The sequence below is a fragment of the Massilia scottii genome (genome assembly GCF_030846495.1).
GTDB lineage: Bacteria > Pseudomonadota > Gammaproteobacteria > Burkholderiales > Burkholderiaceae_D > Telluria_A > Telluria_A violaceinigra.
Genome location: NZ_JAVCWM010000013.1, coordinates 1 through 223,604 on the forward strand (window position 1 = coordinate 1; position 223,604 = coordinate 223,604).

Sequence of the window (223,604 nt, forward strand, 5' to 3'; positions counted from 1 at the left end):
GTCTCCGCAAACAACTCCCGCCCGATCAGCATGCGGCGGATTTCGCTGGTGCCTGCGCCGATTTCGTAGAGCTTCGCATCGCGCCACAGACGTCCGACCGGATACTCGTTGATATAACCATTGCCGCCCAGCGTCTGGATCGCTTCGCCCGCCATCCAGGTCGCTTTCTCGGCGCTGTACAGGATCGCGCCGGCGGCATCCTTGCGCAGGTTGCGGATCGCTTCCGGCGTCCTGGCGCGGTCGCAGGCCTGGCCCACGGCGTACACATACGCCTTGCACGCCATCATGGTCGAGTACATATCGGCCAGTTTGCCCTGCATGAGCTGGAATTCGCCGATCGGCTGGCCGAACTGCTTGCGGTCGTGCACGTACGGCACCACCGCATCCATGCAGGCCGCCATGATGCCCAGCGGACCGCCCGAGAGCACGGTACGCTCGAAATCGAGACCCGACATCAGCACGTTGACGCCCTTGCCCAGGCCGCCCAGCACGTTTTCGGCCGGCACTTCGCAATCCTGGAACACCAGTTCGCCCGTGTGCGAGCCGCGCATGCCCAGCTTGTCGAGCTTTTGCGCGATCGAGAAACCCTTGTAGCCTTTTTCGATGATGAAGGCCGTCATGCCGCGCGGGCCGGCTTCCAGGTCGTTCTTGGCGTACACCACCAGCACGTCGGCGTCGGGGCCGTTGGTGATCCACATCTTGGTGCCGTTGAGCACCCAGCGGTCGCCCTTGAAGTCGGCGCGCAGCTTCATGCTGACCACGTCGGAACCCGCGTTCGGCTCGGACATGGCCAAGGCGCCAATGTACTCGCCGGAAATGAGCTTCGGCAGGTACTTCATCTTCTGTTCTTCGGTGCCGTTGCGCTTGATCTGGTTGACGCACAGATTCGAGTGGGCGCCGTACGACAGGCCGACCGAGGCCGACGCGCGCGAGATTTCTTCCATCGCCACGATGTGGGCCAGGTAGCCCATCTGGGCGCCGCCGTACTGCTCGTCGACGGTGATGCCGAGCACGCCCAGGTCGCCCATCTTGCGCCACAGGTCCATCGGGAACTGGTCGCTGCGGTCGATTTCCGCCGCGCGGGGAGCGATCTCTACCGCGGCGAATTGTTGAACTGCTTCGCGCAGCGCGGCGATGTCTTCGCCATGGTCAAAGGTCAAGCCTGGAAGATGCAGCATTGTGTCGTCCTCGCGGGGTCGGAATGGGAAGAGTTCATCATACGCATGTTTGACGTTAACGTAAACGTCAAGCACTCGCGCTGTTTGCATTGCGCTTGTTATTCAGGCATTGGCCGTGGTTTCAGCCAGCATGCGGCGGCATTCTTCTTCATGGGCGGCAATTTCGGCCAGGGCCATGTCGATATCCTCGCGCTGGCGCTCCAAGGTTTCGCGCTGGTGCGCCAGCACGCCGAGGAAGCGGTTCATCTGGGCCGCGGTATCCTTGGGGGACTCGTACATGTCGACGATGCTCTTGATTTCCGACAGGGTCAGGCCGAGGCGTTTGCCGCGCAGGGTCAGCTTGAGATGGGTGCGGTCGCGCGCCGTGTAGACCCGGTTGCGCCCGCCCACGCCTTCGCGGCTGGGGCGCAGCAAGCCCTGGTCTTCGTAGAAGCGGATGGCGCGCGCGGTAATGTCGAATTCGCGCGCCAGTTCGGCGATGGTATAAGTACGCATGGACATCAGTGGCTCATAACTAATAAGAAGCGGCGGTGGGAGGAGACGGCACGGAAATCGCCTGCGGCAGCTTCCGTTTACGTCAACGTCAACCTATTGTAGCGTGCCTGCCCCTATCCTGAACGCGAAAGATGGCGGGCGCAGCGTCGCCAGCCGCGGCCCATGGCGATGCCCGCGGCCGCCTTTTTCGCTCGATTTCTATACCGGACTCATGTGCAAGCATCTGATCCAGCACAAACCGCGTCATCGTGCGCCGGGGCGGCTGGGTCGGGCCGATTTACACTGTTTTTTTCGACCAGGTGACCTTTCCCGCCGCTCCGGACCGCGCAGATTATTGTTTATGAATCAAGGTTTTATTTTGCACACCAAGTCCGTGCGATGCATGTGCAATGCCTGCCAAATTGTTACATCCGGGAAGCAACTTGTCACAATTGGTCTCAACTGTGAAGAGACTGACTTTCATGCCGTTGCATGAAATAGTGCCACCCATGAATTCATCCAACGAACGGGAAAGCTTTAGTGAACGCCTGCAGCAGGCACTAAAGAACGCCCATTACTCACCCGACAGTCCCACACGCTTGGCGCGGGAATTTAACATTCGCTTCGATGGACGGCCGATTACGGTGCACGCTGCCCGCAAATGGCTGGTAGGAGAGGCTATTCCTACGCAAGAGAAGCTGCGCATGATCGCGCAATGGCTGGGTGTGCCCGCGGAATGGTTGCGCTTTGGCGGCGACGAAAATGCCGCGGCCAACGGCGATGGCGCGGGTGGTCTGTCGCGTTTTGAATCGGCCGATGTGAAATTAATCGCCGATTTACAGCGTCTGGACGAGCATCATCGTCAAATTGCGCGCGAATTCATTCGCATGCTGGTCCGCATTAATTACCAAAAGTAGCTATTTGGCACGCATATCGGCTTTTTCAGCGTTGATATAAATCGTTTTCTTGCCACGCCGAGGCGCCCGATCGGGGGCGGCGGTTTCTCCACGGGCGTACTTTGCGCCGCATCAATCCCATATCCCGACCCCGTCCTCTGCAAATTCGACGGGGCTTTATGATTTGTCATGGCGACGCCATAAAATTCATGCACAATGGTCAGACCACGGGTAAAGTTTCCCGGAGGAATGCATTTATATTGTGCCGCCCAAAACCGACATAGTGGCTCATAATCACAGCAGCACTTGTACTCTTGTCATCCCGTTACGCACCAAGCCGAGGATTCCGCCGTCTTATGAAAAGTAACTACAGCAACACCGCCCAGCTCAAGGACCTGATGACCGTTCCCCCGATGACGGCAGCGCAGCACGCAGAAGTCATGCGCAAGCGCATCCAGCATCGGCGCATGGTCGAGGAAGCGAAAGAATTGAAAAAGGCCGACAGCTGGCAGTTCGACAAGCGCTGAGCGCCCGCCGCGCGTAGCAAGGCAGTGCCGGCGCCAGGCTGGCGCGGCTGCCTGTACGCCTCAGCTGTCCGGCTGAGCGTCGGAACCGGCTTTCATGCCGGCCCAGCGCGGCGCCAGCGTGTGCACCACGCCGAACAGGTCCATGACCCGTCCCACCGTATGATCGACCATGTCGTCGATGCTTTCCGGCTTGTGATAAAAGCTCGGCAGCGGCGGGAAGATCACTCCCCCCATTTCCGTTACCGCCGTCATATTGCGCAGGTGCGCCAGGTTGAACGGGGTTTCACGCACCATCAGCACCAGCCGGCGGCGCTCCTTGAGCACCACGTCGGCCGCGCGCGCGATCAGGTTGTCGGACAGGCCCAGGGCCACGGCGGCCAGGGTTTTCATCGAGCAGGGGGCGATCACCATGCCGTCGGACTGGAACGAGCCGCTGGCGATCGACGCACCCACATCGCGGTTCTTGTGGACGACATGGGCCAGCGCCTCGACCTCGCGGCGCTGCATGCCCAGTTCCTGGTGCAGGGTCAGGACGGCGGCGTCGGAGACGATCAGGTGCGTTTCGATGCCGGGCGTGGCGGCCAGTCGCTGGACCAGGCGCACGCCATACACGGCGCCGGTGGCGCCGGTGATGGCGACAACCAGGCGCCGCGGGCGCAGATCAGGCATCGAGCAGGGCTTTGAGTTCGCCGGACTCGAACATTTCGTTCATGATGTCGGAACCGCCGATGAATTCACCCTTGACGTAGAGCTGGGGAATGGTCGGCCAGTTCGAGAAGTCCTTGATGCCCTGGCGCACTTCCGGATCTTCCAGCACATTGACGGTGGCGATGTTCTCGACGCCGCAGGCTTTCAGGATCTGGATGGCACGGCCGGAAAAGCCGCATTGTGGAAACTGCGCGGTTCCCTTCATGAACAGCACCACGGGGGTGGCGGTTACGGTTTCTTTGATCCAGGTTTTTACGTCGCTCATGGCTTGCCTCGGTGGGAAATAGGTTAGATGCCGCCATTTTATAAGAAAACGGCGGGGGGTGGACGTTTGGGGCCTGGCGGCGTTGGGAGTAGGGGGTTCTAGCTACTTTGACGGAGAGGCGAAAAGGAAGCTTCATCGTCCCTCAGCAATTTGCCCAGGCAAACCGCATCATCGCGCCCGACGTATTTACCGTAGTTGGAAATGATGCCGTAACCGTGCTTTGCGTAGAAAGCCAGCGCGCGCGTGTTGACCTTGCGCGTTTCCAGCCACAGCTGATGGTAGCCGAACCCCTGCGCCGCCCGCTCCACGTGCGCCAGCAAGGCTGCGCCGACACCGCTGGCGCCGGGGCGCGCGAACATGCGCTTGACTTCCCCCACGTCGCCATCGAGCGGGCGCAGTGCCGCGCAGCCGAGCAATTCCCCGGCATCGCCGCGCGCCACCACGAACAGCGAGCGCGCCGCCCTGGCATCGTCGGCCGAGAACGAGGCCTTGCCGCTGTCGCCCGTGATGGCCGCCAGCGCCGCCGACAATTCCTCGATCAGCGTGCGGGCATCAAGGCTGTCCGGATCGCAGGCGGCGATGGCGATCATGGACGGCTTATCCACGCAGCTTGGCGAATGCCGCCGCCATGCTGCCGCCGGCCGGCGCCGGCGCGCGGTCCTGCTTCTGCTGGTGCTGCGCCAGGCGCTTGCCGTCGGTGCGGTCGCCGCGCTGCTCCGGCTTGGAGCCGGCCTGCGGCGCGCTGTCGGTCAGGCGCATGGTCAGGGCGATGCGCTTGCGCTTCTCGTCCACTTCCAGCACCTTCACGCGCACCACCTGGCCGGCCTTGACCACCGTGTGCGGGTCCTTCACAAACGTGTTCGACAGCGCCGAAATATGCACCAGTCCATCCTGGTGCACGCCGATGTCGACAAACGCGCCGAAGGCGGCCACGTTGGTCACCACGCCCTCGAGGATCATGTCCGGGCGCAGGTCGCGGATCTCTTCCACGCCTTCCTTGAAGGTGGCGGTGGTGAACTCCGGGCGCGGATCGCGTCCCGGCTTTTCCAGCTCCTTGAGGATGTCGGTAATGGTCGGCACGCCGAATTTGTCATCCGCGTACCTGGCTGGATTGAGCGTCTTGAGCAGGGAGGCGTCGCCGATGACGGCCTTCATCTCCTTCTTGATATCGGCCAGGATTTTTTCCACCAGCGGATACGATTCCGGGTGCACCGCCGAGGCGTCGAGCGGATTGGCGCCGCCCATCACGCGCAGGAAGCCCGCCGCCTGCTCGAACGTCTTCTCGCCCAGGCGCGGCACCGCTTTCAGGTCCGCGCGCGAGGTGAAGGCGCCTTTCAGGTCGCGGTAGGTGACGATTGCCTGCGCCACGCTGGAAGACAGGCCGGACACGCGCGCCAGCAGCGGCGCCGAGGCGGTGTTGACGTCCACCCCGACCGCGTTCACGCAATCTTCGACGACGGCGTCGAGCGAGCGCGCCAACTGGGTCTGGCTCACGTCGTGCTGGTACTGGCCCACGCCGATCGACTTCGGATCGATCTTCACCAGTTCGGCCAGCGGGTCCTGCAGGCGGCGTGCGATCGAGACCGCGCCGCGCAGCGACACGTCCATCTCGGGCAGCTCGCGCGAAGCGAACTCGGATGCCGAGTAGACCGAGGCGCCGGCTTCCGACACGACGATCTTGGTCAGCTTGAGTTCCGCGCGCTGCTTGATCAGGTCTTGCGCCAGCTTGTCGGTTTCGCGCGAGGCGGTGCCGTTGCCGATCGAGATCAGCGACACATTGTGTTTCGCGGCCAGCGCGCCGAGCACGTGCAGCGAGCCGTCCCAGTCGTTGCGCGGCTGGTGCGGGTAGATGACGGCGGTATCGACCACCTTGCCGGTGGCGTCGACCACGGCCACCTTGACGCCGGTGCGCAGGCCCGGGTCCAGGCCCATGGTGGCGCGCGGGCCGGCCGGCGCGGCCAGCAGCAGCGCTTTCAGGTTCAGGGCGAAGACGTTGATGGCATCGAGTTCGGCGCGTTCGCGCAGGGCGCCCATCAGCTCCGTTTCGAGGTGCATGAAGCTCTTCACGCGCCAGGTCCAGCGGGCAGTGTCGGCCAGCCATTTGTCGGCCGGGCGGCCCTGCTGCTTGATACCGAAGCGCGCGGCGATGCGGCCTTCGCACGGGTTGTGCGGCGCATCCCACTTCGGTTTTTCGGCTTCGGTGTCCAGGCGCAGGACCACGTCGAGGATGCCTTCGCGGCGGCCGCGCAAGAGGGCCAGCGCGCGGTGCGAGGGCACGGTGGAAATGGTCTCGGAGTAGTCGAAGTAATCGGCGAATTTTTCGCCTTCATCCTGCTTGCCTTCGACGACCTTCGATTCGACGATGCCGTGTTCCTGCACGTATTCGCGCAGCGACTGCAGCAAGGTCGCGTCTTCGGCGAAGCGCTCCATCAGGATCTGGCGCGCGCCGTCCAGCGCGGCCTTGGTGTCGGCCACGCCGGGGTTGTTGCCGTCGTCGCTGGTGAAGGCTTCGCGCAGATATTTGGCGGCTTCTTCTTCCGGGGCGCTGGTCGGGTCGTTGAGCAATTGATCGGCCAGGGGCGCCAGGCCCGCTTCGATCGCGATCTGCGCCTTGGTGCGGCGTTTCTGCTTGTAGGGCAGGTAGAGATCTTCCAGCCGGGTCTTGTCTTCGGCGTGGGTGACGGCGTCGAGCAGGGCCGGGGTCATCTTGTTCTGTTCGGTGATGGACGAGATGATCGCGGCGCGCCGGTCTTCCAGCTCGCGCAGGTAGCGCAGGCGCTCTTCCAGCAGGCGCAACTGGATATCGTCCAGCCCGCCGGTCGCTTCCTTGCGGTAGCGCGCGATGAAGGGAACGGTGGCGCCCTCGTCCAGCAGGGCAATGGCGGCGGCAACCTGTACAGGCTTGGCGGCAAGTTCTATGGCGAGACGTTGTTCGATAGTTGGGAGCATGGGTGAACATCCTGGTGAGTCAAGCACGGAATGATACGCAATCGCGGCGAATGCGCCAGTCTTGACAGTGCTCGAACGGTGTGCAGGGCGGCCGCTGGTTTGGCCGCTGGTTTGGCTGATTGATATTGCGCAGTGTACAGTGCCTTTCTTCCCCCGTTTAATAGCTTAAATCACGATGGAAAAATTGCGTCAGTATTTTCTCGAACTTCAATCGACATTACCTGCCGATGGACCGGGTTTCAGCGTGGTCGTGCTGCAGGAAAATGCGGTGGTATGCGAACTGCATCACGGGCTGGCCTCGCTGGAATTGGCGGTGCCGCTGTCGGGAAAGTCGGCCTATTATCTGGCGTCGGAATCGAAGCAGTTTACGGCGGCCTGCGTGCTGGCGCTGGTGCGCGCCGGGCGGATTGGGCTTGATGACGACGTGTGCCTGCATCTGCCGGAATTGGCACGGATGGAGCAGGCTTTTCCGTTACGCTCGCTGCTCAATCACACCAGCGGCATTCCCGACTATTTTCAGTTTTTGGCGTGCCAGCTGGGGCGGCACGAGGCCGATTATTTTAACAATGCGCTGATCTTGAAACTGATTGCCTGTATCGATACGGTCGTTTTTCCAACCGGGACGGCGTACGGTTACAGCAACAGCAATTACATCCTGCTTGCGGCCTTGGTTGAGCGCTTGAGTGGCTTGTCCGCGGCGCGTTTTGCGCGGGAGACCTTATTCGAGCCATTGGGTATCGAGCGCATGGGTTTTGACGATGACCGCAGCAATGTGATTGCGCATCGCGTGTTCAGTTACGAGGCCGATGCGGCGCGGCCGCGCGGATACAAACAGCATCTCGGCAATGCCAATACGGTGGGCGATGGCGGCGTGTATGCCAGCACCGATGAACTGGTGCTGTGGGAGCGCGAATGGCATCGCCAGTGGGCCGATCGCGGGAGTTTGCTGCATGCGATGCTGCAGCCATCGCCGATGGCGGATGGAACGGTGCTGCCGTATCGTTTCGGGCTGGAGCTCATCGAGCGCAACGGCACCGATGTGGTTTTTCACAGCGGCGGCTTGTGGGGCTTTAATACGCTGCTGATGCGGGTGCCGGCGCTGCGTTTGTCGGTGATCTGTCTGGCCAATTGCGACAGCGCGGAGCCGGACATGGAGCGCATGCTGGCGGCGCTGGCGTGAGGTTCCGAACTTGCCGACGGATCGATTTCTTCGACGCGCGATGTGCGGCCGGTGGCAGAGAGGATGCCGGATTGTCCGGAACCGGTTGAACCGTGGATCAGCCAGTCCGGGATGGAATGCAGCGAACGATGTCAAACGTCGGCATCGTCTGCGCTATTCCGGCAGGGCTTATACGCTATTGGCTGCCTCGTCAGGGTCGGTATCGCGGCGCCGGGCCTCCCACCACGCAGGCAGATGTGGATTCAGATATTTCCACCCTACTCCGTGGTATGAGGGCTGCCTCATATGACTGCCAACAAGCACGGTTGCGCAAATTATCGATAGCGCCGACGCAGGATACCAACCTGGCCACTGCCAGACAATGGTCGTACCTGCCACAATCAAGAAAAATGCGGCCCAGATCAGCTCAAGCTTGCGAGGAAGACGGAACACGTTGCAAAAAGCGAAAAAGTGTCCGACGACGAGCGCGATTGGCAAACCTAATCCAGCGTCAATTTGCATACCCGCAACCGAGCCACAGATGCCAAGGATAATGACGATGACATCCGTTAGTGAAATTCGGAAACCTGGCTTAAATAGTTGATTTTTCATTTTTTTAGCATATGGATGCGAGTCTCCGAAGGCAAACGCCAGCGGAGGCCAATTGCGGGTTACTGTCCACCCGGTCTCAACGCATCGGCGCCAAGTGCAAGCTACTTCAATGACGAGCAAGTACCGAAAAATCGAACCCTTGGAATATAATTTCCACCCACATTTCCCTGTCAAATTCAATGAAGTGGCGGAAAATTCCGGCTTCGAGCATGCAGAATTCATGAACCAGCAGGTCCGCCGGCTGAAGGGGCCATTGGCTGGGCTGTAAAGACGAATTTATGCCCAGTACATCGGTATACACCAGATTGATGACCGATTCATGGGATGAGTGCAGCAGCCTGAGTTTGACCGTTGATGATCCTTGCGCAGCGCCCACATACTCTTTTTCCACGTTCAGCGATTCCAGCCACGCATCGTGGAGGGTGACGTCAGAGTTGAGCGCATAGCGGTCCGGCTCCATGGAAAACGAGGCAAGCGCGGGCGGCATGTCCTGCTGGATGGTGCCCAGATAGGCGAAATAGGTATCGAAGCACGTCGCGCCGTCGTGGCGTTGATAAATATATTTGAACTCGTTCATAGGTGTCACGCTTTGCAAGAAAATCGGACGGGGCTCAACACGGAAACGCTGCTGAAGCGTCCGCGTCCACGCGTCCGGAAGCGACGCTATCCGGCACTGCCTCGCCATCCGCCGCCATGTTCACTTCACTTTCCATAGTCGAACGCGCCTTACAAGCATCAGAAATATCCAAGTGAAAACCCCTGCTATGGGCATCGAAAAAAACAGGATGCCTGGGCTGACAACGTTCAAATTCAGTGCTTGTGCAGATTGGTGGGACGCTTTATAGCGCACATCGATTCGCCCACCTTCAAGTGTATGCGCTTCAACGATCTGTAATCCAGCCGCATCACGAGTCGCTGAATACTCCCACGACTCATCATCGGTCGCCCCTTTATCAACCAGCAGGTGCAGCGTCGCCTCCCGGTTGTTTTCGACAAATTTACCAAGGTCAGGCAGAAGAACCGGTTCGACCCGATTGCCTTTTGCGGGGACTCTGACCATGACGGTAAACGGTGATGGCACAGGATCATCCGACGATATCTGACGCTCGCACCGGTTCAGATAGCATACGATTTTCATTGTTGCGACAGTGCTGGCCACAAACACCACTGGGGTGAGGGACCATGTACCCAGGACTACGAGCAGAGCCAAAAGATATTTTTTCATTTTTGATGATACCCGCAAGCTGTTGTAAATTTTGCGGAAATTTCATTTCTGATTTGCGGTGCCAGCCAGCTTTCTTCGTCGTGCGCCAGCTGAGCCAAATTCCACGATGGATTTCGTTCCACGCCTACTCGTGCGTAACCGGCTCTGGCCGGTCGACTCTGAATTGCGTTTCATCTTTCAACATGAAAACCGTGATGTCCAAGGCTTTGCCGTTGCGGTCTTGTACGCTGTACCGGTAAGTGAAAAGTTGGTGGAAGCTGCTCTTGTAGTGGGCTTCGAGAGCGGATGCGTCCACGATGGCGCGGAGTTCTTGCTTCAGTTCCGGTTTCAAATACCAGATATGTTCTTTATCAGGATTTTTTAACATGGCATTGACAGCGTTCAGCGCATCACGGTGCCCTTTGGCCACCCGTTGTCGTCTGTCTTCCTCACAATAAGCAAAGAGCGCCGCCACGCAAATGACGAACATGCACAATGAGCCGAACTTGCGTTGATAGCACAGGGCAATTGCACGGATGAGAAGGGTGATCACGCTTCCTGCGGCCAGCAGCACCCCGATCTGGGGCACTGGAATAATTCCCAACAGGATGGAATAGCCACCAGCCCACGCGACATTCATGTCGATGATGAGGAAGCCGGCAATGAAGACAGCGGGGCTCATCGCTCCGGGTTGTTTCACCTGGCGTATGAGTAGCTCAGCTATTTTCGCATCGGTCAAACCTGCCGGCCGGAGCAGAAAGCCCGTCCGATTAAACTGAGCAGCAAGAATTCAGATCAGCACTCGAAACCATGCTGCTCACGGTACTGCTTGACCACCTTCGCAGGCATCGTGTTGAACAGGGCGCAGACGGTAAAGCTGCCTTTTTGCTTGCCGTTCTGAACGTAACCCCAATCCGAAATGTCGGCGCGCTTGAAGGTGATTTCTTCGCCGTTCTCGACGCTTTCCACGATTTGGGGATCATTGGCAATCGTGCCGGCGAAGCCGGTTTTGGTCTGCTCGAAGGGCATGACCCACATATGCTCGCTGCCATTTTCATCGGTGATTTTTACCTTCAGGCGGAACATGGCCGCGCCTGCGGGCGGCTTGGCAGCCGTGGCGAGAAAGGTGTCGAGCGACGCTTGTGCCTTGGTGATCGCAGCGGCCATTGCCGGATTTTCATCCCGGACCATGACCATACGGTCGCCGACCTGGGCATTGGCGGTGGCGGTAAGAAGCAACAGGGCGAGAACGGCGGGGAGTTTCATGATTTTTCCGGAAAGGGGGGGCGAGCGTCGCAGCGATAGAAAGTGGCTCGGAAGTTGCAATTTTATCCATATAGTGAATAAATTGCAACATCCATATTCTCAATATTTGGTACGGGACGCCAAAAATAAAGGCGTACCTGCAACCAGTAAGCAATGCAGGCTTGCCGAGCTCCCAAAAATCCGTTGCATACGTTTTTCAACCGGTGCTTACCCTTGCAGCATGAACGCCATCCCTGGGCCCATGACCCGCACAAACAAGCTCCGCTGCGTGTGAAAGAGAACAGAACACAAGCGTCTTTATGTCGGATAATATCGGGTGTTATCGTCTTCGATATTGCCCTTAAGAACACATGCACACGATGGATTTAACGCGCGACGAACCCCGCGAAGGACGCCCTGCCACCGCTGCGCCGCACGCCACGGCGTCGGCCTTGCCGGCGCCGATCGCCAGCTGGCTGCAACGGGTCGAGGCTGCCGCCCACCCGCAGCCCAAGCTCGACCTGGAGGTCAAGGATCCCAAAGTCGCCCAATACAAGTTCGTCTATGTCCTGGCCCCGACCAGCGGCGGCCGTCACGTCGCCCTGTGCCTGTGCAAGGCACGCCTGCGCCCGAACGGCGAAGTGGCCGCCGCCAGCCCGGTCAGCGAAGTGTTTTCCCTGCTTTCGGCCCCGCCCGCCTACCTCGAAGGCGACGATGAAGACCTGGTGCGCTTCTTCATCGCCATGCGCAGCGGCGCCGCGTCCCAGGGCGGCAGCGCGACCGAACCGAAAGGCAAGGTCGGCGCCATCCTCCTGCAAATGTTGCTGGAACAAGACAAGCTGCTGTGGGCGAATTCCTGGGCCGACATGGCCAACGGCCTGATCTACCCGCTCCAGGCTGGCCCCGTGCGCGAAGCCAACCTGGTCTGGCGCGAGGAAGGCCGCACCGCGCGTCTCGGCTGGCAGGTCCAGCCCGCCAGCGGCGCGACCCACACCGCCGCCGACCAGATCGATTACATGCTGCCCACCGATCCGCCGTGGTACATCGACAACCTGTCCTGCGGCGCGCTCGCGCTCAACCGCGGCGGCGTCGATATTTCCCTGGCCGACTTGCAGGCGCTGGTGGCGCAAGCCCCGGCGCTGAGCGGCAACGATAAAAAACGCGTCTCCCAACTGCTGCTGGCCCATGGCCTGCAGCAACTGATGCCCCTGCCGCAGCCGCTGATCCAGCGCCTGCGCGACGACGTCAAGCCGCGTCCGCACCTGCTGCTCGACAGCGTGCCGCTGGCCGATGGCACGCACCAGCGCTGGCACGATTACGCGGTGCTGTCCTTCGATTACGACGGCGAGCGGGTCGCGTTCGATCCGGCCCAGCGCGTGGTGCGCCAGGTGGGCGACGTGACCGAAGTCATCGCCCGCGATATCCCGGCCGAGGCCGCCTCGCTGGAAGAACTCACGGCCTTAGGTTTCCGCAAACCGGGTACGCCGCCGCTCAACGCCCTGGCCGGCGCGCAGCAGCTGGAAAGCCAGGCGCACTGGCTGCGCTTTGCCGAAGGCGACCTGGCTGGCCTGATCGAGGCCGGCTGGCATGTGCAGAAATCCAGCAAATACCGCTACGACGTTGTCGCGGTCGAAGACTGGTACGCCGAGATCGACGAGCCGGCCGAAGCGGGCAACGCCTGGTTCGAGCTGGAGCTGGGCATCGTGGTCAACCAGAAACGCGTGCCGCTGCTGCCGGTGCTGGTGCAGCTGATCCGCAGCGCCCCGAGCGACTTCGATCCCGAGGTCCTGGCCGCCCACGCCGACGCCGACCAGATGCTGGCCACGCTGCCCGATGGCCTGCGCGTGGCGCTGCCCTGGGGGCGCTTGAAGCCGATTCTCAACACGCTGGGTGAACTTTATTTCAGCGACAAGATCAAAAACAAGGTCAGGCTCTCGACCCTGGATGCGGGCCGGCTCGAAGAACTGGCACGCGGAACCGCTTTGCGCTGGTTCGGCGGCGAGCAGTTGCGCGAAACCGGCCGCAAGCTGAGCTTGTTCGGTTCCGTGCAAAAAGTGGCGCCCCCGGTAGGGCTCCAGGCGACCCTGCGCGATTACCAGGCAGATGGCCTGGCCTGGATGCAGTTCCTGCGCGAGTACGACCTCGCCGGCATCCTGGCCGATGACATGGGCTTGGGCAAGACGGTGCAAACCCTGGCCCACATCCTGATCGAGAAGGAAGCCGGCCGCCTGACCCATCCGGCCCTGGTCATCGCGCCCACCAGCCTGATGACCAACTGGCAGGATGAAGCGGCCCGCTTCGCCCCCGACTTGCGCGTGCTGCTGCTGCAAGGCAAGGAGCGCCTGGAACAGTTCGACAAGATCGAGGAAGTCGATCTGGTCTTGACCACCTATGCCCTGTTGCCGCGCGATGAAGAAAAGCTGCGCGAGCATGAGTTCCACCTCGTCATCCTCGACGAATCGCATTACATCAAGAACACGCGCTCCAAGGCGGCCCAGAGCGCCGGCCTGCTCAAATCGCGCCACCGCCTGTGCCTGACCGGCACGCCGCTGGAAAATCACCTGGGCGAGCTGTGGTCGCAATTCCATTTCCTGCTGCCGGGTTTGCTGGGCGATGAAAAAACCTTCAACAGCCAGTTCCGCCACCCGATCGAGCGCCAGGACGATCCGCTGCGGCGCTCGCTGCTGAACCGCCGCATCCGTCCCTTCCTGCTGCGCCGGACCAAGGACAATGTGGCCAAGGAATTGCCGCCGAAAACGGAAATGGTGCGCAAGGTCGAATTGTCGGGTGCCCAGCGCGACCTGTACGAAACCGTGCGCCTGGCGATGGACAAGAAAGTGCGCGACGAGATCGACAAGAAAGGCGTGGCGCGCAGCCAGATCGTCATTCTCGAAGCCTTGCTCAAGCTGCGCCAGGTGTGCTGCGACCCGCGCCTGGTGAAAGCCTTGCCCGCCAAGAAGAAAGACAGCGGCTCCGCCAAACTGATCGATCTGATGCAGATGGTCGACGATTTGCTGGAAGAAGGCCGCAAGATCCTGGTGTTCTCGCAATTTACCAGCATGCTGGCCCTGATCGAGGAAGAGCTCAACGCGCGCCGCATTCCGTACGCCTTGCTCACCGGCGACACCAAGGACCGCGCGGCCCAGGTCGCCGCCTTCCAGCAGGGCGCGGTGCCGATTTTCCTGATCAGCCTGAAAGCGGGCGGTGTCGGCCTGAATCTGACCGCAGCCGATACCGTGATCCATTACGATCCGTGGTGGAACCCGGCCGCCGAAAACCAGGCCACCGACCGGGCCTGGCGCATCGGACAGGACAAACCGGTGTTCGTGTACAAGCTGATCGCCAAGGGGACGTTGGAAGAAAAAATCCAGTTGTTGCAGCAAAAGAAATCCGATCTGGCCCAGTCCATCCTGGCGGAAGGCGAGTCGCAAAAAATGAGTCTGACGCAGGAAGACCTGCAAGCCATTTTCGCGCCGCTGGAGGAGTAAACTCCTCGGATTTTCGTTCATATACTTTCATGCAACGTTGGCGATATACTAGCGGAGTATTAATGTTGAACCGGTAAAGAAAGCGTTCCATGAATAACAGTGTCATCGAGGCAAGCAAGGGAATCATGCCGTCCGGCGACATTGTGCTCATGGAACAGTTTCGTGCCATCGCCGAGTTGCGTGGCGACGTCGCCTGGATCGTGGACTGTGCATCGGGAACGCTGTCGTACATCAGCCCGTCCGTGCGTGACATGCTGGGATATGCACCCAGAGATTTCATCAGGCAGCTTTCCACCCACGAAGCGGCGTCGCCGCTGGCCGCCTTGTGCACGGGATTGCCAGAGCGCCTGGCCCGTTTTGCGGCAGGCGATCAGAGCCGGCGCGCGCTGTTGCGCCACTTTGAGCAGGTGCGTCCGGATGGCAGCACGGTCCCGCTCGACGTGCGCTCGACTTTATTGACGGATGCCAACGGCAAGCCAAGCGCCCTGGTCGGCGTGCTGATCGATACCAGCGCCGAGCGGGAACGTGCAGAACAGCAGCGCCGTTTCGCCAGCATGCTGAACCATGAATTCCGTACGCCCTTGTCGACCATCGACGGCGCCATCCAGCGCCTCGAAGCGACCGGAACCCAGGCTGACGAGCCGACCCGCCAGCGCTACCGCAAGATCCAGGCGGCCGTGGATCGCCTGATCGGCATGCTCGACGAGTACCTGTCGCCCGACCGCATGGACGAGATCGGCGGTACGCGCCCGCCCGACACGGTTGTGCCGGAGTTGCTGCTGCGCGAAGCGGCCGCCCGGATCATCGCCGCGGGCGGCAGTGCGCAGGTCGAGTGCAGCGGCTTGCCGCCCTCGATCCGGGCTCAGCCAAACGGCCTGCGCCTGGCTTTGAAAGTGCTGGTGGATAACGCGTTGCAATATTCGCCGCCCGGGCAGCCGGTCATCCTGGCCGGTCACGGTACGGCGGACGGCATCGAACTGTCGGTGCGCGATCACGGCGAGGGCGTGCCCGACGCGCAGACCGGCGCGATTTTCGGCAAGGCATTTCGTGGAAGCAACGCCGTGGGCAAGGGTTCCGGTTTGGGGCTGTATATGGCGCGTTCCGTGATCGAAGTACATGGGGGCAGCATCGGTGTTCAAAATGTGGCACCATCAGGCGCCTTGTTCAAAATCTGGCTGCCCGTACAACGCGCCGCGGGGAAAACAGTTGCGCCAGAAGGGTGCAGCAGTGATAATTCCGCTAATCAACAGACAATGGAAGGCACCGCGCGCAAGTAAGGAAACGATGCACGGGGTAATGAAATGAATAAAATGGCCAACCCATGACGCAGATATTGATTGTTGAGGACAACGGCGACTATGCCGGCGATATGGCGGAGTTCCTGACCGAGCTCAACCATGAAGTGATGGTCGCGACCACCGCCGCCGAGATGTGGGCCGCCCTGACCAAGGTCCCGACCGCCGTGGTCGTGCTCGATCTCGGCCTGCCCGATGAAGATGGTTTCAATGTCATTCCACGCATGCGCCAGCTGTATCCGGAAATCGGTTTGCTGGTGCTGACCGGCCGCGTCGCCTTCGACAACCGCATTCTTGGTCTGCGCCTGGGCGCGGACCATTACCTGACCAAGCCGATCAAGTTTCCGGAACTGGCCGCCCATATCGAGGCGCTGGACCGGCGCGTGCGTCCGCCCGAGCCGGCGGCTCAGCTGCCGAGCAAGTGGACCTTGCGCGTCAGTGCGCGCCAGCTCGAACTGATGGGGGCGGTGATCGACCTGACCGAAAAAGAGTGCAATTTCCTGCACCTGCTCACGCTCAACACGCGTCCCGTGCCGCGCCAGGTGATCGTGGCCGGCATGGGCGGCGACGATCCCGACGCCAGCCGCCGGGTCGACATGCTGGTTTATCGCCTCCGCAAGAAAGCCCGTTCAGGCCTCGGGCAGGATTTGCCTCTGCGCAGCGCCTACGGCGAAGGCTACAGCCTGTCCGCCGGTTTCACGCTCGCGTAACCGGTTACATCGCTCACGGAACGGGCGAAAACAGGCTTCCCGTATTCTTGCTGGAAAAAAGCGTATATGAAGATTCCTACCGAACTGCTGTTCGAGATGAATGGGAACTCTGGAGCTCGGCATGTCTCCTCATAAAATGGGGACATAGCCACCCCTGATAACCATGAGCCTGTTTTTAATCAGGGACAGAGTCATGATAATTCAGTAAAATGCCGCGGTCCGTCCCTTTTTCATACCGCCATGGCCCGCCTTCCCCGTCTCGTTCTCCCCAACCAGCCGCACCACATCATCCAGCACGGCAACGACCGCCAGCTGATTTTTCGCGAAAGCGAGGATTACCAGCGCTTTCTGGGATGGCTGAAGGAAAGCGCCAGGGAATTCAAGGTCGCCATCCACGCCTACGTGCTGATGCCCAACCACCTGCACCTGCTTGCTTCTCCATCGACGGTGGAAGGCCTGGCGCAAACCATGCAGCGGGTCGGCCGCTATTACGTTCCCTGGTTCAACGCCAAGTACGGCCGCAGCGGCAGCCTGTTCCAGGGGCGCTTCAAGACCTCGCTGATCGATGCCGCCGCCTATTTCCTGCTCTGCAGCCGCTATATAGAACACAACCCGGTGCGCAGCGAGCTGGTGTCCGATCCCGTGAATTACCCCTGGTCGAGCTACGCCCACCACGCCGGCGCCCAGCCCGACAGCGTCATTACCGACCATGCGCTCTACTGGGCACTGGGTAACACCCCCTTCCAGCGCGAAGCGGCTTACATCGAACTGAGCCGGCCGGCCCTCACGCGCGAGCAGCTGGACCAGATCAACGCCGCCGTGCTCAAGGGTTGGCCGCTCGGTTCCGATGCCTTTAAGACAGAATTGCAACACCGTGCCAAGCGCCAGGTACTGCCGGCCAAGCGGGGAAGACCGTTCAAGATCAAGGCTCCCGCCTCCTGAAAACGCCCGATGGGCGTTTTTTTTCGCTTGCCAGAAACGCCAAAATCCTTGTTCCAGCTAAGCGGAACGCATAAACGCTAAAAGCGTACGACTGTGTCCCTATTTAATTTTCGGAGCGACGCCAGCGCAATTAATTCGACTCTGACCCTAATTAATCCTATTGCCGTTTCTGCTGCATTGCACTAATCTTGGTCTTCGACTTTCAAAAGCTGTGGAGAATGCGCATGATTGCCCAAGGTTTGTACGATCCGTCCAATGAACACGATGCCTGCGGCGTCGGTTTCATCGCCCACATCAAGGGCAACAAGAGCCACTCCATCATCGAGCAGGGCTTGTTGATCCTGAAGAACCTCGATCACCGGGGCGCCGTCGGCGCCGACAAGCTGATGGGCGACGGCGCCGGCATCCTGATCCAGATCCCGGACCAGTATTTCCGCGACGAGATGGCGAAACAGGGCGTGGAACTGCCACCGCCGGGCGAATACGGCGTCGGCATGGTGTTCCTGCCAAAAGAAAACGCATCCCGCATTGCTTGCGAGCAAGAAATTGAACGCGCCGTGCGCATCGAAGGCCAGGTCGTGCTCGGCTGGCGCAATGTGCCGCTCGACGACACCATGCCGATGTCGCCTACCGTGCGCGGCAAGGAACCCGTGATCCGCCAGATTTTCATCGGCCGCGGCCCGGACATCATGGTCACCGACGCGCTCGAGCGCAAACTCTACGTGATCCGCAAGTCGTCCGGCCACGCGATCCAGGCGCTCAAACTGCTCCACGGCAAAGAATTCTTCGTGCCATCGATGTCGGCGCGCACCATCGTCTACAAGGGCTTGCTGCTGGCCGACCAGGTCGGTGTCTATTACAAGGACTTGCAAGACCCGCGCTGCATCTCGGCACTGGCGCTGGTGCACCAGCGTTTCTCGACCAACACGTTCCCGGAATGGCCGCTGGCCCACCCGTACCGCCTGATCGCCCACAACGGCGAGATCAACACCGTCAAAGGCAACTTCAACTGGATGCGCGCGCGCGAAGGCGTGATGAAGTCGGCCGTGCTGGGCGAAGACCTGCAAAAGCTGTTCCCGCTGATCTATGAAGGCCAGTCCGACACCGCCTGCTTCGACAACGCCCTCGAACTGCTGATCATGGCCGGCTACCCGATCGCCCAGGCCATGATGATGATGATCCCGGAAGCCTGGGAAAATCACACCATGATGGACGACAACCGCCGCGCCTTCTACGAATACCACGCCGCGATGATGGAACCGTGGGACGGCCCGGCCGCCATGGCCTTCACCGACGGGCGCCACATCGGCGGCACCCTGGACAGGAACGGATTGCGGCCTGCCCGGTATATCGTCACCGACGACGACCTGGTCGTGATGGCGTCCGAATCGGGCGTGCTGCCGATTCCGGAATCGAAAATCATCCAGAAATGGCGCCTGCAGCCGGGCAAGATGTTCCTGATCGACCTGGAAGCGGGCCGCATCATCGACGACAAGGAATTGAAAGACACCTATGCCAACGCCAAGCCCTACAAGGCATGGATCAACTCGGTGCGCATCAAGCTCAACGAGATCAAGCTCAAGGAAAGCCAGCTCGGCCACAACCGCGCCAAGGATGGCGCCCACCCTGGCGCAGCGGCCCAGGGCGAAAAAGCCCCGGCCTCCGTGCTCGACCGCCAGCAAGCCTTCGGCTACACCCAGGAAGACCTGAAGTTCCTGATGGCGCCAATGGCCGTGCTCGGCGAAGAAGCCACCGGTTCGATGGGCAACGATTCGCCGCTGGCGGTCATGTCCAACAAGCTCAAGCCTCTGTACAACTATTTCAAGCAACTGTTCGCGCAAGTGACCAATCCGCCGATCGACCCGATCCGCGAAGCCATGGTCATGTCGCTGGTGTCGTTTATCGGACCGAAGCCGAACTTGCTCGATACCAACAACGTCAATCCGCCGATGCGCCTCGAAGTGTCGCAGCCGGTGCTCGGTTTCGACGACATGGCGCGCCTGCGCAACATCAGCGCCCACACCGGCGGCAAGTTCAAGTCGTATGAGCTGAACATTTGCTACCCGGTCGCCTGGGGCAAGGAAGGCATCGAAGCCTCGCTCGCCTCGCTGTGCGCCGAAGCCGTGGATGCGGTCAAGTCCGGCCACAACATCCTGATCGTGTCCGACCGCGCCGTCTCGGCCGAACAGGTCGCCATTCCGGCCCTGCTGGCCACCTCCACCGTGCACCAGCACCTGGTCGGACGCGGCCTGCGCGCCTCCACCGGCCTGGTCGTGGAAACCGGCTCGGCCCGCGAAACCCACCACTTCGCCCTGCTGGCCGGCTACGGCGCCGAAGCCGTGCACCCCTACCTGGCCATGGAAACCCTGGTCGAACTGGCCCAGGGCATGAGCGGCGAGATGTCCGGCGACACCGCCATCTATAACTACACCAAGGCCGTCGGCAAGGGCTTGATGAAGGTGATGTCCAAGATGGGCATCTCGACCTACATGTCGTACTGCGGCGCGCAAATCTTCGAAGTCATCGGCCTCAATAAATCGCTGGTCGACAAATACTTCAAGGGCACGTCCTCGAACGTCGAAGGCATCGGCGTGTTCGAGGTGGCCGAGGAAGCCCTGCGCCTGCACACCCTGGCCTTCGGCAACGACCCGCTCTTGCTCGACGCGCTAGACGCCGGCGGCGAATACGCCTTCCGCGTACGTGGCGAAGAACACATGTGGACGCCGGACGCGATCGCCAAGCTGCAGCACTCCACCCGTAGCAACAATTTCTCGAGCTACAAGGAATACGCGCAAATCATCAATGACCAGAGCCGTCGTCATTTGACACTGCGCGGCCTGTTCGAGTTCAAACTCGATCCGACCAAGGCCATTGCGCTCGACGAAGTCGAACCGGCCAAGGAAATCGTCAAGCGCTTCGCCACCGGCGCCATGTCGATGGGCTCGATCAGCACCGAAGCCCACGCCACCCTGGCCATCGCCCTGAACCGCATCGGCGGCAAGTCGAACACGGGCGAAGGCGGCGAAGATCCGTTCCGCTACACCAAGGAATTGAAAGGCATCAAGATCAAGCAGGGCGAAACGATGGCCTCCGTCATCGGCGAACAGAACGTGGTGGTCGATATTCCTTTGCAGGAAGGCGATTCCCTGCGTTCGCGCATCAAGCAGGTCGCTTCGGGCCGCTTCGGCGTCACCGCCGAGTACCTGAACTCGGCCGACCAGATCCAGATCAAGATGGCGCAGGGCGCCAAACCTGGCGAAGGCGGCCAGCTGCCGGGCCACAAGGTGACCGAATACATCGCCAGCCTGCGCTTTTCGGTGCCGGGCGTGGGCCTCATTTCGCCACCGCCGCACCACGATATTTACTCGATCGAAGATCTGGCGCAGCTGATTCACGACCTCAAGAACGCCAACCCGCGCGCCTCGATCTCGGTCAAGCTGGTCTCGGAAGTGGGCATCGGCACGGTTGCCGCCGGTGTCACCAAGGCCAAGGCCGACCACGTGGTGGTCGCTGGCCATGACGGCGGCACGGGCGCATCGCCATTGTCGTCGGTCAAGCACGCCGGCACGCCGTGGGAACTGGGCCTGGCCGAAACCCAGCAGACGCTGGTGCTCAATGGCTTGCGCAGCCGTATCCGCGTGCAGGCCGACGGCCAGATGAAAACCGGACGCGATGTGGTCATCGCCGCCATGCTCGGCGCCGACGAGATCGGTTTCGCCACGGCGCCGCTGGTGGTCGAAGGTTGCATCATGATGCGCAAATGCCACCTGAACACCTGCCCGGTCGGCGTTGCCACGCAAGATCCTATTCTGCGCGCCAAGTTCTCGGGCAAACCTGAGTACGTGGTCAACTATTTCTTCTTCGTCGCCGAAGAAGCGCGCCAGCTGATGGCCCAGCTCGGCATTCGCAGCTACGACGAACTGATCGGCCGGGTCGACCTGCTCGACAAATCGAAAGCCATCAGCCACTGGAAAGCCCGCGGCCTGGATTTCTCCAACATTTTCTACCAGCCGGTGGTGCCGGTGGGCGGCGCCGTGCGCCAGGTCGAAGAGCAGGATCACGGCCTGGAAAAAGCCCTGGACCACAAGCTCATCGCCCAGGCCAAGGCCGCGCTGGAAAAAGGCGAACGCGTTTCCTTTATCTCGCCGGTGCGCAACGTCAACCGCACCGTCGGCACCATGCTGTCGGGCGAAGTGGCCAAGCGCTACGGCCACGCCGGTTTGCCGGACGACACCATCCACATCCAGTTGCAAGGCACGGCCGGCCAGTCCGCCGCCGCCTTCCTGGCCGCCGGCATCACCCTGGATCTGGTGGGTGAGGGCAACGATTACGTCGGCAAGGGCTTGTCGGGCGGACGCATCATTGTGCGTCCCAACACCGAGTTCCGCGGCTGGGCGGTCGACAACATCATCGTCGGCAACACGGTGCTGTACGGCGCGATTGCCGGCGAAGCCTTCTTTAATGGGGTGGCGGGCGAACGCTTTGCCGTGCGCAACTCCGGCGCCACCGCGATTGTCGAAGGCTGCGGCGACCACGGTTGCGAATACATGACCGGTGGCACGGTCGTGGTGCTGGGCGCGACGGGCCGCAACTTTGCGGCGGGCATGTCGGGCGGCGTGGCCTATGTCTACGATCCGCTGGGCGACTTCGAGAAGAAATGCAACACCGCCATGGTCAACCTGGAGCGCGTGCTCAGCACCAAGGAACAGACCGACCGCGCCGGCTGGCACAGCCAGAGCCGCGCCAGCGACCGCGAGTCGGATGAAGCCATTCTCAAGCGCCTGATCGAACGCCACTTCAAGCACACGGGCTCGACCCGCGCGCGCAACCTGCTGGACGACTGGGCGACCGGACGCGCCAAGTTCGTCAAAGTGTTCCCGACCGAATACAAACGGGCGCTGGAAGAACTGCACAACAGCAGCATGGAAGAAGCGAACGACAAGATCGATGCGGTCGCCAGGATTGCGGCATAAGAGCGTCGCTTAAGACGGCCCGCGCGGGCACCCGCTGCCCGCGCCCTACTGAATACAAGGAAAAACATCGTGGGTAAAATTACCGGCTTCATGGAATTCAAGCGTCAGGACGAGGGGTATCTCGAGCCGGGCGCGCGCGTCAAGAACTACAAGGAATTCGTGCTGCACCTGAGCGATCCGCAAGCGAAGGTGCAGGCGGCGCGCTGCATGGATTGCGGCATCCCGTTCTGCAACAGCGGCTGTCCCGTGAATAACATCATCCCGGACTGGAACGATCTCGTTTTTCACGGCAACTACCGCGCCGCGCTGGAAAACCTGCACTCGACCAATAACTTCCCCGAGTTCACCGGCCGCGTCTGTCCCGCGCCGTGCGAGTCGGCCTGTACCCTGGGCATCATCAGCGATCCGGTCGGCATCAAGTCGATCGAACACAAGATCATCGATACCGGCTGGGAACACGGCTGGGTGGTGCCGCAGCCGCCGGATAAGCTGAGCGGCAAGAAAGTGGCGATCATCGGTTCCGGTCCGGCCGGCCTGGCGGCGGCGCAGCAACTGGCGCGCGTCGGCCACGCCGTCACCGTGTTCGAGAAGAGCGACCGCATCGGCGGCCTGCTGCGCTACGGCATTCCCGACTTCAAGATGGAAAAGACCCACATCGACCTGCGCGTCAAGCAGATGGAAGCCGAAGGCGTGACTTTCCGCACCAGCGTGCTGGTCGGCAAGGATTTCCCGGCCACGGTGAACAACTGGGCCAAGGAAACGATTTTCCCGGAAGACCTGGCAAAAGACTTCGACGCCATCGTCATGGCCGGCGGCGCCGAGCAGCCGCGCGACTTGCCGGTACCGGGGCGCGAGCTCAAGGGCGTGCACTTCGCGATGGACTTCTTGCCGCTGCAAAACAAGGTCAACGCCGGCGACAAGCTCAAGGACCAGATCAAGGCGACCGGCAAGAACGTGGTCGTGATCGGCGGCGGCGATACGGGGTCCGACTGTGTCGGCACCTCGAATCGTCACGGCGCGCTGTCGGTGGCCCAGTTCGAATTGATGCCCCAGCCGCCGGAGCAGGAAAACAAGCCGCTGGTCTGGCCGTACTGGCCGACCAAGCTGCGCACCTCGTCCTCGCATGAAGAAGGGTGCGAGCGCGACTGGGCGGTGGCCACCAAGCGCTTTGAAGGCAAGGGCGGCAAGGTCGACAAGCTGATCGCCTGCCGCGTCGAGTGGAAAGACGGCAAGATGATCGAAGTGCCGAATTCCGAATTCGAGATGAAGGCCGACCTGGTGCTGCTGGCCATGGGCTTTGTCTCGCCGGTGCAACAGGTGCTCGATGCCTTCGGCGTTGAAAAAGATGCGCGCGGCAACGCCAAGGCCACCACCGATGGCGACGGCTGCTATGCCACCTCGGTGCCGAAGGTGTTCGTGGCCGGCGACATGCGGCGCGGCCAGTCCCTGGTGGTGTGGGCGATCCGCGAAGGCCGCCAGTGCGCGCGCGCCGTCGACGAATTCCTGATGGGCGAATCGGTCCTGCCGCGCTAGCCGCTTGCCACTACCCCGTCGTTCCTGCCACTGGCAGAAACGACGGCTCGTCAGCGAGTGGTAAATGTGTCTCTTTTTTGACCGATTTCGCTGCCCTTATATGCATGAAGTAATGTAAAGTTACATAAACGCATTGTTGAATAGTGGAAATAAGTACGCCTTCGTACCAATCCCCTCATCCCTGCTATCCCAACAAAAACAAGCACTTACGCACGGAAATATCTGACCCGCCGTTCAGTAGTGTTGTATTCTCACCTCGCGCACCCATGATCGATCGGGGGGCCGCCAGCAGAGATTGCCCTTTCTGCACTACAATACGGCATTCCCAAATATGAACAGCGCCGTGCCTAATCTTGTCGAAATCCGCGATCTACATTTTTCTTACGGTGACCGTTCGATCTTGTCGAACCTCCGGATGGACTTCCCACGCGGAAAGGTCGTGGCCGTCATGGGCGGCTCCGGCTGCGGCAAGACCACGGTGCTGCGCCTGATCGGCGGCCAGATCCGCCCGCAAAAGGGCACGGTCACTGTTGCCGGCGAAACCGTCCACCAGCTCGATACCGACGGCCTGTACCGCCTGCGCCGCAAGATGGGCATGCTGTTCCAGTTCGGCGCACTGTTTACCGACCTGAGCGTGTTCGAAAACGTCGCCTTTCCGTTGCGCGAACACACCGACCTGCCCGAGGAACTGATCCGCGACCTGGTGCTCATGAAGCTCAACGCGGTCGGCCTGCGCAATGCCGCCAAGCTCAAGCCGGCCGAGATTTCCGGCGGCATGGCGCGCCGCGTGGCGGTCGCCCGCGCCGTCGCGCTCGACCCGGAACTGATCATGTACGACGAACCCTTCGCCGGCCTCGACCCGATCTCGATGGGCGTCACCGCCAACCTGATCCGCAGGCTCAACGATGCGCTCGGCTCCACCTCGATCCTGGTGTCGCACGATGTGCACGAATGCTTTGCGATCGCCGATTATGTGTACTTCATGTCCGCCGGGAAGATTGTTGCCCAGGGCACGCCGTCCGACATGCGCGTTTCCGAAGACCCTTATGTCAAGCAATTCGTCAACGCCGCGCCGGATGGCCCGGTGCCTTTCCATTACCCGGGCAAGTCGCTGGCCGAGGACCTCGGCCTGGGGGAACGCAAGTGATCGCTAACATGCTCGCTTCCATCGGCCGTGCCGTGCGCGAAAATATCGCCAGCGTCGGTTTCGCGACGCGCTCGTTTTTCACCCTGCTCGGCGTGACCCCCGGCGCACTGCGCCGTCCCGGCCTGATTTCCGAACAGATCCATTTCATCGGCAACTATTCGCTGGTGATCATCATCGTCTCCGGCTTGTTCGTCGGCATGGTGCTCGGCTTGCAGGGTTACATCACGCTGACCCCTTACGGCGCCGAACAGAAGCTCGGCCAGGTGGTCGCGCTGGCGCTGGTGCGCGAACTGGGGCCGGTCGTCACCGCCCTGCTGTTCGCCGGCCGCGCCGGCACCTCGCTGACCGCGCAAATCGGCCTGATGAAAGCCGGCGAGCAGCTCTCGGCCATGGAAATGATGGCGATCAACCCGATCCAGCGCGTGCTCGCTCCCCGTTTCTGGGCCGGCGTCATTGCGATGCCGATCCTCGGCACCATCTTCAGCGCCGTCGGCGTGGTGGGCGGTTATCTGGTCGGCGTGCAGCTGATCGGCGTCGATGAAGGCGCCTTCTGGTCGCAGATGCAAGCGAACGTGGATGTGCAGCACGACGTCGTCAACGGCATCATCAAGAGCTTCGTGTTCGGCATCGCCGTCACCTTCACCGCGCTGTTCCAGGGCTACCATGCCCAGCCGACGCCGGAAGACGTGTCGCGCGCCACCACCCGTACCGTCGTGATCGCGTCGCTGACCGTCTGGGGTCTGGACTTCGTGATGACCGCGATAATGTTTAACTAAATACATGAAACTGGCGCAACGCAGCCGCATAACAAGAGTTAGGAAATCACATGCAACGTAAATCCATCGACGTCTGGGTCGGCCTGTTTGTTCTGCTGGGTCTGGCAGCGCTGCTGTTTCTGGCCCTCAAGGCCGGAAATATGAGCACATTGTCCTTCGGTAAGACCTACCTGGTCACGGGCAAGTTCGACAATATCGGCGGCCTCAAGCCGCAGGCACCGGTGAAAAGCGCCGGCGTGGTGGTGGGGCGCGTGGGCGATATCAAGTTTGATGACAAGACTTATCAGGCGCTGGTAACCTTGGAACTTGAAACGGGCTATAACTTTCCTAAAGATAGCTCTTTGAAAATCCTGACGGCCGGCCTGCTCGGTGAACAGTACATCGGTATTCAAGCTGGTAACGACGATGCCAACAAGCTGGTCAATGGTGACCGGATTAACACGACCCAATCTGCCACCGTGCTGGAAGACCTGATCAATCAGTTCATCTACAGCAAGGCGGCCGACGGAAAGGAATAGAGCAATGACATTACCGAAGCCGAACCGCGCCCTGAACTGGCGCGTCAGCGCTGCCGCTCTGGTGGCCATTGCCACCCTGAGCGGTTGCGCCACCAACAATCCGCGCGACCCGCTCGAGCCGTTCAATCGCACGGTGTTCAAGTTCAATGACGCGATCGACCAGGCTGCGCTGAAACCGGTCGCCACCGCCTACAAGAAGGTCGTGCCGGGCTTCATGCAGACTGGCGTGAACAATTTCTTCGGCAACCTGTCCGACGTCTGGACTGGTGCGAATAACTTGATGCAAGGCAAGGGCGAACAAGGCATGTCCGACTGGACCCGCGTTGCCCTCAACTCGACCTTCGGCATCGGCGGCCTGTTCGACATCGCTTCCGAAGCGGGCTTGAAAAAGCACAATGAAGATTTCGGCCAGACCCTCGGCTACTGGGGTGTGCCGAGCGGCCCGTACCTGATGCTGCCGCTGCTGGGCCCATCCACCGTGCGCGACACCAGCGGCTTGCCGGTCGACATGGCCGCCAACGGCTGGTCTTACGTCGATCCGGCCTCGACCCGCAACATCGGCACCGCGCTGCGCGTGATCGATGGGCGCGCCAGCATCCTGGATGCCTCGAACCTGATGGAAGAAGCCGCACTCGACCGCTACGAATTCATCCGCGACGGCTTCCTGCAGCGCCGCCAGGGCCAGGTGTTCGATGGCGAATCCTCGCGCAAGGCCCTGAAAGCGTCCAGGGACGAGCCGGCCGACGCGAAGAGCATCCGCGCCGCCTATGCCGACGACGACGCGCCGGCTACCGACGCGCCTGTCGCCCCGGCTGTGTCATCCGAAACGCCCTCGAAGTAGTTAACCGCTAAACTGGACCGTCATCGGACGGTTCAGCCGGTCTGAACACAACCTTATCGAAAAGAGCTTATGAAACTGATCAAACAACTTATCGCCCTCGCGACCGTGGCCATTGCCACCAGCGCCACCGCTGCCGCTCCCGCCGAAGCGCCGGACGCGCTCGTCAAACGCATCAGCGCCGACGTGATCGATACCGCCAAAGCCGACAAGGATATCCAGGCCGGCAACCAGAAAAAGGTCATGGACTTGGTCGAAAGCAAGATCTTGCCGCACGTCGACTTCCAGCGCATGACCCAGCTGGCCGTCGGCCGTGCCTGGCGCGATGCCACCCCGGAACAGCAAAAGCAACTCTCGAACGAGTTCCGCACCCTGCTGATCTTTACGTACTCGGGCGCGCTGTCGCAGATCAAGAATGAAACCGTCGAGTTCAAGCCGCTGCGCGCCGCGCCGGAAGACAAGGAAGTCGAAGTGCGTTCGCAAGTGAATGTCGCGCGCGGCGAGCCGGTCACCCTGAACTATCGCCTGGCCCAGTCCCCGACCGGCTGGAAGATTTTCGACATCAACGTGCTGGGCGCGTGGCTGGTGGAAACCTACAAGGGCTCCTTCGCATCGGAAATCAACAAGTCCGGCATCGATGGCCTGATCAAGACCCTGGCCGAGCGCAACAAGAAGCTGGCCGCCAAGCCGCTGGCCAAGCCAATCAAATAACATGGTTCAAACCAACAAGCTCGAGAACATCGATACCCTGACCGTGCACAATGCCAAGGCGGCACTGGTCCAGGGTTTCGATGCGATCAAGGCGGGCCAGACCGTGTTCGATTTCGGCTCCGTCAAGGTCGCCGATTCGTCCGCGGTCGCGGTCCTGCTCGCATGGCAGCGCGCCGCGCGCGCCGCCGGCGTGGTGCTGTCCTATGTCAATCTTCCGGTCAGCCTGAAAAGCCTGGCCGCGCTATACGGCGTCGATGCCTTCCTGGTGGACACTCCCGCCAACCTGCACCACCATTGATCCTGCCTTCGGGGAGGCGCATCCGCCTCCCCACTCCCCCTGCCTGTAACTCCGGGCAACTCTGTTTCCTCCGATTTCCCCTATAATTGACGGCTCACCCCGCAATGTCCGTGCATGCTGTATAGACATTTGCTCACTCAAAAAGACGCATGACAGCGATTCAAATTACCAACGTCGAGAAAAGCTACAAGGCCCTCAAAGCCTTGGGTGGCGTCTCCCTGACGATTGAAGAAGGCGAGTTCTTCGGCCTGCTCGGGCCGAACGGGGCCGGCAAGACCACCCTGATCTCCACCATCGCCGGCCTGATCCGCCCCGATGCGGGCACGGTCGCCATTCACGGCCACGATGTCGTCACCGACTTCCGCCAAGCGCGCAGGAAGCTCGGCGTGGTGCCGCAGGAACTGGTGTTCGATCCCTTTTTCACGGTACGCGAAACCTTGCGCCTGCAGTCGGGCTACTTCGGCCTGAAAAACAACGACAAGTGGATCGATGAGGTCATGGGTAATCTGGACCTGACCAACAAGGCCGATGTGAACATGCGCGCGCTCTCGGGCGGCATGAAGCGGCGCGTGCTGGTGGCCCAGGCCCTGGTCCACAAGCCGCCCGTGATCGTGCTCGACGAGCCGACCGCCGGTGTCGACGTCGAACTGCGCCAGACGCTCTGGAAGTTCATCTCGCGTTTGAACCGCGAAGGCCACACCGTGGTCCTGACCACCCACTACCTCGAAGAAGCGCAAGCCATGTGCCAGCGCGTGGCCATGCTCAAGGGCGGCAAGGTGGTCGCGCTCGACACCATGTCGGCCCTGATCCGGCGCATCTCCGGCTCGCAGCTGATCGTGCACCTGGCCAGCGGCAGCCTGCCGGAGAGCCTGCGCCACCTGGTGTCGCACGACGAACGCGATGCCGTCAATGGCAATGGCAATGGCGGCGGCATGAAATACAGCCTGCGCGTGAACGACTACGCCGAGGTCGAACAGATCCTGGCGCGCCTGCGCGAGTCCGGCGCCGTCATCGATGAAATGCAGCTGCAGCAGGCCGACCTGGAAGATATCTTCCTGCAGATTATGGACAAGGGCGCGCTATGAACATGTTCTCGGTGGGCTTCCAGACCCTGCTCTACAAGGAAATGCTGCGCTTCTGGAAGGTCGCCACGCAAACCGTGGCCGCGCCGGTCCTCACCGCCATGCTGTACCTGCTGATCTTCGGCCACGTGCTCGAAGGGCACGTCAACGTGCGCGGCGTGAACTACACCGCCTTCCTCATTCCCGGCCTGGTGATGATGAGCGTGCTGCAGAATTCCTTCGCCAATTCCTCGTCTTCGCTGATCCAGTCCAAGATCACCGGCAACCTGGTGTTCATTTTGCTGCCGCCGCTGTCGCACTGGGAGATTCTGTCGGCCTACGTGCTCGCTTCCGTGGCGCGCGGCCTGGTGGTCGGCAGCGGCGTGTTCATCGCCACCGTGTGGTTCGCCAAGCTCTCGTTCGCCGCGCCCCTGTGGATCCTGGCGTTCGCGCTGCTCGGCGCCGCCATTCTCGGCACCATGGGCGTCATCGCCGGCATCTGGGCCGAAAAATTCGACCAGCTGGCCGCCTTCCAGAACTTCCTGATCATGCCCGCCACGTTCCTCTCCGGCGTGTTCTACTCGATTCACTCGCTGCCGCCATTCTGGCTCACCGTGTCGCACTTCAATCCCTTTTTCTACATGATCGACGGCTTCCGTCACGGCTTCTTCGGCCAGTCCGACGTCTCGCCGTGGACCAGTCTCGCGATCGTGTCGGCCTTTTTCGCGGTACTCGCGGGTATCGCCATCAACCTGCTCAAGCGCGGCTACAACCTGCGCCACTAATCAGAGGAATTTATCGTGGCTACCACACCAGAACTCATCCACGGCTACATCAGCGCCGGTCTCGAATGCACCCACCTCGAAGTGGAGGGCGACGGCCAGCACTTCACCGCCGTCATCGTCTCGCCGGCGTTTGCCGGCAAGCGCCCGATCCAGCGCCACCAGATCGTCTACGCGGCGCTGGGCGACCGCATGCGCGAAGAAATCCACGCGCTGTCGATGAAGACGCTCACGCCAGAAGAATACCAAGGATAAAAGGATAAATAAGCATGGACAAGCTCCAAGTGGTCGGAGGCAAGCGCCTCGAAGGGGAAATCGTCATTTCGGGCGCCAAGAACGCGGCCCTGCCGATCCTGTGCGCCGGTTTGCTCACCTCGGGCGACCTTGAACTGTCGAACGTGCCGCGCCTGCACGACGTCAAGACCATCCTCAAGCTGCTGGCCCAGACCGGCCTGGCGGTGTCGCAGGACGACGAGCGCGTCACCCTCAACGGCAGCGCCATCACCACGCTGGAAGCGCCCTATGAGCTGGTCAAGACCATGCGCGCCTCGATCCTGGTGCTCGGCCCCCTGCTGGCGCGCTTCGGCGAAGCCAAGGTCTCGCTGCCGGGCGGCTGCGCCATCGGTTCGCGTCCGGTCGACCAGCACATCAAGGGCTTGCGCGCGCTCGGCGCCGAGATCACCATCGAAGGCGGCTACATCTACGCCAAGTGCAAAAAGCTCAAGGGCGCGCGCATCCGCACCGACATGATCACCGTCACCGGCACCGAGAACCTGCTGATGGCGGCGACCCTGGCCGAAGGCGAAACGGTCCTGGAAAACGCCGCGCGCGAGCCCGAAGTGACGGATCTCGCCAACCTGCTGGTCGCCATGGGCGCGAAGATCGAGGGCATCGGCACCGACCGCCTGGTGATCCAGGGCGTGGCCGAACTGCACGGCGCCAGGCACGCGGTCATTTCCGACCGTATCGAAGCGGCCACGTTCCTGTGCGCGGTGGCGGCCACCGGCGGCGATATCCTGCTCAAGAATACCCGCACCGACTACTTCGACGTGGCGCTCGACAAGCTGCGCGAGATCGGTCTTGTGATGACCATGGGTCCCGCTTCGATCCGCGCGCAGATGGGCGGGCGTCCCAAGCCGGTGTCGTTCCGCACCACCGAATACCCGGGCTTCCCGACCGACATGCAGGCCCAGTTCATGGCCGTGAACACCATCGCCTCGGGCGCGAGCCGCATCACCGAGACGATTTTCGAGAACCGCTTCATGCACGTTCAGGAAATGAACCGCCTCGGCGCCTCGATCCAGACCGAGGGCAACACCGCCCACGTCAAGGGCGTGGACCGGCTGGTGGGCGCACCCGTGATGGCGACCGACCTGCGCGCGTCGGCCTCGCTGGTGATCGCCGCCATGGCCGCGCAAGGCACCACCATCATCGACCGCATCTATCACCTCGACCGCGGCTACGACCGCATGGAAGTGAAGCTGTCGGCGGTGGGCGCCAACATCGTCCGCATCAAGTAAAGAAGCCAGGGAAAATATCGATGAGTACATTCAGTAACCCGGCCAATTCCCTGATCCTGGCGTTGTCGAAAGGCCGCATCTTCGACGACACCATGCCGCTCCTGGCGGCGGCCGGCATCACCGTCACCGAAAACCCGGAGACCTCGCGCAAGCTGATTTTGGCGACCAACGATCCGCACGTGCGCGTCATCATCGTGCGCGCGTCCGACGTGCCGACCTACGTGCAGTACGGCGCCGCCGATTTCGGCGTGGCCGGCAAGGACGTCCTGCTCGAGCATGGCGGTGAAGGCTTGTACCAGCCGATCGACCTGAACATCGCCAAATGCCGCATGTCGGTGGCTGTGAACGCCGGCTTCGACTACGACAAGGCGGTGCGCCAGGGCGCGCGCCTGCGCGTGGCCACCAAGTTCGTCCAGACCGCGCGCGAGCACTTCGCCGCCAAGGGTGTGCACGTCGACCTGATCAAGCTGTATGGATCGATGGAGCTGGCGCCGCTGGTCGGCCTGTCGGACGCGATTGTCGACGTGGTTTCCACCGGCAGCACCCTGCGCGCCAACAACCTGGTCGAAGTCGAAGAGATCATGGACATCTCCTCGCGCCTGGTCGTCAACCAGGCCGCGCTCAAGCTCAAGCGAGAGCGTTTGCAACCGATTCTCGAGGCGTTCGAACGAGCGTCGCGACTGAACAACCAAGCTTAAACATCACACTATCATGACCATTCAGATCCGCCACCTCGACTCCGCCCAGCCGGACTTCAAACAACGCCTCGAGACCCTGCTGGCCTTCGAAGCGTCCACCGATGAAGCGATTGAAAAATCGGTGGCGGCGATCCTGCATGATGTCAAACACCGGGGCGACGACGCCGTCCTCGAATACACCAACAAATTCGACCGCATTCCGGGGGGCGCCGCCAGCATGGCCGCCTTCGACGTGCCGCAGGCCGAACTGCAGGCCGCGTTGCGCGCCCTGCCGGCAGCCCAGCGCGTGGCGCTGGAAACGGCGGCCGAACGGATTCGCGTATTCCACGAGCACCAGCGGGAAGAACTGCGCGGCTTTACCTACACCGAGCCGGACGGCACGGTGCTGGGCCAGAAAATCACCCCGCTCGACCGGGTCGGCATCTACGTCCCGGGCGGCAAGGCGGCGTATCCGTCGTCGGTGCTGATGAACGCCGTGCCGGCCAAGGTGGCCGGCGTACTTGAGATCATCATGGTGGTGCCCACGCCGGACGGCGTGAAGAACCAGATGGTGCTGGCCGCCGCCGCGATTGCGGGCGTCACGCGCGTGATCACCATCGGCGGCGCCCAGGCAGTGGGCGCGCTGGCCTACGGCACCGCCACCATCGCCCCGGTCGACAAGATCGTCGGCCCGGGTAATGCCTACGTGGCCGCGGCCAAGCGGCGCGTGTTCGGCACCGTCGGCATCGACATGATCGCCGGGCCGTCCGAAATCCTGGTGCTGTGCGACGGCACCACCGACCCGGACTGGGTTGCGATGGACCTGTTTTCGCAGGCCGAGCACGACGAACTGGCGCAGGCGATCATGCTGTGCCCTGACGCGGATTACATCGCCAAGGTCGAAGCGAGCATCCACAAGCTGCTGCCGACCATGCCGCGCGCGGACACCATCCGCACCTCGATGACCGACCGCGGCGCGCTGGTCAAGGTGCGCGACATGCAGGAAGCGTGCGACATCGCCAACGCCATCGCCGCCGAGCACCTGGAGATTTCGGCCGAGGACCCGCAGCAGTGGGCCGACCGCATCCGCCACGCCGGCGCCATGTTCCTCGGGCGCTTTTCGTCCGAGTCGCTGGGCGACTACTGCTGCGGCCCGAACCACGTGCTGCCGACCTCGCGCACCGCGCGTTTTTCGTCGCCACTGGGCGTGTACGACTTCCAGAAGCGCTCGTCCGTCATTTTCGTGAGCGAAGCGGGCGCGCAAACGCTCGGCAAGGTCGCGGCCGAACTGGCCTACGGCGAAGGCTTGCAGGCGCACGCCCGCAGCGCCGAACTGCGCTTGCGACCGGCGGCATGAGCGACTGGCTCAATCAGGTGTTTTGCGAGGATGCGCTGGCCGGACTGGCGCGCATCCCGGACGGTTCCATCGACCTGATTCTGACCGATCCCCCGTATAACCTCGGCAAGGACTACGGCAACGACTCCGACCAGCAAAGCGTGGCCGATTACCTGGCGTGGACCGAGCAATGGATCTCGAAGGCGCTGCCCAAGCTCAAACCCAACGGCAGCCTGTACATCTTTTTGACGTGGCGCTTTTCGCCCGAGATTTTCGTCATGCTCAAGCAGCGCATGACGATGATGAACGAGATTATCTGGGACCGCCGGGTGCCGTCGATGGGCGGCAGCGTGCGAAGTTTCAGTTCGGTGCACGACACGATCGGTTTCTTCGTCAACCGCAAGGATTACTACTTCGACCTGGACGCGGTGCGTATTCCCTACGACGCGGTGACCAAGAAAGCCCGTTCGCGCTCGATTTTTGTCGGCGCCAAGTGGCTCGAAGTGGGGTACAACCCCAAGGATTTGTGGAGCGTGTCGCGCCTGCACAAGGAACACCCGGAGCGCGCCGACCACCCGACCCAGAAGCCCCTGGAAATCATCGAACGCATGGTCAAGGCCTCGTGCCCGCCGGATGGCGTGGTGATGGATTTGTTCATGGGCAGCGGCACCACCGCCATGGCCGCGAAACGGTGCGGGCGCAATTTCGTCGGCTTCGAGCTCAATGCCGCGTACTGCGAGATTATCGCAGCAAGACTGGCGTCGCCGCCGGAGCAGGAAATGGTCAAGAAGCGCAAGCCGGCCAAGAAGGCTGTGCAGGCTGAAAATGCGTAGTAGCGTTATTCCCAATACCACCGACGGTAACTTAAGGAGCAAAGCAGCATGAGTTTCATCGACACGCTGATCGCCAACACGATCCGTCCCGAGGTCCAGGCCGACCATGCCTACGTCGTCCCCGACGCCGACGGCTACATCAAACTCGACGCGATGGAGAACCCATACTCGCTGCCTGCCCACCTGCGCGAGGAACTCGGCCATCGGCTGGCCGCCGCGGTCCTGAACCGCTATCCGCTGCCAAGCAACGCCACGCTCAAACACAAGATCTGCACCCGTCTGGGCGTGCCGGGCGGCTACGACGTCATCCTCGGCAACGGCTCCGATGAACTGATCTCGATCATGGCCACCGCCGTTGCCGGCGGCGCGCGCCGTCCCGTGATCCTGGCGCCCACGCCCGGCTTCGTGATGTTCTCGCGCTCCGCCATGCTGGCCGGCGCCGACTTCGTTGGCGTGCCGCTGCGCGCCGACATGACGCTCGACAAAGCCACCATGCTCGCCAGGATCGCCGAGCACAAGCCGGCCCTGGTGTTCCTGGCCTACCCGAACAACCCGACCGGCAACCTGTTCGACCCGGCCGAGATGGTCGAGATCATCCGCGCCGTCGGCGACACCGGCATCGTCGTCGTCGACGAAGCCTACGGCCCGTTCGCGCGCACCTCCTTCATGGAGCGTTTGCCCGAGTTCGAGAACATGGTCGTCATGCGCACCGTCTCGAAACTGGGCCTGGCCGGCATCCGCCTGGGCTACATGGCGGCCGCGCCCAAGCTGCTGGCGCAGTTCGACAAGGTGCGCCCGCCGTACAACATCAATGTGCTGACCCAGACCGCCGCCGAATTCGCGCTCGATCACCTGGAGGTCCTGAACGACCAGGCCACCCTGTTGATCGCCGCGCGCGAACAGCTGGCGGCCGACCTGGCCGCGCTGCCTGGCGTGACGGTCTTTCCGTCGGCCGCCAACTTCCTGCTGGTGCGCCTGCCCGATGCGGATGCGTCCTGCGCACGCCTCGACGCGGACAAGGTCATGATTAAAAATGTGAGTAAAATGCACGGATTGGGCGGATGCATCCGCGTGACCGTGAGCACACCTGAAGAAAATGCCATTTTCCTGGATGCCATCAAGGCATCGCTGACTTCGCACTAACCGAGCCTCCCATGACCCGCACCGCAGACATTACGCGCAACACCAACGAGACGCAAATCCGCGTCGCGATCAACCTCGATGGCACCGGCCAGCAAAAGCTCAATACGGGCGTGCCTTTCCTCGACCACATGCTCGACCAGATCGCGCGCCACGGCCTGATCGACCTCGATATCGAATGCGTGGGCGACCTGCATATCGACGCCCACCACACGGTGGAAGACACCGGCATCACGCTCGGCATGGCGGTGGCCAAGGCGATCGGCGACAAGAAGGGCATCCGCCGTTACGGCCATGCCTATGTGCCGCTGGACGAAGCGCTCTCGCGCGTGGTGATCGATTTTTCGGGCCGTCCGGGCCTGGAAATGCACGTGCCGTGGAAGCGTTCGATGATCGGCAGTTTCGATGTCGACCTGGCGCATGAGTTTTTCCAGGGGTTTGTGAACCACGCGCTGGTGTCGCTGCATATCGATAACCTGCGCGGCGAGAACGCCCACCATCAGTGCGAAACCGTGTTCAAGGCCTTCGGCCGCGCGCTGCGCATGGCCGCGGAACTCGATGCGCGGTCGGCGGGGACGATTCCGTCGACCAAGGGTAGCCTCTAAGCGTCTTCTGGTAATCATGCAGCCCCCTCTACTCCCGTCGTTCCCGCCGAGGGCAGCCTTGGCGCGGGAACGACGGTAACTCTGAATTGCTATGAATAAAATTGTTGTGGTCGACTACGGCATGGGAAATCTGCGCTCGGTGGCGCAAGCCCTGCGCGCCGTCGCTCCCGAAGCCGAAGTGCTTATTTCCGGCGATGTCGCCGCGATCGATTCGGCCGACCGGATCGTCCTGCCCGGCCAGGGCGCCATGCGCGACTGCATGGCCAGCCTGCGCCAGTCCGGCGTCGAGGAAGCCCTGCTGCGCGCCGCCAAGACCCGTCCCGTGATGGGCGTGTGCGTCGGCGAGCAGATGCTGTTCGACTCGAGCGAGGAAGCCGACACCCCCGGCCTGGGCCTGTTGCCCGGCAAAGTGGTGCGCTTCCAGCTCGATGGCCGCCTGCAGCCGGACGGTTCGCGCTTCAAGGTGCCGCAGATGGGCTGGAACCGCGTCAGACAAGTGCGCCAGCATCCGCTGTGGCAGGGTATCCTCGACGATAGCTACTTCTATTTCGTGCACAGCTACTATGTCCAGCCTGACGATGCCAGCCTCACCGCCGGCGAAACCGATTACGGCGCGCCGTTCTGTTGCGCCGTCGCCCGCGATAATATTTTCGCGACCCAGTTCCACCCGGAGAAAAGCGCCGGCGCGGGGCTGCAGCTGTACAAGAACTTCGTTCACTGGAATCCCTGATTGTCATCCAATCACCCAATCATCCAACCCAACTAAGCGATAAGCGATAACCGATCATGCTGCTCATTCCTGCCATCGACCTCAAAGACGGTCACTGCGTTCGCCTCAAACAGGGCGATATGGAACTTGCCACCGTCTTCTCCGAAGACCCCGCCGAGATGGCGCTGCACTGGCTCAAGCAGGGCGCGCGCCGCCTGCACCTGGTGGACCTGAACGGCGCCTTTGCCGGCAAGCCGAAAAACGAGGCCGCCGTCAAATCCATCCTGCAGGTGGTGCAGGAGTTCGCCGTCGATAACGATATCGACGAGATCCCCGTCCAGCTGGGCGGCGGCATCCGCGATCTCGATACCATCGAGCGCTATCTCGACGACGGCATCACCTACATCATCGTCGGCACCGCCGCCGTTAAAAATCCCGGCTTCCTGCACGACGCCTGCGGCGCCTTCCCGGGCCACATCATCGTCGGCCTGGATGCCAAGGACGGCAAGGTCGCAACAGATGGCTGGAGCAAGATGAGCGGCCACGAAGTGATCGACCTGGCCACCAAATTCGAAGCCTACGGCGTCGAATCGATCATCTACACCGACATCGGCCGCGACGGCATGATGGGCGGTATCAATATCGAGGCGACCGTCAAGCTGGCCCAGGCCGTGCGCATTCCGATCATCGCCTCCGGCGGCCTGCACAACCTGGGCGACGTCGAAGCGCTGTGCGCGGTGCAGGACGAAGGCATCGAGGGCGTGATCTGCGGCCGTTCGATCTACGAAGGCACGATCAACCTGGCCGACGCCCAGAGCCGCGCCGACGAACTCACCGAAGGCGACCTGGCGTAAGCCGGAAGAACACACCATGCTCGCAAAACGCATCATTCCCTGCCTCGACGTGACCGACGGCCGCGTCGTCAAGGGCGTCAATTTCACCGAGCTGCGCGACGCCGGCGACCCGGTCGAAATCGCGCGCCGCTACGATGAGCAGGGCGCCGACGAGATCACTTTCCTCGACATCACGGCGTCCTCCGACGACCGCGACCTGATCCTGCACATCATCGAAGCGGTGGCCTCCACCGTGTTCATCCCGCTCACCGTGGGCGGCGGGGTGCGCAAGGTCGAAGACGTGCGCCGCCTGCTCAACGCCGGCGCCGACAAGGTCAGCATGAACAGCTCGGCCGTGACCAATCCCGAGCTGGTGTTCGAGGCTTCGCAAAAGCACGGCTCGCAGTGCATCGTGGTGGCGATCGACGCCAAGCAGACCGCGCCCGGCAAGTGGGAAGTGTTCACCCATGGCGGGCGGCGCGCCACCGGCCTCGATGCGGTTGCATGGGCGATGAACATGGAGCGCCTGGGCGCCGGCGAAATCCTCCTCACCAGCATGGACCGCGACGGCACCAAGTCCGGTTTCGACCTGGGCCTGACGGCTGCCGTGTCGGGCGCGATCGGCATTCCCGTGATCGCGTCCGGCGGCGTGGGCGGCCTGCAGGACCTGGCCGACGGCATCAGGATCGGCAAGGCCGATGCGGTCCTGGCAGCCAGTATTTTTCACTATGGGCAGCACACGGTCGGCGAAGCCAAGCGCTTCATGGCCGCGCAGGGCATTCCCATGCGTTTGGAGTAGACCGACATGATCATGCCTGCGGTAACAAATAGTGCGGCCAATTTCAGCTGGCTGAAAAAGGTCAAGTGGGACGAGAACGGCCTGGTGCCGGTGATCGCCCAGGAAGCCGGTTCGAACGATGTGCTGATGTTCGCCTGGATGAACCGCGACGCGCTGGCGCGCACGGTGGAACTGGGCGAGGCCGTGTACTGGAGCCGTTCGCGCAAGAAGCTGTGGCACAAGGGCGAAGAGTCGGGCCACATCCAGAAGGTGCTGGAAATCCGCCTCGACTGCGATGAAGACGTCATCCTGCTGAAAATCGAGCAGGTCGGCTCAATCGCCTGTCATACCGGCCGCCATTCCTGCTTCTACCAGAAGTTCGACGGCGACGCCAAAACCGGCGACTGGCAGGTCACCGACCCCGTGCTGCAGGATCCGGAAACGATTTACACCAATCCCAAAAAGAGCACACCATGAGCCAGACCCTCGCCCGCGTGGCGCAAACGATCGAATCGCGCAAGCTGGAAAACGGGGGCGACCCCGCCACGTCCTACGTGTCGCGCCTGTTTTCCAAGGGCGACGATGCGATCCTCAAGAAAATCGGCGAAGAAGCCACCGAGCTGGTGATGGCCGCGAAAGACGCGCGCGTCGATGGCGACGCCTCCAAGGTGCTGTACGAATGCGCCGATCTGTGGTTCCATTCGATGGTGCTGCTGGCCCAGTTCGACCTGAGCCCGCAGCAGGTGCTCGATGAATTGGCGCGCCGCGAAGGCTTGTCCGGCCTGGCCGAAAAAGCCGCCCGCCCGAGCTGAAGCGCGACCAGCGCCACCCCCCCAACGCCAACGGAAACCATCCATGACCGACTGCCTCTTTTGCAAAATCGCCGCCAAGCAAATTCCTTCCAGCATAGTCTATGAAGATGAAGAGTTGCTTGCCTTCAAGGATATCCACCCGGCCGCGCCGGTGCACCTGCTGGTCATTCCCAAGCTGCACGTGGCAACTTTGTCCGAATGCAACGAAACCCATGGCGAGCTGCTCGGCAAGATGCTGGCGCTGGCACCCAAACTGGCCAGGGAGCATGGCTGCGAGGTCACCTACGACGCCGACGGCAAGCCGGCCGGCGGCTACAAGACCCTCATCAACAGCGGTCCGGACGGCGGCCAGGAGGTCTACCACCTGCACCTGCATATGTACGGCGGTGCGCGTCCGTGGCCCGGCCAGCGCTGACAATGCGGCAGGAAACCCCGGCATCGCGTAGAATACCGGCGTAAGCTTTCACGAATTCGGGCGCGCGCGCCTCGCGAGGAGAAAATGATGGGTGGACTGAGTGTTTGGCATTGGCTGATCGTGTTGCTTGTCGTTGTGTTGGTTTTCGGAACCAAGAAACTCGGCAACATGGGTGGCGATATTGGCAAGGCCGTCAAGGGCTTCAAGGATGGCGTGCGCGGCGAGGACGACAAGCCGGTCGCGCCGGGCACGGTAGTGGACAAGACGACCATCGACGCCGAAGCGAAAGAGAAAACGAAGTTCTGATAAGCGTGCGTGCCCGCGCGCGCCCGCTTGCAGACACTTCCAGACGCCATGATCGATCTTGGACTTTCTAAACTCGCCATCATTGGCGTCGTTGCACTCGTAGTCATCGGCCCTGAAAAGCTGCCCAAGGTGGCACGCATGGCGGGGACCCTGTACGGCCGCGCCCAGCGCTACCTGCACGACGTCAAGTCCGAGGTGAGCCGCGAAATCGAGCTCGACGAACTGCGCAACCTGCAAAAGGAAGTGCAGGAAACGGCCCAGTCGATCAAGGACAGCGTCGAAAACACCATCGCCCAGAACATCGACGATGTCGATGCCGCCTGGCGCGACCTGCCTTCGTCGACGACACCAAGCGCGACCATGGGCGACCTGGAGCGCAAGGCGCGCGATTTCCGCCGCAAGAAGCTGGTGCGCAATTCGGCCGTGCCGGGCTGGTACAAGCAGCGTCACGGCGGCAAGGCCCACATCATGTCGGGCGCCGCGCGCGTCAAAAAATTCCGCCCGCGTTCCTCCACCACCCGGTCGTTCTTCTAACCTTGTTCCCCTAACTTTCAATGACCGATAAAGCTGCGGGCGAAGAGACCTTTATCTCTCATCTGGTCGAATTGCGCGACCGCCTGATCAAGGCCACCATCGGCGTTGTCCTCGTTTGCGGCGCCCTGATGATCTGGCCCGGGCCGGCCCGTATTTACGACATCATCGCCGAGCCGATGATCGCCTCGCTGCCGGTCGGCTCGAAGATGATCGCCACCGGCGTTATTGCGCCCTTCCTGGTGCCGATGAAGGTGACCCTGGTGCTGGCGCTGATCCTGGCGCTGCCGTGGGTGTTCTACCAGGTCTGGGCATTCGTCGCGCCCGGCCTGTACCAGCACGAAAAACGCCTGGTGCTGCCGCTGGTGGTGTCGTCCTCGGCGCTGTTCATGAGCGGCGTGGCGTTCTGCTACTACTTCGTGTTCGGGCGTGTGTTCAAGTTCATTTCCGACTTTTCGCCTACCTCGATCGCGGTCACGCCCGACATCGAGAACTATCTCGATTTCGTCATGTCCATGTGCCTGGCCTTCGGCGCGACCTTCGAGGTGCCGGTGGTGGTGGTGATCCTGGTGCGCATGGGCATCGTCAGCGTGGCCAAGCTCAGGGAAATCCGTCCCTACGTGATCGTCGGCGCATTCGTGATCGCGGCCATCGTCACGCCGCCGGACGTGATCAGCCAGTTTGCGCTGGCCATGCCGATGTGGATATTGTTCGAGCTGGGCCTGCTGGTGGCGCCAGCCTTCGTGCGCGCCACCCAGGCGCCCGAAGAGCCGGTGTAACACCGGCGGCACCGCTCCCGCAGCGGCGCCGCTTGTTCTAGCGCGTCAGGTACAGCACTGTCGCCTCGCTCCCATCATCGCTTCCCACCTGCGTTGCCGTCATGTTCGGTATCGCCGCCCCCACATTGGCCAGCACGGCTCCCAGTGAACTTTCCAGCAGATCGGCACTGGTCGGATTCATTTCGACGCGGCAGGTTTTGGTGCGGCATTCGAGCCGCCGCACCTGCGATTCCAGCTCGGCATTGGTGCGCGCCAGCGCTGCGCGCACGGCGGACGTCGCATACATGCTCCACGCCGGATCCGTCTGCTCGGCACGGAACATGGTTTCGGCCGGCGCCACCGCCGGCGTTTCGGCCATCTGCTGCATGGCCGCCCCGGCGGGCGGCGCGCTGACAGGCGCGCGTGTCAACATCATGCGCAGTTCGGCCACTTCGCGCCGCAAGCTGGCCACTTCCTGGCGCAGCTGGGCGATGTCGGTCAGTGGCGGCGCGCCGGGCGGCGCTGGCGCGGCGCGCACCGGTGGAGGCGCTGGCGCTGGCGCTGGCGCAGGCCGCGCAGGCTCGGGCGCCGACGCGGAGGGAGTAACCGGCAGTGCCTGCTGCCGCGCCGGGGACGCTATGTCGTCGCCGCCGCAGCCGCCCAGGGAGGCCAGCACGGCCAGCAGCATTGTTGTGGGAATCGGTCGCATCATGGGTCTTCCTTCGGGCGGTGTGGATGGGGCATGGTCCTGCTCCTTGATGGCCTACTGGCAGCGCAGCAGGCGCAGTTGCCCCAGCACGGGCAAGCCGGGAATGGCGCCCACCGGCGAAGCGGTGCGCACCAGGTCGGCCTCGATGAAGTAGCTGTTGGCGTTGAAGTTGAGCGCGACGCAGTTGGTCAGGTAGCGCGTTTGCGGGGTCGCCGCCGGTGCGTAGCTGTTGCTCGACAAGCTCGCCAGCGTGGTCAGCACGCCGGTGGCGGTATTGTGCGCGCGCAGGCGCGTGCGCACCTCGGAGTAGATGCCGTTGTCGGTGAAGCGCGCGCCCAGGTACACGCCCAGGATGCCGGTGCCGTCCCAGGTATCGTGCACCTGGTAGCGGATGGTGCAGGTCAGGGTCGTGGCGCCGCTGACCAGGCCGGCATCATTGTTGTTGAACGATACGCGGCCAGTGCACAGTTCGTCCGGGGTGCCGGTCGATCCCACGGACGACCAGTTGCTGCTTGCCAGCGCCAGGCCGGGAATGGCCAGTGCGATCACGGCGAGTGCCGCGCCCAGCCGCGTGCGGCTCGTGATGTGTGGGCGTGGAAATGGAAGACGGGTAGACATGATGGCTCCTTGGCATGAAGTCGGGCGCGCGCCGGCGTCGTAACGACGCTGGCCACACCGGTACTTCCAGCCTAGGAGCCGCAGCCCGCGTGCGCGTGAGATGCATCAATCGTCCCCGGTCTGAATCGGCCATTGGCGCGGCCTGTGCCAAACAAGCTGCGTGCAAGGCCGCCTTGATGCATGCGGGTATCGCTTGCGGACGTAATGGTTTGAAACAGCTTGGCAAGCGGTAAGGTAAGATGGATTCATTACTGTCCCGTTTGCGATTCGATGCGTTCAGCTGTTCTGTTTCTCGGTGTCCTTTTCCCCATCCTGCTGGCGTCCTGCCGCGAGCACACGCCGGCGTCCGCTACGGTGCCGGCAACACCTGCCGCTGCCCGCGTCGCGGTCGCCGAGGCCGAGGCCGAGGCCGTGCTGATGCACGCCATCTTCGGCGCGAAGTTCAATCCGGCCGCCAACGAGGCCCCGATCGAGATGAGCGCGCCGGACCAGCCGGGCATGCGCATGTACACCATCGAGCCGGTGGCCCATGCCTTCCTGCCCAACGGCGACGCCGCGCTGGTCGCCAATGCCCTGGCAGTGCAGGCCGGCCGCGATGGCATCCGCGTGCATACCGAAGGCGGGCTGCTCAACGTCTTTATCCTGCGCAAAGCCGATGGCCGCTGGACCTTGCTCAAGCACCACGTCAACGTGGCGCGCCTGGGCACCTGGGAGCGCATCGGGACGGCCAGATTCATGCACCTCGCGCCCGGCAAGCCGGGGCTGGCCATGTTGTACGGCAGCGCCTTTCAAGGCTATGTCGAGCGCTACCTGTCCCTGTTCGACCTGGGCGCCGCCGATCTGCGCGACCTCACCGGCGATGGCATTGCCGTGTCGGCGAGCGCGCTCGCTTGCGAGCCGGCCGACACGGAAACCTGTTACGAGGTCGCCTCGGGCTGGCGCTTCGCCGTGTCCGCCAGCGGCGCGGCGTATAACGACCTCGTGTTCCAGTTCCGCGGCGAAGAAGACAGCAAGAAAGACGTGCGCAGGAAGGGTGGGGAAGGGCCGCGGCTGGCGTCGGACATCACCCGCCTGGACGGGGCGGCCCGCTATGCCTACGACGGCAAGACGTACGTCCTGGTCGAAGGCAAGAACCTGGCCAGGAGCCATTAAGGCCAGCGGCCGGCGCTGATCATGGGCAGTTGCCCACCACGTAATGCCCGGCCGAGATTTGCGCCAGCGTCTGGATGTAGAACAGATTGTCCAATCCCATGTTCTGGTTCGATCCATTGGCCAGCGCATAGCCGCCGCTGTCATGCGCGCGGCCTGCCTGCACGTGGGCAAAGTTGCTGGCCGTGACCGTGCTGCAGGTAAAGCCGCTGGTGGTGCTGGCGCTCACGCTGGCCGACAAGCCGCTTTCCACCCCATTCGCCACCGATGAAGCCTGGTACGAGTAGCTGGTCGACGCCGTCAGCGCGGTATCGGTGTAGCTCGTGGCGCTGACCGGCGCCGGCGTGACCTTGCTGCCGTTGCGGTAGACGTTGTATCCGCCCGCGCCATTGGCCGCGCTCCACGACAGCGCGATGCTGCTGGCGCTGGCGCTGCCGGCCTTCAGGTCGGCCGGCGGCTGCAGCGCCGGCGCCGGTCCCACCAGGAACTGCGGCAGGTGGCAGGGCGCCGAGGTCTTGCCGGTGCCGGCATCGGTGGCCGTGACGGTGCCGGTGTAATAGCCGTTGGCCAGCGCATAGCCGATGCTGAAACTGGCGCCGCTGCCGGCCGCCGTATCGTTGATGGCGGTGGTCCCGTTGAGCACCACGCGGTAGCTGCTGATCGTGCCGGCCGCGTCGACGGCGGCGCCGCTGATGGTGGCGGCGTTGCCCGACACGGTCGCCTTGCAGGCGGTCATCACGGGCGCGGCGATGCTACTGGCGCGCAAATTGTTCTTGAACCAGAAATCCATCACGAAGGCCGGGTAATTGACCTTGGTGGCGTCGACAAAATGGTTGTTCTGCCCGCCGGGTCCGGCCGGCCAGGCGTGGCCCATGCCGGTGACCGCGATTTCCGACGTGCGCAGCTTGCCGTTGCTGTCGGTGTAAGGCGTATTGCTGCCCCCGCCCGGCACGGTGACGGTCGCTCCGCGCGCAAAACTGCCGCCGTAGGCGATGCGCATGGCGCCCGCATCGATCGGGCCGTAGGCCGGGGCCACGGTGTAATCGCTGGTGCCCCAGATGACGCTGGCGATCTGGGTGGCGAACTTGCTTTGCTGGGCGCCGGCCAGGGCCGTGCACTTGTTGGCCGCCGTGCTGGCGTTGAACCCGGACGGCACGCTGCCGATCTGCATGATGGTGGTCCCGGGCGGCGGCCCGGCATTGATGCCGATGCCCGCAAACACATCCGGCGCCAGGCAGCCCAGCACCATGGTCTGGCCGCCGCCCGAGGACAGGCCGGTCACGTAGACCTGGTCCGGATCGATCGCATAGCGCGCATCGCTCACGAAGCGGCTCACCAGGTTCAGCAGCACGCCATCGTGGCCGCTGGCGCGGTTGTGGTTGGTGAGGCTGTAATCCCAGCAATGGCTGCCGGACACATTGCCGGTGGCATTCGGCGCCAGGATCACGGCCCCGTACTGGTCGGCCACGCCTTTCCAGTTGAAGCCCTTGTCCGACCCTGAATCGATGACGTCGCCGGAGGCGGTTTGCTGGCAGCCATGCAGCACCATGACCAGGGCGCGCTTGCCGCCCAGCACAGGCTGGCTTGCGGGCCAGTAGAAATAGCCGCTCAGGTTGCCGCCGTTGACGCTGTCCGCGCCCCACGTCTGGTTGCCGCTCCAGGTGCCGGGACCGGCCTGTACCTGGGCCAGCGCGGCCGCCGGCAGGCAGAGCAGGAAAGAAGCCGCGCAGCGGCCGAGAGAAGTGTTGATTGCCATGATGTCTCCATTTTTCTATATTGAAAATACGGGAAGGCTGCGGGTGCTTGCAGGGAAGAGCTCGGGTGTAGGCGTGGAGGGGGTGCCGCGCGGGGCGGCCAGCCTTCGGGACGGTTCACGGGAAGTAACAGCCGGAAATAATTCTACCGGAGCGGCATCATGAACACGTCGGCTGCGGCGGAGCATCCTGGCACGATGCCTGTGCGTAATTGCACAGGGGCTACAGCAAGCGTGCGCGATGTGAGGCACAATGACAAGCCGCGCGGCCGTCCGGCCGCGCCCCTTGAGGAGAGAGCGTGTCGGCCCTTGCAGCAGGTATTGTCGGCGCCGTCGCCGCCTGGTTCGCCGTGCGCTGGATCGGCGCGCGCCTGCGTACCGGCGCCGGCGACGGCACCCTGGAGTTCGCGCCCTTCATGGAGCGGCTGGGCATCCTGCAATTGCTGGGGGTGGCCGTGCTGGTGTGGGTCGCGCTGTCGCGCGAGCACGACAGTTATACCGCCCTGATCGCGCTGACAGTAGCGCTGGCCATCGGCGGCGTGTACTGCCTGTGCGAAGGCATCATGACGCGCGGCAAGGTCGACGATGCCGGCATCCTGTTCATCACGCCCTGGGGCGGCAAGCGTCACGAACTGTGGCGCGACCTGCGCAGCGTGCACTACCGCGCGTACTGCGGCATGTACGTGCTGAAATTTCGCAGCGGCAGCGTGATTCGCCTGTCGGTGCTGCTCAGCGGCCACGGCGCCGTCCTCCAGCACGTGCGCGCGCGAGGCTACCATGTCTGAACTGGCCCACCTGCGGCTGATGGCCGGGTACAACGCCTGGATGAACCAGAAACTGTACGCCGCCGCCGCTACCCTCCCGGCCCACGAACTGGCGGCCGAGCGCGGCGCCTTCTTCGGTTCGCTGCTCGGCACGCTGAATCATCTGGTAGCGGGCGACACCATCTGGCTGCGGCGCTTCGCGACCCATCCGGCGCGCTTTGCCGCGCTCGAACCGGTGCTGGCGCTGGCGCCCCCCGGCGCGCTGGACGCCGTCCACAGCGACGACCTGGCCGTGCTGGCAGCGCACCGGCGCCTGCTCGACGCGGTGATCGGCACCTGGACCGCGCAGCTGGCCGACGCCGACCTGGAGCATGTGCTGCACTACGCCAGCACCAAAGGCATTGCGTCGCAGAAGCGCTTCGGCGACCTGCTGCTGCATTTTTTCAATCACCAGACCCATCACCGCGGACAGGCCAGCACCTTGCTGTCGCAGGCCGGCGCCGACCTCGGCGTGACCGACCTGCTGATGCTTATTGAGAACGTTGAGGAGCGGACGGCGCCGCCCGGGACAGCCTGAGTCCGCCGGCGTCGGCCAGCCGGCCGCTTGCGCCCCGCGCCGTGTGGTTCCTCAGCGAGCGCACCATCTGGTTGTACGAGTCCACCAGCGCTGCCGTCAGCACCTTGCCCTGGGGCGTCCGGGTGTAGCCGCCCGCCCCTGCAAAGCCCCCGTTGAAAAAGCCGCCCGCCGCGCCGAAGCGCCAGTAGCTGGCGCTGCCCTGGGCCGCCGCCAGCTCGGCGCCCGACCGGTTGTCGGTCAATACCAGCAGGGTGGACGGGTGCAGGGCGACCTCGTGCAGCGAACCGATGCGTGCCGCAGCGTCGTCGCCGAAGCTGAGCGAGGGCGTGGCCGTGTAGTCGGAGGTGGTTAGTGTGCGCTCACTGAGGCTGGGGGTGTGCTGTGCCAGGGTAAAGCAGTTCGACGACTTCACCATCAGGCGCAGCAGCGGCATGGGGCCGGGCAGGTCGGCGTCGCTGCCGGACCGGTTCCGCCCGGGCTGGCGCTCTTGTTCGACCAGGCTGAGCGTGCCGAGCGAGCGCGGGCAATGCTCCAGCTGGCTGTTGGGTGATTTGATGCTGTCAGGCGGCGGCGTGCTGGCGCAGCCGGCCAGGGCCATGACTGTCAGGGCGATGAGCACGGCGGGGTTTGGGCCTGGCGTCATGGCGGTGTCCTTTGCGTGAAGTTGAACGGAAACTTCACACATTGTAACGATGCAATTTGGCAAGTAACTTGCCTCTAGTCAACTGCATCCCAACACGCGCCAAATACCACAGTGCGCTCCCGCAGACGCGGGCGCGGCGGCTAGTTGGTCCTTGCCGCGGGCTGCGCCGGCGCCTCGCCCGCCAGGCTGGCGTTGTACAGCTGGCTGTCCGCAATCGTGTTGTGGCCGGTCTGCGGCACATTGATGTAGCGCGCCACGCCCGGTTTGAAGCGCGTGAGCAGCAGTTGCGAACTGGCGCGCGGGATGATCTCGTCATCTTCGGCCGCGATGATGGTGGTCGGCGCGTTCACGCTGGCGGCGTACACGCCCGACTCGAATTTGTCTTTCAGGAGCCGCGTCACGGGAAACCATGGAAACTGCAGCGCGGCGATGCCGACGATGCTGTCGTAGGGCGTGACCAGCACCAGCCGCGCCACCGGGCGCGTGCTCGCGATGTGCACCGCCACGCCGCTGCCCAGGCTGCGCCCGATCACGGTCACCTGCGGATGGCTTGCCTTGACCATGTCGAACAGGGCCAGCCCGTCGGCGAACAGCGCCGCCTCGGTGGGGGTGCCGGTACTGCCGCCGTAACCGCGGTAATGCAGCAGGTACAGCGCGTGCCCGGGAAAGGTGTCCGCCAGCGACGGCAGGCTGGCCGAGACATCTTCCGCATTGCCGCCCAGGTAAATCACCGCGCGCGGCCCGGTCTCGGGCCGCACCGTCACGTCCAGCACGGCGCCGCCCACGGGCAGCTGCATCAGCGAGCCGGGCGCCGTGAAACGGCGCGGCTGGGGGAAATAGATCAGCGAGCGCTGCGCGAAGTACAGGCCGACGCAGACGACGATGTACAACGCAAGCGCCGCAAGAACCGAACCAATTACCATGCGCATCGCGCTCTCCTTATTGCATCAGCTCTTTGATCATCTTCACCGGCGCGCTGCCGTAGCCGAGGAACTGTTCGTGGAACTGCTTCAGGTCGAACTTCGGTCCGAGCGCCTGCTTGCGCTGTTCGCGCAGGTCCATGATCTCGCTGTAGCCGCTGAAATAGCTGGTCAGCTGCACCGAACTGACCTTGGCGCGGTGCCACTTCTCGCTGGCCTCGCTGCGCGTCTGGAAGGCCTGGCGCGTGAGCATGTCCATCGCCTCGGCTTCGTTCATGCCCAGCACGTGCACGCTGTAGTCGAGGATCGTGTTGGTGACCACGCGCAGATTCCACTTCGAGTACATCAGCCACATTTCCGGCGTATTGTCGCCGTAGCCCGATTCGAGCATCATGCGCTCGCCGTACACCGCCCAGCCCTCGATCATGGCGCCGTTACCGAACAGCGACTTGATCAGGGACGGCGACTTGTTGGCGTACACCAGCTGCGCGTAGTGGCCCGGAATGGCTTCGTGGATGTTCAGGATCTGCAAGATCCAGTGGTTGTATTCGCGCAGGGTGCTCTCGGCCTGCTCGGGCGTCATGCCGTCGAGCGGGGTGACGTTGTAGAAGGTGCGGTCCTGCGGGCGATACGGGCCGGGCGCATCGATGCTGGCGCCAGCCACGCCGCGCTGGTACAGCGGCGTTTCGCGCACCACCAGCGGCTTTTTCGGATCGAGCGTGAGCAGGTTGTTCTTGACCACCCAGTCCTGCAGCAGCGGGATCTGGCGCCGGATCTCGGGGAAGAACTCTTCGCGCGAGACGTGTTTGGCCGACAGCGTATCGATCACCATGCCGATTTTTTTGGTGCGGTCGGCCGGCTTGGCGGTGCTGCCCATGGTCTTGGTCCACAGCTCGTCCGACAGCGTGTCCATGCGCGTGAGCAGCTGCTCGCGCGCCGCCAGCGCTTTCTGGTACATCTGTTCGGCGCTCACGCCGGCCTGGATATCGTGGCCGAACTTCTGTTCGTACAGCGCCTTGCCGATGCGGAACGAGCGCGCACTCTGGTTGGCCTGCTGGGCCTTATCGAGGTCGGTGAGGAAGTTGACGTAGCCGATCAGGGCATCGCCGGCGGCCGCGATGCGGCGCGCGAACAGGTCTTTTTCAGCCTGGTTCAGGATCGATTCCTGGGCCGCCTTGCCCAGGTCCGCCAGCACCGTCATGGTGCCCGGCGCCTGCTGCAAGGCCAGCTGCGTGTGTTCGTGGGTCGGGTTGACGATGCTCGCCTGCGCCGCCTGGTAGTAGGCCGGCACGTTGGCCAGGCGCTTGAGCAGGGTGCGCAGGCGCTGCGGCTTGGCCGCGTATCCGGAACCGAGAATCAGGTCGATCGGGCCGGCGATGTTGTACAGCGCCGGGTTCCACTCGAACTCGCGCAGGGTGGTCAGGTAAAAGCGGTCGGCATTGAGCTTGTTGACCAGCAGGACGTGGTCGGTGCGCTGCTTGACCGACAACTGGCGCACGTCGAGCTTGGCCAGCTTTTGCAGCCACTCGTCGGCAAACGCCAGTTGCGCCGCGCGCGTGGCCGCGCTCGGAATGGTGAGGTTGGCGGCGCCATCGTATTTGCCGGAGTAAATCGCGCTTTCCGGATCGATGCGCCACAGCGCGCCGAGGAACTGCATGCTGACGGTATTGAAGCGGCGGTCCTGCGAGCGCTCGGCGCCGGCGGCCGGCGCGCTGACAGCGGCCGCCGCGGCGACCGGTGCGGCGATGGCTACGGCCTTGGACGGCTTGACTGGTTTGGCGGCTTTCACCGTCTTGGTGATTTTTGCCCTGGACTGTTTTTTCGGCTTGGCAGCGCCTGCGGGCGCCAGCGCGAAGCACGTCATGAAAACAGCCAGTGCAATTTTGGTCTTGATCATTGTGATTGGCCTTGTAGTTACAGAAGCGGGGGCAGCCGCAAGCATGCGGCGGGCGCCAGATTAGCATCAATCGCCCCGCCGGGGCGCCTTTGTCACAAATGGAAACGGCTGGGACTCAGCCTGCGCGGCCGGTGCGCAGCATCTCCTGGTGGATCGTGTTGATCTCGATCGCCGTCTTGTCGCCATTGGCGATGTTGGTCAGGACGATTTCGCTGCTCTTGGTAAAGCGGTGTGCGATGCGCACCGTGTAGGAGCGCGTGATCCAGCTCAGGAAGCCTTGCGTGTAGCTGGCGCTGTCGATGTCGCGCCACTTGACGCCGCCGGCGCCCTTTTGCCATGGCAGGACGCCCGAATACAGCCAGACGCCGGTATCGTCGTAGTACAGTTGCACGCTGCGCAGCATCATGATGCGGTAGCCGACGAACAGCGCCGAGCCCACGAACACCACGATGGCGGAAATCGTCCCGATGCTGAATGCCACCGGCAGCGCCACGCCGAACAGCACCAGGGCCAGCAGGCCGACGCCGGCGTAGCCAAACCAGGACACGACGCCGATCACGTTAGCGCCGTTGGGATTTGTGACTTCGGTTTGCTCTTCCATGGCTTCAATCAATATTGGTTAATAAAAACGCATGATGTCATGGAATTGCGCCGGACGCTACTACAAGCTTGCATAGCCTTACCGTAGCCCGTCCTGCAGCATGCGCAGCATATCCCCCGGCGACATGCGCGCCGACACATCGCTGCCTTCGAGCAGACTGTCGGCCAGGTCGCGCTTGTGCTTGTGCAGGTCGACGATGCCTTCCTCGATGGTGTGGCGCGCCACCAGCCGGTAAATGGTCACCGGCCGCTGCTGCCCCATGCGGTGCGCGCGGTCCGAGGCCTGGTCTTCCACCGCCGGGTTCCACCACGGGTCCATGTGAATCACATAATCGGCCGCCGTCAGGTTGATGCCGACTCCACCCGCCTTGAGCGAAATGAGGAACACATCGCCTTCCCCGGCCTGGAACGCATCGACCCGCTTTTTGCGCTCCTGCATCGGGGTTGATCCATCGAGGTACTGGTACTTGATTGCGCGCTCGTCGAGATGCTTGCGGATCAGGGTCAGGTGGTCGACGAACTGGCTGAACACCAGCACCTTGTGGCGGTTGTCGAGCAGGTCGCCCAGCAGGCGTGCGAACACGGTGAGCTTACTGCTTTGCAGGCCCAGTTCCGGCGCCACCAGCGCCGGATTGCAGCAGGCGCGGCGCAGCTTCATCATCTCGGCCAGGATCTGGATCGACTTCTGGCTCTCGGGCGCTTCGAGTGCGGCCAGCTTGGCGATGGCGTCGCGCCGCAGCGATTCGTACAGCGCCGTTTCTTCCTCGGTCAGGTCGACCGGCAGCACGATTTCGGTACGCGGCGGCAGTTCCGACAGTACCTGCGCCTTGGTGCGGCGCAGGATGAACGGCTGGATCAAACGCCGCAACCGCAGGCGCGCCCCGGCTTCGGCGCGCTTGTCCTGGGCCCGTTCGATCGGCCCGGCAAAGCGCAGGTTGAACTGGTCGCTGGTGCCGAGCAAGCCCGGATTGATGAAGCGGAACAGGTTCCACAACTCGCCCAGGTGGTTTTCCAGCGGCGTGCCGGTGGCCACCATGCGGAACTCGCCCTGCAGCGCCATCACGGCCTGCGAGCGCTTGGTCGCGGTGTTCTTGATCGCCTGCGCTTCATCGAGCACGATGCTGTTCCAGCGCACCTTGGCGAACGCCGGCGCTTCCAGCTGCAGCAGGCCGTAACTGGCGATCACCAGGTCGAACGGCCCGGCCTCGGCCAGCATGGCGGCGCGCTCGCCCTTGCCGAACAGCTTGACGTTGAGCGTCGGTGCAAAGCGCGCCGCCTCGCTGATCCAGTTCATGCACACCGACGTCGGCGCGATCACCAGCGCCGGGCCTTGCGGCGCGCGCGACAGCAGCAGGGCCAGCGCCTGCAGCGTTTTACCGAGGCCCATGTCGTCGGCCAGGCAGGCGCCCACGCCCCAGTGAGCCAGGCGCGCCAGCCACTCGAAGCCCTCGACCTGGTAGTCGCGCAGTTCGGCCTGCAGGGTGCTCGGCAAGCGCGGCACGAAGGCCGCGTTCTGTTCCATGTGCGCCAGATGGTCGCGCCAGCCCTTGTCGGTGTCGACGCTGCCGGCATCCTGCGCCAGGTCTTCCAGCGCGAAGCTGGCCAGCGCATGCACCTTGATTCCGTCCGCGCTCGGGGTGCCGAAGGCCGACAGCTCCATCAGGCGCCGGTGCAGTTCGGACGTCAAGGCCATGAACTGGTTGTCGCCCAGCGCCACGAAGCGGCTGCCGTTTTCCCTGAGCATATCGAGCAGGGTGCGCAAGTCCATGATGCGGTTTTCGTCGACCTGCACTTCGCCGCTGGCCGCGAACCAGTCCTTGTCGCGCTTGATGGAGAGGCGTACCGACTTCGAATCGGCTTTTTTCGCGAGGCGAAACGGCTCGCCCTCGGGCCAGGCCAGCAGCACCTTCGCCGGGTCCAGTTCCTGCAGTTCGGCCAGCAGTTCCAGGCACTCGATGGGGTTCGCCAGCAGCCATTCGCCATGGTCCGATTCGGATTGCTCCAGCACGTGCAGCGCGCCGACCAGCTGGCGTTCGGCCTCGCGTTCGGCGTTCAGGTTACGCCGCGCTTCCACGCGTGCGCCCGCCACGTCTGCGATCACGCTTTCGGCGCCCGAGCCGGGCGGATAGTAGGCGCCGGCGTCCGGCAGGGGGCGCACCAGCACCTGCATCTTCAGGCCATGCTGGTAGGGCAGCAGGTGCAGGTGCAGGCGGCTGTCGGCGTCGACCTGCGCGATGTCGGCCGCGCTGCCGCCGATGTCCGACTGCACCGTGACGATCGACGAAATCGCGCCGATCGCCTTGAGCACCTGCTTTTCCGCGTGCAGCGGCACCACCAGCCCATTGCCGACGATGGCGCCGATGCGGCGGTGTTCGTCGCTGATGCGCACTACGCGCAGGCGGGTCGGCGTTTCACGCGTGACGCACACGTCGTCGGTGTTATCCAGAATCGGCGGCTGCAGGGTGATCGTCACATTGCCGGCGCGTGCCTTGATCATCAGTTCCGGCTCGCCCGGCAGCAGTTCCACGCGCGTGCCGGGGGCATCGATCCAGAACAGCAGCGGGTGGCCGATCAGCGCGGCCACCGCCTTGTCCATGTCGAATTCGTAGCGCACCCCGCCGCCGCTGTAGTATTTATAGGCGTTCAGGGTCGCCACCACGTGCAGGTCCTGCGAGGTGAGGAAGTCGAAACTGGCCGCGTCTTCCGACAGGCGCTTCAAGCCCATGGCGCGGCCGCGGCTCCAGCCGCCCTGGGCGTCGCGCTTCTGTTCGCGCGGTTCGATGTCCTGCACGCCGTACAGCGGATCGAAGCGCAGGCCCCATACCAGGCGCGCTTCCTTGACCACTTCCACATTCACCGCCGGCTGCAGGTTGATCAGCGCATTGAGCTGGCGCTCCCACGGCTCCTCGCGCTCGAACCAGCCGCTCATGTCGGCAAAGCGCAGGCGCTGGCGCAGGCCGATCGCTTCCTGTTCGTGCGAGACGGCGCCGATGCGCCCCAGCAGGGCGCCCAGCTGCGCCGCCACCAGGTCGAAGCCGCCCTCGGTCGCCTGCGCCATCATCTGTTCGAGCTGGGCGCGCTTGTCGTCCAGCTGCGGCAGCGCCAGCCAGTAATGCAGCAGCGCGCGGAACATGAACGGCTGCAGCGCGCTTTCCCAGCTGCGCGTGGGCAGCACTGCCGCGTCGACCGTGCCGCCGCGGATCTGGCGCAGCATGTTCAGTTGCTGGTAGACCGCCGTATCGTGGCTTTGCACGGCGCGCGTGACGATGTCGAGATAGGCCTCGGCCAGCTTGTGGTGCTTGGGATCGGGACTGCGCAGCAGCGCCAGCACGTACAGGTGGCCGCCAATGCCGGGAAAGGTCATCTTGCGTTTGCCGGTTTCGCGCCGCAGCGACTTGAGCGCCTGGTCGAAGCCGGCCAGCGCCTCGGCGTGGTGCTCGCGCAGCAGCAGGATCACGCTGCGGTAGAACAGCGCCATCGCATCGTCCATGTCGTGCAGCAGGTTCGAGGCGTCGTCCAGGCGGCCGCACAGGATCAGGTGTTCGGCCATGACGATGCGCAGCCCCATCGAGCACGCGCCCTGCGCCAGGTGGCGTTCGGCGAACACGCGCAGCTGCGGCGCGCTGGCCGGTTCGCGCTGGGCGTTCTCCATCAGCACCCGCAGCACCTCATCGCGCAGTTGCGGGTGGATGCGCGCGAACAGCTCCGGCTCGAACGGGCGCGCGCAGATATCGACCAGCGGATGCAGGTAGCCCGCCTCGTGGCAGTTCATGCAGGCCGCCAGCAGCGGCGCCACCAGCGCCGGACCCTGGCCGCTGGCCAGCGCGATGCGCAGCAGCGCCACGCCCTGGCGGTAGCTGCGCAGGATGGCGAAGCCTTCCCAGTTGCGGCGCAGCGGGGTCAGGTTGTCGTAGGCGGCGGCCAGCGGGCCGAATTGGCCGGCGTCGAGCGCCGCGCTCAGTGCCGGCCAGGTGACTTCGGGCGTGACGATCCAGCCGCGGTGCTGCAGCTCGCCCGCCATGCCGAGCGCGCGCAGCGATTCCATCGCCTCGACCATGGCGTCGTTACTGACCGTGATGCCGGCGCTGGCCAGGTGCTCCTGGAGGCGGATGCGGCCCATCGGTTCGCCCGCCATCGCCAGCATGGCGGCGATATTTTTTTCGAGCAGGCCCAGTTGCGCGAACCGGGCACGCATCGTCGTTGCGTCTTGCCCGCTCATGCAGCTCCGGGCAGATTGTCGATCGCCACCACGGCCGGCTGGTCGGGCGCGACCAGGCCGAAAATGCGCAGGTAAAAATACAGCTCCGCTTCGAGCGTGCGCACGATGCTGTCGGCCTTGCGAAAGCCATGCCCTTCGCCCTCCAACGTCATGTAGGCCACCGGCACGCCGGCCGCGCGCAGGGCGTCGACCATCACCTCGGACTGCTGCGGCGGCACGACTTTATCGTCCAGGCCCTGGAAGAAGATCATCGGGCGCGTCAGCTTGTCGGTGTGGTTGATGGGTGAGCGCAGCAGATACAGCGTTTCCGATTCCGGCTTTGGCGCGATCAGGTATTCGTTGTAGTGCGACTCGAACTTGTGCGAGTCGTCGTCCAGGCCCTTCAGGTCCGATACGCCGTAGTAGCTGGCGCCGGCCTTGAACACATCATGGAAGGTGAGGGCGCACAGGGTGGTCAGGCCGCCGGCGCTGCCGCCGCGGATGACCAGGCGCTCCGGATCGACCAGGCCGCGCGTGGCCAGGTAGCGCGCGCCGGCCACGCAATCGTCGACGTCGACCACGCCCCACTGGCCCTTGAGGGCGTCGCGGTAGGCGCGGCCGAAGCCGCTGCTGCCGCCGTAGTTCACATCCAGCACCGCGAAGCCGCGGCTGGTCCAGTACTGCGTGGCCAGCTTGAGGGTGCTGGCGGCCATGCCGGTCGGGCCGCCGTGGCTGATGACCATCAGCGGCGGTTTGGCTGCCGCATCGGACGTGACGCCGGCGTTGCAGGGCGGGTAGTAGAACGCGTGCGCGCTGCGCTGGCCATTGCCGCCGCTGGCGTAGGTGATGCTCTCCGGGACCGACAGGTAGGCGTCGGCCGGCAGGTCGGTGATCGAGCGCGCCAGCACGTGCGGCCGGGCGCTGGCCAGATCAAAATGCGCCAGTTCCAGGGGAATCGTGGGCGAGCCGCCCAGGATCAGCGCCGCGCCGCCGCCCACGCGCAGCTCGCGGATTTCCTCGTACGGGTTGGTGATCGGGGCCAGCTTGCCGGTCTCGGGCGAGAGCTGGGCCAGCCGGCTCACGCCGTTTTCGATATAGGTGCAGATAATCTCGCCGTCGCTGCGAAAGCCGTACATCGACACCGCGAAGCTCCAGTGCGGCGTGCCGAATTCGGCGGCGCGCTCGCACAGGGACTGCACGCTGCCGGCGGCCAGGCGGTACAGGTTCCACCATCCGCTGCGGTCCGACACGAAATGGAGCACGCCGGCCGGCGACCATTCGGGCTGGCAGACCGCTTCCTCGGGGCCGCCGGCAATCAGCGTGGCGGGGGCCAGCGAGCCGTCCGGATTGATGTGGGCCAGCCACAGTTCGGTGCCCTGCCAGGGCATGCGCGGATGGTCCCAGCTCAGCCAGGCCAGTGCGCGGCCGTCCGGCGACAGGCGCGGCGCGGCGTAAAAGTCGCTGCCGTGGGCCAGGATGGTTTCGCTGCCGTCGGCGCCGACCGCGCACAGGGTATTGACCGGCTGTGCGCCGGGGAAGGCATGGTCCTCGCGCACCACGATCAGGCGCTCGCGCGCCGCATCCCGCGCAAAGTCGGCGTAGCGCGCGCTGCCCGGACGCGTTATCGCCTGCGCCGTCTGGCCGGGGTAGATCGCGTAAATACAGTTGTCGGCAAAGTTCGAGAAATACACCGTGCCCGCCGCCACCAGATAGGCGCCGCCGCCGTATTCGTGCACGCGGCTGCGCACATTGAACGGGGCCGGGGTCAGTTCGACCAGCTCGGCGCCGCGCTGGCGCAGCAGGGTGGTGCGCCCGCCCTCGCTGGCGCGCCCGGCCAGCCAGTAAGCGTCCAGGCCATCGGCCTGCGGCTGCGACAGCGGGGTGGCGCCGGCGGCCACGGTGGCGGCGCTGATAGGGGAAGGCCAGAGGCCGAAAGGGGCGCTCTGTGGGCTGGTCGAAGCTGTCATGGGGATTCACTGGGTTGGCGGTGGTATGGCATGATAGATAATACCCCGGCCCCGTGCAAATGGCGGTGCGCGGCGCGCGGCGCGGGAATGCGATAATAGCGCCTTTCTTCAAGCTTCCGACTCTCTCCCATGCCCCAATTCGCCCCGCTCCAGAACGACACATTCCTGCGCGCGCTGCTGCGCCAACCGACCGATTACACCCCTGTGTGGCTGATGCGTCAGGCGGGGCGCTACCTGCCGGAATACCGCGCCACGCGCGAGCGGGCCGGCTCCTTCCTGGGCCTGGCCAAGAACCCCGATTACGCCACCGAAGTGACCCTGCAGCCGATCGACCGCTATCGGCTGGACGCCTCGATCCTGTTCTCGGACATCCTCACCGTCCCCGACGCGATGGGCCTGGGCCTGTACTTCGTCGATGGCGAAGGCCCCAAGTTCGAGCGTCCGCTGCGCACCGAGACCGACGTCATGGCCCTGCGCGCGCCCGACCTGGACTCGCTCGACTACGTCTTCAAGGCGGTGACCCAGATCCGCGGCGCCTTGAATGGCCGGGTGCCGCTGATCGGTTTTTCCGGCAGCCCGTGGACCCTGGCCTGCTACATGGTCGAAGGCGGCGGCTCCAAGGAATTCCACACCATCAAAAAGATGCTGTACAACCGCCCGGACCTGATGCACCACATCCTGTCGACCAATGCCAGCGCGGTGGCGGCCTACCTGAACGCCCAGATCGACGCCGGCGCCCAGGCCGTGATGATCTTCGACTCCTGGGGCGGCGCGCTGGCCGACGGCGCCTACCAGACCTTCTCGCTGCAGTACATGCAGCAGGTGATGAGCCAGCTCAAGCGCGAGAAAGACGGCGTGCGCATCCCGGCGGTGGTCTTCACCAAGGGCGGCGGCCTGTGGCTCGACCAGATCGCCGACATCGGCGCCGACGCGGTCGGCCTGGACTGGACCGTCAACCTGGGCCGCGCGCGCGCGCTGGTCGGCCACAAGGTGGCGCTGCAGGGCAACCTCGACCCGGCGATCCTGTTCGCCAGCCCGGAACAGATCCGCGCCGAAGTCGAGCGTACCCTGACCAGCTACGGCAAGCCGTCCGACGGCTCAGGTCACGTGTTCAACCTGGGTCATGGCATCTCGCAGTTCACCCCGCCGGAGTCGGTCACTGCCATGGTCGAGGCGGTCCACAGCTTCAGCCGCCAGCAGCGCGCCGGCCTGTAGTCTGGCTACAGCGATGCCACCCTGGCAAGGTGGGTTCGCTACCCCGCAGAACCTGTTTTCTAAACGACAATATCCCACTTATTCACAATTTTCAAAAACACCCCTGATTAAAAAGAAGGCGGCCGGGAAAAGTTTCCGATACTTGCAAGTGGTTGATTTTTAACGGATTATAAATTTCCCCTGTCGAGCCGCACGGTGCGAATGTGGACAAGATACAGAGGGAAAACGCGGTTTTTCCAGCATTGTCCACAAAGTTATCAACAGGCTGTGTGGATAAAAATGAAAAGTCCCGCGTTTACCGCGACTTAGCGAATATGTGAAGGTTTTACATGAAGTGTTTGCTGCGCTGCATGATGGTGCAGGACTGTGTCGGTAGGGCAAATTTGTGGTTTCCGGGTGGCACTTCGGCAGCCTTCGCAAGCGGCCCGCCGGCTGTGCTTATCCACAGCGCCAGGCTGGCCGGACGACTACATTTTGCTGCCCTGCCGACTCACTTATGCACAGAACGCCGGTAAAACATGGTTTTCCCCGTCTCCCAAGGCGGTTTTTTCAAGTGGTTGATTTAAAAGGATTAAATTTCTTTGATTTTCAGTTATTAGGCTCATCTATTGTGCAAGCACAAAGCTTTTGGCCTCGCACAAATTGTTTGTCCACAAAGTTGTCCACAAGCTGAAGCTGCTTTAACCGATGTCCTGGACATCCATGACGATCCTCTTTTTGACACCCGCCGACCCCGACCGACACCGACCCTGATGGCGTACTGCATCCTCAACATCGCGCTCGACACGCCGCTCACCAGCTGCTTCGATTACCGCTGGCCGTGCGCCGCCGGCGAGGAGCCGCTGGTGGGCCAGCTGGCGCTGGTCAGCTTCGGCCGCCGCGAGGTAGTCGGGCTCATCGTCGCCGTCAAACACGACACCGAGGTCCCGGCCGACAAGCTCAAAGATGCGCTGGGCGTGCGCAGCCAGCTTTCTCCCCTGTCGCCGCAATGGATCGCGCTGGCGGCGTTTGCCGCCGACTACTATCAGCGCCCGCTAGGCGAAGTGGCCTTGCCCGGGCTGCCCAAGAACCTGCGCGTGCTCACCACCGTGGCGCTGGACCGCGCCCTGAAAAAGCTGGCCAGGAGCGCGCCTGTGCACGACCACACCCCGCTCGACATGCCGCTGCTGAACGGCGCGCAGCAGGAAGCGGCCGACGCCATTGGCGGTGCGCAGGGCTTCACCCCGATCCTGCTGTACGGCGTGACCGGCAGCGGCAAGACCGAAGTCTATCTGCAGGCCTGCGCCGAGGTGCTGGCGCGCGAAGAGGGCGGCCAGATCCTGATCCTGGTCCCCGAGATCAACCTCACGCCGCAGCTGGAAGGGAACATCCGCGCGCGCTTTCCCGGCGTGATGCTGGCCACCTTGCACAGCAGCCTGTCCGAGGGCGAGCGCATGCTGCACTGGCTGGCCGCGCACCAGGGGCAGGCCCGCATCATCCTCGGCACGCGCCTGGCGATTTTGGCGTCGCTGCCGCGCCTGAAGCTGATCGTCATCGACGAAGAGCACGACCCTTCGTACAAACAGCAGGAAGGGCTGCGCTACTCCGCGCGCGATTTGGCGGTGTGGCGCGCGCGCCAATTGAAGATTCCGATCGTGCTCGGATCGGCCACGCCCTCGCTCGAGAGCTGGCACCACGCCGGCTCTGGGCGCTATCGCAAGCTCGAACTGCGCGAGCGCGCCGTCAAGGATGCGGTGCTGCCGCGCGTGAAGCTGCTCGACATGGAGCGCGACAAACCGGTCGACGGCATCACCTCCTACCTGATGGCCGCGCTGCGCCAGCGCCTGGAGCGCGGCGAACAATCGCTGCTGTTCCTGAACCGGCGTGGTTACGCGCCCGTGATCTGCTGCGAATCGTGCGGCTGGATCAGCAACTGCACGCGCTGCACTTCCTTCATGGTGCTGCACAAGCCGGAGCACCGGCTGCGCTGCCACCACTGCAGCCTGGAGCTGCGCATTCCGCGCCACTGCCCGACCTGCGGCAATGTCGACCTGCAGCCGCTCGGGCGCGGCACCCAGCGCGTGGAAGAAGGCTTGCAGCAGGTTTTTCCGCAGGCGCGCATCCTGCGCATCGACGCCGATTCCACGCGCCTGAAGGGCAGTGCGCAGGCCGCGTTCGACACGGTGCACCGGGGCGAAGTCGATATCCTGATCGGCACCCAGATGGTCGCCAAGGGGCACGACTTCAAGAAACTGACGCTGGTGGGCATATTAAATCCCGACACCGCGCTGTTCTCGCAGGATTACCGGGCCAGCGAGCGCCTGTTCGCGCAGCTGATGCAGGTGGCGGGGCGGGCGGGGAGGGCGGCGCGCACGGAAGGCGGCAGCGTGAGCGAAGTGCTGATCCAGACGCGCTACGCCAGCCATCCGCTGTATTCGGCGGTGGTGAACCACGACTACGACCGTTTCGCCACCGATTTGCTGGCGGAGCGGCGCCAGGCTGCGCTGCCGCCGTATCTGTACCAGGCGCTGTTGCGGGCCGAGGCGCCCGAGCTGGAAACGGCGATCGGCTTTTTGGAGAGTGCGCGCGACGCGCTGGTATTTCACGGCATTACCTTGAACGACCCGATTCCGATGACGATGACGCGGGTGCACAACGTCGACCGTGCGCAGCTGCTGGTTGAAAGTCCCTCGCGGCCGGCGCTGCAAGCCTTCCTCAAAGAATGGCTGGCCCTGCTGCGCGCCATGAAAAGCCGCGTCAAATGGTCGCTCGAAGTCGACCCCCTCGATATCTGAAGCAATAGTTTCCTAACCGGGGTCAGACCTCCGATTCGAAACGTTTTTGTTGCTAGTCGGAGGTCTGACCCCGGTTAGGAAATTTTTAGGGTTGGGGGGAGGTAGCGCCGGGCGCTGGTGACGATGTGCTCGGTCAGGGCGTGCGTGAAGGGGGTGTCGATGTTCCATGCATGCCACGATAGCGCCGTGCTCCAGGTCCGCCCCGGCGCAAGATCAATCAGCTGTCCCGTGGCAATCCGGCTCAGCGCGCTCAGCTCGGGCATCAGGCCGTAGGCCACGCCGTGCAGGATGCAGTTGTCCAGCGCGGCCGAGACCGGCATGGTGTGATGGGGAAAGCGCACCTCGGCGCCGAACTCGCGTGCCAGGAAACGCGCCAGCTGCCCGCGCTCGCTGACCAGCGCCGGCGCCAGTGCCACCGCCTCGGCAATGAAGCCGTCGCCGAACCAGTGTCCCGCAAACGCGGGCGTGGCCACGCAGGTGTAGCGCAGCAGCCCCAGCGGCGTGGACGTGGTGCCGACCGCCGCTTCGCCGGCAGCATCGGCATCGGCCTCGGCCTCGGCCACGCAGGCGAACACGGCGCCCTCGCGCACCAGCCGCAGCGCGCGCTCGCCGTCGGCCAGTTCGATGTGGAACCGGCAGCGCGGCGGCGACAGCAGCGGCGGCAGCGCTTGCGCGAACCAGGTCGCCAGGCTGTCGGCGTCGAGCGCCAGGGCCAGCGCGGGCAGGCTGGTGTCGCGCCCGAGGTCGATATCGAGCGCCGCTTCCATCAGTCTGACATGGCGGAAATGCACCAGCAGCCGCTGCCCCAGCCCGGTCGGCACCGACGGCGTGCCGCGCACCACCAGCAGGCGCCCGCACCTGTCTTCCAGCGCCTTGATGCGCTCCGCTACCGCCGGCTGGCTGATTCCCAGCAGCGTCGCCGCCCCGTCGAAACTGCCGCTCGCCGCCACCGCGTCGAGCACGGCCAGGCCGCGATAGTCGAGATTACTCATCAGTAGAGCTGATCCATGGTAATTTTGATGAGCAATACTAATACGCCTGGGCCGGTGCTGCCAACGCGCAATAGCGGTGCGCCACGGTAAACTGAAAATTGGCGTATCGTTGACGCCTGAAAACAGCAGTCCCCGGCATCCCATGTTGTACCTCAAGTTGAAGAAGAGTCCGCCATGAACAAGTTACACGTCGACGTCGCCGTCATCGGTACCGGTACCGCGGGTCTTGCCGCCTACCGCGCCGCCCGCGCCCAGGGGAAAACCGCGGTCGTGATCGAAAGCGGCCCTTACGGCACCACCTGCGCCCGCGTCGGCTGCATGCCCAGCAAATTGCTGATCGCCGCCAGCGAGGCCGCCCACATGCTGGCGCTGGCGCCCCAGTTCGGGGTTCACCCCGGCCCCATCCGCATCGACGGCAAGGCCGTGATGGCGCGCGTGCGCAGCGAACGCGACCGCTTCGTCGGCTTCGTGCTGGAAAGCGTCGATACCATTCCGGACCAGGACAAGCTGCGCGGCCACGCCCGCTTCACCGGGCCGCAATCGCTGCAGGTCGATGAGCACACCACGATCGAGGCTGCGCGCATCGTCATTGCCAGCGGTTCCACGCCGGTGATGTTGCCTCAGCTCAAGGATGTGGGCGATCGCATCATCGTCAGCGACGATGTGTTCGACTGGACCGACCTGCCCGCATCCGTGGCCGTGATCGGCACCGGCGTGATCGGGCTGGAACTGGGCCAGGCCCTGCACCGCCTCGGCGTGCGCGTGAGCGTGTTCGCGCGCGGCGGCAGCGTGGCCCAGCTGAGCGATCCGGAAGTGCTGCACGTGGCCGCCAAGGCCCTTGCACGCGAGCTCGACCTGCGTTTCCAGCAACGCATCGTCAGCGCCAAGCAGGATGGCGAGGAAGTGGTGCTGGTCACGCGCGACGCCGCCGGCGCCGAGCACACCGACCGCTTCGCCTACGTGCTGGTGGCGGCCGGGCGCACGCCCAACGTCGACAAGATCGGCATCGACAGCACCGGCCTGGCACTGGACGAGCGCGGCATTCCCCTGTTCGACGCCACCACCATGCAGTGCGGCACCAGCCATATTTTCATCGCGGGCGATGCCAACAACGAGCGCCCGGTGCTGCCGGAAGCCGCCGACCACGGCAGGATCGCGGGCGACAATGCCGGCCGCTATCCCGACGTGCGTCCCGGCCTGCGCCGCACGCCGCTGACGATTGCCTTCACCGAGCCGCAGATCGCGACCCTGGGCGAGAGCTACAAGGAGCTGTGCGCCGAAGGCAAGCCCAAGTTCGCAGTGGGCAAGGTGTCGTTCGAGAACCAGGGCCGCAGCCGGGTGATGCTGCACAATCACGGCATGCTGCGCGTGTACGGCGAATACGGCACCTGCCGTTTCCTGGGCGCCGAGATGATCGGGCCGCGCGCGGAAAATCTGGGCCACCTGCTGGCCTGGGCCTGCCAGGCGCGCCTGACGGTGGCGCAGATGCTCGATATGCCGTTCTACCATCCGGTGATCGAAGAAGGCGTGCGCACCGCCCTGCGCGACCTGGCGGCGGAGCTGGAAAAAGGCGCCCCGACAGCGAGCAGCGCGCCGGACAACACACCGGGCGTGTAGATGCCGGGAGCCGCGGATTCCTGACCGGGTCCGGCTTCCGGCGCGAAACATTTCTTAACCGGGGTCAGAGCTCGGATGAGAAACGTGGCGGTGGCCCGCGTCGCGCGCCTGGCTTAGTTCAGGTAACTGGCGTCGAGCCGCCCCGCCTGTGCCATCTCGCGCACGATGCGTATCGTGTCGATATCGGCTTCCTGGTACGCCGACTTCTTGTATTCGTCGTACATGGCATTGGCCTTGTCGGTCTCGGCATCATGCCCGTCGTCGTACTTGAAGCGCACGAACATGGTGTGCTCGGCCGGCGTTTCGATCGTCACGGTCAGGCTCGACGCGGCGATCTCGCCCTGCTCGGGCACCTCGTAGCGCACCTCTTGCAGCGGCGTGAGCAGCACGCGGTCGATCACCACCAGTTCCCCGAAGCGCCGGCTGCGGCGCAAGCTGCCGCTTTCGCGCTCGTCGATCGTGCACTCGTCCAGGTGCGGCACGAACAGCTTGGGCATTTCCGCGCACAGCACCAGCCCGCGCCACACCTGCTCGCGCGTGAGGGTGTCGATCAGCGGATTCAGGGGATCGTTGATTTCAATCAGATGTTCAAATTTCATGGTGCTTTAACTCGTCGGTGAAGGGCAGCGCAGCCCCGATACCGGGATGGTAACGCAAGCGATCTGTGCGCGCTGGAAAGTGACTTGCGGATACACTGCTTATCGAGCAGACAACCGGTCGGCACCACCAGCAAAGAACACAGCATGAGGACCACCCGCAAGGATTATCTGGCGCATATCGAAGAGCTGCAAAAACGCAGCGACGACACTGTTGCCAGGCACATCGCCGAACGGCGCGCACTGACACCCAGCCAGCCCGATCCGGAGGACGACGCCACCTTCGGCCAGCGCGCGGCCGACGCCGTGGCGCGCTTCGGCGGCTCCTGGACCTTCATCATGCTGTTCGCGCTGGTGCTGGTGTCCTGGGTGGTGCTCAATTCCTTCCTGCTCGCGCGCGGCGGCGCCAAGCCGTTCGATCCCTTCCCCTACATCCTGCTGAACCTGTTCCTGTCGATGCTGGCCTCGATCCAGGCGCCGGTGATCCTGATGTCGCAGAACCGCCAGGGTGAAATCGACCGCCTGAACGCCCGGAACGATTACGAGATCAACCTCAAGGCCGAGCTGGAAATCATGGCCCTGCACGAAAAGATGGATGCCTTCAAGCTGCAGCTGGTCGAGATGCAGCATGAACAGCTGCGCCTGCTCAACGTCCTGTGCGAGGACAACAAGGTCCCTACCTAATTCCCGATCCCCGGCAAGCCCTCGTCCCAGTACGGGGTGGGGCCGAAGCGCGCGGCGAAATAGTCGATGAAGGCTTGCGTCTTGGGCGGCAGGAAATTGCGGTTCAGGTACTGGGCCGACACCACCGAATTCAAGGCCATCGGATACCGCGCCAGCAGCGGCACCAGCGCGCCGCTCTTGAGCTGCTGGTACACCGCCCAGGTCGATTGCAGCGCGATCCCCAGGCCCGCCATGGCGGCGTCGCGCATCGCTTCGCCGTTATCGCTGCGCATCCTGCCTCCCACCCGCACGCTGATCAGGCTGCCATCGACATCCCTGAAATTCCACGGATTGACCCCTTCCAGCACCAGGCACTGGTGATCGGCCAGTTCCTGCGGGCGCTGCGGCGTGCCGTGCCGCGCCAGGTAGGCGGGCGCGGCCACCAGCAGCAGGCGGCTGGGCGCCAGCACGCGCGCGATCAGGGCCGAATCGTGCAGCGGCCCGTTGCGGATGGTGACGTCGATGCCGTTGGCGGCCAGGTCGATCACCCGGTCCGACAAGCGCAGGTCGAGCTGCAGGCCGGGATAGCGTTCCATGAAGGCGGGCAGCCACGGCATCAGGTGCAAGCGCCCGAACGAGACCGAGGCCGCCACCCGCAGCAAGCCCTGCGGTTCGCGCCCGGCCCCGACCGAGGCGCGCGCCTGCTCGGCGGCGTCGAGCAGGGCCACGGCGCGCTCGAAAAAGGTTTCGCCATCCTGGGTCAGGGCGATCTGGCGCGTGGTGCGGTGCAGCAGGCGCGCGCCGAGCTGGCGTTCGAGCTGGGCCATGCGGGCGCTGGACGCCGCCGGCGACAGGCTGAATTCGCGCCCTGCGGCGGACAGGTTGCGGGTGGCGCAGACGCGCACGAACAGCGCCACATCGGTCAGGTCGAGGTTCATTGTATTGTTTTGGTGAAGAGATATTCAATCATTATGCCAATTATCAATCGAATCGATGCGGACTACACTGGTTCATCTGTCAACCAAACAAGGAAACAACATGAAAGCCATTGCCGTCATTAACGGAACCCTGCACGACGTCGAGTTGCCTGTGCCACAGCCGCAAGGGCGCGACCTGGTGGTGAAGGTGGAGGCGATTTCGGTCAATCCGGTCGACTACAAGCAGCGCAAGGCGGCCGCCCACGATGGCGAGCCGCGCCTGGTCGGCTGGGACGTGGCCGGCACCGTCAGCGCCGTCGGTCCCCAGGCCAGCCTGTTCAAGGTGGGCGATGCGGTGTATTACGCGGGCAGCGTGGTGCGGCCGGGCGCGAACAGCGAGTTTCATGCGGTCGACGAGCGCATCGTGGGGCGCAAGCCGGCCAGCCTGAGCGTGGAGCAGGCCGCCGCGCTGCCGCTGACCAGCATCACCGCGTGGGAAGCGCTGTTCGAGCGCCTGGGCGTGGCGCGCGGCGGGGCCGACGAGGGCAAGTCGGTGCTGATCATCGGCGGCGCCGGCGGGGTGGGGTCGATCGCGATCCAGCTGGCCAAGAAGCTGGCGAAGCTGAACGTGATCGCGACCGCCTCGCGCCGGGCGTCGGGCCAGTGGTGCAGGGCGCTGGGGGCGGATCATGTGATCGATCACCATGGCGACATGCCGGCGCAGCTGGCCGCGCTGGGGCTGGCGCAGGTGGACTATATTCTGTGCCTGAACGATATCGATGCGCACTTTGCGGCGATGGCGGCGGCGATTGCGCCGCAGGGCAAGATCTGCGCGATCGTGCGCAACGAGCAGCCGCTGCCGATGGACTTGGTGTTCGCCAAAAGCGTGACGGTGGTGTTCGAGATGATGTTTACCCGTTCGATGTTCGGCACGGCCGACATGATCGAGCAGCACAAGCTGCTCAATGCGGTCGCTGAGCTGGTCGATGCGGGGGTGCTGACCACCACCGTGGGGGAAAACGGCGGCAGGATCGATGCCTCCAACCTGACGCGCGCCCACGCGGCGCTGGAGGCGGGGCGGACGATTGGCAAGATTGTGCTGTCGGGGTTTTAAACCGCCGCGTCCCCGTCGTTCCCGCGCAGGCGGGAACGACGGGGGTCTACGTTACAATGGCCGGTCGTCCCCCATCAGATTGCCCCGCCCGATGTCCTCCACTCCCAATTTCGGCCTGAACGCGCCCCAGAGCGAAGCGGTCATGTATCTTGACGGCCCCTGCCTGGTGCTGGCCGGTGCCGGCTCGGGCAAGACGCGCGTCATCACCCAGAAAATCGCGCACCTGATCGAAGACCGCGGCTACGATCCGCGCACCATCGCCGCCCTGACCTTCACCAACAAGGCCGCGCTGGAAATGCAGGAGCGCATCGCCAAGCTGCTCAAGCAGCCGCGCCAGGCCAAGCAGCTCACCGTCTCCACCTTCCACTCGCTGGGCGTGAAAATCCTGCGCCAGGAAGCGGCCGGCGTGGGCCTGAAGGACCGTTTTTCGATCATGGACAGCGACGATTGCTTCGGCCTGGTCCAGGATCTGGCAATCACCACCGACAAGCAGCTGATCCGCAGCATCCAGAATTCGATCTCCTTGTGGAAAAACGCCCTGATCGATCCCGAAGACGCGGTCAAGAACGCCAGGGATGAAGACGAAGCCCAGGCCGCGCGCGTGTTCCGCAGCTACGTGGCCACCCTGGCGGCCTACCAGGCGGTCGATTTCGACGACCTGATCCGCCTGCCGGTGGAACTGTTCCGCAACAACGATCCGATCCGCGACAAGTGGCAGCGCCGCCTGCGCTACCTGCTCATGGACGAGTATCAGGACACCAACACTTGCCAGTACGAACTGGTCAAGCTGCTGGTCACCGGCATCGGCAAGAAACCGATGTTCACCGCCGTGGGCGACGACGACCAGGCCATCTACGCCTGGCGCGGCGCCTCGGTGGAAAACCTGAAGACCCTGGGCGACGATTTCCCCGACCTGCGCGTCATCAAGCTGGAACAGAATTACCGCTCCACCACCCGCATCCTGCAGGCGGCCAACGCGGTCATCTCGAACAATCCCAAGCTGTTCGAGAAAGCCCTGTGGTCCGAACACGGCCTGGGCGAGCCGATCACCGTGCTGGGCATGCAGACCGACGACCAGGAAGCCGAGCAGGTGGCCATCATGATTTCGGCCGACCGCTTCCAGCGCAAGAACAAGTGGTCCGATTACGCCATCCTGTACCGCGGCAACCACCAGGCGCGCGTGATCGAGCAATGCCTGCGCAAGGAGCGCATTCCCTACACGATTTCGGGCGGCCAGAGTTTTTTCGACAAGGCTGAAATCAAGGACATCATCAGCTATCTGCGCCTGATCGCCAACGAGGGCGACGATCCGGCCTTCATCCGCGCCGTCACCACGCCCAAGCGCGGGGTCGGCATGGCCACGCTGGAAGTGCTGGGCGCGTTTTCCAAGCAGTGGAACTGCTCGCTGTTCGAGGCCACTTTCAAGGGCGGCATCGAAGCGAAGCTGCCGGACCGCCAGCTGCTGCCGCTGCGCGCCTTTTGCAACTTCATCAACCAGCTCGAAGCGCGCGCCAGCCGCCCCGGCCCGTCCGGCAGCGGCGAGAACGCGGCCGCCGTGCTCGACGACATGATGAAGGAAATCGCCTACGAGAGTTATCTGTACGACACTTTTGATGACCGCGCCGCGCAAAGCAAGTGGCAGAACGTGCTCGAATTTACCAACTGGCTCAAGGAACGCGGCTGCGGCGGCAAGGATAAATCCGGCGAGGAAAAGAACCTGCTGGAACTGACCCAGATGGTGGCCTTGATGAGCATGTTGGAAGGCAAGGATGAGGAGCCGGACGCGGTGCGCATGTCGACCCTGCACGCGTCCAAGGGATTGGAGTTTCCACACGTATTCCTGGTCGGCGTGGAAGAGGGCATCCTGCCGCACAAGGGCGACCCGGACGCGTCGGTGGAAACCATCGGCGCGCGCATCCAGGAGGAACGGCGCCTGATGTACGTGGGCATCACGCGCGCCCAGCGCACCTTGTACATTACGTGGTGCAAGAAACGCAAACGTGCCGGCGAGCAAGTCCATTGCGATGTGTCGCGTTTCATTAAGGAAATGGCGCTCGACGTCGGCGACGCGCCGCCCACCGAAGCCGAAACCATTTCGCCCAAGGACCGCCTGGCCAGCTTGAAGGCCCTGCTTGCAACAGCGAAAACCTAGCGTCCAACTTAACACTCGGCAGCGCGGAACATGCGTGCTAGCATTAACCCGACGCGCCGGCGTGGCGCGCTTTGCCGAAGGGAGTTTCCATGTCGACATTCACTACCGCAGCGCCCGGCGCTATCGTTGCCGCGTTGCTGGCCTGGGCCATGGCCGCGCCCGCCATTGCCGATGAATTCGCCACCAGGCCGGAAGCCGAAGCCATGGTCAAGAAGACCATCGTGTTCATGAAAGCCAACGGCAAGGACAAGACGTACAGCGAGATCAACCGCAAGGATGGCCCCTTCACCGACCGCGACCTGTACATGGTCGCTTACGGCTTCGACGGCGTGGTGCGCGCGCATGGCGCCAATCCCAAGATGCTGGGCAAGAACCTGATGGAACTGAAGGATATCGACGGCAAGGCGTTCGTGCGCGAACGGGTCGAGATGGCTAAAAAGAATCCTTCTTTTTGGCAAGAATATAAGTTCACCAATCCGGTCAGCGGGAAGATTGAACCTAAGGCAATGTATTGCCAGCCCAGCGACGATGTGATCATCTGCGGTGGTGTTTATTTGCGATAAATTGCACGCACGATTCAAATTTTGTTTGACGGCAACTTCCGACTTTGAAATACTGAATTTACTGCCGGGCGCAAGCGCGGCACCCTTCCAGATCCGCCTGCCGGCAGCGTTGCCTGGTTGCGCGTCGTTTGGACTCCCTTCACTTCCAATTGACGAGCACACAGCATGGCGACCGTATCCGACATCACCGTAACCCCCACCTCCGGCCTGATCCATATCGATGCCCTGCTCGACACGGGACCGGACTGGAACTACCTGACGCCTGCCGGCAACACGATCCTGTACACCTTCTCTGTCGCGTCGGGCAATGAAGCGGGACAGAGCGGCCAGACCGCGTTTTCCGCTTCCCAGCAAGCCCACACGCGCACCGCCTTCGCGACCCTGGCGGCGCTGACCGGCATCACCTTCACCGAAACGGCCAGCGGCACGGCGGCCGATGTGCACCTGGCGGCGGTGAATATCGCCGGCAACAATGTGAGCGGCCTGTGCAGCTGGAATTCGAGCTACGGCTACACCGGCACCACCCTCAACAGCTACGATGCGCAAGCCTATGTCTATCTCGACAACGTCGAGTTTGCCGCCGAGAATGCCGATCTGACCCCCGGCGGTGGCGGTTACCAGACCCTGCTGCACGAACTGGGCCACATGATCGGCCTCAAGCACCCGTTCGAGGGCAGCGCCAACCTCGCGCCCGGCGACGACAACACCAGCAACACGCTGCTGTCGTACACCGCCCAGGGCGGCCCTTACTCCAACTTCAGCCCGTATGACATCGCGGCACTGAAGTGGCTGTATGGCGGCGACGGCCTGGGCGGCGCGCTCGGCATCAATTCGACCGGCGGCGGACGCTATATCACCGGCACCAGCTTCGCCGACAGCCTGACCGGCACCGCTGCCAACGACCGCCTCGAAGGCGATGGCGGCGACGATGTGCTCAATGGCGGCAGCGGCACCGATACCGCCGTGTTCCGCGGCAATTACGCCTCCTACACCGTTACCGACCTGGGCGGCGGCAGCGTGCGCGTCACCGGCGCCGACGGCATGGACACCCTCACCTCGATTGAAATTCTCAAGTTCGACGACCAGAGCGTGCAGTCGGGCCAGGTGGTCACGCCGCCGGCGGGCGACACCACCGCGCCGGCCGCGCCGACGCTTGCGCTCACCAGGAACGTGAACGGGTATGTCAGCGGCGACAAGCCGGTGGTCAGCGGCAGCGCCGAAGCGAACGCCACGGTCAAGGTGTACAGCGGCGCCACCCTGGTCGCCACCACCACCGCCGGCGCCAACGGTACGTATTCGGTTGCCACCTCGGCCCTGGCCGACGGCATCAATCTGTCGCTGACGGCGCGCGCCACCGATGCCGCCAACAATGTCTCGGTCCCGAGCGCCGCGCTGCTGTTCAGCGTCGACACCGTGGCGCCGGTGGCGCCGACCGCCAGCGTGGTGGTGTCGGCCAGCGGCGCCGCCCTGTTCAACGGCACCGGCGAAGCCGGCAGCACGATCCGCCTGACCAATGCCAGCGCCATCATCGCCGAAGGCACGGTCGCGTCGGACGGCAACTGGAGCCTGGGCGGCAGCACCCTGGCCAACGGCAGCTACGACGTGAGCGTCAGTTCGCTCGACAAGGCCGGCAACAACACCACCGCCACCAAGCACCTGCTGTTTTCGGTCGGCTCGGCGGCCACGGTCACCGGCACGGACGGCGACGATTCCCTGCTGTCCACCCCGGGCAACAACGTCATCGATGGCGGCAGCGGCACCGACTCCGTCAGTTACACGGGCGTACGCGGCAACTACACTGTGGTGCGCGACGACAGCGGCTTCGTAGTCACCGCCAGGAGCGGCGCCGACGGTACGGACTTGCTGCGCAATGTCGAGTCGATCAAGTTCGGCGACTCCACCCTCAAGCTCGAATACGACGACGTGGTGCAGGCCCTGTACGTGGCGTACTTCGGACGCGCGGCCGATTCCGGCGGCCTGGCGGCCTTCCAGAGCCAGCTGGGCGGGCTCAAGGCGCCGCTGACGTTTTCGGGTGTCACCGCCGCCTACGCCACCGATACCGGGGTGCACAGCCTGATCGACAGCTTCGGTGCCAGCACCGAGTCGGCCGCCCTGTACCCGGGCGCCACCAGCGCCTTCGTCACGGCCGTGTTCCAGAATATTTTCGGGCGCGCGCCCGCCGCCGCCGGGCTGTCGTTCTGGACCAATGCGATCGACAACGCCGGCTTGTCGCGCGCCAATGCCTCGCTCTCGATCATGGCCGGGGCACTGGAAAACAGCAGCACCCAGGGCGTGCTCGATGCCAAGCTGGTCAACAACAAGATCATCATCGCCTCGGACTTCACGCTGGCCATCGATAATCCCACCGAAGTGAGCGGCTATGTCGGCATCAATGCCGCCGCCGCCGTGCGCAGCATGCTCGCCAGCGTGACGGCCAGCACCGATATCGCGGCCTTCCAGGCCGTCATCGCCAGCACCATCGCGTCCCTGCCGGGCCTCGGTGCGCAAACCGTCGCCGGGATGATGCAGATCGATAGCGTGCAGTCCGGCGCCGATCTGCTTGACACGCCGATCGGCCTGGTCGGCGTCCAGCATGGCGGCCTGATCGACGCGGTCATGTAAAGCGCAGCCGTTTCCAGGCGCCGCCACAACGGGCGCCTTACCCCTTTTCCGGGGTAAGGCGCCCGTTTTTTGTGGGCGGCCCAGGCCTTGGCGCACCAGCATTTAAATTCTCGAGAGCAATATTTAGTTGCTATATTTACACATGACATGAAATTTGTTTGACGGCAATACTCAAGTTTGAAATACTGCCGCGCATGTCGAGCAATACCCGGCAACGTTCCAAACCTGCCTGCGGTTGCGTTCACCTTCGTTATCCGGCATGATTTGGAATCCTTTCCATTTTCACTGCAAGCCTACTGCAAGCCAATCTTCATGCCTAAGCTATCCGATCTCGACACTGTCCTCTCCGGTCTGAACCATATTGACTCCCTGCTCGGCGGGGGACCCGACTGGAACTTTCTGACGCCTGTCGGCAATACGATCCGCTACACGTTTTCGATTGCTTCCAACAACGAACACGATAACCACGCCGGGACTGGCCTGCTGGCCTTCAGCGCGGGCCAGCAGGCCGGCACCCGGGCGGCCATGGCGACGCTGAGCGCGATCACCGGCATCGTGTTCGTCGAAACGGCCGATGGCAACGTCGCCGACGTGCACCTGGCGTCGAAGGATCTGGGCGGCGGCACGGCGGGCCTGGCCAGCTGGGGGTCCGGCCATTCCTACTCGGGCGACGAGTTGCTCAGCTTTAGCGCGGAGGCGTATGTGTATCTGGACGATGTCGCCGCTGCCGCTCCCGAGAACGCCAACCTGGCGCCCGGCTCCGGCGGCCTGGAAATCCTGCTGCACGAACTGGGCCATATGATGGGCTTGAAGCATCCGTTCGATGGCAATATCCGTTTGCCCGGCGCCGAGGACAATACCAGCAACACGCTGCTGTCCTACACCGGGCAAGGCGGTCCCTACAGCAACTTCAGCCCGTACGATATCGCGGCACTGAAATGGCTGTACGGCGGCGACGGCCTGCGCGGCGCGCTCGGCATCAACTCGACCGGTGGCGGACGCTATTTCACCGGCACCAATCGCGCCGACAGCCTGACCGGCACCGCTGCCAACGACCGCCTCGAAGGCGGCGGCGGCGACGATGCGCTCAACGGCGGCAACGGCACCGATACCGCCGTCTTCCGCGGCAACTACGCCTCCTACACGGTGACTAACCTCGGCGGCGGCAAGGTGCGCGTCAGCGGCGCCGACGGCACCGACACCCTGACCTCGGTCGAAGTGCTCAAGTTCGACGACCAGAGCGTGCAGTCGCCCCAGGTGCTCACCCCGCCGCCAGTGGTGACGCCGCCGCCGGTCACGCCGCCGGTCACGCCGCCGCCGGTTGCCCCGCCGGTGCTTACCCCTCCCGCGGGCGACACCAGCGCGCCGGGGGCGCCGACGCTCACCGTCAGCAAGAACCCGAACGGCTACGTGGCCGGCGACAAGCCGGTGGTCAGCGGCAGCGCCGAAGCCAACGCCACGGTCAAGGTGTACAGCGGCGCCACCCTGGTCGCCACCACCACCGCCGGCGCCAATGGTGCCTGGTCGGTTGCCACCTCGGCCCTGGCCGACGGCATGAATGTGTCGCTGACGGCGCGCGCCACCGATGCCGCCAACAATGTCTCGGCCCCGAGCGCCGCGCTGCAGTTCAATGTCGACACGAAGGCGCCGGCAGTGCCGAGCGCCAGCGTGCTGGTCGCGGCCAGCGGCAGCGTGCAGTTCAGCGGCACCGGCGAAGTGGGCAGCACGATCCGCCTGAGCAACGCCGACGCCATCATCGCCGAGGGCACGGTCGCGGCCGACGGCCGCTGGAGCCTGGGCGGCAGCACCCTTGCCAACGGCAAGTACGACGTCACCGTGAGTTCGCTCGACAAGGCCGGCAACGCCACCGCCGCCGCCAAGCACCTGCTGTTTACGCTCGGGCCGACGGACGTGACTGTCGTCACCGGCACGGCCGGCGACGATTCGCTGCTATCCACTCCGGGCAACGACCTCATCGACGGCGCCGGCGGCACCGACACAGTCAGCTTCCCAGGCTTGCGCGGCAATTACCACGTGGTGCGCGACACCAGCGGTTTCGTGGTCACCGCCAGGAGCGGCGCCGGCGGCATGGACTTGCTGCGCAATGTCGAGTCGATCAAGTTCGGCGACACCACCCTCAAGCTCGAATACGACGACGTGGTGCAGGCGCTGTACCTGGCCTACTTCGGCCGCGCGGCCGATTCCGGCGGCCTGGCAGCCTTCCAGAGCCAGCTGGGCGGCCTCAAGGCGCCGCTGACGTTTTCGGCCGTTACCGCCGCCTACGCCTCCGATGCCGGGCTGCACAGCCTGATCGACAGTTTCGGTTCCAGCGCCGAATCGGCCGCCCTGTACCCGGGCGCCACCAGCGCCTTCGTCACGGCCGTGTTCCAGAACATCCTCGGGCGCGCCCCGGCCGCCGCCGGCCTGTCGTTCTGGACCAATGCGATCGATAACGCCGGCTTGTCGCGCGCCAATGCCTCGCTCTCGATCATGGCCGGGGCGCTGGAAAACACCAGCACCCAGGGCTTGCTCGACGCCAAGCTGGTCAACAACAAGATCACCATCGCCTCCGACTTCACCCTGGCCATCGACAATCCGGCCGAAGTGAGCGGCTACGTCGGCATCAAGGCCGCCGCCGCCGTGCGCGGCATGCTCGCCAGCGTGACGGCCAGCACCGATATCGCCGCGTTCCAGGCCATCATCGCCAAAACGCTCGCGTCCCTGCCCGGCATCGGCGCCCAGACCGGGTCGGCGAAGATGCCGTTCGACACCGTGCAACTTGACACCGGCCTGCCCGACACCCCGGTCGCCCTGGTCGGCCTGCAGCACGGCGGCCTGATCGACGCGGTGATGTAAAGCGCGGCCTTTTCCAGGCTCGGCCACAGCGGGCGTCTTACCCATTCCGGGTAAGGCGCCCGTTTTTTGTGGTTTATTGGCGAAACGGGGTGCCTGATTTGTAACCGGGTTTGACGTCAATACTTGCTTTTGGGATACTTACGGTTATCGCCGGTAACTATGCCGGCCCGCTTCCCGCCAGCCTGCCCTGCGCTACCCGCACGGGTCCGGCCCATCACCCCCCCTTTTCAGAGTCTGCGCATGACCACCGTTTCCGATATCGAAATCGTCCGCCTGTCCGGCTTCAACAACATCGACGCCCTGCTGAGCTCGGGACCGGGCTGGAATTTCCTCGGCACCGGCGCGCGCTCGCTGAGCTACACTTTTTCCGTGGCCAGCGGCAATGAAGCCTCCCGCACCGGACAGGCCGCGTTTTCGCCGGCCCAGCAAACGGCGACGCGCACGGCGCTGGCCTACATCACCAGCCTGACCGGGATCGGCTTTACCGAAACGGGCGACGGCAGCCGCGCCCAGATCCACATGGCCTCGATCAATATCGCCGACGCCGATACCATGGGCCTGTGCAGCTGGATGACGAGCTACACGCCGCCGAGCTACGGCACCACGGTGCGCGATTTGACCGCCAAGGCGTATATCTACCTCGACAATGTGGAGTTTCGCGCCCAAAACGCCGATCTGAGCCTGGGCGGCCCCGGCTACGAAATCCTGCTGCACGAACTGGGCCACATGCTGGGCTTGAAGCACCCCTTCGAGGGCGACGAGCAGTTGCCCTACGACGATGACCACACCGGCAATACCCTGATGTCCTACGATTGGGTGGGCGGCCCGTACCAGACCTACAGCCCCTACGATATCGCCGCGCTCAACTGGCTGTACGGCCGCGACGGCCTCGGCGGCACCTATGGCGTGGGCAGCGGCAAGGATTACTTCACCGGGCGCGACATCGCCGAGCGCCTCACCGGCACCTACAACAGCGAAGTGATCGAAGGGGCGGGCGGCGACGACGATATCGATGGCGGCGCCGGCAACGATGTGGCCTATTACGTCGGGCCGCGCGCCAATTACGACGTTACCCGTATCGCGGCCGGCTATGTGGTGTCCGACCGGGTCGGCGACGAAGGCTATGACGTGCTGAAAAATATCGAAACGCTGCGCTTTTCCAACGGCAACGTGTCGCTCGACTACGAAGCCGTCGTGCAAGCCCTGTACGTGGGTTACTTCGGGCGCGCCGCCGACTACAACGGCATGCTCAGCTTCCAGAACCAGCTGGCCACCCTGGGCGCCCCGCGCGACATGAGCGCGCTGGCGGCGGCCTACACCAAGGATGCCGGCCTGCACGCGCTGATCGACAGTTTCGCCGCCAGCGCCGAATCGGCCGCCCTGTATCCGGGCGACACCGCCACGTTTGTGAAGGGCATCTTCCAGAACGTGTTCGGACGCGCCCCGGCCAGCGCCGGCCTGTCGTTCTGGACCGATGCGATCGACCACAAGGGCTTGTCCAAGGCGAATGCCTCGCTGTCGATCATGTCCGGCGCGCTCGACAACAAGACCGTCCAGGGCGTCCTCGACGCCAAGCTGATCAACAACAAGCTGGCGGTGGCCTCGGGCTTTACCCTGTCCATCGATACCGCCGCTGAAATCGCCGGTTATGGCACCAAGGCGGCGGCGGCGTCGGTGCGCACCATGCTCGGCGCGGTCACCGCCACCACCGACCTGACTGCCTACCAGAGCACCATCAAGGCGACTCTGGGCGCCATGACCGGCGCGGTGCGCGTCGCCGGCGACCTGCCCGAGGACCTGCCTATCGCCTACGCCGACCTGATTGGCATCGGCTTCCAGGCGTGGGAGCAGACGCTGGTATAGTGAAGCCTTGCGCGGCCCGGCCAGGCGCCGGCCGCGGTGGCAGCGCAGGCGGGTCAACATCGAAGGAATGAATCATGCTGGTTGATATCAACGGCGGCAGCGGCGTCGACACGGTCGGTTTCGCCGGCTTGCGGGCCGACTACAACATCACCACCGGCGCCGGCGGTTACGCCGTGCTGCCCAAGAGCGGCGCCATCGGCGGCCTCAAGCTGCTGGCCAATATCGAACGCTTCAAGTTCAGCGACAGCACCGTCAATGTCGAATACGACTCGGTCGTGCAAGCCCTGTACGTGGCCTATTTCGGCCGCGCCGCCGATTATGCCGGCATGCAGAGCTTCCAGGACCAGCTGGCCAAGCTGGGCGCGCCGCGCGACATCGCCGGCATCAGCGCCGCCTACAACACCAATCCCGGCCTGCACAAGCTGATCGACAGTTTCAGCGCCAGCGCCGAATCGGATGCGCTGTATCCGGACGGCACCGGCGCGTTCGTTGAAGCGGTCTTCAAGAACGTGCTCGGCCGCAGCCCGGCCGAGGCCGGCCTGGCGTTCTGGAGCGAGGCCATCGACAGCGGCGCGCTCTCGCGCGCCAACGCCGCCATGTCGATCATGTCGGGCGCCCTGCAAAACCTCACGCCCCAGGGCTTGCTCGACGCCCAGCGCATCGGCAATACGCTGGCGGTGGCTTCCGACTTCACCCTGGCGATCGACCGCCCGTCCGAAATCGCCGGCTACGGCACCACCCTGGCCGCCTCGATGGTGCGCACCATGCTCGCCAGCGTTACCGCCGGCAGCGATGTCGAGGCGTTTCACGCGGTGATCAAGACCATGCTGGCGGTCATGTCGGGCGAACTGCACACGACCCTGGACGCTCCCGCGGCGCCAGAGGCGCCGCCGCTGCTGCTGGTGGGCGTGGCGCCGGCGGCGTGGGAAGGCGGACTGGCCTGAGCGCACTGGCATAATGGCGGCTTTGCCCCCAAGGACGCCGCCGTGAGCCAGGAAGACCGTTTTGTCGACATCGAGATCAAGCTCGCACACCAGGAAGACCTGGTCGAATCCCTGAACCAGATGGTGTACCAGCAAGGCCGCCGCATCGACCAGCTCGATGCGATGGTCGCCAAGCTGGCCGAACACATCCGCAACAATGCCCAGTCGGGACCGAATCCGGTCAACGACCGCCCGCCGCATTACTGATCTTTCACCCGTCAATACGGCGCTGCCGGCGCCGGCATGCATACATCGTCGCGGATGACGCAGCGATGGCATGCTGATATGATCGTGCGCTCATGCGCTGCCAGCTATCCGTCGGCAGCTTTACTTAGCGCTCGTGAAAGATGCCATGAACCGTCCAAACATGCTTATCGTTGCCGCCAGCCTGGCGCTGGTCAATGTCGCCGCCATCGCCGCACCTGCCGCGCCGGCCACCGCCCTGGTCGCGACCAACCCCTTCGCCAAACTCAGCACGCTGCCGTTCCATTACCCGGCATTCGACAAGATCAAGGACGAGCATTTCCTGCCCGCCTACGCGGCCGGCATGAGCGATCACCTGCGCGAAGTCGACACCATCGCCAACAATCGCAAGGCGCCGACGTTCGACAATACCGTGGTGGCGCTGGAGCGCTCGGGCCAGCTGCTCACGCGCGTGGCGACCACCTTCTCGGCCCTGCAGGGCGCCAACACCAACGATACGCTGGACGCCATCGATCGTGAAATGTCGCCCAAGCTGGCCGCGCACAACGATGCGGTCTTCCTCAACGCCAAGCTGTACCAGCGCGTCAAGACCCTGTACGACAAGCGCGCCAAGCTGGGCCTGGACGCCGAATCGAAGCACCTGCTCGAGCGCTATCACAAGGACTTCGTGCGCGCCGGCGCCAGGCTGTCGGCCGAGGACAAGGAAAAGCTGAAAGCGTTCAACAGCGAAATCGCCACCATGCAGACCACGTTCACCCAGAACGTGCTCAAGGAAACCAACGCCTCGGCGCTGATCGTCGACACCCGCGCCGAACTGGCCGGCATGAGCGAAGCGGCGATCGATGCCGCCGCGGCCGACGCCAAGACGCGCGGCCACGATGGCAAGTTCGCCGTCGCGCTGATCAACACCAGCGGCCAGCCGCCGCTGGCGGTGCTGACCAACCGCGCCGTGCGCGAACGCCTGATGACCGCCTCGCTTCAGCGCGGCAGCCGCGGCGGCGAATTCGACAACCGCGCCGTCGTCGTCAAGCTGGCCAAGCTGCGCGCCGAACGCGCCGCCTTGCTCGGCTACCCGAACTTCGCCGCCTACTCGCTGGAAGACCAGACCGCCAAGGACACGGGCGCCGTCAACAAGCTGCTGTCGGAACTGGCCAAGCCGGCCGTGACCAACGCACGCAAGGAAGCGGACGATATCCAGAAGGTCATCGACGCCGAGAAGGGCGGATTCAAGGTCGGCGCGGCCGACTGGGCCTTCTACACCGACAAGGTGCGCGCCCAGCGCTTCAATTTCGACGAAAACCAGCTCAAGCCGTACTTCGAGCTCGACAACGTGCTGGTCAACGGCGTGTTCTTCGCGGCCGAAAAGCTGTACGGCCTGAAGTTCAAGGAACGCAAGGACCTGCCGGTGTACCACCCGGACGTGCGCGTGTACGACGTGTTCGATGCCAACGGCAAGCAGCTGGCCATCTTCCTGGCCGATATGTACGCGCGCAGCAACAAGCAGGGTGGCGCGTGGATGAACGAATACGTATCGCAGTCGGGCCTGATGGGCACCCGCTCGGTCGTCGCCAACCACCTGAACATTCCCAAGCCGCCGGCGGGCGAGCCGACCCTGCTGACGGTCGATGAAGTCAAGACCACGTTCCACGAATTCGGCCACGCGCTGCACGGCATGTTCTCGAACGTGAAGTACCCGCGCTTCTCGGGCACCAACGTGCCGCGCGACTTCGTCGAATATCCGTCGCAGGTCAACGAAATGTGGATGATCGCGCCGGAAGTGCTGGCCAACTACGCCAGGCATTACAAGACCGGCGAAGCGATGCCGAAGGAGTTGCTCGACAAGGTCATCGCCTCGAAAAAATTCAACCAGGGTTTCCTGACCACGGAATATCTGGCGGCGTCGCTGGTGGACCAGCGCTGGCACCAGCTGAGCGCGGCGCAAGTGCCGAGCGACGTGCTCGGTTTTGAAGCGGCCGCGCTGAAGGAAGCCGGCGTCGATTTCGCGCCGGTGCCGCCGCGCTACCGCACGACTTACTTCTCGCACAGTTTCTCGGGCGGTTACTCGGCCGGTTACTACGCTTACCTGTGGAGCGAGAAGCTGGACGCCGACACGGTCGAATGGTTCAAGGAAAATGGCGGCCTGCAGCGCAAGAACGGCGACCATTTCCGCAAGACCTTGCTCTCGCGCGGCGGCACGGCCGATGCGCTCGACCTGTTCCGCAATTTCCGCGGCCGCGAGCCGAAGATCGAGCCGTTGCTGAACCGTCGCGGTTTGAACGCCAACTAAGACCGCGCCTGGGCATCTGCCCGGGCAGGCATCTTTAAAACCGTCGTTCCCGCGCCAAGGCGCGGGGACGGCGGCTCTTCCTCCTTCTGCGCAAAACACCATGACACGTCCCTCATTAATGATCATCGCGGCCAGCCTGGCCGTGGCTAACTTCGCCTTCCTCGCGCCCGCTTGCGCCGCGCTCGACGCCGCCAACCCGTTCGCCAGCATCAGCACCTTGCCGTTCAACTACCCGGCCTTCGACAAGATCAAGAACGAGCACTTCGCCCCGGCCTTTGCCGAAGGCATGCGCCAGCACGCCGCCGAAGTCGATGCCATCGCCAGCAACCGCAAGCCGGCCACCTTCGAGAACACCATCGTCGCGCTGGAACGCTCGGACAAGCTGCTCTCGCGCACCGGTACCGCCTTCGGCATTTTTTCCGGCGGCAGTACCAACGACACCATCAAGGGCCTGGAGCGCGAACTGGCGCCCAAGCTGGCCGCCCACCGCGACGCCATGCTGCTGAATAAAAAACTGTTCGACCGCATCGAGACCCTGTACGCCAGGCGCGCCAAGCTGCGCCTGGATGCCGAATCGGCGTTTCTGCTGGAACGCTACCGCAAGGACTTCGTGCGCGCCGGCGCCAAACTGAACGTCGCCGACAAGGACAAGCTCAAAGGCTATAACGCCGAACTGGCGACCCTGCAAACCACCTTCAGCCAGAACGTGCTGAGCGAAGCGAACGCCGCCGCGCTGGTGGTCGATACCCGCGCCGAACTGGCCGGCATGTCCGACGCCGCCATCGATGCCGCCGCCGGCGTCGCCAAAAAACGCGGCCTGGAAGGCAAGTTCGCCATTCCCGTCACCAACACCACCGGCCAGGCGCCGCTGTCGGTGCTGACCGACCGCTCGGTGCGCGAACGCCTGCTGGCGGCGTCGCTCGCGCGCGGCAGCCGCGGCGGGGAATTCGACAACACCGGCGTCGTGCTCAAGATCGCCAGGCTGCGTGCCGAGCGCGCGGCCCTGCTCGGCTACGCCAACCACGCCGCCTACATGCTGGAGGACCAGACCGCCAGGGACACCGGCACGGTCAACAAGCTCTTGAGCGAGCTGGCCAAGCCGGCGGTGGCGAACGCGCGCAAGGAAGCGGCCGACATCCAGAACGTCATCGACGCCGGCAAGGGCGGCTTCCAGCTGGCCGCCCACGACTGGGCCTTCTACAGCGACAAGGTGCGCGCAGAACGCTTCAATTTCGACCAGAGCCAGCTGCGTCCCTATTTTGAACTGGACAATGTGTTGACCAACGGCGTGTTCTACGCCGCCGGCAAGGTCTACGGCTTGAGCTTCAAGGAACGCAAGGACTTGCCGGTGTACGACCCCGACATGCGCGTGTTCGACGTGATCGATGCCAACGGCAAGCCGCTGGCCATCTTCGTGGCCGACTTTTACGCGCGCGGCAACAAGCGCGGCGGCGCCTGGGCCAATGCCTACGTGCCCCAGTCGCACCTGATGGGCACGCGCCCGGTCATCGGCAACCACCTGAACATTCCCAAGCCGCCCGCGGGCGAGCCGACCCTGCTCACCTACGACGAACTGCGCACCCTGTTCCACGAGTTCGGCCATGCGCTGCACGGCATGTTCTCGGACGTGAAATATCCGCGCTTCGCCGGCACCGGCGTGCCGCGCGACTTCGTCGAGTTCCCCTCGCAGGTCAATGAAATGTGGTCCGTCTGGCCCGAAGTGCTGGCCAACTACGCCAAGCACTACAAGACCGGCGAGCCGATGCCCAAGGAATTGCTCGACAAGGTAATCGCGTCGAAGCAGTTCAACGAAGGCTACCGCACCACCGAGTACCTGGCGTCGGCCATCGTGGACCAGCGCTGGCACCAGCTGAGCGCGGCGCAGATTCCGGCTGATGTCGTGGCCTTCGAGGCAGCCGCATTGAAAGAGGCCGGTGTCGACTTCGCGCCGGTGCCGCCACGCTATCGCAGCACCTACTTTTCGCACGTGTTCTCGGGCGGTTATTCGGCCGGATACTACGGTTACCTGTGGAGTGAAAAGTTAGATGCCGATACCGTCGGTTGGTTCAATGAAAACGGCGGCTTGTCGCGCAAGAACGGCGACCACTTCCGCAAGACGCTGTTGTCGAAAGGCGGCACGCTCGATGCCATGCAGATGTACCGCAACTTCCGCGGCCGCGATGCGACCATCGAGCCGCTGCTGGAACGCCGCGGACTGAACGCCAAGTAAGCCCGGCTGACCCCTCAACAATGCCGTTCGTTCAGAACGGCATTTTTTTGTCCCGGGTACTTTGCCGGCCGCGTGCGCCGATGCGCGATAATGGTGGCGCCAATTTCCTTCATGGGGCCATATTGACCGACATCGCGGTACTTCCCAAATATCTGCAGAACCGCCTCCAGGCGGCGTTGAGACCGGACGAGCGCCTGGTCTGGGTCGGCCAGCCGATCGCCCAGCACTATATGAAACGGGAGGCACACGAGCTTCGTACCGCTTTTGTAGCGATGGTGGTAATCGGGCTGCTGTGGATTGTCGGCGGCATCGCCCGTACGCTCCTGCACGGCCTCGACTTCGATTTTCTGCCGCTGATCGGCGTGCCGTTTCTGCTGGGCGGCGTGCTCGGATTGCGGGCACCCTCCAGGCTCGAGGAACAAGCACGCTTCGTGGTGTACGCCATCACCAGCGAGCGCGTCATTCTTTTGGGCGGCGACGATCCCGAAACGATCAGGACGTATCGTCCCGCGCAGTTGCAGCAAATCGAACGCACCGAGCATGCCGGCGGCTGGGGCGACCTGATACTGGAAACCGAACACGAATACGACGGTGACAGCTATACGACGAACCGCTACGGCATGCTCGGCATTGCCGGGGTGCGGCGCGTGCATGGGCTCATCGCGGCGCTGGCGGCAACGCTGCCGCTGGCGCCGAACACACCGCATGCCAGCTTCCAGCGCTGCCTCATCACGCCCGATATCGGCCCCTTGCCGGACAAGCTGCGCCAGGCGCTGCGCGCGGAAATGGCGCCGGACGAACGGCTGGTCTGGGCCGCGCAGCCCATCCCTGACAGTTATCTGAAAAGAGGTTTGGTGGAGCAATCCTTTTTTATCGTGTGGACGCTCTTTAGCCTGTTTCTCACCGGGTTTCTGGCCCAGGCAATGTGGCAAACCCATCGGCCGGGAGACATCGCCCCATTGATGCTGGGCGTGCCGTTGATGTTTCTGTGGATTGGTTTTTACCACCTGTATCAGCCGTTCAAGATGCGCAAGGCTGCGCTCAGCGTGGTGCATGCCATTACCACCGGACGGGCCCTGACGATCGACGCCAGCGGTCCGCTCATCACGCGTACCTACGCACCGGCCGGCCTGGTGCATGCCGACTGCCTCGGCGGCCGTGACGACAGCGGCGACCTCCTGCTCGAACCCGCATCGGAGGTGCTGTCCAATAGCGCGAACCGTGTGCAGCGTTATGGTTTTTTGGGCATCGACGAGGTGCGCCATGTCGAGCGCCTCATCGGCCATCTGAAGCAAACGCCGGTACGCCCCAGCTTCCTTGATAAAAATTGGTATAGCGACAATGCTCTATAATCAGGCACGTCCCTCTTTCCGAACGTTGCCTCTATGCTCACACCTCGCTTTCTCCCGCTCGCGTCCGTCCTGCTGTGCGCCCTTGGCCTGGCGGCCTGTACCACCGCACCTGTACGGCCTCCCGAAGTACAGCTGACCGAAGAGCCGGGCGAGTCCGGCCCGCGCTGCAGCGGCGCCGACTGTTGTACCGATGCCGAAGCGCTCGAATTCGGGCCGCAGCGCCTGTATTGCAATGCGCTGGCGCTGGACAACGAAGGCAAGAGCGCCGCCTCGACGGCCGCCCTGCAGCAAGCCATCGCCGGCGCCCGCGCCGAGAAAGTGCGCGCGCATGACGCCTCCGCGGTGCTGTGCCACGCGTACGGGCTCGACGCCCAGCGTGCCAGCGACAGCGGCGACCAGGCCGCCGGCCGTACCGGTTACGCCGCCGCCGTGCAAGCCTGCCGGGCCGGGTTCGGCAAGGAATCGAACCAGGTTGCCCAGGCCTTGCTCGACAGCGCCGAGCAGCGCATGCAGATGAAGGAGCTCGGCAACGTCCAGGCCGACATGACCGAGGTGCTGGCGCAGGCGCGCAAAAACGTCAATGCGCAGCTCGAAGCGGATGCGGCGGACGCGCTCGGACGCCTGATGGGCCTGATGGGCGACGTGGCCGCCGAGCGCCGCCTGTTGAACGAAGCGCTGGAGCTGCGCCGCAAGATCCATGGCGAGGACAGTTACCATGTCGGCATGAGTTATGTGAACCTGGGCGGCAGCTACATGCGCCAGAACGACAACCCGACCGGCCGTCAATGGTACGAGCGCGCCATCGCGGTGTATGGCACCACGCTCGGCATGGCCGACCCGGTGACGCTGGAAGTACGCGCCGCGCATGCGATGAGCTTCAGCGCGGAGCGCAACCACAAGCGCGCCCAGGAACTGTTCGAGGCGATGCTGCCGCAGGCCGTGCAAACCTTCGGCGCGCAGTCCGAGGAAACGGTCGCCATCATCAACGACATCGGCGGCATGCACGAGCATCAGGGCCAGAATCCGGCCGCCTTGCTGCGCTACGAGGAAGTGCTGGCGATCCGGCGCGTCACCATGCCCAATACGGTCAAGCACGGCCGCTCCGCCATGCTGGCCGCCACGCTCAAGCGCAGGGTCGCCGGCTGCGGCGGCGCCAGCGCGGTCGATGCGGAAGTCAAGTCCATCGCCGCGCACTTGCGTGCCTCGATGGACAAGGATGCGGACGCGCGCGAGTACGTGGCCGGCGCCTCGGTCTTCAATGACAAGTGCGGGCTGCCGGCGCCGCGTGGTGCGCGCAAGAAGAAATAAGCTGAACCATATGCTGGTCGTCACGCACGCGCCGACGGTGTTTTCCATCGATGGTTTTCTCGATGCGCGCGAGTGCGGCGAGCTGATCGCGCTGGCCGAGGCGCGCGGCTTTGCCGCCGCCGGCGTGCGCACCGCGCAAGGCGCCCGACCGATGCCGACGATCCGCAATAACGAGCGGGCCCAGTTCGAGGCGCCCGACTGGATCGCCCTGCTGTGGCAGCGCCTGGCGGCAGCCGGCATGCCCGGACTCGATGGCCAGGCTGCGCTTGGGTTGCCGCGCGAACTGCGTTTCTACAAGTACGCGGCCGGGCAGCGCTTCAAGATGCACAAGGATGGCCCGTGGACCGAAGATGGCCTGAGCAGCAAGCTGACCTTCCTCGTGTACCTGAACCAAGGCTACGAGGGCGGCGACACGGTTTTCAAGGAATTCCGCGTCACGCCGAAGACCGGCTCGGCCCTGCTGTTCGTGCACGACACCTGGCATGAAGGCGCCGCGCTGACCGGCGGCATCAAGTATGTGCTGCGTTCGGATGTGCTGTACAGCCCGGGCAACCCCCAACTGGATAGGAAACATGCCGGAAATCCCTGAATTTGCAGAACAATACACACCTGCCGAACGGACGCGCATCCGGCTGCTCATCATCCCCCCGGTGATCGGGGTGGCGGTGGGGGCCAAGCTGTGGTTCTTTCCCTGGCTGGCGGCGTTTTCCGCGACAGCCGAGTGCAGCGACATCGGCGGCGTCAATGGCATCGTCGTGCTGAACTACGGCCTGTTCGTCGGCTTGCCGCTCCTCATTGCGGCCGTGGTCGGCCTGGTGTTCGGCATTCCCGGGTTTAAGAGCCTGCGCAGCGGACAGTTTCCTGCCCCCGGCAGCAAGGTGTTCTCGCCCAGGCGCATCCTGCGTGGCCGGCTTGCCACCCTGTACGGCGCGGCCCGGGTGCTGCTCACCGCAGCTTGCCTGGGCATGGCGATATGGGGCTGTTTTGCGGCGGGCGTGACGGCAAAAGCACAGGCCAAACCGTGCACTGCGGCGTCCGTTGCCTCGATGACACTTCACCCGAAAGCATCATGAAAAAGTTTATCGCACGGTCGGCCTGCATGTTGGCCTTCTCGACTTCGGCGCTTGCCTGCAGTTACCACAACGCTTCCCCGGCCAAGGTCGACAAGCTGGCGGTCAGCAATACCTCGTTCAGCGTATTGGATGAACCGCGCATGGTCACGTCCCTGGCAACGCTGAAGAATGCGTCCGCCGACGGTGTCAGGGACGTCATGCTCGAAGTGAAATACTTCGACGCCAACCACGTCCACGTCGATACCGTGACCCAGTCTGTCGATGACCTGGTCGTGCCAGCGTCGGGTGAGGTGGCGTTCCGCATTCGCGCAGTCGCCGCGCGGCCCAAAGAGGCTTACGTTTCACAGGAAATTCGCATCATTTCGGCCGAGGCGATCAAGGTGCACAGCGAGCCGTCGACGATGTCGGTACTGCTCGATTATCTGTACAGCTGGGGACCGATGCTGTTGCTGGTCGGTGTGTTTCTTTTCTTTATCAAGCGCGTGAGCGGCAAAAACTCTCTGCAAAAAAGAACGCTGGCGCTGCTGGACGCGCAGGGCGCCCACCTCGACGCACAGCTGCGTTTGCTTGAACGGCTGGCTGTTGCCGCCGAAGCGCAAGCACGCCGTTCCGGCCCGCCCGCGCCCGGCTGAACCATCCTGACGAGGGCGCATCATGCAACTGCGTACGCTGCTGTTCATCGGCCTGAGCGCCGCCCATGCCCTGGTCGCCTGGATCTGGGCCGATACCAGCACCCTCGGGCCGGCCATCGCCGCCACCATCTACGGCCCCTTGTTCGTGCTCGATGCGATCAAGCTGCCGGTGTTCGGCGGTTGGCCGTCCGGCGGCTGGGCCGCGCCATCCCTGCTGGGCTGGGCCTGCGTGGTGCTGTTCTGGGCTGCCATCTGGTGGAGCGTGGCGGTTTTGCTGGCGCGTTCGTGTCGTCGCTGATCGGCCACGCGGCGGCCGGTGCCACCGTGTTCCTCGCCCATGCGCCGGGTGCTCCCCCGCGCTCGCTGCTGTTCGGCCTGGGCGCCAGCCTGCTGGCGTGGCTGGCGCTGCGGGGCGCGCTGCCGTTTGCGGCGCTGGCGCTGGCGGCCTGCTCGCATCCCCTGCTCGACCTGCTGGTCGGGGTGCATCCTGTTCCCCTGTTCTGGCCCTTGCCGCTGGCGCAGGTCGAGTCGCCCATCGGGTTGCTGCCCAGTGCCGGGCGCCTGCGCTTCACCAACGTCTATTTGTGGCGCAACCTGCTGATCGAATGCCTGGTGCTGCTGCCGCCGTGCGCCCTCATCGTTGCGCTGGCCCGCCAGGTGGCATGGCGCAGGATCGCCGTGGCAAGCCTTGTGGCTGGACCCTGTTGGGCGCTGGCAGTCGCCTGGTCGCTGCGCATCCATGGTTGACTCGGCCATTCACTGCACTTGGTTAATGTTAAGATAATGCAACCCAAACATCATTGCGACAAAGGTATTATGCGCCGCCATATCAATATGTTCATCCTCCCCCTGCTGCTGTGCGCTGCCGCGACGTCGCTGGCAAAAGGGCCTCAGCTTGCGTCGATCACCGATGCCCAGGCAGCCAAGATCGATGCGGAACTGCAAGTTAAAACCACCAACAAGGCGCTGGAGCAGGCGGTCGCGGAAGCGGCACCGACCATTGCCCCGTTCCTGAAGGCGAATTCCTGCCTCGGCGGCTACGATGCCAGCGCGCTCAATGTGTACGCGGCACCGGGCAAGACCTATCCGAACAACAATTACATCGGTGGCCCGTTGCCGACCATGCGCCGCCACACCAAGGGCGAGTGCGCCACGGTGGTGCGCATCCATGGCTGGGACATGCCGGCCAAGAACGCCCTGCGCTTTGAAGTGGTGTATGTCTCCGACAGCAGCGGCGAGTCGGGCAAGTCGCGTCACGAACTGCAGCGCCAGGCCAGCGGCGAATGGCTGTTCCGTAAATAAGATTGCCTTTGCGAGGAAGACACCGATGTCCCATGTGCGCGCGTCGCTCAAGCGAAAACTGAGCCGGCTCCACAAGCGCCAGGAGCGCGTCTCCATGGAGAAGCGGGCGCGCCACACTTCGCCCTTCTTTTGCTATGCGCCGTTCCGCATTTTTGGGGCAGGCAAGTTCCATGACTTTACCTGTGTCTGAGCGGCCTTTCCTGCGCGTGCTGGTCACCGGCTCGACCATCTGGGACAAGCTGGACACGATACAGCGCGCATTGTCGCAACTGCCGCCGCACAGCGTGATCGTCACCGGCGACACCCCGGGCGCCGATGCCTGCGCGATGGCCGTCGCCACCGGGCTGGGCCTGACCGTGTTGCGCATGAAAAAGAACCGCGCCGACCAGCGCGCCTTCCCCGGCGAAGCCTGGCGCGGCCTGAACGAACGCATGTTAGCTACCGGCATCGATCTGGTGCTGGCTTTCCACGCAGACTACGGCAACCCTGGCTGCGCGCGCGGCACCGTTCACATGGTCGAACTGGCCGGGAAAAGCGGGACCGAGGTACGCATTTTCCGTGCGTAAGGCGGCGCCCTGGCGCTCAAGCTTGCTGCGCTGCGCGATGGATCGCGCCGCCATTTGGGTGTATAAGGACGGTATAGTCATTCCCCCCCAACCGCCATAGGATCAAGCGCAGCAATGAGTGTTCACGAATTACACGGTATTACCTTAGAATCGCTGTTAACCCAACTGGTCGCGCATTACGGCTGGGATGAGCTCGGCAAGCGGATCGATATCAATTGCTTCATCAGCGATCCGAGCATCAAGTCGAGCCTGAAGTTCCTGCGCAAGACCCCGTGGGCGCGTACCAAGGTCGAAGAACTGTATCTGGCGACCACTTTTGACAATGAACGAGGATGACATGTTGAACGACGACACAGCGAACCTGAAGTCGCACCTGAAGACCCTGCATGCCAACCTGGCGCAGACGGAACAGGTCGATGAAGAACTGCAAGGCTTGCTGATGCAGCTCGACGGCGACATCCAGGCCCTGCTGGACAAGCGCGCAGCCGCCGCGCAGGCCACCATCAGCGACGATGCGCTTGCCGAGCAAGCCGAAGCGGCCGACCCGGCCGACCCGGCGGCCTACCTGCTGGCCGAACCCGCCGACACCACCACTTACGGACTGGCCGAGCGGACCCAGGAAATCACGGCCAAATTTGCCGCCGAACATCCGCGCCTGGAGCCCGCCCTGCGCGAGCTGGGCCGCATGCTGTCGAACATGGGTATCTGAACAACGGGGCACAAGCGCCTTCACGCTCGCCCCGGCAGCTGCCTGTTAATGTGGCACAATCGTCACAAGTTATTGAAACATAAGACGTTTTTTCGTTGTAATCGCCTTTGAAAAAGGGTGGGGGCAAGTTGCTCCGGATAGTTTTCCGGTACAATACTGCCCAATGAGCTCCCCAACCAACCTGTTTGCGACCGTCCCGAAACGGTCTAGCCGCGCTCCCGCTGCGCCTTTCCTTCCCATGTCCCGCGCCGAAATGGACGCCCTGGGCTGGGATTCGTGCGACGTCATCCTCGTCACGGGCGACGCCTACATCGACCATCCGAGTTTCGGCATGGCCCTGGTCGGCCGCCTGCTCGAAGCGCAAGGCTTCCGGGTCGGCATCATCGCCCAGCCGGACTGGCTCTCGGCCGAGGCCTTCCGCGTGCTCGGCAAACCCAAGCTGTATTTCGGCGTCACCGCCGGCAACATGGACTCGATGGTCAACCGCTACACGGCCGACCGCAAGATCCGTTCCGACGACGCCTACACGCCCAACGGCGAGCCGAACAAGCGTCCGGACCGCACCGTCACCGTGTACGCCCAGCGCGCGCGCGAAGCGTTTCCCGACGTGCCGGTCATCATCGGTTCAATCGAAGCGTCGCTGCGCCGCATCGCCCACTACGATTACTGGTCCGACAAGGTGCGGCGCTCGGTGCTGCCCGATTCCAAGGCCGACATGCTGCTGTTCGGTAACGCCGAACGCGCGCTGGTCGACCTGACCCACCGCTTGGCAGGCGGCGAAAACATCAAGGATATCCGCAACCTGCGCGGTACCGCGTTCATGGTGCCGCCCGGCTGGCTGCCCGGCGACGACTGGGGCGTGCACAACTCGACCCGGGTCGACGTGCCCGGCAAGGTCGACGCCCACCACGATCCGTACGCGATGGCCCAGGAAGACAAATCGGCCTGCGCCACCGACAACGCCCAGCCCAAGGAAGTGATCAAGCCGATCCGCATCATGTCGCGCGAAGAGCGCCTGGCCATGGCCAAGGAAAAGCACGACAAGACCGTGGTGCGCCTGCCGTCCTACGAAACCGTGAGCATCGACCCGGTGATGTACGCGCACACCTCGCGCGTGTTCCACCTCGAATCGAACCCCGGCAATGCGCGCGCGATGGTGCAGGCGCACGGCGAACGCGACGTTTGGCTCAATCCGCCGCCGCTGCCGCTGGCCATGGACGAGATGGACGGCGTGTACGACATGAACTACGCGCGCGCCCCGCACCCGAGCTACGGCAAGGCCAAGATTCCGGCCTGGGACATGATCCGTTTCTCGGTCAACATCATGCGCGGCTGCTTCGGCGGCTGCACCTTCTGCTCGATCACCGAGCACGAGGGCCGCATCATCCAGAGCCGTTCCGAGCCGTCGATCCTGCGCGAAATCGAGCACATCCGCGACAAGACCAAGGGTTTCACCGGCACCATTTCCGACATGGGCGGCCCGACCGCCAATATGTACCGGCTGGCCTGCAAGGACAAGGAAATCGAAGTGTCCTGCCGCCGCCTGTCGTGCGTGTACCCGACCATCTGCGTCAACCTGGGTACCGACCACAGCAAGCTGATTTCCCTGTACCGCAAGGCGCGCGCCATTCCGGGCATCAAGAAAGTACTGATCAGCTCGGGCCTGCGCTACGACCTGGCCGTGCGTTCGCCGGAATACGTCAAGGAACTGGTCACCCACCACGTGGGCGGCCTGCTCAAGATTGCGCCTGAGCACACCGAGGAAGGTACTTTGTCGAAGATGATGAAGCCCGGTATCGGCGCCTACGACGAATTCAAGGAAATGTTCGACCGTTTCTCGCTGGAAGCGGGCAAGAAGCAGTATCTGATTCCTTATTTCATCGCGGCCCACCCGGGTACCACCGACGAAGACATGCTCAACCTGGCGCTGTGGCTGAAGAAAAACAACTTCAAGCTCGACCAGGTGCAGACCTTCATGCCGACGCCGATGGCGATGGCCACGACCATGTACCACTCGCGCAAGAATCCGCTGAAAAAAGTGACGGCCGATTCCGAGATTGTGGAAACGGCCAAGAGCGGCAAGGTGCGCCGTGCGCACAAGGCGTTCCTGCGCTACCAGGACCCGGCCAACTGGCCGATCCTGCGCGAGACGCTGGTCAAGATGGGCCGTGGCGATTTGATCGGCAATGGCGACCGTCACCTGGTGCCGAGCTGGCAGGCGTCGGAAGACGGCGGCCTGGCCGCCGGCGAGCGCAAGCGCCAGACCTCGGGTGCCGGCACGCTCGACAAGTTCGTCGCCGCGCCCAAGCGCAAGACCGAACGCGCACTGGCGCCGACGCCGTTCATCGCGCCGGAATCGAAGGTGCGTCCGTCGATTCTGGCGACCATCAAGACCAAGCCGAAGGCGGCTCCCGCGGCCAAGGCCGGCGCGCGCCGCAAATAAGACGGGAATTCGTCGCCCCGCGCCGGGTGCAAGCTTGGCGCGGGGGCAACGGTTTCGAGGATTCCGCCTGTCGCATTTGCACCCCCCCAATTGTTGTGCCACGCACACAGTTCGCATTTTTCGCTGTCCCGGCCGGGAAGGTCAGTACAATCGACTCCATACGTTGCTTTAGTGCACACCTAGCGGTGTGACAGACTGATGATCCGATTCCACCTGGCCCGCCGCGCGTCGACGGCTTTCGCGCCCGCGCCGAAAGCTTTGGCGTTCGCCTTGGCGTTCGCCTCGGCGTTCGCCATGTGCGTCAGCCCGCCCGCCCGCGCGCTCGATAAAGTCACCCTCCAGCTCAAGCATACCCACCAGTTCCAGTTCGCCGGCTACTATGCCGCGCTTGAAAAAGGCTTTTACCGCGACGCCGGCCTCGACGTGCTCATTTCCGAGGGCACCGACGGCAACGAGCCCGAACGCAATGTCAGCGCCGGCAAGGCCGAATTCGGGGTCGGCAGCAGCAGCCTGCTGCTGGCGCGCATGGCCGGCAAACCATTGGTGGTGCTGGGCGTGGTGTTCCAGCATTCGCCCTATGTACTCCTGGTAAGCAAGCGCAACGGCGCGCCCGACGTGCGCGATCTCAAGGGCAAGCGCGTGATGATCGGCTCGCTCATCGATGAACTCACCCAGGCCGACGAACTGATCGCTTACCTGAACAAGGAAGGCGTCCCCCCCAGCAGCCTGGTGCGCGTCGACCATAGCTTCAATCCGGAAGACCTGGTCAAGGGCAAGGTCGAGGCTTATTCGGCCTACATCACCAACGAACCCGATTACCTGGACCGCATCGGCTTCGCCTATGACGTGCACAGCCCGCGCGCGGCCGGCATCGATTTTTACGGCGACAACCTGTTCACCAGCGAGCGCCAGATCGCCGCCCACCCCGAGCGCGTGCGCGCCTTCCGCGCCGCCAGCATGAAGGGCTGGGCCTATGCCATGGCCAACCAGGGCGAGATCGCGGACCTGATCCTGTCGAAATACACGCGCCGCCACGACCGCCAGCACCTGCTGTTCGAGGCGCGCCAGATGGAGCCGCTGGTGCAGCCGGTGCTGGTCGAAATCGGCTACATGAATCCGGACCGCTGGCGCCATATCGCCGATATCTACGCCGAACTGGGCATGCTGCCGCGCGGCGCTTCCTTCGACGGCTTCATGTACAGCACCGACCCCGCCGCCGATTACCTGACCTGGCTATACCGCGCGCTGCTGGCGGCCGGCCTGCTGCTGATCGGCGGCACCGCCGTGCACGTGTCGCTGCTGGCGCGCGAACGGCGCCGCGCCGAGGAAAGCATCCGCCAGGGCGAACTGCGTTTTCGCACCATGTTCGAGGAAGCGCCGATGGGCATTGCGCTGATCGATTCGATCAGCGGCCAGTTCAAGGACATCAACCCGCGCTTCGCCGAGATCACCGGGCGCTCCTCGGAAGAGCTCAAGCGCGGCCGCTGCGACGACATTACCCACCCCGACGACGTGGCCAGCGAGGCCGCGCGCATGGCGCAGCTGGGCGCCGGCAGCATCGCCGGCTTCAAGAGCGCGCGCCGCCTGCTGCGCCCCGACGGCACCGTGGTCTGGGTCGACATGTCGATCGCCGCCATCGACGCCGAGGCCAACGCCAGCGCGCACCACCTGTGCATGATCGAGGACGTGACCGAGAAAAAGAGCTCGGAAGCGCTGATCTGGCAGCAGGCCAATTTCGATCCGCTCACGCGCCTGCCCAACCGGCGCATGTTCCACGATCGCCTCGAGCACGACATCCTGCGCTGCCGGCGCGAGGGCACCCGCATCGCGATCCTGTTCATCGACCTCGATCAGTTCAAGGAAGTGAACGACACGCTCGGCCACCAGCAGGGCGACGTGCTGCTGGTCGACGCCGCGCGCCGCATCAGCGGCTGCGTGCGCGATTCGGACACGGTGGCGCGCCTGGGCGGCGACGAGTTCACCGTGATCCTGCCGCAGCTGGGCGAAACCGGCAGCGTGGGCGTGATCGCGCAAAAGATCCTCGATGTGCTGCAGGCGCCGTTTACGCTGGGCCAGGAGCAGGCGTATATCTCGGCCAGCGTCGGCATCACCCTGTACCCGGACGACGCGCGCGATATCGACGACCTGCTCAAGCACGCCGACCAGGCCATGTACGCGGCCAAGAACGCGGGGCGCAACCGCTTCAGCTATTTCACGCCGGCCCTGCAGGTGGCGGCGATCAACCGCATGCGCATGACCAACGACTTGCGCAGCGCCCTCAAGGGCGGCCAGTTCCGCGTGTACTTCCAGCCCATCGTGCACCTGCGCAGCGGGAAGATCCACAAGGCCGAAGCCCTGATCCGCTGGGAGCATCCGCAGCGCGGGCTGGTGAGCCCCCTGGAGTTCATTCCGCTGGCCGAGTCGAGCGGCCTGATTATCGAGATCGGCGAATGGGTGTTCATGGAGTCGGCGCGCTGGGCCAGCCGCTGGCGGCGCGATCATCATCCCGAGTTCCAGGTCAGCGTGAACCAGTCGCCGCTCGAATTCCAGCGCGAAGGCAAGGGTTACGAAGGCTGGCTGGCGCACCTGCGCGAACTGGGCCTGTCCGGCCAGGCGGTGGTGGTCGAGATCACCGAAGGCTTGCTGCTCGACGCCAGCAGCGGCGTGACCGACAAGCTGCTGCAGCTGCGCGACGCCGGCATCCAGGTCGCGCTGGACGATTTCGGCACCGGCTATTCGTCGCTGTCGTACCTGAAAAAATTCGACATCGACTACCTCAAGATCGACCGCTCCTTCACCCGCAACCTGGCGCCCGAGTCGAGCGACATGGCGCTGTCGGAAGCGATCATCGTCATGGCCCACAAGCTTGGCCTGCGCGTGATCGCCGAAGGCGTCGAGACGCACGAGCAGCGCGACCTGCTGCTCGAAGCGGGCTGCGACTACGCCCAGGGCTACCTGTTCGCGCGCCCGGTCCCGGCCGAGGAATTCGACGCCATGCTGATGGCGCAGACGCGCGCCATGGCCGCCGCGGACCTTACTTCGCCAGCCCCACGCTGGCCTGCCTGACCCGCAGCGCCATCGCATTGCGGTGGCGTGCGCGCAGGCGCGCATTGGTGACCAGGCAGCCGAGCGTCTCGCCGACCACCATCACCACGCCGAGCAGCGGCAGCACCAGCATCAGCCCGGCCACCCCGGCCAGCGAGCCGCCCACGAAGATCATCAGCACCGTCATGAGCGGATGGATCTGCAGGCTGCGTCCGAGCGTGAGCGGCATGAAAATGAAGTCGTCCAGCAGGCGCACCGCCACGAACACGCCGATCGCGCCGTAGCCGATCACCGGATTGGACGGCGCGTCGGTGGCGGCCACTACCACCACCATGATGCAGCCGGCCACCGAGCCGACGAACGGCACCCAGGCCAGCACCGCCGAAATGAGCGCCAGCGCGAGCGGCGAGGACACGCCGATCATCCACAGCCCGAGCGCCAGCATGATGGTGTCGATCACGGTCAGCTTGATCAGGCCCTGGAAATAGCGGCGCGCGGTCTGGTCGACTTCGTGCAGCAGGAACAGGGTCTTCTCGAAAAACGCATTCGGCACCGCGCGCGCCAAAAAGCGCTTGAAGCTGGCGCCGTCGCGCAGGAAGAAGAAGGTGAGGAAGGGCGCCAGCAGCAGCGACGGCAGCCAGCCGGCGATCACCACCAGCAGCCCGGCCAGGTGCTGCTGGGCGAAATTGTCGGTGAAGGACTTGAAGCGCCGGTTCACGAGGCGCGTCAGGTGCATCTGTTCGAACACCGGGAATTTTTTCTCGAGCAGCTGCATGGTGTTGCGGACAAACGTCACGCCACCGTCGAGGTAGTGCCCGAGCAGCGCCTGCCACGATTCCTCCGGCACCGCCACGTACGAGAACACCAGTACCAGCACCAGCGAGAGCACGGCCACGAAGCCGCCGCCCACCGTCAGCGCGGCCAGGTCCTGGCCGACGCCGGCGCGGATCAGGCGCTGCATGGGCGCGAGCAGGATGTAGTACAGGACCGTGCCGAAGATGAAGGGAATGGCCAGCCACAGCGTGTGCTCGAGCAGGATCAGGAGCAGGCAGGTGACCGCGATGATCCCGCACCAGACCACGGGTCCTGCGCGATCGCGCGAGTTCATAAGGCTTCCACCTGCGGGCTGCCGCCCATCCAGTCGCGCAGGCGCTGGCCGACCAGGCGCGCCAGGGTCAGCGAAATCTTGTAGCCGATCACGGCGTCGGTTTCCATCAGCCCCAGGAAATCGGCGCGGAAGAACACCGCCAGCTCGCAGTTTTCCATGGCGCGCGCCTGCGCCGTGCGCGGCGAGTCGTCCAGCAGCGCCATGTCGCCGAACACGCTGCCCGGCCCGAGTTCGGACACCACCATGAAGGCACTGCCCTTGGCGCGGCTGATGGCCACCTTGCCCGACGTGACCAGGTACAGGGCCTGGCCTTCCTCGCCCTGGTCGAACACGATTTCGTCGGTCAGGTAGCGCCGTTCATGCATCAGGCCATCGACGATTTTCAGTTCGAGCGGGGTCAGGGAATTGAACAGGACCGAACTTTTAAGGCGGTGCAGGCGTGGCGACAGCGGCGGCGATTTCAGAAAACCAAAGATCAAAGTAACTCCAGAGGGGGATGACACGCACGAGCTCGATTATGCGCCATGCAACTGGCGTGTGCAGCAGATTTGCCGCCGGGCTGCTGTCGTCCGTATTTACCTTAATTTTGCCACAGTAAGAAGAGATGCAATAACTAGTGTAATATGATGCCTCGCAGTAATACTCATTATCATTTACACACTCACTCTCTGTTTGCGGGCCGCGCTGATGCGACGCCTGCGGCGGCGGCCATGTTTTATCCACGAGGAAAGCGCAGTGATCGATATCAAAACCTTCATGTTGGTAATGGCCGTGGGCAATATTGCCTTCGCCATGCTGATGGCGGGTTACGTGCGTTCCGGCTCGGCCCATCCGGCCATGCTCATGTGGAAGTGGGCCAAGGTGATGCAGGGCATGGCCAACCTGCTGGCCTACCTGCAGACTGACGGCGCGCCGCTGTGGATGGGCCTCGGGTCGTCGACGGTGCTGGTGCTGGGCATCATGATCGAAGCGGCGGCCTATTGCGCCTTCTTCGGCTATCAGCGCTGGCGGCGCCTGCTGTATCCGCTCACGGCGGTGGCGCTGCTGCTGTATTACCTGGCGCCGCTGGCCGGCGCCAGCGTGCGCGACCTGGGCGCGATGCTGTCGCTGATGATCGCCCTGTTCACCGCCGCGATGGCGGCCGCGCTGCTGCGTCCGGGCCGCGCGGCATCGGACCTGCAGCGCATTATCGGCATTAACAACCTGGTGTTCTCGGTGGCGATGGCGCTGCGCGCCTGTTTCAGTTCGGCCGGCATGGTGCTCGGCGCAGGCACGCCGGGCGTGCTGCAAAGTGTCGCGTATATCGCCGGCTATCTGCTGATGATCGTGAACGGCTTCGGCTTTCTGCTGCTGTGCAAGGAGAAGGACGACCGCGCGATGGCGCTGCTGGCCACCACCGACAGCCTCACGGGCCTGGTCAACCGGCGCGCGTTTTTCGAGCGTACCGAGAGCGCGCGCATGCTCGCCGCGCGCCTTCGCAGCCCGGTCGCGCTGATGATGCTCGACCTGGACCATTTCAAACGCTTGAACGACCGCTTCGGGCATGCCGCCGGCGACGATGCACTGTGCCTGTTCAGCGCCACCGCGCAGGCGACCTTGCGCGAGCATGACATCATGGGCCGGCTCGGTGGCGAGGAGTTCGCGCTGGTGATGCCGGGGACCTGCCTGACGGGCGCGCTGCAGGCGGCCGAGCGGTTGCGCCTGGCGGTGCTCGGGGCGCGTTTGCCGGCCCTGGAGGAGGCGTACGCGATGACGGTCAGCATCGGGGTGGTGGCGATCGAGGAGGGCGAGCATATCAACGCGGCGCTGGCGCGCGCCGATCACGCGCTGTACGCGGCCAAGAGCGCGGGGCGCAACCGGATCGAGGCGGGGCAGCCGGTGCAGCCGGTGCGGCAGTGCGCTTGATCCCCGTCAGCGATCCAGATCCAGCATCCGCTTCACCTCCACCAGCGGCTCCAGGTGACTGGTCAGCAGCACGCATGCATCCTGCCTTGCGCCCCGTTCTGCGAGCTGCCCGCGCAGGTATTCCACGGCCGCCGCATCGAGCCCGTTGAACGGCTCGTCGAGCAGCAGCAAGCGCACCGGCAAGGCCAGCGCCAGCGATAGCTGTACCTTCTTGTGCTGCCCCAGCGACAAGGTCGGCAGCGCCTGTTCCAGCGTGCCCGTGACCCCGAACGCCTCCAGCTGGCGCTCGACCAGGCGCGCTTCGGCATCCGGATACAGCGCCAGATGCAGGTCGAGGAATTCCTGCACGGTCAGCCACGGCAGGTCCGGCAGGTCGCCGCCGCAGTAAAACGCGGCCAGCCGGTAGGCCAGCGGCTGCGCCGCGCAATCGATGCCGCCCAGCGCGATGGTGCCGCGGTTGGGCGTGAGCGTGCCGGCCACCAGCTTGAGCAAGGTGGTCTTGCCCATGCCGTTGGCGCCGCGCAGCCAGGTGATGCCCGGCTCGATCGCCGCCGAAAAATCGCTGAACACCGGACGCGTATCGAAATGAAAATGCAAACCCTCGATGCGCAGCACCGGCTGCTGTTCTACTCCCATAATTCGCTCCCTACCGCAGTCAACACCAGAATCTGCACCACCACCAGGCCTACCCGCCCGCGCGCCGTAAAGCGCGGGATCGCCACCAGCAGCACCTGGGCCACGCAGCCGAGGATCAGGTAGGCGCGGCCGGCGGGGCGTCCCCACAGGCCATGGACCGCGCCGCCCGCGAACACGATCGCCAGCACCAGCAGCGCGGGCAGCAGCGCAAACGCGCGCGCGGCCAGCGCCACCGAACGCTGTTGCAGCGGCCAGGCCGCCATGACAGGGCGCAGCGCGGCGAGCTGCTCGCGCACGGCCTTGTCGCCACGGTCGGTGAGCAGCACCATCAGCGTGCTGGTGGCCAGCGCCAGCACGGCGCGCACGATGCCGGGCGGCGCCTGCATCCACGGCAGCGCCGCGCCCATGGCTGCGGCCAGCAACAGGGTTTGCTGGCGGCCGACCATGTTCTCGTTGCGCCAGAAGGGCAGCCAGAACAAACGATGCCACAGCATGAGCACGCGCGGACGCCAGTGGCGCGCTTCATAGCGCACCGGCGGCGGCGCCAGGCGGCGCTGCCAGCGCGCGCTCGATGGGGCGCGGCGCGCGCGCAGCGACAGCACCGCGACCACGCAGGCATACGTCAGCATCAGCGAGAACAGGGTACCGAGCACGCCGCGCACGGGCAGCAGCCAGTCGGGCCGCTGCCACAGCCAGACCGCCGCCGATACCGCGTACAGCAGCGCCAGCGGCCCGACCATCATGCCGGCTACCAGCGCGTCCGCCGCCAGTTGCGTGGCGGGCGGCACCGGCAGGCGGCGCACCCAATACACCACGTCGAGCGGCAGCACGCGCTTGCGCAGCAGGACCGCCGGCAGGGCCATCGCCAGGCCGTGCGCAATGAGCAGGCCAATCGCTTGCAGGGCGCTCTGGGAGGCGGCGTACATGGGGGGCAGGGCGACCAGTGCGAACAGGCCGATGAGAACCTGGGCGAACACCAGCAGCATGATCTCGGCCGAGCTTTTCAGGCTGGCGGCAAAGCGCTGGAACGCGTGGATGGCGAGGCGACGGCGAAACGTGACGTAGGCGTGGGCCAAGGCGGTTCCGAGGATGAAGGAAAAAAAACTAAAAGGAGAAAAGAAAAAGGGCCCGACGAATCGGGCCCTTCTTTGATGCTGGCGGAGCGGACGGGACTCGAACCCGCGACCCCCGACGTGACAGGCCGGTATTCTAACCAACTGAACTACCACTCCGTGTTACTCTGATCGGTACTGCTGATCATGATGCCCCGTCTCTGATGGTGGTGGGTGCTGAGAGGCTCGAACTCCCGACCCGCGCCTTGTAAGGGCGCTGCTCTACCAACTGAGCTAAGCACCCAAAAACTCGCTTACCTCAGAGACTGCATCCGACGTTTGTCACCACGTCTGAAGAGGCACGAATCATAGCTAGAGTTCGGAAAGTGCGCAAGGGTTTTTGCGAAAAAAGTGCAGAATTTCGCAAAATCCCCGGCGCCCGATGCTCCGGATCGACCGCCCGATTACTCCTTGATGCCCCACTGCGACAGCATCCAGGCCATGATGAAGGCGCCTTCCTTGACTGCGTTGTAACGCCCGGACGCGCCACCGTGGCCGGCGCCCATGTTCGTCTTGAGCAGCAGCGGATTGGTGTCGGTCTTGTACGCGCGCAGCTTGGCGACGTACTTGGCCGGCTCCCAGTACATCACCTGGCTGTCGTTCAGGCCCGTGGTCACCAGCATGGCCGGATAGGCCTTGCGCTCGATGTTATCGTACGGCGAGTAGCTGCGCATGTAGTCGTAGGCGGCTTTCTCGGTCGGGTTGCCCCATTCGAGGTACTCGCCGGTGGTCAGGGGCAGGGTGGCGTCCATCATGGTGTTCATCACGTCGACGAACGGCACGGCCGCATGCACGCCGTGAAACAGCTCCGGGCGCATGTTGACCACGGCGCCCATCAGCAGGCCGCCGGCGCTGCCGCCCTGGATGATCAGGCGATTCGGGCTGGTCCATTTTTCCTTGACCAGGTAATCGGCGGCGTCGATGAAGTCGTGGAAGGTGTTCTTCTTTTTCATCAGCATGCCGTCGTCGTGCCAGGCCTGGCCCATGTCGGTGCCGCCGCGGATATGCGCCTGCACGTAGATCACGCCGCGCTCGAGCAGGCTGAGACGGTTGATCGAAAAATTGGCTTCCGTCGGAATGCCGTACGAACCGTAGGATGCCAGCAGCAGCGGTGCGCTGCCGTCGAACTTGACGCCCTTCTTGTAGACGGCCGACAGCGGCACCTTGACGCCATCGCGCGCGGTTACCCACAGGCGGCGGCTTTCATAGCGGGTCGGATCGTAGCCGCCCACCACCTCGACGCGCTTGAGGACCGTGCGCGCACCGCTGGCCATGTCCACATCGAGCACGGTCGACGGCGTCACCGGCGACTGGTACGCCATGCGGTAGCTGGTGGCGTCGAAGGCAGGGGTACGCATGCGCGTGGCCATGTACACCGGATCGTCGAACTGCACCGTCTTCCACGATCTGGTCTTGAAGTTGTAGATGCGCGCGCGGTTGAGCGCATTCGATTTTTCCATTACCACCAGGAAGTCGCGGAAAGCGTCGACTTCGCGCACCATGACCGCCTTGTCGTGCTTGACCAGCTCTTTCCAGAACCTGGGGCCGGGCGTGGCCAATGGCGCGCGCACCAGGCGGAAGTTTTTCGCATCCTTGTTGGTCGTGATGAACAATTCGCCGTTGCGGTGTTCGACGCCGTAGCGGTGGCCTTTTTCGCGTCCCAGCACCGAGCGCAATTCGCCTTTTGGGCGGTCGGCGGGCAGCATGCGCACCTCGGTGGTATCGGTTGAGTGGAAATCGACCACGATGAACTTGCGGTCGCGCGAGGCTTCCACCTGCATGGTGAACTGCTCGACCGGCTCGTGGTACACCTCGACCGGCTTGCTGCCGAGCGTCATGCGGAACAGGCGGTCGGAGCGCTTGGTGGTGGCGTCTTCCTGGGTGAAAAAGATGGTCTTGTTATCAAGCGCCCACGCGACCGACGTCACGCGCGGCACGCTGTCGGCCAGCAGCTTGCCGGTCTTGAGGTCCTTGATGTGCAGTTCGAACTGGCGGTAGCCGGTGGTGTCGGTGGTGTACACCAGCAGCGAATCGTCCGGGCTGACGAAGGTGCCCGCGACGGCGAAGAACTTCTGGCCTTCGGCCATCTCGTTCTGGTTCAGCAGGATTTCTTCGGGCGCCTTCTCGTCGTAGGCCAGGTTGGCACCGGCCAGGCGGCGGCAGTTGATCGGGTACTGCTTGCCCGCTTCGAAGCGCGTGTAGTAATAGTATTTACCGGTCCGCGCCGGCACCGACAGGTCCACTTCCTGCATGCGGCCCTTGATCTCGGCGAACAGCTTGTCCGACAGCGGGGCGATATCGGCCGTCATCGCTTCGGTGTAGGCGTTTTCGGCGTTCAGGTGGGCGATGACCTTGGGGTCTTCCTTCTTTTGCAGCCAGCGGTAGTCGTCGGTGACGACGTCGCCATGGCGCGTTTCCTGCCACGCGGCCTTGGCTGCCACGGGGGGCGCCGGGCTGTCGGCGGCAAACGCCGGGAAGCTACCGGACATGGCGATCATCAGTGCGGTGAGGATGGCGGGGATTTTTTGGGAAGGCACGAACACTCCTGGAAGATATTTTTGTGTCAATATCATAGGCCCGCGACCACAAAAAACATAGCGATTTCGAATCGGCGTTGCGGCCCACCCACCGAGGACCCAGATGAATCAAACGAGCCCCCAGCGTGCCTTGCTCCTGCAGCTGTTTCACAGCGCGCTGGCGGCCGTCGACCCGCTGGCGGTGCTGGCACCGCACCTGCCGCCCCCGCCCAAGGGGCGCACCATCGTCATCGGGGCCGGCAAGGCGGCGGCGCGCATGGCGCAGGCGGTCGAGCAGCACTGGCAGGGCGGGATCGCCGGCCTGGTCGCCACGCGCTACGGCCATGGAGCGCCGACCCGATATATCGACGTGATCGAGGCCGGCCATCCGGTGCCGGACGATGCCAGCACCACGGCCGCGCAGCGCATGCTGGCGCTGGTGCGCGGCCTCGGCGAGGACGACCTGGTGCTGTGCCTCATGTCCGGCGGCGGCTCGGCGCTGCTGTCGCTGCCGGCGCCCGGCATCACGCTCGATGAAAAGCGCGAACTGACGCGCCGTCTGCTGGCCAGCGGTGCGCCGATCGGCGAGATCAATTGCGTGCGGCGCCACCTGTCGGCGATCAAGGGCGGACGCCTGGCGCTGGCCTGCCATCCGGCGCGCGTGGTGACGCTGGTGGTCTCCGATGTGCCGGGCGACGATCCGGCGGTGGTGGCGTCCGGCCCCACCATTCCCGATGGCAGCCGCGCGGCCGATGCGCTGGCGGTGCTCGGCAAATACGGCATCGCCGTGTCGCCCGCGGTGCGCGCGGTGCTGGAGGATGCGGCGCTGGCCGCGCCGGCAATCGACGACGCGCGCCTGCGCGGCAATCGGGCGGTCGTTATCGCCAGCGCCCAGCACGCGCTCGATGCCGCAGCCAGTGCGGCTCGCGCGGCCGGCTACACGCCGCTGATCCTGAGCGGGTGCATGGAAGGCGAGGCGCGCGAAGTGGCCATCGTCCACGCGGGCATTGCGCGCCAGGTGGCTGGTTATGGGCAGCCGGTGGCGGCGCCGTGCGTGATTTTGTCGGGCGGCGAGACCACGGTCACCGTGCGCGGCGGCGGGCGGGGAGGGCGCAATGCGGAGTTTTTGCTGGCGCTCGCAATTGCGCTCAAGGGCATGGCGGGAGTGCATGCGATTGCGTGCGATACCGACGGCATCGATGGCACCGAAGACAACGCCGGGGCGCTGCTCGATCCGCAGTCGCTGGCCCGCGCCGCGCTGGGCGGGGTCGATGCGGGCGCGCGGCTGCGAGACAACGATGGCTACAGCTTTTTTGCGGCGCTGGGCGACCTGGTGATGACGGGGCCGACGCGCACCAACGTCAACGACTTGCGCGCGATTCTGGTCGAGGCGCCGGCGGATTGATTACCTGGGAGGTAATCGCCACGCCGGCGCGGGTATCCGACAATGGTGTCACCGTATCGCGCTGCCCAACCAAGGAGACCTGCCATGACCCATTCCACCACCCCCGGCTTTATCCGCACCACTGATGGCGTCGACCTGTTTTAGCGCGACTGGGGTAGCGGCGTGCCGGTGCTGTTCGTGGGTGGCTGGTCGCTGCCGTCGGATGCATGGAATTACCGGATGCTGGCGCTGTCACGGCAAGGGCTGCGCTGCGTCGCGTTCGGTCGCCGCGGGCATGGCCGTTCCAGCGATCCGGGCAAAGGCTACGATTTCGATACCCTGGCCGGCGACCTGCCCGCCCTGGGAAGCCGTGTGCGCCGACGCGCTGCACTGGATCCAGCGCGAAGCCATGGGCGACGGTCCCGGCAGCGAAGCGACCAGCCTGCTGGCCGAACTGGCCGCCTTGCCTGGCATCGATGCCATCGGCACCGCCGCCCACGCGCCCAACCTCGACCGCCGTGCGCTGCCGTTCCTGCCGCTGACGATCCGCAAGGACGACGTGGAACTGAACGTGTTCACCACCATCACCACCATGGGCACGCCGCACGACGTCACGGTGCATGAATTGCGGATTGAATCGTTTTTTCCCGCCGATGAACGCAGCAAAGCGTGGTTTACTGCAAAAAATGTTGCGTTAAGATCACGCGGCACCTGAACTTCCTTGCCATTCACAGCAGTGATGACAGAAAATACCGCCTTCAGTCTTACCAGGTCGGCAACATAGACATCGACAAGATGCAGTGCCGACGGCGTCCATCGCCGCGCGCATTTGCTGCATGCGAGAACGTCCAGAAAAAGAGTAGAGCAGGAGACAAGAAACCCTTCGTCGTACGCTTCATCCACTTTTTCCAGGGAACTCGAATGATCAAGATGTCCAAGATGCACAAGCGCGTTATCGGCGCGCACGGCGCCGTGCTGGCCCTGACCGCGTTGCTGCCGATCGCGTCGGCCATGGCCCAGGCCCAAGTCCAGGCTCAAGCCGCTCCGGAACTGCAAACCGTCACCGTGACCGCCCAGCGCCGTACCGAGAACATCAAGGAAGTGCCGGTGTCCGTCAGCCTGCTCAAGGATGAGAAGCTCGATGTGATCGTTTCCGGCGGCCAGGACATTCGCGTGCTGGCCGGCAAAGTGCCGAGCCTGAACGTGGAATCGTCGAACGGCCGCACCTTCCCGCGCTTTTACATCCGCGGCTACGGCAATACCGACTTCAACACCTTCGCTTCGCAGCCGGTATCGCTGATCTACGACGATGTCGTGCAAGAGAACCCGATCCTGAAAGGCTTCCCGATTTTCGACCTGGCGGGCGTGGAAGTGCTGCGCGGTCCACAGGGCACCCTGTTCGGCCGCAACACCCCGGCTGGCGTGGTCAAGTTTGAATCCGAAAAACCGAAGCTCGACAAATTCGGCGGCTACTACAATGCCTCCGTCGCGACCCACAACACGGTCAACGTCGACGGCGCCGTGAACGTTCCGCTGAGCAAAGAATGGGCAGCGCGCTTCTCGACCCTGCGCCAGCACCGCGACGATTTCGTCGACAATACCTTCACCAGGCAGGAAGACGCGCTCGAAGGCTACAACGAGCACGCCGAACGCCTGCAAGTGCTGTACAACCCGGGCGCCGGCTTCAATGCCCTGTTCAATGTGCACCAGCGCTCGACCACGGGCAGCTCGCGTTTGTTCCGCGCCAATATCATCAAAAAAGGCACGAACGAGCTGGTCGACGGTTTCGACGCCGACCAGATCGCCAACAACGGCCTGAACTTCCAGGCGCTGCGCTCGAACGGCGCCAACGTGCGCCTGTCGTGGGACCTGGGCGCGGTCAAGCTGTACTCGATCACCGGCTACGAAGGCGTGGACCACTACCTGAGCCGCGGCGACATCGACGGCGGCGTCCCAAGCGGCCCGGGCGTGATCCCGTTCCAGGTTGAAACTGCCGGCGGCATCGCCGACGTCAAGCAATACAGCCAGGAATTCCGGGTCGAGTCCAGGAACAGCGGCCCGATGAATTGGCAGGCTGGCGTGTACTACTTCAACGAAGATGCCAACGGCTTTTCCAACAACTACAACAGCACGACCGGCGCGCAAACCTCGCACCTGGCCAGCCACCAGAAGAACACCGCCTGGGCGGCGTTCGGTTCGCTCAACTACGCCTTCAGCGACGCCTTCACGGTGCGCGGCGGCCTGCGTTACACCAACGACAAGAAAGACTTCAACACCGTGTCGGCGGTCAACGTGGTGCAGATCGGGCCGGCTGCGGTCGGCGAGAGCAGCAACAAGGCCAACTGGGACTTGAGCGGCACCTACAAGCTGAACAAGGATGTCAACGTCTACGCCCGCGTGGCGACCGGCTTCCGCGCGCCGAGTATCGCGGCGGCCTCGGCATCGGTGCCGATCACCGTGGCCGACGCCGAGACCATCACCTCGGTGGAAGCGGGCGTGAAAGCCGACCTGCTGAACCGGCGCGCGCGCGTGGCCTTCAGCGTGTACGACTACCAGGTCAAGAACCAGCAGCTGACCGTGGTCGGCGGCAACTCCAACGTCAACCGCCTGATCAACGCGGCCAAGACCAACGGCCGTGGCGCCGAGCTCGACTTTGAAGGCTTCGTCACCAGCAACTTCAAGGTATCGGCCGGCGGCAGCTACAACTTCACCGAGATCCGCGACGCCAGCTTGTCGGTCAACAAGTGCGCGCAGTGCACGATCACCAACCCGATCAATGCGGCAGGCCGCGTCGTCATCGACGGCAATCCATTGCCGCAGGCGCCACGGTGGATCGTGAACGGCACCGCGCGTTACTCGATGGACCTGGGCGAAGGCCAGATGTTCGTGTTCACCGACTGGGCGTACCGCAGCAAGATCAATTTCTTCCTGTACGAAGCGAAAGAATTCACCGGCAAGCCGCTGGTCGAAGGCGGCCTGCGCGTGGGCTACACCTGGGATGGCGGCAAGTATGAAGTGGCCGCGTATGGCCGCAATATCACCGGCACCGAACGCATCGTCGGCGGCATCGACTTCAACAACCTGACCGGCTTCACCAACGAGCCGCGCCTGTGGGGCGTGCAGTTCAAGGGCAACTTCTAAGCCTTGCCAGGTATTGCCGAAGCCGCGAGCGAGCGCGGCTTTTTTTCGTCCGCAAGCACATAGTCGGGATGAGCTCCTGTAAGAAATGTCTGAACGACATTTAGGATGGCGCCTAAGCCGGGTAAGACGGATTCTTGCCCAGCTGTCAGATCAGAGACCGAGGTCAGGTAGGCCGCCACCACATCGGCATGTCAGACTCGACGCCGCAATGTCGGATGAGCTCGTAACTGAAATACCCCCCTTCGTAGCACGAAAACTGCCTCGCTCCAGAGGGAAACCACAGTAAAAAAACGCCTCGCCACGCATGCTTGTGGCTTTTTTTTCGCCTGGCTGTCGGCACCGTGATCCGGGCAAAAAACCAGATCTTGTATATGCATCCACGCGAACTTTCAGCCGATTCCGAGGGTCTACAGCATATTCACGGTAGCACAGGAAATTGTTCTGAATCATTCATCCAATCTCGTCGTTTTTCGAGACTGCAACGTTCATTACCGCTTAAAAACTGTTCATATTTAGACATTTTTCAGTCAAATGTTCAGAAATAAACACAAATGAACAAGTTTGCATTTGGAAAAAAGCAAAAATTGCCAAATTAACTTTGCTTTTGGAAAAATTTTTGACTTTTTGTGTTGCGAAACAGCCGAATCCGGTTGGAAATTTCCAAAATTGGTCATGAATCGAAGTAATGTACAACGCTCGCCGACAAAAGGCGGGGCTACGTTGCAGAACAACGTGGAGACACTGGAAGGGCGACAGCTACGCGCTGCCACCTCTCCTTTATAAAATGTTCATCGGAAAACTTAAGGAACGACAATGAAGCATTCGCAATCGAAGTACCCATCCTTTTTGAAATTTTGCGTCGCCGCCGTGATCACGGCCGGCCCGGTCTTCGCACACGCCAGCGTGGGCGATCTGGACATGACCGCCAAGGCCCAGCCTGCTGCCATGAGCACCGACCGCATGATCGTCAAATACAAGGAAACCGGCCCTGTCGTGCCGGGTGCCGCCCTCATGGCAGGCCCAAGCCAGGCGCGCCTGGCCATCGTTCAGCGTTCCGGCCAACAGTTCGGCCTGACCATGAAGGCGCTGCACACCACCGCCAACGGCGCCCAGATTCTCAAGCTCGACAAGAAAATGGACGTGAAGGAAGTGGCAGCGATCGCCAAGGACCTGATGGAGCGCGATGCCAGCATCGAGTACGCTGAGCCGGACCGCATCATGCACCCGCTGTACACCCCGAACGATCCGCGTTACTCGGAGCAGTGGCACTACGGTGACACCACCGGCGGCCTGCGCCTGCCCGCAGCCTGGGATATCGCTACCGGCACCGGCATCGTCGTCGCCGTCATCGATACCGGCTTCCGTCCGCACGCCGACCTCGCCGGCCAGTTCGTGCCAGGTTACGATTTCATCACCGACACCTTCGTTTCCAACGACGGCAACGGCCGCGACAGCGATGCCAGCGATCCGGGCGACGCTGTCGCCGCCGGCGCGTGCGGCAATGGCAAGCCACTGCAGGCACAGACGTCGAGCTGGCACGGCACCCACGTGGCCGGTACCATCGCCGCCAAGACCAACAACAGCCTTGGTGTGGCCGGCGTGGCCTTCAATTCCAAGGTACTGCCACTGCGCGTACTGGGCAAATGCGGCGGCTACACCTCGGATATCGCCGACGCGATCACCTGGGCATCGGGCGGCACCGTGGCTGGCGTTCCAGCCAATGCCAACAAGGCGAAAGTGATCAACATGTCGCTCGGCGGCGGTGGCGCTTGCGACACCACGACCCAGAACGCCATTAACGGCGCCCGTTCGCGCGGCACCGTCGTGATCGTCGCCGCTGGTAACGACAACATGAACGTGAGCAATGCGAGCCCGGCGAACTGCTCGGGCGTCATCGCGATCGCCGCAACCAAGAAAGATGGCAGCCGCGCTTCGTACTCGAACTACGGCAGCCTGATCGACGTGGCGGCGCCTGGTGGCGACACCGGCGGCCTGATCCTGTCGACCCTGAACGCCGGCAGCGGTGCTCCAGGCGCCGACAACTACGCCGGCTACGCCGGTACCTCGATGGCGACCCCGCACGTGGCCGGTGTTGCCGCGCTGATGCTGTCGAAAAATTCGGCCCTCACGCCGGATGAAATCGAAAGCAAGCTGAAGTCGACCGCACGCGCCTTCCCGGGCACCTGCAACAGCTGCGGCACGGGTATCGTCGATGCGCTGGCCGCCGTCAAGTCGGTTACCGGCGGCACCACGCCGCCAGCCGGCACCACCATCAACGAAACCGAGTCGAACAACGCGTACACGTCGGCCAATGCGGTGACGGTCAGCGGCACGGTCGTCAAGGGCAACATGGGTACCAGCACCGACTCCGACTACTTCGCTGTTCAACTGCCAGCTGGCAAAACGCTGACGGCAACAATGACCATCGGCAGCACCACCGCCGACTACGATCTGTATGCCTACAACAGCACCGGCACGACGCAGGTGGCCATGAGTGAAAACGGCGCCGGCGTGGTTGACAGCCTGAGCACCACCAACACCGGTACCTCCACCTTCACCCGTTATGTGCGCGTGAAGTACTACAGCGGCGGCACGGGCGCCACCAGCGGCGCCTACTCGCTGAAACTGTCGTGGTAATGTAAGTTCATGCAGCGGCCCGGCCGCTGCATGAAAAAGGGGACGACTGGCTTGCCACTCGTCCCCTTTTTTTATCGATCGTCGACGCCGCCTACTCGTAGGCGCCCAGCCGGCGCTGCTCCTCCGCTGAAAAATGCTGGTCGCGCACTTGCTGCAGCATCGCTTCCGGCGCCGCGCCCAGATTGGCCCGCTGCGCCAGATAGGTCTTGATGCGACCCTTCCATGCGCTCTCTTCCCGATCGAGCTCGGCCAGCCGGCCGGCCGCATCCGGCGAAAACGCCGCCGCCCGCAGGCGGTACACCTCGTCGTCGCCGGCACCCTGCTCGCGCAGCTTCTGCACCGACGCTTCGGTCCGGATCACCCTGGTCGGCGCTTCGCGGTCTTCACGCAGCGCCGCCGGCATGCGCTTGTCGAGCACCGCCAGCTGCAGCTCGCGCTGGTCCGGCGTCAGCGTGCCGTTCTGCTCGATGTCGAGCCGCGCCAGCGCGTCGGCATCGTAGGCGTCGCCGGCACCGAACAAGCCGGCCGCATCGCTGGCGCTGAAAAACTGCGGGCGCAGGCGCTGCTTGAGTTCGAGCCGCGCACGCCCCGCCTTGGCCAGGTCGGCCACCGGCACCAGCGACTTTTCCGCATCGGCCAGGGCCCGCTTGTAATCGAGATAGCTGGCCAGCAGGCGCTTGGCCTGGGCCGCCGGACCGGGCGCCAGGCGGCGCTCGAGCTCGCGCTCGATTTCGGCGCGGATGGCTTGCAGATCCTTCTCGCCGAGGCCGGCCAGATAATAGTCGAACAGATGCCCCAGTTCGGCATCGACCACCAGCTGGCCTTCGGCGCTCTGGCGCACCGCGCCGTCCGGCCTGGTGCCTTCCATCGAGCGCACGAACGCGAACGGATCCGACTGCGGCGGCGCGGCCGCCACGGCGGCCACCTCCGGCTTCGGATAAGCGTAGTACAGCGCGCCGGCCACCAGGGCGCCGGCACCGAACCTTTTCCATTGCGTGCGTGCGGTCATGGCGGCCTCCTTACAGACCGAGCGCCTGCAGGCGGTTCGCTTGCTGACGGAACACAGTCACCGGGCTGGTTTCGAACAGATTGACGATGCCGATGAACTGGTTCACTTCATCGAGGTGGTTCATGGCGTAGTCGTCGCGGATCACGCGCCCGAGGCGGCTCGAGCAGCTGCTCACCAGGCCGTCGTTCTTGCCGCCGAAAGCCAGGCCGGTGAGCGCCATGAACGGGTCGATCGCGTCGAACATATTGGTGTAGGGCTTGGCGCCGCTCCACGAAAAATAATACACGCCGTTGACATGGTTGGCGCCTTCGCCGCACGCGCTCGTCGGCACGCCCTGCGGATGGCGCTTGTTAAAGGCGATCGAGCCGGCCGTGGTGAGCGATTTGAGCGCGGCTTCGCCATCTTGCGGCAAACCCGAGCGGCCCGACAGGAAGTCCATCATCGCACCCACCGCGTTGGCCAGCGCATTGCCCACGTTGGGGGCGTTGCCGGTCAGGATGTCGGCGATCGCCGAACCCTTGTTCACGCCGGCCACGGAACTGACCGACGCGACCAGGCTGGGCGCCACCGAAGCGACGTAGCGCACGGTCGGCCCGCCATGGCTGTGGCCGATCAGATTGACCTTGGCGGCGCCGGTGGCGGCCATGATCTGCTTTACTTGCGAGAGCAATTGTTCGCCGCGCACTTCGGTACTGTTGGCGCCCGAGACGGTGACGGTAAACACCTGGGCTCCGCCGCTGCGCAGCGCCGAGGGGATCTGGTAAAAGTATTCGATCGGCCCCAGTTTCTCAAAGCCGAACAGGCCGTGCACGAGCACGATGGGGTACTTGGTTTGCGTGTAACCCGCGGCCAGGGCCGGGGTGGGAACGACGAGGATAGCGATGAGAAAAACGGACAGGCACTTCCAAAAGCGATTCTTCATGTTGTCTCCATAATGGTTTTTTGATTGAAGTCGATTACTGGAACTGGAGTTGCACAGTGCGAGCTGGGCATTCCTCCGGCTACCGGGCGACCACCCTTGCTGCTAGCTGTTGCAAGAGAAAAATACGAATTAGAGCGAGCGCTCGGTTTTTTTAATGTAGCACTGGCTTTCGGATAAAGCATCGCGCAGTGCAGCATCTGGAGGGCTTGTTTTGCGCTTTGAATTGATGTGTGGTTTTAACGAGCTATAATCATTCCCGAAACCAACTCTAGCGGTAGATGCACATATGGGAACGCTGGTGTCCACCCGCTTCGACTTTGCCCAGTTTGAAAAGATGACGCCGCTCAACGGCGACACGATCTGGGCCTACATTGTTGACCACCACGCCGAGCGGATCGGCGTCAAGCGCCGCAAGCCGGCGCTGGAAAACATGGAAAAAATCTTCGGCGCCACGTTTCGCCTGGCCAACGAGGTCGGCTTTCGCGCGATGAGCTTGCGCGACCTGTGCCGCGAGACGGGCTTGTCGATGGGTGGGCTGTACGGCTATATCGAGAGCAAGGATCAACTGGCGGAAATGATCGAGGATGTGGTGCGGCATGCCAGCCAGGAATTGCCGCGCATGTTCCAGCATGTGCAGGCGCCGCTGGAACGGCTCGAATCGCTGGTGCGGGCGACGATTTACCTGTCCGAGATTTTGCAGCCGTGGTTTTACTTCGTGTACATGGATTCGCGCGTGCTCAGTTTCGAGCAGCGTGGCATGGCGAAAAATTCGGAGTTGTCGATCCAGGCCGAAATTGCCGACATGATCAGCCAGCTCACGCCGGTGCCGGCCGGCAAGCCGGATTTGCTGGCGGCGCATATCGTGGCGATGTTCCAGGATTGGTATATCAAGCGCTGGAAGTACCGCGCGGCCAAGGTGCATGTGGATGATTTTGCCGATAGCACCTTGTCGATGATCCGAAGTCATTTAAGTTAGGAGCCGCGGCGCGGGAACGACGAGCTGGCGCGCCTGCGCGTCCTTCCAACTTGCAACAAATCCCATTTCAGTGAATACTGTATGCAATTACAGTAGTTGCCCTGTCCGGGCAAACCAGCCCGCGTGAACGCCCCAGCCCGAAAAATCATCCATTGCGACTGCGACTGCTTCTACGCAGCCGTCGAGATGCGCGACAATCCCGCCCTGCGCGAGGTGCCGCTGGCCGTTGGCGGCCAGCCGGGCCAGCGCGGCGTGGTGGCTACGTGCAACTACGAAGCGCGGCGCTACGGCATCCACTCGGCCATGGCCACCGCCCAGGCCCTCAAGCTGTGCCCCGACCTGGTGGTCATCCCGCCAGCCATGGAGAAATACCGCATTGCCTCGCGCCAGATCCTGGCCATCTACGGCGACTACACCGACCTGGTCGAGCCGCTTTCGCTCGACGAAGCCTATCTCGACGTCTCCGATTCGCCCCACTGCAAAGGCAGCGCCACCCTGATCGCGCAGGAAATCCGCAAGCGCATCTTCGACACGGTCGGCATCACCGCGTCGGCCGGCGTGGCGCCCAACAAGTTCGTGGCCAAGATCGCCAGCGACTGGAACAAGCCCGACGGCCTGTGGCTGGTGCGCCCGGACGAGGTCGACGCTTTTGTCGCCGCCTTGCCGGTCAAGAAACTGCACGGCGTCGGCAAGGTCACCGCCGCCAAGCTCAACAAGCTGGGGGTGCAAACCTGCGCCGACCTGCGCACCTGGACCCTGCTCGAACTGCAACACCACTTCGGCAGCTTCGGCACCCGCCTGCACGATTTGTGCCGCGGCATCGACAACCGCGCGGTGTGCAACGAGCGCGAACGCAAGTCGGTCAGCGTCGAGGAAACCTACACGCCGGACGTGCCGGACCTGCCGGCCTGCATCGCCCTGCTGCCGGAACTGTTCGACAATCTCAACGCGCGCATTGCCCGCGCCGGAGCCCAGAAAAGCGTGCAAAAGCTGTTCGTTAAACTCAAGTTCGCCGATTTTCACCAGACCACCGTGGAATGTGTTGGCATCGCGCCACACATGGGGCAATACGCCAAACTGATGGAAACCGGCTATGCGCGCGGCAGGCAGCCTGTGCGCCTGCTGGGCGTCGGGGTGCGGCTGGGCGAGGCCGAAAACCTCGAACAGTTAAGCCTGTTCGCCGATGCGGACGTGTAAAATGTCGTTCCCTTCGCAAAGATGATTTGTCTCGGACGACGCCAGTCCTGCCTCCGGGGCAGGCCGTTACGCAGGACGTGAAAGCGGCTCGCCGCGCCTTCCTGCTTCATCCCGCTGTAAATACTGACTCAAACAAGGTAAAGCACAATGTGGTTCAAGAATCTTCAGATTTACCGTCTTCCCGCACCGTGGGCATTCACTCCTGAGCAACTCGAAGCGGCGCTGGCGCCCATGAGTTTCGTTCCAGCCACCAGTAACGAATTGCTGCGCCAGGGCTGGGATTCGCCGCGCAACAACGGCATGCTGGTTCACACCGTCAACAAGCAGATGCTGATTCTGCTGGGCACCGAAAAGAAGCTGCTGCCATCGTCGGTCATCAACCAGGTGGCCAAGGCCAAGGCGGCCGAGCTGGAAGAAGCCCAGGGCTTTGCACCAGGCAAGAAAGCCATGAAGGAACTCAAGGAGCGCGTGGCCGATGAACTGTTGCCGCGCGCCTTCAGCATCCGCAGCAACACCTTCACCTGGATCGATCCGGTCAACGGCTGGCTGGTGGTCGACGCCGCCAGCCCGGCCAAGGCCGACGAAGTCATCAAGCTGCTGCTCAAGGCGGTCGACCGCATGCCGCTGGAAAGCCTGCGCGTGCAGCGCTCGCCGGTGGCCGTGATGACGGCCTGGCTGGAAACCGACGAAGCGCCGGTGGGCTTCACGATCGACCAGGATACCGAACTGCGCGCCACCGGCGAGAGCAAGGCGGCTGTGCGTTACGTGAAGCACGCGCTGGAAGTGGACGATATCCGCCGTCACATCGCGGCAGGCAAGCAGTGCACGCGCCTGGCGATGACGTGGGACGACAAGATTTCGTTCGTGCTGACCGAATCGCTGGCGATCAAGGGCATCAAGCCGCTCGACGTCATCAAGGAAAGCGACACGAGCACGCGCAATGATGAAGAGCGCTTCGACAACGACATGATGCTGATGACGGGCGAGCTGGCCAAGCTGATGACCGAGCTGGTGGAGGCGCTGGGCGGGGAAGCGAAGGCGTAAGAGGGCGCGGACGGTCAAGCCGCTCACTGTAGCCGTTTGACATGCCGTTAACCTCGGCTCCGTCGTTCCTGGCACTGCAAGGAACGACGGATTCCACGTCAGCGGACGCACGCTACAGTCTACGTTGTTACAGCGGCTGAAACACCCCGGCCGCGCGATTCTTGGTCACGTTATCCCACGTAAAAATCTGCCCGTTCATCGCCACGTACACACCCGGCGGCAAGATTTGCGCTGCGGCACTAGCGCAGCCGAGGTTGAACAGCGCATCCGAATTCGCAATCTCGTACGGAATCATTGCGCCCGTCAACACAATGCTTTTGCCGAGCGCGGCGGCGCCGAGCACGGCGGCCGTTTCCGGCATCGTATCGGTGCCATGCACGATGACGATCGACTTCTCCTGCGCCGCCTGGCAACTGGCCAGCACGCGCGCGCGGTCGGCATCCTGCATGTCGAGCGAGTCGAGCAGGGGAAGCTGCTCCAGTTCCACCGGTACCGTCATGCGCGTGCGCGCCAGGACGGCAGGCAGATGGCTTTCCGCAAAGCCGAGCTTACCGGTCAGTTCATCATAATGTTTATCGAAGGTGCCGCCGGTGGCGATGATGCGCAAGCTCATAATGATCTGGAATTCGTAAGAGGAAGGTGCCGTATGATAACGTGTAGCGTCGGCGATGTCGAAGTGCGCAAACCGGGCAGCTCCACTTGCCAGTGGGTTAGAATCGTCGTCTGCGCATGAGACCATTCATTTTTTTGTCCACCAAGAAGCCATGAAAGCCCTTGCCCCAGGAACTGTTATTTTCCATCGCCATCGTGGCTATGGCGTCATCACGCACGTCAACCTGCTCACCGGCTGGATCTCCGCGCGCTTCGGCAGCGAAGCGCGCACACTCGACCTGAACCTGTCCACCGACGACGTGCAGCACGCCGATGGCGAAGCGATCCTGTTCCGGCGCGCCCCGCCCGACCGCATGCCGCACGCGCGCCTGATGGCCATGGTGCGTGCGTTGCACCAGGCCGGCTACGAAAAGCTGTATCTCTACTCCTGGCCCAAGCCCTCGGGCCTGCACTGGCGCTGGCATTTGTTTACCGGCCAGCGCGACTGGATGCAGCGCCCCTGGCGCGAAGGCTGGTACGGCTCCGGCGCCGACTACAACGTCAACCCGGTGATGGGCTGGGGCGATTCACCGGGCGCCACCACCGACGAACTGGTTACCGCGCTGGCGCGCTTCGACCCGCAAGGCCTGGCGCAGGCGCTCGGGCGCGACGAAGACCACACCGCGTGGTTCGAGGGCGCGTGCAAGATCCTGCTGCCCGGCTATATGTACAGCCTGAACATGGAGCGCCCCGGCGCCGGCGGCCTGCAGGAAGCCCCGCCCGTGCCGGTGGTACCCGTGCGCGCCAGCCTGCCGGCCTACGATGGCCCGGCACTGGGTTGGCCCCCCGGCTGGGCCGGCCTGTGGACGCGCGCGCACGTCATGCCGGCGCCGCCGATCGACATCACCGGCGAGCGCAAGCTGCGCGAACCGTCGTAACAGGGCAGGGGCCGGCAGCGCCCGCCCGCATCACGCTTTCTGCAACGCTTCCGGGTTCAAAATGTTAGACGGCGCGCCGTTCGCGAAGTTCAGCACATTCTCGAACGCAGCCTGGAAGTACAGCTCGTAGCTATCCTTTTCCACGTAGCCGATATGGGGCGTGGCCAGCACCGTCGGAATGCGCAGCAGCGGCGCATCGGGCGCCAGCGGCTCGCTGGTGAACACGTCGATGGCCGCGTTGCCCGGACGTCCGAGGCGCAGCGCCGCTTCCAGCGCGTCTGTTGCGACCAGCTCGGCGCGGCTGGTGTTGACGAACAGCGCGTCCGGCTTCATGCGCGCCAGGTCGTCGGCGGTGACGATGCCGCGGGTGCCGTCGGCCAGCCGCAGATGCAGGCTCAGCACGTCGGCGCGCTCGAACAAGGCTGTGCGGCTCGGCGCCGCCTCGAAACCGTCCGCCACCGCCGCCGCGCGGCTGGCCTCGCCGCCCCAGACCAGCACCTTCATGCCGAAGGCTTTGCCGTAGCCCGCGATCATGCGGCCGATCTTGCCGTAGCTCCAGAGCGCCAGGGTGCGGCCCTTGAGCGTCCGGCCCAAGCCGTTGAGCAGCGGATTGACCGAGGTGGTCTGCCACTGTCCTTCCTTGAGGTTGTTGGCGTAGGGCACGATCTTGCGGCTCGCCGCCATGATCAGGGCCCAGGTCAGTTCGGCCGGGGCCACCGGTGAGCCGACCCCTTCGGCAATGGCGATGCCGCGCGCCGTGGCCGCCGCCACGTCGACATGGCCGGCCAGCTTGCCGGTCTGGGAAATGAGCTTGAGGTTGGGCAGTTTTTCCAGCAATGCGGCCGGAAACACGGTGCGTTCGCGGATCAGGACCAGCGCGTCGAAGGGGGCCAGGCGGATGCCCAGCTGGCCCGCGCCACGGGCGGAACTGTTGAAAACCTTGACCTCGTGGCCATCGAGAAGTTTGAAACAGTCGAGCTGGCGGACGGCGTCCTGGTAATCGTCAAGAATAGCTATTTTCATGGGAGATGGCAGAAGTTAAATAAATCTTCGTAGGTAAATAACACGATACGGAATATTCGGAATAGCCTACTACATTGGTCAACTATTATTCCTACATTTTTGATGTTAGAGCATTTAAAACAGGTAATAGCGGGTGTACAATCGCCCCCTAATTTCGGGATTTGACCCCTTCCCCGGACCGTGTTTTGACCGCGTCCCGGACCGTCTCAAGTCCCCGCACTACCGTTCCAGCAACCTTGCCGTCATCGAGGTTGTCGACATGACCGCCGTATCGCCGAACCTTTCTTTGGGAATGGATTCTTGAGCGCAAGCCGAAACGCTGACGACGATCCTGCCGTGCCGGGACAAGAAAGAATTCTTATTGGCATTGGAGGTACTATGAATCAGCCCGTTATGGGTGGCGTTGCAACACTGAACGTCCCAGCTTACATCAAACATCAAAAGCTCATCAATTGGGTCAGCGAAATTGCTGCCCTGACGAAGCCGGCCCGCATCTACTGGTGCGACGGCTCGCAAGACGAGTACGACCGCCTGTGCGCCGAGATGGTGGCCGCCGGCACGATGAAAAAGCTGAACCCTGAAAAGCGCCCGAATTCCTATCTGGCATGTTCCGACCCGTCGGACGTGGCGCGCGTGGAAGACCGCACTTACATCTGCTCGGCAACCAAAGAGCAGGCCGGCCCGACCAACAACTGGATGGCCCCTGCGGAAATGCGCACCACCCTGAACGGCCTGTTCGACGGCTGCATGGCCGGCCGCACCCTGTACGTGGTGCCGTTCTCGATGGGTCCGCTCGGTTCGCCGATCGCCCACATCGGCGTCGAGCTGTCCGACTCGCCTTACGTGGCGGTCAACATGCGCATCATGACGCGCATGGGCAAGGCCGTGTACGACGTGCTGGGCACCGACGGCGAGTTCGTCCCTTGCGTGCATACCGTCGGCGCACCGCTGTCCGCTGGCCAGAAAGACGTTGCATGGCCATGCAACCCGACCAAGTACATCGTTCACTACCCTGAAACCCGCGAAATCTGGTCCTACGGTTCCGGCTACGGCGGCAACGCGCTGCTGGGCAAGAAGTGCTTCGCGCTGCGTATCGCCTCGAACATGGGCCACCAGGAAGCCCAGGCCGGCGGCACCGGCTGGCTGGCCGAACACATGCTGATCCTCGGCGTCGAATCGCCCGAAGGCAAGAAACACTACGTTGCAGCCGCTTTCCCATCGGCTTGCGGCAAGACCAACTTCGCCATGCTGATTCCACCAGCGAGCTTCGGCGGCTGGAAAGTGACCACCATCGGCGACGACATCGCCTGGATCAAGCCGGGTGCCGATGGCCGCCTGTACGCGATCAATCCGGAAGCCGGCTACTTCGGCGTGGCGCCGGGCACCAACACCCGCACCAACTCGAACTGCATGGCCTCGATGAACGAGAACACCATCTTCACCAACGTCGCGCTGACCGACGATGGCGACGTCTGGTGGGAAGGCCTGACCAAGGAAGCGCCGTCGCACCTGATCGACTGGCAGGGCAAGGACTGGACCCCGGCATCCGGCACCAAGGCGGCGCATCCGAACGCGCGCTTCACGGTGGCCGCGACCCAGAACCCGGTCATCGACCAGGCCTGGGACGATCCTGCGGGCGTGCCGATTTCGGCCTTCATCTTCGGTGGCCGCCGTTCGACCACCGTGCCGCTGGTGACCGAAGCGCGCAACTGGGTTGAAGGCGTGTACATGGCCGCGACCATGGGTTCGGAAACCACCGCCGCCGCTGCCGGCCAGATGGGCATCGTGCGCCGCGATCCGTTCGCGATGCTGCCGTTCATCGGCTACAACATGAGCGACTACTTCCAGCACTGGCTCAACATGGGCAAGAAGATCGAAGCCATGAACCCGGCCGCGCTGCCGAAGATCTACTGCGTGAACTGGTTCCGTACCGACGCCGAAGGCAAGTTCGTCTGGCCTGGCTTCGGCGACAACATGCGCGTCCTGAAGTGGATGCTGGAACGTATCGAAGGCAAGGCGGGCGGCACCGAGAACGTGTTCGGCACCACCCCGAACTTCAACGATCTGAACTGGGACGGCATCGACTTCACGCAAGCGCAGTTCGATACCATCACCTCGATCGACAAGGACGCCTTCAACGAAGAGCTCAAGCTGCACAATGAGCTGTTCGAGAAGCTGGCTTATCACCTGCCGCAAGAATTGGTGGAGACCAAAGCCACGCTCGAGAAGCGCCTGGCTGCATAAACCGGCGTCGACCGGATGGAAAAAGCGCGTCTTCGGACGCGCTTTTTTTTCGTCCGCGCGCTTGACGGACCCATCGTGCTACAGCTGCGGGCTATTTATCTTATAATTTTCTCATGATAAATCCCAGAGCCGATGCGCTCGACATCGCCGGCCAGGCCACCGGAGCCCGTTAGCATGGCAGCGCCCCCGCAGTATCTGAAACCGACTCCCGCCTGGGAAGAACACGAAAAACCCACCATGCCGGGTTCGGCGTCGATGCCCTGGCATCCGCCCCACATCCGCTTTGCCTACGCTTGCGTGGCGCTGCTGGTCGGCATTACTGGCGGTCTGGGCAACGCGCTGGTCTCGGCCAACCTGCCGGCCATCCAGGGCACCCTGGGTCTGACCCCGGCCGAAGCGGCCTGGCTGCCGGCCGCCTACATCATGGTCAACGTCACCTCGAACCTGATGGTGTTCAAGTTCCGCCAGCAGTTCGGCCTGCGCCTGTTCGCCGAGATCGGCCTGTCGCTGTACGCTTTCGTCACCCTGCTGCACCTGCTGGTGGGCGGCTTCGAGATGGCCATCCTGGTGCGCGCCGTCAGCGGCCTGGCCGGCGCCACCACCAGCACCCTGGCCATGCTCTACATGCTGCAGGCCGCGCCCAAACAATACACCGGCAAGATGCTGGTGCTCGGGGTGGGCATCGCGCAGATCGCCACGCCGCTGGCCTGGCTGATGTCGCCGGCCTTGCTCGACATGGGCCAGTGGCACAACCTGTACCTGTTCGAGGCCGGCCTGGCGCTATGTTCGCTCGCCGCCGTGGTGGTGCTCAAGCTGCCGCCCGGGATCCACATCAAGGTGATCGAACCGCTCGATTTCGTCACCTTCGCGCTGGTGGCGCCGGCGGTGGCGATGATCGTCGCCGTGCTGGCCCAGGGCTTCACCCGCTGGTGGTTCGACACGCCCTGGCTGGCGTACCTCCTGATCGCCGCCGTGGTGCTGATGACGATTGCGCTGTTCATCGAGCACCACCGCGCCAATCCGCTGATCCAGACGCGCTGGCTGATGATGGGGCCCACCATCCGCTTCATGATCGGCGCCTTCCTGATCCGCTTCCTGACGTCCGAGCAGACCTACGGCGCGGTCGGCCTGCTGCGCACCTTGGGCATGGGGCCGGACCAGATGCAGCCGCTGTTCGCCGTCATCCTGGCCGGGACCATCTGCGGCATGGTCGCCAGCGCGGTCACCTTCAGCCCGAAGACCGTGATTCCGCAAATCCTGTTCTCGATCGTGCTGTTCGGCGTAGCCGCCTGGCTCGATTACGGCCGCACCAGCCTTGACCGCCCACACGATTTTTTCGTCAGCCAGTTTCTGGTGGCGGTAGGCGCGGGCATGTTCATGGGGCCGATGGTCATGATCGGCATCATGCAGGCGCTCAAATTCGGCGCCGACCATGTGGTCACCTTCGTCGTCATGCTGGCGATGACGCAAAGCCTGGGCGGTTTCACCGGCGCCGCCGCGCTCAGTACCTACCAGCTGCACCGCGAGCATGTGCATTCGACCCAGATCGTGGCCCAGCTCAATCCGGCCGATCCGGTCGTCGCCCAGCGCCTGCGCCTGCAGCAGCAGATCTACCAGGGCGTCAACACCGACCCGGCCCTGCGCGCCGCCCAGGGCGTGGGGCAACTGGCCCAGGTCAGCCGGCGTGAGGCCAACGTCCTCGCGTTCAACGATGTCTTTGCCCTGAGCGGCGTGATCGCCATCCTGTTCCTCGGCTGGTCGCTGATCATCGCCGTGCGCCTCGCGCGCCGGCAGAAGCGCGAAGCAGCAGCCTTACTCAACCAGGCGCCCGCGGGCGCCCCTGCCAGATAAACCATGACCAATCCACTTCCTCCTTCGCGCAGCGAACCGCCTGCCGACGATGCCAATCCGCCGGTGCCGGGCGACTCCAGCAGCACCACCATTCCCATCCCGCCGGCCGCCGCGCCGGCGACGCCCGCGGCACCCGACACGCCGCCCAAGTACATCAAGCCCAAGACGTGGACCGTGGTGCTGATGGCCGTCGTCGCACTGATCGGCATCGTGCTGATCATGTGGGCGTGGCGCCTCGGCCCTTTCAACAGCACCCTGGTGCAGACCGACAACGGCTACGTGCGCGGGCAGATCACGGTGCTCGCGCCGCAGGTCAATGGCTATGTGGCCGAAGTGCTGGTCAAGGACTTCCAGTTCGTCAAAGCAGGCCAGCCGCTGCTGCGCATCGACGACCGTATCTACAAGGCGCGCGTGGACCAGGCCGAGGCCCAGCGCGACGGCGCGCTTGCCGCGCTGGAGAACTTCACGCAGACCCAGGCCCAGAACCGCGCCCGTGGCGGCGCCGCGCGCGCCACGCTGGTGGCGGTGCAGGCCGAGCGCAATCGCGCCGCGGCCGAACTGGGACGGGTCGAGGAACTGGCGGCCAAGGGATCGGTATCGCTCAATGAGCGCGACCGCGTGCGCATGACGACCCAGCTGGCCGGCGCCAATGTACTCAAGGCCAAGGCCGATATCGCCATCGCCGAAGAAACCGTCAAGGCCACGACCGTCTCGCGCGGCGGCCTGGAGGCGCAGGTCAAGACGGCCGAAGCGCAGCTGGCGCTGGCGAAAATCGACCTGTCAAACACGGTCGTCAAGGCCCCGCGCGACGGCCAGGTGAGCGAAGCGTCGGTACGTTTGGGCCAGTACGTCACGGCCGGCTCGCAGCTGCTGTTCCTGGTCCCCGACACCATGTGGATCGTGGCGAACTTCAAGGAAAACCAGACCTGGAAAATGCGCATCGGCCAGCGCGCCACGTTCACCGTGGACGCCTTCAACGGCGCCGCCTTGAGCGGGCATGTCGAACAGATCGCGCCGGCCACCGGCTCGGAATTTTCCGTGCTGCGCGCCGATAACGCCAGCGGCAATTTCACCAAGGTAGTCCAGCGCCTGCCGGTGCGCATTGCCATCGATGCCAATCAGGAGCTGGCACGGCGCCTGCGGCCCGGCATGTCGGTGATCGTCAAGGTCGATACCGTCGGTGCGGCGGAGCAGCAGCCGTGAGGCGCCGCCTCGTCCTGGCTGCGGGCATCGCCTGCGGCCTGAGTGCCTGCATGCCGGCCCTGCGTCCGGCGCCGCCGCTCGCGAAAGTCACCGCGCCCGAGGCCTGGCGCGATGGCCCGGCCGGGCAGGCCACCGTGGATGCGCAATGGTGGCGCGCCTTCGGCGACCCGGCCCTGACAAAGCTGGTGGAAGCGGCGCTCGCGCACAACACCAGCGTGCTGGCGGCGGTGGCGCGGGTCGACCAGGCGCGCGCGCTCGTGACCGTGGCCGATTCGGCGCGCCTGCCGGCCGTCAATGCGGTGCTGGGCGGCGCTTCCACGCGCACGCCGGCCGGTGCGGCGATGGTCAATTCGCGCTCGCTGCAGCCGGAATTGCAAGCCAGCTGGGAGCTCGACCTGTTCGGCCGCCTGCGCGACCAGTCGCGCGCGGCCTCGCTTCAGTACCAGGCCAGCCAGGCCGAACGCGATGGCGTGGCGCTGTCGGTGGCGGCCAGCACCGCGCAGGCGTACGTGGGTTTGCTGGCGCTGGACGCCCAGCTGCGGATCACCAAAGCGACTGCCGCCTCGCGCGCCGAAGCGCTGCGCCTTGCGTCGGACCAGGCGCGCGTGGGCTACACCTCGCAGCTGCAGCTGACGCAGGCGCAGGCCGAAAACGAATCGGTGCTGCAAGCCATTCCCGAACTGGAGCTGGCCATCCGCCGCCAGGAGAACAGCCTGCGCGTGCTGACGGGCGAACTGCCCGGCGCGGTGCCGCGCGAACGGCGCTTCCAGGATTTGCCGGTGCTGCCGGTGCCGGCCGCGCTGCCATCAAGCCTGCTGGCGCGCCGGCCCGACGTGGCGCAGGGCCAGTTGCTGCTGGCCGCGAGCGACGTCAACCTGGCGGTACGGCGCGCCGATTTCCTGCCGCACGTGACCATCAGCGCCAAATTTGGCAGCCTGCTCACCAACGGGCGCGATTACGATCCGGTGACCTTGTGGAGTTTGGGCGGCAGCGTGCTGGCGCCCGTGCTTTCAAGCGGGCGCCTGAGCGCGCAGGTCGACGCGGCCACGGCGCAGCGCGACCAGGCGGCGTTTGCCTACCGCGGCGTGGTACTCGCAGCCTTCAGCGAAGTGGAAAATGCCCTCGCCGGCGTGACGCGCCTGCAAACGCAGATGGAGCATGCCCAAAAGCGCCGCGATATCCTGGCGCGCACCCTGGACTTTGCGAAGGACCGCTACCAGGCCGGCTATGCCTCGTATCTGGAAGTGCTCGACGCGCAGCGCAACCTTTACCAGACCGAGCTCAACGCGGTGACGCTGCGCCAGAACCAGGCGAACAATATGGTGGCGCTGTACCGCGCGCTGGGCGGCGGCTGGAGCGCGAGTCCGCAGTAACATGCCTGCGCAGCAAGTACGGCAGGCGCGGCGCGCAAGCGGGCGTGGCGCACGCCTGATGTAGCGCAAACCCTGGGCAGGGACGGTGGCTAGAATGCCCCATGCCCGCCTATAACGACCTCGGTTACCGTTCGCTGTTCGCCCACCCGGAACTGGTGCGCGATCTGGTCACGCACTTTACGCCTTTCACATTGTTCGACAATGTGGCGCTGTCCTCGTTCGAACGGGTCGATCCCGTGTACGTGAGCGAGCGCCTGGCGGCGCGCCAGAGCGACATGGTCTGGCGCGTGCGGATCGGCGAGCATGTTCTGTACGTGTATATCGTGCTCGAATTCCAGTCCGGCGTGGACCGCTGGATGGCGCTGCGCATGCAGAGCTATGTCGGCCTGCTGTGCCAGGACTTGGTCAAGCGGCATGCATTGTCCTCGGCTTTGCTGTTGCCGCCGGTCTTGCCGGTGGTGGTTTATAACGGTGCGCCGCGCTGGAGCGCCAGCCTGGACCTGGCCGCGTTGCTCATGCAGGCACCCGCCGAACTGGCGCCGTTCCAGCCATCCCAGCGTTACGTTCTGGTCGACCAGCAGCGCCTGGACAGGGCGGCGCTGGAAGCGAATGCCACCCTGCTGGCGCTGCTGTTTCGGATGGAACTTTCGAGCGCCTCCGAGGTCCGACACAATGTCTTGCCCGCGCTGCTAACCTGGTTCGACGACGCGCCCCAGGAAAGCCTGCGGCTCTCGGTCGCGCAGTGGATAAAGCACCTGGCGCAACGGCGCGGCAACCTGGAATCGTTCGCGTTTGACAGTGTGGAAGGGCTGGCTGATATGGAACGTAAATTTGAAACCTGGGCCGAAGAGTTCGAAGATATCGGCTTTCAGAAAGGACTCGCACTGGCAGAAAAAGCCAGGATGGAAGGGGCGGTGGAAGGTCGGCTTACCGCGCTGCGCGGCATGCTCGGCAGCCTGTTGCACAAGCGCTTCGGCGACCTTCCGCAGACGGCAACGCAACGCATCGGCCAGGCCACGTACGCGGAACTGGAACAGTGGTGCGAGCGCAGCCTGGATGCGCCCAGTTTGACCGCGGTGTTCGGCGACGACCCGGCGTCCGCACAGGCCTCCGGCCCGGTGTGACCGGGCGGTGTACTGAGCGATTCCGGCAGTATTACAACGGCGCGTGCACGATGGCGCCTTTTCAGGAGCCGTCGCCTGATGGCGGCGCATCTTCGCGCTTGGCTCCCTGGAAGCCGTCGTACACGCGGCGGTGGAAGGCATACGAACAGGTGTCGTCGCGCGCGTCGTACTGGCTCACCCACTCCATCAGGTAGGGCAGCATGCTGTCCTGTTCTTCTTTTGATGCGTACTTGTGCGGCTCCCACGGCCGCAGCGCGTTGTTGGCCATGCAGGCATCCTTGCCCGGATTGATGAACACCAGCTGGGTACAGAACGGCAGCGCCGCCTCGATCAGGTCTCCGTAGCAGCCTTCCACCACCCAGTCGTCATGGCCGCGCACGAAGGCGTACAAGTCGGCCAGCACTTCATAGGCCGGCCGCGCCACCGCCACCGATCCCGGCACCCAGTAAATGGTGTCCAGATCGAGGTGCCGCAGCTGGTGCTGTCCGGCCAGCTGGCGCGCGCGCCACGACTTGCCGGACCCCGAATTGCCCATGATGAGAACGCGCATGCAGTCCCTTACGCCAGCAGCGGCACCAGGTATTTGCCGGTGACGCTCTCCGGATTGGCCGCCACGTCTTCCGGCGTGCCGCTGGCGATGATCTTGCCGCCGCCGGCGCCGCCTTCCGGACCCAGGTCGACGATCCAGTCGGCGGTCTTGACCACATCGAGATTGTGTTCGATGATGACCAGCGTATTGCCCTGGTCGCGCAGGCGGTGGATGACCTTGAGCAGCAGGTCGATATCGTGGAAGTGCAGGCCGGTGGTCGGCTCGTCCAGGATGTACAGCGTGCGCCCGGTGTCGCGCTTGGACAGTTCCAGCGACAGCTTCACGCGCTGCGCTTCGCCGCCCGACAGGGTGGTTGCGCTCTGGCCGAGGCGGATATAGCCCAGGCCGACGTCGAGCAGGGTTTGCAGCTTGCGCGCGATCAGCGGCACCGGCTTGAAGAATTCGTGCGCCTCTTCCACCGTCATGCCCAGCACTTCGGTGATGTTCTTGCCCTTGTACTGCACTTCCAGCGTTTCGCGGTTATAGCGCTTGCCGTGGCAGACGTCGCACGGCACATACACGTCCGGCAGGAAGTGCATTTCGACCTTGATCACGCCATCGCCCTGGCACGCTTCGCAGCGCCCGCCCTTGACGTTGAACGAGAAGCGCCCGGCGCTGTAGCCGCGCTCCTTGGCCGCCGGCACGCCCGAGAACAGGTCGCGGATCGGCGTGAACAAGCCGGTATAGGTGGCCGGGTTCGAGCGCGGCGTGCGTCCGATCGGCGCCTGGTCGACAGAAATGACCTTGTCGAAGTGTTCCAGCCCGCTGATCGAATCGTGCGGTGCCGGTTCGGTCTGCGAGCCATACAGGTGGCGCGACAGGGCCGGGTACAAGGTGTCGTTCACCAGCGACGATTTACCGGAACCGGAAACGCCCGTCACGCAGGTCATCAAGCCGACCGGCAGCTTGAGCGTGACCTTTTTCAGGTTGTTGCCGGTGGCGCCGGTGATCACCACCTGCTTGCTGGCGTCGGCCACGTGGCGCTTCTTGGGCACCGCGATCTTGAGCGAGCCATTCAGGTAGCGCGCGGTCAGCGATTTTTTGTTCTTGAGAATGTCCTTGAGCGTACCTTCGGCGATGATCTCGCCGCCATGCACGCCGGCGCCCGGACCCATGTCGACGATGTAGTCGGCGGTGCGGATCGCGTCTTCGTCATGCTCGACCACCAGCACGCTGTTGCCGATGTCGCGCAGGTGCTTGAGCGTTTCGATCAGGCGGTCGTTGTCGCGCTGGTGCAGGCCGATCGACGGTTCATCGAGCACGTACATCACGCCGGTCAGGCCCGAACCGATCTGCGAGGCCAGGCGGATGCGCTGCGCCTCGCCGCCCGAGAGCGTGTCGGCGCTGCGGTCGAGCGACAGATAATCCAGGCCCACGTTGTTGAGGAATTTGAGGCGAGAAACGATCTCCTTGACCACGCGGTCGGCGATCTCTTTCTTGGCGCCCTTGAGCGTGAGCTTCTCGAAGAACTCCAGGCATTCGCGCAGCGGTTTGCGCGCCACCTCGTAGATGGCGCGCTGCTGCTTGCCGGTGCCGACCTTGACGTAGCGCGCTTCCACGCGCAGGCGCGCGCCTTCGCACGACGGGCACTGCTTCTCGTTGATGAACTTCGCCAGCTCCTCCTTGACGGCCATCGAATCGGTTTCGCGGTAGCGCCGCTGCAGGTTGGTGACCACGCCTTCGAAGGTGTGCTCGCGAATCACGGTGCGACCACGCTCGTTCACGTAGGTGAACGGGATCGAGGTTTTGCCGGAGCCGTACAACACCGCCTGCTGCGAGGCCAGGTCGAGCTGCTCGAACGGCATGTCGATATCGAACTCGTAGTGCGCCGCCAGGTTCGACAGCATCTGGAAGTAGAACTGGTTGCGCCTGTCCCAGCCCTTTACCGCGCCGGAAGCGAGCGACAGGTTGGGGAAGGCGACGATGCGGCGCGGGTCGAAAAATTCGATGTGACCGAGGCCGTCGCATTCGGGGCAGGCGCCCATCGGATTATTGAACGAGAACAGGCGCGGCTCGAGTTCCTGCAGCGAGTAGCCGCAGGTGTTGCAGGCGAACTTGTTGGAGTAGACGTGTTCCTGGGCAGTGTCCATTTCGAGCACCACGGCGCGCCCGTCGGCCAGGCGCAGCGCGGTCTCGAAGCTTTCGGCCACGCGCTGCTTGATCTCCGCATTCACCTTGACCCGGTCGATGACCACGTCGATGGTGTGCTTCTCGGTTTTCTTCAGCTTGGGCAGGTCGTCGATCTCGTAGATCTTGGCGTCGTGGGTGCCGCTCTGGATGCGAAAGCGCACGAAGCCCTGCGCCTGCATCGACTCGAACAGGTCGCTGTGCTCGCCCTTGCGGTTGGCCACCACGGGCGCCAGGATCATCAGCTTGGTATCTTCCGGCATGGCCAGCACCGCGTCGACCATCTGCGACACCGTCTGCGCGGCCAGCGCGTGGTCCGGGTGGTTGATGCAGTAGGGCGTGCCGACGCGCGCATACAGGAGGCGCAGGTAATCGTGGATTTCGGTGACCGTGCCAACGGTGGAGCGCGGATTGTGCGAGGTGGCCTTCTGCTCGATCGAGATGGCCGGCGACAGGCCTTCGATCAGATCGACATCGGGCTTTTCCATCAACTGCAGGAACTGGCGCGCGTAGGCCGACAGCGATTCGACATAGCGGCGCTGCCCCTCGGCATACAAGGTGTCGAACGCCAGCGACGACTTGCCGGAGCCGGACAGGCCGGTGATCACAATCAGCTTGTTGCGTGGCAGGTCGAGATTGATGTTCTTCAGGTTGTGCGTACGTGCGCCGCGAATGCGGATCTGTTCCATGTGTTGTGTGCCTTAAACGGGTCAGCTAATACTATAGCCGTGTTTCAGAAGCGACGTCTGCGGGCACGATTCTCGCGTCCGCAAGTGCGCCAGGGGCGTATTGATATTGCTCAGGGATTGTGCAGCTTTGTACTGTATATAATACCAGTATTCATGCCCCATGCAAACGGATGACGAGTCGACAAGCTGCGCGCGGCAGTCGCGGATAGCGCATGGCCGCGCCGAACTCCTTGCCGGTTTTGTTGTCTTAGTTTACAGCTTGCCGGGCCAGGCGCAGGCACTAGCCGGGTGCCCGTGCGGGGTAGAATAGGCGTTTGGATTCTCGGACGGCTGGCATATAATCCCCGTCTGGCAAAAAATCATCGCGCCGCGGGACGCCGCAGCAGTTCAACAGGAGTAATACATGGCATCAGTCAATAAAGTCATCATCGTCGGCAACTTGGGGCGCGATCCGGAAATCCGCTACATGCCCAGCGGTGACGCCATCGCCAACATCGCCGTCGCGACCTCGTACAAATCGAAGGACCGCAACACCGGCGAGCAAAAAGAGCTGACCGAATGGCACCGCATCTCGTTCTTCGGCCGCCTGGCTGAAATCGTCGGCCAGTACCTGAAAAAAGGTTCCTCGGTCTACGTCGAAGGCCGCCTGCAGACCCGTAAATACACCGACAAGGATGGCGTCGAGAAGTACGCGACCGAAATCGTCGCGGAACAGATGCAGATGCTGGGCGGACGCCAGGGCATGGGCGGCGACGCCGGCGGCGGCATGGACGATGGCGGCGGTTACGATTCGCAGCCGCAGCAGAGCCGTCCGGCGCCACAGCGCCAGGCGCCACCTGCGCCAGCGGCACGTCCGGCACCGAAGCCGGCGCCGAACTTCTCGGACATGGATGACGACATCCCGTTTTAAGATCCGCTGAAGTCCTTGATGTAAAAAAGCCCTGTAACTCCTTGAAGCTACAGGGCTTTTTAGCTTCTTCGCGACATCCGGCAATCGTAAAGATTTCCGACAGTTCTGCCTCCGGTGCTTCCATCAGCAGATTTTTGACTCGGCGCGACATCGGGCACATACTTTCCACTTTTGGAAAGCACAGGCAATCGCATGAATGCGCTCACGCTCCATTACCATCCACTGTCGTCCTGCTGCCACAAGGTACTGATCGCCATCGACGTGCTCGGCATCGAGGTGGACAAGCGCCTGCTCAACCTGGGCGACCCCGGCGAGCGGGCCGCGCACCTGGCGCTGTGGCCGACTGGCAAGATGCCGCTCTTGATGGACGGGCCGCGTCCCGTGCCCGAAACGAGCATCATCATCGAGTATCTCCAGCGCCACCATGCCCGCCCTGGCCGTACGCTCATCCCGGATGCGCCGGACGCGGCGCTCGACGTGCGCTTGTGGGACCGCCTGTTCGACCTGTACGTGATGACCCCGATGCAGGCGCTGACAGCCGACCTGCTGCGGCCCGAAGGCGAGCGCGACGCACACGCCGTGGCCAAGGCGCGCGAAAGCCTGTCGTCGGCCTACGCTTTCATCGACCGCCACCTCGAAGGCCGGACCTGGGTCGCCGGCGAGGCATTCAGCATGGCCGACTGTGCCGCCGCGCCAGCCTTGTTCTATGCCATGGCCTACGTGCCGCTGCCGCCGCGGCATGGCCACCTGGCGGCCTATGTCGAGCGCTTGATGGAGCATCCATCGGTGGCGCTCACCATCGATCAGGCACGACCCTACTTCAAGTTCTTTCCTGGCCGCAGCGGCTTGTCTCTGCGCTTCTTCGACCCGGCCACGCTTCCGGACTGACTGCGCAACCCGCGATGAGCCAGGGCGGGATGAGCACCAGCGATGCGTACGGACGGGATTTTTGAGGGGATGTATCTGCCACACTTTCAACTGCGAAGACGAGGAGACGGCGGGCGTTCTGCCGTGGCCTGCGGGCTGCAAAATCATCATGCCTGAGCCAGCCACGCCAGCGGAAACTCGACAATCGTCTGTGGCCCGATGGCAACCAGGGCTGCGCGCGCCGCATCATGGAAACGCGGGGTGAAACCGGGCAGGTCGCCGATCAGCGTCCGCGTCGCCAGGTCCCAGACCGTCGTCCCCGTGTCCGCCGCGACGTACAGGCGCTTGCCGTCACTGAACAGGTCGAGAACGCGGGTCTTTTCGTCCATGTCCATGGGCCAGCACGCGTCGGCAGACAGCGCCGCCTGCACCGTCGCATCAAGGATGCGCACGCCCGGCCCTTTACCGGATTCCTCGAATTCCTCCTCGTCCCAGTCCGCCGTGCCCCACAGCGCGACGTGGCGCTCGCTGACCCAGCAGGCGGGCGTATTCCAGTCGTCACGCATCGCGACGCGCACGACCGAGGCGCCGTCTTCGCTCTCCCACGGATTCGAACCGAGCCAGTCGGTGACGGACCAGGCCAGTGGAATCGAGACCGGCTGCCACACCCATCCATCATCGAACAGGCGGCTGCCGTCCGGGCTGGCCCGCAGCTGTCCGTGGAAATAGTCGTGGTAATGCGCGGGGCAATCCTTGCCTGACTCATATGTTGCGATGTGGCGCTCGGTAAGCGACTTGCCGGTCGCCGCATCGGCAGCGTCTAGGCGGTTCCAGTCGGTGCGATGGACGAGGACATTGCGCCCTTCATGGCGGAGGAAGCACGCACTGAAGGGCACCTGTTCGGCGTGATAGTCGCCGCCATCGAGGCGCATTGTGATGGCGCCGGACTGCGTCTCCACCACAATGCCGTGCCGGCCCTGGTCGACAACAATGGCCGCAAAGGCGCCGTCCGCCGAGGCGTGCAGCCGCAGGCCGGGCGGCAGGCGCTCACGGTCCGGCGGCAGCTCGGGAAGTTCCACCCGGCACAGTTCCACGCTGGCTCCGCTATCGAGATCGACCCCGTGCAGCGCGCCGTCCGTGGTCAGGACCAGCACATGGCCGTAGGGCGCCTGGACCGGGCAGGCGTCCACGATGGGAAGGGCGGGCCATGCGAGGGTGCGCAGCGGGTAGGCATGCCCATTTGTCGCCTGCAACATGCTCTCATTGATCGTGATCATATTAAATTCCTGGTTCGCGGAACATCCAAAATGCGTCTGCCGCAGCAGCGGCGCCCTTTTTTTAATGCTTGCCCGGCCATGATCCCATGGGCGGGGAGCCGTCAGGCTGCCGCGCGCAAGGGACGCAACGCCGCCATGATTTCGCCGGCCAGGCACTCCACCGCCGGCGAACCGCTGTTGCGTCCCCTGATCAGCACGACCTCGAGCGGCTCCACCGGCGGCAAGCCCTCCGCTTCGCCCAGCCGCACCAGGTGCGGCGGGATGCTGCACTCGGCCAGCGCCGCCACCGCGAGGCCCGCATCGACCATCGCCACGATGCCCAGCAGGCTCGGGCTGCTATACGTCGCGCCGTACGGCCTGCCGCTCTTTTCCAGCGCAGCCAGGGTGTGCTCGCGCGCCACGCAGCCCTTGTCGAACAGCGCCACCGGCAGCGGCGATTTTTTCCACACCGCATGCCGCTGCGAGCCGACCCACACCATCGCTTCACGCCGGATGAAACTGCCTTCCAGATCGTCGGCGCGGGTCACGAACGCCAGGTCGATCTGCCCCTTTTGCAGCAGCGGCTTGAGCAGCGTGCTTTGCAGGCAGACCAGCTCGATCTCGACATTGGCGAACAGCTTCGTGAAGCGTTCCAGCACCGGCGGCAGCAGGGACGCCACGTAGTCGTCGGGCGCGCCGAGCACCACGCGCCCGACCACCTCCTGCGTGCGCAGCGCGGCCAGCGCCTGCTCCTCCAGCGCCAGCATCTGGCGCGCGTACGGCAGCAGGCGCTCGCCGGCCGCCGTCAGCTCGATGCGGCGCGTGTGGCGCGCGAACAGCGCCTGCCCCACCGTTTCTTCGAGCTTCATGATCTGCATGCTCACCGCCGCCTGCGAACGGTGCACCGCATCGGCCGCGCCGACAAAGCTCATGTGGTCGGCCGCGGCCACAAAGGTGCGCAGCTGGTTCAGGTTCAGGTCTGGAGTCATGGTTTCGATTATCGAATGAATTTCATCAATTAAATCAGCTTGTTTGATGTATGGCGCTGCCCGATGATAGCCCGAAACCACTCACCGGAGCAGATCATGTCCAATCCCGCCGTATCGTTCGCCGCTGCCATGCTCATGCTTGGCACGCTGGGTATTTTCTTCCACGAGGCCGCGCTGGCGCCCGTGATGACCGTATTCTTCCGCTGCGCTTTCGGGGCCGCCATCCTGCTGGCGTACTGCGCGTACAAAGGCATGCTCAAGCGCAGCAACGTTTCGTTCAACAACCTGATGCTCGCCCTCGGCAGCGGCATCCTGATGTGCGTGAACTGGGTGATGTTCTTTGAAGCGATCGCCCGCGTCGGCATTTCCGTGACCACCATCGTGTACCACGTGCAACCGTTCCTGGTCCTGATCTTCGGTTCGCTCCTGCTCAAGGAACGCGTCAGCGCCAACAATATCGGCTGGGTCGTGGTGGGATTCGCCGGCCTCGTGCTGGCATGCGGACTGCGTACCGACATGGCGCTCAGTTCCACCTATCTGATCGGCATCGCCTGCACGCTCGGCGCCGCCGTCGCCTACGCCGGCGTCACCCTCACCACGCGCGCCATCCGCGGCATGCCGCCCCACCTGACGGCATTGACGCACTGCCTCACCGGCACCGTGCTCACGGCCGGGTTCTTCAGCATGCCCGCCGGCGGCATCGATGCCGCCCAGTGGGGCTGGCTGGCCGGACTGGGACTGATCCCCACCGCGCTCGCCTATGTGATGGTGTACGGCGCCACGCCGCGCATGAACACGGCCGTTATCGCCGTGCTGACCTTCCTCTATCCGGCTGCGGCGCTGGTGGTCGACTTCGTCGTCTACGGCCACGCGATCGGCGCGCTGCAGCTGGCCGGCTTTGCGCTGATCGCCAGCGCCACGCTCGGCGTCAACCTGCAATGGCATTTTTTCCCTTCCCTGAAAGGCGCATGATGCAGCCCTATCAAGCCCGGCGCGCGCAGCTGATCGCGCGGATGCGCAAGCAAGGCGGCGGCGTGGCCGTCATTCCCACCGCGCCCGAAGTCATGCGCAACAACGATGTCGAGTATCCGTTCCGGCACGACAGCTATTTTCATTATCTCTCCGGCGTGACCGAGCCGGAAGCGGTGATCGTATTGGTGGCCGGGGCGCAATCGCGTTCCATCCTCTTCTGCCGCGACGTGGATGCCGCGCATGAAATCTGGCATGGATTCCGGCATGGCCCGGCCGGCGCATGCGCGCATTTCGGGTTCGACCAGGCGTATTCGATATCGGCGCTCGACCAGCACCTGCCAGCCCTGTTGACCAACGCGCCGGCCCTGTACGCCGGCATGGGCCGTAACGCTGCCTTCGACGAGCGCCTCAACGGAGCGCTGCGCGGCCTGCGCGCCGCGGCGCGCTCCGGCGTGCGCGCGCCGGCGGTCATCCACGACGTTCACATGCTGCTCGACGACATGCGGCTGCTCAAGGATGGCGGGGAACTCGACATCATGCGGCGCTGCGCCGCCGTGGCGGCCGATGCCCATCTGCGTGCCATGCGAACAGCGCGTGCCGGGCTTGCTGAATACCAGGTCGAGGCCGAGCTGCTGTACGAATTCCACCGCCAGGGCGCGGCCGCGCCGGCGTATCCATCCATCGTGGCGGCGGGCGCGAATGCCTGCGTGCTGCACCACAATCCCGGCCGCACCCAGCTGCGGGATGGCGAGCTGCTGCTGATCGATGCCGGCTGCGAGCTCGACAGCTATGCATCGGACATCACGCGCACCTTCCCCGTCAACGGCCGCTTTTCGCCCGCGCAAAGGCGGATCTACGAGATCGTGCTCGATGCCCAGTTGGCCGCGCTCGCCGCGGTGCGCCCCGGCGCGAGCGTGATGGCGCCGCACGAGGCGGCGGTGCGCATCCTGTCCCAGGGAATGCTCGACACGGGCTTGCTCGACGCCGACCGCGCCGGCTCGCTTGACGACGTCATCGGCAGCGGCGCCTATCGCCAGTTCTTCATGTGCAAAACCAGCCACTGGCTCGGGATGGATGTGCATGACGTCGGCAGCTACCGCGAACCGGGCGGCGACGCCTGGCGCACCCTGCAGCCGGGCATGACGCTCACCGTCGAACCGGGCCTGTACATCAGGCCGGCGCCAGGCGTGCCGGAACAGTTCTGGCACATCGGCATCCGGATCGAGGATGACGTCGCGGTGACGCCATCGGGCAGGGAAGTGCTCAGTGCCGGCGTACCCAAGGCAATCGACGACATCGAAGCGCTGATGCGTTGACAAAGGCATGCCGATGACGCACGCTGAGGGCCACAGAACCCATCAGGAGCGACGCGTGAACCTTTCCCCGGCCATTCCCATTTTGCGCATTTTTTCGGAGCAAAAAGCCAGGGAGTTTTACCTGGACTTCCTGGGCTTCGCCTGCCAGTGGGAGCACCGCTTCGAGGAGGGCATGCCCTTGTATATGGAGATCAAGCGTGGCGAGCTGGTGATCCACCTGAGCGAACACCATGGCGATGCCACGCCCGGCTCGACCATCTTCGTCCATCTCGATGACATCGACGCGCTGCACCAGGAACTGACGGCCAAGAACTACGCCTATGCGCGTCCGGGTGTCGACGACCTGCCGTGGGGCCGGGTGATGCAAGTGGCCGATCCCTTCGGCAACCGCATCCGGTTTTGCCAGCCGCCGCCCTGACAGTCGGTGGTACGACAGCTACATCTGCCGGAAATGATGCAGGTAACTCCGGCTGACCGGCAGCACCTCCGCGCGTCCGCGCAGGTGCACGTCGGCCGTCTCGTTCACCCCGCGCACTACCTCGCTCACGTAATGCAGATTGACGATCACCGAGCGGTGGATCTGCACGAAGCGGTCCGGATCGAGTTCGTCGCCCAGTTCGCGGATGCTCTTGCGAATCAGCGCCTCGCCATCGTCCCACACCACCGAGGTGTACTTGCCGTCCGCGCGGATGAACGCCACCTGCTCCACCGCAATCAATCGCACCCGGCTGCCGACCGAGGCCTTGATCCACTGCAGCCAGTTGCGCGTGCCGCCGCGCTGGCGCAGTTCGCTGGCCATGCGTTCGAGCATCGCGTCGAAGGCCGCGCCGGCGTCGGGTGCTCGCCCCAGCCGTTCCTGCAAACGCTGCACCGTGTCGGCCAGGCGCGCCGCGTCGATCGGCTTGACCAGATAATCGATGGCGCCCTGCTCGAACGCCTGCACCGCATACTGCTCGTACGCGGTAATGAACACGATCTGCGCCCGCCGCGCCAGCGCCCGCGCCGCCTCGATGCCGTTCAGGCCGGGCATGTGCACGTCCAGGAACACGATCGCCGGCTGATGCTGGTCGAACAGCTCGACCGCCTCGCCGCCGTTGCGCGCCTCGGCCACGATGTCCAGCTCCGGCCACAGCCGCGCCAGTTGCGCGCGCAGGTGCTCGCGCAGCAGCGGTTCGTCGTCGGCGATCAGGGCGGTCGGGTGGTTCATGCGGCGCTCCGTGGTTGAAAAGTCAGTTCGACGTGCAAGCCGTGCGGCATCTGCTCGTGTAAATCCAGCTTCGCGCCGGCGCCGTAAAAAGCCTGCAGGCGCGTGCGCACATTGGTCAGCCCGGTGCCCGGCTGGCCAAGCTCCGACATGCCGATACCGGTGTCGCTCACCCACAGGCTCACGCGGCCGCTGGCTGCATCGCGCTGGCCGCCGACCTCGATGCAGCCGCCGTCAAGGCTCGGATCGATGCCGTGCCGCACCGCGTTCTCCACCAGGGTCAGCAAGGCCATCGCCGGAAACGGCAAGGCGCTCAGCCCGGGCGCCGTCTCCACCGTGAACCGCAGGCGGTCGGGCATGCGCATGTGCATCAGCTCCAGATAGGCGCGCACCAGCTGCAGCTCGGTGTCGAGCGTGGCATCGGCATCGTTCAGGCGCGGCATCGCGGCCTTGAGGTAGGCGATCAGATGGCGCAGCACCGGCCCCGCGTTGTCGGATTTGGCCTCGACCAGCGCCTCGATATTGGCCAGCGTATTGAACAGGAAGTGCGGTTCGATCTGCGCCTGCAGCAGGCGCAGGCGCGCGTCGAGCAGCTCGCGCTCGAGCGTGTGGCGCTCGCGCTCGGCCTGCAGGCGCGCCGCGCGCTCGTGCGCCTTGCGTTCCAGGCGCAGTGCCACGAGCGTCACCAGCACCCCGACGATGAGCGCGACGACGGCCAGCATGACGTAGCCATACGCCAGCTCGCGTTTGGCGGGGCTGTTTTCCGTCAGCCGGAAAATGGCCAGCGTGGCGACTGGCGCCATCAGCGCCACTGCCAGCAGCCGTACCAAGGCCGGCGGCAGCCAGCGCTGGCGCAGCGTGCCGCTCGCCGTGTAGGTGAGCAGCAAGGCGATGGCGATGAAACCGATGCGCAGCAGCACCGACAAAAACGGCCCCGACGACAGCGTTGACAGCACCCACGTCAGTTGCAGCGCGATGAGCGTCACCACCAGCGCCTGGCGCAGGGTCGGCAGCGCCGGATGGCGCGAGGGCAGGGCAGGTGGCGGCGCGTTGGTCATCCCGCCACAATAACCGTTCGCCGACCGTCGTTCAAGCCCGGAAAACCGCCGCCGGTCGCGCCGATCGCCGCGCGCCCTCGCCAGCGGCGCCGCCCGCGCCTACTGTGTGCAGATCCGATATCACACCAATCACACGAAAGGAAGTCGCATGATCTTGCAAACTGCTGGAAGCATGCCGCACACGGCGCCGGGAGGCACGGCGGGCGTGACCGCGCGGCGCGACAGGGTCGACACCGCGCTGGCGTGGTCGGCGCGCCTGTGGTTTGGCGTGGCCGTGCTGGGGCAACTGCTGTTTGCCTGGTACGTGGCCGTGTTCTACGGCGGCGCGCTGGCGCACGGCGATCTGGCGCAATGGAACAAGGTCATGCCGCGCGGGTATGTCCCCGGCGACACCGCCGGCAATGCCGCCATCGGCATGCACATGCTGGTGGCGGTCGTCATCACCATCGGTGGCGCGCTCCAGCTGATGACGCCGCTGCGGCGCCTGGCGCCCTCGTTCCACCGCTGGAACGGGCGCGTGTATGTGCTGCTGGCGGTGGCGTCCAGCCTCGTCGGCCTGTACATGGTGTGGTTTCGCGGCGCGGTGGGCGGCCTGGCGCAGCACGTGGGCATCAGCGGCAATGCCGTGCTGATCGTGCTGTGCGCGGTCTTTGCCGTGCACCATGCGCGCGCCGGCCGCAGCGCCCTGCACCGGCGCTGGGCGCTGCGCCTGTTCCTGGCGGTCAGCGGCGTCTGGTTCTTCCGGATCGGCCTGATGGCCTGGATCGTGGCCAACAAGGGGCCGGCCGGGTTCGATCCCGTGACCTTCCAGGGGCCATTCCTGAGCTTCCTGTCGTTTGCCCAGTACCTGGTGCCGCTTGCGGTGCTGGAGCTGTATGCGCGCGCGCGGGCGAGCGATAGCGTGGCGGCGCGCAGCGCGATGGCCGTCGCCATGCTGGTGCTGAGCGCGGCGACGGCGGCAGGCGTTGCTGCCGCGACGATGATCCTGTGGCTGCCGCATCTTTAGAGCGTCGTTCAGGCGGGGAAAGCCTCGGCCGTCGTGCGCACGGCCAGTGAGCTGTCGGCCGGCACCGGCAAGCCTGACCACACCCAGTTGTGGTGCGCGATGATGGCCGGCGCAGCGAGGTGCGGACGGTCGGCGGTGGTGTGCGCATCGGACAAGACCACCACCTGCAAGCCGCGCGAGGCCGCCGCGCGCACGGCGGTGTCGATGCAAAATTCGGTGGCGAAACCGCTGATATACAAGGTGGTGGTGGCGCTGGCGGCCAGCTGCGCCGCCAGGTCGGTCGCGGCGAACGAGTCGCCGGCCAGCTTTTGCACCGTGCTGTCGGTGGCGGCTTGTTCCAGCGCCGGGATGACTTGCCAGGGTGCCGAGCCGATGCCGGTATCCGCATCCGCATGCTGGACGAAGATCACCTGGCCGCCCTGCGCGCGGATGCGCCGGGCGGCGTGGTTGATGCGATCGACAACGCCGGCGCTGTCGAAACACGGTTGGGCGGGATTGTTCAGCCATGCGTTCTGCATGTCGATGATCAGGAGTGTGTTCATGGGGGCCGGCTCGTGGTGAATGAAGAGGCGCCCAGTGTTATCGAAAACGTCAGCTTGATAAACGGTCATCCGGTTCGGAGATTGGTAACCAGCGCTTGCGAATCGGGATAGCGGAAATTCCTAAACCGGGGTCAGACCTCCAATTAGAAACAAATGCCTGATGTGAACAAAAAAGTGCTGCGCCAGTGCGTACCAGTAGCGCGGACCCCGGTCAGGCAACGAAAAAGTTTCGAGTCGGAGGTCTGACCCCGGTTAGGCAACAAAAAAGTTTCGAGTCGGAGGTCTGACCCCGGTTAGGAAACAATGGGCAGGGCGTCGGCCAGTTGGCGGCCGAACAGCGTACGCGACCATTGCTGGCGGTTGCCGATCACGTACAGGCGCCGTTTGGCCCTGGTCGCGGCAACGTTGATGATGTTGGGCCGGCCAGCGGCCCAGTTGCGCGCTTCGTTGGTCTTGCCGCCAAGGACGAACACCACCGTCTCGCACTCTTTGCCCTGGAAGGTATGCACCGTGCCCACGTGCCCGTGCAGCCACTTGGCGATGGCCTCGTCGTCCGCGTCGCCCGCCCACTCGTCGGCGCGTGCCCGCAGCAGCCCCGTCAACTCTTGTGCCACCGATTTGAACGGCGAGATCAGGAACAGGTCCGGCAGGCCGTGCGCCTCGCCGACCCAGCCGTTGCTGGCGTAGCGCACCACGATGCCGGCCGCCGCCGCGCCTTCGCGCTCGTTGTAGTGCTCCTCGAACTCGCCGCCGGCAACGTCGTGCCAGCACGACGGACCGAGCAGCGGCCGCAGCGCGGTGGCCTGCTCTTCCTCGGCACGCGCCGGGCCGTAGACCATCTTGGCGTTGTAGGCAATTGCGTTCGACAGCGAAAACATCGGGTCGGCGCAGCGCCGGTGCACGCGCAGCGGCGCGCCGACCCACAGGTCGCTGCCGTCGTACTGCACCACGTTGGCGCCGAAGCGGTTGCCGCGGTCGGCCAGGTGCTGGGCCGAATACGCGGTCAGCTGGTGCTCGGCCGGCGCCTGGTGGTAGCTGAGGATGCCGTAGTCGAGCTTCTTGTCCATCGCGACCATCGGTTCGACCTGCAGCGGGTCGCCCACGATCAGGGCGCGCTTCGAGCGCCAGATGGCGCCCAGTGCGTGCGAGGGCACCGCCTGGCCGGCTTCGTCCACCAGCAGCAACCCGATTTCTCCTTCGCCAAGGTCGGCAAAGCAGCGCGATACCGACGCGAATGTGCTCGATACCACCGGCACGGCCAGGAAAAAGGTGGCCCACAAGTGGCGCGCCATGGCCGCCAGGTGCGGCTGGATGTAGCCTTCCTGCCCCAGCATGGCCAGCGCCAGGCGGAAGTTGGTTTCGAACGGCTTGCCGGCATGCTTGAGGAAAGCCTTGTGCAGCTGCATGGCGGCGACGAACACCGCGGCGCGCGCCGCGTGATATGTCGCGTTGCTGCGCGGCAGGGACTTCTGTTGCTGCTCGACCGGGAGCGCGGCAAACGCGGCCGGGTCGAAGGCGGCTTCGCCCAAGGTGGCCGCGAGCGCGTCGAGGCGCTGGCGCACGCTGCGCAGCGCCGCGGCGTGCGTGGCAGCGTCGGCCCGGGCCGCCTGCCAGTGCGCCGCGCAGTCGCTGGCGCTGGCCAGCGCTTCCAGGCGCGCCACTTTCAAGCGCGCGCGCTCGGTGCGCAGGCTGTCGTACTCGTCCGACAATGCCTGCTGGCGCGACTGGAATGCGGCGAACTTCGCCTTGCTGAAAAAGCGCGCCAGCAACTGGCGCCAGGCCGGCCATTCGGTGGCGTGCAGTTCGCGTTCCTGCAGATTGGTGGCGATGGCGCAGGCATTGCCGGCGCTATCGGTATCGAGCGCGGCCAGCGCCGCGCTGGCGTCATCGTTGCGCTGGCGTGCCGCGGCGGCGGCCCCATCGAAAGCCGCGCACAGGTCGCGCGCCGCCTTCCATGCCGGCAGCGCGCTGTCGTAATCGAGGATCGCGGCCTGGATCGCTTCGACCTCGGCCACGGCCTGGTTGAAGCGGGTGCGCGCCGCTTCCCAGTTGAGCGAGGCGCCGGCGGCGGCGAGCTGTTTCGCCAGCCCAGTCTCCTTGAAGGCGCCGAGGCGGTTGGCCACCAGGCTGCGGTTGGCCATCTTGCCGAGGGGGACCGAAATCAGGCCCCAGCAGCGGATCTTGCCATGCTCTTCGCCGGCATCGTCTTCCCCGGGTGCCTCGGCCTTGGCCTCGGCCTCGCCTGCCTCGCCCGGCAGCATTTTCTTTTCTTCGTTGAGAATCGATTCGGCGCTGGCGGCAAAGTAGTCGAACGGTTGGCCGTCCACCAGCAGCGCCTGCGGCGCCACTTTCTTGATGCTGGGCAGGTCGAGCGTGATGTTCTCGACCGCCTTGTTGTTTTCGCTGGCGACCACGATGCCGCTGTCGAGCAGGCGCTCATCGATGTGGAAGCATGGCCCCTTGAAGGCGACGCCGCTGCTGTTGGCCGGATACTCCACCTGGTGCGGCGAGCGCGCAAACGCCGTTTCGGGATTGGCGAATTGCACCAGAATCCTGGCGCGCTCGACCACGCGGGCGGCGATGATGTCCATCAGCAGGGTGGTCTTGCCGGTGCCGGGCGGGCCGTTGACCGAAAAGATGCCGCCGTCGGCCAGGGTTTCCAGGCCGATGTTGACGGCCACCTGCTGCATCAGGAACAGCGGAAACTCGGTCGGCCAGCGTCCCACCGGAAAACGGCGCGGATCGAGCGCGGCGTTGACCGAGGCGGGACGGGTGATGTCGCGACGCGCGTCGCTACGACGCGCGTCGCCACGCCGGGCGTCGCTACGTCGGGCGTCGCCACGCTCGTGGCCGTCCAGGTAAGCCTGGATCTGGGCCGAACCGTCGCCGTGCTCGGCCTCCTGGCGCATGCGGTCGAGGTCATCGAGATAGAAGGAATTGACCGGGTCCATCTCCGGCTCGCGCGGAAATTTCTTGCCGCGGCGGTCGAGCAGCGTGACCTCGTGCGCGCATAGCTGGGCGCGCGCGAGCAGGGTGCGCGGCTTCCAGTCCAGCTCGCTGATGAGGAAGTCGGTGACTTCGTCGAACCAGTCGGCGTCGGCGATGCCGCGGTTGCCCATGGCCAGTTCGTGCAGCTTGTTCTTCAGGCCGAACAGGGTCACACCATAGCCGATCCGGGTCTTGTTTTTCTTTTCCGCGAAGGCGACGGCGAACGCGGCCAGCTGCAGCGTGTCGACGCTGGGCCGGCCGTCCGAACCGATCTCGATGGCGCACAGGAAGGTGTTGCCCTTGGCCGGATGGACGTGGTTGCCGCTGAATTTTTCCTCGGCCGCATCGAGCGGGAACATCTCCACCAGCTCGGCTTCCAGCACGCCTTTCTCGACCAGGCCGAACCAGACGAAATACTTGTGCCGGCCGTGCGGTGCGTCGTCCGCCAGCGTGCCGCGGGGCGCCGCCAGCCACGGCAGCTTTTCGTCGTAGCGCTTGAAAATGGCGGGCCGCTTGCCTGGTCTGGGAATATCCGGATACATGAGCGCTTCGACATCGAACCAGTATCGAAGCGTGTTGACATACGGTGCAGGCATAGGATTTTTCCGGGAGTGTGGCTGCCCGGTGAACACGCGGGCAGCCATCATGCATGACCGTGCGGGGGCGGCCATTTGACAAGGCGGGATTGTAACTTCACCCACGGCAAAACATGGGCCGATTTCACAATGGCGCACGCTGCCGGCGGTTGCAGGTCTCCTTGCCGGCGCGGCGCTATCCGGCGTGGCGCTGTCCGGCGCGGCGCTGTCCGGCGCGGCGCTGTCCTACCCGGCGTAGTTGACCGGGCTGCCGGCCTGCGGCGCGTGCGCGTCGCCGGTGGCCGTGCCGGCGCTGGCCTGGTCGACCATGTGCGCGTAACCGCTGTAGTCGGCTACCTCGAAGCCGAATGGCACGCGCGTGGCGGCCTTGTCGTAATTGGCGTGTGGGCGCACGGCCTGGGTCAGGTCTTCGCGGTTCCAGCCCGCGCCGATCGCATGGGCGATCAGGCGGCCCTGTTTCCTGGCAATCGGGGCCGGGCTGCCCCACAGCGCCGGCGCGCCGGTGAACCACAGGCCGGGGTAGCGCGCATGCAGCACGTTGCCGACCAGCTGCTGCGGCACCTCGCTGCCCTCGGCCAGGATCGACTGGCTCTGGTAGCCGGTGCAGCAGACGATCACGTCGGCATCGCAACTGCTGCCGTCGACAAAATGGACGCTGCGCTCGGCCACGTGCGCCAGTGCCGGGCGCAGCGGCACCATGCCGCTGCGCACCGGCCCGAGCATGGCGTCGCTGACGGTGATGCGCTGGCGTCCCACATCGATTTCGTGGCTGGACGGGTCGACCGCATGGCCGACCGCCCCGTGGGCGCGGCACGCTTTCCACAGCCTGGCCTGGTAGCTGTGGCGGTAGGCATCCTTGAGCGCGCGCGTGGCCACGTCGATCGGGCTGCCGTGAATCAGGCGCGGCACCAGCCAGGTCGGACTGCGGCCCGACAGCACCAGTTGCTGCGCCACCGGAAACAGCCTGGCCGCGCACTCCACGGCTGTATTGCCCAGGCCGACGATCAGCACGCGCTGGCCGGCAAAGCGGCTGATGTCGCGCACGTCGGACGAATGGATGATGCGGCCCGTAAAGTCCGCCGCCCCGGCGATGTCGGGCATTTGCGGCGCGTGGTACAGCCCGCCCGCGTACACCACCTGCTCGAAGTGGCGCAGCAGGGGCGGGGCGGCCTGGTCCGCGCTGGCGATCAGCAGGTCGGCGCCGCCCGAATGCAGCGACGGCGTCACGCACAGCACCTTGGTCGAGGTGAAGATGCGCGAAGCGAGGCCCTGGCGCTTGATGGTGTCGAGGCATTGCTCGGTGTACGCGGCCCAGCTGCCCGCTTCCGGGCGCGACAGCGGCAGTTGCGCGGCCGCATTCTGGACCAGGTCCGGGTAAATCGTCGACAGCGGATCCTTGCCCCACAGCCCGCCGGGCTGCGAGCGCGCCTCGAACAGGACCGGGTCCAGGCCGCGTTGCAGCATCTCGGCGGCACAGGCCAGACCACTGCTGCCGGCGCCGATGATGGCGATGCGGGGCCGGTTCAGTGCGCCGCCGGCGACGCGCGCGGCCAGGTCGGCGAAGGTGGGCAAAGCGGCGCTCACCGGCACAGCTCCGCGCGGCCCAGGGCACAGGGCGTCGTGTCACCGGCCGCTAAGGCCAATTGCCCGGATCGGGACATCACATCAATAGATCGACATGTCGACATAGTATTCACCACTCGCAGGACGGATAAATGAAACGGCCGGCCTTTTGCGCCGGCCGGGAACGCGCAGTTAATGCCGGATACGGCATTTTTGCGAAATATTGTTATTTCGCCGGGGCGATTAAAAACGATTTGGCATCGGAGTGTCAATCAATATTGCACAGGTATTACCAATCGCAATTTATGTCGCATAAGAAAATGTGCTAAGTAATTGAATTTAAACGGGTTTGGTTTTCGCTTCTATTTTATGGTGTTGTTGTTGCGCCAATTGAGATGTTGAAAATTAGATCACTCCCGACTGCCTTGCCGCGCGAGGTGACGAAGTATATGTATAGACACGAAACCCCTTGATTAATTAATTGAACATTAATTGTTATGGTAAAAAGACCATATTTGTCACGGCCTTGTCATATTCATCTGCCTGTTTATTAAGCTGAGTGCGCTTGAATATGTGGCAATGGAATGTGCGGAACGGCGGGTACTATGCTAAAACGGACAATAAAGGGTTGTATTTACGCATATTCAGCAAAGTTATTGATCTACCTCATGTCGGGGAGAAAAAACCGCCCATCCGGATCACGCTTGGCGCGGCCGGAACCCGGTCCGATCAAAAATGATCGTTTGGAAACTAGTTAATCGATTGCAGGCTATGATGACTATCCATCGCACATATTTGAGGAGTCATTGAATGGTTGAGGCAATCCGCGTTCCCGACATAGTTCCGCTCGAACACATCCTGCCGGATGAACCCTTGCTGATGATGGGCGCGGGCCCGGTGCCGATTCCGGCCGCCGTGGCGGCCGCCAATTCGATCGTCATCAACCACCTCGGCGACACCATGAACCAGGTGATCGCGCAGGTGAAGGAGATGGGGCGCTACGTCTTCCAGACCAGCTCCTCGCACGTGATGGGGGTCGGCGGGCCGGGCTCGGCGGCGATGGAAATGGCGATCGCCAACCTGGTCCATCCGGGCGACAAGGTTTTATGCATCTGCAACGGCTACTTCAGCAAGCGCATGGCCGAGATGGTCAGCCGCGTGCGCGGCGAGCCGACCTTGCTGCACATCGACAACAACGAGAGCGCGAGCGTCGAGCTGGTGCAGCGCGAACTGGCCAAGGGCAACTATGCCGCCATCACCCTGGTGCAGGGCGAAACCTCGAACACGGTGTGCAACCACAGCCTGGGCAGCATCGCGCGCATGGCGCACGAGCACGGCTGCCTGGTGATTGTCGACGCCGTCTGCACCCTGAGCACGATGACGCTCGACATGGATGCCTGGCAGGTCGACGCGGTCATCACGGGCGGGCAGAAGGGGCTGTCCTCGATTCCGGGCGTGTCGCTGCTGGCGTTCTCGGAACATGCCTGGGCCAAAAAGATTGCCTCGCGCAGGCACCAGCCCTACCACTGGTGCCTCGACGCCCAGCTGGCCGACCAGTTCTGGAACCAGAAGTCCTATCACTACACGGCGCCGGTATCGGGCATCCTGGCCCTGCACGAAGCGCTGCGCCTGGTCTGCGCCGAAACCCTGCCGCGCCGCTTCGCGCGCCACCAGCAATGCTCGGAAGCGCTGCAGGCCGGGATCGAAGCGCTGGGGTTGAAACTGCTGGTGCCCAAGCAGCACCGGCTCAATTCCGTCATCGGCATCGTCACGCCCGATCATGTGTCGTCCGACGTGGTGCGGGCGCACATGTCGCGCGTGCACAAGGTCGAAATTTCCGGGGCGTTCGGGCTGAACATCCTGCGCATCGGCCAGATGGGCGAGCAGAGCCGCGCGCACAACCTGTTCCGCACCCTGCACGCCTTCGGTTCCAGCATGCAGGCCGGCGGCGCCAGCCTCGACCTGCCGGCCGGCATGGCCGAACTCGAACGCTCGCTGTCGCGCCATGCGATCGCGCAAGCCGCAAGCTAGTATCCGACATCTGGTAGCGCGATCTGGGGTGAACCTGCGCCGCGCCATGCTGTCCAACCCTGAACCACTCGGGAGACGACCATGGCGCATGCAAACCCCATCCGGATTCAAAAATTCCTCAAGGGCGTGGACTATCCGGCCAACAAGGCCGCCCTGATCGTCAACGCCAAAAAGCTCGGCGCCGATGACAAGGTGTGCGCCTCGCTCGACGCCTTGCCCGACGAAGAGTTTCAGACGCCGGCCGAGGTCAGCCAGGCGTTCAAGGGGCCCGACGACGACGATTGAGCGGCCACGGGAACTTCGGGCACGCTCCGGCGCTCCAAGCTGTACCCGGTTGCGCTGGCATCCGGATGTACACCCCGAGGAGAGTGGCGATGCTCAAGGAGTTCGATGCCGTATCGTTGTTGCAGTGGCACGACGCGCAACTGGATGATGCCGGCTTGCCGGCCCCGGCCGACAGTGTGCTCTGGCGCTGGGTCGAGGCCAATCACCGTCACAACCACCTGCTGTGGGATGAAGAAGACCGCGCCCGCCGCACCGATGCCGGCAGCGCCGCCATTGCCGCCAGCAAGCGCCTGATCGACCGCCATAACCAGTTGCGCAACGATGCGGTCGAAGCGATCGACGAAGCACTGCTCGCGCAGCTGGACGGCGTGCTGCCCCAGCCCGGTGCGCGCCTGAGCAGCGAGACGGCGGGCGCCATGATCGACCGGCTGTCCATTCTCGCGCTCAAGATTTTTCACATGCGCGTGCAGACCCGGCGCACCGAGGCTGGCGCGGAGCATGTGGCGGCTTGCCTGGCCAGGCTGCAGCGGCTGGTGCTGCAGCGGCACGACCTGGCTTGCTGCCTCGACCGCCTGCTTGCCGAAGTCGCCAGCGGGCATGCCTACTTCAAGGTCTACCGCCAGTTCAAGATGTACAACGACCCCGCGCTCAATCCCTGGCTGTACGGGGGCGCGCCGGGCCGGGAGCGCAGCGGGACCGCGCCATGAGCGACGGCCGCATCGATGTGCTGATTCCGACCTGCAATCGGGCGGCGGCGCTGGCCGTGACCTTGACGGCGCTGGCATCGCAAACGGCGCGCAATGTGCGCATCGTCGTGTCCGACCAGTCCGATGGCGATGGCGCCGCCGCCAGCGCCGAAGTGCGCGCCGTGCTGCGCTACCTGGCGGCGCGCGGCGTGCCGGTCGACATGCTGCGCCACCTGCCGCGGCGCGGCATGGCCGAGCAGCGCGCCTTTCTGCTGGCGCAGGTAGCGGCGCCCTGGTGCCTGTTTCTCGACGACGACGTCATTATCGAAAGCGACCTGATCGAGCGTCTGGCGCACACCATGCGGCAGCAGCGCTGCGGCTTTGTCGGCAGCGCCCTGCACGGTCTCAGTCATCGGCACGACTGCCGGCCGCATCAGCAAGCCATCGAATTCTGGGAAGGGCAGGTCGAACCGGAACTGGTCGCGCCCGGCGGCAGCGCCTGGGAGCGGCATCATTTGCACAGCGCGGCCAACCTGTTCCACGTGCAGGCGCAACTGGGCATCGGACGCGACGCGACGCGGCCGTACCGGGTTGCCTGGATCGGCGGCTGCGTGCTGTTCGACACGGCCAAACTGCGCGCCGCCGGCGGATTCGATTTCTGGAAGGAGCTGCCGCCGGAACACTGCGGTGAGGACGTGCTGGCACAGCTGCGCGTGATGGCGCGCTCGGGCGGCTGCGGCATCATTCCGTCCGGTGCCTATCATATGGAATTGCCGACCACCGTGGTGTCGCGCCGGGTCGACGCACCCAGGGTGTTGCTGTGAAGAGCGGGCAGCACGCGCGGCTGGCCCGTGTGCGCAACATCGTCGTGCTGCGTCCGAACGCGCTCGGTGATTTCATGTTCTGCCTGCCGGCCTTGCATGCGCTCAAGCACAGTTATCCGGAGGCGCAGTTGTTGTACATCGGCCTGCCGTGGCACGCGGCGTTTCTGGAGGGGCGGCCGGGCCCGGTCGATGCCGTGGCCATCATGCCGCCGTATCCGGGCATGGGTGTGTGCGGGCAGGGCGATGCCGATCCCTGCGCTGTCGAGGCGTTTGTGGAAAACCTGCGCATGAGCGGGATCGATCTTGCCATCCAGCTGTTCGGCGGCGGGCGCCACGCCAACCCGTTCATCCGGCGGCTCGGGGCGCGCCTGACGGTGGGCATGTGCGCTGGCGACGCCGAGCCGCTGGACCGCAACGTCCGGCATGAAGGGCTGGTCAACCGCCGATTGCAGCTGCTGGAAGTGGCGGCCCTGGCTGGCGCCGCGGCCTGGCCGATGCGGCGCGAGCTTGACGTTTCCGAGGACGATCTTGCCCAGGCAGCGCTGCTGCTGCCGCCGACGCGCGACCGGCCGCTGGTATTGCTGCAGCCGGGGGCGAGCGACCCGCGGCGGCGCTGGCCGGTCGGGCGTTTTGCGGCGCTGGCCGATCTGCTGGTGAATGAAGGCGCCATCGTGGCGGTGAACGGCAGCGCGCAGGAAGCGCCGCTGGTGCGCGCGCTCATCGGGGCGATGCGCCATCCGGCGATTGATCTGAGCGGCAAGGCGTCGCTGGGTGCCTTGTGCGGGATTCTGGCGCGCAGCACGCTGGTGGTATCGAACGATACCGGCCCGCTGCATCTGGCGCTGGCGATTGGCACGCCTGCCGTGGGCATTTATTGGCTGACCAACCTGATCGAATCCGGGCCGCTGCGGCAGGACGCCCATCGCGCTGCGGTATCGCTGCGCGTGCACTGTCCGGTTTGTGGCGAGGAAAACATCAGGACGCGCTGCGTGCATGATGCGAGCTTTGTTGATGATGTAATGCAAGATGAGGTCAACGGGCTGGCGCTGGGGTTGCTGCGTGCCGGACGCAGTGCTGATGCCCATGGCGTTGGCTCAAGCAGCGTTGCTCGCCGGATTCAGGAATCCCATAGCCGCAACTAAGCTCGCCGTTTCCACCGCTATCGCGGGAAGTCGTTTCTGCCAATGGCAGGAACGACGGGGTGACCGGAACGACGAAGATGGCAGCCGGAATGACGAAGGGCAGTGCCTGGAATATCAGAAGGTGGCAACACACAGAACTGGTGCGAAAGCATCATGGCGCCTTGCAGGCAAGGCGCATCCGCGCCACCTCCTCAACGCAGCATCAACAACGCCCTTGCCTGATCGAGCACGGTCTTCGCCTGCTCGCCAAACGGGTCCCACAGACAGCGATGCAATTGCTGGTCGAGCGGCGCCCAGCGCCGGATATCCGCCTTGCTGAAAATAACCACGCTGCGCAGCCTGAGCCCGGCCGCGATGTGCGACACGCCCGTATCGTTGCAGATCAGCAGGCGCGCACGGCTCATCAGCGCCGCCATCGCGCCGATCGACAAGGGCCCGGCCGCATCGACCGGCGCATGCTGCATCAGGCGCGCCACGGCGGCCGTCAGCGGCACCTCGGCCGGCGAGCCGGTCAGCACCGTTTTGAGCCGTGGCCGGATCGCAAGCTGGTCCGCCACCGCCGCAAACTTCGCCGCCGGCCAGCACTTGTCGGCGCACCGCGCGCCCGGATGGATGCACACGTAGCTGCCGGGCGCCAGTCCGCTGGCCACACCGCTCGCTTCCAGCTCCCGCTCGTCGGCAGCGGTGATCGGAAATTCAAGCTGGGGACCGCACGCCGGCGCACCGAGGCCCGTCGCCAGTTCCAGCAGCCGCAGCGGTTCCGCTCCCGTGTCGGGGAAGGGAATCAGGCATTCATTGCCGCGCCCCGGAGCGGCCCCGAATCCTCCCATCGCACGCGCACCGAATGCCCGCACGACGGCGTTGCTGTACTGGCCGTTCCCGTGCATCTGCAGCGCCAGGTCGAAGCGGCGCGCGCGCATGCCGGCGTAGAAATCATGCAGCTGGTCGAGCCTGGCCGACTGTTCGGGAAACGCTTCGTGGCCGGGAAACGCAATGAACTCGTCGACATAGGCGCTGAACCGGCGGGCGAACTGGTCCGCCCAGGGCAGGCCGACCAGGCTGATGCGCGAGCGCGGCATGGCCGCCCGCAAGGCGCGCAGTGCCGGCACCGCGCACAGCATATCGCCGAGCTGAAGCGCGCGGAAAATGACCACGCTGGCGTTATCGTGCCGGGCTAACCAGGAGGATGTCGTCATGGGGTAGTGCCATTGATGTGAGCGTCTTTGCCGCCGATTGCGCAGCCCGGTCATGCCCGCGCGGGCACTTCCCGGTATGACAGGGTGCTGTCGCATCCGTTCGATGCAGCGCGCGGCAGCTTGATGCAGATCGTATGTGGTGCCGGTTGGGCCTCCCTGGCCTCGCAATCCGTGCTTGAAAAATGCGGTATGCTGCCTGCAGTCCACAACACAAAAGGCTGGCCGCATGCTTCAGATGCCATCAACGTTTACGCCGCTGATCACGGCGCAATCCCACTCCGATCCGGCGACGTTCGTCTTCCATGGCAGCCGTCTGCTGCTGCGCGAAGCCGACCTGGGTATTCCCTCCGCAGACGAGCTTGCCGGTCTGGACATCGCGGGCACGCCGCATCCGGTTGGCATCCTGGGCGGGCGCTATTGCCAGACCGTCTGGCACGCCAGCGAGGAGCTGGCCCTGCCGGGGTACACCTGGCGCAGCATGCGTTCCCTGTTCGGCGGCTTCGACGAGGATCTGCTCAGCGTGGCCGGCCGTGCCAGCCAGATTGCCGAGTGGGCACGCACCCACCGCTACTGCGGCGCCTGCGCCCAGCCGATGCAGCTCAAAGCGGGCGAGCGCTGCTACGTCTGCAGCGCCTGCGGCATGATGGCCTATCCGCGCATTTCGCCGGCGATGATGGTGCTGATCCGCAAGGGCGACCATGTCTTGCTGGCGCTGCACGTGGCCTCGCCGAGCAAGCGCTTCACGCCGCTGGCGGGCTTCCTGGAAGCAGGCGAATCGGTGGAAGAAGCGGTGCACCGCGAAGTGTTTGAAGAAGTCGGATTACGGGTCCACAACCTGCAGTATTTTTCGAGCCAGTCGTGGCCGTTTCCCCACTCCCTGATGATTGCCTTCACCGCCGATTATCTGGACGGCGAGATCCGGGTGGACCCCAGCGAAATCGTCGAAGCGCGCTGGTTCGGGCCGAACGACGAATGGCCCGAACGCGTGCCGCACTTTTCCGTATCGACGATCCTGGTCGACGCCCACCGTCCGGACCGCACTGCCTGACAGCGGGCGTTGGCCCTACGGTTTGGGCCCGGTGCCGCGCACCTGGACCGTGCGCTTCATCAGGTCGAACCAGAAGGGGGCGCCGAATAGCGCGGTCGAGGCCGTCAGCGCCCAGCCCGCGACGCTGAGCGCGAACTCCCGGTTCAAGGCCGGCGGAAACTGTTCCCAGCCAATCGGCAAGGTCCACAGCATCTGCAGCGCTTGCGGGTTCATGGTGGCCGGGGCCGCACCGAGCTGGGCCGCCAGCGAGGGATGCGCCCACAGCGTCCTGAACAGGTGGATGCTGTCGATGTTGAACAGCGCCGCCAGCAGCAGCGAGAGCAGCACGCTGACCATCATCGAGCGCCGCTTGTAGAGGCCGGACACCCTTTCCATCGCCGTGTCGAACCAGCCTTCCACCGACGCCTGGAAGCGCGCCATGTCGCCTTCCGCGCGCTGGTAGATGCCTTGCAGCGCGCGCTTGATCTGCGGATCGGTCAGGGCATCGATGTCGCGCCCGAGCTGGTCGTAGTTGCCGGGAATCGACTGGATGGCGTCGATCAGGGCGATCGCGAAATGCTCGGGCTTGATGTACGACGGCTTGGTGCCGATGTGTTCCTGCTCGGGAAGAGCCGGGTTGCTGTGCGGATTGACCAGCGCATGGGCGTACAGGGTGCGCGCCAGGGCATTGAAATTCGGATCGTTGAGCATGCTCTTGATACCTTCGAGCAGCCCGCGTGCGCGCAGTTTCAGCGCCGACGCCAGCGCTTCCTGCACCGTGCTGACAATCAATGCTACCGTCGCGTAGCAAAAAGTCAGGCCAACCGCCACTTCAAGGACTGTGCTTCCGAACATAGATCCTCCCGATGTGTTTGCTAGGGTTTGCTATGTTCGACGCTAGCCCAAAGCCCAGCCGCGCGGCGCCGGTTTGCTCAACAAAAGGTGGCGCCGTGGCGCCCTTGCCACGAATAGGCTGTTAGCGCGGAAACAGTCCGCCCAGCGCGTCCTTCACCCGGTCTTTCAGTTTTTCCTTGCCGCCACTCGGCATGGCGCCGCGCATCTTTTGCGCCGCCTCGCTGCCCAGTGCCGCCACATCGACCTGCCAGGTCATCTGCGCCAGCGGGCCGCTCAGGGCGACCGGTACCGTCAGCCCGCCCAGGGTGCCGACGGCGGGTCCATCCTGGCCGGTGAGGCTCGGTACCACCGTGCAGCGCAAGCGGGCATCGATGGTGGCGTGCGCCAGGTCGATCCGGCCGTCGCCGCCGATACGCAGCAGCGGTGTGCTCGCCGAAAAATCCGTGTTGTGGGCAACGCCGCTGTCGATGCGGAACGTCGCGCTCAGTTCGCTGAAACCGGTCGAGTCGGCACCACTGCCCACGCCCGCGGCAGCCCTGGCTTCGCGCACCATCCGGCCCAGGTCGATGCCGCCGATGACGCCGTCGCGCAGCCGCAGCGCTGCCGTGCCGCCGAGCGCCTCGCGCAGGGCCATCGTGCTGTCGCCGCGCGTTTCCAGGTCGAGCTGGACGTCGCCGCGTCCCGCCAGCGGCGCCTTGCCGGTGGCATCCAGCAGCAGGGCGCCGAGCGAGATGCCGCGCAGGTCTTGCACCAGCCCCATGCGCGGACTGCTGGGGTCGCCCGTGAAATCGAGGCTCAGCGCGCCGTTGCCGTTGCCGCCGTACAGCGTGGCCGAGAGCGGCTTGATCGTGGTCTTGCCGGCGTCGGCCAGCAGCACCGCGTGCACATTCGCGGCGCGCAGGCCGCCCGCCGTCAGTTCGCCCACCTGCAAGGTGCCGCTGGCGCGCAGCCTGGCCAGGGCCGACAGGTCGAGCGGCTGGTCCGGCGCCGTGCCGGCGTCTGGCGCGGCGGCGCCGCCTGGCGCTGCGGACGGCGCGCGCGGCAGATAGCGCGCCAGGTCGAGGCGGTCGATATCGATGTCGAGCTGCAGCATGCCGTCGCGCAATGCTCCCTTGCCGCTGACTGCGCTGTCATCGATCTTGCCTTTGAGCGCGGCGGCGATGGCGTTCTTGCCGAAGTCGATCTCGATGCTGCCTTTCAATTTGGCGCGCGATTCGATCCCCGCCCGGCTCGACAGGTCGAGATTGGCATCGAGGTCCGTCATCGCTACCCGGCGCGTGTCGCGGTCGAGCGCAAAGCCGCTCTCGAAAATCAGGACGGTGTTGAGCGCCGGCTGGTCCACGCCGATATTGGCCGACAGCGCGACCCGGCTCGGCACGCCGTGCGCGATCGGGCCGGAATCGATGTTCAGGCGCGCGATGTCAAAGACGCGTCCGGCCTTGCGGTCGTCGAAGCGCAGATGGGCGTTGTCGACGCGAATGCTGTCGACCGCGAAACGGATGCGGGCCGGTCCGGCGCCGGCGTTCCCGGCCGCGCCGGCACGCTCGCCGGCGTTGGGTTTGACGCGCGCGGCGGTCAGGTCGTCGATGTTCATGCTGCCGTCGGCCTGGCGCACCAGGGTGGCGCGCATGCCGCGCAGTTCGATGCGGTCGATCACGACTTCCTGGCGCAGCAGCAGCGGCACCAGCGCGAACGACAGGCGCACGCTGTCGAGCGCGGCGAATTCGCCCTTGCCGCCCAGTTCCGACAGGCTGGCCTTGCCGAGGTGCACGCCGAGGCGCGGATACACGGCCAGCCGGATATCGCCGCCGATGCGCAGGGTCCGGTGCGTTTTTTCGTGCACCCGCTCGACGATGGCGCTCTTGTAGGCGTTCGGATCGAACCGGGCCGCCAGGATGCCCAGGGCGCTGCCCAGCACCAGCACGGTGGCGCCCAGCGCGATGACGGCGATCCTGATGCGTGCTTGCATGACGAAACTCGGAGGCGGGAAAGGCGTCGAGTGTAGCACCGGGCAGGCCCGCCGGCATGCCCCTGTTTTGGATATACTTTCGCCATTTCCAACATTCTCGGGACAGACCATGGCCAACGATGCCAACGCGCAGACAACCACCGTCATCGGCTGGCATCATGATCCGGACGCCGCTTTTGCCCAGGCGCGCGCGGCGGCCAAGCCGGTGTTCCTGTACTGGGGCGCCGGGTGGTGTCCGCCGTGCAACCGGCTCAAGGCGGCAGTGCTGTCGCAGCCCGGCTTTGCCGCGCTGGCGCCGTCGTTCGTGCCGCTGCATATCGATGGCGACGCCGCCGGCGCCCAGCGTGCCGCCGATCGCCTGCATCTGCGCAGCTACCCGACCCTGGTGCTGTACCGCCCCGATGGCGCCGAAATTACGCGCCTGCCGTGCGAACTGGCCGGTCCGCGCTTTCTTGAAATGCTGCAACTGGCGCTGACGGCGCCGTTCACGGCGGCGCAATCGCTGCGCGACGCCTTGTCGGGCCAGCGCGCCTTGTCGGCCGACGAATGGCGCCTGCTCGCTTATTATTCCTGGGATACCGATGAAGGCCAGCTGCTGGCCGGGCGCGACCTGGCCGCCACGCTTGCTGCCCTGCGCGATGCCTGCACCGGGCCCGAGCCGGCGCTGCGCCTGGCCTGGCATGCGCTGCACGCCGGCGCGTGCGCCAACGAGCATGATGGACTGGAGATGCTGCTGCGCACGCTGGCCGAGCCGCACACGGTGCTGGCGCACGTCGATCTGGTGACCGACTACGCGGTCGACCTGGTGCGCGCACTGACGGCGCCGCAGTCGGAACAGCGCATGGCATTGACAAGCGCGTGGTCCGTCGCGCTGCAGCGGCTTGAGTCGTCCGAGGCGCTGGACCCGGCCGACCAGCTGGCGGCCTTGCGCGTGCGTGTGCGCATGGCGCGCCTCGGCAGCCCTGTTGCCGGCCTGAACGCACTGCTGCGCGAGCGCGTTGCCAGCGTGCTGGCGGGGGCGCAAGATGCGGCGCTGCGCCACCACGTGATCAATACCGCGGCCGGCGCGTTCGTTGATGCCGGCTTGCAGGGCGACGCCGACGCGCTCCTGCGCGCCGCGCTGCCCGGTTCGCACGCGCCTTTCTACTTCATGCACAATCTGGCCGCCGTCGCCAAAAAACGTGGCGATATGGCCGCCATGCTCGACTGGTATCAGCAAGCCTGGGAACAGGCCAGCGGCCCCGCCACGCGATTGCAATGGGGCGCCACCTTCCTGCTGGCGCTGGTCGATGCGACGCCGGATGACGCGGCCCGCATCGGCCGTCTCGCCGCCGCGCTGGTGTCTGAGGTGGACGGCATGACGGACGCCAATTGCCGCCGCAACGGCACCCAGCTGGCACGCATGCTGAACAAGCTGAGCGCCTTGAATGGTTCCACGGAGCAAGTCGAAAAACTTAAGCAGGGCTTACTGATCAGAGTCAACGAATAAATTTAGGGAACCTGTTCCAGATCAGACCCTCAAACAAGATTTGAGGTTAACGACGATGGCACGACCCGATTTCGCGAGCGACGTTTCGCGCGAAGAGTTTGAGGCGGTACGCGGCATGCTGGAAGCGGCGCGCCGCAAGACGCGCCCGCGCAAGCACGATCTGTACGATGTGTTTTGCGCAGTGTTGTATTTTCTGGAAAGTGGCACCGCCTGGCGCGGCGTGCCCGAGGGGTTTCCGCCCTGGCGCACCGTGCACGAATATTTCACCCAGTGGACGGCGGTGCGGCCGGGCGAACCCATGCTGCTCGAAACAGCGCTGGAGCAGATCGGCCGGCCCGCCACCGTGGCAACCCTGCACAAGGTGCTGGCCCGGCACTGACGCGCCGGCTGGGCCGCCCGTCAGCGGCGCCTCAGCCGCCAGCGCCAGCAGCGCCCGTTGCTGGCGCGGGTGGCGCTGTTGCCTTTTCAAACATCATGGTCTTCTCATCGAGGAAGAAGGTGCCGACCGGCTGTCCCAGTGCCTTGGGCGCCGGTTCGGCCAGCAGCGCGCAGCTGAGCGTGTCGACCTGCATCACTTCCGTGCCGGAGCGCACGGTGTAGACGTCGTCGCCGTTCGAGAACAGCTCGACCGATACCTCGTCGGCCGGCATGCCGGACATGGGAAAGACGCGCTGGCATTCCGGCATGTGCGAGGCGACCAGGGTCAGGGTGATGTCTTTTTTCCAGAAATATTCCTGCTCCGCGCGCACGGTAATGACGTGGTCGTTGCTGGCGTCATCGATGTAGTAGCTGGCCGAGCCCTTGATGCAGCCGGCCAGGAGCAGCGGCGTCAGTAAAATCCAGAACCTGCGCATGATCGCTTTCCTGTGGAGTAATGCCAGCAAGTATAGATCAGAACTCGGTGCCGATGGTCAGGGAGACGCCCCGGCGCCCCTGCCTGTGCAGCGAGCCTTTGAACGCGGACGAGCGGTGCGTGGCCCGCAGCTGCACGAACCAGGGGCCGTGCGCGGCCGTGCGCGTGTACGGAAAATCGAAACGCATGCCGGCGCTGAGCGCATGGATGAAGTTGCGCCGGCCCGCCATGGCGTCGTCGTCGGGGTTCCTGCCGTTCAGGAAGGCGTGTTGCGCCCGCATGCGCGCTTCCAGGCTGCCGAAGGCGGCGCACTGCAGCCAGGGCACCATGCAGGTCGAGGTTGCGGCCGGCGTGGCGGCCAGCGCGCGGTGCGCCAGCAGGCGCGCGATCTCCACCGGCGCGCCGGGCAGCGCATCCTGCCCGAGCATGACCGCGATGCCGCCCACCGAGTAATTGGTGGCGTTGCTGTTGGCCATGCCCCACCAGGCGCTGGTGCTCACGCGCATGGCGCGGGCGAACTCGGGAGAGGCGATGCGCGTGGCCGCGCCCGCGTAGTAGCGCGGCGGTTCCGTCAGCCAGCTGTTGTCGGCCGCGCCGAAGTGCGCCAGGTCGTCGGCCGGGAAGTGCGCCTGCGCCAGCGCGGCGCCGCAGCAAAGGGTCAGCGCGGCTGTCAGCGCCGCCGTCGATGCACTGGAAAAAGTAGCCATGGCCGTCACCGCCTCGCGAAAAATCACTGGGGAGGAGTTCGATTGTAGGCGCGGCCCGCAGGCCCGGTTTGGCTTGGCTCATGCACGCCGCATCGCGGACGGGGACACGGCCGGGTTGTTGGCCTAGCGCTTTTTCCGGCGCCAGAAGCGGTCGAGCAGCGGCTTGACGCTGGTGCCGTGCACCACGATCGAGAGCATGATGACGACGATCGTAATCTGGATCAGCTCGCGCGAGAGCGAGATCGGCAAGCCGTGGTTGATGGCATACATCAGGTAATACAGCGAGCCGATGCCGCGCACGCCGAACCAGGCGGTGATGCCGCGGATGCGCATCGTGCTGTCCGAGCCGAGCAGGCCGATCATCACGCTCAGCGGCCTGGCCACCACGAACAGGAACAGGGCCGTGCCGACGCTGCGCCAGTTCCAGTCGTGCATCGACACCATGCCGCCGAGCAACAGGACCAGGGTCAGTTCCGACAGCCGTTCGAGGTGCTCCTTGAACACCAGCGACTCGGCGCTGACGGTCAGCGGCACCTCGACCGGCGGGGCTTCGGCGCCCGGATCGTCCCTGGTTTTTTCGGCCACCAGCAAGCCCTGGCGGTCCTTGTGCGCGCCCGACAACACCAGTTCGGTCTGGCGCAGGGCCACGCCGGCGAAAAACACGGCCAGGAAGCCCCAGGCCATGAACACCAGGGTCAGGCCGTACACCACGGCGATCAAGCCCAGGCCGACGAGGTCGTCGAGCACTTCGTGCCTCGGATCTTTGCCGCGCAGCATCCATCCGACGCGTCCCAGCGCCGCGCCGCCCAGGGTGCCGATGGCGATCGCGGCCAGGGTGGCCCACAGCACGTCGACCAGCACCCAGCGCCAGCCGAAGTCGCCCAGTTCATGGGCGCCGAGCAGGCCCAGGCCCAGCATCACGAAGGGGAAGGCCGAGCCATCGTTCATGCCCGCTTCGCAGGTGAGGGTGAAGCGCAGCTTGTCGCGGTCGTCGGGATGGCGCACCTGGACGTCGGTGGCCAGCACCGGGTCGGTGGGGGCGAGGATGGCGCCGAGCAGCACGCCGGCGCCCAGCGGCAAGCCGAGCACGAAGTAGCAGAAGGCGGCGATCACGCCCACGCTCAGGCTCATCGAAACCCAGGCCAGGCGGATGGCCGGCATCCAGCGCTGGCGCGAGATCGGCACCGGCATCTTCACGCCGGCCGAGAACAGAGAGACGAGCACGGCGATTTCGGTGAGGGTTTCGAGCAGGTGCGATTGCTCGACCGGGCTGAAGGAAAAAATCCCCAGCACCATCGGGCCAAGGCCGAGGCCGACGCACAGGTAGACGATGGCCGATGTGAACGGCAGGCGCGAAATACTGGTCGCCATCAGGCCCCGCGCCAGCATCAGGCAGCCGATCAGAATAAACCAGTGGATAGTCGTCATGAAGAGCATCGGCGGGAATGGGAGTGGGGCGATTCTACAGAAGAGAACTGTTTCCCTACGCGCTGTTGCCGTATGGATTGAAATCCTGCCCCTATCGTCGCCCCCGCAGCGCCCGCCGTTAAAACGCAAAACTCCCCGCATCGAGCACCAGCGCCGCCGCCCCGCAGGCCGGACTGGTGGCCTGGCGATTGCCGCTGCCGGTGGCCTGGTTGCGTTCCCACACATCGGCCACCGCGCCGTGCTTGAGGAACTTGTACTGGATCGCGCTCGACGGCGGCAACTGTACCGTGCGCGACCACGCCGCATTGGCGCCGCTGCCCTCGATCGCCAGCTGGTTGCCGTTGGTCGCGGTCCAGTTGCCCAGCTCGTTGCGGTTGCCCGTCACATGCACATTCTGCCCCGGCACGGTATTCGCATTGGCCACGCGGAAGGTCACCGCCACGGTGCTGCACGCTGGCGGCGTGGTCCCACCGCCGCCGCCGCTGACTTTCTGATTCACATGCAAGGCCAGCGCCGGCACGCTGGCGCCGCCATTGCCCGCAAGACTGACGCTGACGATGCCGTTGCTGCCGACCGTCGCGCTATCGCCGCTGCAAGCTGTCTGCGCGGCATTGAGCTTGCCCGTCACGACATTGCAGTAAGTCCCTGTCGGCAGCAGCGTTTGCAGGGAGGCATTCCACGCCGCCTCGTCATTGTTGATCGCAACAAAGCCCTTGCTGCCGCGCGCAAAGGCGATCTGGTTCGGCGTGCCGTTGACGAAGTGGTCGATCCCCTGGCCGGCCGTGGCCGCGCGGAAGGCGACCATATTGGCAATGTCCGACCAGCGGTGAATGAAATCCCACGCCTGGTTGATCAGCGGATTGCCGTTCGCGTCGAACGGGCTGGCGCCCGGCGGACCCTGGTCGTAGCTGTTGAAGCGGAAGCCCGAATGCACCTGCGCGTGTCCATACGGCCATGCCAGCATGAAGATATTGGCCAGGTCGTAGCGCTTGCTGCCCTGGGTGTCGTTGATTTGTCCCGCCATGTAGTTGCTGGCCACCAGCGAACTGCCATTGCGTTCGGTGTCCCAGTTGTTGACGAACACGCTCGCCTTGTCGCTTGGAACGAAGCCCCAGGTTCCGCCCCAGTTGCCGGGCGTGCCCATGATGCTGCGGATTTGCGCCAGATTGGCGCCGTTCTCGTTGCGAAATACCGCTTTCATGGCGTACGCGTACTGGAATTCGTTCAGGGTGCCGTTGCCGAAGTAGCCCGAGCGCACCACGTTGCTGTCCGGGATCACCTCCTGCGTCAACCACAGCGCTTCACCCGAGGTGGTGGTGCGGTTGGTGCCGGCCAGGATGGCGCTGATGTCGCCCGGCGCCATGTGCTTGGCGGCGTCGATGCGCAGGCCGTCCACGCCCATCGCCACCAGCTTGTTGAAGAAGGTGCGCACCTGGCCCTGGACGTAGCTGCTCCCGGTCTTGAGGTCGGGCAGGCCGCTCAGGCGGCAGTTGGTCACGCTGTTGCGGTTGCCCGGCGAGCTGTAGTCGCCGCCCTGGATGTCGCAGGCCGGATGAAAATCCTGGCCGCTGAAGTTGGGGTAGGCCAGGGCGGTCGAGTTCCAGGCCGAACCGTTGGTGGCGGTGCCGGCGCCGGCCGCCATGTGGTTTACCACCACGTCCGCGTACACGCGCACCTTGGCGGCGTGGCAGGTAGTGATCATCGCCTGGAACTCGGCTTCGGTCCCCATGTTGCTGGCCAGCGAAGTGAAGTTGACCGGCTGGTAGATGTCCCACCACGTGCCCAGGCTGGCGGACGCCTGCGGCGGCGATACCTGGACCGCGCCGTAGCCCTGCGGGCCGAGCCAGTTGGTGCACTCGCGGGCGATGTCGTTCCATTTCCAGCGGAACATCTGGACCGAGGTGTCGGGGGCATTGAAACCGGCCGCGCTTGCCTGGCCGGCGACGCCGAACAGGATGCCGGCGGCGATCAGCGAGCGGACCAGGGGCGATGTACGAAGTGATGTCATGTTGCTTCCTTATGGTTTTTGGTAGTGGAATGCACAACAGTTACGGCAGAAGCACGCTGATCCCATCTGTCTCCATGCATGGGATGCGGCCGTGTGAAACGAGGACGGTATTGCGGCGCCGGGTGGGCGCCGGACGGAGGCGGCGGGCTGTGCCCTTATGTATCTCCGGAGTGGAAATGTAGCACAACTACATTGAATGTAAACTGAAGTATGAAGAATGTATCAATTTTGCTTGGATGTGAAAGGTTTTATGTATTTCGTTTCATGCAGATGTAGCATATCTACATCGCTATGGCTGCCGCAAGAAACAAAAAACCGGAGGGAAATTCCTCCGGCACACCCCAAGCCCCACGCTTGTTTACTGCAGGATGTCTAACGCTGGTAAGCCCCGATATCGATGCCGCTTTCCCTGGCGCGCGCCTTGCCGGCGATGTCGGCCGGTAAAGCGGGTTCGCCGCTGCCCTTGCCGACCCCGGGCGAGCTGGGGCGCAGGCGGAAATCGGGCAGGCCGCCTTTGCCGTAGCGCACGAACTGCGGCGCTTGCGCCACCGTGCCGCTATGCTTGAGGCCGTTTTTCAGCTGCCAGTCGGCGGCGGCGTTCAGGTACACCAGGTTGTTGCGGTAGCTGTTGTGCAGGCCCGTCGAACCCTGTTCCGAGATGCCGTATTTGTTGTCGTAGACGATGTTGTTGTGCACGCTGGTGAAATCGTTCGGCCCCTTGATGTAGTAGGGGTCGCCACCGCCGACCAGGATCCCCGTCATCGAGCGGGCGATCGTGTTGTGGCTCACGATAACGTTGGTGGCGTCGTGCCACATCTGGATCGCCGCGCCGCCGATGGCATAGAGCACATTGTTGGTGACGCTGCCGGTGGTGCTCATGTTGATGCCCTGGACGAAGCGGCAATCGGTCGGGCCGATGTCATGCACGGTATTGCCGGTCACCGTGCCCACGCGGCCCTTGTAGTAGCTGTCGACGCTGATGCCGGCCGCGCTGGCGCTGGTGCAGGGCACGTCCTGGCCCACATGGTGCACGTGGTTGTTGCGGATCAGCACGCCCGAGCCGGCGTTGTAGATGCCGTAGGTCCAGCGCACGCCGCCGTGGCCGTTGCGCCCGTCCACCTGGAAGCCGACGATATCGACAAAGTCGCCGCGGTTTTCCCACGCCATCTTGGTGGTCGAGCCGCGCGGCGGCACCAGGCGCGCGCCGCCGCGCACGGTGGAGATGTAGCTGATGCGGCGCTCGGCCGTGCCGCTCATCGTGGTGCGAAAGCCGCCCGCGTACGTGCCCGGCGCCACGTGCACGGTGGTGCCGGGCAGGGCCACCCGGGATGCGCGCGGGATGGTTTCGAACGGCTGGGCCGACGTGCCCGGATTGGCGTCCGAACCGTTGCTCGCAACGTAGTAGTGGTAGCTGGCGGGGGCCGGGGCGACGGCCGCCGCTGTGCCTGGCGCCGGGGTGCCGGACGCCGACAAGGACAGCCCGAGGCAGGCAAGGCATGCTGCCAGCAGGAGAGGATGGTGTGGCCTGGACAAGTTCATCAACAGTTCCTTTTCGCCGGATCGTGCTGGAAGAGGTGAGGCGGATGCCGGAATCGAACCGGCGTCCCCAGCGTTGCAGGCTGGTGCATTGCCATTTTGCTACTCCGCCATGGGAGTAGTGTCCACCCGCATCGCGTCATGCCATGCCGACTGGATCAAACAAACCGTTTGCGCGCCGCCCAAAGAAAAGCGGCCCTCGTGGGGCCGCATGAGCTTGTTTGAGAAGGCGCTATTACGGGGCGATCGCCTTGGCGTCGGCACCGGTCGCGCCACCTTCGGCCCGGCTGTAATTGTTGATCACATAGCGGCTGGCCAGGCTGGCCACGTGGGTCAGCATCATGTTGTCGTGAACGCCCAGGGTGAAGCCGGCCGACATGGCGTTGGCGCGCTGGAAGAATTCCGGATTGGCCACCACACGGCCCTTGCCGTCGGTGATTTTCAGGCGCAGCAGCACGCCCGAGCTGCCGGCCAGTGGCCCCAGCAGCACGCGCTGGGCGCCGCGCTTGAAGCTCATCTGCTCGATCACGGGCTGGATGATCAGGGTGCGGCCATTGGCCGGGCGCACGTTCCACTCCAGCAGCGAGGCCGACAAATCCTTCTGCAGGTTCGCTTCGATCTTGTGCAGGCCATCCCGATCGGGCTTGACGTCGGGCCCGAACACCACCGGCCTGACGTCGATGCGCCCAAACGCCGAAAACGCTTCCGATGGCGGCGGATTGGTGGTCGACGACGCCTTGATTCTGGTGGCGCCACAGCCTTGCAGCAATACCGCACCCGACAGGCATGAAGCAAAGAGCAATGCTTTGGAGGTGATGTTCATGGTAATTCCTTGGTCAGTCGTTTGGTCAATTGCCCGGCATGTGCAAGCAGTGCCGATAATATCGTAAATCCATTAGCCTTCACTAATAAATAACTTCCTAACGGAAACACAACAGGGCGCGGGAACCAGCCCGGCCGGCGCCCGCCCGCATGGTGCAAGCCCGGGGTGCAAGCCCGGGGTGCAAGCAGCACCACGAAACAGGAGAATCGGGTATATTTAACCATTACCGATAGCTATCTGTGCAGCTTGCAAACGATAGCGGCGGGACCGCGCCAGATGTGAAATGAGCGCCCGCGGCTTGATTGTCCGGGGGCGGCGCCAAACCTGGAAAGCCATTATCTTGCTTGATGCCCCAGTACCTGCCGACGAAGGCGCGCGCATGGCCGCACTGTGCGGCCTGAATATCCTCGATACCCCGCCCGAGGAGCGCTTCGACCGCATCACGCGCAGCGCCCAGCGCATGTTCGGCTGTCCGATCGCACTGGTGACCCTGGTCGACAGCGAACGCCAGTGGTTCAAGTCGCGCCTTGGCCTCGATGCGCCTGAAACGCCGCGCAATATCTCCTTTTGCGGGCACGCGATCCTGCACGACTTCCCATTCATCATTCCCGATGCGGCCGCCGACCCGCGCTTTGCCGATAATCCGCTGGTGCTCGGTCCGCCGCATATCCGCTTTTACGCCGGCATTCCCCTGCGCGCCGATAACGGCGCCCTGGTCGCCACCCTGTGCCTGATCGACCGCGTGCCGCGCGGCTTTCCCGACGACGATATTGCCGCCCTGTGCGACCTGGCGCAATGGGCCGAACTCGAACTGAATGTGTACACGATCAAGCAGGCCACCCGGGTCAGCCGCGAAAAGGAAGCGCGCCTGCGGGCGATTGTCGAACACGCGGGCGACGCCATCATTACCATCGACGACCAGGGCCTGGTCGAAACCTTCAATCCCGAGGCGCAGCGCCTGTTCGCTTACCGGCCGGACCAGGTCATCGGCGCGCCGTTCAGCGTATTGATAGCGCGCCATTACCGCGCCGCCATCGGCGCGTATGCGCGCGCACTGGCGCGCGACGGCATGGGCGACGGCGTGCGCATCAACCGCCAGGTAGTCGGGCAGCGCAGCGACGGCAGCCGTTTTCCGGCCAACCTGGTGGCGAGCGAAATGCACATCAACGGGCGCCGCGCGTTTACCGGCCTGGTACGCGATATTTCGGCGCGGCGCCGCAATGCCGATGAAATGAAGCGCCTGAACCGGCGCCTGGCGGAAACACTCAGCCTCCAGCATGCGATTTTGAACAGCAGTAACTACGCCATCATTTACGTCAATGCGCACGGCCAGGTCATCATGTTCAACGATGGCGCCCAGCGCATGCTCGGTTATTCCGAAGCCGACATGCGCACCCAGTCCTCGCTGCTGGTGCTGCACGATCCGGTGGAGCTGGAAGCGCGCGTGCATGCGCTCAGTGTCGAACTGGGGCGTCCGATCCGGCCGGGCGCCGAGATGTTCATCGCCAAGGCGCGCGGGCGCCTTCCCGACGAATCCGAATGGACGTATATCCGCAAGGATGGCAGCCGCCTGCCGGTGCTGTTGTCGATTTCCGCCGTCTGGGATGATGAAAACGCGCTGTCCGGCTTTGTCGGCATCGCCCAGGACATCAGCGAACGCAAGAAAATGGAAAACATGAAGAACGAATTCATTTCCACGGTCTCGCATGAACTGAGAACGCCGATGACCTCCATCAAAGGCTCGCTCGGCCTGCTGGCGGGCGGCGCGGCCGGCGAGATGCCCGTGCGCGCCAAGGTGCTGCTCGATATCGCCAGCAAGAATTGCGACCGCCTGGTACGCCTGATTAACGACATTCTCGACGTCGAAAAAATCGAGTCCGGCAATATGCGTTTCGAACCCGTGGTCCAGCCCTTGCTGCCGCTGGTGGAACAGGCCATCGCCGCCACCAATGCCTTTGCCTCGCCCTTCAAGGTCAGCTTCGATCTGCGCTCGGAGCATGGCGACTTGATGGTGGCCGCCGATACCGACCGGCTGGTCCAGGTGATCGTCAACCTGCTCTCGAACGCGGCCAAATTCGCGCCGCCCGGCGGCGTGGTCGAAGTGCGCCTGCTGCGCCAGCCGGGATATGCGCGCCTGTCGGTGACCGATCATGGCCCCGGCATTCCCGACCAGTTCCGCAGCCGTATTTTCCAGAAGTTCGCCCAGGCCGATGCGTCCGACACGCGCCCGAAAGGCGGCACCGGCCTTGGCCTGAATATCTCGAAAGCCATCATCGAGCGGCATCGCGGCCGCATCGATTTTCTCAGCGAGTGCGGCGTGCGCACCGAGTTTTTCTTTGAACTGCCGCTCGCGGCATAACCGCCTTTTTCAGGACGTCCTTATTTATGACTGCACTTTCCCTGGTCCTGTACGTGGAAGACGATCCCGATATCCAGACCGTCGCCCAGATGGCGCTCGAAATGGTCGGCGGACTCGCCTTGCGTACCTGCAGTTCGGGCCGCGAAGCGCTGCTGGCGGCCGCGCAATGCAAGCCGGACCTGCTCCTGCTCGACGTCATGATGCCCGGCATGGACGGCCCGACGACCCTGTCCGAACTACGCAAGCTGCCCAATACCGCCAGCACGCCCGTCATTTTCATGACGGCCAAGGTGCAGGCCAGCGAAGTGGCGTATTACCGCTCGCTCGGCGCGCTGGGCGTGATCGCCAAACCCTTCGATCCGATGCAGCTGCCGCTGCAGGTGCGCCAGCTGTGGGACGAGGCCATGGCATGAACACGCCCGCCGGTCTGCAGGCCAGGGTGGCGCTGCTGGCACAGGGATTTCGCACGCGCCTGCCGGCCCGTTTCGAGCAGATGGATGCGGCGTATGCGCTGTGCCGCAGCGATATGGCCGAGCGCGCGCACTGGCAGGAACTGTACCGGCTATTGCATTCGCTGGGCGGCGCGGCCGGGACGTTTGGCGCGGCCGGGCTGGGCCTGGCGGCGCGCCGCATCGAACAAAAAATCAAAACGCAGCTTGCCGAAAACGACTGGACAATCGAGAATCTGAATGACATCGGTGCCGACATGGCCGCGCTGCGGCACATGGCCTTGTCCACGCCGGCACCGCAATGACAGCGCCGATCAGGCAGGAACAGGAAATCATGGATACATCGACCATCTACAGCAAAACTTCCAAAGGCATGACGGAGCTGAAAAACGGGTGCAGGAACCTGGCCCGCGATCCGGCCCGCGTGTTATCGATGATTAACGGACGCTCCAGCGTGCGCGATTTTCTGGCGCTGGGCGGCATGCCGATCGATAAGCTCGTCAGCGAGCTCGACGCGCTGACCAAACAGGGTCTGGTGCGCGTGTTTGCCGGTGCGCAGCAAAGCCTGCCGGCAGCGAAGGAACAGGCCGCCGTGCACGATGACGGATTCGCGTTTTCGGAAACCTTGCCGACCCTCGAAGTGACCGAGCTGACCCCGCAAGAGAGCGTGGAAGCCTGGGCCCAGGCCCGGCGCGGCGCGACCGAGCTGAAAAACACCGGCTTCTATTCCTACGGGAACAAGGCGCAGCTGGGCGCGAGCAAACATGCCCTGACGGCCCTGGTGGTCGAAGACGACGAGGAACTGTCGGAACTGCTGGTGGTGCTGCTGAGCGAAAAGGGTTTTACCGTGCACGCGACCGGCAACATGAACGATGCGCTGGCGGTGGTGCAGACCGCCATGGCGCCCGACCTGGTGCTGCTCGATATCGTCCTGCCCGGCCTGCCAGGCAAGGATGGCTTCGATCTGCTGGCCGCCATCCGCCGCAATGAAGGCTGGTCCAAGGCGCCGGTGGTCATGGTGACATCGGAAGTGTCCGACGACCAGGTAATGAAAGGCTTGAAGGCGGGAGCCGATGGCTACATCTTCAAACCCTTCAAATGGGAAACGCTGTATTCCTGCATCCAGAGCGTGGTCGGCATCTGACGTCATCGCATGACGCGTCGGCATACCCGCGCTGTTGATCTCCGTCCCTGTTGTTCCTTCCTTTGTCTCCCCGCGCACATGGGTCTCGCTGCGATTCATCGCCAGCCAGAAAGTAAGCTTGCGTAAAGGCTACAGGGCGCTCGGAAAATACCTACGCAGCTAGACTGGCTCCGCAGTGTTATTGTTTTAATGACATTATTTCAAAAGGGGATCCACATGCTGAAAACGACGTTGACCAAATGTGTACTGGGCGCCGCTATTGCCACCGCTTTCGCCATGCCGGTCACCAGCTACGCCCAGTCGGGCGCGGCGCTGAAAAAGTTTGAAGCCAAGGCCAAGGACCCGGACGTCAAAGCCCTGGCCGCGAAGATGCTGCCGACCGTCGAACAGCACCTGCATTCGGCCACCAGCCTGGCCCCCGCCAAGGGCGGCGCCGCGCACGCAGCGGCCCACAACACGCCGATGGCGGGCGCCAAAACGCCGGCTCCGGCGGCCGGTGTCAAGCCGCCGGTGGTGGGCGAAGCGAACGAGCAGAACGCCGGCAAGCGTTAATGGCATTCCGGGGTGTGCGGTTCGAGCGCTTCAGTCAGCGCTCGGCCGCGCCATAGGGAGTTCATCCGGACGAGAGGCCCATAGGTTAATGGGCTATCTCGTTCACGCAATGCTTGCCACTTATAAAGCAGTCGAGATTCCCCAGCGTCACCTCCGCAATCTCGCGCATCGCCTCTACCGTAAAGAACCCCTGGTGCCCGGTCACCAGCACGTTCGGGAATGTCATCAAGCGCTGGAACACATCGTCCTCGATGATATCGCCCGAGCGGTCGTGAAAAAACAGCGACCCTTCCTGCTCATACACATCAATCGCCAGAAACCCCAGCCGGCGCGATTTCAGCGCCGCGATCACGGCCGGCGTATCGATCAGCGCCCCGCGCGAGGTATTGACCAGCATCGCCCCGCGCTTCATGCCAGCCAGGCTGTCGCGATTGATCATGTGCCGGGTGGCGTCCACCAATGGGCAGTGCAGCGATACGATGTCGGACTGCGCCAGCAAGGCCGGCAGGTCCACCATCGTCCCCAGCGCGGCAAACTCCGGCGCCGGCGCCGGGTCGTGCCCGAGCACCTTGCAGCCGAAGCCGTTGAGAATGCGCGCCGTCGCCAGCCCGATCTTGCCGGTGCCGACAATTCCCGCGGTTTTCCCGTGCAGATTGCTGCCCAGCAGTCCATCGAGCGCAAAGTTTCCCTCGCGGACCCGCGCGTACGCCCGGTGCGTGTTGCGGTTGAGCGTCAGGATCAGCGCCAGCGTATGCTCGGCCACCGCTTCCGGCGAGTAGGCGGGCACGCGCGCGACAAAAAATCCCAGCCGCTGCGCCGCCTCGATATCGACATTGTTGAATCCCGCACAGCGCATCAGGACCGCGCGCACGCCGGCCTGGTGCAACGCCTCGAGCACCGGCGCATCGAGCCGGTCGTTGACGAAGGCGCACACCGCATCGCACCCCTGGGCCAGCGCGACGGTGTGCAGCGCCAGCGCCGCCTCCTGATACACCAGTTCGATGTGCCGACTGTCCGGATGGGCTTTGAGCGCTTCATCGAGAAAACGCCGGTCGTAGGCCTGGGTGCTGAAAATGGCAATTTTCATGGTGTTCGGTTCCCGCGTCGATTGAGATGCGCCATCATAGCCCGGACGGCGTTATCGACGTTGCATCATGCTGCATCCCGTTTGTGCCTCGCGTTCATGGGTGCGACGAATCGGTGCAATCAAGGCGCTGTGCATGGGCTTGCACGCGTATCATGGGCTTGCCCGCTTCCACTCCACTTCCGCCGCCGATGCTGAAAATCGATCCTGAGTTACTGAATAACGCCAGCATGTCGCCGCATCGCCGCGCATTGGAGCAGGGCTATCGCTGGCTGCGCTTCGAGGATGGCCTGGAAAGGCAGTTCCAGGCGTTTTTTACGCAAGGGCATTTGGTGCGCGTGCGCGTGGCCGCCTATGTCAGTATTGTCCTGTTCATCATGTTCGTGCTGATCGATCTGGCCACGCTGCCCGCCTATGTGTCGGTACGCACGGTCAGCATCCGGCTGACGCTGATTATCCCGAGCTTCATCATCGTGTTGTTGGCCAGCTACCGGGCCGCGTGGCGCCCGTATCTCGGAACGGCTGTATTTACCGCCGCCTTGGTCACGGGCGTGAGTACCGTCGCGGTGATCGGCAGCGCGCTCGATGTCGGCTATCAGATCCCGTACGAAGGCATCCTGCTGGTGGCGCTGTTCGTGTACCTGATCGCCTGCCTGGAATGGCGCCGCGCGCTGTTTGCCAATATGGTGACCTTGTTCGCTTTCGTCGTCATGGAATTCGCGCTGCAGACCAATGCCCAGGCGCGCCTGTACCAGATTGTCTTCATGTGCGCGGCCAATGGGGTGGGGGCGTACGGCGCCTACTTCCTCGAACACAGCATCCGCACCACTTTTCTGGTCGATACGCTGCTGCACGAACTGGCGGCGCTCGACGGCCTGACCGGACTGTCGAATCGCCGCACCCTGAATATCCATCTGGAGCGCGTCTGGCGCCAGGCCCTGCGCGACCGGCAAGCCGTGACCATCGCGATGATCGATATCGATTATTTCAAGCGCTATAACGACCGCTACGGCCACGCCCGCGGCGACGCGGCCCTGAAAGCCGTGGCCGACGTCATCGCCGGCCTGGCGCGCCGCCCGCTCGACCTGACCGCCCGCTACGGCGGCGAAGAATTCGCCGTGATCTGGCATAACCCGGTCCCCGGCGAATTGCAGGCGATGGGCGAGGTGCTCACCGCCGCGGTGGCGGCGCTCCAGATCGAGCACCTCGACAGCGACTTCGGCAGGCTGACTGTCAGCGTCGGCGTGGCGATCGGCCTGCCCTGTGCCGGCGACGATGCCGCAGCCCTGCTGCGCGCGGCCGACGAGGCGCTGTACCAGGCCAAGCACCAGGGCCGCAACCAGGTCGTGGTCAGCGAGCCGGTAGCGGCACTGGTGTAGCAAAGAAAAGACAAAAGCCATGCGGCAACTGCCTGTTTAATCCTCCCATGAGCGGATATGTTTACCCGAATTACTTTTTGTTATAGTGTCGGCATTATTTGAACAGCGGAGATGTGGACATGAACGGAGCAGGTGGAACCAGCGGTGGCACGGGCCAGTTTTTTCTCGGCCTGATCATGATGTGCGGCGGTTTCTATTTACTGCTTAACGGGATCGTGGTCAGTTCCAATTTCGGACTCGGCACGCGCCTGTTCGGCTTCGGCTCGGGATTCGGCATCAGCGGCGGCATGGTGCTGATTCCGATGATGATCGGTATCGGCATGGTTTTCTATAACTCGAAGAACTACCTTGGCTGGCTGATTGCCCTGTGCTCATTCGCGGCGCTGGTGTTTGGCGTGATTTCCTCCGTCAGCATGAGCCTGCGCACCATGTCGGCCTTCGATCTCATTTGCATCCTGGTGCTGGCCATCGGCGGACTCGGTCTGTTCCTGCGTTCGCTCAAGCCGGCGCGGGCAGCGCCGCCGCAGGCGCAATAAGGCGCTGGCGATGCGCTTCATGTGCGCATCGCCGCCCCTGTCAGGTTGCGCCGGTACGCATGCGCAGCCGCGCGCGCCATTCACCCAACGCCGATAACGCAGAATGAAATTCGCGCTCGATCAGGTCTGCTTCGGCGCTGGTGACCACGCCGTCCATCAGCGCGCCCGACACGGCTTCGGCCACGGCCCCGACTTCGCTCATCACCCGGCATACCGTCTGCGACAGGTCGTCGCGGCCCACCTGTTCCGGCTGCGGCACGATGAAGGCGGCCATGCCGTGCCGGTTCAGCAGCGCATGCAGCGGCATCATCGCTTCCTGCACGCCGGCCTTGTGACAATGCTCGACGATGATGGAAACCTCCTCGAACGATGGGTAATGTGATGAAATGGTGGGCGACAGCTTATTGCGCAGAACATTGGCGGAAATGCCAATCTCCTTGGCCAGCATGTCAATGCCACCGGGATAGCGGCGCGCCACGCTGTACAGCGCATCGTGCTGGTTCATGTCCAGATATTTACGAGTCATGGTGAATCTTGCCTATTTTTACCGGTGCATTGGCAGTATTGGTGCTGTTATGCTTCTTTCAACCTTCAACCCGGCCAAAGAAAAATGAAGTCAACTCAGATCATGTTGCTGCTGGCACTGCTGCTACCCGCCGCCGCCACAGTCACGGCCGGCGCGAAACCGGCATCAAGTTCGAGTTCGAGCTCGCGGTCGAGCTCGTATAAGAGTGGATTTTCCTCCCAAAAATCCAGTCCATCAAGTAGCAAGTCGTCAACCTCGTCGAAGAACTCGTCGTTCGGTTCGTTTGGGAGCCGGTCTTCGTCCTCGTCGCCGCCGCCCCAGAAGTCCGGGTCGTCGTGGTCGCAGCGCTCGCAGGACACCTCGCCGCCGCCGCAGAAGTCGGGTTCGATCTGGTCGCAGCGTACGCAGGATAGCAGCGCGGATGCCGGCAAGGCGGAGAAGAAGGGTTCGTTCGGGGGCTTCGGTTCCTTCGGCGGGGCGCCGGCGCGGCAGGACAGCGGCGCCCAGCCAGGGCAGCAAAAGCCGGGTTCGGTGCTGTCGCAACGCCTGGACAAGGGCAACGCCGAGGCCAATGCCTTGCGCACGCTGGAGGCGCGCCGGGCAGCCGAGCAGGCAGCCAATGCGCCGCGCGAGATCAAGCCGGTGCCGTCGTCGCAGCCATCGGGCGGGCAGTATGGATCGAACAATGCGGGGCAGTACGGGAATACGAATAGCGGCCAGTACAACGGCAACCGGAATGGCCAATATGGCGGCAATTCGATGCCGGGACCGATTATCGTGCCGCAGAATAATAACGGAATGGGCAATGCCATTCTCGGCTTCTTGCTGGGACGCTCGATGTCCAATTCGCATGCGAACAGCGGTTATCCGGGTAATACGAACAATAGCGGGATGGTGGGTACCGTTCCGGGCAGCGGCGCCACCGGCGCCGGTCCGGTGGCAGGGGCACAGGCGATGCCGGAAAGGTCGCTCGGTAAATCGCTGCTGCGTACCTTTGTCTGGCTGGTGATCCTGTCGGTGCTGGCATGGGTGGCTTATCTGGGATGGAAGTTTTTAAGGCGCGGTAAAGCGCCAAGCACGGCAAACTATTCTTTTGACAGGAACTGACATGGGCTGGAAGAACGCATTCGATTACATGCGCGGCATCGCCGGCAACCATGGCGCTGGTGGCAAGGCGCGGCGCGAAGACGAAGGCTTGCCGCTCGGCGCGCGCATCGGCGGCATGCTCCAGCTGCAGATGTCGCCCCTGATCCGGGCGCAGGCCAATGGTTCGCTGATCGCCATGCCGCGCGATGCCGATACGCTGATCCTGGCGGTATCGCAGATCAAGCTCAATCTGGCGGGCGGGCTGTATCGCTATTACGTGGCCAAGGGCGACGACGACGCCAGGGAAAAATTTTTGCAGCTGTACGCCGATAAAAGCGGCAAGGTGGCCGAGATCATGTATTGCACCCAGCTGGCGCGCGTGATTCCGGAAACGGCGGAAGACCAGGATGCCTACACCGGCCGCTCCGGCTTTGGCCTGGGCGACCAGACCTACACCTTGTGGCGCGAGCAGCTCGACGACGTGGGCCTGAGCGAAGATGAACTGGCCACGGTCTTCGGCGACAGCGACCGCCTCGATTATGTGCGCGACGCGGGCGACCGCAACGCCACGTTCGTGAGCCCGTTCATGGGCACCGAAACCCGGATCGACGACGCCGGCGGGGTGCAGGGTCTGAAGCAGGAAATGTATTTCATGCCGTACGTGCGCGAATTGGCGGGCGGCGCCAGCGAATATTTGCTGATCACGACGGAGATCATCTCCAGCGTGAATGGCGATCACACAAAACGCGGTATCCATGTCGATTTCGTCATTGGCATACCGGTGGAGCAAGAACGGGTCGTTATTCAATAACGGTTCGGTAAAGGCAGTCTTACTTAACAACGAAAGGGATTCAAGATGAGCAATGCAAGTGGATGGGGACTGACGGCGCGTTTGATTTCGAAGCACTTCGGCGTGCTGGGTGACCGTATATCGTCAGCGATCGCCAATTTTGACCCTGAGACGGCGACCGAGGCCGACCGCGACCGTCTGGCCGACACCCTGCGCGCCACTGCGCAAGTGCTGGCATCGGCGCGTTCCTCCTTCGAGAAGGAACACAAGGATGTGGTCAACTTGCGCGCACTGATCGCCAACGACGAAAAAGCCACGGAAACGCTGGCCGAACGTCTGGCCGCCGGCAAGATTTCGGAAGCCACCGTGACCATGTTCTGCGACGAACTCGAAGCGAACAAGAGCCGCCTGCCGCAAGAGATCCAGGAAGAAGCCGACGCAAAAGCCTACATGGACGAGCTGCAAAAGATTATCGATGCGCTGTCCAGGCAGCTCGCCGAATTCGACGCCCAGGCCAAGAAAGCGCTGCAGCAGTTGGCAGCGGCCCAGGCGCAGAAGGATCTGCAAGCCATGCGCGCCGAGCGCCAGAGCCAGCTCGCCGGCCTGACCGGCATGAAAGGCAATTCGACCGCGCTCAACGCACTGACGCGCCGCGCCCAGGAAGTGAGCAACGAAGCCGAAGGCATGCGCATCGTCGCCGATATCGGCCAGAAGCCGCTCGACCAGGCTGCGGAAATCGATGCGATCCGCAAGTCGGTGCAGAACGACACCGCCGGCGAAACCGCGCTGCAACGCCTGCAGCGCCTGTCGGGCAAGCCGGCCGCCGCGTAAGTAGCGATATCACCCGGACGCCATGCGCATGGCGTCTGCGGCACACATGAAAACGGCCTCTTTCGAGGCCGTTTTTTTAAATCCGTCGCTTGAACGCGGATCAGAAATCGACGGTAAAGCCGGCGCCGACCGAACGCTGCGAATAGTTATAGTCGATCAGGCTTTGTCCGTAGCCGGAAAACAGCTGGACATAGCCTTTCAGGTTGGTCGTGAGCGGATACGACATCGCCGCCTGGATCGCGCCATGGTCGGTCGACATATTCCGGCGCGCCATGATCGAATACTCATAGCCATCCTTGCGATAGCTGGCGCGAATGTCGCCGCGCGCCAGGAAGTCGGTGATGTCCGCATTATCGTTGTTCGATTTGGCGTTATCCAGACGGCGCCACAGGCGCGCGCTCAGCGCAAAATTGCCACTGTCGACGCCGACTTCGGTGTAAAAGCGGTTCCAGCTGCGCGACAGGGTCGAGGTCTGCCCGTTCGACTGGTGAATCAGGCCGAAATTGACGAAGCGCAGATTGAACCCGGCGAACGATTGGTTGATCGGGACGACCGCCATGATTTCAGGCTGGTAGTTGGTTTCGCGGAACGGGCTCGATTGCGAGCGGTTGTACGCCTGCCAGAAACTCTGCTGCGTGTAGCCGAGCCAGATATCGACCGGCAAGCCCGCGACCTGTTCGGCGGCCTTCATTTTCAGGCTCAGCTGATAAGTCAGCTCGACGCGCTTGGTCTTCAGGCCGGCCGGTGTGAAATCGCGGTATGGCGCATCGTTCGACGAGGTGCTGTAGTTAGCCACCAGCATGTAATTCTCGCGGTGCGGACGGAAGGAAAACACGCCGCGGCGCGACGCCTTGCTCAGCTCCCACAACTGCTCGGTACGCGAAATCGGCGTTTCCGGCGGCGCTGCCGTGGCCGATGCCACGGCTGGGATCGGCGTTGCCGGCTCGGCTGGCTCACCCTTCTTGCCCGTTGGGGCGGCGACGGTCGCGTCCGGCGTTGGATTGCCGGCGACGGTGTCGGCCGTGGCGGCCTTGGTGAGCGCGTCGAAGCACCCGAGTCGCGCGCTCGGATCGCCAAGCACGGAGCAGCGCAGCATTTGCTGTTCGAGCTCGCCTGCCTGGGCGGCGCCAGCGGAGATGAAAAGGGTGGTCAGGAGGAGGGGCAGTCGGGCGGCGTGCATGTAGGATGTTTCTAAAATGACAAAGGGTGGTTACTGTAGCGCAATAAGAGAAAAGATGTCGCGCTGCATGTATTTATGTGTTGCAACGCCGCATCAGGTATCGCCTGCGTCATCGATATAGACGGCGGTGCCGTGCAGCGGCGGCTCCGGCAGTTCCAGCACGAGGCGGTCGATTTTTTCGTACAGCGCCAGCCGGAATTCGTCGCGGTCGAGGGACAGATGACAGCGCCTGTGGCAATTTGGACACAGCGCGGCGGTATTCGACGGTGTATCCGGGCCGTGGCTGGCGAGCGGCATGACGTGGTGCACTTCCAGATACGGAAAACCATCGGTGCCCGTGAACGGCGCCGGCATGTCGCAGCCTTCGCAGATGCCGTCGGCGACCTTGAGCACCCAGGCCTTTACTGCCGGATCGCGCACGTAGCGCAAGGTGTGCGTCATCACTTGGGCGGGAGCGGCAGAACCGGCCGGTACGCCGCCGCCCGGCTGGCGCAGCAGCGCAGTGACCTTGTGCGCCAGTTCGCGCTCGTCCGCCGTGTGCTGGTAAATCGTCAGCGTTTCCAGGCCGTGCGCTTCCAGCATTTGCTCGATGCGCAGTTTGACGCTGCTGCCCACGTTCCTGGCAGGGCGGTAGCCGATAATGTGAGGGAGACGCAGGTCGAACAGGGTCGAGGAAATATTCTGCATGCGAAATTCGACGGCGGACTTAGTGCGCGCGGACAATGCCGTTTCGCGCAACTGCCGGTTCACTTCCGCCTTGTTGATGGGCTCGCCCGCCAGCTCGCTGCGCAGCATCGCCACATAAGCGCGCACGGTCGCGGCCAGTTCCTCGTCGGTCCAGTCCGCACTCTTGGTCGACGCCTCGGGCGGCGGGGAAGAAACAGGCATCTGGACGGGTGGGCGCGATCAGCAAGGGAACGCAGCCAGTGTACCAGGTGTTCAATTTCTTTTATGTAAACTTTCCGTGACTGCAACGTGCGCCGCGGCTATTCCCGTATGCCGTACCCGAGCGCGCGTGCCGCCTTGCGAAAGCGCACGTCGTGCTTGACCTGCACCACCAGGTGGTGCTTGCCCGCACGCATGCACAGCGGCGCCGTGTCTTGATGCCGCGCGATCAGATCGGCCGTTTCCGCATCGACGCATTCAATCAGCAAGCTGCTGCCCATCACCTGCATCGCCTTGCCGCCCTTGTTACAGGCGCGCAGGAAGGCCTCGACCTGCACGGGAAGCGGCTGGCTGTCGCGTGACCGCAAGAACGCTTCCAGCGGCGCCGTATCCTGGCCGCGTTCGACGGCGATCATGGTTTTCTCGCGGTCGAGGCGCCACAGCTGCGCGCTTTCGCGGTTCGCCCAGTTCTCCAGCAGCAGGCTTTCGTCGGCGGACAGGCTGCCGCCGGTCACACTGATCTGCAGGCTGGCGCTGACCGACAGCGTGCAGGACGCGGCGCGCGCGGGCGCCGTGTAGGTCGTGCTCAGGCCCAGGCAGTAGGCACCCAGCTCGGTCAGGCGGAAATACATCAGGCCATCGTAGCGCGACAGCAAGGTCATGTCTTGACCGCCCCACAGGGATTGAAATTCCGTGCGCGCGTGGTGCGGCGAACAATAGGCGACGTCGACCATGCCCAAGGTTGCGCAATACTCGAACAGCACGCACAGCAGATAGCGTGTTTCGAATATGTCCCACTCATCTTCCGCATAAGCCAAGGCGCCGTAATTGGCGTCGCACAGGTAGAGCGACCAGGGATCCTCGGCCACGGCGAGCGGCGCGCCTTCCGCCAGCATGAAACGCGACAATTCATCCACCTGGACCCAGCGCGCCGGCGGACAGCGTTGCAGGAATTGGCCGACGATGGCCCGGCGCGGCTTGACCGGCGTAAGGCGGCCCTTGCCCTTCTGGCCCTTGATTTCGTCGATCCGGTTGAACTCGTCGAACAAGGCCGATGCCAGCCAGCCGCGCCAGATGCCACGCAGCACGTCGGCCGGCGCCGCTTGCAGGGCCTTGATGCCGGCCGTGGTCAAGCCAAGCTTGCTGCCATGAAGTTCGGCCAGTCCGCTTGCCTGTAGCAGCAGCGGCCAGGCGACCGCCTTGATCGGGCCGATCCGCTGATCCGAATGCCTGGCGCTGGCTTCGGCGTCCGGGCCGTAGAAATCGGCGCCGGCGAGCTTGGCTTCAATCGCGCGCAAGGCGGCCGTTCCCGGCATGCGTGTTTTGTCGCTGACCGCGATCAACTTTTGATCCGCCATGCGCAGCATGGCCACCACCTCGTAGAGCGCATCGGACGCGGTATTGCGCTGCGTTAGCGGCATGCCATCGGCCTCGGCCTTGGCCTCGCGATCGGCTTGCGCTGTCAGCTCCGGTCCGGGCTCCGGCAAGGAGGCCAGGCTTGCCAGCGCGTTGGGCACGGGTGCCGGGAACAAGGCCGCCACGCGCAGGCGTAACTGCGCGGGCATCGTGCGCGTGTCGCCATGCTCGAACAGAAACAGGCTTAGCACTGTCGTGGGACCGCGGCCGTACGGGTGCTTCGGATCATGGTAAAAACGCGGCGCCTGCCCGTACTTCGCGGTAAAACGGCGCTCATCGAAATGCCCCTGGACGTCATAGGCCGCTTCCCGTACCGCAAGTTGCTGGCAGGGATCGAGCATCGCCCAGACGCGCGGCAGGCCGGCATCCGACATCTGCTCCAGCAGCGCGGCGATGAGGACGTCCTTACGTCCGATTTTCACGGCGTCGGGAAAGTTCGCAAGCAGCGACTTGAGTTGATCGACAGTGAGACTGTTTAGTGCGTCGGGCAATGTATCCATCGGTATGGGGGGCAGATAAACGAGGATGCCAGCATGACACATACACGCCTGGCGTCAAGCCCGCCGCCCACGTGCATCAGGCGATCAGCTTGAGTCCCGGCGGCAGCGATTCGCCCAGGATCCAGCGCTCGGTCGCCTGGTCGAGCTGCACCACCTGCTGCACCATGGCGATGGTCGCCGGCGGCGCGTTGATCGCCACCAGCCGCTGCGCGATCCGTTCGCGCAACGCCAGCGGCAGGTCGCGCGAACGGTCGTCGGTCATGCGCGCCAGGTGCACGGCGGCAAAGGCGGCCGACTCGACCCGCTTCCAGTCGAGCGCCAGGATGGCATCGAGCCAGCCTTCCACCACCTCGGTCGGCACCACGTCGTGCGTGCTGCCGTGGAAGGGCTGGCGCGCGCCGATGCGCCCCAGCGCCCACAGGTAGCGGCTGGCGCTGGTGCTGTCCTTGCCGGGCGTGGCTGGCGCCGCCTGGATGCGCTCCAGCAGCCAACCGCCGATTTCGGCCTTGTAGTCGACCGGGATGCGTTCGAGCGAGGCACCCAGGCGCAGCATGTCGTCATCGCTGCCGGCCACCACGGTACTGCCGGCGTCGCCGCCTTCTTTATTCGTCTGGAGATTGAAGGCGAAGTCATCGAGCAGGCGCAGCTGCTCGGTGGCGCCCAGCCCGCCCGCGACGCGGCGCCACAGGGTCCACCATTCCGCGCGCGCCTGCTTGTCGTCGGCATGCCGCACGCCGGCCTCGAACAGGGTCCACAGTTGCTCCAGGCGCCATTCGTCGAGCGCGTAGCCGAAGCCCGGACGCAGGCAGTAGCCGGTCAGGTTCAGCCACACCCGTTCGTGCTCGGCGGAGCGGCGCCGTCCGCGCGCGCGCTGCCACAGAGCGTCGAACAACTGGCGCAGCAGGGGCGTGTGCCATTGCTCGCGGTCACCGAGCAGTTGCTCCAGTTGCGCACGCAGCTGCTTGACTTCCTTGGCCGTCACCTGCTGCCCGCTCTTGCCGAAAATGCGGTCGATCTTGTCGATGGCGGCCGTCAGCTGCGGCGATGGCGCGGCATCCGTCTTGTCGTTCTCGGCCGCCGCGTTGTCGTGCCGCAGGTCGAACTCCAGCAGCCAGCGCTGGCCGGCATCGCTCAGGTTGACGCAGTGCATTTCCAAGGTGCCGACCTCGGTCAGCGCGGTGGCAAGTTGCACGGCGGTTTCCTGTTTGCTGCCCGCCGGCTTGACCTTGCCGTCGGCTGCGTGCAGCACGGTCGCAATCGGCGGCAGGCGCACGTATTTCGGATCGTCGAGGTCGACCAGTTCGCCCGGCGCGGGCGGGGCATCGGCGCCATCGGCGTTCGATGTCATCACGTGAAAGCGCACCGGCTGTCCGAGGCGCAGGGCGAAGGTACGGTCCTTGAGCAGGATTTCACGGCCAGTTTCGCTGCCGCGCGGCAGGATGCAGATGCCGCGCTTGGGTCCTGTGCCAGCCTCGTCGAGCACCAGGAAATAACTGCGCGCCGCACCCGCATCGATGCGCGGCGCCTGGCCCTGCAGCGACAGGGCATACGCCACCGCGCCACGGGCCACGGCCACGTCCGGATTGTCGTTGTGCAGCAGGCGCAAAGGCGCGCCGCGCCAGTTGCCCAAGGTTTCCTGCAAGCGCTCGACCAGCGCATCGGCGCGGAACACGCCGCCGTTGAGCAGCAGGGTATCGGGCATGGCCGTGCCGTCTTCCTGCGCCGCTTGCAGGGCGCTGGCATGCTGCTGCAAAAAATCGGCGATGTGACGGGTGACAGCCGGATCGCGCGCGTACGGCAAGCCGAACTCCACGATGCCGGCACGGCCTTGCTGCACGCGGTCGGTGGCCACCACCAGCGGAAAAAAACCGTCGACGATGATGCTGCCGACTTCGTCCCGCGTCAGCGCCACCGAACGCATGCCGCCGATCATGCGCGAGCCCGAGCCAAGCAAGGTCACCTGCGCCTGCTCGGGCGCGTCGGCCGCCAGTAATTGCTCCTTGGCGGCGCGGCAGCGTTCCATTAATTGAGAGAGGGCACTGGCCGACAGATGCGTGCGCGGCTGATCGGTGCCCGCCATCTGCGCCATTTTCGCTTCGGTGACATGGGCCAGCGCCAGGTCCATGTTGTCGCCGCCGAGCATCACGTGGTTGCCCACGCCGATGCGCGTCAGTTGCGGCTGGCCATCGTGCAGGTCGACCTTGATCAGGCTCAGGTCGGTGGTGCCGCCGCCGACGTCGCACACCAGCACCATGCGCGTTTGCGCCAGTTCCCCGGCCAGCTCGCCGCGATGGCGGAACAGCCAGTCGTAGAAGACCGCCTGCGGCTCTTCCAGCAAGCGCAGTTGATGCAGTCCGGCCTGCCGCGCCGCGCTCAGGGTCAGCGCGCGCGCGCCTTCGTCGAACGATGCCGGGACCGTCAGCACCAGTTCTTGCTGTTCCAGCGGATTAGCGGGAAACTTGCTGTTCCACGCTGCCCGCAGGTAAGCCAGATAGCTGGCGCTGGCCGCTACCGGCGACACCTTGGCCACATCGGGCGCGGCGCCCCACGGCAGGATCGGCGCCAGGCGGTCCACCGCCGTGTGCGACAGCCAGCTCTTGGCGCTGGCCACCATGCGGCCCGGTACTTGCGCACCGAGCCGGCGCGCGAGCTGGCCGATGACAAGCGGCTGCGCCTCGGCATGATCTTGCGGCCACGGCAGCCTTATATCGGCCGCCGGCAATTCACCATCCGCCGGGTGGTAGCGCACCGATGGCAGCAGCGGCAAGGCCGCCACCTGGCCCGGCGCCACCAGTTGCTCGATCTCGAACAGGGTAATGGCGGCGCGCCCTTCCGCCTGCGCATCGATGGGCGCGTACGCCACCACGGTATTGGTGGTACCGAGGTCGATGCCGACGATGTACTGGCGCGCCACGCCGTGCCCTAGCTGTTGCCGCGCACGTCGAACTCCACCTTCCAGCGCTCCTCGCCCTGGACGGCTTGCGCCACCAGTTCCAGGGTGCCGGTATCGGTGGCAACGGCGGCCAGGGTCACGGCGACCACGTCGCCCGCCTGGCGTCCTTCAGCAGGCAGGGTGGCCTGGATTTCGCCGACTTCCTGCATGTCGTCCGGATGCCAGAAGTCGAGCAGGTCGCCCAGGCGGTCCTGGCGCCGTACCGACGAGCCGAAGAAACGCAGGGTGATGGCGTGCCCGACCACCAGACCGAATTGCTGGGTCTTGAGTTGCGCTTCGATGCCTTCTTCCATGCCGAACGGGGCCACGCACAGCAGCTGGATCGGCGGCTCGAAGCCGGGCACGGCTGGCATCGACGATTCGATGGCGACATAGTAGGCGCGCGCCGTGCCGCCGCGGATGCGGATGCCTTTGCCGCGACGCACGTACCCGTAGTATGCGGCGCCGCGCGCCACTGCCAGGTCGAGGTCGGCGCCGGTGAGCATGCGCGCAGGTTCCGCGCCTTCGCCGGCCAGCCAGTCGTTGAGGGTGGTGAGGGTGCGCTCGGCCAGTACATCCGACTTGAACACGCCGCCGTTGAACAGCACGGCGGTCGGGTGCAGGAAGCTGGCGCCGTCGCTGATCTTGCCGGCGAAGCCTTCCAGTTCGGCTGTGGCGCCGGCCTGGCGTCCCAGCAGGGCGGCCAGGTGGCGGGTGACGCCGGCATCCTGCGCGTACGGCAGGCCCAGCTGAACCAGACCGCCGCGCGGGCGGCTGACCGGACGGGCGGCCGCTTCCACTTGCGGGAAGAAGCCCTCTAGGATGGTGGCGCGTACTTCTTCCTGGGTCAGTTCGGTGCGGATCGAACCGCCGATCAGCTTGGAGCCGCGGCTCGGCACGACGATCGGCTGGGTGGCCAGTTGCGCATCGCTGAGCAGGTGTTCCTTGGCCGCGCGGCAAGCATAGGCCAGCGCGCGCATTTGCCAGGCGTCCAGCTGGGTGCCGGTGGCGGCAACCTTGCGCGCCACCAGATGCGCCAGCGCCAGGTCCATATTGTCGCCGCCGAGCAGGATGTGGTCGCCCACGGCGATGCGGTGCAGTTCCAGGTTGCCGTCGCGTTCCAGGACGGTGACCAGCGAAAAGTCGCTGGTGCCGCCGCCCACGTCGATGACGAGGATGATGTCGCCCGGCTTGGCATCCTTGCGCCAGCGACCGCCGCTGTTCTGGATCCAGTTGTACAGCGCCGCTTGCGGCTCTTCCAGCAGGGTCAGGTTGACGTAGCCGGCGGCCTTGGCCGCTTCCACCGTGAGCTCGCGTGCGGCCGGGTCGAACGAGGCGGGAATGGTGACGGTGATGTCCTGCTCGTCGAACGGGGCTTCCGGATGGGCCGCGTTCCACGCGTTGCGCAGGTGCGCCAGGTAGCGGGTGGACGCTTCCAGCGGCGACAGTTTGGTCACTTCCGGTGGCGCGTCGCTCGGCAGGATGGCCGCGCGGCGGTCGACGCCGGGATGGCACAGCCAGCTCTTGGCGCTCGACACCAGGCGGATCGGCGTTTGGGCGCCGCGCGCGCGGGCGAATTCGCCGACGGCGTAGTCTTGCGTGCTGGTCCATGGCAGGTTCAGGGCGCCGGGCGGCAATTCATCGCCGTGGGGCATGTACAGGAAGGAGGGCAGCAGGTGGCCATTGCCGACCGCGCCGGCGTCGACCAGTTGCGGAATGTCGAGGACGCCATGGGAGGTCTTTTCGCCATCGCTGGCGGTCAGGTCCACATAGGCCAGGGCGCAGTGGGTGGTGCCGAGATCGATGCCGATCGAGAAGTAGGCGTTGCTCACAGTTCCACCTCCGCCTGGGCCAGCACGGTGGCGTCGTGGCCGGCGGCCAGGGTTGGCAGGCGCACGTCCGCCGCGCGCCAGCCGCGATGGCTGATGCTGCCGTTGAATGGGGCCTTGCCGACCACGTTGCCGGTCAGGCGTACCGCGCGGGCGTCGAAGCCTTCGTTCAGGGTGACGCGGCTGCCTTCGGCTTCGTCGCGCACGGGGACGATGGTGAAGTGTTCGCGCAGTACTTTGGCGCAGCCTTCGTGGACCACGCGTGCGGCGGCGCCGATGTCGGCGTCCGAGAAGCCGCTCAGGTTTTCCTGGGTAAAGTCGATCAGGCGCGCATCGCGCTGGAGCAGGGATAGCAGCTGCAGGGCGGTGTCTGGCGTGGGAGCGGCTGGCTTGGGGGCTGGCGCTGGTGCGGCGGCCACCGGGGCTACCGGTGCAGGGGCGGGCGTTGGCGCGGAGATGCTGCCATGACGCACGCGCTCAACCCGGCCGGCGAAGTCGGCATCCGACAGCGCGCCGAAGAAAGCGCCGAAAGCGATCGGAATACGGCGCAGGAAAGAAGGGCGGTCGTTGTTGTCCTGGGACGGGTGATTCGAGTCTGGCGTCGAGTCGATCATCAATTACTCCTGAGTATGCCGGCTGAGTGTCGGACTGATAGGGTTGGCCGGGCAAAGGTGCCACAGGGCCGGAACCGGGATTGTATGCTGTGTAGGGCCGGAATCTGCGCAAGGCCTGAATTTATGCTGCGCGGCAGTATAAATCATTTGTAGCAACGCTCGATGACTGACATGCACCTCAATGCAAAAGTCAGGCGCGCGGCGTGGATTTTCCTCGCACTTGCTGCATATCAAGTACTTCGCCTTTCGCGATGTATGGCACCAGTGCTCCCACCAGCGCTGGCTAAGCGTCGACGCTTCCATCTCACCTAGAAAACGCTTGTCGCGTCAGTTTTTTTCGCTGGCAAACCCGACATCCGAAAAACTGGATTGCCTCATGATGGACATCCGAAGATCGGAGGCAACATTGTGCTAGCGCGGCCGTATCAGTGGGCACAATATGACGAAGTCAGCGTTTTCTTAATGCCCATGAGAAGTGCGCATAGCATCATCTGAGACACGAAATATGAACCGTAAACTTGCTTGAATGGCTGCTAATTTCATGCGAGCAAGCCGTCGAGTCTACCTCAAACACTTTTGAGGAAGTCGGTCAACCTGACCATCAAATCCGGTGCTTGCAGCTCACACTCCCAGATGACCAAGACATCCCATCCCGCTAAGTTCAGCTTGGCAACGTTCTGGATGTCTCTTAACCGGTTGGCACTCAATTTAGCGGTCCAGAATTCGACTCGTGACTTTGGCACCCGTGCCATCGGGCAGCCGTCGTGCCTGTGCCAAAAACAACCATGAATAAAGATCACCTTCTTGCGTCCTGGGAATGCGAGGTCGGGTTTTCCAGGAAGATCTGCGCGATGCAAGCGATATCGGAATCCTGCCTTGTACAGTAACTGCCGAACAAGTAATTCCGGTCGGGTATTTTTAGACCTTACGCGGGACATGATCTCGCTGCGCCGCTCGGGCGTGACAGTATCAGCCATTTACCCATCCTTAAGCAATCCGCAGTGCTAGCACGGCAGCGAAGACCTACTTTGAGAGGTCTCAAGTATACTGGATGAAAAGTGGCGGGGATGGCGCAAAATTCAATGGGGAGGTCACTACGCGGGCTTTGATTCGATTGATAACTGTATAAACATACAGTACAATCTGCGTTATCTCTTCACCACCGTCGATGTAGCTTGCTTTATACTGCTCTGTTTGCTCGCAGCAATTGAAGAGCATCCTTGGCAAAGCTCTCATTCGGCTAGATCTTGCTTACGGGCCCAGCGTTGTGACATTTGCATCAGAGAACCATACTAGACGAATCATGCAGCTCCAATCAATCGAACTTTTTGCAGGTGCCGGAGGCTTGGCGCTAGGTTTTTCGGAGCATGACGTGGCCCACCAAGCCGTCGTCGAGTGGAATTCGCATGCGTGTGAGACCATCCGGCGCAATAAGCGCGCTGATGTGGAGCTGGTTGCTCACTGGCCGGACGTGACCGAAGGTGACGTTCGCATTTTTCGATACGATGCCTTTCAAGGCATCGACCTCGTAACCGGGGGGCCGCCTTGTCAGCCGTTTTCCATGGGAGGGAAGGCTGGCGGTTTCTTGGACCCGCGGGATATGTTCCCGCAAGCCATCCGCGCTGTGCGGGAGACTCAGCCAGGTGCGTTCGTGTTCGAGAATGTGCAGGGACTGAAGCGAGAAGCGTTTGCAGACTATTTCCGTTATATCTTGTTGCAGCTCGAGTTTCCGACCATGCAGACCCGCACTGGCGAAGCGTGGGCGCGCCACCTTGCCAGACTCGATAGCCACAAGGCTGCTGGTGCGCGAAGCGAATACCATGTTGACTGGCGACTTGTGAATGCTGCCAACTATGGTGTTCCTCAGAAGCGCATGCGAATTTTCATTGTGGGTTTCCGTGTGGATATCACGAACCCGTTCGAATTTCCTATTGCAACCCATAGCCACGATGCGCTTTTGCTCGATCAATGGGGAGCTGGAGGCGCGTACTGGGAGCGACATCGTGTTGCGCGACGCAATCGCCCGGCACGACCCGAAGGTATCGAACGTAAGCTACAGGGCTTGTTGGATCTCGATCCAGCGCAAGCTAGACTGCCATGGCTCACGGTTAGGGATGCGATTTCAGATTTGCCTGACCCTGAGCGGCGACCGGATGTGGAACTGGTACAAGCTCATCGTTTCCAGCCTGGTGCTCGCAGTTATGCCGGCCACACTGGTAGCCCGCTCGACGAACCCGCCAAGGCGCTGAAAGCGGGTGACCACGGTGTGCCGGGAGGCGAGAATATGCTTCGACGCCCGGACGGTTCCGTGCGCTATTTCACCGTGCGCGAGTCGGCCAGAATTCAGACGTTCTCTGATAAGTTCATTTTTGAGGGGACTTGGGGGGAAACGATGCGCCAACTCGGGAATGCCGTCCCAGTGCGGCTGGCGTCGGTTGTAGCTGGCGGCGTATGTGGCCACTTGCGCGCCGCGTACCAAGCCCCGATGTTGTTTGCAGCGGCGTAAAACGAAAGGCGCCAATAGCATTTGGTGGAATTGATTGTCAAACAATAACGCCACTTGTCGTTGCCGCCTCTTCCAGTTCCACATGTCCGCTTGCGGGAGTAGAGAAATTTTCTTTGCTCAGTTGCCGCATGTGTTCCATGAAGTGATCGAAAATCTCATGAATATCACCGTAAGGTGGGCGACTTCTGAGGTGTGTTTCGATCTGCTCGACAATAAGGTGCTGCGGTTTTTGATCTTCCGTGGTACGGTTCGCCCATTCGCGCCCAGGGTGCATGGTATCCCACGGGGAGCGCTTATTGCCACGAGTATCGGAACTGTCTCCGTGCTTGCCCAAGCCGAAGCAGATCTTTGTTTCTGAGTTCCAAATGGGCTGGAAAAAATTTATTAAATAGTCCTCTGCGGACTTCTGAAAGCCTGTTTGCACAATCAGAAAGCGACATTCGAAGTCTTCAATGGCTAGAGTAGTGTGCGCCTTGCGAATATTGCGCGCGTGTTCATTGAGACGAACCGACAGCTTTGCTCCTTGTCGGATTGCGTCTTTGGCGGAGGGATTGTCCGGATCGGCTTTACCCACATAAATAGGATGTTCACGCCTAGTTAATGACGCGTACGGCGGGAACTCGCCATTATAGTAAATAGCATAGATCCCGGCACCGTAAAAATCGGGAATACGCGCAAGGGGGTGTCGCTGCTGGGCCACTAGCGTTAATGCCACCATTCTGCCGGCCGTGTTCGGATCGGATGGATCAAATATCTTATCTGGACGTAGTATCGGGTCAAGACCGTTTGCGGCTTTAGATAGCTGGATGGAGGCATTTTCCAGGTCTTGTCTGATTTTCTTGACTACTTTTGGATTCGCGGAAACATCCACAGATTTTATCCGGCGTGTCAGTGCATCCAATTCAGCGAGCATAGCATTTATCGCAGAAGTTTGGACTGTAAGTTTTGCCATCTGATTCCTTTTCCATCTGTCAAAATAATGAAAGCAATTTTACTCTCACCATCACAAATAATATATCAAAATGCATTATATATTTTTCTCCACTGCGCTAATGGATTCCTTAGCAGTTTTGCATAACCAAGCGAATCTGAATCATAGCGAAAATATCTAAAAAGGTCTGCACTTCGTAACTGTTCAGCCTCTATGACAGCTAGCGAAAAAGTCTAAATTTTTTCTGGGAAATTGAGAAAATGGGGGCATTTCTGCACATTTTTTAAGCAAAAATTGCTGGTTTTTGGTAGCCCTTCATAGAGGCTGAATAGTTACTGCACTTCTTTGAAGTTGAAAAACTGAATCGATGTTTCAGAACAAGCTCTATAAGACACTACTCTCTCCATCCCCAGCGCCCACATCGCGCCCAGCGATGTCACCGATCGACCGTATCTCCTTGTTTAACTCATCCAATCGCACACGTAATGTGGACCGGTCGACGGATATATTCGTGGCGCTTCCAGGTGCGCCCGACAAGATGTTGACAATGTGATCTCGTTCGTCCTCCAAGGCTCGCAATTGCGCATTCCGTTCAATTGCCGCTGTCGTATTATTTTGATAACGGCGCGCTTGTTCATCCGCTAGCAGGCTCTTCTCAACCCTTTCCACATTGGCGTTGATCTCAGGAAAGCGCTTCGCCGCAAAACGTAAGAACTGACTAAATTCATACATATGAAAGGCTTGCTGAGCTTCAGCATGGAATTCCTCAATCAATTCTGGGCGCGGTCCCATCTTTCGACCTCGATGGATCCACCACCAATCTTCCTTTGCGTCATCGGAAATAAAAATAACCGAGCGTTTATCGGTCTTGGCCTTCATCATCATTTCCTTCCAAATGATGAGGTCACCGAATTTGTCGAACTCCCCTGCGTCCTTTTTGCTGTCCTTGTAGCCCGGCGGTATCTTCTTCGCGTAGCGATCTTCGCCCTCTTTCCTTAGTGCAGCGAGCTTATCTGATGACCACTTATCCCCAACACGACGCTCAAAAAGGTTGGTGAGTCTCTCGATTACGCTATCGATCTCCGATGAGGGATGGGCTAATCGAGCCGTTTCCATTCGGGCTTTGAAGTCCGAGAGAAACATGTCAAGTGCGGAAAGTTCCTTGAGGACGTTTATCGTTGGATGTGCTCGAAGTTGCCGTAGACGATCGCGAGCTTTTTCCACAAACGCTTCTTGATCTTTGATAAGTGTATCGTAGGCGTCAACCGCACCAAACTCAACACCCAGTCGATTTCTGTGAAACTCAAGGCCTACCTGGTAGGGAATCCATAATGCATCGCCGAGCACCTCGAACAGCCTAAGTAGCTCATCCCGGACTACCGTTGAATGGCGTAGGCAATGCAGCAACACATTCGTGTCGGGTATAAAGATGGCCTCGTCCCATATTTTGGATATTTCGTCGGGCTTCTTTGGATGCCATCCAGAAAATTTCGCACGCATAAGTCACTCCAGCCAGCTGAGTTTTTCGATACCGAGACAGGCACAAGCATCTTTGACAAGGCTTCGGGTTCCCTCATTTGAGGTTTTTCCAGTCTCCAATAATACTACCCCAAATGGTATGGCGCTTTTCGCTAATCGGCTGCGCTCAAACGCTGCCATCAGAATAAGTTTCCAATCGCGACTTTTGCCCCAGCAAATGATTTTACCGTCCTCTAATCGACACCCGTGTGGTTTTATGAAGGTTTGGACTGTAGTTGCTGGAGAGGCGATCTCAAGCGCGCGCCATATCTCATCCTGACTCGCAAGCAATCGTGCACGCTCGTAAGGTTTAATCAACGAGTCTTTTATATAAACTCGAACTTTCCGTGGATCCATAAAATGCGCTATTTGACCACCAATCGCAGGATCCCTCGTCCATCTCTCATAGAGGCGCGAGCGATCGATGTCGTTTAGTATTGCCCAGCCTAGTTCATCGGCCAAACCCCACAACTTATCGCGCAAATTATCACGTATCTTTGCAGGCATCATCACTAAACTATCCCTTGATTGTTCGATTTTTGGCAATCGAATGTTGGCAACTCGAGAATGGGGTCTCCCTCACGCATGAAAAGGTCGGCTTGATCCCGCATCCAATTCAACATAAAGCTACCCGCGCCCTCGTCCCGAAACTGCACTATACCGGGAAAACGGAGACGTTCGATATCTCCGCGCACGGCAGTTTCGAGCTCCACAACTTCCGCAATGCGCCGAAGGTCACTGACGAAATCCAAAACAACCACTTTTGTCTTTTTCGGGCTAATTCGCAGCCCGCGTCCGAGTTGCTGCACGAAAATGCGCCGACTGTGCGTCACGCGCATAAAGACAATCATGTCCACATCGGGGACATCGACTCCTTCGTTGAAAAGGTCGCGCGTAGTGACAATGTCTAATCTTCCCTCTCGAAACCCCTCCATTGTCCGATCGCGTTCGCGAGCTGTCATTTCGCCCGTTATTGGCTCAGCTCGAAATCCAAACAGTCGCAATGTGGCTGCAAAGCTGTTGGCGTGGTGAACTGAGGAACAAAATACGATGACCGAGCGCCGTCGCTCATTATCGAAAGTCTCGCGCACTGCTCGTGCAGCTTCCTCATCGCGAGTCGGCAGTAATAGAAGACGATTCAATTGACTCAACGAGTAACGGTTTCGTGATTGGGCGTGCACGCGCTTCCAGTCTATGTTGTCAGCGAGAAGTCGATAGTCGGCCTCACATAGAAAACCGTTCTTGAGCCCATCCGCGATACCTATCTTCATAACGGGCGGCCCGAGCAACTCATCGATGTCATAGCCGTCACCTCGCCACGGCGTTGCAGTAACACCGCCAATCATAGCTTCTGAGAGATGATCGGTGACACGACGAAAAGTTTCAGAGCCTACATGGTGCGCCTCATCGATCAAGACAAGGCCAAAAGCGGGCAATTCATCCAAACGCGATACTGCACTTTGAATAGTCGCAAAAGTGATGCCTTCCCACCCACCCGGGCACTCACCGCCCATTAGACGATGGGTTGGGATCCATTTTGGAAGCTGATCCCAGAACGATCTCTGAAGCTGATCGACAAGTTCGCGCGTACCCGCTAATACCATCGCTTGTCCGCCCGGGATAGCACCGTCACGAAAAAGCTGGGCCACACTCTCGGCGAGCACAACGGTCTTGCCGAGCCCCGTCGCGAGGACGACTTGCCCACGGCCTGTCTCACGAAGCGACGCTACGAACTTTTCTACAGCCTCGTGTTGATAATCCCTAAGTTCTCTTCTATGAATAGAGTACTCGGGACTTTTGCGTGCGAGCTCCAAAAGCGTCGCGGGATCGAGCACACCGATATCTACGCCGAGTGCCTTCCATCGTTTAACAGCCTCGTAGGTTGCCGGCCCAGCCTTTCTACTTGATGCGACATAAATTCGATCGGCCTTATAAAAACGCGAAGCCTCTCCTACTTGGTTCACTGCGCCTGCCGACGGACATCCATCTGTTGCGAACTTGCATTGGATCACCCAGAGTTCGCCATTCTTCACGCCCAGCACATCCGCACCGTGGTCACCGGATCCTGCGACAAGCCGCACGTCTTGGAACCCGTTAGATACCAGTAGCCGTGCCACATCTCGTTCGAAGGCCTGCCACGTTTCCGTTAGGAGTCTCGACACATTGAGAAAGGGTTCTCGCATTAGTTCAATATGTCTGATTTGAGCAGTCGTACCGAACATGTTGCCCGAATAACAGCGTCGCGACCGGCGCGATCGATATCAACAGGAGATTGATTTGCCAACCAAACTGCGTCGCCTAGATATGCGTCATATCGAGCACGTACGGAGCGGCGCGCCTCATCCGTCACAGTAGCGCTTCCAAAATCCAAGCTGATGTATGAATCGTCCCAAAACTTGCCGTCCAAAAAAACTTCCGGGCGCCGGTTAAACAGCGCCCTCAAAGACTCCGGGTCGGCGTAATCCCAGAAGCGTCCATCCGCGATTAGAGCCTTATGATCTGGCACACGACGATGGGCCATTCGCCGCGCCACTGACTCTTTTTCGTCCTCATCAAGCTCATTGAACATAGCCTCTCCTTCGTCGCCAATGATCAAAGATGGAATTGCCCGAGCAATGTCTCCCAATACCGAAGTCGCCATGGTGATTATTTCTTGAGGATCAAGCCTGGTCTCTCTGCAGTACTGCATTCTGAAATCAGTCAAGATACCGGCGATGGATGGGTCCTGCGCCTGCCCCTTTAGAAAATCCACAGTGCGATGTGTCAGTTCGGTCAGCAATCCGTCAAGAGGGGTCATGGTTGTTGAACGAAAGACTTCGTGCGACACGTCTACGAGAAAAGCATAAGTGCGCGTCGCTATATCATCGAGCTTTAGAACCCACGGGAGACCAGTGGGAAGGTCAGAATCATTGACATCGACGCTATAAGCTTGGATCTCAAATTCCACTCGGTAGGTTGGATGGACGTATTTTCGCGACAATTCGTGAATCGATCGCCGCGGGAGTTGCGGTGGCGGTCCAGGCTGTGGTTGAGGATGTTGCCCCTCTGTCGTACTGGGTTCTCCTAGGTTTTCCGGTTGTGTTGGCTCATCCAAAAAGCCGTGAGGAAGGGGGCTGTCGCCATCTCCTCCAGGAGCTTCCCCTAATACTTCCCTGTCCTGTTCGAGCACAAGTTGCCACCAACGCTCGTCCGTTAAATAGTCAGGGTCACCCAACTCGAAGAGATCAGCCATCTGCAGTGCGCGATCGTTGTCCTTGACGACGAGTACGCGCGACCATAGGCCATTCTTACCGTGAGGGCTCGAGCGCCGAAAGGCCTGATAAAGGCGGTAGAGCGGACTATCATTGCCTTCGTAACCGCGTTGCTTTGCGACAATCGGCCGAAGTGGCCCTTCACCGCGGACTACTCGCATCATCTCGCTCCAAGCAGGATCGTCCCGTTCGAAACGATCTTTGGTATAGCTCACACGACAATGATCAATATGGATCTCACCGACAAAGCGGCCGCGACCACGTTGGTCGTCTGTCGGATATTCCACCTCTGCGGTATCACCGTCACTCCAATCAAATAAATCCTTATTCGCTATTTCTATTTTCCGACCGTTACGTATGAAGTCGAGCCCGAACTCGGTGTTATGAAGATACCTCTGAAGGCCAATCCAACCATGAACACGCCTCTCCACTTCGACAACATTGCAACTTTTACTACCAGTTGGACATGAATCCTCGATGACCGCAAGGGTGCGCATGCAATGCGTGCAGTAGCGGCGCGGGGCCAATTTTACGTCTATATGCTCAACAGCCCGAGCAACGGTTCCGTCAGGAAATGACACCGTGCGCTCCTCTCCCCAGACACAATGCCGACGTGGCGAGAGGCGGGCACCCCCAATCATTAGGCGGATCGTTCCAGCCTCTGATGAGCCGAGCAGAGACGAATACGCTCGGGCCAGATGCTTACGCATCGTCTTTTGATTAGTACTTCGAGCGAGGTATGCGCGCTGATCATGCTTAAGCCGACCAATCACTATTGTTGTGCCGTGAGAACTGTGATCCATTTTAGGGCGGGTTTGACGGGGGACCCTAAAGCTTCGCGTGGTTCTGAGCTCATCCAAGTCGATACGGACTCCAACCTCTTCTGGGTCGCCTGCGCGGCTAGTCCAAACTTCGGTAACTAGGCCTAGTCGTGCGGTCGCGATGTTGAACCCCATACCAAACAGACCTAGATTGAACAGGGGATCATTACCCGACCACCCTGCGCGCACGGCGTTTTGAAGTGACTCGAATGACATTCCTGGGCCGTTATCCTTAACGGTGACTCTCGCGTTCTCATTGTCTGTCATCGGCAACGACACACAAATTTCCGGGCCATCAATAGGCGAATAGGAACGAACGGAGTGAACGAAGCCATCGATCGAATTGTCAATCAACTCAGCTAGGCAACGCCACTGCGGTAGATTGATTTCCCCGAGCATCTGCAGGATGCGAGGATCTGGTGTGAGGTCAAATTCCTGGCTCATTTGCGATTTTTCCATTCTTTTGCGTGATAGGCATCAACCACAGCCACTCTGCGAGCGTCTCTATAGACTCTCATGACCGACTGGGATTCATCCCTCCCTCCACTGGCAACCGCGTTCCGCCAAAGTTAACACAGGCAGCTCTACATCCCGTCTTAAAGGCTTCCGTGTTACTCATCAGCGTCAAAGAATTGCTTTGATAGGCAAGAGAGAAAAACTCATAGGTAATCTATGCATCCTTGGCAATCTGCTGTAGTCCAGAAACGTCGCCCAGATTCATTGCCCAGTCACGTCAGGCGCCGCGCGTCCCAAGGTACCCACATGCTGCGTGCAGGCCCTTACCGGGATTGTGATTGCTAAAGACATTAATAGTTCCATTGGGCGTGAACCTATCAATGCTCAGTGACTCCCGAGCAGGCTATGCTAGTTCAGTTGAGTCGGAGTAGCGAGGCGAACCGGGGCGGCAATAATTGCCGCCCTGAACTGTGCCAATTTACTCGATCAAACTGATCACGCGTCGATATTGCCGGCTCGTAGCGCATTCGACTCGATAAAGTTCCTGCGCGGCTCAACCTCATCACCCATCAGCGTGGTGAAAATCTGATCCGCAGCAATCGCGTCATCAATCTGCACCTTCAGCAAACGGCGCACGGTCGGGTCCATCGTGGTTTCCCACAGCTGTTCCGGATTCATCTCGCCCAGCCCTTTGTAGCGCTGCTTGCTGACAGTGCGCTCGGCTTCGTCGCGCAGCCATTGCATCGCGTGGTGGAAGTCGTCAACCGCCGTTTCCTTCATGCGCTCGCCTTCGCCGCGGCGGATGAACGCGCCTTCGCCGATCAAACCCTGGAAGGTGGCAGCAGCACTGGCCAAGGTCGAGTAATCGGCACCCTGCACAAAATCGGCATCGATCGAGCTGACCTGGATATTACCGTGGTGCATACGTTCAATGCGCAGCGCGTGTTTTTCGCTCAGGTCGTCCGAACGCACGCTCACCTTGACGGCTTTGTCGTCGATCATCTTTTCCATCGCGGCGGCCGATACCCCGGCGTTGTCCAGGGTGTCCAGATTGAGCGTCACGCCGGTCATGATGGCGGTCAGCGCGGCGCGGTCGATCACGCGCGTCAGGCGCATCATGATCGCGTTCGCCAGGTTGAACTGGCGTACCAGTTCGGCCAGCGGTTCGCCGGAAATCGGCTCGCCGCCGTCGCGCGGGGTCAGTACGGCGCTGTTTAACGCCACCGTCATCATGTAGCTCGCTTCTTCCACGTCGTCCTTGAGATAACGCTCGTCGCGGCCCGACTTGACCTTGTACAGCGGCGGTTGCGCGATATAGATATGGCCGCGTTCCACCAGTTGCGGCATCTGGCGATAGAACAACGTCAGCAGCAGGGTGCGGATGTGGGCGCCGTCGACGTCCGCATCGGTCATGATAATAATGCGGTGATAACGCAGCTTCTCGACGTTGAATTCGTCCGGTCCGATCGAGGTACCCAACGTCGCGATCAGGGTCGTGATCTGTTCCGACGACAGCATCTTTTCAAAGCGCGCCTTTTCCACGTTCAGCACCTTGCCGCGCAGCGGCAAAATGGCCTGGAATTTACGGTCGCGCCCTTGTTTTGCCGAGCCACCTGCCGAATCACCCTCGACGATGTACAGTTCGCACAGCGCCGGGTCTTTTTCCTGGCAATCGGCCAGTTTGGCCGACAGGCCCAAACCGTCCATGATGCCTTTGCGGCGGGTCAGGTCGCGCGCCTTGCGGGCCGCTTCGCGCGCGCGCGCCGCTTCCACGATTTTGCCGCAGATGATTTTGGCATCGTTCGGCTTTTCCATCAGGTAGTCGGTCAGCGTCTTGGCGACGATTTCCTCGACCGGGCCGCGCACTTCGCTCGATACCAGTTTGTCCTTGGTCTGCGAGCTGAATTTCGGCTCGGGCACTTTCACCGACAGCACGCAGGTCAGGCCTTCGCGCATGTCGTCGCCGCTGATTTCAACCTTGGCTTTCTTGGCGAAATCGTGCTCGTCGATATATTTGTTGATCACGCGCGTCATCGCGGCGCGCAGGCCGGTCAGGTGGGTGCCGCCGTCGCGCTGCGGGATGTTATTGGTGAAGCACAGTACCTGTTCGTTGTAGGCGTCGTTCCATTGCATGGAGACGTCGACGCTGATATTCGTGCCCTGGTCGGACAGGCGTTCGCCGGTGGCCTGGAACACGGTCGGGTGCAGGACGGTCTTGGCTTTGTTGATGTATTCGACGAAGCCGCGCGTGCCGCCTTCGAAGGCGAAGATTTCTTCCTTGCCGGTGCGCTGGTCGGTCAGTTTGATATTGACGCCGTTATTCAGGAACGACAGTTCGCGAATCCGCTTGGCCAGGATTTCGTAGTGGAACTCGACGTGCGTGAAAATCTCTTCGTCGGCCCAGAAGTGGACGTCGGTGCCGCGCTTGTCGGTTTCGCCGATGACCTTGATTGGCGAAACTGCCACGCCGTCGATCATTTCGATTTCGCGGTTCTGCGGCACGCCGCGCACGAATTCCATGTAGTGCACTTTGCCGTCGCGGCGGATGGTCAGCTTGAGCAGTTTCGACAGGCCGTTTACGCAGGATACGCCCACGCCGTGCAGACCGCCCGAGACTTTGTACGAGTTCTGGTCGAACTTGCCGCCGGCGTGCAGTTCGGTCATGACGATTTCGGCGGCGCTGCGCTTCGGCTCGTGCTTGTCGTCGAATTTGAGGCCGGTCGGTACGCCGCGGCCGTTATCGGTGATCGAAATCGAATTGTCGGAGTGGATCGTGACGTGGATTTCGGTGCAGTGACCCGCCAGCGATTCGTCGATTGAGTTGTCCAGCACTTCGAACACCAGGTGGTGCAAGCCGGTGCCGTCCGAGGTGTCGCCAATGTACATGCCGGGGCGCTTGCGCACCGCTTCCAGACCTTCGAGGATCTGGATTGAGGAGGCTCCGTATTCTTCGATCTTGGCGGGGATTGCTGGTGTGTTCTCGGACATGGACTGCTTTCTCAAAAAACGATGTATCGGGTACTAAAATTCGGAACCGCCACCCCGTCGGTTCCGCCACTGGCGGAACCGACGGAGCGTAGTTTCCTGGTATTGCGTGGTGCTTAAATCCGCATCGGCATAACGACGTACTTGAAGTCCGCGTTATCCGGAATCGAAATCAGCGCCGACGAGTTCGAGTCGCCCAGGGCGATGTTGATCTGGTCGCACTTGAGGTTGTTCAACACGTCCAGCAAATAGGTCACGTTGAAACCAATGTCGACGCTGTCGCCGCCGTAGTCGATTTCCAGCTCTTCAACCGCTTCTTCCTGGTCCGCATTGGTCGAGCTGATCTTCATGCTGCCCGGGCTGATGATGCAGCGTACGCCCTTGAACTTGTCGCTCGTCATGATCGCCGCGCGTTGCAGCGAACGCAGCAACTCGTCGCGGCCGATCGTGAAGTCGTTCTTGTAGCCTTTCGGAATCACGCGCGTGTAATCCGGGAACTTGCCTTCCACCAGCTTCGAAACCAGCTCGATGTCGGCGAAGGTCAGCTTGACTTGCGAAGTGGAAATGTCCAGCTGGACCGTTTCGTCGCTTTCTTCCAGCAAACGCTGCAATTCGATAATCGTCTTGCGCGGAATGATGACTTCCTGGCGCGTGAATTCCTGCTCGGTCTCAACCTGGCAAAACGCCAGGCGGTGGCCGTCGGTCGCCACGGCGATCACGTTGCGCCCGTCCAGCACCAGCAGCAGGCCGTTCAGGTAGTAACGGATGTCCTGTTGCGCCATCGAAAAGTGCACCATGTTGAACAGGTGCTTGAGCGTTTTCTGCGGCAGGGTGACCGTGGCGTTGTAGGTGTCCGCGACCGAGACGGTCGGAAACTCTTCCGCCGCCAGGGTTTGCAGCGCGAAGCGCGATTTGCCGGTCTGCACCGTCAGGCGCTTGTTCAGCAAGGTCATCGTGACGTCGCCCGACTCGGGCAGGGCGCGCAAAATGTCCAGCAGCTTGCGCGCGGCCACGGTGGTACCGGCCACATCGGCACCCGAGCCGATGCTGGCGTGCGTCGTGATCTGCACTTCGGTGTCCGTCGACAGGAACGAGACGTTTTCGCCGTCCTTGCGGATGAGGATATTGGCCAGAATCGGCATAGTGTGCCGACGCTCGACAATACCGCTCACGATCTGCAGTGGCCGGAGAAGGGTATCTCGGGTGGTTTTGACCAATTGCATAGTAATCCTCGGTAGAGTTGTCAGAAATATACTGTATGGCCCGGTACGCAGTGCCGCCACGCCGGCCGCCCCCGGCAAGCGGGCTTGCCTTGAGGCTGACAACGCAACAACAGGGCCTCGGTAACCTTGCTGCTAATGCTATATTTTGCCAGAAATTGCCGTTCGCACATTAATTCAGGCTTTAACCCTTCAAAGTCTGTTCCAGGACGTGCAGCTCGTGGTTGCACTCCGCGTTCTTGGTGCGGTCGAGTGCGATCTTGCGCACCGCGTGCAGCACCGTGGTGTGGTCGCGCCCGCCGAACAGTTCGCCGATCTCCGGCAAGCTCTTCTGGGTCAGTTCCTTGGCCAGGTACATCGCGATCTGGCGCGGCCGCGCAATGTTGGCTGGCCGGCGCTTGGAGTACATGTCGGCCACCTTGATGCTGAAGAAATCGGCCACCGTCTTCTGGATGTTTTCCACCGAGATCTGGCGGTTCTGTACCGACAGCAAATCCTTCAGCGCTTCCTTCACCACATCGATGGTGATGTCCTTGCCGTGGAAGCGCGAGTACGCCAGGATCTTGCGCAGCGCGCCTTCGAGCTCGCGCACGTTCGAGCGCAGGTGCTTGGCCACGAAGAAGGCCACGTCGTCCGAGAACGTCACGCCTTCGGACTGGGCTTTCTTGAGCAAAATCGCCACGCGCATTTCCAGCTCCGGCGGCTCGATCGCCACCGTCAGGCCGGAATCGAAACGCGAGATCAGGCGGTCGTCCATGCCGGTGATTTCTTTTGGATACGTATCGCTGGTGATGATGATCTGCTTCTTCGCCGCAATCAGTGCCTCGAACGCGTAGAAAAACTCTTCCTGCGTACGGCTCTTGCCGCCGAAGAATTGAATATCATCGATCAGCAGCATGTCCAGCGAGTGGTAGTAATGCTTGAAGTCGTCGAAGCCCTTGCGTTGATAGGCGGTGACGACGTCGCGTACATACTGTTCCGCGTGGATGTAGCGAATCTTGGCGCCCGGCTGGTCGGCCATCACCTGGTTGCCGATCGCGTGGATCAAGTGCGTTTTACCGAGGCCCACGCCGCCGTAGAAGAACAGCGGGTTGTAGCTCACGCCCGGATTGTTGGCCACCTGGATCGCGGCGGCGCGCGCCAGCTGGTTGGCCTTACCGGTGACGAAGCTGTCGAAGGTCAGGTCGGTGTTGACGCGGCTCTGTTCGCGACGCGGTGAATTTCCGATGTTGAACATTTCCGGTGCAGCCGGATTGTCCGCAGGGCCATTGCCGGGACCATTGTTGATGGTGCCGGGCAGCGGGCCGTCGTTCGGGGCCGGATGGGGCGCGACCGGTTTTTTCGGCAGCGCGTTACGCGGGTCGAGCACGAACTGCACTTCCGTCGGCGCTTCCCAGTACTGGGAGGCGAGGGCGGTGATGCGGTTGGCGAACTGCGACTTCACCCAGTCCAGCTTGAAGCGGTTCGGTGCTGCGATGCGCAACTTGCCGTCCTCGTAGTCGAGGGCAACCAGCGGTTTGATCCACGCACTGAATTGTTGCGGCGTCAGCTCCAGTTCCAACTGCGCGGAACAGGTCTGCCAAAAATTTTCCATGAATCTTCTGTCTGAATAAGGTGTGGAGGGGCGGTTCGATGATGCTTCGCTAGCGCATGCGTTGCGAGCGGTTCGCCACACGTAACACGCTATTCTACCCGCGAAGGCCCGAGTTATCCACAGGCACGCTGCTTATTTTCGGTGCGGAGGTGACGTGGCAGAGGGGAAATGGGGGGAATGCAAGTTGTCGTTAAATCACGACTGTTTGCTCTCCCCGGCGTGGCGGGAACGACGGGCTAGGGGCTGGGCGGAAACGACCCCGCTACGGCGCCGTGTGATTCCCACCCCACATTTCCCCGCCAAAAACACCCCGGCCGGGCCCCCAAACCACAGCCTTCCTTGACAAAAGCCAGTCAAATGAGTTCTAATCCAAGGTTCCCCGCCCGTACTCCGTGCAAATGAGTCAATCTGTTGTGGCTTGTCGGTGTGGCTTAGCGGGTAAATATGAGTATTTTTGCTGTGGCGTGACGCTGGCTTAACATCTGCGAAATGTCATTGGCGCCGAAAACTGACGGGACGTCAGACCCGATTTTGCATTTTATTTTGCTTTAAGCGAGACCACCATGAAACGTACTTACCAACCTTCCGTCGTTCGTCGCAAGCGTACGCACGGCTTCCGTGCACGTATGGCTACCCGTGGCGGTCGCGATGTGCTCAATGCACGCCGCGCCAAGGGTCGCAAACGCCTGGCTGTATAAGTCTGGCACTTACTGCTCGATCGCGGTTGGCTATGACTAGCGAAGGTTCACACGACTTCGCGCGCGTTCGGCGTATCGTTAAAACGGATGAATTTTCATCCGTTTTTCGTTTGCGCCCTGCCCAAAAAACGGCCCATTTCGTGCTCTACACCCGCTCGAACGACTTGCCGCATGCGCGGCTCGGCGTGGTTGTGGCCAAGCGCTTTGCGCCCCGTGCCGTCACCCGCAATACGATCAAGCGCGTGACGCGCGAGCTGTTCCGCATGGCGCCACTGCCTCCCGTCGACTGCATCGTGCGCCTCGCGCGCCCGGTCAACACCAAGCAAGGCCCGGCCACCACCGCCGCGCTCAAGGCGATCCTGCGCGCTGAAATTGCGCGCCTGTTTTCGTCACAGGCGCCACGTAGTACGCCGCAGAGTGCGTCACCTGGTGCGCCACCCGGTGCGCCGCGCGATGCGACACCCGACGCGGCAAGCGAGCCGAAAGCCTCACCATGAATACCCTGCTCGTCTGGTTATTGCGTGGCTATCAGCTGATGTTATCCCCGATGCTGGGGCAGCGCTGCCGCTTTTACCCGACGTGCTCCAATTATGCGATCGAAGCGATCCGCACCCACGGCGCCGCGCGCGGCAGCCTGCTTAGCGCGCGCCGCCTGTGCCGCTGCCATCCGTGGGATGATGGCGGATTCGATCCGGTGCCGCCCGCGCACCCGGACAATTCTTCTACAGCCGCTTGCGGCTGCAACCACTCCTGACCAATACCTCAATGGAAATCAATAAACGTACTATCCTGTGGATCGTGTTTTCCGTCTCGCTGGTGGTTCTCTGGAACGACTGGATGGTAGCGAACGGTAAACAGTCCATGTTTTCCGCCACGCCGCCTGCGAAGACGGCCGTGGTCGCCACCACCGCGCCGGCCACCAGCCTGCCGGCCGCCGCCGCTGGCGCCGCTGGCGTCGCCGGCGTGCCTGGCGCCGCTGCGCCGGCCGCTTTCAAGGGCGAAACGATCACCATCACCACCGATGTCATGAAAGTCGACATCGATACCGTCGGTGGCGTGATCAAGCGTCTTGAATTGCTCAAGTTCCGCGATTCCATCGACAAGACCAAGAACCAGGTCCTGTTCGATGTGACGCCCAAGGGCATCTATGTCGGCCAGACCGGCCTGATCGGCAATGTGGCCGGCGCAGCGATGCCGAGCCATGAAACCGGCTTCATCGCCAAGTCCGGTCCGCGCGCACTCGACAGCGCCAACGAAGTCCAGCTCGTGCTCGAAGCCGAGCAGGCCGGCGTCAAGCTGACCAAGACCTACACCTTCAAGCGCGGCGATTACCTGATCGGCATGCGCCACGACGTCGCCAACGTCGGCACCGTTCCGGTCAACCCGTCGCTGTACGTTCAGCTGCTGCACCACGGCAACAAGCCGGAGGGCGAGTCCTACTTCAATTCGAGCTACACCGGCCCGACGATGTACACCCCGGCCGAGCACTACCAGAAGCTGACGTTCGAGGCCATCGAGAAAAAAGGTCACGCCGAGCACGCCACCAAGGCGAACGATGGCTGGGTCGCCATTTCGCAGCACTATTTTGTCTCGGCTTTCCTGCCGCCGGCAAACAAGCCGCGTGATATTTTCACCAAGAAGATCGACACCAACCTGTACGCCATCGGTACCCTGATGCCTCTGGGCGCCATTGCCCCGGGCGCGAGCGTGTCGAGCGACGTGCGGCTGTATTCCGGTCCGCAGGACGAGAACAAGCTGGCCACCATCGCGCCGGGCCTGGAGCGGGTCAAGGATTACGGTTTCCTGCACGTCATCGCGCAGCCGATTTTCTGGGTCATGGACCAGATCCATAACGTCCTGGGCAACTGGGGCTGGACCATCATCGCCTTCACCATCCTGATCAAGCTGCTGTTCTTCCCGCTGTCGGCTGCCGGCTACAAGAGCATGGCGCGCATCAAGGTGGTCACGCCGAAAATGCAGGCCATCCGCGAGAAGTACAAGGGCGACCCGGCCAAGATGAACCAGGCCACGATGGAACTGTACAAGACCGAAAAGATCAATCCGCTGGGCGGCTGCCTGCCGATCCTGGTCCAGATGCCGGTCTTTATCGCCCTGTACTGGGTGCTGCAGGCGTCCGCCGAAATGCGCGGCGCCCCATGGATCGGCTGGATCACCGACCTGACCGCGCCGGACCCGTACTTCATCCTGCCGGTGCTGTACGCGATCTCGATGTTCATCACGACCAAGCTGAACCCGGCGCCAGCCGATCCGATGCAAGCGAAGATGATGCTGTTCATGCCGCTGGCGTTCTCGGTCATGTTCATCTTCTTCCCGTCGGGCCTGGTGCTGTACTGGGTTGTGAACAACATCTTGTCGATCGGCCAGCAATGGGTCATCACCAAGAAGTTTGAAGACGCGGCAGCCAAGAAATAAGCGTTAGCCGCGCTCAAAAAAGCCCGTGTTCCCCACGGGCTTTTTTTATGCCCGCGCGCGCCAACACAATGCCGCCTGCCTGTTGCGGCAATTAAATTACAATCACAACTATGAAACTCGATACTTCCCCCATCGCCGCAATCGCCACCGCACCGGGCCGCGGCGGCATCGGCGTCGTGCGCGCCTCCGGCAAATCGCTGGCGCCGCTGCTGGCTGCGCTGTTTCCGGATGTTACGTTGAGCGCGCGCCGCGCGACCTATATTCCCTTCAGGCAGGCCGACGGCAGCGTGATCGACCAGGGTATCGCCCTGTATTTCAAGGGCCCGCGCTCGTACACCGGCGAAGACGTGCTCGAACTGCAGGGCCATGGCGGACCGATTGTGTTGCAGATGCTGCTCGCACGCGTGCTCGAAGCGGGCGCCGAATCCGGCCTGCGCCTGGCCGAGCCGGGCGAATTCACGCGCCGCGCGTATCTGAACGACAAGCTCGACCTGGCCCAGGCTGAAGCGGTCGCCGACCTGATCGACGCCTCCACCGAGGCCGCCGCCAAGTCGGCCACGCAATCGCTCTCCGGCGCCTTTTCCAAGACCATCAATACCCTGGTCGAGCAAACCATCGGCCTGCGCATGCTGGTCGAAGCGACCCTCGATTTCCCGGAAGAAGAGATCGACTTCCTCGAAAAGTCCGACGCGCGCGGCCAGCTGGCCGTGATCGTGGCCTCGCTGGAGCGCGTGTTCCAGCAGGCGGCCCAGGGCGCGCTGCTGCGCGAGGGGCTCAACGTGGTGCTGGTCGGCCAGCCCAACGTGGGTAAGTCTTCACTTCTCAATGCCCTGGCCGGGGCCGACGTGGCCATTGTTACGCCGATTGCCGGCACCACGCGCGACAAGGTCACCGAAACCATCCAGATCGAAGGCATTCCGCTCAACATCATCGACACCGCCGGCATCCGCACCATCGACGACGCGGTCGACGTGGTCGAACGCATCGGCATCGAGCGCACCTGGGGCGAAGTGGCCAAGGCCGACGTCATCCTGCACCTGCTCGACGCCGACCTGGGGCCGACCCGGGCCGACGACGCCATCGTCGCCGCCTTTCCGGCCGGCGTGCCGGTGCTGCGCGTGTGGAACAAGATCGACCTGTCGGGCCACAAGAGCTCGGTCCACCCGACCGAGGAAGCGACCAATATCTATCTGTCGGCGCATGAGCATGTGGGCATGGACCTGTTGCGCGCGGAATTGTTGCGCATCGCCGGCTGGCAACAGACCGGCGAATCGCTGTTCCTGGCGCGCGAACGGCATCTGATTGCCTTGCGCTCGGCGCACAAGCATCTGGCGCTGGCCGGCGAGCATGCCGCGCAAAACGACCAGTCGCTCGACCTGTTCGCCGAGGAATTGCGGCTGGCGCAGGCGCAGCTGTCGAGCATCACCGGCCAGTTTTCGTCGGACGATTTGCTGGGTGTGATTTTCAGCCGCTTTTGCATCGGCAAATAGGCTGCGGCCAACGCCACAGCGTTATTTTCAATGATTTCCCTGCACGGAAAGGCTTCAACATGGAATTACCACGCACCCTGGATGAACTGCGCAGCCGTTTCAACGCCGGCGAATCGTTTTCGTTCTTGCAGTTCTGGGGCCACACGCCCGCCAAGGACGGCAAGATCACGCGCAGCTGCTTCAGCCAGTGGTACGACGCCCCGTTCGAGCTCGACGGCGACCGTTACGCCACCGCCGAGCACTTCATGATGGCCGCCAAGGCGCGCCTGTTCAACGACGAACCCACCCGCGCCAAGGTACTGGCCGCGCTCACGCCCGGCGCCGCCAAGGCGCTCGGCCGCGGCGTGGCCGGTTTTGTCGATGCCGACTGGCTGGCGCACCGTTTCGATATCGTCTGCCGCGCCAACGTCGCCAAATTCGGACAAAACCCGGCCCTGCGCGATTTCCTGACCGGTACCGGCGCGCACGTGCTGGTCGAAGCCAGTCCGGTCGACCGCATCTGGGGCACCGGCCTGGCCGCGGCCGATCCCCGTTCGGAAGACCCGAACCAGTGGGAAGGCCCGAACCTGCTCGGATTCGCCCTGATGGAGGCGCGCCGGCAGCTGCAGCAGGCATGACCGGCGGCCCGGTTGTGTTGTGAATGTGCATCAGTTATCTCTATAGCAATGAAACTAATGTTGCTATAATGCTCAGCTGATCGACACAATGACAACCGAAGGGATGTGTATGAAGAAGTATTTTCGCGCGGCAGCTATTTTGCTCGTGCAACTGGCAGCCTTGCCTGCTTTTGCCGCGCCCGCGATCGCGACGCCTGTCTGCGACATTCTGCCCAGCGCGACCATCGAGGCGCTGATCGGCATGCCGGTGGTCGGCAAGGAAGCCAGCACGGGGATGTTCTCGGAAGCATGCGTGTTCACGACGGCGGCCGCCAAGCAAGGTCCCTCCATGTTCATCATCGAGCACTACACCAAGCCGCTGCCGGCCGGCGCCGAAAAAGACATGGTGATGACCACGCCGTCCAGCCAGGTGCTCCCGGTCGCCGGCCTTGGCGACGAGGCGTGGATGAATAGCTACACCAGCGAATTGCTGGTGCGCCGCGGCAGCGCCGTACATAAGATTATCGCCCGTGCGGTCGAGTGCGAAAAGTTGGCCGATGAAACGTACAATGAGCAGGACGTGCGCTGCACCGCCAAACGGGTCGGCATACTGAAGCAGACGGCAGCGGCGATCCTGGCGCAATAGTGCGCACCAGGCGGCACATCCACAAGTCAAGTCGCACGGTGCGCGCATGAGTCCGCTCATTTGCTATAGTGGTTCATTCGCGCATTTCCAGGAGTGGCCGCCCGATGATCCCCATTTGCCCCGCCGACGATACCCACGTCAAGCCGGTTGCCGCTTGCGCGCAATGCAGGAATAACGACGAACTGGGTTTCGATTTCGAATACGCCTACCAGCCGATCGTTCACCTGCGCCAGCGCGCCATTTATGCGCACGAAGCGCTGGTGCGCGGGCCGAACGGCGAATCGGCGTATTCGGTGCTTTCCAAGGTCAACGATACCAACCGCTACATGTTCGACCAGGCGTGCCGGGTGCGGGCCATTCGCGGCGCGGCCGAACTGGGCATCGCCGAGCTGCTGTCGATTAACTTCCTGCCGAATGCCGTGTACCGGCCCGAAGCCTGCATCCGCAGCACCTTCAACGCGGCGCGCGAATACGGCTTTCCGATCGAGCGGATTATCTTCGAGGTCACCGAAAGCGAACAGGTGATGGACCGCCCGCACCTCGTCAATATCTTCGAGGAGTACCGCCGCTTCGGTTTTCGCACCGCCATCGACGATTTCGGCGCCGGCTATGCCGGCTTGAACCTCCTGTCCGAATTCCAGCCCGATATCATCAAGATCGACATGCAGCTGGTGCGCGATATCGATACCAGCCCGGCCAGGCAAGCCATCGTGTCGGGCATCGTGAGCATTTGCGCCAAGCTGGATATCGCGGTGTTGGCCGAAGGCATCGAAACGCCCGGCGAGCGCGATTTCCTGCGCGATGCCGGCGTGGACCTGATGCAGGGCTACCTGTTCTGCAAGCCCGCCTTCCGCGCGATCGGCGTGGTCGATCCGGCTTCCTGGAAATAAACTAAAAAATAATCAAAAACGCTGTCGATTTCGCGATGGCTGCTTCGTCGTCGTAGTAGCAACCCACTCTTCAAGGAGAAAACGCTATGCTCGACACGCCGTATATCACCCGCACCGACCCGGTGCAGGCGGCCGTCATTCGCCTCGACATTCCACGCGCCGAGATCGTCCACGTCATGGGCCCCGGCATGGCCGAATTGCTCGCCACGACCGCGGCCCAGGGCGTCGGCCCTGACGGACGCTGCTATTCGCACCACTTCAGCATGCAGTCCGACCGTTTCGACTTTGAAATCGGGGTGCCGGTGTCCGCGCCGGTCACGCCAGCCGGGCGCGTGCAGCCCGGTGTACTGCCGGCGGCGCGGGTGGCACGCGCCGTCCTGCACGGGCCCTACGACGCCTTGCCCGGCGCCTGGGGCCAGCTGATGGCCTGGATCGAGGCGCAGGGCCTGAGCAAAGCGCCTGGCCTGTGGGAAGTGTACGTCAGCGGTCCGGATCTCGATCCCGATCCGTCCACCTGGCGCACGGAACTTAACCAAGCATTGACTGACTAACCAATTACGCAAAGGAGAATCTCCATGAGCACGCAAGCCGTCCAACGTATTCCCGAAGACATGCACACCGTTACCCCGCACATCGTGTGCGCCGACGCCGTGTCGGCCATCGATTTTTATGTCAAGGCCTTCGGCGCCACCGATACCGGCAAGATGCTGGCGCCCAATGGCAAGCTGATTCACGGAATGATCCGCATCGGCGATTCCGCCATCATGCTGGCCGAAGAAACGCCGGAGTGGGGCGCCATCGGTCCCCTGACCCTGAAAGGCTCGCCCGTCACCCTGCACCTGTACGTGCAGGACGCCGACGCGGCATTCCAGCGCGCCATCGATGCCGGCGCCACCGCCGTCATGCCGCCGTCCGACACGTTCTGGGGCGACCGCTATGGCGTGGTCAAGGATCCGTACGGCCACAGCTGGTCGATCGCCCATCACATGCGCGACATGACCATGGAAGAAATGCAGGAAGGCGCGGCCAAGGCCTGCGGCGAACCCGGCGCATGACAGGAGAGCGACCATGAGATTCATGATCATCGTGAAGGCCAGCCCCGAATCCGAGGCTGGAAAAATGCCCAGCGAAAAGCTGCTGACCGAGATGGGCAAATACAATGAAGAATTGGTCAAGGCCGGCGTGATGCTCGCCGGCGAAGGCTTGCACCCGAGTTCGCGCGGCGCGCGCGTCCAGTTTTCGGGCAACAAGCGCACCGTGGTCGACGGGCCGTTTGCCGAAACCAGGGAGCTGGTTGCGGGCTTCTGGCTGATTCAGGTAAAGTCGAAGGAAGAAGCGATCGAGTGGGTCAAGCGCTGTCCGAATCCGATGGAAAGCGATTCCGAGATCGAGATCCGGCAAGTGTTTGAGGCGGAAGATTTCGGCGCCGAATTCACGCCGGAGTTGCGCGAGCAGGAAGAACGATTGCGCGCGCAGCTGTAGTTCCATGCCGTTCCCGCCCCATCAGGCGCGGCAACGGCGGTTCATCGGCACTATTCGTATTCGTTCACTGCGTTCCACCCTGGAGAACACCATGCGCTACATGCTCTTGCGGCGATCCGACCCGGCCCACGAAGCCGGCCTGCCCCTGTCGCCGGCCGGCCGCGCGGCCTTCGCAAGCTACACGGGCGCCATGGCGGATGCCGGCATCCTGCGCGCCTGCGAGCACCTGCTTCCCAGCGCCAGCGGCGTGCGCCTGAGCATCGCCAACGGCCGCGTGACCCGAACTGACGGTCCTTTTTCGGCTGCGCACGCGCTCATTGCCGGCTTCGCCGCGATCGATGTCGCATCGAAAGGCGAAGCGCTGGAATGGGCCGCGCGCTGGCCGCCCGGCGAGGCGGGCGCCGCCGAGGTCGAGGTGCGCCTGAGCGGCTGTCCCGGCGGCTGCGCCGATGTCCACGCGGCCGAGCAGCCCGGGGCGTCCGGCCAGCGTTACGCCATCCTGCTGCGTTCCAGCACGGACCTGGAAAATGAAACCCCGGTCGCGCGCGCCCGGCTTGACGCCCTGGACGCCCACAATGCGGCCGAGGCGCGCGCCGGCGTGCTGCTGGGGGCCGACGGGCTGCGCTCGAGCGCATTGGGCACGCGGGTCAGGATGGCGTCCGGCAAGCTGACCGTGGTCGACGGCCCCTTTACTGAAATCAAGGAGATGATTGCCGGCTACTGGCTGATCCGCGCCCCGTCGCTGCAGGACGCCATCGCCTGGGCCACGCGCAATCCATATCCGGTCGGGCCGCCGGTCGAGGTGGAAATCCGCCAGCTGGCCGAACTGGCCGATGCCGCCGGCGTCTTCACGCCCGAGTTGCGCGCCGCCGAGCAGCACATGCGCACCCACCAGCTCGACGCCGGCATGCGCGCGCAGCTGGCCGGCGGTGCGCCCGTGCCGCGCTAGCCGATGGCGGCAACGGAGGCGACGCAAGCAAAGGAGCCGATGCCGGCAAAGGAGGAGCCGCAGGCGAAGCACGCGGCCGCGCGCGTCATCGAAGGCGTCTGGCGCATCGAGTCGGCGCGCATCATCGGGGCGCTGGCGCGCATGCTGCGCAACGTCGGACTGGCCGAGGAACTGGCGCAGGACGCCTTGGTCAGTGCACTGGAACGCTGGCCCGAGGCCGGCATTCCCGACAATCCGGCCGCCTGGCTGATGACGGTGGCCAAAAACCGCGCGCTCGACCACCTGCGCCATGCCACCTTGCAGCGTACCAAGGAATCCGAGCTCACCTACGAGATCGAAACCTTGCTGCAGGATGCCGCGCCCGACCTCGACGCCACCCTGGAAGACGACATCGGCGACGATCTGCTGCGCCTGATGTTCATCGCCTGCCACCCGGTGCTCTCGACCGAGGCGCGCGTGGCGCTCACCCTGCGCCTGCTGGGCGGGCTGACGACCGATGAAATCGCCCATGCGTTTCTCGTCTCCGAAGCGACGGTGGCGCAGCGCATCGTGCGCGCCAAGCGCACCCTGGCCGAAGCCAAGGTTCCGTTCGAGGTACCGCGCACCGACCAACTGGTGGCGCGCCTGGCGTCGGTGCTGCAAGTCATTTATCTGATCTACAACGAAGGCTATTCGGCCAGCGCCGGCGGCGACTGGATGCGCCCCAAGCTGTGCGACGAGGCTTTGCGGCTCGGACGCATCCTCGCTGGCCTGTTGCCGCACGAACCCGAGGTGCACGGTTTGGCGGCGCTGATGGAAATCCAGTCCTCGCGCGCGCGGGCGCGGCTCGGGCCCCAGGGCGAGCCGGTCTTGCTGCTCGACCAGGACCGCAGCCGCTGGGACCAGATGCTGATCCGGCGCGGGATGGCGGCGCTGGAGCGGGCCGGGCAGCTGGGCGAGAGCTACGGTCCGTACGCGCTGCAGGCTGCCATCGCCGCCTGCCATGCGCGCGCGTTGACACCGGAGCAGACCGACTGGCAGCGCATTGCCGCGCTGTACGATGCGCTGGCGCAGCTGATGCCGTCGCCCGTGGTGGAGCTCAACCGCGCGGTGGTGCTGGGGATGGCGTACGGGCCGGCGGCCGGGCTGGAACTGGTCGATGCGCTGATCGCCAGCGATACGCTGCGCAATTATCACTTGCTGCCCAGCGTGCGCGGCGATTTGCTGGCGCGCCTGGGGCGCATGGACGAGGCATGTGCCGAGTTCAGGCAGGCGGCGGAGTTGACCAATAATTTGCGCGAGCGCGCGCTGTTGCGGGCGCGCGCGCAAGGTTGCGCTGGGGAGGGGCGATAAACGGATAGACGGATACGCTGCATGCCGCCGGCGCGGGAATGACGGTTTTGAATGTAGTGGCAACAGCGGCTCACGCCATACCGAGCGCAAGCGAAGCGCCGTCACGCTCGCGGCCGTCCCCATCGAATCATGCTAGCCTTCGTCTCATGAAAAAGCTCCTTCGCACATGCGCGCTGCTGGCGCTGGCCGGCAGCCTGCTGGCCTCCTGCGCCAGCGTGATCGGCCCGCGCCAGATTGAACTCCCCTTAAGCAAGCTGCAGGCAGGCATGGACCGGCGCTTCCCCATCAGCAACCGGGCGCTGGAGATCTTCGATATCCAGCTCCACCGCCCGCAACTGTCGCTCGCCCCCGGCAGCGGCCGCGTCGGCGTTTCCCTGGAAGCCGCAGTGGCCTCGCCCTTCACGCGCCAGTCATGGCGCGGCAGCCTGGCCATGTCGGGCCGCCCGTATATCGATGCCGCCCGCAACGCCGTGCTGATGGCCGAGCCGCGCGTGGACCGCTTCGCCATCGATGGCATCGACGCCGCGCAACAGCGCGACCTGGCCGCGGCGGCAAATGTGCTGATGAACAAGGTCGTCGCCGATGTCGCGGTCTACAACTTCCGCCCGGAAGATTTGCGCTATGCGGGGGTGCAATTCGTACCGACGCGCATCCAGACCACCGCTTCGTCCCTGATCGTTACGGTCGAGCCGGCGAAGTAAGGCCGCCGGCATTTTCCCGGCCTTTCCGGCCGTCCCCGCGGCCGACGCGCATTTCCAACCCTGCTATGATTTAACGCTGCGAATCTACCCACTGTCGGGTATCTCCGTGGTTGTTGCGTCGCAACGAACGTGTGTTTTCCCTTGATTGCGGCAGCCGCATATTGCGTGCAAACTTGGGATTGATCGTGACCGTTTCACCGAATGCCGCAGGACTTGCGAATTCTCATGTCCGAAGTATTCCGCTAAAGTAATCTTGCTCTGGGAATTCGCTGTGCTGTCATTTTGGGGGTGACTCGTGGGAACGATAGAGGAAAGTTTGCCGGAAAAAGAGGCGGGGCTCGACGCCTCGTCCGACGCACCGTCGGCGCCGGTGCGGCCGCGTCAGGCCCTGCCGCCCAAGGGCTCGTGCTGGTATTGTGAAAAGCCGCTCGACAGCGTCAAGCGCTTCTGCGGCAAGGCCTGCGCCGATTCGTTCGACGAAGAAGCCGAATACACCCGCTGATGCGGCCGCGCCACGCCGCGCGATCGGCGTCGATCAGAGCGCGGTCTGCCTGAGCGCGCGCAGGGCGCCGTCGAAATCGAAGTCATTCACCGCTGCCGTCACCCGCGCCAGCCTGGCCTCGCCCAGGATCACGCGCAGGCTCGCCCCCGACTCGTCCAGCAGGTCGACCGCCGCGCCATCGGCGTCGATCAGCAATTCCACCAGCCGCGCCAGCAGTACCGGGTCCTGCAGCAGCGGGCGTTGCGGCATGTCGAGCACGAAGCCGTCCGGCGCACTGCCGGCCAGCACCTGGTCGAGCAGGTGCAAGACCTTGTCGAAGGCGCCCGCGAGCGCATTGAGCGCCACGTGCTGCGCCAGGGGATCGGTGCGGATCGCCAGTTCCAGGGTGCTGGCATGCTGGTGCAGGCGGTGCGCGCCGATCATGCCGGCCGCGCCTTTCAGGGTATGCGCCAGGCGATGCGCCAGGATGGTGTCGCCCGCGGCAAGCGCTTGGCAAATCGGCACCGCCCCGTGCGCATAATCGCTGCGAAAGCGCCTGAGCATGCGCGCGTACAGATCGCGGTTGCCCATGATGCGGTCGATGCCGTCGGCCATATCGATCACCGCGCGCGCGGTCGCATCGGCGCGCAATTCGACGGGGACGGGCGGCTTCTCTCTCGGGGGCATGAATTGGGCTGTTGTTCATTATCTAATAAACTACACGATAGCAGAGTTTTAACGGTAAACCGCAGCAATATCGCCCTATTTGCTCGTAAAAGACCAGGTTTTCGTGATCGGCAAGCCATCGATGGTGCCGGAGAAACTGACGTCGTACACCGTCCGTGGCGCCAGCACCGTGAGCGGGATGATGGCGGCGGCCGACTTGGGCGTGTGGCTGTCCACGCCGAGCTTGAGCAGCTTGACGTCGAGCAGCGCTGCGCCGCGCGGGCGCACGGTGAAGCTGTCCACCGTCAGCGCGGCGTCGAGGTCGGCGTGCACGCTGATCGGGTAACCCACTTCATTGAGGTTCTCGACCGGGTCCGGCTCTTCGTAGTTGCTGAAAAAGTTAGGCGTGACGCCGGCCTGGCCATCGGCCGGCCAGGTTGCGATATTGCCGCGTCCCACGCCGGGGCCGAAGCCGTTGTTGGCCGCGAAATTGCTGGTGAAATAGGTGTAGCCGGCGGCGGTGGTGGCCGAACCGGTGCCGATTTCCTTGAATTTGGGCTCGAACATCACGAAGCGGTGGTAGATGGCGGTGATCAATTCTTCGGCCATGTAAAAGCCGGAAGCGTTCGAGGTGGCCGAGATCACTTCGCCATAGGCAGTGTTGCTCGGTACGAAAACATAGCCGGCACCGGTCAGGCGGTCCAGCAGCTGCGCGCCGGTATAGCCGGGGGCGCCGGCGGTCTGGTCGTGCGTCACCTTGTTGTTGCTCTTCTGATAGTCGGAGTGCCCCTGGGCGGCGCGCTCGATACTGGCGTTGCGCGTGAGTGCGGGCATGCCGATCTGGGCGCGGCGGAAGTTAATCCAGTTCAAGCCGTCGAGCGCGGTATTGTTGGTGACGAGGGGGGCGCCCGGCACCTGCGCCAGCGCGGCCGAGGCGCTGGTCTGGGCCGAGGGGGGGTTGTCGCCGTCGCCGCCGCAGGCGGACATGGCCAGCGCGCATGACAGACCCGCTGCCAGCGTGCTCCAGCGATGCAATCTGTTCATGCCGCTCTCCCCCGACTGGAAAAATCTCTTGAGAATTGATTCTAGGGGAATTCAGAAATCGGTGAGATTTGTTTGCCGCCGTTTGATCTGGCGCATGCAGGTCGACGCTGTAAAATACCAACACTATCCTCGATGCGATTGCGAAACCACTTGAAACCCACACGCCAGCAGCGCCTCGCGCGCGCCAAGTTTGCCTTGCCGAGCTTTGTCACGCTGCTATCGATTGCGTGCGGCTTCGGCAGTATCGTCATGTCGGTCGACAATGCCCACGTCGGCCTTGCCGCGGACTACCGCATGGCCGCCATCCTGCTGGTGCTGGCCGGCGTGTTCGACGCGCTCGACGGCTTTGTCGCGCGCGCCACCAATACCTCGTCCGAATTCGGCATGCAGCTCGACTCGATCGCCGACGTCATGAATTTCGGCTGCGCTCCGGCCATGCTGCTCTATTGCTACGGCTTCGTGCAACTGGGCGTCGACCATCCGACCCTGCTGCGCGCCGGCGGCCTGGCCTGTTTCGTGTTCGTCGCCTGCGGCGCGCTGCGGCTGGCGCGCTTTAACGTCAATGTCGGGCGCACCGATCCGCGCTACTTCGTCGGCATGCCGATCACGGCCGGCGCCGCCTGCGTGGCCGCGGTCGTGGTGGCCTGGCCGGCGCCGCTGACCACCGCCGTGCAAGGTTATCTGGTGATGCTGCTGATGGTGGGCGTCGGCACGCTGATGGTCTCGACGGTGCGTTTTCCGAGCTCCAAGCAGCCGAAAAGCACGCTGCTGTTCGTCGTCATCGGCATCGGAGTCGTCTTGCTCGCCTGGCTGCAGACGCGCTTCTTCGTGCTGTTTTTCGTGCTGTACATCAGCGTTACCCTGCTGCTCAATATCGCATGGCAACTCGGCTGGCGCGGCGTGCCGGCCCCGGCCGTGTACGAAGACTAGAACCGGGGGCGCGAACGCCTCAGGCGAACTTGTCGAGCATGGCGGCCAGCTTGCTGGCGCTGGCCTGTGCTTCGGCCAGGTCGCGCGCGTTGGCGCTCTGGGTTTGGATGGTATTGGTGAGCAGTTGCACGAAAGAGCGGTCCAGCGCCTTGCGCGCCGCCGCCATCTGCTGCGCCACGGCGTCGCAATCGGACGGCGTGGCGGCCAGCGCGATCAGCTTCTGCACCCCGCGCAACTGGCCCTCGATGCGCGCCAGGCGATGCAGCAAATCCTTCTTTTGCAGGGCGGTGAGGGCCGTGCTCTCGACGATGTCCGACATCCACGTTCCCCCGGCCGGCTTACGCCACTTCGTGGCCGCGCGCGGCGCGCAGGATGGCGAACCAGTCGCCGCGGCTGAGCGTGAAGCGGGTGCCGGCGACGGCCACGGCAATCGCTTCGATGCGTCCGGTGCCGGTCAGCGGCACTGGACGGCATGGCAACTGCATGATCCACGCAAACACCACGCTGGCGAATGGCTGGTTCAGCGCATCGGCGATGCCCTTGATGACCAGGCGCAGGTGATCGGCATTGTCGTCGCTGCTGGCGAACAGGCGTCCGCCGGCCAGCGGCGACCAGATCATCGGCGCCACGTCCAGGTCTTGCAAGCCGTCGAAGGTCTGGTCGAACATCGGCGTGGTGTGCAGGGGCGAGAACTCGACCTGGTTGGTCGCCAGTTCGATGCGCCGGTTGAGCGACTCGAACTGGTGGCGCGAAAAATTCGACACGCCGAAATGGCGCACCTTGCCGGCCTGGCGCAGGGCTGCGAAGGCGGCGGCGATCTCGTCGAACTCCATGAGCGGATCGGGACGGTGGATCAGCAGCAGGTCGAGGCGGTCGGTGTGCAGCTGGCGCAGCGATTGCTCGACCGACGCCACGATGTGGGCGGCGCTGGTGTCGTAATGCTGGATAGAATGCTGCGGGCGTTGCGCGGACACCAGCTTGATGCCGCACTTGCTGATCAGCTCGATACGGTCGCGCAGCGAAGGCTGCAGGCGCAGGGCTTCGCCGAACAGGCCCTCGACGCCATAGTTGCCGTAGATATCGGCATGGTCGAAGCTGGTCACGCCGAGTGCGATGCACTGCTCGATGAAAGCGACGCGCTGCTCGGCCGACATGCCCCACTCCCCCATGCGCCACATGCCGGCGACGATGCGCGACAGCTCGGGGCCATGGGGGCGTGTACTTACGCGCGGGCAAAACAGGTCGGCGGGCAGGGTTGCGGTCATCGGTTTCTTTCTTTTTTTTAAATTGTTTCCTAACCGGGGTCAGACCCCGGTTAAGCAACTTTGAGGCTTACTTGAGCCAGAGGCGCATCGAGTCCCAGGCGCGGCCGAAGATCGAGGCTTCCGCCACTTCTTCCAGCGCGACTACCGGCAGTTCCAGCATCTGCTTGCCATCGACCATCATCTTCAGGGTGCCGACTTTGCTGTTGAGCGGCAGCGGGGCGACCAGCGGGTCGTTGCGTTCGAGTACAGGCTTCATCTTGGCCGCGACACCTTTCGGCACCGTCACCAGCACGTCGTGGTTGAAGCCGATCTTGACCACGTTGGCCGATCCTTTCCACACTTCCGGCGTCTGGATCGCCTGGCCCTTGGCATACAGCTTGACCGTGTCGAAGTTCTGGAAGCCCCAGTTGAGCAGCTTCTGGCTTTCCTGCGTGCGCGCCTGGTCGGAATTGGTGCCGAGCACGACCGAAATCAGGCGGCGCTGGCTGTTGCCGTTGGGACGGCGCGCCGAGGCGATCATGCAGAAACCAGCCGCTTCGGTGTGGCCGGTCTTCATGCCGTCCACCGTCGGGTCGAGCCACAGCAGGCGGTTGCGGTTCGGCTGGGTGATCTTGTTGTAGGTGAAGCTTTTGACCGAGTCGATCTTGTAGAACTCGGGGTAGTCGGCGATCACGCGCGCGGCCAGGACCGACAGGTCGTGTGCGGTGGAGAAGTTGTCAGGGTGCGGCAAGCCGTGCGGGTTGGCGAAGCGCGTGTTTTTCAGGCCCATGCGCTGGGCTTCGCGGTTCATCAGGAACACGAAGGCGCTTTCGTCGCCGGCCACCGCTTCGGCCAGGGCGACGGCGGCGTCGTTACCGGACTGCACCATCAGGCCGTGCAGCAGGTCGTCCACCGACACCGGCGTGGCCGGGTCGATGAACATCTTGGAGCTGCTGGCGTCGACCTTCCAGGCCCTGACCGAGACGTTGATCATCTGGTTCAGGGCCAGCTTCTTTTCCTTGAGCGCGGCAAAGGTCAGGTAAGCCGTCATGATCTTGGTCAGCGAGGCCGGTTCGATGCGGGCGTTGGGCTCGTGCGAGGCGATGATCTGCCCGCTGGTGGCGTCGAGCAGCATCCAGGAGCGTGCTGCGATGGTCGGCGAGGGCATGGTTTGCGCAACGGCGGACGATAGCGCCAGGACACTGGCAGCCAGTGCGGCAATAAGTTTTCTCATGGGAATAAGTACTCAAAAAAGTGGTGCAAAAAGGGGCGCCCAATTATAGTGGCTATAGTGGAATTGCGCCCTCACGCCGCCACAGTTGGACCACCAGTGTTTTGATGTGGGCCAGCTTGCGGTGGAAGAAATGATCGGCGCCGGGAATGACGATGACCGGAATGTCTTGCGGCCGCGCCCAGTCCAGCACCTGGGCCAGGGTAATGGTGTCGTCGACTTCGCCGTGGATCAGGATGGTGTCGGCCGGCACATCGGGCATCGGCCATTTGCCGGCGGCGCTGCCGACCAGCACCAGGCGCTCGGCCGGCCGCCCCGCAGCGATCAGGCGTTGCTGCAGCTGGGCTTGCACGAAGGTGCCGAACGAAAAACCCGACAGCGCTACCGGCAGCCCCGGATACTGGGCCTGCATGTGCGCGAGCATGAGGGCCATGTCGTCGGTTTCGCCGGCGCCGCCGTCGTGCACGCCGGCCGATTGGCCGACGCCGCGAAAGTTAAAGCGCGCCACCACGTAGCCGAGCGCAACGAAGGTGCGCGCCAGGGTTTGCGCCACCTTGTTATCCATGGTGCCGCCGTACAGCGGGTGCGGATGGGCTACCAGGGCGATGCCGCGCGGCGCGCCGGCGGGCAGGTCGAGCAGGCATTCCATCGGTCCGGCGCCGCCGGCCAGGGTGAATTTTTCAGCGTGTTTGTTCAGCAGATTATGCGTGGCAGTGTTCATGTAAACAAGTAATCAGATTTTGAGGCGATCGACGACCTTGCCGCCAACCAAATGGGAGTCGATGATTTCATCGATGTCGCTGGTGTCGACATAGGTGTACCAGGTGCCTTGCGGATAGACCACCAGCACCGGGCCTTCGTCGCAGCGGTCGAGGCAGCCGGCCTGGTTGATGCGCACCTTGCCGTGCCCGTTCAGGCCGAGCTCCTTCATGCGGCGCTTGGCGTGCTTTTGCGCGACTTCGGCGCCGAGCTTGCCGCAGCACTGGCGTCCATCCTCGCGCACATTCATGCAGATAAAGACGTGCTGCTCGAAGTAGGGTGTATCGCTCATGGGGGTTCCCGTTTCTTTCCTGTACTGCGTGATCGGTATTTGCATGCGCGCAAAACTACGCGTCAAGCTAGCGCAATGATACGCGCTCTTCGCGCCGATTGAGTTTATGCGAGGGCAGCAGCAGGAACCAGATCGCAAAAAACGGCCATAGCAAGGATAGGAATTGCGCTGCGCCATTAAAGTTCAGGAACTTGCCTTGCACCCAGCCTTGCAGGGTGGCACTGAAGTAGGGGTTGACCGGGATCGTGTTCACCACCAGCAGGCTGAGCACGAGGGTGACCACCGCCAGCCGCCGCTGCGCCGTTTCGGGCGCGAACGCCAGGCCGGCGAGCATGATCAGGCCGATCAGGAAGCCGCCCTGGGCGCCCGGGGTGATCCAGGCCAGCGCATTGTCGGGCTTGAACAGCAGGGAACTGGCCAGGGTCTTGGTCAGCAGCGCCGCGCCCAGCATGGCGCCGATCAGCAACAGGCGCGGGGCGCCGCGCCGCAGCAGGCACAGCATGGTCAGGACGGCGCCGGTCATGCCGCAGGCGGTGATGATGGTTTCCGACAGCCAGTATTGTTCCACGCTCATGGCGGCGCCCGGACGCAGCATGGCGATAAGGTCGATGTCGGTATCGAGCCAGGCCGACAGCCATTCGGAAAAAATCGGCAGCAGCTGGCCATGGCCGAACATATAGCCGAGCGGATAGATCTGGGCCAGCGGCCACAGGGCCAGCAGCACCAGGCCCTGGCTGGCGTGGGCCGCGAACCAGCGCTGGCGCAGCTTGTACAGGCGGCTCTGGTCGAGGAACGAGCGCGCGCCGAGGGCGCCGATGATGGCCCCCGCCAGCGATCCGGCCGAATTGGTGATGAAGTCCAGGCTCGATGGCACGCGGCTGGGCAGGTAGGTCTGTACCGCTTCCATCGTGCCCGATGCGAGGATGCCGAGGATGGCGGCGGCGAGGACGGCCCACACGCCGCGCACGCGCGGGTACATGGCCAGCACCAGCAGGGTCCCGAGCGGGATGTAGCCGATGATATTGACCATCACGTCGAAGCCGGTCCAGTACTGGGGCATGGACAGGGTCAGGAAAATCAGGGGCGACAGGCCGCTGCCGCGCCAGCCGGAAAACGGAAACCAGCTGGCGTACACGATCAGCAGCATGTAGGCCAGCAGCGACGCGCGCGCCACGGGCGAGCCGCGCACGGCGGCCGTTACCGGTGGGGGAACGGGCCCAGGCCCTGGCGCGTCCGGCGCGTTCATTCTTTTTTGAGCGGCAGCGTGGCGAGCCAGGCGATAACGTCGGCGGCGACCGTGTCGGTGGCGCCGGCCAGCGCGCGCGCGCCGCCGCCGGCATCCATGCTGGTGGCGGGGTTCTTGCGGTCGAAGGTTTTCTGGTCGATCAGCTTATGCCCCTGGAACAGCGACGCGCGCAGCACCAGCTGGCCGTGGCTCTGGGTCTGGCTGTCGAAGTTGTGGGTGAAGTCCTCGATTTCCAGGCGCAGGATCGGCACGCCGTCGGAGGCGTCGCTCACGCTGAGCACCTTGGCGCCCGACTGGGCGATGCGCGACTTCAGACGCTGGGTGACCATCTGCAGCGGCGTGGCGCTCCAGCGGCTGTTGGCGTAGGTGCGCGCCTGCAGCGGGTCGCTGTAGTTCAGGCGGTAGTACATACGCTCGCTGTCGAGCGCCGCCGAACCGGTCACTTCGCCCACCACGACGGCGGCGATCGGCGCGCGCGCGGCCTGGGCGGCATTGGTCGCGGGACCGAAGTCGAAGGTGGTGTTCAGGGCCGGTTTTTCGCTGGCGCAGCCGGCCAGCAGCAGGGCGGCGCCGGTGCTGGCGGCCAGCAGCAGGCGGCGCACGGTCGTGGTCACGTTCGTGGACACGTTCGTGCGTGGATTCTGGGTGTGATTCACGGTGGTCCTCATTTGGTCGGTGCGGTAAAACCTGGTTCACCCGGCCCCGGGGTGGCCGGCGCGGCGCCGAACAGCAGGCTTTGCGGACGGTCGTTGAGCGAATTCATGGTGCGGCGCACGGCCCGCAGCGAGGTGCGCGCTTCGTCGGTCATGGCCACGAAGTGCGGCAGGGTTTGCATTTCGAGGTCGGTGGTGACCGCTTCGAGCGAGCCGCCGACCCGGTCCACGGTGCTGTTCAGGCGTGCAATGGCGCCATTGGGCGACTGCAGGTCGTCGGCCAGTTTGGTGTAGCTGCGCGTCATGGCGGTGGCGCTGGAAGTGAAGGTGTCGAACGAGGCCAGGCTCTGGTCGGCCTTGGCCGTCAGTTGCGGCAGGCGCGCCAGGGTCGGTTCGAGCCTGGCCGGAATCTCGCCGTAGGCAATGGCGGCCTTGCTGATGTTGGCGAAGGCGTCGAGGATGATCTTCTGGTTTTCCGGCGCCGCCATGGCGTCCAGGCGGGTGGCCAGTTCCTCGGCTTTGTCGAGGATCACCAGGCCGCGCTTTTCAAGCTGGTCGAGCAGGCCCGGACGTAGCGGAATGCGCGCCAGCTTCTCTTCGCTGCTGGCCATCAGGGGCGAACCGGTTTTTTCGTCGTCGAGCTGGATGAAGGCGATTCCGGTCACGCCCTGGTAGCCGAGGGTGGCGAAGGTGGTGCTGGTGACCGGGGCTTCGGCATCGACCGACAGGTGGATCAGGATCTGGCCGGGGATCTTGGTATCGAAGCTGATGGCATCGACCTTGCCCACTTCCAGCCCGCGGTAGCGCACCGCCGCCTGCGGGTTCAGGCCCGGGATCGACTGGATGGTGGCGATCTGGTAGGGCACGCGCTCGACCCGGTCGCGGTTGAACCAGATGCCCGCCAGGACCGTGGCCACCAGCAGCGCAATCGTGAAGAAACCTGTCATCAGGGCGTGCGATCTGTTTTCCATATGCTAGTGCTCCGGTGCGTGCTCGGCGTCGTATTCGTCGAGCACTTCGAGGGCGCGCTGGCCGCGCGCACCCAGGAAGAATTGTTTGATGAAGGGATGGTCCACTTTCAGGACATCGCGCGTCGGTCCGATCGCGATCACGTGTTTTTCGGCCAGCACCGCGATCCGGGTCGACAGCGCGAACAGGGTGTCCAGGTCGTGCGTGACCATGACCACGGTCAGTCCCAGTTCGCGGTGCAGCGACCGGATCAGCGCGACAAACGCGTCCGACAGATCGGGGTCGAGGCCCGCGGTAGGCTCGTCGAGAAACAGCAGCTGCGGTTCGAGCGCCAGCGCGCGCGCCAGCGAGGCGCGCTTGATCATGCCGCCGGAGAGGTCGGACGGCATCTTCATGGCGTGTTCGACGCCCAGGCCGACCATGTTCATTTTCAGCAGCACGGCGTCCTGGATCACGTCTTCGGGCAGGGCGCGCAGTTCGCGCAGCGGCTGGGCGATGTTGTCGAACACGGTCAGCGCCGAATACATCGCGCCCTGCTGGAACAGCATGCCCCAGTGGTTGCGCATGCGCTGCAGCTGCTCGGCGTCGGCCTCGCTGATGTCTTCGCCGAACACGCGCACGCAGCCTTTCGCGGGCGTCTCCAGGCCCAGCATCTGGCGCAGCAGCACCGTCTTGCCGGTGCCCGAGCCGCCCACGATCGACAGGATCTCGCCCTGGTAGATATCGAGGCTCAGGTCCTGGTGCACCACGGTGCGGCCGAATTTGGTCCACAGCCTGGTGATCTGGACCACCGGCGGGCCGACATCTTCCCCGGGCCGCATGTTCAGGTGCTGGCGCGCGCCTTGCGTTTTTTGTTCATCCATCAGAAACCGACTCCGCTGAAAATAATCGCAAACACCGCGTCGGCCAGGATCACCACCGTGATCGCGGTGACCACCGAGGTGGTGGTGCCGTGGCCCAGGCTTTCGGTGTTCGGCTTGATGCGCAGGCCGAAGTGACAGGATACCAGCGCAATGAGCATGCCGAAGGTGGTTCCCTTGAGCAGGCCGATGAGGTAGTTCGCCAGCGGCACCGCGTCCGGCAGCTTTTGCAGGAAGTAGCGCGCCGACAGGTTCAGTTCGACCTTGGCCGAGACCATGCCGCCGATCAGTGCCATGGCATCGGTCCACACCACCAGCAGCGGCATCGAAATCGCCAGCGCCACCACTTTCGGCATGATCAGGCGGTAGCCGTGCGAGATGCCCATGACCAGCATGGCGTCGAGTTCCTCGGTCACGCGCATCACCCCGAGCTGCGCGGTGATGGAGGAGCCGGAACGGCCCGCGACCAGAATGGCGGCCAGCAGCGGTCCGAGTTCGCGGATCACGCTCATGCCCAGGATATTGACCAGGTACATATCGCCGCCGAACATGCGCAACTGCTGGGCCGACAGGTAGGACAGCACGACGCCGATCAGGAAGCCGACCAGCGCGGTGATGCCGAGCGCCTGGAAGCCGGAGTGGAAAATATTGGCCGATACTTCGCGCCACGGCCCCGTCATCGGATGGCGGATGAAGCGGCCGATATCCTGCACCACCTGGCCGATCAGGCGGATGAAGCCTTGCGTGTGCTCGAAGAAGTGGAGCATGCCGCTGCCCAGTGTCATCACCCAGTTGAAACGGCTGGGGCGCGTGCGCGGCATCTGCAGCTTGCTCGCTTCCTCGATGCGCTTGAACAGTTCTTCCTGTTTTTCGGCCAGCTGGAGCTGGGCCGGGCGCTGCTTGCCCCAGGCGTTCCAGAACATCTGGGCGCCGATGTGGTCGAGGCGGACGATCTGGGTCAGGTCCCATACCAGCGCCGGCTTGTCCTTGAGCGAGGTGAGGGTGGCGTTGATGGTCTTGATCGCGCCGCACTGGGCCAGCGCGTGGACCTGCCAGATCCCGTTGGCGACGACCGATTGGGGCGAGCCTGCATCAGGCGATTCGAGGGTTAAAGTTGGCGCATTTTCAATCTGCATTGCGCCAGTGTAAAAGAGAATCGCCGCGACCGCTACAGGAGTTCGTGCGCGGGGTCGCGGGACCGCCCATGTAGTCGTTTGTTTACAGCGCGGGTGTATGCACGGCCGTCACGCTGCCAGATGGCGCGCCTGGCGCTGCGGCACGCTCGCTACCGGCCTGGCCTTTTCGGCCGGGGCATCGACGCGGCCGGCATAATCGCTGCCTACCAGTTGCGCCGCGTCGGTACGGCTCATGCCGCGCGTCTCGAGCCATTGGGCGACCAGCCTGGCCAGGCGGTCGAGCGCGATGCGGTGGGTGGCATCGGTTTTCGCATAGATCCAGTCGGAGAAGGCCATGAAGTTGGCGAACGGGGACTCGCCCAGCAGGTGCGCGAGCGTGTGCGCGAAGCGTCCCGAGTTGGCCACCAGGTCCCAGTAGCGCGCAAAGCGCACCAGGCGCTGCATGGTCTGGAAGTCGATCAGCTTCGTCGCCAGGATGGTGTACGGCGGGTAGGGATCGAAGACCAGGCCGTGTTCTTCGGTGTGGCGGATGATCGGCGTGCCGCGCAGGCGCTTGAGAATGCCGAACTGGATTTCGTGCGGCTTGAGGGCGACCAGCTGGTCGAAGCCGCGCGCGAAGCTGTCCATGTCCTCGCCCGGGAGGCCGGCGATCAGGTCGACGTGCAGGTGGGCGTGCGACTGTTCGCACAGCCAGCGGATGTTCTCGGCGGCCTTGGCGTTGTCCTGGCGCCGGCTGACCAGCGCCTGCACCGCCGGATTGAAGCTCTGGATGCCGATCTCGAACTGCAGCGCGCCGGGCGGGAACTTGCGGATGCCATCTTTGAGCGCATCGGGCAGGTGGTCGGGCACCAGCTCGAAGTGGGCGTACACCGGGTCGTCCGGGTTCGCTTCGAGTTTGTCGAGGAAGAACTGCATGATCTTCAGGCTGGTCTTGATATTGAGGTTGAAGGTGCGGTCGACGAACTTGAACAGGCGCGCGCCGCGGGCGTGCAGCGTTTCGAGCTCGCCCAGGAAGGTGTCGAGGCCGAAGGGCCAGGCGGTCTTGTCGAGCGCCGACAGGCAGAACTCGCACTTGAACGGGCAGCCGCGCGACGCTTCCACATACAAGGTGCGGTTGGCGATGTCGTTGTCTGTATATAAGGAGTAGGGCATGGCGATGTCGGCCATCGGCGGCTGCACGCCGGCGTGGATCTTCATCAGCGGCTTGGGGCCGTGCAGGATCTCGCCGCACAGCTTGGGGAAGGTGACGTCGCCCCAGCCTGTCACCAGGTAGTCCGCCATCTGCACAATGGCTTGCTCGCCCGGCTCGTGCGACACTTCCGGCCCGCCCAGCACGATCACCACCTGGGGCGCGACGCGCTTGAGCATGGCGACGACCCTGGTGGTTTCCTCGACGTTCCATATATAGATACCGAAACCGATGATGCGCGGCGACTGCGCCAGCAGGCGTTCGACGATTTCGGTGGTTTTCGCGCCGATCACGAATTCGTGCAGGCTGGTCTGCTCCTGCAGGGGGCCCATGTTTGCCAGCAGATAGCGCAGCCCCAGCGATGCGTGGGCGTAGCGGGCGTTCAGGGTCGAGAGCAGGATGGTCATGGCGGGGCGGCGTTGGCGAAAGCTGCCATTCTACCTGCGCAGGGCTGGCGATCGGCAGGTGTCAGCATGGTGTTGCTACCGCATGACAATTTCAGGCATAAATCTTGCATTGGAGAGGAGTTGAAGAGCCAGGCTGTTGTGTTCTTGCTCAGGAACGTGCGTATGGGAAATATGTTTACGCATCTCGCCCCTATGCTACGTTAGTATATGAATCGATCACCATCGTGTGGAGTAGTGCGCCACTTTTTGTCACATGAATAAATTACAGCCCATTTTTGTCATCGTTGCTGCCCTTATTTGCTGCGCCGCGTCCGCCCAGCAAATGTACAAGACCGTCGGTCCGGATGGGAAAGTCACGTTTTCCGACCGTCCGCAAAACGGCGACAAGCTCAAGGTCAGCGTGATGAAGGGCTCGGTGCTGCGCGCAGTGGAGGGGCCGGTGCCGGCCCAGCCCAAGATCGCGCCGCCCCCCAGGGGCAGCGGCGCGGACGCATCCGGCGGCGGCATCTCGGCTGCCGGCGTGCCGTCGCCCGAGCTGCAGCATGCCGTGCTGGTCGTGGCGCTGATGTCCGAAGTGGCCGCCAAGTTTGAGCCGGTCTGTTCCAATGCGGCGCCCCTGAGCAAGAAATTCGTTACCGCCGCCAACGGCTGGAAACAGCGCAACAGCAGCTTTATTGAAAAGCAACGGCGCGCGATGGCCGACATGGCTCCCGCCAGGCGGACTGCGCTCCAGGGCGAGGTCGCGGCCAAGATTCATGAGGTCATGGCCGAGGTGATGGGTCAGAGCGTGTCGGGTCGGGTGCAATGGTGCGACAAGGCGACCATCGATATGTCGGGCGGAACCAATGATGTGGTCAACAACGTGGACGTGGCCATGCCGCTGATCACCTATAAATCAAAGTAATTCACAAAACGTGGCTTGTGGAAACGCGGCCCTTTTGCTATAGTTTGCCTCCCCGCTGAAACGGTAGCGAAATCAAGTAGTTGCAGGACAGATCAGGGGCGTTTCGAAAGAAGCGAAGAAAC

The 223,604-nt window shown here is 63.6% G+C and carries 201 protein-coding genes and 3 tRNA genes; 120 read left to right on the forward strand and 84 right to left on the reverse strand.

Annotated elements, in window-relative coordinates; translation table 11 throughout:
• Both RBA41_RS18645 and RBA41_RS18650 read right to left on the reverse strand, forming a co-directional pair.
• On the reverse strand, nt 1-1,178 hold a 1,178-nt coding region (locus RBA41_RS18645; protein WP_306625715.1), incomplete at its 3' end, for an isovaleryl-CoA dehydrogenase.
• 102 nt (nt 1,179-1,280) lie between these two features.
• On the reverse strand, nt 1,281-1,673 hold the full coding sequence (locus RBA41_RS18650) for a MerR family transcriptional regulator (protein ID WP_099881878.1): 393 nt from the start codon (nt 1,671-1,673) through the stop codon (nt 1,281-1,283).
• A gap of 488 nt (nt 1,674-2,161) precedes the next feature.
• Between RBA41_RS18650 and RBA41_RS18655 the strand changes: the two genes are divergently transcribed.
• Both RBA41_RS18655 and RBA41_RS18660 read left to right on the forward strand, forming a co-directional pair.
• Entirely contained in the window at nt 2,162-2,569 is a 408-nt protein-coding gene (locus RBA41_RS18655; RefSeq protein ID WP_306625716.1) for a hypothetical protein, read from the forward strand.
• A 335-nt stretch (nt 2,570-2,904) separates the two neighbouring features.
• Nucleotides 2,905-3,075 (forward strand): hypothetical protein, encoded by a 171-nt coding sequence (locus tag RBA41_RS18660; protein WP_167086010.1) that lies wholly within the window; start codon nt 2,905-2,907, stop codon nt 3,073-3,075.
• A gap of 60 nt (nt 3,076-3,135) precedes the next feature.
• Here RBA41_RS18660 and RBA41_RS18665 read toward each other — a convergent pair whose 3' ends face one another.
• From RBA41_RS18665 to RBA41_RS18680, 4 genes are all read right to left on the reverse strand, one after another.
• A complete protein-coding gene (locus tag RBA41_RS18665) occupies nt 3,136-3,744 on the reverse strand; it encodes a UbiX family flavin prenyltransferase (RefSeq protein ID WP_306625717.1) in 609 nt (202 codons plus the stop codon).
• Nucleotides 3,737-4,048: a Grx4 family monothiol glutaredoxin gene (gene grxD / locus RBA41_RS18670; RefSeq protein WP_099873017.1), complete on the reverse strand. Its 312-nt coding sequence runs from the start codon at nt 4,046-4,048 to the stop codon at nt 3,737-3,739. Before grxD ends, RBA41_RS18665 begins: the two co-directional genes overlap by 8 nt.
• Before the next feature lie 98 nt (nt 4,049-4,146).
• On the reverse strand, nt 4,147-4,638 hold the full coding sequence (locus tag RBA41_RS18675; protein ID WP_306625718.1) for a GNAT family N-acetyltransferase: 492 nt from the start codon (nt 4,636-4,638) through the stop codon (nt 4,147-4,149).
• A 7-nt stretch (nt 4,639-4,645) separates the two neighbouring features.
• On the reverse strand, nt 4,646-6,997 hold the full coding sequence (locus RBA41_RS18680; protein WP_306625719.1) for a Tex family protein: 2,352 nt from the start codon (nt 6,995-6,997) through the stop codon (nt 4,646-4,648).
• A 175-nt stretch (nt 6,998-7,172) separates the two neighbouring features.
• Between RBA41_RS18680 and RBA41_RS18685 the strand changes: the two genes are divergently transcribed.
• Nucleotides 7,173-8,177, forward strand: a complete 1,005-nt coding sequence (locus RBA41_RS18685) for a serine hydrolase domain-containing protein (RefSeq protein WP_306625720.1) — start codon at nt 7,173-7,175, stop codon at nt 8,175-8,177.
• 168 nt (nt 8,178-8,345) lie between these two features.
• Here RBA41_RS18685 and RBA41_RS18690 read toward each other — a convergent pair whose 3' ends face one another.
• From RBA41_RS18690 to RBA41_RS18710, 5 genes are all read right to left on the reverse strand, one after another.
• A complete protein-coding gene (locus RBA41_RS18690) occupies nt 8,346-8,768 on the reverse strand; it encodes a hypothetical protein (protein WP_306625721.1) in 423 nt (140 codons plus the stop codon).
• Nucleotides 8,769-8,874: 106 nt separating this feature from the next.
• Entirely contained in the window at nt 8,875-9,345 is a 471-nt protein-coding gene (locus tag RBA41_RS18695) for a hypothetical protein (RefSeq protein ID WP_306625722.1), read from the reverse strand.
• 120 nt (nt 9,346-9,465) lie between these two features.
• Nucleotides 9,466-9,993: a hypothetical protein gene (locus RBA41_RS18700; protein WP_306625723.1), complete on the reverse strand. Its 528-nt coding sequence runs from the start codon at nt 9,991-9,993 to the stop codon at nt 9,466-9,468.
• Between the two features lie 124 nt (nt 9,994-10,117).
• Nucleotides 10,118-10,711, reverse strand: a complete 594-nt coding sequence (locus tag RBA41_RS18705) for a hypothetical protein (RefSeq protein WP_306625724.1) — start codon at nt 10,709-10,711, stop codon at nt 10,118-10,120.
• Nucleotides 10,712-10,767: 56 nt separating this feature from the next.
• Nucleotides 10,768-11,238 (reverse strand): YegJ family protein, encoded by a 471-nt coding sequence (locus tag RBA41_RS18710; protein WP_306625725.1) that lies wholly within the window; start codon nt 11,236-11,238, stop codon nt 10,768-10,770.
• 359 nt (nt 11,239-11,597) lie between these two features.
• On the opposite strand from RBA41_RS18710, the gene RBA41_RS18715 reads away from it, so the two are divergent.
• From RBA41_RS18715 to tatC, 30 genes are all read left to right on the forward strand, one after another.
• Nucleotides 11,598-14,705 (forward strand): DEAD/DEAH box helicase, encoded by a 3,108-nt coding sequence (locus tag RBA41_RS18715; RefSeq protein ID WP_306625954.1) that lies wholly within the window; start codon nt 11,598-11,600, stop codon nt 14,703-14,705.
• A 125-nt stretch (nt 14,706-14,830) separates the two neighbouring features.
• Entirely contained in the window at nt 14,831-15,982 is a 1,152-nt protein-coding gene (locus RBA41_RS18720; RefSeq protein WP_306625726.1) for a PAS domain-containing sensor histidine kinase, read from the forward strand.
• A gap of 44 nt (nt 15,983-16,026) precedes the next feature.
• Complete coding sequence (locus RBA41_RS18725) at nt 16,027-16,710, forward strand: response regulator transcription factor (RefSeq protein ID WP_099872997.1); 684 nt, start codon at nt 16,027-16,029, stop codon at nt 16,708-16,710.
• Nucleotides 16,711-16,950: 240 nt separating this feature from the next.
• On the forward strand, nt 16,951-17,652 hold the full coding sequence (locus RBA41_RS18730) for a transposase (protein WP_306625727.1): 702 nt from the start codon (nt 16,951-16,953) through the stop codon (nt 17,650-17,652).
• A gap of 224 nt (nt 17,653-17,876) precedes the next feature.
• Nucleotides 17,877-22,625 (forward strand): glutamate synthase-related protein, encoded by a 4,749-nt coding sequence (locus RBA41_RS18735; protein ID WP_306625728.1) that lies wholly within the window; start codon nt 17,877-17,879, stop codon nt 22,623-22,625.
• 69 nt (nt 22,626-22,694) lie between these two features.
• Nucleotides 22,695-24,158: a glutamate synthase subunit beta gene (locus tag RBA41_RS18740; RefSeq protein WP_306625729.1), complete on the forward strand. Its 1,464-nt coding sequence runs from the start codon at nt 22,695-22,697 to the stop codon at nt 24,156-24,158.
• 343 nt (nt 24,159-24,501) lie between these two features.
• Complete coding sequence (locus RBA41_RS18745) at nt 24,502-25,305, forward strand: ABC transporter ATP-binding protein (RefSeq protein WP_306625730.1); 804 nt, start codon at nt 24,502-24,504, stop codon at nt 25,303-25,305.
• Nucleotides 25,302-26,081: a lipid asymmetry maintenance ABC transporter permease subunit MlaE gene (gene mlaE / locus RBA41_RS18750; protein WP_306625731.1), complete on the forward strand. Its 780-nt coding sequence runs from the start codon at nt 25,302-25,304 to the stop codon at nt 26,079-26,081. The genes RBA41_RS18745 and mlaE overlap by 4 nt, the downstream gene beginning before the upstream one ends.
• 50 nt (nt 26,082-26,131) lie before the next feature.
• A complete protein-coding gene (gene mlaD / locus RBA41_RS18755; RefSeq protein ID WP_306625732.1) occupies nt 26,132-26,599 on the forward strand; it encodes an outer membrane lipid asymmetry maintenance protein MlaD in 468 nt (155 codons plus the stop codon).
• A 4-nt stretch (nt 26,600-26,603) separates the two neighbouring features.
• Nucleotides 26,604-27,440, forward strand: a complete 837-nt coding sequence (locus RBA41_RS18760) for an MlaA family lipoprotein (RefSeq protein WP_306625733.1) — start codon at nt 26,604-26,606, stop codon at nt 27,438-27,440.
• A 69-nt stretch (nt 27,441-27,509) separates the two neighbouring features.
• Complete coding sequence (locus tag RBA41_RS18765; RefSeq protein WP_306625734.1) at nt 27,510-28,148, forward strand: MlaC/ttg2D family ABC transporter substrate-binding protein; 639 nt, start codon at nt 27,510-27,512, stop codon at nt 28,146-28,148.
• Between the two features lies 1 nt (nt 28,149).
• Nucleotides 28,150-28,446: an STAS domain-containing protein gene (locus RBA41_RS18770; protein ID WP_306625735.1), complete on the forward strand. Its 297-nt coding sequence runs from the start codon at nt 28,150-28,152 to the stop codon at nt 28,444-28,446.
• 149 nt (nt 28,447-28,595) lie between these two features.
• The gene (locus tag RBA41_RS18775) at nt 28,596-29,531 is read left to right on the forward strand and encodes an ABC transporter ATP-binding protein (RefSeq protein WP_306625736.1); all 936 of its coding nucleotides are present in this window, start codon (nt 28,596-28,598) and stop codon (nt 29,529-29,531) included.
• Complete coding sequence (locus RBA41_RS18780) at nt 29,528-30,292, forward strand: ABC transporter permease (protein ID WP_306625737.1); 765 nt, start codon at nt 29,528-29,530, stop codon at nt 30,290-30,292. Before RBA41_RS18775 ends, RBA41_RS18780 begins: the two co-directional genes overlap by 4 nt.
• Nucleotides 30,293-30,307: 15 nt before the next feature.
• The gene (locus RBA41_RS18785; protein WP_073222979.1) at nt 30,308-30,544 is read left to right on the forward strand and encodes a BolA family protein; all 237 of its coding nucleotides are present in this window, start codon (nt 30,308-30,310) and stop codon (nt 30,542-30,544) included.
• A gap of 14 nt (nt 30,545-30,558) precedes the next feature.
• Nucleotides 30,559-31,809, forward strand: a complete 1,251-nt coding sequence (gene murA, locus RBA41_RS18790; RefSeq protein WP_306625738.1) for a UDP-N-acetylglucosamine 1-carboxyvinyltransferase — start codon at nt 30,559-30,561, stop codon at nt 31,807-31,809.
• A 20-nt stretch (nt 31,810-31,829) separates the two neighbouring features.
• Nucleotides 31,830-32,507 (forward strand): ATP phosphoribosyltransferase, encoded by a 678-nt coding sequence (hisG, locus tag RBA41_RS18795; RefSeq protein WP_099872977.1) that lies wholly within the window; start codon nt 31,830-31,832, stop codon nt 32,505-32,507.
• A 13-nt stretch (nt 32,508-32,520) separates the two neighbouring features.
• Nucleotides 32,521-33,843 (forward strand): histidinol dehydrogenase, encoded by a 1,323-nt coding sequence (hisD, locus tag RBA41_RS18800; RefSeq protein ID WP_306625739.1) that lies wholly within the window; start codon nt 32,521-32,523, stop codon nt 33,841-33,843.
• Nucleotides 33,840-34,655 carry a DNA-methyltransferase gene (locus RBA41_RS18805; RefSeq protein WP_306625740.1) on the forward strand — a complete coding sequence of 272 codons (816 nt, stop codon included), beginning with the start codon at nt 33,840-33,842 and terminating at the stop codon, nt 34,653-34,655. Before hisD ends, RBA41_RS18805 begins: the two co-directional genes overlap by 4 nt.
• A gap of 48 nt (nt 34,656-34,703) precedes the next feature.
• Nucleotides 34,704-35,798, forward strand: coding sequence for a histidinol-phosphate transaminase (gene hisC / locus RBA41_RS18810; protein WP_306625741.1), 1,095 nt, complete (start codon nt 34,704-34,706; stop codon nt 35,796-35,798).
• Nucleotides 35,799-35,809: 11 nt separating this feature from the next.
• The gene (gene hisB, locus RBA41_RS18815) at nt 35,810-36,400 is read left to right on the forward strand and encodes an imidazoleglycerol-phosphate dehydratase HisB (RefSeq protein ID WP_167086038.1); all 591 of its coding nucleotides are present in this window, start codon (nt 35,810-35,812) and stop codon (nt 36,398-36,400) included.
• 91 nt (nt 36,401-36,491) lie between these two features.
• Nucleotides 36,492-37,130: an imidazole glycerol phosphate synthase subunit HisH gene (hisH, locus tag RBA41_RS18820; RefSeq protein ID WP_099872967.1), complete on the forward strand. Its 639-nt coding sequence runs from the start codon at nt 36,492-36,494 to the stop codon at nt 37,128-37,130.
• Between the two features lie 56 nt (nt 37,131-37,186).
• Nucleotides 37,187-37,963: a 1-(5-phosphoribosyl)-5-[(5-phosphoribosylamino)methylideneamino]imidazole-4-carboxamide isomerase gene (gene hisA, locus RBA41_RS18825; protein WP_306625742.1), complete on the forward strand. Its 777-nt coding sequence runs from the start codon at nt 37,187-37,189 to the stop codon at nt 37,961-37,963.
• Nucleotides 37,964-37,979: 16 nt separating this feature from the next.
• Nucleotides 37,980-38,741 carry an imidazole glycerol phosphate synthase subunit HisF gene (hisF, locus tag RBA41_RS18830; RefSeq protein ID WP_306625743.1) on the forward strand — a complete coding sequence of 254 codons (762 nt, stop codon included), beginning with the start codon at nt 37,980-37,982 and terminating at the stop codon, nt 38,739-38,741.
• 12 nt (nt 38,742-38,753) lie between these two features.
• Complete coding sequence (gene hisI, locus RBA41_RS18835; RefSeq protein ID WP_306625744.1) at nt 38,754-39,197, forward strand: phosphoribosyl-AMP cyclohydrolase; 444 nt, start codon at nt 38,754-38,756, stop codon at nt 39,195-39,197.
• Nucleotides 39,194-39,532: a phosphoribosyl-ATP diphosphatase gene (locus RBA41_RS18840; protein WP_306625745.1), complete on the forward strand. Its 339-nt coding sequence runs from the start codon at nt 39,194-39,196 to the stop codon at nt 39,530-39,532. The genes hisI and RBA41_RS18840 overlap by 4 nt, the downstream gene beginning before the upstream one ends.
• A gap of 43 nt (nt 39,533-39,575) precedes the next feature.
• Entirely contained in the window at nt 39,576-39,947 is a 372-nt protein-coding gene (locus RBA41_RS18845; protein WP_306625746.1) for a histidine triad nucleotide-binding protein, read from the forward strand.
• Nucleotides 39,948-40,034: 87 nt separating this feature from the next.
• Nucleotides 40,035-40,253, forward strand: a complete 219-nt coding sequence (tatA, locus tag RBA41_RS18850) for a Sec-independent protein translocase subunit TatA (protein WP_099881867.1) — start codon at nt 40,035-40,037, stop codon at nt 40,251-40,253.
• 48 nt (nt 40,254-40,301) lie between these two features.
• On the forward strand, nt 40,302-40,787 hold the full coding sequence (tatB, locus tag RBA41_RS18855) for a Sec-independent protein translocase protein TatB (protein ID WP_306625747.1): 486 nt from the start codon (nt 40,302-40,304) through the stop codon (nt 40,785-40,787).
• Nucleotides 40,788-40,807: 20 nt separating this feature from the next.
• Nucleotides 40,808-41,563: a twin-arginine translocase subunit TatC gene (gene tatC, locus RBA41_RS18860; protein WP_306625748.1), complete on the forward strand. Its 756-nt coding sequence runs from the start codon at nt 40,808-40,810 to the stop codon at nt 41,561-41,563.
• A 37-nt stretch (nt 41,564-41,600) separates the two neighbouring features.
• On the opposite strand, the gene RBA41_RS18865 is transcribed toward tatC, so the two are convergent.
• Both RBA41_RS18865 and RBA41_RS18870 read right to left on the reverse strand, forming a co-directional pair.
• Entirely contained in the window at nt 41,601-42,254 is a 654-nt protein-coding gene (locus tag RBA41_RS18865) for a hypothetical protein (protein WP_306625749.1), read from the reverse strand.
• A gap of 51 nt (nt 42,255-42,305) precedes the next feature.
• Nucleotides 42,306-42,869 carry a hypothetical protein gene (locus tag RBA41_RS18870; protein ID WP_306625750.1) on the reverse strand — a complete coding sequence of 188 codons (564 nt, stop codon included), beginning with the start codon at nt 42,867-42,869 and terminating at the stop codon, nt 42,306-42,308.
• Between the two features lie 270 nt (nt 42,870-43,139).
• On the opposite strand from RBA41_RS18870, the gene RBA41_RS18875 reads away from it, so the two are divergent.
• Entirely contained in the window at nt 43,140-44,021 is an 882-nt protein-coding gene (locus RBA41_RS18875; RefSeq protein WP_306625751.1) for a hypothetical protein, read from the forward strand.
• Nucleotides 44,022-44,040: 19 nt separating this feature from the next.
• Here the strand turns inward: RBA41_RS18875 and RBA41_RS18880 are convergent, their stop codons facing one another.
• Nucleotides 44,041-45,774 (reverse strand): extracellular catalytic domain type 1 short-chain-length polyhydroxyalkanoate depolymerase, encoded by a 1,734-nt coding sequence (locus RBA41_RS18880; protein WP_306625752.1) that lies wholly within the window; start codon nt 45,772-45,774, stop codon nt 44,041-44,043.
• A 296-nt stretch (nt 45,775-46,070) separates the two neighbouring features.
• On the opposite strand from RBA41_RS18880, the gene RBA41_RS18885 reads away from it, so the two are divergent.
• Together RBA41_RS18885 and RBA41_RS18890 are read left to right on the forward strand one after the other, a co-directional pair.
• A complete protein-coding gene (locus RBA41_RS18885) occupies nt 46,071-46,556 on the forward strand; it encodes a hypothetical protein (RefSeq protein WP_306625753.1) in 486 nt (161 codons plus the stop codon).
• A complete protein-coding gene (locus RBA41_RS18890; protein WP_306625754.1) occupies nt 46,549-47,112 on the forward strand; it encodes a DinB family protein in 564 nt (187 codons plus the stop codon). Before RBA41_RS18885 ends, RBA41_RS18890 begins: the two co-directional genes overlap by 8 nt.
• Here RBA41_RS18890 and RBA41_RS18895 read toward each other — a convergent pair.
• The 6 genes from RBA41_RS18895 to RBA41_RS18920 all read right to left on the reverse strand — a co-directional run bounded on the left by RBA41_RS18895 (nt 47,066) and on the right by RBA41_RS18920 (nt 57,337).
• Nucleotides 47,066-47,755 (reverse strand): hypothetical protein, encoded by a 690-nt coding sequence (locus RBA41_RS18895; RefSeq protein WP_306625755.1) that lies wholly within the window; start codon nt 47,753-47,755, stop codon nt 47,066-47,068. The two genes, RBA41_RS18890 and RBA41_RS18895, sit on opposite strands and share 47 nt — an antisense overlap.
• A gap of 140 nt (nt 47,756-47,895) precedes the next feature.
• Nucleotides 47,896-48,684 (reverse strand): alpha/beta hydrolase, encoded by a 789-nt coding sequence (locus RBA41_RS18900; protein ID WP_306625756.1) that lies wholly within the window; start codon nt 48,682-48,684, stop codon nt 47,896-47,898.
• Between the two features lie 10 nt (nt 48,685-48,694).
• On the reverse strand, nt 48,695-50,572 hold the full coding sequence (locus RBA41_RS18905; RefSeq protein ID WP_306625757.1) for a DUF885 domain-containing protein: 1,878 nt from the start codon (nt 50,570-50,572) through the stop codon (nt 48,695-48,697).
• A 115-nt stretch (nt 50,573-50,687) separates the two neighbouring features.
• Nucleotides 50,688-51,173 (reverse strand): hypothetical protein, encoded by a 486-nt coding sequence (locus RBA41_RS18910; RefSeq protein WP_306625758.1) that lies wholly within the window; start codon nt 51,171-51,173, stop codon nt 50,688-50,690.
• 78 nt (nt 51,174-51,251) lie between these two features.
• A complete protein-coding gene (locus RBA41_RS18915; protein ID WP_306625759.1) occupies nt 51,252-55,391 on the reverse strand; it encodes a DEAD/DEAH box helicase in 4,140 nt (1,379 codons plus the stop codon).
• Nucleotides 55,388-57,337 (reverse strand): dipeptidyl-peptidase 5, encoded by a 1,950-nt coding sequence (locus RBA41_RS18920; protein ID WP_306625760.1) that lies wholly within the window; start codon nt 57,335-57,337, stop codon nt 55,388-55,390. Before RBA41_RS18920 ends, RBA41_RS18915 begins: the two co-directional genes overlap by 4 nt.
• 129 nt (nt 57,338-57,466) lie before the next feature.
• Here RBA41_RS18920 and hemE point away from each other — a divergent pair, with 129 nt between their 5' ends.
• Both hemE and RBA41_RS18930 read left to right on the forward strand, forming a co-directional pair.
• Entirely contained in the window at nt 57,467-58,552 is a 1,086-nt protein-coding gene (gene hemE, locus RBA41_RS18925) for a uroporphyrinogen decarboxylase (RefSeq protein WP_306625761.1), read from the forward strand.
• A 752-nt stretch (nt 58,553-59,304) separates the two neighbouring features.
• Nucleotides 59,305-61,326, forward strand: coding sequence for a primosomal protein N' (locus tag RBA41_RS18930; RefSeq protein WP_306625762.1), 2,022 nt, complete (start codon nt 59,305-59,307; stop codon nt 61,324-61,326).
• Nucleotides 61,327-61,400: 74 nt separating this feature from the next.
• Here RBA41_RS18930 and RBA41_RS18935 read toward each other — a convergent pair whose 3' ends face one another.
• Entirely contained in the window at nt 61,401-62,318 is a 918-nt protein-coding gene (locus RBA41_RS18935) for an ArgP/LysG family DNA-binding transcriptional regulator (RefSeq protein ID WP_306625763.1), read from the reverse strand.
• A gap of 174 nt (nt 62,319-62,492) precedes the next feature.
• Here RBA41_RS18935 and RBA41_RS18940 point away from each other — a divergent pair, with 174 nt between their 5' ends.
• Nucleotides 62,493-63,935, forward strand: coding sequence for a dihydrolipoyl dehydrogenase (locus tag RBA41_RS18940; protein WP_306625764.1), 1,443 nt, complete (start codon nt 62,493-62,495; stop codon nt 63,933-63,935).
• A gap of 113 nt (nt 63,936-64,048) precedes the next feature.
• On the opposite strand, the gene RBA41_RS18945 is transcribed toward RBA41_RS18940, so the two are convergent.
• Complete coding sequence (locus tag RBA41_RS18945; RefSeq protein ID WP_306625765.1) at nt 64,049-64,534, reverse strand: SRPBCC family protein; 486 nt, start codon at nt 64,532-64,534, stop codon at nt 64,049-64,051.
• 144 nt (nt 64,535-64,678) lie between these two features.
• On the opposite strand from RBA41_RS18945, the gene RBA41_RS18950 reads away from it, so the two are divergent.
• On the forward strand, nt 64,679-65,215 hold the full coding sequence (locus tag RBA41_RS18950) for a DUF1003 domain-containing protein (protein WP_306625766.1): 537 nt from the start codon (nt 64,679-64,681) through the stop codon (nt 65,213-65,215).
• Here RBA41_RS18950 and RBA41_RS18955 read toward each other — a convergent pair.
• Entirely contained in the window at nt 65,212-66,132 is a 921-nt protein-coding gene (locus tag RBA41_RS18955) for a LysR family transcriptional regulator (RefSeq protein ID WP_306625767.1), read from the reverse strand. The genes RBA41_RS18950 and RBA41_RS18955 overlap by 4 nt on opposite strands.
• A gap of 100 nt (nt 66,133-66,232) precedes the next feature.
• On the opposite strand from RBA41_RS18955, the gene RBA41_RS18960 reads away from it, so the two are divergent.
• The 24 genes from RBA41_RS18960 to RBA41_RS19075 all read left to right on the forward strand — a co-directional run bounded on the left by RBA41_RS18960 (nt 66,233) and on the right by RBA41_RS19075 (nt 95,436).
• A complete protein-coding gene (locus tag RBA41_RS18960) occupies nt 66,233-67,225 on the forward strand; it encodes a zinc-binding alcohol dehydrogenase family protein (protein WP_306625768.1) in 993 nt (330 codons plus the stop codon).
• Nucleotides 67,226-67,316: 91 nt separating this feature from the next.
• Nucleotides 67,317-69,377, forward strand: a complete 2,061-nt coding sequence (locus tag RBA41_RS18965) for a UvrD-helicase domain-containing protein (protein WP_306625769.1) — start codon at nt 67,317-67,319, stop codon at nt 69,375-69,377.
• A gap of 89 nt (nt 69,378-69,466) precedes the next feature.
• On the forward strand, nt 69,467-69,940 hold the full coding sequence (locus RBA41_RS18970; protein ID WP_306625770.1) for a cache domain-containing protein: 474 nt from the start codon (nt 69,467-69,469) through the stop codon (nt 69,938-69,940).
• 165 nt (nt 69,941-70,105) lie between these two features.
• On the forward strand, nt 70,106-72,562 hold the full coding sequence (locus RBA41_RS18975) for an Ig-like domain-containing protein (RefSeq protein ID WP_306625771.1): 2,457 nt from the start codon (nt 70,106-70,108) through the stop codon (nt 72,560-72,562).
• Between the two features lie 312 nt (nt 72,563-72,874).
• Nucleotides 72,875-75,418: an Ig-like domain-containing protein gene (locus tag RBA41_RS18980; protein WP_306625774.1), complete on the forward strand. Its 2,544-nt coding sequence runs from the start codon at nt 72,875-72,877 to the stop codon at nt 75,416-75,418.
• A gap of 240 nt (nt 75,419-75,658) precedes the next feature.
• Nucleotides 75,659-77,281, forward strand: coding sequence for a DUF4214 domain-containing protein (locus tag RBA41_RS18985; protein WP_306625776.1), 1,623 nt, complete (start codon nt 75,659-75,661; stop codon nt 77,279-77,281).
• A gap of 74 nt (nt 77,282-77,355) precedes the next feature.
• Complete coding sequence (locus tag RBA41_RS18990) at nt 77,356-78,225, forward strand: DUF4214 domain-containing protein (protein ID WP_306625778.1); 870 nt, start codon at nt 77,356-77,358, stop codon at nt 78,223-78,225.
• A 42-nt stretch (nt 78,226-78,267) separates the two neighbouring features.
• Nucleotides 78,268-78,471, forward strand: coding sequence for a SlyX family protein (locus tag RBA41_RS18995; protein ID WP_167086071.1), 204 nt, complete (start codon nt 78,268-78,270; stop codon nt 78,469-78,471).
• Between the two features lie 145 nt (nt 78,472-78,616).
• Entirely contained in the window at nt 78,617-80,755 is a 2,139-nt protein-coding gene (locus RBA41_RS19000; RefSeq protein WP_306625780.1) for a M3 family metallopeptidase, read from the forward strand.
• 100 nt (nt 80,756-80,855) lie between these two features.
• Nucleotides 80,856-82,985, forward strand: a complete 2,130-nt coding sequence (locus RBA41_RS19005) for a M3 family metallopeptidase (protein WP_306625781.1) — start codon at nt 80,856-80,858, stop codon at nt 82,983-82,985.
• A 20-nt stretch (nt 82,986-83,005) separates the two neighbouring features.
• A complete protein-coding gene (locus RBA41_RS19010) occupies nt 83,006-84,337 on the forward strand; it encodes a hypothetical protein (protein WP_306625783.1) in 1,332 nt (443 codons plus the stop codon).
• Nucleotides 84,338-84,370: 33 nt separating this feature from the next.
• Nucleotides 84,371-85,645 carry a tetratricopeptide repeat protein gene (locus RBA41_RS19015; RefSeq protein WP_306625784.1) on the forward strand — a complete coding sequence of 425 codons (1,275 nt, stop codon included), beginning with the start codon at nt 84,371-84,373 and terminating at the stop codon, nt 85,643-85,645.
• A gap of 10 nt (nt 85,646-85,655) precedes the next feature.
• Entirely contained in the window at nt 85,656-86,234 is a 579-nt protein-coding gene (locus tag RBA41_RS19020; RefSeq protein WP_306625786.1) for a prolyl hydroxylase family protein, read from the forward strand.
• Nucleotides 86,218-86,718, forward strand: coding sequence for a hypothetical protein (locus tag RBA41_RS19025; RefSeq protein WP_306625787.1), 501 nt, complete (start codon nt 86,218-86,220; stop codon nt 86,716-86,718). Before RBA41_RS19020 ends, RBA41_RS19025 begins: the two co-directional genes overlap by 17 nt.
• Nucleotides 86,667-87,350 carry a hypothetical protein gene (locus RBA41_RS19030; RefSeq protein WP_306625788.1) on the forward strand — a complete coding sequence of 228 codons (684 nt, stop codon included), beginning with the start codon at nt 86,667-86,669 and terminating at the stop codon, nt 87,348-87,350. The genes RBA41_RS19025 and RBA41_RS19030 overlap by 52 nt, the downstream gene beginning before the upstream one ends.
• 22 nt (nt 87,351-87,372) lie before the next feature.
• Nucleotides 87,373-87,648: a hypothetical protein gene (locus RBA41_RS19035; protein ID WP_306625789.1), complete on the forward strand. Its 276-nt coding sequence runs from the start codon at nt 87,373-87,375 to the stop codon at nt 87,646-87,648.
• The gene (locus RBA41_RS19040) at nt 87,636-88,097 is read left to right on the forward strand and encodes a hypothetical protein (protein WP_306625790.1); all 462 of its coding nucleotides are present in this window, start codon (nt 87,636-87,638) and stop codon (nt 88,095-88,097) included. Before RBA41_RS19035 ends, RBA41_RS19040 begins: the two co-directional genes overlap by 13 nt.
• Before the next feature lie 69 nt (nt 88,098-88,166).
• Entirely contained in the window at nt 88,167-88,652 is a 486-nt protein-coding gene (locus tag RBA41_RS19045) for a hypothetical protein (RefSeq protein WP_306625791.1), read from the forward strand.
• Nucleotides 88,653-88,677: 25 nt separating this feature from the next.
• Nucleotides 88,678-88,842, forward strand: coding sequence for a hypothetical protein (locus RBA41_RS19050; protein ID WP_306625793.1), 165 nt, complete (start codon nt 88,678-88,680; stop codon nt 88,840-88,842).
• Nucleotides 88,823-89,218 carry an SLOG family protein gene (locus tag RBA41_RS19055; RefSeq protein WP_306625795.1) on the forward strand — a complete coding sequence of 132 codons (396 nt, stop codon included), beginning with the start codon at nt 88,823-88,825 and terminating at the stop codon, nt 89,216-89,218. The genes RBA41_RS19050 and RBA41_RS19055 overlap by 20 nt, the downstream gene beginning before the upstream one ends.
• 114 nt (nt 89,219-89,332) lie before the next feature.
• On the forward strand, nt 89,333-89,554 hold the full coding sequence (locus RBA41_RS19060; RefSeq protein WP_306625796.1) for a VF530 family protein: 222 nt from the start codon (nt 89,333-89,335) through the stop codon (nt 89,552-89,554).
• 1 nt (nt 89,555) lies between these two features.
• Nucleotides 89,556-89,927, forward strand: a complete 372-nt coding sequence (locus RBA41_RS19065) for a DUF4404 family protein (RefSeq protein ID WP_306625797.1) — start codon at nt 89,556-89,558, stop codon at nt 89,925-89,927.
• Between the two features lie 163 nt (nt 89,928-90,090).
• Entirely contained in the window at nt 90,091-92,370 is a 2,280-nt protein-coding gene (locus tag RBA41_RS19070) for a YgiQ family radical SAM protein (RefSeq protein ID WP_510184553.1), read from the forward strand.
• Nucleotides 92,371-92,568: 198 nt separating this feature from the next.
• Entirely contained in the window at nt 92,569-95,436 is a 2,868-nt protein-coding gene (locus tag RBA41_RS19075; protein ID WP_306625800.1) for an EAL domain-containing protein, read from the forward strand.
• On the opposite strand, the gene RBA41_RS19080 is transcribed toward RBA41_RS19075, so the two are convergent.
• Both RBA41_RS19080 and RBA41_RS19085 read right to left on the reverse strand, forming a co-directional pair.
• On the reverse strand, nt 95,405-96,523 hold the full coding sequence (locus RBA41_RS19080) for an AI-2E family transporter (RefSeq protein ID WP_099872879.1): 1,119 nt from the start codon (nt 96,521-96,523) through the stop codon (nt 95,405-95,407). The two genes, RBA41_RS19075 and RBA41_RS19080, sit on opposite strands and share 32 nt — an antisense overlap.
• Nucleotides 96,520-97,002 carry a cyclic nucleotide-binding domain-containing protein gene (locus RBA41_RS19085; RefSeq protein WP_054265216.1) on the reverse strand — a complete coding sequence of 161 codons (483 nt, stop codon included), beginning with the start codon at nt 97,000-97,002 and terminating at the stop codon, nt 96,520-96,522. The genes RBA41_RS19080 and RBA41_RS19085 overlap by 4 nt, the downstream gene beginning before the upstream one ends.
• Nucleotides 97,003-97,258: 256 nt before the next feature.
• Between RBA41_RS19085 and RBA41_RS19090 the strand changes: the two genes are divergently transcribed.
• The gene (locus RBA41_RS19090) at nt 97,259-98,428 is read left to right on the forward strand and encodes a GGDEF domain-containing protein (protein WP_306625801.1); all 1,170 of its coding nucleotides are present in this window, start codon (nt 97,259-97,261) and stop codon (nt 98,426-98,428) included.
• A gap of 6 nt (nt 98,429-98,434) precedes the next feature.
• On the opposite strand, the gene RBA41_RS19095 is transcribed toward RBA41_RS19090, so the two are convergent.
• The 5 genes from RBA41_RS19095 to RBA41_RS19115 all read right to left on the reverse strand — a co-directional run bounded on the left by RBA41_RS19095 (nt 98,435) and on the right by RBA41_RS19115 (nt 102,713).
• The gene (locus RBA41_RS19095) at nt 98,435-99,064 is read right to left on the reverse strand and encodes an ABC transporter ATP-binding protein (RefSeq protein ID WP_306625802.1); all 630 of its coding nucleotides are present in this window, start codon (nt 99,062-99,064) and stop codon (nt 98,435-98,437) included.
• The gene (locus RBA41_RS19100; protein ID WP_306625803.1) at nt 99,055-100,140 is read right to left on the reverse strand and encodes a hypothetical protein; all 1,086 of its coding nucleotides are present in this window, start codon (nt 100,138-100,140) and stop codon (nt 99,055-99,057) included. Before RBA41_RS19100 ends, RBA41_RS19095 begins: the two co-directional genes overlap by 10 nt.
• A 79-nt stretch (nt 100,141-100,219) precedes the next feature.
• Nucleotides 100,220-100,296 (reverse strand) — tRNA-Asp (locus RBA41_RS19105).
• A 48-nt stretch (nt 100,297-100,344) separates the two neighbouring features.
• Nucleotides 100,345-100,420, reverse strand: a tRNA-Val gene (locus tag RBA41_RS19110).
• Nucleotides 100,421-100,580: 160 nt separating this feature from the next.
• Nucleotides 100,581-102,713: a S9 family peptidase gene (locus RBA41_RS19115; RefSeq protein WP_306625804.1), complete on the reverse strand. Its 2,133-nt coding sequence runs from the start codon at nt 102,711-102,713 to the stop codon at nt 100,581-100,583.
• Nucleotides 102,714-102,816: 103 nt separating this feature from the next.
• On the opposite strand from RBA41_RS19115, the gene RBA41_RS19120 reads away from it, so the two are divergent.
• The 4 genes from RBA41_RS19120 to RBA41_RS19135 all read left to right on the forward strand — a co-directional run bounded on the left by RBA41_RS19120 (nt 102,817) and on the right by RBA41_RS19135 (nt 109,854).
• On the forward strand, nt 102,817-104,097 hold the full coding sequence (locus RBA41_RS19120) for a glycerate kinase type-2 family protein (protein WP_306625805.1): 1,281 nt from the start codon (nt 102,817-102,819) through the stop codon (nt 104,095-104,097).
• Between the two features lie 274 nt (nt 104,098-104,371).
• The gene (locus tag RBA41_RS19125) at nt 104,372-104,791 is read left to right on the forward strand and encodes an MmyB family transcriptional regulator (RefSeq protein WP_306625807.1); all 420 of its coding nucleotides are present in this window, start codon (nt 104,372-104,374) and stop codon (nt 104,789-104,791) included.
• A gap of 206 nt (nt 104,792-104,997) precedes the next feature.
• Nucleotides 104,998-107,217, forward strand: a complete 2,220-nt coding sequence (locus RBA41_RS19130) for a TonB-dependent receptor (protein WP_306625808.1) — start codon at nt 104,998-105,000, stop codon at nt 107,215-107,217.
• 813 nt (nt 107,218-108,030) lie between these two features.
• The gene (locus RBA41_RS19135; RefSeq protein WP_306625810.1) at nt 108,031-109,854 is read left to right on the forward strand and encodes a S8 family serine peptidase; all 1,824 of its coding nucleotides are present in this window, start codon (nt 108,031-108,033) and stop codon (nt 109,852-109,854) included.
• 91 nt (nt 109,855-109,945) lie between these two features.
• On the opposite strand, the gene RBA41_RS19140 is transcribed toward RBA41_RS19135, so the two are convergent.
• Together RBA41_RS19140 and RBA41_RS19145 are read right to left on the reverse strand one after the other, a co-directional pair.
• The gene (locus RBA41_RS19140; RefSeq protein ID WP_306625811.1) at nt 109,946-110,863 is read right to left on the reverse strand and encodes a lipase secretion chaperone; all 918 of its coding nucleotides are present in this window, start codon (nt 110,861-110,863) and stop codon (nt 109,946-109,948) included.
• Between the two features lie 10 nt (nt 110,864-110,873).
• Nucleotides 110,874-111,785 carry a lipase family alpha/beta hydrolase gene (locus RBA41_RS19145; RefSeq protein ID WP_306625812.1) on the reverse strand — a complete coding sequence of 304 codons (912 nt, stop codon included), beginning with the start codon at nt 111,783-111,785 and terminating at the stop codon, nt 110,874-110,876.
• A gap of 298 nt (nt 111,786-112,083) precedes the next feature.
• Here RBA41_RS19145 and RBA41_RS19150 point away from each other — a divergent pair, with 298 nt between their 5' ends.
• The 3 genes from RBA41_RS19150 (at nt 112,084) to RBA41_RS19160 (ending at nt 115,002) form a co-directional block, all read left to right on the forward strand.
• Nucleotides 112,084-112,761, forward strand: a complete 678-nt coding sequence (locus RBA41_RS19150) for a TetR/AcrR family transcriptional regulator (RefSeq protein ID WP_306625814.1) — start codon at nt 112,084-112,086, stop codon at nt 112,759-112,761.
• Nucleotides 112,762-112,884: 123 nt separating this feature from the next.
• Nucleotides 112,885-113,958, forward strand: a complete 1,074-nt coding sequence (dinB, locus tag RBA41_RS19155) for a DNA polymerase IV (RefSeq protein WP_306625816.1) — start codon at nt 112,885-112,887, stop codon at nt 113,956-113,958.
• Nucleotides 113,959-114,105: 147 nt separating this feature from the next.
• Entirely contained in the window at nt 114,106-115,002 is an 897-nt protein-coding gene (locus RBA41_RS19160) for a recombination-associated protein RdgC (protein ID WP_099872845.1), read from the forward strand.
• 127 nt (nt 115,003-115,129) lie between these two features.
• On the opposite strand, the gene RBA41_RS19165 is transcribed toward RBA41_RS19160, so the two are convergent.
• On the reverse strand, nt 115,130-115,615 hold the full coding sequence (locus RBA41_RS19165; protein ID WP_306625818.1) for an asparaginase domain-containing protein: 486 nt from the start codon (nt 115,613-115,615) through the stop codon (nt 115,130-115,132).
• A 151-nt stretch (nt 115,616-115,766) separates the two neighbouring features.
• On the opposite strand from RBA41_RS19165, the gene RBA41_RS19170 reads away from it, so the two are divergent.
• Entirely contained in the window at nt 115,767-116,531 is a 765-nt protein-coding gene (locus RBA41_RS19170; protein ID WP_099872841.1) for an L-asparaginase, read from the forward strand.
• 30 nt (nt 116,532-116,561) lie between these two features.
• Here the strand turns inward: RBA41_RS19170 and RBA41_RS19175 are convergent, their stop codons facing one another.
• Complete coding sequence (locus RBA41_RS19175) at nt 116,562-117,554, reverse strand: D-2-hydroxyacid dehydrogenase family protein (RefSeq protein ID WP_306625820.1); 993 nt, start codon at nt 117,552-117,554, stop codon at nt 116,562-116,564.
• A 378-nt stretch (nt 117,555-117,932) separates the two neighbouring features.
• Here RBA41_RS19175 and RBA41_RS19180 point away from each other — a divergent pair, with 378 nt between their 5' ends.
• The 5 genes from RBA41_RS19180 to RBA41_RS19200 all read left to right on the forward strand — a co-directional run bounded on the left by RBA41_RS19180 (nt 117,933) and on the right by RBA41_RS19200 (nt 125,349).
• Entirely contained in the window at nt 117,933-119,798 is a 1,866-nt protein-coding gene (locus RBA41_RS19180; protein WP_306625822.1) for a phosphoenolpyruvate carboxykinase (GTP), read from the forward strand.
• A gap of 174 nt (nt 119,799-119,972) precedes the next feature.
• Entirely contained in the window at nt 119,973-121,649 is a 1,677-nt protein-coding gene (locus tag RBA41_RS19185; RefSeq protein WP_306625824.1) for an MFS transporter, read from the forward strand.
• Between the two features lie 3 nt (nt 121,650-121,652).
• On the forward strand, nt 121,653-122,852 hold the full coding sequence (locus RBA41_RS19190) for an HlyD family secretion protein (RefSeq protein ID WP_306625826.1): 1,200 nt from the start codon (nt 121,653-121,655) through the stop codon (nt 122,850-122,852).
• Nucleotides 122,849-124,225, forward strand: a complete 1,377-nt coding sequence (locus tag RBA41_RS19195; RefSeq protein WP_306625828.1) for an efflux transporter outer membrane subunit — start codon at nt 122,849-122,851, stop codon at nt 124,223-124,225. The genes RBA41_RS19190 and RBA41_RS19195 overlap by 4 nt, the downstream gene beginning before the upstream one ends.
• 101 nt (nt 124,226-124,326) lie before the next feature.
• Entirely contained in the window at nt 124,327-125,349 is a 1,023-nt protein-coding gene (locus RBA41_RS19200) for an Rpn family recombination-promoting nuclease/putative transposase (RefSeq protein WP_306625829.1), read from the forward strand.
• 61 nt (nt 125,350-125,410) lie between these two features.
• Here the strand turns inward: RBA41_RS19200 and RBA41_RS19205 are convergent, their stop codons facing one another.
• A complete protein-coding gene (locus tag RBA41_RS19205; protein ID WP_306625830.1) occupies nt 125,411-125,899 on the reverse strand; it encodes a P-loop NTPase family protein in 489 nt (162 codons plus the stop codon).
• Nucleotides 125,900-125,907: 8 nt separating this feature from the next.
• Nucleotides 125,908-128,754, reverse strand: a complete 2,847-nt coding sequence (gene uvrA / locus RBA41_RS19210; RefSeq protein WP_306625831.1) for an excinuclease ABC subunit UvrA — start codon at nt 128,752-128,754, stop codon at nt 125,908-125,910.
• 403 nt (nt 128,755-129,157) lie between these two features.
• On the opposite strand from uvrA, the gene ssb reads away from it, so the two are divergent.
• On the forward strand, nt 129,158-129,664 hold the full coding sequence (gene ssb / locus RBA41_RS19215) for a single-stranded DNA-binding protein (RefSeq protein ID WP_054265190.1): 507 nt from the start codon (nt 129,158-129,160) through the stop codon (nt 129,662-129,664).
• A 192-nt stretch (nt 129,665-129,856) separates the two neighbouring features.
• Nucleotides 129,857-130,552, forward strand: a complete 696-nt coding sequence (locus RBA41_RS19220; protein WP_306625833.1) for a glutathione S-transferase family protein — start codon at nt 129,857-129,859, stop codon at nt 130,550-130,552.
• Nucleotides 130,553-130,698: 146 nt separating this feature from the next.
• Here RBA41_RS19220 and RBA41_RS19225 read toward each other — a convergent pair whose 3' ends face one another.
• Both RBA41_RS19225 and RBA41_RS19230 read right to left on the reverse strand, forming a co-directional pair.
• On the reverse strand, nt 130,699-131,808 hold the full coding sequence (locus RBA41_RS19225) for a hypothetical protein (RefSeq protein WP_306625835.1): 1,110 nt from the start codon (nt 131,806-131,808) through the stop codon (nt 130,699-130,701).
• A 101-nt stretch (nt 131,809-131,909) separates the two neighbouring features.
• Nucleotides 131,910-132,776: a LysR substrate-binding domain-containing protein gene (locus tag RBA41_RS19230; protein ID WP_306625837.1), complete on the reverse strand. Its 867-nt coding sequence runs from the start codon at nt 132,774-132,776 to the stop codon at nt 131,910-131,912.
• Between the two features lie 96 nt (nt 132,777-132,872).
• On the opposite strand from RBA41_RS19230, the gene RBA41_RS19235 reads away from it, so the two are divergent.
• From RBA41_RS19235 to RBA41_RS19245, 3 genes are read left to right on the forward strand one after another with little or no spacing between them, the layout of a single operon-like run.
• Nucleotides 132,873-133,748 (forward strand): DMT family transporter, encoded by an 876-nt coding sequence (locus RBA41_RS19235; protein WP_306625839.1) that lies wholly within the window; start codon nt 132,873-132,875, stop codon nt 133,746-133,748.
• Nucleotides 133,748-135,064 (forward strand): aminopeptidase P N-terminal domain-containing protein, encoded by a 1,317-nt coding sequence (locus RBA41_RS19240; RefSeq protein WP_306625955.1) that lies wholly within the window; start codon nt 133,748-133,750, stop codon nt 135,062-135,064. The genes RBA41_RS19235 and RBA41_RS19240 overlap by 1 nt, the downstream gene beginning before the upstream one ends.
• A gap of 55 nt (nt 135,065-135,119) precedes the next feature.
• The gene (locus tag RBA41_RS19245) at nt 135,120-135,482 is read left to right on the forward strand and encodes a glyoxalase superfamily protein (protein WP_306625841.1); all 363 of its coding nucleotides are present in this window, start codon (nt 135,120-135,122) and stop codon (nt 135,480-135,482) included.
• A gap of 18 nt (nt 135,483-135,500) precedes the next feature.
• On the opposite strand, the gene RBA41_RS19250 is transcribed toward RBA41_RS19245, so the two are convergent.
• Complete coding sequence (locus RBA41_RS19250; protein ID WP_306625843.1) at nt 135,501-136,271, reverse strand: LytR/AlgR family response regulator transcription factor; 771 nt, start codon at nt 136,269-136,271, stop codon at nt 135,501-135,503.
• Nucleotides 136,268-137,326, reverse strand: a complete 1,059-nt coding sequence (locus RBA41_RS19255) for a sensor histidine kinase (RefSeq protein WP_306625845.1) — start codon at nt 137,324-137,326, stop codon at nt 136,268-136,270. The genes RBA41_RS19250 and RBA41_RS19255 overlap by 4 nt, the downstream gene beginning before the upstream one ends.
• Before the next feature lie 148 nt (nt 137,327-137,474).
• Here RBA41_RS19255 and RBA41_RS19260 point away from each other — a divergent pair, with 148 nt between their 5' ends.
• Nucleotides 137,475-138,332, forward strand: coding sequence for a DUF2306 domain-containing protein (locus tag RBA41_RS19260; protein WP_306625846.1), 858 nt, complete (start codon nt 137,475-137,477; stop codon nt 138,330-138,332).
• A gap of 8 nt (nt 138,333-138,340) precedes the next feature.
• Here RBA41_RS19260 and RBA41_RS19265 read toward each other — a convergent pair whose 3' ends face one another.
• The 3 genes from RBA41_RS19265 to RBA41_RS19275 all read right to left on the reverse strand — a co-directional run bounded on the left by RBA41_RS19265 (nt 138,341) and on the right by RBA41_RS19275 (nt 144,042).
• Nucleotides 138,341-138,874: an isochorismatase family protein gene (locus RBA41_RS19265; RefSeq protein ID WP_306625847.1), complete on the reverse strand. Its 534-nt coding sequence runs from the start codon at nt 138,872-138,874 to the stop codon at nt 138,341-138,343.
• 293 nt (nt 138,875-139,167) lie between these two features.
• Entirely contained in the window at nt 139,168-142,458 is a 3,291-nt protein-coding gene (locus RBA41_RS19270; RefSeq protein WP_306625848.1) for a DEAD/DEAH box helicase, read from the reverse strand.
• 225 nt (nt 142,459-142,683) lie between these two features.
• The gene (locus RBA41_RS19275; RefSeq protein WP_306625850.1) at nt 142,684-144,042 is read right to left on the reverse strand and encodes a flavin-containing monooxygenase; all 1,359 of its coding nucleotides are present in this window, start codon (nt 144,040-144,042) and stop codon (nt 142,684-142,686) included.
• 789 nt (nt 144,043-144,831) lie between these two features.
• Here RBA41_RS19275 and RBA41_RS19280 point away from each other — a divergent pair.
• The 5 genes from RBA41_RS19280 to RBA41_RS19300 all read left to right on the forward strand — a co-directional run bounded on the left by RBA41_RS19280 (nt 144,832) and on the right by RBA41_RS19300 (nt 148,989).
• Nucleotides 144,832-146,052 carry a pyridoxal-phosphate-dependent aminotransferase family protein gene (locus RBA41_RS19280; RefSeq protein WP_306625852.1) on the forward strand — a complete coding sequence of 407 codons (1,221 nt, stop codon included), beginning with the start codon at nt 144,832-144,834 and terminating at the stop codon, nt 146,050-146,052.
• An 81-nt stretch (nt 146,053-146,133) separates the two neighbouring features.
• Nucleotides 146,134-146,337, forward strand: coding sequence for a DUF2795 domain-containing protein (locus RBA41_RS19285; protein WP_306625854.1), 204 nt, complete (start codon nt 146,134-146,136; stop codon nt 146,335-146,337).
• Between the two features lie 89 nt (nt 146,338-146,426).
• Nucleotides 146,427-147,044 (forward strand): DUF4254 domain-containing protein, encoded by a 618-nt coding sequence (locus tag RBA41_RS19290; protein ID WP_306625856.1) that lies wholly within the window; start codon nt 146,427-146,429, stop codon nt 147,042-147,044.
• The gene (locus RBA41_RS19295) at nt 147,041-147,847 is read left to right on the forward strand and encodes a glycosyltransferase family 2 protein (protein WP_306625858.1); all 807 of its coding nucleotides are present in this window, start codon (nt 147,041-147,043) and stop codon (nt 147,845-147,847) included. Before RBA41_RS19290 ends, RBA41_RS19295 begins: the two co-directional genes overlap by 4 nt.
• Nucleotides 147,848-147,876: 29 nt before the next feature.
• A complete protein-coding gene (locus tag RBA41_RS19300) occupies nt 147,877-148,989 on the forward strand; it encodes a glycosyltransferase family 9 protein (RefSeq protein ID WP_306625859.1) in 1,113 nt (370 codons plus the stop codon).
• A 191-nt stretch (nt 148,990-149,180) separates the two neighbouring features.
• On the opposite strand, the gene RBA41_RS19305 is transcribed toward RBA41_RS19300, so the two are convergent.
• A complete protein-coding gene (locus RBA41_RS19305) occupies nt 149,181-150,185 on the reverse strand; it encodes a glycosyltransferase family 9 protein (RefSeq protein ID WP_306625861.1) in 1,005 nt (334 codons plus the stop codon).
• Nucleotides 150,186-150,411: 226 nt separating this feature from the next.
• Between RBA41_RS19305 and nudC the strand changes: the two genes are divergently transcribed.
• Nucleotides 150,412-151,233: an NAD(+) diphosphatase gene (gene nudC, locus RBA41_RS19310; protein WP_306625863.1), complete on the forward strand. Its 822-nt coding sequence runs from the start codon at nt 150,412-150,414 to the stop codon at nt 151,231-151,233.
• Between the two features lie 15 nt (nt 151,234-151,248).
• Here the strand turns inward: nudC and RBA41_RS19315 are convergent, their stop codons facing one another.
• Nucleotides 151,249-152,067: a hypothetical protein gene (locus RBA41_RS19315; protein WP_306625865.1), complete on the reverse strand. Its 819-nt coding sequence runs from the start codon at nt 152,065-152,067 to the stop codon at nt 151,249-151,251.
• A 121-nt stretch (nt 152,068-152,188) separates the two neighbouring features.
• Nucleotides 152,189-154,036: an AsmA family protein gene (locus tag RBA41_RS19320; protein ID WP_306625867.1), complete on the reverse strand. Its 1,848-nt coding sequence runs from the start codon at nt 154,034-154,036 to the stop codon at nt 152,189-152,191.
• Between the two features lie 109 nt (nt 154,037-154,145).
• Between RBA41_RS19320 and RBA41_RS19325 the strand changes: the two genes are divergently transcribed.
• Together RBA41_RS19325 and RBA41_RS19330 are read left to right on the forward strand one after the other, a co-directional pair.
• Nucleotides 154,146-155,525: a thioredoxin family protein gene (locus tag RBA41_RS19325; RefSeq protein WP_306625869.1), complete on the forward strand. Its 1,380-nt coding sequence runs from the start codon at nt 154,146-154,148 to the stop codon at nt 155,523-155,525.
• A 55-nt stretch (nt 155,526-155,580) separates the two neighbouring features.
• Entirely contained in the window at nt 155,581-155,904 is a 324-nt protein-coding gene (locus tag RBA41_RS19330) for a transposase (protein ID WP_374709570.1), read from the forward strand.
• A 31-nt stretch (nt 155,905-155,935) separates the two neighbouring features.
• On the opposite strand, the gene RBA41_RS19335 is transcribed toward RBA41_RS19330, so the two are convergent.
• The 7 genes from RBA41_RS19335 to RBA41_RS19365 form a co-directional block, all read right to left on the reverse strand.
• Entirely contained in the window at nt 155,936-156,379 is a 444-nt protein-coding gene (locus tag RBA41_RS19335; protein ID WP_306625870.1) for a hypothetical protein, read from the reverse strand.
• Nucleotides 156,380-156,416: 37 nt separating this feature from the next.
• Nucleotides 156,417-157,085 carry a hypothetical protein gene (locus RBA41_RS19340; RefSeq protein ID WP_306625872.1) on the reverse strand — a complete coding sequence of 223 codons (669 nt, stop codon included), beginning with the start codon at nt 157,083-157,085 and terminating at the stop codon, nt 156,417-156,419.
• A 123-nt stretch (nt 157,086-157,208) separates the two neighbouring features.
• The gene (locus RBA41_RS19345) at nt 157,209-158,513 is read right to left on the reverse strand and encodes a cation:proton antiporter (protein WP_306625873.1); all 1,305 of its coding nucleotides are present in this window, start codon (nt 158,511-158,513) and stop codon (nt 157,209-157,211) included.
• Between the two features lie 118 nt (nt 158,514-158,631).
• On the reverse strand, nt 158,632-160,521 hold the full coding sequence (locus RBA41_RS19350; protein ID WP_306625875.1) for a carbohydrate-binding module family 20 domain-containing protein: 1,890 nt from the start codon (nt 160,519-160,521) through the stop codon (nt 158,632-158,634).
• A gap of 372 nt (nt 160,522-160,893) precedes the next feature.
• Nucleotides 160,894-162,060: a right-handed parallel beta-helix repeat-containing protein gene (locus RBA41_RS19355; RefSeq protein WP_306625877.1), complete on the reverse strand. Its 1,167-nt coding sequence runs from the start codon at nt 162,058-162,060 to the stop codon at nt 160,894-160,896.
• Between the two features lie 38 nt (nt 162,061-162,098).
• Nucleotides 162,099-162,169: transfer RNA gene (locus RBA41_RS19360), tRNA-Cys, on the reverse strand.
• A gap of 123 nt (nt 162,170-162,292) precedes the next feature.
• Complete coding sequence (locus tag RBA41_RS19365; RefSeq protein WP_306625879.1) at nt 162,293-162,880, reverse strand: hypothetical protein; 588 nt, start codon at nt 162,878-162,880, stop codon at nt 162,293-162,295.
• Nucleotides 162,881-163,220: 340 nt separating this feature from the next.
• Here RBA41_RS19365 and RBA41_RS19370 point away from each other — a divergent pair, with 340 nt between their 5' ends.
• The 5 genes from RBA41_RS19370 (at nt 163,221) to RBA41_RS19390 (ending at nt 167,384) form a co-directional block, all read left to right on the forward strand.
• On the forward strand, nt 163,221-165,239 hold the full coding sequence (locus RBA41_RS19370; RefSeq protein WP_306625881.1) for a PAS domain S-box protein: 2,019 nt from the start codon (nt 163,221-163,223) through the stop codon (nt 165,237-165,239).
• A 26-nt stretch (nt 165,240-165,265) separates the two neighbouring features.
• Nucleotides 165,266-165,652 (forward strand): response regulator, encoded by a 387-nt coding sequence (locus tag RBA41_RS19375; protein ID WP_306625882.1) that lies wholly within the window; start codon nt 165,266-165,268, stop codon nt 165,650-165,652.
• Nucleotides 165,649-165,993, forward strand: coding sequence for an Hpt domain-containing protein (locus RBA41_RS19380; RefSeq protein ID WP_306625883.1), 345 nt, complete (start codon nt 165,649-165,651; stop codon nt 165,991-165,993). Before RBA41_RS19375 ends, RBA41_RS19380 begins: the two co-directional genes overlap by 4 nt.
• A 29-nt stretch (nt 165,994-166,022) precedes the next feature.
• Nucleotides 166,023-166,832 carry a response regulator gene (locus tag RBA41_RS19385; RefSeq protein ID WP_306625884.1) on the forward strand — a complete coding sequence of 270 codons (810 nt, stop codon included), beginning with the start codon at nt 166,023-166,025 and terminating at the stop codon, nt 166,830-166,832.
• Nucleotides 166,833-167,048: 216 nt separating this feature from the next.
• Nucleotides 167,049-167,384: a DUF4142 domain-containing protein gene (locus RBA41_RS19390; protein ID WP_306625885.1), complete on the forward strand. Its 336-nt coding sequence runs from the start codon at nt 167,049-167,051 to the stop codon at nt 167,382-167,384.
• 85 nt (nt 167,385-167,469) lie between these two features.
• Here the strand turns inward: RBA41_RS19390 and RBA41_RS19395 are convergent, their stop codons facing one another.
• Complete coding sequence (locus RBA41_RS19395) at nt 167,470-168,471, reverse strand: 2-hydroxyacid dehydrogenase (RefSeq protein ID WP_306625886.1); 1,002 nt, start codon at nt 168,469-168,471, stop codon at nt 167,470-167,472.
• 227 nt (nt 168,472-168,698) lie between these two features.
• On the opposite strand from RBA41_RS19395, the gene RBA41_RS19400 reads away from it, so the two are divergent.
• Together RBA41_RS19400 and RBA41_RS19405 are read left to right on the forward strand one after the other, a co-directional pair.
• Nucleotides 168,699-169,847: a GGDEF domain-containing protein gene (locus RBA41_RS19400; RefSeq protein WP_306625887.1), complete on the forward strand. Its 1,149-nt coding sequence runs from the start codon at nt 168,699-168,701 to the stop codon at nt 169,845-169,847.
• Nucleotides 169,848-169,966: 119 nt separating this feature from the next.
• Nucleotides 169,967-170,383: a hypothetical protein gene (locus RBA41_RS19405; protein ID WP_306625888.1), complete on the forward strand. Its 417-nt coding sequence runs from the start codon at nt 169,967-169,969 to the stop codon at nt 170,381-170,383.
• 40 nt (nt 170,384-170,423) lie between these two features.
• Here the strand turns inward: RBA41_RS19405 and RBA41_RS19410 are convergent, their stop codons facing one another.
• Both RBA41_RS19410 and RBA41_RS19415 read right to left on the reverse strand, forming a co-directional pair.
• Nucleotides 170,424-170,909 carry a phage regulatory CII family protein gene (locus tag RBA41_RS19410; protein ID WP_306625889.1) on the reverse strand — a complete coding sequence of 162 codons (486 nt, stop codon included), beginning with the start codon at nt 170,907-170,909 and terminating at the stop codon, nt 170,424-170,426.
• A gap of 95 nt (nt 170,910-171,004) precedes the next feature.
• Nucleotides 171,005-171,721 carry a hypothetical protein gene (locus RBA41_RS19415; protein ID WP_306625890.1) on the reverse strand — a complete coding sequence of 239 codons (717 nt, stop codon included), beginning with the start codon at nt 171,719-171,721 and terminating at the stop codon, nt 171,005-171,007.
• Between RBA41_RS19415 and RBA41_RS19420 the strand changes: the two genes are divergently transcribed.
• The 3 genes from RBA41_RS19420 to RBA41_RS19430 are packed head-to-tail and all read left to right on the forward strand — an operon-like array spanning nt 171,708 to nt 173,616.
• Complete coding sequence (locus tag RBA41_RS19420) at nt 171,708-172,016, forward strand: hypothetical protein (RefSeq protein ID WP_306625891.1); 309 nt, start codon at nt 171,708-171,710, stop codon at nt 172,014-172,016. The genes RBA41_RS19415 and RBA41_RS19420 overlap by 14 nt on opposite strands.
• A gap of 1 nt (nt 172,017) precedes the next feature.
• A complete protein-coding gene (locus RBA41_RS19425; protein WP_306625892.1) occupies nt 172,018-172,806 on the forward strand; it encodes a DUF2491 family protein in 789 nt (262 codons plus the stop codon).
• A 45-nt stretch (nt 172,807-172,851) separates the two neighbouring features.
• Nucleotides 172,852-173,616, forward strand: coding sequence for a hypothetical protein (locus RBA41_RS19430; RefSeq protein WP_306625893.1), 765 nt, complete (start codon nt 172,852-172,854; stop codon nt 173,614-173,616).
• Nucleotides 173,617-173,716: 100 nt separating this feature from the next.
• Here RBA41_RS19430 and RBA41_RS19435 read toward each other — a convergent pair whose 3' ends face one another.
• The 7 genes from RBA41_RS19435 to RBA41_RS19465 all read right to left on the reverse strand — a co-directional run bounded on the left by RBA41_RS19435 (nt 173,717) and on the right by RBA41_RS19465 (nt 183,949).
• Nucleotides 173,717-174,796 carry a phospholipase A gene (locus RBA41_RS19435; protein ID WP_306625894.1) on the reverse strand — a complete coding sequence of 360 codons (1,080 nt, stop codon included), beginning with the start codon at nt 174,794-174,796 and terminating at the stop codon, nt 173,717-173,719.
• A gap of 93 nt (nt 174,797-174,889) precedes the next feature.
• Nucleotides 174,890-175,684: an HNH endonuclease gene (locus RBA41_RS19440; RefSeq protein ID WP_306625895.1), complete on the reverse strand. Its 795-nt coding sequence runs from the start codon at nt 175,682-175,684 to the stop codon at nt 174,890-174,892.
• A gap of 98 nt (nt 175,685-175,782) precedes the next feature.
• Nucleotides 175,783-177,588, reverse strand: coding sequence for a hypothetical protein (locus RBA41_RS19445; RefSeq protein WP_306625896.1), 1,806 nt, complete (start codon nt 177,586-177,588; stop codon nt 175,783-175,785).
• A gap of 85 nt (nt 177,589-177,673) precedes the next feature.
• A complete protein-coding gene (locus RBA41_RS19450; RefSeq protein WP_306625897.1) occupies nt 177,674-180,511 on the reverse strand; it encodes an Hsp70 family protein in 2,838 nt (945 codons plus the stop codon).
• 8 nt (nt 180,512-180,519) lie between these two features.
• Complete coding sequence (locus tag RBA41_RS19455; protein ID WP_306625898.1) at nt 180,520-182,361, reverse strand: Hsp70 family protein; 1,842 nt, start codon at nt 182,359-182,361, stop codon at nt 180,520-180,522.
• Nucleotides 182,358-182,972 carry a DUF2760 domain-containing protein gene (locus RBA41_RS19460; RefSeq protein WP_306625899.1) on the reverse strand — a complete coding sequence of 205 codons (615 nt, stop codon included), beginning with the start codon at nt 182,970-182,972 and terminating at the stop codon, nt 182,358-182,360. The genes RBA41_RS19455 and RBA41_RS19460 overlap by 4 nt, the downstream gene beginning before the upstream one ends.
• A gap of 566 nt (nt 182,973-183,538) precedes the next feature.
• Entirely contained in the window at nt 183,539-183,949 is a 411-nt protein-coding gene (locus tag RBA41_RS19465; protein WP_306625900.1) for a very short patch repair endonuclease, read from the reverse strand.
• 326 nt (nt 183,950-184,275) lie between these two features.
• Between RBA41_RS19465 and RBA41_RS19470 the strand changes: the two genes are divergently transcribed.
• Nucleotides 184,276-185,478: a DNA cytosine methyltransferase gene (locus RBA41_RS19470; RefSeq protein ID WP_306625903.1), complete on the forward strand. Its 1,203-nt coding sequence runs from the start codon at nt 184,276-184,278 to the stop codon at nt 185,476-185,478.
• Nucleotides 185,479-185,515: 37 nt separating this feature from the next.
• Here the strand turns inward: RBA41_RS19470 and RBA41_RS19475 are convergent, their stop codons facing one another.
• From RBA41_RS19475 to dnaA, 8 genes are all read right to left on the reverse strand, one after another.
• On the reverse strand, nt 185,516-186,430 hold the full coding sequence (locus RBA41_RS19475) for an Eco29kI family restriction endonuclease (protein ID WP_306625905.1): 915 nt from the start codon (nt 186,428-186,430) through the stop codon (nt 185,516-185,518).
• A gap of 363 nt (nt 186,431-186,793) precedes the next feature.
• Nucleotides 186,794-187,909 carry a PIN-like domain-containing protein gene (locus RBA41_RS19480; RefSeq protein WP_306625907.1) on the reverse strand — a complete coding sequence of 372 codons (1,116 nt, stop codon included), beginning with the start codon at nt 187,907-187,909 and terminating at the stop codon, nt 186,794-186,796.
• Between the two features lie 3 nt (nt 187,910-187,912).
• Nucleotides 187,913-188,437 (reverse strand): hypothetical protein, encoded by a 525-nt coding sequence (locus RBA41_RS19485; protein ID WP_306625956.1) that lies wholly within the window; start codon nt 188,435-188,437, stop codon nt 187,913-187,915.
• Nucleotides 188,438-188,439: 2 nt separating this feature from the next.
• On the reverse strand, nt 188,440-190,149 hold the full coding sequence (locus RBA41_RS19490) for a DEAD/DEAH box helicase family protein (protein WP_306625909.1): 1,710 nt from the start codon (nt 190,147-190,149) through the stop codon (nt 188,440-188,442).
• Nucleotides 190,110-192,458: an ATP-binding protein gene (locus RBA41_RS19495; protein ID WP_306625910.1), complete on the reverse strand. Its 2,349-nt coding sequence runs from the start codon at nt 192,456-192,458 to the stop codon at nt 190,110-190,112. The genes RBA41_RS19490 and RBA41_RS19495 overlap by 40 nt, the downstream gene beginning before the upstream one ends.
• A 492-nt stretch (nt 192,459-192,950) precedes the next feature.
• A complete protein-coding gene (gyrB, locus tag RBA41_RS19500; RefSeq protein WP_099872689.1) occupies nt 192,951-195,443 on the reverse strand; it encodes a DNA topoisomerase (ATP-hydrolyzing) subunit B in 2,493 nt (830 codons plus the stop codon).
• 113 nt (nt 195,444-195,556) lie between these two features.
• Nucleotides 195,557-196,663, reverse strand: a complete 1,107-nt coding sequence (gene dnaN, locus RBA41_RS19505; protein WP_054265133.1) for a DNA polymerase III subunit beta — start codon at nt 196,661-196,663, stop codon at nt 195,557-195,559.
• A 181-nt stretch (nt 196,664-196,844) separates the two neighbouring features.
• On the reverse strand, nt 196,845-198,254 hold the full coding sequence (dnaA, locus tag RBA41_RS19510; RefSeq protein WP_054265132.1) for a chromosomal replication initiator protein DnaA: 1,410 nt from the start codon (nt 198,252-198,254) through the stop codon (nt 196,845-196,847).
• Between the two features lie 563 nt (nt 198,255-198,817).
• Between dnaA and rpmH the strand changes: the two genes are divergently transcribed.
• The 15 genes from rpmH (at nt 198,818) to RBA41_RS19585 (ending at nt 209,973) form a co-directional block, all read left to right on the forward strand.
• Nucleotides 198,818-198,952, forward strand: a complete 135-nt coding sequence (gene rpmH / locus RBA41_RS19515; protein ID WP_010401996.1) for a 50S ribosomal protein L34 — start codon at nt 198,818-198,820, stop codon at nt 198,950-198,952.
• A 32-nt stretch (nt 198,953-198,984) separates the two neighbouring features.
• Complete coding sequence (gene rnpA / locus RBA41_RS19520; RefSeq protein ID WP_306625912.1) at nt 198,985-199,449, forward strand: ribonuclease P protein component; 465 nt, start codon at nt 198,985-198,987, stop codon at nt 199,447-199,449.
• A complete protein-coding gene (yidD, locus tag RBA41_RS19525) occupies nt 199,446-199,706 on the forward strand; it encodes a membrane protein insertion efficiency factor YidD (RefSeq protein ID WP_306625913.1) in 261 nt (86 codons plus the stop codon). Before rnpA ends, yidD begins: the two co-directional genes overlap by 4 nt.
• An 11-nt stretch (nt 199,707-199,717) precedes the next feature.
• A complete protein-coding gene (gene yidC, locus RBA41_RS19530) occupies nt 199,718-201,385 on the forward strand; it encodes a membrane protein insertase YidC (protein WP_306625915.1) in 1,668 nt (555 codons plus the stop codon).
• 110 nt (nt 201,386-201,495) lie between these two features.
• Entirely contained in the window at nt 201,496-202,875 is a 1,380-nt protein-coding gene (mnmE, locus tag RBA41_RS19535; RefSeq protein ID WP_306625917.1) for a tRNA uridine-5-carboxymethylaminomethyl(34) synthesis GTPase MnmE, read from the forward strand.
• 59 nt (nt 202,876-202,934) lie between these two features.
• Nucleotides 202,935-203,492 carry a riboflavin biosynthesis intermediates N-glycosidase gene (gene ybiA / locus RBA41_RS19540; protein ID WP_306625918.1) on the forward strand — a complete coding sequence of 186 codons (558 nt, stop codon included), beginning with the start codon at nt 202,935-202,937 and terminating at the stop codon, nt 203,490-203,492.
• Between the two features lie 88 nt (nt 203,493-203,580).
• Nucleotides 203,581-204,117, forward strand: a complete 537-nt coding sequence (locus RBA41_RS19545; protein WP_306625920.1) for a hypothetical protein — start codon at nt 203,581-203,583, stop codon at nt 204,115-204,117.
• Between the two features lie 104 nt (nt 204,118-204,221).
• Complete coding sequence (locus tag RBA41_RS19550; protein WP_306625921.1) at nt 204,222-205,007, forward strand: EAL domain-containing protein; 786 nt, start codon at nt 204,222-204,224, stop codon at nt 205,005-205,007.
• Nucleotides 205,008-205,093: 86 nt separating this feature from the next.
• Nucleotides 205,094-205,558 carry a GyrI-like domain-containing protein gene (locus RBA41_RS19555; protein WP_306625923.1) on the forward strand — a complete coding sequence of 155 codons (465 nt, stop codon included), beginning with the start codon at nt 205,094-205,096 and terminating at the stop codon, nt 205,556-205,558.
• Between the two features lie 24 nt (nt 205,559-205,582).
• Entirely contained in the window at nt 205,583-206,062 is a 480-nt protein-coding gene (locus RBA41_RS19560) for a VOC family protein (RefSeq protein WP_306625925.1), read from the forward strand.
• 13 nt (nt 206,063-206,075) lie between these two features.
• A complete protein-coding gene (locus RBA41_RS19565) occupies nt 206,076-206,489 on the forward strand; it encodes a YciI family protein (protein WP_306625927.1) in 414 nt (137 codons plus the stop codon).
• Between the two features lie 91 nt (nt 206,490-206,580).
• Nucleotides 206,581-207,438 (forward strand): YciI family protein, encoded by an 858-nt coding sequence (locus RBA41_RS19570; protein ID WP_306625929.1) that lies wholly within the window; start codon nt 206,581-206,583, stop codon nt 207,436-207,438.
• A gap of 39 nt (nt 207,439-207,477) precedes the next feature.
• On the forward strand, nt 207,478-208,770 hold the full coding sequence (locus RBA41_RS19575) for an RNA polymerase sigma factor (RefSeq protein ID WP_306625931.1): 1,293 nt from the start codon (nt 207,478-207,480) through the stop codon (nt 208,768-208,770).
• A gap of 146 nt (nt 208,771-208,916) precedes the next feature.
• Nucleotides 208,917-209,471: a DUF1439 domain-containing protein gene (locus tag RBA41_RS19580; protein ID WP_306625933.1), complete on the forward strand. Its 555-nt coding sequence runs from the start codon at nt 208,917-208,919 to the stop codon at nt 209,469-209,471.
• Nucleotides 209,472-209,787: 316 nt separating this feature from the next.
• Nucleotides 209,788-209,973 carry a hypothetical protein gene (locus RBA41_RS19585; RefSeq protein WP_229413226.1) on the forward strand — a complete coding sequence of 62 codons (186 nt, stop codon included), beginning with the start codon at nt 209,788-209,790 and terminating at the stop codon, nt 209,971-209,973.
• A 33-nt stretch (nt 209,974-210,006) separates the two neighbouring features.
• Here the strand turns inward: RBA41_RS19585 and RBA41_RS19590 are convergent, their stop codons facing one another.
• Both RBA41_RS19590 and RBA41_RS19595 read right to left on the reverse strand, forming a co-directional pair.
• A complete protein-coding gene (locus RBA41_RS19590; protein ID WP_306625936.1) occupies nt 210,007-210,639 on the reverse strand; it encodes an Hpt domain-containing protein in 633 nt (210 codons plus the stop codon).
• A gap of 75 nt (nt 210,640-210,714) precedes the next feature.
• Complete coding sequence (locus RBA41_RS19595; protein ID WP_306625938.1) at nt 210,715-211,662, reverse strand: CAP domain-containing protein; 948 nt, start codon at nt 211,660-211,662, stop codon at nt 210,715-210,717.
• A gap of 150 nt (nt 211,663-211,812) precedes the next feature.
• On the opposite strand from RBA41_RS19595, the gene pssA reads away from it, so the two are divergent.
• Nucleotides 211,813-212,592 carry a CDP-diacylglycerol--serine O-phosphatidyltransferase gene (gene pssA, locus RBA41_RS19600; RefSeq protein WP_306625940.1) on the forward strand — a complete coding sequence of 260 codons (780 nt, stop codon included), beginning with the start codon at nt 211,813-211,815 and terminating at the stop codon, nt 212,590-212,592.
• A 19-nt stretch (nt 212,593-212,611) separates the two neighbouring features.
• Here pssA and RBA41_RS19605 read toward each other — a convergent pair whose 3' ends face one another.
• From RBA41_RS19605 to RBA41_RS19655, 11 genes are all read right to left on the reverse strand, one after another.
• Nucleotides 212,612-212,911 (reverse strand): metal-sensitive transcriptional regulator, encoded by a 300-nt coding sequence (locus RBA41_RS19605; protein WP_099872637.1) that lies wholly within the window; start codon nt 212,909-212,911, stop codon nt 212,612-212,614.
• 19 nt (nt 212,912-212,930) lie between these two features.
• Nucleotides 212,931-213,857: an aldo/keto reductase gene (locus RBA41_RS19610; RefSeq protein WP_306625942.1), complete on the reverse strand. Its 927-nt coding sequence runs from the start codon at nt 213,855-213,857 to the stop codon at nt 212,931-212,933.
• Between the two features lie 67 nt (nt 213,858-213,924).
• Entirely contained in the window at nt 213,925-215,070 is a 1,146-nt protein-coding gene (locus RBA41_RS19615) for a D-alanyl-D-alanine carboxypeptidase family protein (protein ID WP_306625944.1), read from the reverse strand.
• Between the two features lie 52 nt (nt 215,071-215,122).
• Nucleotides 215,123-215,764 (reverse strand): alpha/beta hydrolase, encoded by a 642-nt coding sequence (locus RBA41_RS19620; protein ID WP_306625957.1) that lies wholly within the window; start codon nt 215,762-215,764, stop codon nt 215,123-215,125.
• A 36-nt stretch (nt 215,765-215,800) separates the two neighbouring features.
• The gene (locus RBA41_RS19625; RefSeq protein WP_126074683.1) at nt 215,801-216,118 is read right to left on the reverse strand and encodes a (2Fe-2S) ferredoxin domain-containing protein; all 318 of its coding nucleotides are present in this window, start codon (nt 216,116-216,118) and stop codon (nt 215,801-215,803) included.
• 67 nt (nt 216,119-216,185) lie between these two features.
• The gene (locus RBA41_RS19630; RefSeq protein ID WP_306625945.1) at nt 216,186-217,364 is read right to left on the reverse strand and encodes a VanZ family protein; all 1,179 of its coding nucleotides are present in this window, start codon (nt 217,362-217,364) and stop codon (nt 216,186-216,188) included.
• Nucleotides 217,361-218,020 carry an ABC-type transport auxiliary lipoprotein family protein gene (locus RBA41_RS19635; RefSeq protein ID WP_306625947.1) on the reverse strand — a complete coding sequence of 220 codons (660 nt, stop codon included), beginning with the start codon at nt 218,018-218,020 and terminating at the stop codon, nt 217,361-217,363. Before RBA41_RS19635 ends, RBA41_RS19630 begins: the two co-directional genes overlap by 4 nt.
• Before the next feature lie 8 nt (nt 218,021-218,028).
• Entirely contained in the window at nt 218,029-218,988 is a 960-nt protein-coding gene (locus RBA41_RS19640) for an MlaD family protein (protein WP_306625949.1), read from the reverse strand.
• A 3-nt stretch (nt 218,989-218,991) separates the two neighbouring features.
• The gene (locus RBA41_RS19645) at nt 218,992-219,807 is read right to left on the reverse strand and encodes an ABC transporter ATP-binding protein (RefSeq protein ID WP_306625958.1); all 816 of its coding nucleotides are present in this window, start codon (nt 219,805-219,807) and stop codon (nt 218,992-218,994) included.
• Between the two features lie 41 nt (nt 219,808-219,848).
• Nucleotides 219,849-220,982: an MlaE family ABC transporter permease gene (locus RBA41_RS19650; RefSeq protein ID WP_306625951.1), complete on the reverse strand. Its 1,134-nt coding sequence runs from the start codon at nt 220,980-220,982 to the stop codon at nt 219,849-219,851.
• A 108-nt stretch (nt 220,983-221,090) separates the two neighbouring features.
• Complete coding sequence (locus RBA41_RS19655) at nt 221,091-222,578, reverse strand: B12-binding domain-containing radical SAM protein (protein ID WP_306625952.1); 1,488 nt, start codon at nt 222,576-222,578, stop codon at nt 221,091-221,093.
• A 322-nt stretch (nt 222,579-222,900) separates the two neighbouring features.
• Between RBA41_RS19655 and RBA41_RS19660 the strand changes: the two genes are divergently transcribed.
• On the forward strand, nt 222,901-223,482 hold the full coding sequence (locus tag RBA41_RS19660) for a hypothetical protein (RefSeq protein ID WP_374709571.1): 582 nt from the start codon (nt 222,901-222,903) through the stop codon (nt 223,480-223,482).
• Nucleotides 223,483-223,604 lie beyond the last annotated feature (122 nt).

Bases quoted from the DNA above. Each gene is read 5' to 3' on its own strand.
- RBA41_RS19125 (WP_306625807.1), top strand. From the start codon at position 104,372: ATGGCCGTTCCAGCGATCCGGGCAAAGGCTACGATTTCGATACCCTGG.
- RBA41_RS19610 (WP_306625942.1), bottom strand. From the start codon at position 213,857: ATGACCGCAACCCTGCCCGCCGACCTGTTTTGCCCGCGCGTAAGTACA.
- RBA41_RS19545 (WP_306625920.1), top strand. From the start codon at position 203,581: ATGACAACCGAAGGGATGTGTATGAAGAAGTATTTTCGCGCGGCAGCT.
- RBA41_RS18980 (WP_306625774.1), top strand. From the start codon at position 72,875: ATGCCTAAGCTATCCGATCTCGACACTGTCCTCTCCGGTCTGAACCAT.
- dnaN (WP_054265133.1), bottom strand. From the start codon at position 196,663: ATGCAATTGGTCAAAACCACCCGAGATACCCTTCTCCGGCCACTGCAG.
- RBA41_RS19365 (WP_306625879.1), bottom strand. From the start codon at position 162,880: ATGAACATCACCTCCAAAGCATTGCTCTTTGCTTCATGCCTGTCGGGT.
- RBA41_RS19060 (WP_306625796.1), top strand. From the start codon at position 89,333: ATGAGTGTTCACGAATTACACGGTATTACCTTAGAATCGCTGTTAACC.
- RBA41_RS19205 (WP_306625830.1), bottom strand. From the start codon at position 125,899: ATGCGCGTTCTCATCATGGGCAATTCGGGGTCCGGCAAGTCGTGGCGC.
- RBA41_RS19235 (WP_306625839.1), top strand. From the start codon at position 132,873: ATGTCCAATCCCGCCGTATCGTTCGCCGCTGCCATGCTCATGCTTGGC.
- mnmE (WP_306625917.1), top strand. From the start codon at position 201,496: ATGAAACTCGATACTTCCCCCATCGCCGCAATCGCCACCGCACCGGGC.
- RBA41_RS19220 (WP_306625833.1), top strand. From the start codon at position 129,857: ATGAATGCGCTCACGCTCCATTACCATCCACTGTCGTCCTGCTGCCAC.
- RBA41_RS18875 (WP_306625751.1), top strand. From the start codon at position 43,140: ATGCGTTCAGCTGTTCTGTTTCTCGGTGTCCTTTTCCCCATCCTGCTG.
- RBA41_RS19075 (WP_306625800.1), top strand. From the start codon at position 92,569: ATGATCCGATTCCACCTGGCCCGCCGCGCGTCGACGGCTTTCGCGCCC.
- RBA41_RS19120 (WP_306625805.1), top strand. From the start codon at position 102,817: ATGAATCAAACGAGCCCCCAGCGTGCCTTGCTCCTGCAGCTGTTTCAC.
- hisC (WP_306625741.1), top strand. From the start codon at position 34,704: ATGAGTTTCATCGACACGCTGATCGCCAACACGATCCGTCCCGAGGTC.
- RBA41_RS19250 (WP_306625843.1), bottom strand. From the start codon at position 136,271: ATGAACCACCCGACCGCCCTGATCGCCGACGACGAACCGCTGCTGCGC.
- RBA41_RS19325 (WP_306625869.1), top strand. From the start codon at position 154,146: ATGGCCAACGATGCCAACGCGCAGACAACCACCGTCATCGGCTGGCAT.
- RBA41_RS19190 (WP_306625826.1), top strand. From the start codon at position 121,653: ATGACCAATCCACTTCCTCCTTCGCGCAGCGAACCGCCTGCCGACGAT.
- RBA41_RS19395 (WP_306625886.1), bottom strand. From the start codon at position 168,471: ATGAAAATTGCCATTTTCAGCACCCAGGCCTACGACCGGCGTTTTCTC.
- RBA41_RS19025 (WP_306625787.1), top strand. From the start codon at position 86,218: ATGCCGGAAATCCCTGAATTTGCAGAACAATACACACCTGCCGAACGG.
- RBA41_RS19430 (WP_306625893.1), top strand. From the start codon at position 172,852: ATGAGCAATGCAAGTGGATGGGGACTGACGGCGCGTTTGATTTCGAAG.
- RBA41_RS18690 (WP_306625721.1), bottom strand. From the start codon at position 8,768: ATGAAAAATCAACTATTTAAGCCAGGTTTCCGAATTTCACTAACGGAT.
- RBA41_RS18730 (WP_306625727.1), top strand. From the start codon at position 16,951: ATGGCCCGCCTTCCCCGTCTCGTTCTCCCCAACCAGCCGCACCACATC.
- RBA41_RS19055 (WP_306625795.1), top strand. From the start codon at position 88,823: ATGACTTTACCTGTGTCTGAGCGGCCTTTCCTGCGCGTGCTGGTCACC.
- RBA41_RS18900 (WP_306625756.1), bottom strand. From the start codon at position 48,684: ATGCGCATGGTAATTGGTTCGGTTCTTGCGGCGCTTGCGTTGTACATC.
- tatB (WP_306625747.1), top strand. From the start codon at position 40,302: ATGATCGATCTTGGACTTTCTAAACTCGCCATCATTGGCGTCGTTGCA.
- RBA41_RS18775 (WP_306625736.1), top strand. From the start codon at position 28,596: ATGACAGCGATTCAAATTACCAACGTCGAGAAAAGCTACAAGGCCCTC.
- rnpA (WP_306625912.1), top strand. From the start codon at position 198,985: ATGACTAGCGAAGGTTCACACGACTTCGCGCGCGTTCGGCGTATCGTT.
- RBA41_RS19655 (WP_306625952.1), bottom strand. From the start codon at position 222,578: ATGACCATCCTGCTCTCGACCCTGAACGCCCGCTACGCCCACGCATCG.
- RBA41_RS19420 (WP_306625891.1), top strand. From the start codon at position 171,708: ATGGGCAATGCCATTCTCGGCTTCTTGCTGGGACGCTCGATGTCCAAT.
- RBA41_RS19130 (WP_306625808.1), top strand. From the start codon at position 104,998: ATGATCAAGATGTCCAAGATGCACAAGCGCGTTATCGGCGCGCACGGC.
- RBA41_RS18695 (WP_306625722.1), bottom strand. From the start codon at position 9,345: ATGAACGAGTTCAAATATATTTATCAACGCCACGACGGCGCGACGTGC.
- RBA41_RS18965 (WP_306625769.1), top strand. From the start codon at position 67,317: ATGTCCTCCACTCCCAATTTCGGCCTGAACGCGCCCCAGAGCGAAGCG.
- RBA41_RS19285 (WP_306625854.1), top strand. From the start codon at position 146,134: ATGGCGCATGCAAACCCCATCCGGATTCAAAAATTCCTCAAGGGCGTG.
- RBA41_RS18780 (WP_306625737.1), top strand. From the start codon at position 29,528: ATGAACATGTTCTCGGTGGGCTTCCAGACCCTGCTCTACAAGGAAATG.
- RBA41_RS19440 (WP_306625895.1), bottom strand. From the start codon at position 175,684: ATGCCTGTTTCTTCCCCGCCGCCCGAGGCGTCGACCAAGAGTGCGGAC.
- RBA41_RS19385 (WP_306625884.1), top strand. From the start codon at position 166,023: ATGGATACATCGACCATCTACAGCAAAACTTCCAAAGGCATGACGGAG.
- RBA41_RS18650 (WP_099881878.1), bottom strand. From the start codon at position 1,673: ATGCGTACTTATACCATCGCCGAACTGGCGCGCGAATTCGACATTACC.
- RBA41_RS19000 (WP_306625780.1), top strand. From the start codon at position 78,617: ATGAACCGTCCAAACATGCTTATCGTTGCCGCCAGCCTGGCGCTGGTC.
- dnaA (WP_054265132.1), bottom strand. From the start codon at position 198,254: ATGGAAAATTTTTGGCAGACCTGTTCCGCGCAGTTGGAACTGGAGCTG.
- RBA41_RS19435 (WP_306625894.1), bottom strand. From the start codon at position 174,796: ATGCACGCCGCCCGACTGCCCCTCCTCCTGACCACCCTTTTCATCTCC.
- RBA41_RS19305 (WP_306625861.1), bottom strand. From the start codon at position 150,185: ATGACGACATCCTCCTGGTTAGCCCGGCACGATAACGCCAGCGTGGTC.
- RBA41_RS19465 (WP_306625900.1), bottom strand. From the start codon at position 183,949: ATGGCTGATACTGTCACGCCCGAGCGGCGCAGCGAGATCATGTCCCGC.
- hisI (WP_306625744.1), top strand. From the start codon at position 38,754: ATGCCTGCGGTAACAAATAGTGCGGCCAATTTCAGCTGGCTGAAAAAG.
- RBA41_RS19605 (WP_099872637.1), bottom strand. From the start codon at position 212,911: ATGTCGGACATCGTCGAGAGCACGGCCCTCACCGCCCTGCAAAAGAAG.
- RBA41_RS18955 (WP_306625767.1), bottom strand. From the start codon at position 66,132: ATGAACCTCGACCTGACCGATGTGGCGCTGTTCGTGCGCGTCTGCGCC.
- tatA (WP_099881867.1), top strand. From the start codon at position 40,035: ATGGGTGGACTGAGTGTTTGGCATTGGCTGATCGTGTTGCTTGTCGTT.
- RBA41_RS19335 (WP_306625870.1), bottom strand. From the start codon at position 156,379: ATGCGCAGGTTCTGGATTTTACTGACGCCGCTGCTCCTGGCCGGCTGC.
- RBA41_RS19565 (WP_306625927.1), top strand. From the start codon at position 206,076: ATGAGATTCATGATCATCGTGAAGGCCAGCCCCGAATCCGAGGCTGGA.
- RBA41_RS19260 (WP_306625846.1), top strand. From the start codon at position 137,475: ATGATCTTGCAAACTGCTGGAAGCATGCCGCACACGGCGCCGGGAGGC.
- RBA41_RS19470 (WP_306625903.1), top strand. From the start codon at position 184,276: ATGCAGCTCCAATCAATCGAACTTTTTGCAGGTGCCGGAGGCTTGGCG.
- RBA41_RS19590 (WP_306625936.1), bottom strand. From the start codon at position 210,639: ATGCCCCCGAGAGAGAAGCCGCCCGTCCCCGTCGAATTGCGCGCCGAT.
- RBA41_RS19180 (WP_306625822.1), top strand. From the start codon at position 117,933: ATGAATCAGCCCGTTATGGGTGGCGTTGCAACACTGAACGTCCCAGCT.
- RBA41_RS19095 (WP_306625802.1), bottom strand. From the start codon at position 99,064: ATGGGAGTAGAACAGCAGCCGGTGCTGCGCATCGAGGGTTTGCATTTT.
- RBA41_RS18880 (WP_306625752.1), bottom strand. From the start codon at position 45,774: ATGGCAATCAACACTTCTCTCGGCCGCTGCGCGGCTTCTTTCCTGCTC.
- RBA41_RS18945 (WP_306625765.1), bottom strand. From the start codon at position 64,534: ATGAAATTTGAACATCTGATTGAAATCAACGATCCCCTGAATCCGCTG.
- RBA41_RS19645 (WP_306625958.1), bottom strand. From the start codon at position 219,807: ATGCGGCCCGGGGAAGATGTCGGCCCGCCGGTGGTCCAGATCACCAGG.
- RBA41_RS19405 (WP_306625888.1), top strand. From the start codon at position 169,967: ATGAACGGAGCAGGTGGAACCAGCGGTGGCACGGGCCAGTTTTTTCTC.
- RBA41_RS19555 (WP_306625923.1), top strand. From the start codon at position 205,094: ATGCTCGACACGCCGTATATCACCCGCACCGACCCGGTGCAGGCGGCC.
- RBA41_RS19390 (WP_306625885.1), top strand. From the start codon at position 167,049: ATGCTGAAAACGACGTTGACCAAATGTGTACTGGGCGCCGCTATTGCC.
- RBA41_RS19570 (WP_306625929.1), top strand. From the start codon at position 206,581: ATGCGCTACATGCTCTTGCGGCGATCCGACCCGGCCCACGAAGCCGGC.
- RBA41_RS19660 (WP_374709571.1), top strand. From the start codon at position 222,901: ATGTACAAGACCGTCGGTCCGGATGGGAAAGTCACGTTTTCCGACCGT.
- RBA41_RS19350 (WP_306625875.1), bottom strand. From the start codon at position 160,521: ATGACATCACTTCGTACATCGCCCCTGGTCCGCTCGCTGATCGCCGCC.
- RBA41_RS19410 (WP_306625889.1), bottom strand. From the start codon at position 170,909: ATGACTCGTAAATATCTGGACATGAACCAGCACGATGCGCTGTACAGC.
- RBA41_RS19065 (WP_306625797.1), top strand. From the start codon at position 89,556: ATGTTGAACGACGACACAGCGAACCTGAAGTCGCACCTGAAGACCCTG.
- RBA41_RS19005 (WP_306625781.1), top strand. From the start codon at position 80,856: ATGACACGTCCCTCATTAATGATCATCGCGGCCAGCCTGGCCGTGGCT.
- RBA41_RS19080 (WP_099872879.1), bottom strand. From the start codon at position 96,523: ATGAACTCGCGCGATCGCGCAGGACCCGTGGTCTGGTGCGGGATCATC.
- RBA41_RS18685 (WP_306625720.1), top strand. From the start codon at position 7,173: ATGGAAAAATTGCGTCAGTATTTTCTCGAACTTCAATCGACATTACCT.
- RBA41_RS18935 (WP_306625763.1), bottom strand. From the start codon at position 62,318: ATGAGTAATCTCGACTATCGCGGCCTGGCCGTGCTCGACGCGGTGGCG.
- uvrA (WP_306625831.1), bottom strand. From the start codon at position 128,754: ATGGAACAGATCCGCATTCGCGGCGCACGTACGCACAACCTGAAGAAC.
- hisF (WP_306625743.1), top strand. From the start codon at position 37,980: ATGCTCGCAAAACGCATCATTCCCTGCCTCGACGTGACCGACGGCCGC.
- RBA41_RS19330 (WP_374709570.1), top strand. From the start codon at position 155,581: ATGGCACGACCCGATTTCGCGAGCGACGTTTCGCGCGAAGAGTTTGAG.
- RBA41_RS19010 (WP_306625783.1), top strand. From the start codon at position 83,006: ATGCCGTTCGTTCAGAACGGCATTTTTTTGTCCCGGGTACTTTGCCGG.
- RBA41_RS19340 (WP_306625872.1), bottom strand. From the start codon at position 157,085: ATGGCTACTTTTTCCAGTGCATCGACGGCGGCGCTGACAGCCGCGCTG.
- RBA41_RS18975 (WP_306625771.1), top strand. From the start codon at position 70,106: ATGGCGACCGTATCCGACATCACCGTAACCCCCACCTCCGGCCTGATC.
- RBA41_RS18905 (WP_306625757.1), bottom strand. From the start codon at position 50,572: ATGATCAAGACCAAAATTGCACTGGCTGTTTTCATGACGTGCTTCGCG.
- RBA41_RS19630 (WP_306625945.1), bottom strand. From the start codon at position 217,364: ATGAACGCGCCGGACGCGCCAGGGCCTGGGCCCGTTCCCCCACCGGTA.
- RBA41_RS19135 (WP_306625810.1), top strand. From the start codon at position 108,031: ATGAAGCATTCGCAATCGAAGTACCCATCCTTTTTGAAATTTTGCGTC.
- mlaD (WP_306625732.1), top strand. From the start codon at position 26,132: ATGCAACGTAAATCCATCGACGTCTGGGTCGGCCTGTTTGTTCTGCTG.
- RBA41_RS18765 (WP_306625734.1), top strand. From the start codon at position 27,510: ATGAAACTGATCAAACAACTTATCGCCCTCGCGACCGTGGCCATTGCC.
- RBA41_RS18735 (WP_306625728.1), top strand. From the start codon at position 17,877: ATGATTGCCCAAGGTTTGTACGATCCGTCCAATGAACACGATGCCTGC.
- nudC (WP_306625863.1), top strand. From the start codon at position 150,412: ATGCTTCAGATGCCATCAACGTTTACGCCGCTGATCACGGCGCAATCC.
- RBA41_RS19160 (WP_099872845.1), top strand. From the start codon at position 114,106: ATGTGGTTCAAGAATCTTCAGATTTACCGTCTTCCCGCACCGTGGGCA.
- yidC (WP_306625915.1), top strand. From the start codon at position 199,718: ATGGAAATCAATAAACGTACTATCCTGTGGATCGTGTTTTCCGTCTCG.
- RBA41_RS19070 (WP_510184553.1), top strand. From the start codon at position 90,091: ATGAGCTCCCCAACCAACCTGTTTGCGACCGTCCCGAAACGGTCTAGC.
- ybiA (WP_306625918.1), top strand. From the start codon at position 202,935: ATGGAATTACCACGCACCCTGGATGAACTGCGCAGCCGTTTCAACGCC.
- RBA41_RS19270 (WP_306625848.1), bottom strand. From the start codon at position 142,458: ATGCCTGCACCGTATGTCAACACGCTTCGATACTGGTTCGATGTCGAA.
- RBA41_RS19170 (WP_099872841.1), top strand. From the start codon at position 115,767: ATGAAAGCCCTTGCCCCAGGAACTGTTATTTTCCATCGCCATCGTGGC.
- RBA41_RS18870 (WP_306625750.1), bottom strand. From the start codon at position 42,869: ATGTCTACCCGTCTTCCATTTCCACGCCCACACATCACGAGCCGCACG.
- RBA41_RS19015 (WP_306625784.1), top strand. From the start codon at position 84,371: ATGCTCACACCTCGCTTTCTCCCGCTCGCGTCCGTCCTGCTGTGCGCC.
- ssb (WP_054265190.1), top strand. From the start codon at position 129,158: ATGGCATCAGTCAATAAAGTCATCATCGTCGGCAACTTGGGGCGCGAT.
- RBA41_RS19550 (WP_306625921.1), top strand. From the start codon at position 204,222: ATGATCCCCATTTGCCCCGCCGACGATACCCACGTCAAGCCGGTTGCC.
- RBA41_RS19375 (WP_306625882.1), top strand. From the start codon at position 165,266: ATGACTGCACTTTCCCTGGTCCTGTACGTGGAAGACGATCCCGATATC.
- RBA41_RS18970 (WP_306625770.1), top strand. From the start codon at position 69,467: ATGTCGACATTCACTACCGCAGCGCCCGGCGCTATCGTTGCCGCGTTG.
- RBA41_RS19475 (WP_306625905.1), bottom strand. From the start codon at position 186,430: ATGGCAAAACTTACAGTCCAAACTTCTGCGATAAATGCTATGCTCGCT.
- RBA41_RS18680 (WP_306625719.1), bottom strand. From the start codon at position 6,997: ATGCTCCCAACTATCGAACAACGTCTCGCCATAGAACTTGCCGCCAAG.
- RBA41_RS19050 (WP_306625793.1), top strand. From the start codon at position 88,678: ATGTCCCATGTGCGCGCGTCGCTCAAGCGAAAACTGAGCCGGCTCCAC.
- RBA41_RS18760 (WP_306625733.1), top strand. From the start codon at position 26,604: ATGACATTACCGAAGCCGAACCGCGCCCTGAACTGGCGCGTCAGCGCT.
- RBA41_RS18990 (WP_306625778.1), top strand. From the start codon at position 77,356: ATGCTGGTTGATATCAACGGCGGCAGCGGCGTCGACACGGTCGGTTTC.
- RBA41_RS19225 (WP_306625835.1), bottom strand. From the start codon at position 131,808: ATGATCACGATCAATGAGAGCATGTTGCAGGCGACAAATGGGCATGCC.
- RBA41_RS19200 (WP_306625829.1), top strand. From the start codon at position 124,327: ATGCCCGCCTATAACGACCTCGGTTACCGTTCGCTGTTCGCCCACCCG.
- RBA41_RS19625 (WP_126074683.1), bottom strand. From the start codon at position 216,118: ATGAGCGATACACCCTACTTCGAGCAGCACGTCTTTATCTGCATGAAT.
- RBA41_RS19020 (WP_306625786.1), top strand. From the start codon at position 85,656: ATGCTGGTCGTCACGCACGCGCCGACGGTGTTTTCCATCGATGGTTTT.
- RBA41_RS19425 (WP_306625892.1), top strand. From the start codon at position 172,018: ATGGGCTGGAAGAACGCATTCGATTACATGCGCGGCATCGCCGGCAAC.
- RBA41_RS19615 (WP_306625944.1), bottom strand. From the start codon at position 215,070: ATGAGAAAACTTATTGCCGCACTGGCTGCCAGTGTCCTGGCGCTATCG.
- RBA41_RS19035 (WP_306625789.1), top strand. From the start codon at position 87,373: ATGCAACTGCGTACGCTGCTGTTCATCGGCCTGAGCGCCGCCCATGCC.
- RBA41_RS19145 (WP_306625812.1), bottom strand. From the start codon at position 111,785: ATGAAGAATCGCTTTTGGAAGTGCCTGTCCGTTTTTCTCATCGCTATC.
- RBA41_RS19240 (WP_306625955.1), top strand. From the start codon at position 133,748: ATGCAGCCCTATCAAGCCCGGCGCGCGCAGCTGATCGCGCGGATGCGC.
- RBA41_RS19345 (WP_306625873.1), bottom strand. From the start codon at position 158,513: ATGACGACTATCCACTGGTTTATTCTGATCGGCTGCCTGATGCTGGCG.
- RBA41_RS19045 (WP_306625791.1), top strand. From the start codon at position 88,167: ATGCGCCGCCATATCAATATGTTCATCCTCCCCCTGCTGCTGTGCGCT.
- RBA41_RS19560 (WP_306625925.1), top strand. From the start codon at position 205,583: ATGAGCACGCAAGCCGTCCAACGTATTCCCGAAGACATGCACACCGTT.
- RBA41_RS19595 (WP_306625938.1), bottom strand. From the start codon at position 211,662: ATGAACAGATTGCATCGCTGGAGCACGCTGGCAGCGGGTCTGTCATGC.
- RBA41_RS18890 (WP_306625754.1), top strand. From the start codon at position 46,549: ATGTCTGAACTGGCCCACCTGCGGCTGATGGCCGGGTACAACGCCTGG.
- RBA41_RS19265 (WP_306625847.1), bottom strand. From the start codon at position 138,874: ATGAACACACTCCTGATCATCGACATGCAGAACGCATGGCTGAACAAT.
- RBA41_RS18720 (WP_306625726.1), top strand. From the start codon at position 14,831: ATGCCGTCCGGCGACATTGTGCTCATGGAACAGTTTCGTGCCATCGCC.
- RBA41_RS18660 (WP_167086010.1), top strand. From the start codon at position 2,905: ATGAAAAGTAACTACAGCAACACCGCCCAGCTCAAGGACCTGATGACC.
- RBA41_RS19165 (WP_306625818.1), bottom strand. From the start codon at position 115,615: ATGAGCTTGCGCATCATCGCCACCGGCGGCACCTTCGATAAACATTAT.
- hemE (WP_306625761.1), top strand. From the start codon at position 57,467: ATGCCCCAATTCGCCCCGCTCCAGAACGACACATTCCTGCGCGCGCTG.
- RBA41_RS18865 (WP_306625749.1), bottom strand. From the start codon at position 42,254: ATGATGCGACCGATTCCCACAACAATGCTGCTGGCCGTGCTGGCCTCC.
- hisG (WP_099872977.1), top strand. From the start codon at position 31,830: ATGAGTACATTCAGTAACCCGGCCAATTCCCTGATCCTGGCGTTGTCG.
- RBA41_RS19295 (WP_306625858.1), top strand. From the start codon at position 147,041: ATGAGCGACGGCCGCATCGATGTGCTGATTCCGACCTGCAATCGGGCG.
- RBA41_RS18915 (WP_306625759.1), bottom strand. From the start codon at position 55,391: ATGAGCGGGCAAGACGCAACGACGATGCGTGCCCGGTTCGCGCAACTG.
- RBA41_RS19460 (WP_306625899.1), bottom strand. From the start codon at position 182,972: ATGATCGACTCGACGCCAGACTCGAATCACCCGTCCCAGGACAACAAC.
- RBA41_RS19480 (WP_306625907.1), bottom strand. From the start codon at position 187,909: ATGCGTGCGAAATTTTCTGGATGGCATCCAAAGAAGCCCGACGAAATA.
- RBA41_RS18675 (WP_306625718.1), bottom strand. From the start codon at position 4,638: ATGATCGCCATCGCCGCCTGCGATCCGGACAGCCTTGATGCCCGCACG.
- hisB (WP_167086038.1), top strand. From the start codon at position 35,810: ATGACCCGCACCGCAGACATTACGCGCAACACCAACGAGACGCAAATC.
- yidD (WP_306625913.1), top strand. From the start codon at position 199,446: ATGAATACCCTGCTCGTCTGGTTATTGCGTGGCTATCAGCTGATGTTA.
- RBA41_RS18940 (WP_306625764.1), top strand. From the start codon at position 62,493: ATGAACAAGTTACACGTCGACGTCGCCGTCATCGGTACCGGTACCGCG.
- RBA41_RS19290 (WP_306625856.1), top strand. From the start codon at position 146,427: ATGCTCAAGGAGTTCGATGCCGTATCGTTGTTGCAGTGGCACGACGCG.
- gyrB (WP_099872689.1), bottom strand. From the start codon at position 195,443: ATGTCCGAGAACACACCAGCAATCCCCGCCAAGATCGAAGAATACGGA.
- RBA41_RS18655 (WP_306625716.1), top strand. From the start codon at position 2,162: ATGAATTCATCCAACGAACGGGAAAGCTTTAGTGAACGCCTGCAGCAG.
- RBA41_RS19495 (WP_306625910.1), bottom strand. From the start codon at position 192,458: ATGGAAAAATCGCAAATGAGCCAGGAATTTGACCTCACACCAGATCCT.
- rpmH (WP_010401996.1), top strand. From the start codon at position 198,818: ATGAAACGTACTTACCAACCTTCCGTCGTTCGTCGCAAGCGTACGCAC.
- RBA41_RS19400 (WP_306625887.1), top strand. From the start codon at position 168,699: ATGTCGCCGCATCGCCGCGCATTGGAGCAGGGCTATCGCTGGCTGCGC.
- RBA41_RS19575 (WP_306625931.1), top strand. From the start codon at position 207,478: ATGCCGGCAAAGGAGGAGCCGCAGGCGAAGCACGCGGCCGCGCGCGTC.
- RBA41_RS19415 (WP_306625890.1), bottom strand. From the start codon at position 171,721: ATGGCATTGCCCATTCCGTTATTATTCTGCGGCACGATAATCGGTCCC.
- RBA41_RS19580 (WP_306625933.1), top strand. From the start codon at position 208,917: ATGAAAAAGCTCCTTCGCACATGCGCGCTGCTGGCGCTGGCCGGCAGC.
- RBA41_RS19175 (WP_306625820.1), bottom strand. From the start codon at position 117,554: ATGAAAATAGCTATTCTTGACGATTACCAGGACGCCGTCCGCCAGCTC.
- RBA41_RS18840 (WP_306625745.1), top strand. From the start codon at position 39,194: ATGAGCCAGACCCTCGCCCGCGTGGCGCAAACGATCGAATCGCGCAAG.
- RBA41_RS18665 (WP_306625717.1), bottom strand. From the start codon at position 3,744: ATGCCTGATCTGCGCCCGCGGCGCCTGGTTGTCGCCATCACCGGCGCC.
- RBA41_RS19380 (WP_306625883.1), top strand. From the start codon at position 165,649: ATGAACACGCCCGCCGGTCTGCAGGCCAGGGTGGCGCTGCTGGCACAG.
- RBA41_RS18910 (WP_306625758.1), bottom strand. From the start codon at position 51,173: ATGGAAGAGCAAACCGAAGTCACAAATCCCAACGGCGCTAACGTGATC.
- grxD (WP_099873017.1), bottom strand. From the start codon at position 4,048: ATGAGCGACGTAAAAACCTGGATCAAAGAAACCGTAACCGCCACCCCC.
- RBA41_RS18725 (WP_099872997.1), top strand. From the start codon at position 16,027: ATGACGCAGATATTGATTGTTGAGGACAACGGCGACTATGCCGGCGAT.
- RBA41_RS19640 (WP_306625949.1), bottom strand. From the start codon at position 218,988: ATGGAAAACAGATCGCACGCCCTGATGACAGGTTTCTTCACGATTGCG.
- RBA41_RS19230 (WP_306625837.1), bottom strand. From the start codon at position 132,776: ATGACTCCAGACCTGAACCTGAACCAGCTGCGCACCTTTGTGGCCGCG.
- RBA41_RS19650 (WP_306625951.1), bottom strand. From the start codon at position 220,982: ATGCAGATTGAAAATGCGCCAACTTTAACCCTCGAATCGCCTGATGCA.
- murA (WP_306625738.1), top strand. From the start codon at position 30,559: ATGGACAAGCTCCAAGTGGTCGGAGGCAAGCGCCTCGAAGGGGAAATC.
- RBA41_RS18770 (WP_306625735.1), top strand. From the start codon at position 28,150: ATGGTTCAAACCAACAAGCTCGAGAACATCGATACCCTGACCGTGCAC.
- RBA41_RS19485 (WP_306625956.1), bottom strand. From the start codon at position 188,437: ATGATGCCTGCAAAGATACGTGATAATTTGCGCGATAAGTTGTGGGGT.
- hisH (WP_099872967.1), top strand. From the start codon at position 36,492: ATGAATAAAATTGTTGTGGTCGACTACGGCATGGGAAATCTGCGCTCG.
- RBA41_RS19320 (WP_306625867.1), bottom strand. From the start codon at position 154,036: ATGCAAGCACGCATCAGGATCGCCGTCATCGCGCTGGGCGCCACCGTG.
- RBA41_RS19255 (WP_306625845.1), bottom strand. From the start codon at position 137,326: ATGACCAACGCGCCGCCACCTGCCCTGCCCTCGCGCCATCCGGCGCTG.
- RBA41_RS18845 (WP_306625746.1), top strand. From the start codon at position 39,576: ATGACCGACTGCCTCTTTTGCAAAATCGCCGCCAAGCAAATTCCTTCC.
- RBA41_RS19140 (WP_306625811.1), bottom strand. From the start codon at position 110,863: ATGACCGCACGCACGCAATGGAAAAGGTTCGGTGCCGGCGCCCTGGTG.
- RBA41_RS18895 (WP_306625755.1), bottom strand. From the start codon at position 47,755: ATGACGCCAGGCCCAAACCCCGCCGTGCTCATCGCCCTGACAGTCATG.
- RBA41_RS18700 (WP_306625723.1), bottom strand. From the start codon at position 9,993: ATGAAAAAATATCTTTTGGCTCTGCTCGTAGTCCTGGGTACATGGTCC.
- RBA41_RS19490 (WP_306625909.1), bottom strand. From the start codon at position 190,149: ATGTTCGGTACGACTGCTCAAATCAGACATATTGAACTAATGCGAGAA.
- tatC (WP_306625748.1), top strand. From the start codon at position 40,808: ATGACCGATAAAGCTGCGGGCGAAGAGACCTTTATCTCTCATCTGGTC.
- RBA41_RS18920 (WP_306625760.1), bottom strand. From the start codon at position 57,337: ATGACAGCTTCGACCAGCCCACAGAGCGCCCCTTTCGGCCTCTGGCCT.
- RBA41_RS19355 (WP_306625877.1), bottom strand. From the start codon at position 162,060: ATGAACTTGTCCAGGCCACACCATCCTCTCCTGCTGGCAGCATGCCTT.
- hisD (WP_306625739.1), top strand. From the start codon at position 32,521: ATGACCATTCAGATCCGCCACCTCGACTCCGCCCAGCCGGACTTCAAA.
- hisA (WP_306625742.1), top strand. From the start codon at position 37,187: ATGCTGCTCATTCCTGCCATCGACCTCAAAGACGGTCACTGCGTTCGC.
- RBA41_RS18985 (WP_306625776.1), top strand. From the start codon at position 75,659: ATGACCACCGTTTCCGATATCGAAATCGTCCGCCTGTCCGGCTTCAAC.
- RBA41_RS18960 (WP_306625768.1), top strand. From the start codon at position 66,233: ATGAAAGCCATTGCCGTCATTAACGGAACCCTGCACGACGTCGAGTTG.
- RBA41_RS18805 (WP_306625740.1), top strand. From the start codon at position 33,840: ATGAGCGACTGGCTCAATCAGGTGTTTTGCGAGGATGCGCTGGCCGGA.
- RBA41_RS19185 (WP_306625824.1), top strand. From the start codon at position 119,973: ATGGCAGCGCCCCCGCAGTATCTGAAACCGACTCCCGCCTGGGAAGAA.
- RBA41_RS19315 (WP_306625865.1), bottom strand. From the start codon at position 152,067: ATGTTCGGAAGCACAGTCCTTGAAGTGGCGGTTGGCCTGACTTTTTGC.
- RBA41_RS18710 (WP_306625725.1), bottom strand. From the start codon at position 11,238: ATGAAACTCCCCGCCGTTCTCGCCCTGTTGCTTCTTACCGCCACCGCC.
- RBA41_RS18950 (WP_306625766.1), top strand. From the start codon at position 64,679: ATGAGGACCACCCGCAAGGATTATCTGGCGCATATCGAAGAGCTGCAA.
- RBA41_RS18715 (WP_306625954.1), top strand. From the start codon at position 11,598: ATGGATTTAACGCGCGACGAACCCCGCGAAGGACGCCCTGCCACCGCT.
- RBA41_RS18930 (WP_306625762.1), top strand. From the start codon at position 59,305: ATGGCGTACTGCATCCTCAACATCGCGCTCGACACGCCGCTCACCAGC.
- RBA41_RS19280 (WP_306625852.1), top strand. From the start codon at position 144,832: ATGGTTGAGGCAATCCGCGTTCCCGACATAGTTCCGCTCGAACACATC.